The organism is Arthrobacter sp. S39, assembly GCF_004320525.1.
In the GTDB taxonomy this organism is placed as follows: Bacteria; Actinomycetota; Actinomycetes; order Actinomycetales; family Micrococcaceae; genus Arthrobacter.
In genome coordinates, this window is the sequence record NZ_SIHX01000002.1 from 342,757 (window position 1) to 573,442 (window position 230,686).

The 230,686-nt window shown below is 65.4% G+C and carries 195 protein-coding genes (2 of these 195 running past the window's edge); 100 read left to right on the top strand and 95 right to left on the bottom strand.

Going from position 1 to position 230,686, the window contains the following annotated elements; genetic code table 11:
- From EYS21_RS05485 to EYS21_RS05500, 4 genes are all read left to right on the top strand, one after another.
- Positions 1-1,304: the 3' portion of an APC family permease gene (locus EYS21_RS05485; RefSeq protein WP_131132183.1), read on the top strand. The gene continues 175 nt to the left of window position 1, outside the view; 1,304 of the gene's 1,479 nt are visible here — the last part of the coding sequence; the start codon falls outside the window, past its left edge; the stop codon is at positions 1,302-1,304.
- Between the two features lie 114 nt (positions 1,305-1,418).
- Entirely contained in the window at positions 1,419-2,192 is a 774-nt protein-coding gene (locus tag EYS21_RS05490; protein WP_131132184.1) for an MBL fold metallo-hydrolase, read from the top strand.
- 95 nt (positions 2,193-2,287) lie between these two features.
- Positions 2,288-2,695, top strand: a complete 408-nt coding sequence (locus EYS21_RS05495; protein WP_131132185.1) for an ester cyclase — start codon at positions 2,288-2,290, stop codon at positions 2,693-2,695.
- Between the two features lie 196 nt (positions 2,696-2,891).
- Positions 2,892-4,349, top strand: a complete 1,458-nt coding sequence (locus EYS21_RS05500) for an aldehyde dehydrogenase family protein (protein ID WP_131132186.1) — start codon at positions 2,892-2,894, stop codon at positions 4,347-4,349.
- Between the two features lie 228 nt (positions 4,350-4,577).
- On the opposite strand, the gene tyrS is transcribed toward EYS21_RS05500, so the two are convergent.
- Together tyrS and EYS21_RS05510 are read right to left on the bottom strand one after the other, a co-directional pair.
- The gene (gene tyrS / locus EYS21_RS05505) at positions 4,578-5,903 is read right to left on the bottom strand and encodes a tyrosine--tRNA ligase (RefSeq protein ID WP_131132187.1); all 1,326 of its coding nucleotides are present in this window, start codon (positions 5,901-5,903) and stop codon (positions 4,578-4,580) included.
- Positions 5,904-6,002: 99 nt separating this feature from the next.
- Positions 6,003-6,743, bottom strand: a complete 741-nt coding sequence (locus EYS21_RS05510; RefSeq protein WP_131132188.1) for an IclR family transcriptional regulator — start codon at positions 6,741-6,743, stop codon at positions 6,003-6,005.
- A gap of 1,043 nt (positions 6,744-7,786) precedes the next feature.
- On the opposite strand from EYS21_RS05510, the gene EYS21_RS05515 reads away from it, so the two are divergent.
- Positions 7,787-8,035, top strand: coding sequence for a hypothetical protein (locus EYS21_RS05515; RefSeq protein WP_131132189.1), 249 nt, complete (start codon positions 7,787-7,789; stop codon positions 8,033-8,035).
- Positions 8,036-8,649: 614 nt separating this feature from the next.
- On the opposite strand, the gene EYS21_RS05520 is transcribed toward EYS21_RS05515, so the two are convergent.
- The 8 genes from EYS21_RS05520 to EYS21_RS05555 form a co-directional block, all read right to left on the bottom strand.
- Positions 8,650-8,973: a YdhR family protein gene (locus tag EYS21_RS05520; protein ID WP_131132190.1), complete on the bottom strand. Its 324-nt coding sequence runs from the start codon at positions 8,971-8,973 to the stop codon at positions 8,650-8,652.
- Positions 8,974-9,012: 39 nt separating this feature from the next.
- Positions 9,013-9,945 (bottom strand): hypothetical protein, encoded by a 933-nt coding sequence (locus EYS21_RS05525; protein ID WP_131132191.1) that lies wholly within the window; start codon positions 9,943-9,945, stop codon positions 9,013-9,015.
- A 444-nt stretch (positions 9,946-10,389) separates the two neighbouring features.
- A complete protein-coding gene (locus EYS21_RS05530) occupies positions 10,390-12,015 on the bottom strand; it encodes an amidohydrolase (RefSeq protein WP_131132192.1) in 1,626 nt (541 codons plus the stop codon).
- 261 nt (positions 12,016-12,276) lie between these two features.
- The gene (locus tag EYS21_RS05535; RefSeq protein WP_165478261.1) at positions 12,277-13,056 is read right to left on the bottom strand and encodes a helix-turn-helix domain-containing protein; all 780 of its coding nucleotides are present in this window, start codon (positions 13,054-13,056) and stop codon (positions 12,277-12,279) included.
- Between the two features lie 700 nt (positions 13,057-13,756).
- Complete coding sequence (locus tag EYS21_RS05540) at positions 13,757-14,833, bottom strand: carbon-nitrogen hydrolase family protein (protein ID WP_131132194.1); 1,077 nt, start codon at positions 14,831-14,833, stop codon at positions 13,757-13,759.
- A gap of 110 nt (positions 14,834-14,943) precedes the next feature.
- A complete protein-coding gene (locus EYS21_RS05545; RefSeq protein WP_131132195.1) occupies positions 14,944-15,942 on the bottom strand; it encodes a helix-turn-helix domain-containing protein in 999 nt (332 codons plus the stop codon).
- A 726-nt stretch (positions 15,943-16,668) separates the two neighbouring features.
- On the bottom strand, positions 16,669-17,883 hold the full coding sequence (locus tag EYS21_RS05550) for an MFS transporter (RefSeq protein WP_207307689.1): 1,215 nt from the start codon (positions 17,881-17,883) through the stop codon (positions 16,669-16,671).
- A 78-nt stretch (positions 17,884-17,961) separates the two neighbouring features.
- Positions 17,962-19,605 carry an amidohydrolase gene (locus EYS21_RS05555; RefSeq protein WP_165478262.1) on the bottom strand — a complete coding sequence of 548 codons (1,644 nt, stop codon included), beginning with the start codon at positions 19,603-19,605 and terminating at the stop codon, positions 17,962-17,964.
- 390 nt (positions 19,606-19,995) lie between these two features.
- Here EYS21_RS05555 and EYS21_RS05560 point away from each other — a divergent pair, with 390 nt between their 5' ends.
- The 3 genes from EYS21_RS05560 (at position 19,996) to EYS21_RS05570 (ending at position 23,075) form a co-directional block, all read left to right on the top strand.
- Complete coding sequence (locus EYS21_RS05560; RefSeq protein WP_131132197.1) at positions 19,996-21,186, top strand: 4-hydroxybenzoate 3-monooxygenase; 1,191 nt, start codon at positions 19,996-19,998, stop codon at positions 21,184-21,186.
- A gap of 100 nt (positions 21,187-21,286) precedes the next feature.
- Positions 21,287-22,291 (top strand): aldo/keto reductase, encoded by a 1,005-nt coding sequence (locus EYS21_RS05565; protein ID WP_131132198.1) that lies wholly within the window; start codon positions 21,287-21,289, stop codon positions 22,289-22,291.
- A gap of 4 nt (positions 22,292-22,295) precedes the next feature.
- Positions 22,296-23,075: an NAD(P)-dependent oxidoreductase gene (locus EYS21_RS05570; protein WP_131132199.1), complete on the top strand. Its 780-nt coding sequence runs from the start codon at positions 22,296-22,298 to the stop codon at positions 23,073-23,075.
- A gap of 8 nt (positions 23,076-23,083) precedes the next feature.
- Here the strand turns inward: EYS21_RS05570 and EYS21_RS05575 are convergent, their stop codons facing one another.
- The 8 genes from EYS21_RS05575 to EYS21_RS05610 form a co-directional block, all read right to left on the bottom strand.
- Positions 23,084-24,034: a Gfo/Idh/MocA family oxidoreductase gene (locus tag EYS21_RS05575; protein ID WP_131132200.1), complete on the bottom strand. Its 951-nt coding sequence runs from the start codon at positions 24,032-24,034 to the stop codon at positions 23,084-23,086.
- Entirely contained in the window at positions 24,031-24,879 is an 849-nt protein-coding gene (locus EYS21_RS05580) for a class III extradiol dioxygenase subunit beta (RefSeq protein WP_131132201.1), read from the bottom strand. The genes EYS21_RS05575 and EYS21_RS05580 overlap by 4 nt, the downstream gene beginning before the upstream one ends.
- Positions 24,879-25,280 (bottom strand): protocatechuate 4,5-dioxygenase subunit alpha, encoded by a 402-nt coding sequence (gene ligA / locus EYS21_RS05585; RefSeq protein ID WP_207307691.1) that lies wholly within the window; start codon positions 25,278-25,280, stop codon positions 24,879-24,881. The genes EYS21_RS05580 and ligA overlap by 1 nt, the downstream gene beginning before the upstream one ends.
- Positions 25,280-26,173 carry an amidohydrolase family protein gene (locus tag EYS21_RS05590; protein ID WP_131132202.1) on the bottom strand — a complete coding sequence of 298 codons (894 nt, stop codon included), beginning with the start codon at positions 26,171-26,173 and terminating at the stop codon, positions 25,280-25,282. The genes ligA and EYS21_RS05590 overlap by 1 nt, the downstream gene beginning before the upstream one ends.
- Complete coding sequence (locus EYS21_RS05595; RefSeq protein ID WP_131132203.1) at positions 26,173-27,189, bottom strand: amidohydrolase family protein; 1,017 nt, start codon at positions 27,187-27,189, stop codon at positions 26,173-26,175. The genes EYS21_RS05590 and EYS21_RS05595 overlap by 1 nt, the downstream gene beginning before the upstream one ends.
- A complete protein-coding gene (locus EYS21_RS05600; RefSeq protein WP_131132204.1) occupies positions 27,186-28,298 on the bottom strand; it encodes a 4-oxalomesaconate tautomerase in 1,113 nt (370 codons plus the stop codon). Before EYS21_RS05600 ends, EYS21_RS05595 begins: the two co-directional genes overlap by 4 nt.
- On the bottom strand, positions 28,295-28,975 hold the full coding sequence (locus EYS21_RS05605) for a 4-carboxy-4-hydroxy-2-oxoadipate aldolase/oxaloacetate decarboxylase (protein ID WP_131132205.1): 681 nt from the start codon (positions 28,973-28,975) through the stop codon (positions 28,295-28,297). Before EYS21_RS05605 ends, EYS21_RS05600 begins: the two co-directional genes overlap by 4 nt.
- 757 nt (positions 28,976-29,732) lie before the next feature.
- Positions 29,733-30,830 (bottom strand): helix-turn-helix domain-containing protein, encoded by a 1,098-nt coding sequence (locus EYS21_RS05610; RefSeq protein ID WP_165478263.1) that lies wholly within the window; start codon positions 30,828-30,830, stop codon positions 29,733-29,735.
- 142 nt (positions 30,831-30,972) lie between these two features.
- Between EYS21_RS05610 and EYS21_RS05615 the strand changes: the two genes are divergently transcribed.
- The 4 genes from EYS21_RS05615 to EYS21_RS05630 all read left to right on the top strand — a co-directional run bounded on the left by EYS21_RS05615 (position 30,973) and on the right by EYS21_RS05630 (position 34,944).
- Positions 30,973-32,622, top strand: coding sequence for a tannase/feruloyl esterase family alpha/beta hydrolase (locus EYS21_RS05615; RefSeq protein WP_165478264.1), 1,650 nt, complete (start codon positions 30,973-30,975; stop codon positions 32,620-32,622).
- 137 nt (positions 32,623-32,759) lie between these two features.
- On the top strand, positions 32,760-33,950 hold the full coding sequence (locus EYS21_RS05620; RefSeq protein WP_131132208.1) for an MFS transporter: 1,191 nt from the start codon (positions 32,760-32,762) through the stop codon (positions 33,948-33,950).
- Positions 33,951-34,285: 335 nt separating this feature from the next.
- The gene (locus EYS21_RS05625) at positions 34,286-34,627 is read left to right on the top strand and encodes an SMR family transporter (RefSeq protein WP_131132209.1); all 342 of its coding nucleotides are present in this window, start codon (positions 34,286-34,288) and stop codon (positions 34,625-34,627) included.
- Entirely contained in the window at positions 34,624-34,944 is a 321-nt protein-coding gene (locus tag EYS21_RS05630; RefSeq protein ID WP_131132210.1) for an SMR family transporter, read from the top strand. The genes EYS21_RS05625 and EYS21_RS05630 overlap by 4 nt, the downstream gene beginning before the upstream one ends.
- 698 nt (positions 34,945-35,642) lie before the next feature.
- On the opposite strand, the gene EYS21_RS05635 is transcribed toward EYS21_RS05630, so the two are convergent.
- The 8 genes from EYS21_RS05635 to EYS21_RS05670 all read right to left on the bottom strand — a co-directional run bounded on the left by EYS21_RS05635 (position 35,643) and on the right by EYS21_RS05670 (position 45,943).
- Entirely contained in the window at positions 35,643-36,329 is a 687-nt protein-coding gene (locus EYS21_RS05635) for an N-acetylmannosamine-6-phosphate 2-epimerase (RefSeq protein WP_131132211.1), read from the bottom strand.
- 2 nt (positions 36,330-36,331) lie between these two features.
- Positions 36,332-37,294 (bottom strand): ROK family protein, encoded by a 963-nt coding sequence (locus EYS21_RS05640; RefSeq protein ID WP_131132212.1) that lies wholly within the window; start codon positions 37,292-37,294, stop codon positions 36,332-36,334.
- A 204-nt stretch (positions 37,295-37,498) separates the two neighbouring features.
- Positions 37,499-38,416 carry a dihydrodipicolinate synthase family protein gene (locus EYS21_RS05645; RefSeq protein ID WP_131132213.1) on the bottom strand — a complete coding sequence of 306 codons (918 nt, stop codon included), beginning with the start codon at positions 38,414-38,416 and terminating at the stop codon, positions 37,499-37,501.
- Positions 38,417-38,472: 56 nt separating this feature from the next.
- Positions 38,473-39,279, bottom strand: a complete 807-nt coding sequence (locus tag EYS21_RS05650) for an ATP-binding cassette domain-containing protein (RefSeq protein WP_131132214.1) — start codon at positions 39,277-39,279, stop codon at positions 38,473-38,475.
- Complete coding sequence (locus tag EYS21_RS05655; protein WP_131132215.1) at positions 39,276-41,405, bottom strand: dipeptide/oligopeptide/nickel ABC transporter permease/ATP-binding protein; 2,130 nt, start codon at positions 41,403-41,405, stop codon at positions 39,276-39,278. The genes EYS21_RS05650 and EYS21_RS05655 overlap by 4 nt, the downstream gene beginning before the upstream one ends.
- A 3-nt stretch (positions 41,406-41,408) precedes the next feature.
- Positions 41,409-42,365 carry an ABC transporter permease gene (locus EYS21_RS05660; RefSeq protein WP_131132216.1) on the bottom strand — a complete coding sequence of 319 codons (957 nt, stop codon included), beginning with the start codon at positions 42,363-42,365 and terminating at the stop codon, positions 41,409-41,411.
- Between the two features lie 48 nt (positions 42,366-42,413).
- Positions 42,414-44,057 (bottom strand): ABC transporter substrate-binding protein, encoded by a 1,644-nt coding sequence (locus EYS21_RS05665; RefSeq protein WP_242633299.1) that lies wholly within the window; start codon positions 44,055-44,057, stop codon positions 42,414-42,416.
- Positions 44,058-44,224: 167 nt separating this feature from the next.
- Positions 44,225-45,943 (bottom strand): sialidase family protein, encoded by a 1,719-nt coding sequence (locus EYS21_RS05670; protein ID WP_242633300.1) that lies wholly within the window; start codon positions 45,941-45,943, stop codon positions 44,225-44,227.
- 101 nt (positions 45,944-46,044) lie between these two features.
- Here EYS21_RS05670 and EYS21_RS05675 point away from each other — a divergent pair, with 101 nt between their 5' ends.
- Positions 46,045-46,983 (top strand): carbohydrate kinase, encoded by a 939-nt coding sequence (locus EYS21_RS05675; protein WP_131132219.1) that lies wholly within the window; start codon positions 46,045-46,047, stop codon positions 46,981-46,983.
- A 54-nt stretch (positions 46,984-47,037) separates the two neighbouring features.
- On the opposite strand, the gene EYS21_RS05680 is transcribed toward EYS21_RS05675, so the two are convergent.
- The 11 genes from EYS21_RS05680 to EYS21_RS05730 form a co-directional block, all read right to left on the bottom strand.
- The gene (locus tag EYS21_RS05680; RefSeq protein ID WP_131132220.1) at positions 47,038-48,033 is read right to left on the bottom strand and encodes a fumarylacetoacetate hydrolase family protein; all 996 of its coding nucleotides are present in this window, start codon (positions 48,031-48,033) and stop codon (positions 47,038-47,040) included.
- A gap of 11 nt (positions 48,034-48,044) precedes the next feature.
- On the bottom strand, positions 48,045-49,124 hold the full coding sequence (locus EYS21_RS05685) for an amidohydrolase family protein (RefSeq protein WP_131132221.1): 1,080 nt from the start codon (positions 49,122-49,124) through the stop codon (positions 48,045-48,047).
- Positions 49,125-49,158: 34 nt separating this feature from the next.
- Positions 49,159-50,196, bottom strand: coding sequence for a cyclase family protein (locus EYS21_RS05690; RefSeq protein ID WP_131132222.1), 1,038 nt, complete (start codon positions 50,194-50,196; stop codon positions 49,159-49,161).
- Entirely contained in the window at positions 50,193-51,137 is a 945-nt protein-coding gene (locus EYS21_RS05695) for a fumarylacetoacetate hydrolase family protein (RefSeq protein ID WP_131132223.1), read from the bottom strand. The genes EYS21_RS05690 and EYS21_RS05695 overlap by 4 nt, the downstream gene beginning before the upstream one ends.
- Before the next feature lie 6 nt (positions 51,138-51,143).
- On the bottom strand, positions 51,144-52,163 hold the full coding sequence (locus tag EYS21_RS05700; protein ID WP_131132224.1) for a VOC family protein: 1,020 nt from the start codon (positions 52,161-52,163) through the stop codon (positions 51,144-51,146).
- A gap of 445 nt (positions 52,164-52,608) precedes the next feature.
- The gene (locus tag EYS21_RS05705; protein WP_131132225.1) at positions 52,609-52,911 is read right to left on the bottom strand and encodes a hypothetical protein; all 303 of its coding nucleotides are present in this window, start codon (positions 52,909-52,911) and stop codon (positions 52,609-52,611) included.
- A 119-nt stretch (positions 52,912-53,030) separates the two neighbouring features.
- Positions 53,031-53,681, bottom strand: a complete 651-nt coding sequence (locus tag EYS21_RS05710; protein ID WP_131132226.1) for a TetR/AcrR family transcriptional regulator — start codon at positions 53,679-53,681, stop codon at positions 53,031-53,033.
- Positions 53,678-56,140, bottom strand: coding sequence for a glycoside hydrolase family 3 C-terminal domain-containing protein (locus EYS21_RS05715; RefSeq protein ID WP_207307692.1), 2,463 nt, complete (start codon positions 56,138-56,140; stop codon positions 53,678-53,680). Before EYS21_RS05715 ends, EYS21_RS05710 begins: the two co-directional genes overlap by 4 nt.
- A complete protein-coding gene (locus tag EYS21_RS05720; RefSeq protein WP_131132227.1) occupies positions 56,137-57,273 on the bottom strand; it encodes an LLM class flavin-dependent oxidoreductase in 1,137 nt (378 codons plus the stop codon). Before EYS21_RS05720 ends, EYS21_RS05715 begins: the two co-directional genes overlap by 4 nt.
- 48 nt (positions 57,274-57,321) lie before the next feature.
- Positions 57,322-58,314, bottom strand: a complete 993-nt coding sequence (locus tag EYS21_RS05725; protein ID WP_131132228.1) for a LysR family transcriptional regulator — start codon at positions 58,312-58,314, stop codon at positions 57,322-57,324.
- Positions 58,315-58,436: 122 nt separating this feature from the next.
- Positions 58,437-59,642: a flavin reductase family protein gene (locus tag EYS21_RS05730; protein ID WP_165478265.1), complete on the bottom strand. Its 1,206-nt coding sequence runs from the start codon at positions 59,640-59,642 to the stop codon at positions 58,437-58,439.
- 177 nt (positions 59,643-59,819) lie between these two features.
- Between EYS21_RS05730 and EYS21_RS05735 the strand changes: the two genes are divergently transcribed.
- The gene (locus tag EYS21_RS05735) at positions 59,820-61,469 is read left to right on the top strand and encodes an MDR family MFS transporter (protein WP_131132230.1); all 1,650 of its coding nucleotides are present in this window, start codon (positions 59,820-59,822) and stop codon (positions 61,467-61,469) included.
- Positions 61,470-61,536: 67 nt separating this feature from the next.
- On the opposite strand, the gene EYS21_RS05740 is transcribed toward EYS21_RS05735, so the two are convergent.
- Positions 61,537-64,866: a glycosyl hydrolase gene (locus EYS21_RS05740; RefSeq protein WP_207307693.1), complete on the bottom strand. Its 3,330-nt coding sequence runs from the start codon at positions 64,864-64,866 to the stop codon at positions 61,537-61,539.
- 237 nt (positions 64,867-65,103) lie between these two features.
- Here EYS21_RS05740 and EYS21_RS05745 point away from each other — a divergent pair, with 237 nt between their 5' ends.
- From EYS21_RS05745 to EYS21_RS05755, 3 genes are all read left to right on the top strand, one after another.
- A complete protein-coding gene (locus EYS21_RS05745; protein ID WP_242633301.1) occupies positions 65,104-67,314 on the top strand; it encodes a glycoside hydrolase family 3 N-terminal domain-containing protein in 2,211 nt (736 codons plus the stop codon).
- Between the two features lie 62 nt (positions 67,315-67,376).
- On the top strand, positions 67,377-69,011 hold the full coding sequence (locus EYS21_RS05750; RefSeq protein WP_131132231.1) for a DUF5597 domain-containing protein: 1,635 nt from the start codon (positions 67,377-67,379) through the stop codon (positions 69,009-69,011).
- Positions 69,012-69,027: 16 nt separating this feature from the next.
- Positions 69,028-69,987 carry an alpha/beta hydrolase gene (locus tag EYS21_RS05755; RefSeq protein WP_207307694.1) on the top strand — a complete coding sequence of 320 codons (960 nt, stop codon included), beginning with the start codon at positions 69,028-69,030 and terminating at the stop codon, positions 69,985-69,987.
- A gap of 63 nt (positions 69,988-70,050) precedes the next feature.
- Here the strand turns inward: EYS21_RS05755 and EYS21_RS05760 are convergent, their stop codons facing one another.
- Entirely contained in the window at positions 70,051-72,255 is a 2,205-nt protein-coding gene (locus tag EYS21_RS05760; protein ID WP_131132232.1) for a cytochrome P450, read from the bottom strand.
- Positions 72,256-72,695: 440 nt separating this feature from the next.
- Between EYS21_RS05760 and EYS21_RS05765 the strand changes: the two genes are divergently transcribed.
- From EYS21_RS05765 to EYS21_RS05785, 5 genes are all read left to right on the top strand, one after another.
- On the top strand, positions 72,696-73,991 hold the full coding sequence (locus tag EYS21_RS05765; protein WP_165478266.1) for an ABC transporter substrate-binding protein: 1,296 nt from the start codon (positions 72,696-72,698) through the stop codon (positions 73,989-73,991).
- Between the two features lie 72 nt (positions 73,992-74,063).
- Positions 74,064-75,011: a sugar ABC transporter permease gene (locus EYS21_RS05770; RefSeq protein ID WP_242633302.1), complete on the top strand. Its 948-nt coding sequence runs from the start codon at positions 74,064-74,066 to the stop codon at positions 75,009-75,011.
- Positions 75,012-75,055: 44 nt separating this feature from the next.
- Positions 75,056-75,856, top strand: coding sequence for a carbohydrate ABC transporter permease (locus EYS21_RS05775; protein ID WP_242633303.1), 801 nt, complete (start codon positions 75,056-75,058; stop codon positions 75,854-75,856).
- Complete coding sequence (locus tag EYS21_RS05780; RefSeq protein WP_165478267.1) at positions 75,840-76,838, top strand: Gfo/Idh/MocA family oxidoreductase; 999 nt, start codon at positions 75,840-75,842, stop codon at positions 76,836-76,838. The genes EYS21_RS05775 and EYS21_RS05780 overlap by 17 nt, the downstream gene beginning before the upstream one ends.
- A complete protein-coding gene (locus EYS21_RS05785) occupies positions 76,835-78,391 on the top strand; it encodes a family 43 glycosylhydrolase (protein ID WP_131132236.1) in 1,557 nt (518 codons plus the stop codon). Before EYS21_RS05780 ends, EYS21_RS05785 begins: the two co-directional genes overlap by 4 nt.
- Positions 78,392-78,395: 4 nt before the next feature.
- Here the strand turns inward: EYS21_RS05785 and EYS21_RS05790 are convergent, their stop codons facing one another.
- Both EYS21_RS05790 and EYS21_RS05795 read right to left on the bottom strand, forming a co-directional pair.
- Positions 78,396-78,767, bottom strand: a complete 372-nt coding sequence (locus tag EYS21_RS05790) for a lipopolysaccharide assembly protein LapA domain-containing protein (protein WP_131132237.1) — start codon at positions 78,765-78,767, stop codon at positions 78,396-78,398.
- Between the two features lie 168 nt (positions 78,768-78,935).
- The gene (locus EYS21_RS05795) at positions 78,936-80,111 is read right to left on the bottom strand and encodes an ABC transporter substrate-binding protein (RefSeq protein ID WP_131132238.1); all 1,176 of its coding nucleotides are present in this window, start codon (positions 80,109-80,111) and stop codon (positions 78,936-78,938) included.
- A gap of 202 nt (positions 80,112-80,313) precedes the next feature.
- Between EYS21_RS05795 and EYS21_RS05800 the strand changes: the two genes are divergently transcribed.
- The 3 genes from EYS21_RS05800 to EYS21_RS05810 all read left to right on the top strand — a co-directional run bounded on the left by EYS21_RS05800 (position 80,314) and on the right by EYS21_RS05810 (position 82,278).
- Positions 80,314-81,132, top strand: coding sequence for an HAD family hydrolase (locus EYS21_RS05800; protein WP_131132239.1), 819 nt, complete (start codon positions 80,314-80,316; stop codon positions 81,130-81,132).
- A 92-nt stretch (positions 81,133-81,224) separates the two neighbouring features.
- A complete protein-coding gene (locus EYS21_RS05805; RefSeq protein ID WP_131132240.1) occupies positions 81,225-81,470 on the top strand; it encodes a hypothetical protein in 246 nt (81 codons plus the stop codon).
- A 16-nt stretch (positions 81,471-81,486) separates the two neighbouring features.
- Positions 81,487-82,278: a glycerophosphodiester phosphodiesterase gene (locus EYS21_RS05810; RefSeq protein ID WP_242633304.1), complete on the top strand. Its 792-nt coding sequence runs from the start codon at positions 81,487-81,489 to the stop codon at positions 82,276-82,278.
- A 25-nt stretch (positions 82,279-82,303) separates the two neighbouring features.
- Here the strand turns inward: EYS21_RS05810 and EYS21_RS23560 are convergent, their stop codons facing one another.
- Complete coding sequence (locus EYS21_RS23560) at positions 82,304-82,606, bottom strand: hypothetical protein (RefSeq protein WP_207307695.1); 303 nt, start codon at positions 82,604-82,606, stop codon at positions 82,304-82,306.
- 129 nt (positions 82,607-82,735) lie between these two features.
- On the opposite strand from EYS21_RS23560, the gene EYS21_RS05820 reads away from it, so the two are divergent.
- On the top strand, positions 82,736-82,963 hold the full coding sequence (locus EYS21_RS05820; RefSeq protein ID WP_131132241.1) for a DUF6480 family protein: 228 nt from the start codon (positions 82,736-82,738) through the stop codon (positions 82,961-82,963).
- Positions 82,964-83,014: 51 nt separating this feature from the next.
- On the opposite strand, the gene EYS21_RS05825 is transcribed toward EYS21_RS05820, so the two are convergent.
- The 3 genes from EYS21_RS05825 to EYS21_RS05835 form a co-directional block, all read right to left on the bottom strand.
- The gene (locus EYS21_RS05825) at positions 83,015-84,079 is read right to left on the bottom strand and encodes an EAL domain-containing protein (protein WP_131132242.1); all 1,065 of its coding nucleotides are present in this window, start codon (positions 84,077-84,079) and stop codon (positions 83,015-83,017) included.
- Positions 84,080-84,252: 173 nt separating this feature from the next.
- Positions 84,253-85,794 (bottom strand): EAL domain-containing protein, encoded by a 1,542-nt coding sequence (locus EYS21_RS05830; protein WP_131132243.1) that lies wholly within the window; start codon positions 85,792-85,794, stop codon positions 84,253-84,255.
- Between the two features lie 21 nt (positions 85,795-85,815).
- Positions 85,816-87,426: an ATP-binding protein gene (locus tag EYS21_RS05835; RefSeq protein WP_131132244.1), complete on the bottom strand. Its 1,611-nt coding sequence runs from the start codon at positions 87,424-87,426 to the stop codon at positions 85,816-85,818.
- 257 nt (positions 87,427-87,683) lie between these two features.
- On the opposite strand from EYS21_RS05835, the gene EYS21_RS05840 reads away from it, so the two are divergent.
- Positions 87,684-88,445, top strand: coding sequence for a class I SAM-dependent methyltransferase (locus tag EYS21_RS05840; RefSeq protein WP_207307704.1), 762 nt, complete (start codon positions 87,684-87,686; stop codon positions 88,443-88,445).
- A gap of 8 nt (positions 88,446-88,453) precedes the next feature.
- On the opposite strand, the gene EYS21_RS05845 is transcribed toward EYS21_RS05840, so the two are convergent.
- Genes EYS21_RS05845 through EYS21_RS05855 form a run of 3 tightly spaced genes read right to left on the bottom strand, consistent with a single transcriptional unit; the run spans position 88,454 to position 91,914 of the window.
- The gene (locus EYS21_RS05845; RefSeq protein ID WP_131132245.1) at positions 88,454-89,446 is read right to left on the bottom strand and encodes a ribokinase; all 993 of its coding nucleotides are present in this window, start codon (positions 89,444-89,446) and stop codon (positions 88,454-88,456) included.
- Positions 89,443-90,870, bottom strand: coding sequence for an MFS transporter (locus EYS21_RS05850; protein ID WP_131132246.1), 1,428 nt, complete (start codon positions 90,868-90,870; stop codon positions 89,443-89,445). The genes EYS21_RS05845 and EYS21_RS05850 overlap by 4 nt, the downstream gene beginning before the upstream one ends.
- Positions 90,871-91,914, bottom strand: a complete 1,044-nt coding sequence (locus EYS21_RS05855; RefSeq protein ID WP_242633305.1) for a nucleoside hydrolase — start codon at positions 91,912-91,914, stop codon at positions 90,871-90,873.
- A gap of 246 nt (positions 91,915-92,160) precedes the next feature.
- Between EYS21_RS05855 and EYS21_RS05860 the strand changes: the two genes are divergently transcribed.
- On the top strand, positions 92,161-93,138 hold the full coding sequence (locus EYS21_RS05860; protein WP_131132403.1) for a LacI family DNA-binding transcriptional regulator: 978 nt from the start codon (positions 92,161-92,163) through the stop codon (positions 93,136-93,138).
- A gap of 79 nt (positions 93,139-93,217) precedes the next feature.
- A complete protein-coding gene (locus EYS21_RS05865) occupies positions 93,218-94,342 on the top strand; it encodes a glycerate kinase (protein ID WP_131132248.1) in 1,125 nt (374 codons plus the stop codon).
- A 6-nt stretch (positions 94,343-94,348) separates the two neighbouring features.
- On the opposite strand, the gene EYS21_RS05870 is transcribed toward EYS21_RS05865, so the two are convergent.
- Both EYS21_RS05870 and EYS21_RS05875 read right to left on the bottom strand, forming a co-directional pair.
- Positions 94,349-95,011, bottom strand: a complete 663-nt coding sequence (locus tag EYS21_RS05870) for a DUF6766 family protein (protein WP_131132249.1) — start codon at positions 95,009-95,011, stop codon at positions 94,349-94,351.
- A gap of 53 nt (positions 95,012-95,064) precedes the next feature.
- Entirely contained in the window at positions 95,065-95,559 is a 495-nt protein-coding gene (locus EYS21_RS05875; protein WP_131132250.1) for a DUF6328 family protein, read from the bottom strand.
- 215 nt (positions 95,560-95,774) lie between these two features.
- Between EYS21_RS05875 and EYS21_RS05880 the strand changes: the two genes are divergently transcribed.
- From EYS21_RS05880 to EYS21_RS05895, 4 genes are all read left to right on the top strand, one after another.
- The gene (locus EYS21_RS05880; RefSeq protein ID WP_131132251.1) at positions 95,775-96,674 is read left to right on the top strand and encodes an SDR family oxidoreductase; all 900 of its coding nucleotides are present in this window, start codon (positions 95,775-95,777) and stop codon (positions 96,672-96,674) included.
- 48 nt (positions 96,675-96,722) lie between these two features.
- On the top strand, positions 96,723-97,229 hold the full coding sequence (locus EYS21_RS05885; RefSeq protein ID WP_131132252.1) for a hypothetical protein: 507 nt from the start codon (positions 96,723-96,725) through the stop codon (positions 97,227-97,229).
- A 177-nt stretch (positions 97,230-97,406) separates the two neighbouring features.
- The gene (locus tag EYS21_RS05890) at positions 97,407-98,228 is read left to right on the top strand and encodes a GAF and ANTAR domain-containing protein (RefSeq protein ID WP_131132253.1); all 822 of its coding nucleotides are present in this window, start codon (positions 97,407-97,409) and stop codon (positions 98,226-98,228) included.
- Between the two features lie 17 nt (positions 98,229-98,245).
- Positions 98,246-99,115, top strand: coding sequence for an SGNH/GDSL hydrolase family protein (locus tag EYS21_RS05895; protein ID WP_131132254.1), 870 nt, complete (start codon positions 98,246-98,248; stop codon positions 99,113-99,115).
- 14 nt (positions 99,116-99,129) lie between these two features.
- Here EYS21_RS05895 and EYS21_RS05900 read toward each other — a convergent pair whose 3' ends face one another.
- Positions 99,130-100,482 (bottom strand): solute carrier family 23 protein, encoded by a 1,353-nt coding sequence (locus EYS21_RS05900; protein ID WP_131132255.1) that lies wholly within the window; start codon positions 100,480-100,482, stop codon positions 99,130-99,132.
- A gap of 258 nt (positions 100,483-100,740) precedes the next feature.
- On the opposite strand from EYS21_RS05900, the gene EYS21_RS05905 reads away from it, so the two are divergent.
- Positions 100,741-101,346: a malonic semialdehyde reductase gene (locus tag EYS21_RS05905; protein ID WP_131132256.1), complete on the top strand. Its 606-nt coding sequence runs from the start codon at positions 100,741-100,743 to the stop codon at positions 101,344-101,346.
- Between the two features lie 9 nt (positions 101,347-101,355).
- Here EYS21_RS05905 and EYS21_RS05910 read toward each other — a convergent pair whose 3' ends face one another.
- The 3 genes from EYS21_RS05910 to EYS21_RS05920 all read right to left on the bottom strand — a co-directional run bounded on the left by EYS21_RS05910 (position 101,356) and on the right by EYS21_RS05920 (position 104,220).
- Positions 101,356-101,799, bottom strand: a complete 444-nt coding sequence (locus tag EYS21_RS05910; RefSeq protein ID WP_131132257.1) for a response regulator — start codon at positions 101,797-101,799, stop codon at positions 101,356-101,358.
- 106 nt (positions 101,800-101,905) lie between these two features.
- Positions 101,906-103,138, bottom strand: coding sequence for a ZIP family metal transporter (locus EYS21_RS05915; protein ID WP_131132258.1), 1,233 nt, complete (start codon positions 103,136-103,138; stop codon positions 101,906-101,908).
- Complete coding sequence (locus EYS21_RS05920; RefSeq protein ID WP_131132259.1) at positions 103,135-104,220, bottom strand: multicopper oxidase domain-containing protein; 1,086 nt, start codon at positions 104,218-104,220, stop codon at positions 103,135-103,137. The genes EYS21_RS05915 and EYS21_RS05920 overlap by 4 nt, the downstream gene beginning before the upstream one ends.
- Positions 104,221-104,302: 82 nt before the next feature.
- Between EYS21_RS05920 and EYS21_RS05925 the strand changes: the two genes are divergently transcribed.
- Positions 104,303-104,977 carry a metal-dependent transcriptional regulator gene (locus EYS21_RS05925; RefSeq protein WP_131132404.1) on the top strand — a complete coding sequence of 225 codons (675 nt, stop codon included), beginning with the start codon at positions 104,303-104,305 and terminating at the stop codon, positions 104,975-104,977.
- A 78-nt stretch (positions 104,978-105,055) separates the two neighbouring features.
- Here EYS21_RS05925 and pgm read toward each other — a convergent pair whose 3' ends face one another.
- Positions 105,056-106,708 (bottom strand): phosphoglucomutase (alpha-D-glucose-1,6-bisphosphate-dependent), encoded by a 1,653-nt coding sequence (gene pgm / locus EYS21_RS05930; RefSeq protein ID WP_131132260.1) that lies wholly within the window; start codon positions 106,706-106,708, stop codon positions 105,056-105,058.
- A 240-nt stretch (positions 106,709-106,948) separates the two neighbouring features.
- Here pgm and EYS21_RS05935 point away from each other — a divergent pair, with 240 nt between their 5' ends.
- On the top strand, positions 106,949-107,881 hold the full coding sequence (locus EYS21_RS05935; protein WP_131132261.1) for a nuclease-related domain-containing protein: 933 nt from the start codon (positions 106,949-106,951) through the stop codon (positions 107,879-107,881).
- Positions 107,882-107,952: 71 nt separating this feature from the next.
- Positions 107,953-108,633, top strand: coding sequence for a DUF4190 domain-containing protein (locus EYS21_RS05940; RefSeq protein ID WP_131132262.1), 681 nt, complete (start codon positions 107,953-107,955; stop codon positions 108,631-108,633).
- 50 nt (positions 108,634-108,683) lie between these two features.
- Here EYS21_RS05940 and EYS21_RS05945 read toward each other — a convergent pair whose 3' ends face one another.
- On the bottom strand, positions 108,684-109,382 hold the full coding sequence (locus tag EYS21_RS05945; RefSeq protein ID WP_131132263.1) for a FadR/GntR family transcriptional regulator: 699 nt from the start codon (positions 109,380-109,382) through the stop codon (positions 108,684-108,686).
- Positions 109,383-109,516: 134 nt separating this feature from the next.
- Here EYS21_RS05945 and EYS21_RS05950 point away from each other — a divergent pair, with 134 nt between their 5' ends.
- From EYS21_RS05950 to EYS21_RS05960, 3 genes are all read left to right on the top strand, one after another.
- On the top strand, positions 109,517-110,881 hold the full coding sequence (locus EYS21_RS05950; protein ID WP_131132264.1) for an SLC13 family permease: 1,365 nt from the start codon (positions 109,517-109,519) through the stop codon (positions 110,879-110,881).
- Positions 110,882-110,945: 64 nt separating this feature from the next.
- A complete protein-coding gene (locus EYS21_RS05955) occupies positions 110,946-112,163 on the top strand; it encodes a CoA transferase (RefSeq protein ID WP_131132265.1) in 1,218 nt (405 codons plus the stop codon).
- Between the two features lies 1 nt (position 112,164).
- Positions 112,165-113,685: a carboxyl transferase domain-containing protein gene (locus tag EYS21_RS05960; RefSeq protein WP_131132266.1), complete on the top strand. Its 1,521-nt coding sequence runs from the start codon at positions 112,165-112,167 to the stop codon at positions 113,683-113,685.
- Positions 113,686-113,725: 40 nt separating this feature from the next.
- Here EYS21_RS05960 and EYS21_RS05965 read toward each other — a convergent pair whose 3' ends face one another.
- The 5 genes from EYS21_RS05965 to EYS21_RS05985 form a co-directional block, all read right to left on the bottom strand.
- Positions 113,726-114,085, bottom strand: coding sequence for a hypothetical protein (locus tag EYS21_RS05965; protein WP_131132267.1), 360 nt, complete (start codon positions 114,083-114,085; stop codon positions 113,726-113,728).
- Positions 114,086-114,144: 59 nt separating this feature from the next.
- On the bottom strand, positions 114,145-116,247 hold the full coding sequence (locus EYS21_RS05970; protein ID WP_131132268.1) for a hypothetical protein: 2,103 nt from the start codon (positions 116,245-116,247) through the stop codon (positions 114,145-114,147).
- 288 nt (positions 116,248-116,535) lie between these two features.
- The gene (locus EYS21_RS05975) at positions 116,536-116,739 is read right to left on the bottom strand and encodes a hypothetical protein (RefSeq protein WP_131132269.1); all 204 of its coding nucleotides are present in this window, start codon (positions 116,737-116,739) and stop codon (positions 116,536-116,538) included.
- A 92-nt stretch (positions 116,740-116,831) separates the two neighbouring features.
- Entirely contained in the window at positions 116,832-117,050 is a 219-nt protein-coding gene (locus EYS21_RS05980) for a hypothetical protein (protein ID WP_131132270.1), read from the bottom strand.
- Between the two features lie 151 nt (positions 117,051-117,201).
- Entirely contained in the window at positions 117,202-118,638 is a 1,437-nt protein-coding gene (locus tag EYS21_RS05985) for an amidase (RefSeq protein ID WP_131132271.1), read from the bottom strand.
- Between the two features lie 172 nt (positions 118,639-118,810).
- Here EYS21_RS05985 and EYS21_RS05990 point away from each other — a divergent pair, with 172 nt between their 5' ends.
- The 3 genes from EYS21_RS05990 to EYS21_RS06000 all read left to right on the top strand — a co-directional run bounded on the left by EYS21_RS05990 (position 118,811) and on the right by EYS21_RS06000 (position 120,488).
- Positions 118,811-119,137, top strand: a complete 327-nt coding sequence (locus EYS21_RS05990; protein WP_131132272.1) for a rhodanese-like domain-containing protein — start codon at positions 118,811-118,813, stop codon at positions 119,135-119,137.
- 84 nt (positions 119,138-119,221) lie between these two features.
- Positions 119,222-120,202, top strand: coding sequence for a prephenate dehydratase (gene pheA / locus EYS21_RS05995; protein WP_131132273.1), 981 nt, complete (start codon positions 119,222-119,224; stop codon positions 120,200-120,202).
- 85 nt (positions 120,203-120,287) lie between these two features.
- The gene (locus EYS21_RS06000) at positions 120,288-120,488 is read left to right on the top strand and encodes a hypothetical protein (RefSeq protein ID WP_131132274.1); all 201 of its coding nucleotides are present in this window, start codon (positions 120,288-120,290) and stop codon (positions 120,486-120,488) included.
- 31 nt (positions 120,489-120,519) lie between these two features.
- Here EYS21_RS06000 and EYS21_RS06005 read toward each other — a convergent pair whose 3' ends face one another.
- On the bottom strand, positions 120,520-121,581 hold the full coding sequence (locus EYS21_RS06005; protein WP_131132275.1) for a diacylglycerol kinase family protein: 1,062 nt from the start codon (positions 121,579-121,581) through the stop codon (positions 120,520-120,522).
- Between the two features lie 89 nt (positions 121,582-121,670).
- Here EYS21_RS06005 and serS point away from each other — a divergent pair, with 89 nt between their 5' ends.
- Positions 121,671-122,951 (top strand): serine--tRNA ligase, encoded by a 1,281-nt coding sequence (serS, locus tag EYS21_RS06010; protein ID WP_131132276.1) that lies wholly within the window; start codon positions 121,671-121,673, stop codon positions 122,949-122,951.
- Between the two features lie 63 nt (positions 122,952-123,014).
- On the opposite strand, the gene EYS21_RS06015 is transcribed toward serS, so the two are convergent.
- Positions 123,015-124,019, bottom strand: coding sequence for a hypothetical protein (locus EYS21_RS06015; protein ID WP_131132277.1), 1,005 nt, complete (start codon positions 124,017-124,019; stop codon positions 123,015-123,017).
- A 252-nt stretch (positions 124,020-124,271) separates the two neighbouring features.
- Between EYS21_RS06015 and EYS21_RS06020 the strand changes: the two genes are divergently transcribed.
- Positions 124,272-125,129 carry an HAD family hydrolase gene (locus EYS21_RS06020; RefSeq protein WP_131132278.1) on the top strand — a complete coding sequence of 286 codons (858 nt, stop codon included), beginning with the start codon at positions 124,272-124,274 and terminating at the stop codon, positions 125,127-125,129.
- A gap of 35 nt (positions 125,130-125,164) precedes the next feature.
- Here the strand turns inward: EYS21_RS06020 and EYS21_RS06025 are convergent, their stop codons facing one another.
- From EYS21_RS06025 to EYS21_RS06050, 6 genes are read right to left on the bottom strand one after another with little or no spacing between them, the layout of a single operon-like run.
- The gene (locus EYS21_RS06025) at positions 125,165-126,922 is read right to left on the bottom strand and encodes a beta-galactosidase family protein (RefSeq protein ID WP_131132279.1); all 1,758 of its coding nucleotides are present in this window, start codon (positions 126,920-126,922) and stop codon (positions 125,165-125,167) included.
- A 52-nt stretch (positions 126,923-126,974) separates the two neighbouring features.
- Positions 126,975-127,673, bottom strand: coding sequence for a hypothetical protein (locus tag EYS21_RS06030; RefSeq protein WP_242633306.1), 699 nt, complete (start codon positions 127,671-127,673; stop codon positions 126,975-126,977).
- A complete protein-coding gene (locus tag EYS21_RS06035) occupies positions 127,670-128,602 on the bottom strand; it encodes a carbohydrate ABC transporter permease (RefSeq protein ID WP_131132280.1) in 933 nt (310 codons plus the stop codon). The genes EYS21_RS06030 and EYS21_RS06035 overlap by 4 nt, the downstream gene beginning before the upstream one ends.
- Positions 128,602-129,525, bottom strand: a complete 924-nt coding sequence (locus tag EYS21_RS06040; protein WP_131132281.1) for a sugar ABC transporter permease — start codon at positions 129,523-129,525, stop codon at positions 128,602-128,604. The genes EYS21_RS06035 and EYS21_RS06040 overlap by 1 nt, the downstream gene beginning before the upstream one ends.
- Positions 129,522-130,805, bottom strand: a complete 1,284-nt coding sequence (locus tag EYS21_RS06045) for a sugar ABC transporter substrate-binding protein (RefSeq protein ID WP_131132282.1) — start codon at positions 130,803-130,805, stop codon at positions 129,522-129,524. The genes EYS21_RS06040 and EYS21_RS06045 overlap by 4 nt, the downstream gene beginning before the upstream one ends.
- Before the next feature lie 56 nt (positions 130,806-130,861).
- Complete coding sequence (locus EYS21_RS06050) at positions 130,862-131,875, bottom strand: hydroxyacid dehydrogenase (RefSeq protein ID WP_131132283.1); 1,014 nt, start codon at positions 131,873-131,875, stop codon at positions 130,862-130,864.
- 163 nt (positions 131,876-132,038) lie between these two features.
- Between EYS21_RS06050 and EYS21_RS06055 the strand changes: the two genes are divergently transcribed.
- The 4 genes from EYS21_RS06055 to EYS21_RS06070 all read left to right on the top strand — a co-directional run bounded on the left by EYS21_RS06055 (position 132,039) and on the right by EYS21_RS06070 (position 137,975).
- On the top strand, positions 132,039-134,108 hold the full coding sequence (locus EYS21_RS06055) for a heparinase II/III family protein (RefSeq protein ID WP_131132284.1): 2,070 nt from the start codon (positions 132,039-132,041) through the stop codon (positions 134,106-134,108).
- Positions 134,105-135,256 carry a substrate-binding domain-containing protein gene (locus EYS21_RS06060; RefSeq protein ID WP_131132285.1) on the top strand — a complete coding sequence of 384 codons (1,152 nt, stop codon included), beginning with the start codon at positions 134,105-134,107 and terminating at the stop codon, positions 135,254-135,256. The genes EYS21_RS06055 and EYS21_RS06060 overlap by 4 nt, the downstream gene beginning before the upstream one ends.
- The gene (locus tag EYS21_RS06065; RefSeq protein WP_131132286.1) at positions 135,253-135,957 is read left to right on the top strand and encodes a ThuA domain-containing protein; all 705 of its coding nucleotides are present in this window, start codon (positions 135,253-135,255) and stop codon (positions 135,955-135,957) included. Before EYS21_RS06060 ends, EYS21_RS06065 begins: the two co-directional genes overlap by 4 nt.
- A gap of 71 nt (positions 135,958-136,028) precedes the next feature.
- The gene (locus EYS21_RS06070; protein ID WP_131132287.1) at positions 136,029-137,975 is read left to right on the top strand and encodes a DUF2264 domain-containing protein; all 1,947 of its coding nucleotides are present in this window, start codon (positions 136,029-136,031) and stop codon (positions 137,973-137,975) included.
- On the opposite strand, the gene EYS21_RS06075 is transcribed toward EYS21_RS06070, so the two are convergent.
- The 6 genes from EYS21_RS06075 to EYS21_RS06100 all read right to left on the bottom strand — a co-directional run bounded on the left by EYS21_RS06075 (position 137,972) and on the right by EYS21_RS06100 (position 145,744).
- Positions 137,972-138,310, bottom strand: coding sequence for a transcription initiation protein (locus EYS21_RS06075; protein ID WP_131132288.1), 339 nt, complete (start codon positions 138,308-138,310; stop codon positions 137,972-137,974). The genes EYS21_RS06070 and EYS21_RS06075 overlap by 4 nt on opposite strands.
- Before the next feature lie 3 nt (positions 138,311-138,313).
- Complete coding sequence (locus EYS21_RS06080) at positions 138,314-139,063, bottom strand: ThuA domain-containing protein (protein ID WP_131132289.1); 750 nt, start codon at positions 139,061-139,063, stop codon at positions 138,314-138,316.
- Positions 139,063-140,199 (bottom strand): Gfo/Idh/MocA family oxidoreductase, encoded by a 1,137-nt coding sequence (locus EYS21_RS06085; protein ID WP_131132290.1) that lies wholly within the window; start codon positions 140,197-140,199, stop codon positions 139,063-139,065. Before EYS21_RS06085 ends, EYS21_RS06080 begins: the two co-directional genes overlap by 1 nt.
- A 144-nt stretch (positions 140,200-140,343) precedes the next feature.
- Entirely contained in the window at positions 140,344-141,342 is a 999-nt protein-coding gene (locus tag EYS21_RS06090) for a LacI family DNA-binding transcriptional regulator (RefSeq protein WP_131132291.1), read from the bottom strand.
- A gap of 125 nt (positions 141,343-141,467) precedes the next feature.
- Complete coding sequence (locus EYS21_RS06095; RefSeq protein WP_131132292.1) at positions 141,468-142,052, bottom strand: histidine phosphatase family protein; 585 nt, start codon at positions 142,050-142,052, stop codon at positions 141,468-141,470.
- Positions 142,053-142,201: 149 nt separating this feature from the next.
- Positions 142,202-145,744: a glycoside hydrolase gene (locus EYS21_RS06100; protein ID WP_131132293.1), complete on the bottom strand. Its 3,543-nt coding sequence runs from the start codon at positions 145,742-145,744 to the stop codon at positions 142,202-142,204.
- Positions 145,745-145,918: 174 nt separating this feature from the next.
- Between EYS21_RS06100 and EYS21_RS06105 the strand changes: the two genes are divergently transcribed.
- Positions 145,919-146,770, top strand: a complete 852-nt coding sequence (locus EYS21_RS06105) for a helix-turn-helix domain-containing protein (protein ID WP_131132294.1) — start codon at positions 145,919-145,921, stop codon at positions 146,768-146,770.
- 117 nt (positions 146,771-146,887) lie between these two features.
- Positions 146,888-147,280 carry a DUF1761 domain-containing protein gene (locus tag EYS21_RS06110; protein WP_131132295.1) on the top strand — a complete coding sequence of 131 codons (393 nt, stop codon included), beginning with the start codon at positions 146,888-146,890 and terminating at the stop codon, positions 147,278-147,280.
- Positions 147,281-147,289: 9 nt separating this feature from the next.
- On the opposite strand, the gene EYS21_RS06115 is transcribed toward EYS21_RS06110, so the two are convergent.
- A complete protein-coding gene (locus tag EYS21_RS06115) occupies positions 147,290-147,889 on the bottom strand; it encodes a hypothetical protein (protein ID WP_131132296.1) in 600 nt (199 codons plus the stop codon).
- Between the two features lie 224 nt (positions 147,890-148,113).
- On the opposite strand from EYS21_RS06115, the gene EYS21_RS06120 reads away from it, so the two are divergent.
- Positions 148,114-150,510 (top strand): phosphoketolase family protein, encoded by a 2,397-nt coding sequence (locus EYS21_RS06120; protein WP_131132297.1) that lies wholly within the window; start codon positions 148,114-148,116, stop codon positions 150,508-150,510.
- Here the strand turns inward: EYS21_RS06120 and EYS21_RS06125 are convergent.
- Complete coding sequence (locus tag EYS21_RS06125; RefSeq protein ID WP_131132298.1) at positions 150,507-151,262, bottom strand: DUF429 domain-containing protein; 756 nt, start codon at positions 151,260-151,262, stop codon at positions 150,507-150,509. The genes EYS21_RS06120 and EYS21_RS06125 overlap by 4 nt on opposite strands.
- A gap of 143 nt (positions 151,263-151,405) precedes the next feature.
- Here EYS21_RS06125 and EYS21_RS06130 point away from each other — a divergent pair, with 143 nt between their 5' ends.
- Positions 151,406-152,236 (top strand): alpha/beta hydrolase, encoded by an 831-nt coding sequence (locus EYS21_RS06130; protein WP_131132299.1) that lies wholly within the window; start codon positions 151,406-151,408, stop codon positions 152,234-152,236.
- A 14-nt stretch (positions 152,237-152,250) separates the two neighbouring features.
- On the opposite strand, the gene EYS21_RS06135 is transcribed toward EYS21_RS06130, so the two are convergent.
- The 3 genes from EYS21_RS06135 to EYS21_RS06145 form a co-directional block, all read right to left on the bottom strand.
- On the bottom strand, positions 152,251-153,576 hold the full coding sequence (locus EYS21_RS06135; protein WP_131132300.1) for a carboxylesterase family protein: 1,326 nt from the start codon (positions 153,574-153,576) through the stop codon (positions 152,251-152,253).
- A gap of 177 nt (positions 153,577-153,753) precedes the next feature.
- Positions 153,754-154,407 carry a response regulator transcription factor gene (locus EYS21_RS06140; RefSeq protein ID WP_131132301.1) on the bottom strand — a complete coding sequence of 218 codons (654 nt, stop codon included), beginning with the start codon at positions 154,405-154,407 and terminating at the stop codon, positions 153,754-153,756.
- Positions 154,392-156,422: a histidine kinase gene (locus EYS21_RS06145; RefSeq protein ID WP_131132302.1), complete on the bottom strand. Its 2,031-nt coding sequence runs from the start codon at positions 156,420-156,422 to the stop codon at positions 154,392-154,394. The genes EYS21_RS06140 and EYS21_RS06145 overlap by 16 nt, the downstream gene beginning before the upstream one ends.
- 135 nt (positions 156,423-156,557) lie before the next feature.
- Here EYS21_RS06145 and EYS21_RS06150 point away from each other — a divergent pair, with 135 nt between their 5' ends.
- Entirely contained in the window at positions 156,558-157,073 is a 516-nt protein-coding gene (locus EYS21_RS06150) for a hypothetical protein (RefSeq protein ID WP_131132303.1), read from the top strand.
- Positions 157,074-157,157: 84 nt separating this feature from the next.
- On the opposite strand, the gene EYS21_RS06155 is transcribed toward EYS21_RS06150, so the two are convergent.
- Positions 157,158-157,646 (bottom strand): inorganic diphosphatase, encoded by a 489-nt coding sequence (locus EYS21_RS06155; protein ID WP_024818962.1) that lies wholly within the window; start codon positions 157,644-157,646, stop codon positions 157,158-157,160.
- Positions 157,647-157,902: 256 nt separating this feature from the next.
- On the opposite strand from EYS21_RS06155, the gene dacB reads away from it, so the two are divergent.
- Entirely contained in the window at positions 157,903-159,300 is a 1,398-nt protein-coding gene (gene dacB / locus EYS21_RS06160) for a D-alanyl-D-alanine carboxypeptidase/D-alanyl-D-alanine-endopeptidase (protein ID WP_242633316.1), read from the top strand.
- 9 nt (positions 159,301-159,309) lie between these two features.
- On the opposite strand, the gene EYS21_RS06165 is transcribed toward dacB, so the two are convergent.
- Positions 159,310-159,501, bottom strand: coding sequence for a hypothetical protein (locus EYS21_RS06165; RefSeq protein ID WP_131132305.1), 192 nt, complete (start codon positions 159,499-159,501; stop codon positions 159,310-159,312).
- 176 nt (positions 159,502-159,677) lie between these two features.
- Between EYS21_RS06165 and EYS21_RS06170 the strand changes: the two genes are divergently transcribed.
- The 20 genes from EYS21_RS06170 (at position 159,678) to EYS21_RS06265 (ending at position 179,827) form a co-directional block, all read left to right on the top strand.
- Entirely contained in the window at positions 159,678-160,811 is a 1,134-nt protein-coding gene (locus tag EYS21_RS06170) for a zinc-dependent metalloprotease (protein WP_131132306.1), read from the top strand.
- Between the two features lie 72 nt (positions 160,812-160,883).
- Positions 160,884-161,942 carry a tRNA lysidine(34) synthetase TilS gene (tilS, locus tag EYS21_RS06175; RefSeq protein WP_131132405.1) on the top strand — a complete coding sequence of 353 codons (1,059 nt, stop codon included), beginning with the start codon at positions 160,884-160,886 and terminating at the stop codon, positions 161,940-161,942.
- 30 nt (positions 161,943-161,972) lie between these two features.
- On the top strand, positions 161,973-162,524 hold the full coding sequence (gene hpt, locus EYS21_RS06180) for a hypoxanthine phosphoribosyltransferase (RefSeq protein ID WP_131132307.1): 552 nt from the start codon (positions 161,973-161,975) through the stop codon (positions 162,522-162,524).
- A 260-nt stretch (positions 162,525-162,784) separates the two neighbouring features.
- On the top strand, positions 162,785-164,062 hold the full coding sequence (locus EYS21_RS06185) for a sugar ABC transporter substrate-binding protein (protein WP_131132308.1): 1,278 nt from the start codon (positions 162,785-162,787) through the stop codon (positions 164,060-164,062).
- Between the two features lie 66 nt (positions 164,063-164,128).
- Complete coding sequence (locus EYS21_RS06190; protein ID WP_131132309.1) at positions 164,129-165,016, top strand: sugar ABC transporter permease; 888 nt, start codon at positions 164,129-164,131, stop codon at positions 165,014-165,016.
- Between the two features lie 50 nt (positions 165,017-165,066).
- On the top strand, positions 165,067-165,984 hold the full coding sequence (locus EYS21_RS06195; RefSeq protein WP_207307697.1) for a carbohydrate ABC transporter permease: 918 nt from the start codon (positions 165,067-165,069) through the stop codon (positions 165,982-165,984).
- Positions 165,985-166,011: 27 nt separating this feature from the next.
- Entirely contained in the window at positions 166,012-167,379 is a 1,368-nt protein-coding gene (locus EYS21_RS06200) for a NosD domain-containing protein (RefSeq protein ID WP_131132310.1), read from the top strand.
- 93 nt (positions 167,380-167,472) lie between these two features.
- On the top strand, positions 167,473-168,516 hold the full coding sequence (locus EYS21_RS06205; protein ID WP_131132311.1) for a LacI family DNA-binding transcriptional regulator: 1,044 nt from the start codon (positions 167,473-167,475) through the stop codon (positions 168,514-168,516).
- Positions 168,517-168,590: 74 nt separating this feature from the next.
- Entirely contained in the window at positions 168,591-170,177 is a 1,587-nt protein-coding gene (locus tag EYS21_RS06210) for a glycoside hydrolase family 32 protein (RefSeq protein WP_131132312.1), read from the top strand.
- 178 nt (positions 170,178-170,355) lie between these two features.
- On the top strand, positions 170,356-172,419 hold the full coding sequence (ftsH, locus tag EYS21_RS06215; protein ID WP_131132313.1) for an ATP-dependent zinc metalloprotease FtsH: 2,064 nt from the start codon (positions 170,356-170,358) through the stop codon (positions 172,417-172,419).
- 10 nt (positions 172,420-172,429) lie between these two features.
- Positions 172,430-173,074, top strand: a complete 645-nt coding sequence (gene folE, locus EYS21_RS06220) for a GTP cyclohydrolase I FolE (protein ID WP_131132314.1) — start codon at positions 172,430-172,432, stop codon at positions 173,072-173,074.
- An 11-nt stretch (positions 173,075-173,085) separates the two neighbouring features.
- Positions 173,086-174,006: a dihydropteroate synthase gene (gene folP, locus EYS21_RS06225; RefSeq protein ID WP_131132315.1), complete on the top strand. Its 921-nt coding sequence runs from the start codon at positions 173,086-173,088 to the stop codon at positions 174,004-174,006.
- A 14-nt stretch (positions 174,007-174,020) separates the two neighbouring features.
- Positions 174,021-174,380 (top strand): dihydroneopterin aldolase, encoded by a 360-nt coding sequence (gene folB / locus EYS21_RS06230; protein WP_131132316.1) that lies wholly within the window; start codon positions 174,021-174,023, stop codon positions 174,378-174,380.
- Entirely contained in the window at positions 174,377-174,916 is a 540-nt protein-coding gene (gene folK, locus EYS21_RS06235) for a 2-amino-4-hydroxy-6-hydroxymethyldihydropteridine diphosphokinase (protein ID WP_131132317.1), read from the top strand. Before folB ends, folK begins: the two co-directional genes overlap by 4 nt.
- 3 nt (positions 174,917-174,919) lie before the next feature.
- Complete coding sequence (locus EYS21_RS06240) at positions 174,920-175,462, top strand: DUF3180 domain-containing protein (RefSeq protein WP_131132318.1); 543 nt, start codon at positions 174,920-174,922, stop codon at positions 175,460-175,462.
- Complete coding sequence (locus EYS21_RS06245; protein ID WP_131132319.1) at positions 175,443-175,955, top strand: PH domain-containing protein; 513 nt, start codon at positions 175,443-175,445, stop codon at positions 175,953-175,955. Before EYS21_RS06240 ends, EYS21_RS06245 begins: the two co-directional genes overlap by 20 nt.
- A 140-nt stretch (positions 175,956-176,095) precedes the next feature.
- Complete coding sequence (locus tag EYS21_RS06250) at positions 176,096-177,643, top strand: PH domain-containing protein (RefSeq protein WP_131132407.1); 1,548 nt, start codon at positions 176,096-176,098, stop codon at positions 177,641-177,643.
- The gene (locus tag EYS21_RS06255) at positions 177,636-178,529 is read left to right on the top strand and encodes a DUF2520 domain-containing protein (protein ID WP_131132320.1); all 894 of its coding nucleotides are present in this window, start codon (positions 177,636-177,638) and stop codon (positions 178,527-178,529) included. Before EYS21_RS06250 ends, EYS21_RS06255 begins: the two co-directional genes overlap by 8 nt.
- A gap of 1 nt (position 178,530) precedes the next feature.
- Positions 178,531-179,460: a pantoate--beta-alanine ligase gene (locus EYS21_RS06260; RefSeq protein ID WP_131132321.1), complete on the top strand. Its 930-nt coding sequence runs from the start codon at positions 178,531-178,533 to the stop codon at positions 179,458-179,460.
- Between the two features lie 145 nt (positions 179,461-179,605).
- Positions 179,606-179,827, top strand: a complete 222-nt coding sequence (locus EYS21_RS06265) for a hypothetical protein (protein ID WP_131132322.1) — start codon at positions 179,606-179,608, stop codon at positions 179,825-179,827.
- On the opposite strand, the gene EYS21_RS06270 is transcribed toward EYS21_RS06265, so the two are convergent.
- Complete coding sequence (locus EYS21_RS06270) at positions 179,824-180,090, bottom strand: hypothetical protein (RefSeq protein WP_131132323.1); 267 nt, start codon at positions 180,088-180,090, stop codon at positions 179,824-179,826. The genes EYS21_RS06265 and EYS21_RS06270 overlap by 4 nt on opposite strands.
- 129 nt (positions 180,091-180,219) lie before the next feature.
- Here EYS21_RS06270 and EYS21_RS06275 point away from each other — a divergent pair, with 129 nt between their 5' ends.
- On the top strand, positions 180,220-180,840 hold the full coding sequence (locus tag EYS21_RS06275; protein ID WP_131132324.1) for a TetR/AcrR family transcriptional regulator: 621 nt from the start codon (positions 180,220-180,222) through the stop codon (positions 180,838-180,840).
- Between the two features lie 104 nt (positions 180,841-180,944).
- On the opposite strand, the gene EYS21_RS06280 is transcribed toward EYS21_RS06275, so the two are convergent.
- The 6 genes from EYS21_RS06280 to EYS21_RS06305 all read right to left on the bottom strand — a co-directional run bounded on the left by EYS21_RS06280 (position 180,945) and on the right by EYS21_RS06305 (position 187,146).
- Entirely contained in the window at positions 180,945-181,805 is an 861-nt protein-coding gene (locus tag EYS21_RS06280) for a phosphogluconate dehydrogenase C-terminal domain-containing protein (protein ID WP_131132325.1), read from the bottom strand.
- Between the two features lies 1 nt (position 181,806).
- Positions 181,807-182,637 (bottom strand): TIM barrel protein, encoded by an 831-nt coding sequence (locus EYS21_RS06285; RefSeq protein ID WP_131132326.1) that lies wholly within the window; start codon positions 182,635-182,637, stop codon positions 181,807-181,809.
- Entirely contained in the window at positions 182,634-183,476 is an 843-nt protein-coding gene (locus EYS21_RS06290) for a triose-phosphate isomerase family protein (RefSeq protein WP_242633307.1), read from the bottom strand. The genes EYS21_RS06285 and EYS21_RS06290 overlap by 4 nt, the downstream gene beginning before the upstream one ends.
- Positions 183,460-183,930 (bottom strand): ribose-5-phosphate isomerase, encoded by a 471-nt coding sequence (locus EYS21_RS06295; protein ID WP_131132327.1) that lies wholly within the window; start codon positions 183,928-183,930, stop codon positions 183,460-183,462. The genes EYS21_RS06290 and EYS21_RS06295 overlap by 17 nt, the downstream gene beginning before the upstream one ends.
- Positions 183,927-185,681: a dihydroxyacetone kinase family protein gene (locus EYS21_RS06300; protein WP_131132328.1), complete on the bottom strand. Its 1,755-nt coding sequence runs from the start codon at positions 185,679-185,681 to the stop codon at positions 183,927-183,929. The genes EYS21_RS06295 and EYS21_RS06300 overlap by 4 nt, the downstream gene beginning before the upstream one ends.
- Before the next feature lie 100 nt (positions 185,682-185,781).
- Positions 185,782-187,146 (bottom strand): MFS transporter, encoded by a 1,365-nt coding sequence (locus tag EYS21_RS06305; protein ID WP_131132329.1) that lies wholly within the window; start codon positions 187,144-187,146, stop codon positions 185,782-185,784.
- 211 nt (positions 187,147-187,357) lie between these two features.
- Here EYS21_RS06305 and EYS21_RS06310 point away from each other — a divergent pair, with 211 nt between their 5' ends.
- The 3 genes from EYS21_RS06310 (at position 187,358) to EYS21_RS06320 (ending at position 190,995) form a co-directional block, all read left to right on the top strand.
- Positions 187,358-188,101: a FadR/GntR family transcriptional regulator gene (locus EYS21_RS06310; RefSeq protein ID WP_131132330.1), complete on the top strand. Its 744-nt coding sequence runs from the start codon at positions 187,358-187,360 to the stop codon at positions 188,099-188,101.
- A 188-nt stretch (positions 188,102-188,289) separates the two neighbouring features.
- Entirely contained in the window at positions 188,290-190,176 is a 1,887-nt protein-coding gene (locus EYS21_RS06315) for a hypothetical protein (protein WP_131132331.1), read from the top strand.
- A gap of 63 nt (positions 190,177-190,239) precedes the next feature.
- Positions 190,240-190,995: an SDR family oxidoreductase gene (locus EYS21_RS06320; protein WP_131132332.1), complete on the top strand. Its 756-nt coding sequence runs from the start codon at positions 190,240-190,242 to the stop codon at positions 190,993-190,995.
- Here EYS21_RS06320 and EYS21_RS06325 read toward each other — a convergent pair.
- Complete coding sequence (locus EYS21_RS06325) at positions 190,964-192,547, bottom strand: HNH endonuclease signature motif containing protein (RefSeq protein ID WP_242633317.1); 1,584 nt, start codon at positions 192,545-192,547, stop codon at positions 190,964-190,966. The two genes, EYS21_RS06320 and EYS21_RS06325, sit on opposite strands and share 32 nt — an antisense overlap.
- 257 nt (positions 192,548-192,804) lie before the next feature.
- Positions 192,805-193,443: a TetR/AcrR family transcriptional regulator gene (locus EYS21_RS06330; RefSeq protein ID WP_131132334.1), complete on the bottom strand. Its 639-nt coding sequence runs from the start codon at positions 193,441-193,443 to the stop codon at positions 192,805-192,807.
- A gap of 186 nt (positions 193,444-193,629) precedes the next feature.
- On the opposite strand from EYS21_RS06330, the gene EYS21_RS06335 reads away from it, so the two are divergent.
- The 10 genes from EYS21_RS06335 to EYS21_RS06380 all read left to right on the top strand — a co-directional run bounded on the left by EYS21_RS06335 (position 193,630) and on the right by EYS21_RS06380 (position 210,019).
- Positions 193,630-195,150 (top strand): ABC transporter substrate-binding protein, encoded by a 1,521-nt coding sequence (locus tag EYS21_RS06335; protein ID WP_131132335.1) that lies wholly within the window; start codon positions 193,630-193,632, stop codon positions 195,148-195,150.
- Between the two features lie 76 nt (positions 195,151-195,226).
- Positions 195,227-196,168, top strand: coding sequence for an ABC transporter permease (locus tag EYS21_RS06340; protein WP_131132336.1), 942 nt, complete (start codon positions 195,227-195,229; stop codon positions 196,166-196,168).
- A complete protein-coding gene (locus EYS21_RS06345; RefSeq protein ID WP_131132337.1) occupies positions 196,165-198,027 on the top strand; it encodes an ATP-binding cassette domain-containing protein in 1,863 nt (620 codons plus the stop codon). Before EYS21_RS06340 ends, EYS21_RS06345 begins: the two co-directional genes overlap by 4 nt.
- Entirely contained in the window at positions 198,024-198,884 is an 861-nt protein-coding gene (locus tag EYS21_RS06350) for an ATP-binding cassette domain-containing protein (RefSeq protein WP_131132338.1), read from the top strand. The genes EYS21_RS06345 and EYS21_RS06350 overlap by 4 nt, the downstream gene beginning before the upstream one ends.
- A gap of 56 nt (positions 198,885-198,940) precedes the next feature.
- A complete protein-coding gene (locus tag EYS21_RS06355; protein ID WP_131132339.1) occupies positions 198,941-201,454 on the top strand; it encodes a glycoside hydrolase family 3 C-terminal domain-containing protein in 2,514 nt (837 codons plus the stop codon).
- Positions 201,451-202,950: a glycoside hydrolase family 43 protein gene (locus tag EYS21_RS06360; protein WP_131132340.1), complete on the top strand. Its 1,500-nt coding sequence runs from the start codon at positions 201,451-201,453 to the stop codon at positions 202,948-202,950. Before EYS21_RS06355 ends, EYS21_RS06360 begins: the two co-directional genes overlap by 4 nt.
- A 49-nt stretch (positions 202,951-202,999) precedes the next feature.
- Complete coding sequence (locus tag EYS21_RS06365; protein WP_242633308.1) at positions 203,000-205,894, top strand: alpha-L-rhamnosidase; 2,895 nt, start codon at positions 203,000-203,002, stop codon at positions 205,892-205,894.
- Between the two features lie 32 nt (positions 205,895-205,926).
- Positions 205,927-207,699: a DUF5605 domain-containing protein gene (locus tag EYS21_RS06370; RefSeq protein ID WP_242633309.1), complete on the top strand. Its 1,773-nt coding sequence runs from the start codon at positions 205,927-205,929 to the stop codon at positions 207,697-207,699.
- 149 nt (positions 207,700-207,848) lie between these two features.
- Entirely contained in the window at positions 207,849-208,415 is a 567-nt protein-coding gene (locus tag EYS21_RS06375) for a type 1 glutamine amidotransferase domain-containing protein (RefSeq protein ID WP_131132341.1), read from the top strand.
- Between the two features lie 128 nt (positions 208,416-208,543).
- Positions 208,544-210,019: a DHA2 family efflux MFS transporter permease subunit gene (locus EYS21_RS06380; protein ID WP_131132342.1), complete on the top strand. Its 1,476-nt coding sequence runs from the start codon at positions 208,544-208,546 to the stop codon at positions 210,017-210,019.
- 41 nt (positions 210,020-210,060) lie between these two features.
- On the opposite strand, the gene EYS21_RS06385 is transcribed toward EYS21_RS06380, so the two are convergent.
- The 3 genes from EYS21_RS06385 to EYS21_RS06395 all read right to left on the bottom strand — a co-directional run bounded on the left by EYS21_RS06385 (position 210,061) and on the right by EYS21_RS06395 (position 212,846).
- On the bottom strand, positions 210,061-211,218 hold the full coding sequence (locus EYS21_RS06385) for an alpha/beta hydrolase (RefSeq protein WP_131132343.1): 1,158 nt from the start codon (positions 211,216-211,218) through the stop codon (positions 210,061-210,063).
- Between the two features lie 40 nt (positions 211,219-211,258).
- Positions 211,259-212,092: an alpha/beta hydrolase gene (locus EYS21_RS06390; protein ID WP_131132344.1), complete on the bottom strand. Its 834-nt coding sequence runs from the start codon at positions 212,090-212,092 to the stop codon at positions 211,259-211,261.
- An 85-nt stretch (positions 212,093-212,177) separates the two neighbouring features.
- Positions 212,178-212,846: a TetR/AcrR family transcriptional regulator gene (locus EYS21_RS06395; protein WP_131132345.1), complete on the bottom strand. Its 669-nt coding sequence runs from the start codon at positions 212,844-212,846 to the stop codon at positions 212,178-212,180.
- 220 nt (positions 212,847-213,066) lie between these two features.
- Here EYS21_RS06395 and EYS21_RS06400 point away from each other — a divergent pair, with 220 nt between their 5' ends.
- The 5 genes from EYS21_RS06400 (at position 213,067) to atzF (ending at position 221,784) form a co-directional block, all read left to right on the top strand.
- A complete protein-coding gene (locus tag EYS21_RS06400) occupies positions 213,067-214,569 on the top strand; it encodes an amino acid permease (protein WP_131132346.1) in 1,503 nt (500 codons plus the stop codon).
- A 75-nt stretch (positions 214,570-214,644) separates the two neighbouring features.
- Entirely contained in the window at positions 214,645-215,526 is an 882-nt protein-coding gene (locus tag EYS21_RS06405) for an urea amidolyase associated protein UAAP1 (protein ID WP_131132347.1), read from the top strand.
- A complete protein-coding gene (locus EYS21_RS06410) occupies positions 215,523-216,200 on the top strand; it encodes an urea amidolyase associated protein UAAP2 (protein ID WP_131132348.1) in 678 nt (225 codons plus the stop codon). Before EYS21_RS06405 ends, EYS21_RS06410 begins: the two co-directional genes overlap by 4 nt.
- A complete protein-coding gene (uca, locus tag EYS21_RS06415; RefSeq protein ID WP_131132349.1) occupies positions 216,197-219,943 on the top strand; it encodes an urea carboxylase in 3,747 nt (1,248 codons plus the stop codon). The genes EYS21_RS06410 and uca overlap by 4 nt, the downstream gene beginning before the upstream one ends.
- Positions 219,940-221,784: an allophanate hydrolase gene (atzF, locus tag EYS21_RS06420; protein WP_131132350.1), complete on the top strand. Its 1,845-nt coding sequence runs from the start codon at positions 219,940-219,942 to the stop codon at positions 221,782-221,784. Before uca ends, atzF begins: the two co-directional genes overlap by 4 nt.
- Here the strand turns inward: atzF and EYS21_RS06425 are convergent.
- Positions 221,781-222,635, bottom strand: coding sequence for an alpha/beta hydrolase (locus EYS21_RS06425; protein WP_131132351.1), 855 nt, complete (start codon positions 222,633-222,635; stop codon positions 221,781-221,783). The genes atzF and EYS21_RS06425 overlap by 4 nt on opposite strands.
- Positions 222,636-222,734: 99 nt before the next feature.
- Here EYS21_RS06425 and lysS point away from each other — a divergent pair, with 99 nt between their 5' ends.
- The 6 genes from lysS to EYS21_RS06455 form a co-directional block, all read left to right on the top strand.
- Positions 222,735-224,267 (top strand): lysine--tRNA ligase, encoded by a 1,533-nt coding sequence (gene lysS, locus EYS21_RS06430; RefSeq protein WP_131132352.1) that lies wholly within the window; start codon positions 222,735-222,737, stop codon positions 224,265-224,267.
- Between the two features lie 2 nt (positions 224,268-224,269).
- Positions 224,270-224,449, top strand: coding sequence for a hypothetical protein (locus tag EYS21_RS06435; RefSeq protein ID WP_131132353.1), 180 nt, complete (start codon positions 224,270-224,272; stop codon positions 224,447-224,449).
- 132 nt (positions 224,450-224,581) lie between these two features.
- Entirely contained in the window at positions 224,582-224,911 is a 330-nt protein-coding gene (locus EYS21_RS06440; protein WP_131132354.1) for an Lsr2 family protein, read from the top strand.
- Between the two features lie 405 nt (positions 224,912-225,316).
- A complete protein-coding gene (locus EYS21_RS06445; protein WP_131132355.1) occupies positions 225,317-227,809 on the top strand; it encodes an ATP-dependent Clp protease ATP-binding subunit in 2,493 nt (830 codons plus the stop codon).
- A 137-nt stretch (positions 227,810-227,946) separates the two neighbouring features.
- The gene (locus EYS21_RS06450; RefSeq protein WP_131132356.1) at positions 227,947-230,076 is read left to right on the top strand and encodes an alpha/beta fold hydrolase; all 2,130 of its coding nucleotides are present in this window, start codon (positions 227,947-227,949) and stop codon (positions 230,074-230,076) included.
- 474 nt (positions 230,077-230,550) lie between these two features.
- A protein-coding gene (locus EYS21_RS06455) for an amino-acid N-acetyltransferase (RefSeq protein ID WP_131132357.1) crosses the window boundary here: on the top strand, positions 230,551-230,686 show its 5' end (the start). Its footprint extends 374 nt past the window's final position; only the first 136 of its 510 coding nucleotides appear in the window; its start codon is at positions 230,551-230,553; its stop codon lies beyond the right edge, outside the window.

The window sequence follows — 230,686 nt, forward strand, 5'->3', positions numbered from 1 at the left end:
TCATCGCGGGCGTAGTGCTGATCCTCTTCGCCGTCGGCTACGCAGCCATGAGCCGGTTTGTCACGAGCACCGCAGGGTTTGCGGCCTACCTTGAGTCAGGCTTCGGCCGCACCGCAGGGTTTGTTGGCGCTGCACTCGCCCTCTTGTCATATACCTGCATGCTCATTGCCCTCTACGGAATCCTCGGCTTCTTCACTAGCGCCATCGTTGCCGACCTGACAGGACTGCAGCTGGATTGGAAAATCTGGTCGCTGATCGCCTGGGCCGGGGTTGCCCTCCTGGGCTACATGGAAATCAACCTCAGTGCAAAAGTTCTTGGAGTCCTCATGATCGGCGAGGTCCTCATCCTTGCCGTCTTCGATGTCGGCGTTCTCGCCCAAGGAGGAGCCTCCGGTATCAACTTTGAGGCTTTCCAGCCCAGCAACGTCTTCTCTGACGGTCTCGGCGTTGCATTGCTTTTTGCGGCGAGCTGTTTCGTTGGATTCGAGGCCACTGCCATCTATGGGGAGGAAGCGAAGGACCCCCGGCGAACCGTTCCCCGAGCTACCTATGCAGCCGTAACGCTAATCGCCGTCTTCTACGCGATCTCAACATGGGCCATCGGTCTCGCGCACGGCACCGAGGCAGTGCAGACAGCAGCCACCGAAGATCCGGGCAACTTCGTCTTCGCAGTGAACACGCAATACGTGGGTCATTGGGCCACTCTATTGATGAACGTCCTGCTGGTTACGAGCTCTTTCGCCGTGCTGGTTGCATTCCACAACACACTCTCGCGGTATAACTTCGCTTTGGGACGGGCCGGTGCCCTGCCCAGGTCGCTGGGCAGGTCCCACGCCCGCTGGCAGTCGCCGCACCGGGCAAGCCTTGCGGTCACGACCGTCTCAATTGTCATTCTTGCCTTGTTCATGTTCGCCGGTGCGGATCCGTTTGCTGAGCTGTATGCGTGGCTGATTGGGGTCGGCACACTTGGCGTCCTCGTCATGCAGGCAGCAACCTCGTTCGCAGTCCTGGTCTTCTTCCTGCGCAGGAACCGGACCGAGCTCCAGCTCTGGAGTGGAGTAATTGCCCCGGTGCTGGGTGGAATCGGACTCGCGGGTGCGGCATTTCTTGCCGTCACCAATTGGGACCTCCTGACCGGAGCGAAGGAAGGGGTGCCCGTGCTTCTTCCATGGCTGGTGGTACTGGCTGGCCTGACAGGGGTGCTTTGGGCCGTCTTCTCCAAGGTGGAATCGGTAGCAGGTACCCGTCCCGGCCCTCAGATTGCCGAACACCCTGCACCAGAGGCCCCCGAGGTCAGAAGCTAGGACGTCGCCCTCCTTTGGCCAGGCAAACTTCCGCCGGCCACTGGCACGACTGTAGCCCACGCACTGGTCATTACCCCTAAGACCCATCAATGCACGGAAGTTGAAGGCACAATCATGACTCTTGAGATAACACTCGTTGGCGGCCCAACCGCCGTGTTGGACATTGACGGGTTTCGTATCGTCGTTGACCCCACCTTTGATCCCCCTCAGTCGTATTCCCGCGAGGACGTCCCCATCACTATGGTCAAGACGGCGGGTCCGGCCTTCACGCCGGAAGAGCTGGACCCGGTTCACCTTGTGCTCGCATCCCATGAACATGAAGACAACCTCGACCACGCCGGACGCGTGTTCCTTGCCAACTCGAGTAAGGGTTTGACGACGGTAGAAGCCGCCGCAAACTTTGGTGAGAACGTATCCGGGTTGGAGCCGTACGAATCGGTTGTTGTACCGATGCACGACGGCCGGGAACTGACGGTCACCGCAGTGCCCGCCCTGCACGGCCCCGACGGGGTCTGGCAAGTGGCTGGCCCAGTTATCGGCTTCATTTTGACCGGCAATGGCATCCCAACCACGTACATAAGCGGTGATAACTCCTGGCTTGAGGTCATCGAAGAAGTTCAACAAAAGTGCGGACCCATTCAGGTTGCCGTTCTCTTTGTCGGCGGCGCCCGCTTCGAGGCACTGGGCGGGGACTACTTGACCCTCAGCAACGAAGACGCCGTCAAAGCCGCCGCTATTCTCAACGGGGCAACAATCGTCCCGGTCCATGCCGACTCATGGGACCACTTCTCGCAAACGTCATCCCAACTGGCGGATCTCTTTGAGCGCAAGGGCCTTGGCGACAGAATTAGGGCGCTCGAGCCCGGGCAGTCAACCATCGCAGGATAGGTCCTTGTCCTTTCAAGCATTGCGCGCGGCCGGCAGACGAAGTCCACTCCATGAGCAGTTACCCACTAAACCATCACGCATGAATAGGAAGTCCAATGGGTCTGGAAGAGAATAAGAAACTTGTCGTAAGATTTTATGACGCACTTAAGCGCAAGGATTCAGACGCGGCCGCGAGCCTGTGTGATGAAGGTTTTGTGTTCTACAACCAGGTCGACACCCCGCGTAACGGTATTCAAGGCTTTCTGGCTTCCGAGCAAAAGAATCTGGACGCTTTCGAGGGTTACAGCATGGATATCGAAACTATCGCGGAAGGCGACAATGTAGTTGCCTACATCGTTTTTGAGGGCGATCAAAGCCGAGAAATTTTCGGTATCCCACCCAAAGGTGCCCACCTGCGAATGTCTATGTGTAACCTCTTCCGGGTCAAGAACGGCAAGTTCATTGAAAAGCGCGCCCATTTCGACCGGCTGGATCACATGGAACAACTCAATAAAGGGAGTTGAAGTGTGTTACCCGGGCTTATTCGGTTCGCGGCTAGGGACCGTCATCAGCCAAGCAGCATTTCGTCAAGTACAGGCATGAATACCTTCCTAGCGACACCGCATCTTGGGAGAGTTCCCTACCCAGGGTGAGCCTTGGTTTTGCAACGCAATTTTGCTTACCAAAAGTTTTAGAGACAATAAATGATTAGGAGTAGTTGTGAATCTGCTGGAAACGTCCCTTTGGGATGGAAAGATCTTTGTTGACCGATGGATCACCGGCGGTGGGGGCGTCCAGGATGTCGTCGAGCCGGCAACCGGAAAAATTCTTGGACAGGTCGGGCTTGCCTCAGCTGAGGATGTCGCGATGGCATCGAAGTCCGCAGCAGCAGCGCAGGCTGATTGGGCCAAGGTTAAACCGGAAGAACGGGCTGCTGTTTTACGCCGGGCAGGGGATCTCTGGGAGCAGCATGCAGGCGAGGTCCATGAGTGGATTGTGCGGGAAGGAGGCGGAATTCCCGCCAAAGCCGCCCTGGAAACCCACATCGCCGCTAATGAATGCTGGGAAGCAGCCGCGCTGCCTTCCCACCCTCACGGTGAGGTATTGACCTCAAACGAGGATCGCTGGTCTTTCGCACGGCGCAGACCTGCCGGCGTCGTAAGTGTTATCGCGCCGTACAACTTTCCCCTGATTTTGTCGATTCGCTCCGTCGCACCGGCCTTGGCACTGGGTAACGCCGTGCTGCTCAAGCCAGACCCGCGTACCGCCGTCAGCGGCGGTGTTGCCCTGATGCGCATCTTCGAAGAAGCGGGACTTCCGGCCGGCCTGCTACAGCTGCTGCCAGGGGGTGGAGACATCGGCGCTGCGGTGGTGGAAGCGCCTGAAGTGCGGATCGTGTCCTTCACGGGGTCAACCGCGGCCGGACGCAAGGTGGGCGAAGCCGCAGCCCGGCACCTAAAACGAGCTCATTTGGAACTCGGCGGAAACAACGCACTCGTCGTGCTCCCGGGAGCAGACCTCGACCAGGCGGCCTCGGCCGGAGCCTTTGGCTCCTTCATGCATCAAGGTCAAATTTGCATGGCAACCGGACGCCACTTTGTCCATGAATCACTGTACGAGGCGTATGTAGAACGGCTCGCTGCCAAAGCGCAAGGCATCCCTGTCGGCGATCCGGCATCCGGCGCCGTCGCCCTTGGGCCGATTATCGACGAAAGGCAGCTTGCCAGCATTCATGGCATCGTCGAGGAGTCTATTAGAGAAGGTGCGAGGGTGGCAGCTGGCGGCACCTATGACGGACCCTTCTACCGCCCCACCGTTCTGGTCGACCTGGAACTAACCAATCCGGCCTTTGCAAAGGAGATCTTCGGGCCAGTGGCCCCGGTCATGTCGTACTCGACCGAAGACGAGGTGGTGGAACTGGTAAACGCGAACGACTACGGGCTCTCTGTCGGCATCCTCGGCGATGTAGGACAGGCAATGAAGATCGCAGACCGTATCAATTCCGGCAAAATTCACATCAACGAACAGACGGTATCGGATGAGGCAAACGCGCCTTTCGGGGGAGTCGGATCATCGGGAACAGGGTCACGCTTCGGTGGGGCAGCGGCGAACATCGAAGCCTTCACAGAGGTGCAGTGGCTAACCCTGCGTCCGGAAATCGCGCCCTACCCGTTCTAGCAGACGAGGCGGAATTGAAGTGCCTGGCAGTGAGACACTGCCAGGCACTTCGCTTTCCGTTGTTCAGGGTAGGGGCCCCGCTAAACAACTAGCGCGCCGACCGCTGACTAATCAATTCTGCGCGTCATGCAGCCACTGCCGCACGCTGCCCGGAATGAGGATAAGCGGCGCTAGCGGGACGTTCACGCATGAAGCTGCATTCCGCCCTGCATCGTCCGAGATGTCAGGTCAGTCCTTTCGGCCGTATGAGTGCACTTGGACGGTGGCTAGGTTCTTCCTGCCCCTGCGGAGCAGCAGGTACTGCCCGTGCAGGAGCTCGTCCTCGGAAATCACGGCTTCGGGATCCAGCACCTTTTCGTTGTTGACGTACGCCCCGCCTTCGCCAACCGTGCGGCGGGCGGCGGATTTGCTTTCCGAAAGTCCGGAGGCAACCAGCAGGTCAACGATGCCCATGGCATCCACCTGCACCGTGGCAGAAGGAAGTTCAGAGGTGGCCGCCTGCAGCGTCGGTTTGTCCAGCGTTGCCAGGTCACCGTTGCCGAAGAGCGCAGCCGAAGCTGCGATCACCTTCTCGGTGGCCTCCGCTCCGTGAACGAGGGACGTCACTTCGAAGGCAAGCTTCCGCTGGCCCTCGCGGGCAAACGGGCGTTCGGCCACAGCAACCGCAATCTCTTCAATTTCGGCCCGGCTCAGGAAGGTAAAGACCTTCAACCGGTCGACTACATCAGCATCGGCTGTGTTGAGCCAGAACTGGTAGAAGGCGTACGGGCTGCACATGCCGGCGTCCAGCCAAATGGCGTTGCCCTCGCTCTTGCCGAACTTGGTGCCGTCGGAGTTGGTGATCAGCGGCGTTCCGAGGGCGTGGACACTCTTGCCCTCCACCTTGCGGATCAGTTCGGTGCCGCTGGTGAGGTTGCCCCACTGGTCCGAGCCGCCGGTCTGGAGCATGCAGCCGTAGTCCCGGAAGAGCTGCAGGTAGTCCATGCCCTGCAAGATCTGGTAGCTGAACTCGGTGTAGCTGATGCCCTCATCCGAGTTCAGCCGGGACGCCACAGCATCCTTGCGCAGCATGGTGCCAACGCGGAAGTGCTTGCCCACCTCACGCAGGAAATCAATGGCACTCAACGGTGCAGTCCAGTCAAGGTTGTTGACCATCCGGGCGGCATTGTCGCCCTCAAAGCTGAGGAACCTGCGGACCTGGGCCTGAAGGTATCCCACCCATTCCGCAACCGTGTCCTTGGTGTTCAAGGTGCGCTCTGCCGTGGGGCGGGGGTCACCAATCATGCCCGTGGAACCACCCACCAGGCCAAGGGGCTTGTGACCGGCCAGCTGCAGCCGCCGCATCACGAGCAGCTGGACCAGGTTGCCCAGGTGCAGGCTCGGCGCGGTGGGATCGAAACCGCAATAGTACGTGACCGGCCCGCCGGCGAGGAGCTTTTCCAGCTCTGCTTCGTCCGTGGAGACGTGGACCAGGCCACGCCACTTCAGTTCCTGCCAGATATTGGCAAAGGAGGGGTCGTTCTGCTGAGATTTGATGCTGCTGATATCCCGCACGAGTCACTTCCTGAGATCAAGTTGAGGGTTGGGTTAGGGACAGGCCAGCCCTGTTCTGCCAGGGAAGAAGGGCACGTGGCTATGCCGAGGACGAAGACTTCACGAGACTCCGAGATCACGGGCGATCCCTCGGGCGGCTGTTTGCATGGCAGGGACCAACGCCTGCAGGCGCATCTCGCGCAAAGGAACAACGACGCCGAGCGAAGCTACCGCGTGCTGCTTGCTGTCGAGAATAGGTACTGCGATTCCCCAAGTATCGGCGTCCACTACGCCGGCTAACTGAGCGAACCCTTGATGCTTTGTTTCGCCGAGTAGCGCCCGCAGACAGCCGGTACTGACCCTGCTGTCAGCGTCATAGAAGTTGTCAAGGTACTGGGTTTGGAGTGCTTTATCCTGGTGCGCCATGAGTGCCAGCCCGGCCGATGATATGTGCACGGGCATCTTGCCCGTCACTTGGGCACGGTTGGTCACCGAGCCCCGCCTGGACAGGCGCTCGATGAAGAGAGTTTCCCAGCCGTCCAGAACCGCCAGGTTAACATTCTGGTTCAGGACCTGCTGGATGTCCTCCATGAATGGCATGGCCGCTTGTCGCAATAGCAGGGTGGGAGATGTACGATTTACGAGCTCCCAGAGCCTCAGTCCTGGCCTGACTATTCCTCCCGGGACGGCCTCCAATAGGCCGTGACCGGCAAGTTGCCCGACTAATCGGTGCGTCGATGTCAGCGGAAGATCCGCCCGCCTTGCTAATTCTGAAAGGGACAGAGCGCCGTCCGCTGGGAAAGCGCCGATTAACCTCACGATCCTGTCTACCACCGAGTCGCCCGAGGTTGAGTTCGCCACGGCGGCACCTTCCGTTGAAGTAATACGAATGTAGCTTCTCTTCTCTTCGAGAGTCAGGAGAGTGGCGCCCCTTTCATAAAGCAGCCGACTCAGGTCAAGGCAAGTACCCGCGTCAGCAGGCGCGTCGTTGACAAGTCCACGCGAAGCATCAGAAATAGCCGCAGTATGGGCAGAGGCATTCACCGGCTACCTCGATGCTAGAGCGGAACGACTTGCAAAAACTAGTGCGAAGCGATAGGGAAATCCGATCGGCCGATCTCAAGTACGGCGTTGCAGAGTTTACCGAGTGGTCCGAGAATTGAATTAACAATCTTCAGACTGTAGTCGAAAGTTCCGCCTTACCATTTCTTTCGGATTATCGGTAACGAAGAATTGGGCGTTAGATACTTATAGCGACTAAGGAAGTGCTGTCCCACGTGGCCCATCAGCGAAAAGATTCTACTGCCGTAACCCCTCACGCGCTCACTGGCCAGCATGCCCCGACTAGCGGCTGGTGGAGCCCAGAAACCGAGCCCGAGCCATTTCGATACCTTCAGCGAGGAGAAATGATGCCCGCCTTGGATGGTGAACAGACGCTGTGGAAGTTAGTGCTTGAACTTGAACCATCACAACGTATCCGATTCAGTATTTATACTCCTGGTTTAGTTGACTCAAGATCAATCAGAAAAAATTAGGAAATGATTGCCATGAAAAGCAGACTTCTTGTGCAGGCACGGAGAGCCAATATTCCGGCAAGGACCTCTTGGCCCGGTAGCAACGGTCCGCAACCCAATATGGCCGCAGCAACCGCCGTTACTCACGCAGACAACAGCGTCCGACAGCCTCTGGGCCAATCTAAGCCGCAGTCACCTACAGATGCCCGGGATCATAATCACACCGGACGACACTGGCTGGATGATCTGGGCTGACACCCTGATCATGAGCTGAATAGCTGGTCTCTTAGCTAGCGGGACTACATCACGCAGGAACCGATAAATATGAGCCGTTGTGATCGAATGCCCACGCCGGCCCGCTGCATGTTTGGGAAATCCACAATCGAGGAGTTGACAACGATCGCGTTGAAGAAGCTGGATGGCAAGCAAGAGAAGCTACAAGAAGTGGACGAATTGCTGGGGAAGATTGTCCGAATAGAGGAAGCAGGATCCCTAGTACGTGTTGGCGAGGTAGAAGAAGTTATGCCTTCCGGAGACTTGATGTGGATCAAGGCTTCAGGGTGCGAAACCCGTGCACTATTCGGCCGTGCTCTCGGTCAGCTTGTTTACCCTCTCAACGACCCCAACGGTATGGCATAATGCTGGCTTAGGCCGGTCAGGTGAGCCACTGTAATCGCGGCGGGGTGACATTGCCCCACAAATCCCTGAAAATCCAGTGGCCACCGGACGGATACCCAACTCTGCCAGCGGCCAGTGCCTCTGCTTTGGCCCCTGACGTCGAAACCCTTCCGCACGGATCGAGCGTAAGGCATCCCTAGCACTGGTAACCCGCCACACCTCGGCGCCAGAGGCGCTGGTCAGCCCTCCAGGTAATCCCGAGGTGTTGGCCTCTTTGCCGGGTGCTCCCTGGCAACTACAGGTGCCAACATTTGAGCTACCCGGATATCGGGGAGACAGTCAGGCACTTCGACGTAAACGAGGACGCTCTATCGAAGTCCCAACGCTTGGCCCGGGTTGGCGAGCGGCCAGCTCTTCTAATTTTCGTTGTACCATCGCAGGCCGCACGGTAGGCACCAAAAAGCGCCCGGAAGACGGCGTCCCAGCTACTAAGACCCTATTTGGCGGCACCGGGAAGGGTGCTCCCAGCGCAAAATGCTGATAGCTGCACATGTGACAGCTCCTGCAACCTGCTAAAGGCTTTCGATGTGGCCGCGGCATATCCGGAAAGGATGCGCCGCCGCGAAGTCGTCCGGCTATTCGGGGGCGGCAGCGACCGGACCGCGGGTGATCCGCGTCAGGTCTCCATCAATATCAGAGTAGCGCTTAGTGATGTCTGAAATGCCTGGGTGTAACTTGAGGGACTTTTCTAGCACTTCATCTCCCCAGTTCCTGGCGTTCTCTTCGCTGTCGAAGAGATAAATACCGCCGGCCATCCTCTCCTCGTCATCATAAATCCAGATCTTCCATAGCAAACCTCTCACGCCTGCAATTTTGATGGCCGATTGCATCAACCGCGCGGCCTGTTCGTCATCGTCTTTTGCCAAGGCCCGCCCATAATTCACTTGCAAAAGCTTCATAATGCTTTTCCTTTCGATGGTTCTTTCGCGGGCTGCTGGCTAGGGAGCTTCTGCATGCCAGATGGACATGTGTTCGCGATGGGTGTCCAGCAGTGCATTTTGGTCGTGGAATTGCTCGTAGTAGTCAATGTCGACGTGCTGGGCCTGAAGGTAGACCGACGTGTGTACGGTCGGGAGGGTTCCCGGGACACGGTTATACGTTTCGAGCAGTCGTTCCACCACTGACACGAAGTATCGGATGGTTGCCTCGTCGTAGCGCTGTATCTGAGAATGAACTGCCCCGGCATGACGGTACGTGCCAGTACTTGTGTTGTAAGCTCCGCCGCTGCCAAATTTGCGTTCAATAAAGCGGGCAACAATTTCCTCGGCACCACTGCAATAGGGCGGCGACAGGGTTTCGAAGTAGCCGTCCAGCCCCACGGGATTAGCCAAGGGGGAGTGGGGCACCTGCTTGAACCGGAATCCCATTCCCGAAACGCCCTGATTTTGGTGTGCTCCTAAGAGGGCATTGGCGTCGATCCCCCCATAGAGCCAACCGCCCAACCCCATGGACTGGAGCATGAGTTGTGCGTTGTAGGCAATGATGCCGCTCTCCACGGTAGCCTGCTGTCCGACCAGCTGTTCAAATGCCGGGAGCGGTATCCGTGCATCAGGGTTGAGTGAGCCTTTCCGAAGAAGTTCAGCGGTGTTGCCGACGGGCCTGTCTTCTAAGGCGTCCCAAAGTATGGCGCCCTCGCCGCTAATGATCGAAAGGAAGCCCAGAAACTGCTCGGTTGCGTCTGCGATAGGAACCATCAGAGTTGTCCCAGGACGAAGTGCGTTCCACCTGTTGTGCGCCGCGATATAGGCAGGAGGAAGATGACAACGATTGTCAGTGACTTTCATTAGCAAGCTGTCGGTCAGGGCGACCAGGGAGTCGAGCGAAGTCGCGTGAGCAGCTTGTTCTAAAAGCTCATTTGATGCGGTGCGCAATGCTGTTATGTAGACACCTGAATCATCAATAATCGCCAGTTCGGAGCTGTGTAGTCCTGCGGCACTCGGATTGGTCCGTCCAGTCAAGCGACTCGGGTAGTTGCAACCGGCTTCAGGTGGGCCCGACTCAGTATGGGGCATGCCTAGATGCCAGCCCGTCAGGCCGGTAGCAGCCCAGACCAAGAGAGCCCGTTCATCTGCGCCGAGGGGGTGGGGCTCGTGCCCGGAAGAATAAGCCAGCGGACCATCAGGAATCGTCATACCCAAGCCGAACCGGCGTGACCTTCTTCCGGCGAGGGCCTCGACCAAGGTAAAGGAAGTTACTGCGTCTAACCTGCCCTGCCTAAAACTCATTGTGTCCTTTCGAATTGCGGTCGCCTTGAAGCGCCGGTAAATCATGTGGGCTTTCGTGCGGGGAGCAATGTTCTAGTTGCTGCTTGGGATTCATTCAGCTCGTTGGTGCGCGAGGCGGCCGTCAACATAGGTGCGGTCCACCTGCAGGCGGCGCAAGTCGTCGGTCGTGCAGGTGAGTGGATCCCGGTCCAGGACCAAAAAGTTGGCACGCTTACCCTTTTCGAGGCTTCCTTCCTCGCTGTCGCGTCCAGAAGCCTGCGCAGCGTGGATGGTGAAAGCTCGTAATGCCTCTGCCGCGGTTACCGCCTCCTCCGGCTCGATTGAGACGCCGGTGAGGTGCCGTCGAGCGACTGCAGTCCACATGATTTCAGCAGGCGAGAACGTACCGGCAGGATGGTCGGATGCGAAACTGACGCGGACTCCCGCGTCGATCATGCTGCGAACAGGAATGACCTTGAGGTGGTTCTGGTTCTCCCCCCTCCAGCCTGAAAAGAGATCACCGACATTGTGTGCCAGACCGGGGTTGGCCACTAGATCAATGTCTAGCTCAGCCATGCGTGTTGCCTGACGGGTTTCAGCAACGAAGGCATGCTCGAGCCGAAGGACTGGTTGCCGGCCGAAGGTTTCGCGGACTGCTTCGTAGGCATCGAGAATTATGTCGATGGCGCAGTTGCCCATGGCGTGGACCACAAGGTCGATGCCAAGGCCAGTGGCCCGCAGAGCGATATCACGTACTTCACGAGGATTGTAGAAGTTCGTTCCCACGTGTTTGACGCAGCCGTCATGTATCTGGTGAATGGCACCGCTGTCGGGGTAAGCACGGTCAACAAACACTTTCATTGCACCGCCACGGAGCATCCGGGTTCCCTTGCGGTGGATACGTTCAAGAACGGCGTGGTTTCCCAAATCTTGCCGGTCGAATAGGAAGTCTCCTCCGTGTATCTGTTGCATCGTAAGAGGAAGCCGCCCGGCTTCATCGGCGCGCCGGTATAACTCGGCGCCCTTAGCTGTGACACATGCGTCCCCCACCCCAGTCAGACCCACGGCCAGATACTGTTTGGCTTTGGATTCCAGCAACTCGACAGCGTGATCCCAGTCCCGCTCTGCGTAGTCCTCCCAGGAGATGGAATTCAGTAGACCGGCGGTGGTTCCCATCAACGTTCCAGTGGCCAAGCCGTGGCCATCACGTTCTACGCCCCCGCCCCAGGGGTCAGGGGTGCACTGTGTTATTCCGGCAGCTTCCAACGCTGCTGTATTCGCATAGCCTGCATGGCCGCTGACATCCACAAGGAAAAAAGGGTTGTTAGGAGAAACTTCATCCAACTCGTAACGGCTGGGTGTACGTTTCTCCCTGATTTTGGACATGTCGAAACCGAATCCGCTTGCCCATTGCCCCCGGACGAGATTGGAGCAATGGGCTCGGATTACCTCGAGTACCTCATCCATTGAAGCGAGAGGGGGGGTCATGCAGTTCACCGTTACTGGGGCGAAAGCTGCGAAACTCATGTGATTGTGGGCATCGATGAAGCCAGGGACAACGGTTCGACCTCCGGCATCAAAGACCGCTGCTTGATTTGATGCCTTTAGGCGCAGGTTTGCTTCGCTACCGACAGCGGCGATGCTGCCACTCTCAATCAGGACGGCTCCGTGGACGGAATCGTCGTCATCGACGGAACGCACAACCGCGTTCGTGATGAGCAGTTCTTGTACTTCCACTGGCTAACCTCATTGCTGTTGGTATGAAACGAACGCTCCAGTCAGAGAAAGGGCTACGTCGCCTGCATGTACGTGTGTTGGAAGCCTGGAGGGCGCTTGAGCCGCATACTGCAGGCAATGCGTTCGGGCAACTTTCGTTGCTCCATCGAGAGTAGATGGAGCGCCCTGGCTGTTTCGATGCTTTTCCCGCCAACTTTTTGCCGTTTCCCGACAAATTCGAAGGTCGCTCCTTAACCAAGAAATGAAAGGAAAGCCAGGTCGCTAGTCATGCGCCTTGCGATAAGCCAATGGAGAGAAACCTGTAGACCTTGAAAATGCACGCGAGAAATTCGATGAGGTGCCGAAGCCGCAGGAAAGGGCGATTTGCGTCATGGAGGCGCTGGTTGCCGTCAGCATCGTTTGTGCACGCTGGATCCGCTCCCGGGCAATACAGGCTGCGGCCGTGGTCCCGTTTGCTTGAAAGATCCTGTTCAGCTGCCGCGCTGACATGCTGAGCTCCAACGCTAGCCGATGTGTACTGAGCTCATGATCGTGAGCTTGCTGCTCAATCAGACGAACTGCCTCCACGAATAGACTGCGGGCACCGTTGCCGGCCACTATGCCTGTCAGAGCCTTGGCAACTACCCGAACTCGATGCTCAAAATCGGATGTTACGCCTCCAGCTGTAGTTAAACCGTGGAGTAAGACCCTGTATTCGTCCAGTCCAAGATTTGCGCCGCCCTCGTAGCCCCCCCTGATGCGGATACAGGACTCGCCTTTTGAAAAGAGGTCGCCGGGCACGAGTGTCCGGGGTATCTCCAACAGAACTTCAGCGGTGCCCGGGCGGAAGCCAATAAAAAAAGGGTCCTTTGGGTCGTAGAACAGGACGTCGCCCGGACCGGCCAAATGCATGCTTGAGGCGGACGAGTAGGATACCCCGCCTGCCACGACAACCTTGCAGAAGATCGCCTCCCCAACGGCACCTGTATTTTGTGCCACACGATCGACGATGTGTCCGTTGAGAAAGAATCCATGGACTCGTGTGTCATCAACCGTTGACATCGAGTGGCGCGCCAACAACCCGTCACTGTTCAGGGGGCTGTAGTCAGCCGTCGGAAACAGGGACTCGTCGATGTGATCCTGCCAGACTCGCGTCCGTTCCCGAGTCGTATAGGGTGCAGTCGAAAAGTGACGCTTTCTTCCCACAGCCATCTCCGTTACGAAAGCGTGTTATTGATCAATCCTGGACCTCAGATGCACGGCATAAATAAAGGCTCTGGCCATTGCTACTGCCGATGCAGATGCAAGGCCATCAGCAACTTTGGCATCCCATGGCTGTTCTGCAGCGCAGGCTGCCGAAGCTGTAGACACCACCCGCGGTGCAACGCGATAAGTTCATTCAGGATGCCCGTAATCCTCACTATGAACAACAGGGCATCGGCGATGAAGTGATCGCACATTGCGATGACACTCAACAAACGAGCATGCGAACGGATAACTGGAAAGGGACCCGCGGGAGAAACTTGGTCCTCCTACCGGCCGCCGCGAGGAAGTACCCGGGCACCCCGCCCTTCCTAGCACGGCGTGCTAGGAAGGCTGTACGACTCGCCAGGTCACCCGGCAAAGCTAGGCCGTTCACTCAGGGGTACGAGGTTACCGGATGGCCTTTATACGTCGCCTTCGGTTTGTTCTGCCCAATAAGTGCAGTGTGCGTGGTACCAAGGAAGGGCCCTGAAACCACGCACACTTGAAGCTTTGCACCCTATAGCGCTTGGGGTACTGGCTCCATCCCTTCCATTTCCGAGGATGCATCCCACGCGCGGTCTTTGGCTACAGTGCCTGACGAAGCGTCGGTGGCGGGGGTGCGGGGTGCTTGCTCTGCGGGGACGGTTTCGATGACGGGGCGGCGGACGGTTTTGTTCAGGACGAGCTGTGTGGCGTCTGCGCGTGAGTAGTGGCCGGCCGGGTCTGCGATGGCCTTGGACAGGGAGATTGTGCCGAGGTCGATGTCGGCGTAGATGATCCCTTCCTGGTCTGTTGGGAGGGATTCGTGGAGCTGTTTGCCATCGGGCCCGAAGATGCGGCTGTATCCGCCGCCGGTCGGAAGCAGGGTTTTCTGCAGGTCGGTTTCGCACAGCTCGTCCTGCATCTCTTGGGAGACGATGGCTGTGGGTGCCAATACGTAGCAGGACCCTTCCAGCGCATAGACGCGTGATGCTGAAACGTTGGCTTCGCCACTGAGCGCATAAGCTCCTCCCTCATAGAGCGAGAAGCTGGGCCAGGCGGCGAAGTGGACCTGTTCGTTCTGTGCGTACATAGCGTATTTGGACAGTGGCTGCAGGTGCTCCCAGCAGCACAGGCCGCCGACCCGGCCCAGCTTCGTGTCCCAGACGGATAGGTCGCTGCCGTCTCCTTCTCCGTAGATGGTGCGTTCCACATGTGTTGGCTTGAGCTTGCGGCGCTGGGCGATCGTTTTTCCGTCATTGCCGATGATCCATTGGGCGATGTAGAGGCTGCTGCCGCTGCGTTCGCTCAGGCCCATGCCGACCATGATGTTGTTGTCCTTGGCGGCCTTGGCCAGGCGCCCGGCCTGGGGAGTGCCGTATTCAAGGGAGTTGTCGAAATAACGCTGTCCGAATTTCGCCAGCCAGACTGCGGGGGCATCCAGCCAGGCGTACCAGGGGTATCCCGGAAGCCAGGTCTCAGGGAAAGCAATTACTTCAGCGCCGTTGCTGGATGCTTCTTCTATCAGAGCGACAGCCTTGTCGATGGTGGCATCAAGATTAAGGAAGACAGGTGCCGCCTGGATGGCAGCTGCCTTGAATGCGGGGTGGTCCATTGAAAGCTCCTAAATTGTGACCCGAGTCACCGTGTTCTGGATGCTTCAACGTTAGGTTTGAGGCGACGGGAAGTCTTGCCTGCGCATGGCAGGATGCTTGACTGTGCGTGTCAGCTTTCTCCGACAGCCACGGACCAACCAGTCCTCAATTCAGGGAGGCGGTAGCGGTTATTTTGGGGCCGGAGCAAAGACGACGGGGGCTGGCCAAATTGGCGACGGAAGGCCCTGCTGAAGTGCGCCGAGTCAGAGAATCCCCAGGCTTGCGATAATTCGGTCAAGGTTCCTTTATGGCTGCCCGCGAGCAGCTCTTGCCGGATCCCTTCCAGCCGCTGCTGCCAGACCCATCCCATGACGGTTTGTCCTTGCAGCGCGAAGGCCCGATGGACGCTGCTCGGTGAGAGGTGCAGCTGCTCCGCAATCGCGGCGATGTTCAGTGAATCGTCCCTGATGTTGTCCATAATGTAGCGCTGAATGAGCTTTATCCTCGATGGGCTGTCACTGTCAGACAACGCGCTGGTGAGGCCGCCCAGTCCGGCGACAATCAGATGCTCCAGCCCGTGGGAGACAGCCAAAGCGGCAGACGGGGTAAAAAACTCGATGTCGTCCGCCAGCATTCTTACGGTTTTGACAAGAATCTGGGCAGCCCCGGGATCGGCGCCAACTGCCAGCGCCGTGAGCTTTTCCGCTTCGGGAAGGTGTGCCTCGAGTGCTCGCCGCGGCATTCGGAGCACCAGCTGTTCAAAGTGATCCGTCAGCTGAAGTGAGTACGGCCTCGTCGTGTCGTACAGGGCAAAGGCTCCGTTTTCAATGACGGCGGACCTTCCTTCCTGAGTCACAATGCAGGAGCCAGCCGTTTGGACTCCCACGAGGAAGAAATCCTCACCAGAGGAACCGATACTGCCGGGAGTGCGGTGAACTGATTGTGCCGTGGCCCGGACCCGCGCAAGGTCCAGGGAGCCCAGCGACTGGACGAACAATTCACCCTGAATGTCCTCATGCCCCCCAGCCGCCCTGCAATCGAGACTCACGAAAGCCTCTGAGACGCTTTCAGTCCAGAATGCGACCCTGCTCCCCACTGGAACAGAAGACGTGCGAACAACCGTTGCCATAAGCCGTTTCTTTCTTGGGCGCTTCTAAGCGGTACCGGCCGCCGGCCTTGAGGGCCTTTCATTCGCCTCTTAGGTCATAAGATTCTACTTCTAATCGGATTTCTTCCCTAGGTTTGCGCGTTGAGTAGGGCACCGAGTTGATGCCGGGCCTCACAGAATGATTCTGGTACTAGGGGTGGACGAACCTTTTGCCGCAGCGGGTTGTCGAGCATTGCAACGAACGGGTCTTCGTTCACTTGCCCTTATGCCGCTTCGGTGCAGCCGTAAGAAGCCCGGCCCATTCAGAAACGACCCATATAAGGCCTACGGTGGCCGCTCGGTGAGCTCCCTCATGCCGGTTCTGTGAGAAGCCGCGGCCATTCCTCTCCGTCCAGTCCTACCAGTACCACCAAAAGCGGTTTGATGAGCTGCTCCGGAGCCCGCCCGACGAGAAGACTGGGAAATTGAATCCAAGAAGCGCGGGTGAAGTGGTTGCGCGAGTTGGCAGGAGATCAATTCCCATCAAATGCGCCTGCCCCCCGGAGAGGGAGACAGGCGCACGAGTCAAGAGGGGAGGCAGTCTGAAAATGCGGTATCGCATTAGGAACCTCGCGTCATGCGGATGCTATAACTACGCCGCTACTGAACCGTCGGGTACTCCAATCGGGCAAGCGGGGCTGCCGCGTTTTAGGAGGTGACCGGTTTTCGGCCTTATTGGCAGCTCGATCACGTTTAGCTATGCATTAGTCACGCGTCGACAGGGCTTATGGCCCGTGTGTCCGGCTCGGACGCCGAAACCTTCTTTGGTTGTGCTAGCTGGACGAGGACCAGCGAAACGACCAACGCAATGCTGCTCGTAATTACTAGAGCGGAGTATCCACCCTCGGATTCAATGAGGCGTCCAGCGATGAAAGGCCCAATAGCGAACCCTCCTCCAATGAAGAGGTTAGCAAGGTTGGTGGCGCGACCAGCGCGGTCCAGGTCGGCGAGTGTCGACATGAGGAACGGTAAGGTCCAGGGCCAAGCGAATTTGAACAACAGCGCGGCCCCAGCAAAGCGGAGTGCATCGGGGGTGCCGAAGAATAGCGCGACAGCGACAATCATGCCCAGGTATCCGCCTATCAGCAGAAACCTCCTGTTGGCGCGTCCGCCTACGAGCGTTGCAACTGTTGACCCTAGTATGCCGACGAGGGTGGCGGCCGACAGAATAAGACCTGAGGTGGCAGGGTCTATCGCCGAGGCGGCCGCGATGCCACCGGTGAAGGTCCAGATGCCGCTGAGTCCGATGTAGAAGATCAAACATGCGATAAGGCCAAGGATGGACTTTCCTACATTCAGTTTCGCCGGGTTTTCCTGCGCGAGGGAGGAAGACATGTTGGGGCCGGCGGGCAAGAACCGCACCAGTGGCAAGGCAAGGAGCATGGCCGTGGCGAGCGTCCAATATACGACGCCAATGCCCACCGTCTCGAAAAACGCGGGAAGGACAGCCAGCCCTATTGCGCCAAACGTAAGCTGTCCCACGGACCAAAGCCCGTATACGCGATCCCGGTTGCGGGTTTGGGCGGCGAGGGCCATGGCGAGGACCATCAGTGATCCGCCCGCGAATGAAGTGATGCCTCTTACTGTAACCAGGGTTCCATAAGAATCAAGGAAGCCCGAAAGGAGGTTGCCTGCGACAAAGACTGCACCACAGAGGGTCGCGGAGGCCCTTAAGTTTGCCCGTTTAATCCACAGCAGGGCGGGAAGGGAAGCTAAGCTCATGGCGCCGAGTTCGACGGCGAAAAGATCTCCGGTCTGGGTGGGGGTGAGCCCCATTTGCGTGAAAAGCTGGCCCGCGACGGCGGGGGCCATGAGCAGGAGTGTGGCCGCGATACCGGAAAAAACGACGATGAGGGCTATGCGTCCTTTCGAGTTGGGGTCGTCACCGCGTGGTCGGTCGGCGGGCATGATGCTAGGAGTCATTTTTTCCTTAGTTGAAAGTGCGTGACGGGGAGATGGTGAGGCCGTAGCGGCCGTGCGGCCGTATTAGTGGGGCAGTGCTCAGGCGGTAACGGCTTGGGCAGATTGCTTCTGGTGGGCGAGGAGCCCGTCAACGTAGGTTCGCTCGACTATCACTGAGCGCAGTTCGTCGGGGGAAATGTTCAAGAGGTTGCGGTCCAGCACCAGCAGATTTGCGCGCTTCCCCACCTCGAGGCTTCCCTCTTCTGCGCCTCGCCCGGAGGCATGAGCGGGGTTGATGGTGTAAGCACGTAACGCCTCCGCTGGAGTAACCGCTTCTTCAGGGTCGATGAGAGCACCCGTATAGTGACGTCTGGTGACTGCGCTCCACATGATTTCTAGTGGGGAGAAGGTTCCGCAGGGGTGGTCGGATGCAAAGCTCACGCGGACACCGGCGTCGATCATGCTTCGCAGCGGGAGAACGCGGAGGTGCTCCTGGTTTTCACCCCGCCAGCTACCAAAAAAGAGTCCATCCTTGTAGGCAAGGCCTGGGTTCGCTACGAGGTCAATACCGAGTTTCGCTAAGCGGGGGGCCTGAGCGGGTTCGGCAATGAAGGCGTGCTCAAGGCGGAGGATGGCGTCATCGCCTGTCCGCTTCCGTACGCTTTCATAAGCGTCGGAGACAGCGTCTACTGCGCAATTTCCCATACCGTGGATTGCAAGGTTAATTCCTAGGTCAGTGGCTTGGAGGGCGAGGTCACTTACCTCGCGCGGGTTGTAAAAGTTGCTTCCGACGTGCTTGGTGCAGCCATCGTGAATCTGATGAAGCCCGGGGCCGTCAGGATAAGCGCGGTCGACAAAGATCTTCATGGTGCCACCGCGTAGCATGTGGCTTTCATTGCTGTGGATGCGCTCTACGATGTCAGTGCGCCGGAGGTCTTGCTGAGAGAAAAAGTGGTCCCCGCCGTGGAGTTGCTGCAGTGTCAAGGGGAGCTTTCCGGCTGCGTCGGCCCGGCGATAGAGCTCTGCAGCGCGAGTGGTGACGCACGCGTCACCAACGCCCGTGATCCCAACAGCGAGGTATCCGCGTGCCTTCGCCTCCAGCAGGCCTACCGCCCGGTCCCAGTCGCTTTCGGCATAAGCTTCCCACGAGGCCGAGTGCAGGAGATTTGCCCCTGTTTCCAGAAGGGTTCCGCTTGGGGTGCCAGTACTGTCACGCTCGATGTGCCCTCCCCAAGGATCTGGAGTGCAGGCGTCTATGCCAACAGCCGTAAGGGCGAGGCTGTTTGCGTACCCCGCATGGCAGTTGGACTCCATGAGGAAAAACGGGTTGTTTGGAGCGACTTCGTCCAGTTCATACCGCGTCGGATTTCGCAGTTCCTTGATTTGTGAAGCATGAAAACCGATTCCCCGAACCCATTGACCCGCGGGAAGGTCCTGGCAGTGGGCCTCGACGGCACTAAGCACTTCGTCCATAGAGGCCAATGGCGGAGTAGAGCAGTCCACAGCGAGCGGTTCAAAAGCAGCCACACTCATGTGATTGTGGGCATCGATAAAGCCAGGAACGATGGTCTTGCCGCCTGCGTTGTAGACATCAGTTCCGGGGGCTGCAGCTCCCTGCACTTCGGCGTCGTTGCCTACTGCTGCAATGCGGCCCGACCGGATAAGGATCGAGCTGTGGATGGAGTCCTGGGCATCCACTATATGGACGACTGCGTTTTGGATGAGAAGATCACGATTGGTCACGAAAACCTCGATTGCTTCGTAGTGGTATGACGAATGGTTCTGAGGGCAATGGGTGGCTATATTCGTCGGGGGAGGGGCTGCTGACTGGAATGCATTTGTCTTGGTTGAACCGGAGACAGGTTCTACTCCTCTAGAATTTGACGCCTCTCCTGAGTGCAACCGGAGTCCAACCAGAAACTAGGATGTAGGTCACAGCCGGGAAGGACAATGAGCGTTTTGAGATCAGCCGTTCTCGAATCGAGATCGATCGCTAAAGCTTGATTAGCACGGACGCTGAAGAACTTCCGTTGGACGGAATGGGTGTTACTTGGGAAGATCGTGTCGCTGCACACTGGTACCAGACTCACCCGACAGGCCAGTTCCGGCCACGCAATGAAGCGAGACAACGCCATGGCAGCACGCAAGATCATCTCTACCCAGGTGGCCATCATGGGAGCCGGACCTGCCGGGCTGATGCTCTCCCACCTCCTGGCCAAGTCCGGTATTGATTCCACCGTGATCGAGGTCCGCAGCCATAAGGACATCTCCGAAACGGTCCGCGCCGGCATCCTGGAGCACGGGACGGTCAACATGCTGGTGGACAACGGCGTTTCGGACCGGGTGCTGCGCGACGGGGACCGGCACGACGGCATTGAGCTGCGGTTCAACGGTGAGAGCCACCGCGTGGACTTCAAGGAGCTGGTGGGGGAGTCCGTATGGCTGTACCCGCAGACGGACGTGTTCCTGGACCTCGCCGCCCGCAGGAAGGCCGACGGCGGCGATGTCCGCTACAGCGTGACAGAAACGTCCGTGCATGATCTTGAGGGCAAGCCGAAGGTCTGGTTCACTGACGCCGAGGGTGTGGAGCATGAGATCCAGGCGGACTTCGTGGTGGGTGCGGACGGCTCCCGCAGCCACTGCCGCTTCCAGATCCCGGAAGCGCACCGCAAGTGGTACTTCCATGAGTACCCGTTCGCCTGGTTCGGCATCCTGGCCGAAGCGCCGCGCAGTTCCGATGAGCTGATTTACGCCAACTCGGCCAACGGGTTTGCCCTGATCAGCCAGCGCACCGAAAAGGTCCAGCGGATGTACTTCCAGTGCGACCCAAGGGAAAACGTGGCGGAGTGGGATGACGACCGGATTTGGGCCGAGTTCCGCAGCCGGGTCAACGGCAACGGCTTCGAGCTCAAGGAGGGCCCGGTCATCGAGAAGATGGTCCTGCCGTTCCGGAGCTTCGTCCACACCCCCATGCGCTACGGCAACCTTTTCCTGGCCGGGGACGCGGCACACACGGTCCCGCCCACCGGAGCCAAGGGTCTGAACCTGGCGATCCATGACGTCAAGGTGCTCTTTGAAGGGCTGGACAGCCACTACAACTCCGGCTCCGACCGGCTCTTGGAGACCTACAGCGACCGGGCCCTTGAGCGGGTGTGGAAGGCGCAGCAGTTCTCCTACTGGATGACCACCATGCTGCACACCCCCGCCGACGCCGACGACTTCTCCCGCGCGCGCCAGCTGGGCGAACTCAACTCAGTGGTCTCTTCCCGGCACGGCATGGCCTACCTTGCCGAGGCCTACACCGGGTGGCCTGGCACGCGATAGGTGTCGAGTAGGCGGGGGAGAAGGGTCTTCCGTTACGTATCCCTGTAGCAAAGAGAACCGTTAGCTTTCACCGCAATTGACACGAACCGGAAGAGATCCTGTGCAGTACATTAAGCTCCGTGACCTGACCGTTTCCGCTATTGGACTGGGTTGCATGGGAATGTCCCATATCTATACCGGCCACAAACAGCCCGACAAAGATTCCATCCGCACTATCCATCGTGCCCTGGAACTGGGGGTTACCCACTTCGACAGCGCAGAGATCTACGGTCCCTACAGGAACGAAGTGCTTCTCGGTAAAGCCCTGAAGGGTCGGCGTGACCAGGTCGTGCTGACGTCAAAATTCGGAATGATCTCCCACGCCGGTAATGCGCGGCCCTTGGACAGCTCGGCTGCAAACATCCGTGCAGCGGTTGAAGGGTCCCTTGCACGTCTTGATACCGACTACATCGACCTCTATTACCAGCACCGGGTCGACAAGTCCGTGCCTATTGAGGACGTCATCGGCACGCTGAAAGAACTTATTACCGAGGGCAAGATCCGTCATATCGGCCTCTCTGAAGCCGGACCTGACACCATCCGCCGGGCGAACGCTGTGCACCCGATCACCGCGCTTCAGTCTGAATACTCCCTGTGGACACGTGACGGTGACGACGGAACCCTTGAGCTGCTCAAAGAGCTCGGCATCGGTTTTGTTCCGTACTCGCCGCTCGGCCGCGGCCTCCTCACCGGAAAAATCAGGTCCCTCGACCGGCTGGATACGGATGACTGGCGGCTGAGGAACCCCCGTTTCATGAACGGTGCATTGGAGAAAAACCTCCTCGTGCTGAAGGAGGTGGAAGCGGTCGCTGAAGCAGCAGGAGCCACTCTTTCGCAGGTTGCGCTGGCTTGGCTGCTTAGTAAAGGTGATGACTGGTCGCCTATTCCTGGCACCATCCGTATCTCCCACCTCGAAGAAAATCTGCTCGCCGTGGACGTGAAACTTACTTCGGAACAGATCGTGGCCCTCGACAAGGTCACGCAGCCTGTGGGTGACCACCACACTGCCGCCCAGATGAAACTGTTCGACCGGGAGAATTCACTTACAGATAAACGCAGGGATTAGGGTCATGACCGCGAACCCCAAGATCGCCATCATCGGTCAAAACGAGACCGGGTCCAAGGTTGCCGGTGTACTCACGAGGGCTGGCGCCAGTCTCATCAGATTCGATCCCGCTTCCAAGTCTCCTGCCGGAAGCCTTGAGGAAGCTGTCTCTGGTGCTGACGTGGTCCTCGCCGTGGGTTCTTCCACGGGCCCCTCAAAAATCGCGGATCGTGTTGCTCCCCTGCTCAGGGACGGTGCGCTCTACGCAGATCTGAACGCCGGAACGCCCGCAACGAAAAGACAGATCGCCGCGCAGTTCCCGGATGGTTCCTATGTGGACGTGACCATGGCGCAGCAGGATCCCGGCCCGACCGAAGGGCTCGTCATGGATGTAGCCGGGACCGGAGCCCGACGGCTGATAGAGCTGTTCGAACCCATTGGGCTGACGCTCCGGTATGTGTCGGAGGTCCCGGGCGAAGCAACGGCGCGCCACCTCATCCGCGGCCTGCTTGCCAACGGAATTGCAGGGGCTGTCATTGACTGTCTTTGGGCGGCCGAAAGCATGGGCCTGCAGAGCTGGGCTTACCAGGAGATTTTGGCGGAGTTCGAAGCCAGCTCACCGGAGACAGCTCGGCAGTACTTGTCCGGTACTGCCCAGCACATCAAACGTCGGCAAATTGAAATCATGGATGTGGTGTCGATGCTCAACGAGACCGGGTATGAGAGCACCATGCTTCCCGGGATCGAGTTCAACTACGGGCGCATCCTGCACGGAAAAAAGATCCCGTTCAGTAAGCGCCCGTAGTCCGTGTTCTAGTACTCGAGTTGCTGCTGCAGCGCGTCGAGCACCACATAGCAGGGAAGAACCTGAGCCACGCTGGAGATGGGCTCGCGCTTTTCCTTGATCGCAGCCACGAACTCGCGGTCCTGCAGCTCGATGCCGTTCATCGATACCGCCACCTTGGAGACATCGATGGTGGTTTCCTTGCCGTCGACGAGGTCGTCGTACCGGGCAATGTAGGTGTCGGTGTCGCCGATGTAGCGGAAGAAGGTCCCGATGGGGCCGTCGTTGTTGAACGAGAGTGACAGCGTGCAGATCTTGCCGTTCTCGGTCTGAAGCTGGATGGACATGTCCATGGCGATGCCAAGTTCAGGATGTTTGGGTCCCTGGATGGCGTTTGCTTTCACAATCCTTTCGCCGGTCTGGTACTGGAACAGGTCGACAGTGTGGGCAGCGTGATGCCAGAGCAGGTGATCGGTCCAGGAGCGGGGCTGGCCAAGGGCGTTGGTGTTGGTCCGGCGGAAGAAGTAGGTCTGGACATCCATTTGTTGGATGGAGAACTCGCCCGCCGTGATCTTGTTGTGGACGTACTGGTGCGACGGGTTGAAACGCCGGGTGTGGCCGGCCATCGCGATGAGGCCTGTTTCCTTCTGGGCGTCCACAATCTCCTGTACGCCTGCAAGTGAGTCCGCCATGGGGATTTCCACCATGACGTGTTTGCCGGCGCGCAGGGCTTCCAGGGTCTGGGCGTGGTGCATTTGGGTTGGGGTGGCGAGGATGACGCCGTCGAGGTCATCCTGCGCCAACAGCTCCGAGTAGCTGGCGAAGGCGGCTTCGGCCCCGTACTTTTCGGCTACCTCCTTGGCCTTTTCCAATGTGCTGTGGGCGACGTACTGGATTTTGGTGTCGGGGATTTGGGTGAGGGCGTCGAGGTGTTTGTGACCGAAGGCGCCCAGGCCTACGACGGCGATTTTTACGGTCATGCTACTTCCTTTGGAGTCAGGATCAGGTGTCCAACAGAGGTGTTGGAGGCCGGGACGTGGTTGAAGCGGTAGACCTCGTCGACTTTGTCGCCGAGGGCGCCGCGCATGATGAGCCACATGATGAGTTCAACGCCTTCGGATCCGGCTTCCCTCATGTATTCAAGGTGGGGTTTGTACTGGAGAACTTCGGGCTCGTTGATCAGATCGTCCATGAACTTCTGGTCCCAGGGCAGATTAATCAGGCCTGCGCGGGCACCTTGGATCTGGTGGCTCATGCCGCCGGTGCCCCAGATCTGAACGTTAAGGTCTTCGTCGAACTCGGCCACTGCCCTTCTGATGGCCTTGCCGATGGAGAGGCACCGTTCCCCGGAGGGCTGGGGGTACATCACGACATTCACGGCCAGCGGAATAACCTTGGTGGGCCATCTGTCGGGAGTGCCGAACATGAGCGACATGGGCACCGTCAGCCCGTGGTCAACTTCAAGGACGTTCAACACGGTCAGGTCGAAGTCATCAAGGATCAGGGAGGCAGCGAGGTGAGTTGCCAGTTCCGGGGCGCCTTCCACCGGGGGGACCGGCCGGGGCCCATATCCTTCATCGCAGATGTCGAATGACTCGGCCACTCCCACTGCGAAGGTGGGCATGATTTCCATGCCGAAGTATGAGGCGTGGTCGTTGTAGACGATGATCGCCACGTCGGGTTTATTGGTCTTGATCCAGTTTTTGGAGAACTCATACCCGTCGAACATGGGTTTCCAGTAGTCCTCTTCGGTGCGGCCCAGATCGATGGCTGCGCCTACTGCGGGCACGTGGCTGGTTGCGATGCCAGCGGTGATTGTTGCCATTACGCTTCGCCTCGTTCCTTCTTGGAGCGCCATCCCTCGATATGACGGCCGCCGCTTTTCATCATTGCCTGGTACTGCTCGACGTTCATGTCGGTCATGGTGCTGACGGCTTGGACGTAGGACAGTCCTTCTGCCGCGAAAATTTTGGACAAGAAGTAGACGTTGCCACCGTTGTCGAGCATCTTCTGAAAGTCGCGGGTGAGGACGGCCTGTTTCTGGTCTTCCGTCATTTCCCACTCGTCCAGGTAGGAGCGCTCATCGGCGAGGAACCTCTTGCGGTTCTCCTCCTGCCGCAGGCTCATGCAAAATTCGTTGAAGTGGAAGCCTTCGCGGGCTTTTTCAATGGTGAAGATTGTCGTGCCGGGAAGGTCCTTGAACTGCTCAAAATCGGGCTTCATCATCAGCTCCAATACATGTTGTTGGGGTTGGTTACGAGCAATTTCTCCTGCAGGGCCGGGGTCGTTGCTATCGACGGGACATAGTCCACGAGGATTCCGTCATCGGGCATCTCTTTTTTCATGTTCGGGTGCGGCCAGTCGGTTCCCCACAGAACACGGTCGGGGAACTCCTCCACCACGGTCCTTGCAAAAGGGACAACATCGGCATAGCCCGGGGCTCCACTGACCGTGATGCGGTCCGGGCAGCTGACCTTGGAAATGACGTTGGGGTTCTCCTCCATGAAGCGCAGGAACTGAGCGAACTCCGATCCGTCCACCAGTTTGGTGACGTCAGGCCGGCCCATATGGTCGATGACGATGGGAATGTTCAGGGATGTGAAAAAGTCCCACTTTTCTCGCAGGTCTGCGGGTTCGAAGTAGAGCACGACATGCCAGCCAAGGGGACGGATCTTTTCGATGATGTCCCGGTAGTACTCGTCCGGTTTTGGATCGACCAGGCGCTTGACGTAGTTGAACCGTACCCCGCGTACGCCGAGTTCATGCATCCGTGCCAGTTCTCCCGGCGTCACGTCAGGCGCGACGGTGACCACGCCGCGGGCCTTATCGTTCGAGTGTTCCAGGACATCCAGGAGAGCCGAGTTGTCTGAACCGTGGCATGTTGCCTGAACAACCACGTTCCTTTCAAAGCCGAGGAAGTCCCGCAGCGTGAACAGTTGATCCCTGCTGGCATCGCAGGGCGTGTATTTGCGTTCGGGGGCGAACGGGAAGATGCTGCCGGGGCCGAAAACGTGACAATGCGCGTCGACAGCTCCGGCCGGAACCCGGAATTTCGGTTTGCTCGGGTTGGGGTGCCAGTCGAGCCAGTCTGCGTCTTTCGCAAAGGTGAGGGTGTTCATCAGACCAAGGCCTCCAATTTTTGTTTGAGGCGGGGAAAGACCGCTTGGGCGTTGGTGGCGAAGATTCGTTCGCGCTCCTGGTCGGAGATGTCAGCGGCGTCGATGTAGCGCTTCGTGTCGTCAAAGTACTCACCGGTCTGAGGATCGATGCCGCGTACGGCGCCGATCATTTCAGAACCGAACAGGATGTTTTTGTTGTCAATGACGCCAAGCAGCAGGTCGATGCCAGGCTGGTGGTAGACGCAGGTGTCGAAAAAGACGTTTTTCATCAGATGCGTACCCAAGTCCGGTTGCTTGAGCATGTCGGCGAGACCACGGTATCGGCCCCAATGGTAGGGAACAGCGCCGCCGCCGTGCGGGATGATGAACCGCAGGGCCGGGAAGTCAGCGAACAGGTCGCCCTGGAGCAGCTGCATGAACGCGGTGGTGTCCGCGTTCATGTAATGCGCGCCGGTCGCGTGGAAGTTGGGGTTGCAGGACGCCGAGACGTGAATCATGGCGGGAACGTCCAGTTCGACCATTTTCTCGTAGAGGGGATACCAGTACTTGTCGGTCAGGGGCAGCGAGTCCCACTTCCCACCGCTGGGGTCGGGATTGAGGTTGCAGCCAATGAAGCCGAGTTCAGTGACGCAGCGTTCGAGTTCCTTGATCGACTCTGTCAGGTCTGCTCCGGGGGACTGCGGGAGCTGACAGACCCCCACAAACGTTCCGGGGAAGAGATCTACGACGCGTTTGATCAGGTTGTTGCAGGCGATGGTCCATTCAAGGCTGATACGTTGATCACCTTCGTCGTGACCCATCGCGGATGCCCGCGGGGAAAAGATCGTCAGGTCAATACCGCGGTCGTTAATGAGGCGCAGCTGGTTCGATTCAATGGACCGACGAATGATTTCATTGGAGATCTTGGGATAGGCGGGGCTGGGCTGACCGGCCTTGAAGGCCGCCAGCTGATCAATCCGCCACTGATTGTGCAGCTCCGGAGCGGTGGTGTAATGGCCATGACAATCGAGGATCATGCGATCTCCCAAGTTTCTTGAGGAACAAAAACGGAACCCGACATCAGCATTCGGGCGGTGCGAAGCAGGGCGGACTTGGTGACCACGGGCTGGCCTCCGGATTGGTCCACTTCCATCTGGACTGTGAAGAAGCCCGTGGGGTGTTCGACGCCTATTTCCACGCCGGCGCCGGAGTTGCTGTGCTCAGCGGCAGGGTCCCCGGTTTGGGCCGCGACGCTGCCTTCGAGCATGCAGGCGGTTGCAACGGAGACGGCGCCCAGCACACCAATGGATTCATGGACCCGGTGGGGGATGAAGGTGCGGGTGCTGACGAACCCGCCGCCCTTGGCCGGTGCGAGCAGGCTCATCTTAGGAACGGTCTTGCTGGTGACATCGCCGAGGTTCATCAAGCGCCCCGCGCGCAGGCGAATCTCTTCCAGCCGGTCCTTGAGGGCGGTAGCCGCCTCGAGTTCGGTTGGGCTTTCGTATCCGGTGATGCCGAAGTCGGAGGCCCTCAGGCAGACCACGGGCATGCCGTTGTCGATGCAGGTCACCTCTACACCGTTAACGACGTCGATCACGTTGCCGGTAGGCAGAAGCGACCCACAGCTTGAGCCGGCGACATCTTCGAAATTGATGGTGATGGGCGCATGCGTTCCGGGCACGCCGTCAATGCGGGCGGAACCGGCATAGTTCACGACTCCGCCGGGGGTTTCCACGAAAGCGGTGGCCTTCGAATCGGTGTTCACCATGTAGATGGAGACCGGTGTGACAGCGTCAGCAGCAGGGAGAAGGCCTTGTTCCAGGGCGAATGGACCAACTCCGGCAAGGATGTTACCGCAGTTCTGTTGGTCGCTGACCTCGGCACGGTCAGGCCAAACCTGCAGAAACAGATAGTCCACATCGATCCCGGGGCGGGTCGACCGGCTGACAACGGCGACCTTTGAGGTGAGCGGGTGACCGCCGCCCATCCCGTCGATTTCGCGCGTATCGGGCGAGCCCATTGCTGCCAGCAGGAAGGCATCCCGTGCACCGCGCTCGTCAGGAAGATCCTCTGCCAGGAAATAGAGCCCCTTCGATGTGCCACCCCGCATCACCGTGCAGGGCACAGCCACCTGGGTGCTGGTCATTTCGCGTAGTCCTCGTACACCAGACCCTTGGCTGCGAGCCTGTCCCGCATGTCGTAAATGTCCAGTCCCAGCTCACCTGATTTAAGACGAGCCCGCTTTGCGGTCTCGTTAGCTTCACGCTCACGGCCCTTGGCGAGGACGCTTGCAGCCTCTTCCCGTCGAACAACGCAGACACCATCGACGTCTGCGACGATCACGTCGCCGGGTCGAACGAGCTGGTTGGCGATCACGATGGGAACCTGGACGTTGCCGACAGTCTCTTTGACCGTTCCCTGTGCGCCGATGGTTTTGGCCCAGACCGGGAATTTCATGTCCGTCAAAGTGTCGACATCCCGGACGCCGGCGTCGATTACCAAGCCGCGAACGTCGTGTGCAAGCAGGCTTTCAGCGAGCAGATCGCCCAAATATCCGTCGTCACAGGGGCTAGTGGGGGTGACTACCAGGATGTCTCCGGCCTGGGCCTGCTCAACAGCAACATGGATGGACCAGTTATCCCCCGGAGCCACCTCACAGGTGAGGGCATTCCCTGCAATCCTCGCCGGGAAGATGGGCCGAAGACGGATATCGAGCAGGCCAGTCCTGCCCTGGGATTCATGAACTGTGGCGACACCCAGATCTGCCAGCCCACCAACGATGTCAAGGGGGGTACGTGGGGTGCCTCGGACTACTCGTGACATGATTCTCCTTTGAATACCGTGCAATGCCTCTTGGTATAGAGAACGTCATGGTCACAGGTCGTTCCAAGGAACATTCCGCTGAACGGGAGGGATAAAAAGTCTCATCTGCACGACCTGGGTTTGAGCCGAGCCAAGGAAGGCACAAAGGAGTGCAGGCTCACCGAAGCGAATCAGGCCGCATCGCCCTGCGGTGAGCGGTGCAATTGGCGGGAAGGTCATCATCGACTTCTCCCGCGCGCTGGACGACCTCGTATGCCATGTCAGAACGACGTTTTCGTAGGGTTAGCGTGAGCTGTATACGCCCCTCCCACAAATAGATGTGACCGGCGACATCGGACCTTCCAGCAAACCATCGCTCGCTTCTACTACGGGCTTAACGGCGGCGCCGGCAGCAAAGAGGTCAGCCCAGTTTGCCGTGTGGCGAAGGTACTGGTGGTAGAAAGTCTCCCTGCTGATCCCGTCGTAATCACGGGCGAGGATGGCCCGAGCCCACAGCCGGCGCACTTGACCAGTTCGGCCTGGTGTGAGGGTCCTTTTCACTCTTACAGGCGCGTTTCCTGATGAGGGAGAATTCGAACTTGGCGAAGGCCCTCAGCACGGAGAGCATGAGGTTTCCTATGGAGTCCTCACCCCAAGCAAACGTGGAAGTATGCGTAACCTTCATCAATAGCGGGGTGTGCTGCTCACTGAAGTGGACGCCGACTAGCGAAGTACCGCAAAAGACCTGCGGGGAGCATTCAAGCTAAGTGGCCAGCCTTCAAAGATAACGGTCCTGACCTGAGGACGGTGGGTCGGGCGAGACGAACAGCACCGGCGGATTAGCGCTTTTTGGGGGCTCATCGCTGACCGGATGGAGCAAGTACCGGCGCAGCGCGAGTGCCATCGAGGTACGGGTCCTGCCAGCAGGCGTCGCGACGTTCCATCCAAGTCGTTTCTCCAGTACCGCCTGGCGGGCTTGAATGGTCGAGTGGTGAGTGAACAAGCGAGCGGCTGCCTCACGGACGGAGGTACTCTCGGTCAGGGCCGCAAGTGTTTGTATCGCCCAAGAAGCCTCATCCTCTAGTTTATTTATTGCCTGCACATCGGAAGGCGGATTTGAGTCAGGATGACGCTGAGGAACGAGGTCGGCCCAAACCCCGAGGTCCTCGAAGGGAACCAATTGGGCTCCTGGGTCTGAAGCGGTTCCGGCGGCAGCAAAGGCCAGAGCCGTGCGTGCTTTTTTCCATGCATTGGGTAGCTCGCGGGCCTCGGAAAGCGGACTTATTCCAATTCTGTGGCCGGCCAATGATGTCATTAGAGGAGTGTTAGGTGCAGCAAGGGGCCCGCGGGGCGGTGATACGAGAATCTGCGCTACATTTCCCGGCTGAGCGACTACCCTGCACAGGGATGCGGGATGGAGGGCTATTCTTTCAATCGCTTTTTCCTGCTTTATCGGGTTGGACGCTGTGAGGACATCGATGAGTATGTCAGTAAGTTCTTCCGCCGGAGGGTCGCTTTCCCCGCGAAGCGAAAGCATTGCCTCTGCCGCAGCCTGAAGAATTGCCGCATCCAGGACACGCAGCTCATCTTCCCGTTCGAGCCACATTGCCGGCGGCTCGCCAGCAAGTACTGGAGCGCATGGCCACGTAAGCCTTACGGGTGCTTTGCTCGGACTCCAGGATGCTCCTGATTCGGAGCGGGCACTTTCACCGGTTAGGGGATCGAGGACGCGGGCTGGTGTTCCGCTGAGTGTCGCCATCAACTTTGCAATATCAATGACAGAAGCCACTGCGAGTTTATGGAATGCCGTGAGCACATCCAGCGCCTCTTGGGCAGCTGATTCATAGAGTGCCAGTCTTCGCAGCACCGTTTCCATGACGCCCATACTACGTGGTCTGTCGATGCAATCGTCCGCCATATGGCGGTAGAAGACCGCCACTTGGCATCTTGTGGCGGCATAGAGAAGCCCGTTTGAATGATTCACGACGTACATCGATGTACGAGCGAGAGGACCACGAGTGGTACACAGTAATTCCGAAATTGCCCCTGTAACCCTGGCCGGTGACGGACACCAGGACATCGTTCGCCTTAACTGCAATGTCCAGACGCTACAGGCGGGCCTCGCCCATCGCACGGGAGTCAGTGTCGTATTTGCGCAGGTTAACGAATCCGGCTTCTTCGACTCTCCTGCCGGCCGAATTGAGCGCCTTCCCGCCTTCTGCGACATCCGGGTGGACATCGTGGGCCACTCCCACACTGCTCGGGTAAGGATCTGGGCTCCGCTGGCCTGGAACGGCCGCTTCCTCGCTACCGCGGGGGGCGGCAATCGTACGGAGAACGAATGGGTGACCGATCCCGAGGGTACCGGCGTGGAAACGTATGACATGGCCCCCACCTTGGCCTCTTCTATCCGCCGTGGTTTCGCCGCAGCCACGACTGACGCCGGGGTGAGAGATGAGCGCGATTTCGCTTGGGGCCTCGACATCGCCACGGGAGAAATCGACCGCGAGCTTGCCACAAATTGGCATCACAAAGCCACCAAGGACATGGCGGACGCCGCCAAGGACGTGTTAACCGAGCTTTACACCATTGCGCCTTCCTACTCCTACCTAGTGGGTACGTCCGGCGGCGGCCGACAAACCATGGTGACGGCCCAGATGTATCCGGACCTATTCGATGGGTACTGGGCGTCCTGCCCGGCAGTGAACTGGTCGCACATGTCACTGACAGGCTTGTGGCCGGCTCTTGTGATGAAGGAACTCGGGAACGTGGTGACACCAGACAAGTTTGAAGCCTTTCGCCGATATGCACTTGAGGCAATCGAGGGAGCGTCAGCCCTGGAGGACGGGTTCCTAACCACCTTGTCCTTCCCAACTCTTGACGCTTACAGTGCACTGGGACGGGATACGGAAGGATGCGTCCTTACTGAGCTCGATGCCGAGATCATGAACCGCATCTGGGCTGGACCGCGCCGAAGAAATGGAGAAGCTCTCTGGTATGGGCTGCCTGTCGGCGCAGACACGTGGGGCACGGGCGTGTGGGGTATCGGTTGGATCGGGTACGAGATGCGCAAAGGTGCAACCGACGCGTTTCCCTTGAGTTACGCGACTGACTGGGCGGGGGCGTGGATTCAAAGGGTTTACGACTGGGATTGGCGCACATGCAGTATCACTGAGTTCGAAGAGCTTTTTGACCGCAGTGTAGGGGAATTGGCGGAATACGATTGCGCTGATGAAGACTTTTCAGGTCTTAAGGCTTCGGGCGGCCGCATGCTGCTCACGCACTCAACAGGGGACGGGCTGATCCCACCGCAGGGCACCGTCCAGTACCACGAGCGAATCGCCGAGGCGCTTGGCGGTGATGATGCGGCTGCCGAATCTGTCAGGTTTTTCCTCACCCCTGGTGGAGGGCACTCGAGCACGGCAGATGGATATGGACTCAGTATCTCGTTAGATGAAGGCCTTTCCGCCCTCATCGAATGGGTCGAGTCGGGGGTTGCACCGGAAGTCCTGATCGCCCGGCGCATCAGCCGCACCACGGGCGAGATCGAGATGACAAGGCCCGTATGCCGCTACCCGCTCACGCCTCAGTACATCGGAGGCGACCGACGACTCGCCACGAGTTTCCAATGCCCGGCTCGAGACGCAGCAGTCGAAACACGACTGTAAGACGTCGAGTGAGCGCACATCCGGCCCAACCCTTTGCCCGGCCCGCTCCTCGACGAGGTTCAACGCTCCAATTTCCCAAAAATACAAACACTCACCACTAATTGGCGAGCCCTCTGTCGCTCGAAATGGAGATTCCTATGACCATCACCCCAACGATGGCGCCAACACATTCAGCAGATCGTGCAATTTACACCGTGACAGCAGTGATGAGTGGGGTCTTGTACCTCGTACTTTTGATCGCCCCCATCCTCGCCGTCAAACTTGCAGTTGACCTTGGCTTTTCCGAAGGACAGACCGGCACGGTGTTCTCGTTCGAACTGGGCGCGTTCGGACTGGCGACTATACCTTCCTATCTGTGGCTACGACGGGTCAACATCCGTACAGCCATGTTCGGGTTCGGAGCCGTCGTAATTTTCGCGAACGTCCTTTCAGGATTTATCACTGATTTCGGGCCATTCGTCGCCATACGCGTCGTCGCGGCAGCTGCAGCCGGGTCGCTCACCGTCATTATTCTCGGAATAGGCGGCAAAGCCAGCGACCCTGCCCGTGCGTTTGGTTTGTTTATCCTTGCCCAGTGCATTACCGGTGCGATCGTGCTGTTCTTCTTTCCGCTGATCTTCAACGATCTGCCGGTAGGCGCCCTGTACTTGACCATGGCAGGACTTGTGTTCGTCGTTCTCCCTGTTGCACGGATGCTTGATGGGAACCTGTTGAAGCGCCAGGCAGCCGATAAGAATGACGCGGAGAAAGCAGCGGCGCCGAGAGATACCCCGCGTTTCATTGCTGGCCTGGCGGCAGTCTTCTTCCTCTTTGCTTCCGCAAGTGGTCTATGGGCATTCTTCGGCATATTTGCAGAAGCCGCCGGCATTTCCCTTGACGAAATCGGCTTTTCCCTCTCAGTTGCCACAATCCTCGGCATCGCCGCTCCACTCACCGTCACGATCGTGGGGGACCGTCCCCGGATACGTCCGTACGTCATTGCTGGTTTCCTGCTCATGCTCGTTAGTATCGGCTTGCTGTTCGGCCTCGGCAGCGTCTTAGTGTTTGCAATCTCGGCTACGCTCTTGAACCTTGGCTGGAACTTCCTACCGGCGTACCTGTTCTCTGCAATCAACCGCACTAGCGGGGCATCGCCTCACGCGCTGAGCACCACGAACCTGCTGGTTGGTCTGGGCTTCTCTATCGGTCCACTCACAGCGGGCTTGCTTTTGGAATCGACCGGCGTCAATTCATTGCTCACCACTGCAGCCATCAGCCTCGCACTGGGACTCGCCTCCACAACGTTCGCCTTATCGGACAAGCCAAAGCGAATCACTCCGCAATTCTGAACCAAAGGAAACTAACACGTATTGCGGGCTACGCGCATGCCCCCGTACGAGGTGCCATATGGGGAAGCCGACCCGTACTCCCCTAACGAATCGAGCCGTGCACTATTTCTGCCATTGCGAGATGCGGATCCGAGCAATGGCAGATTTAGCGCCCTGTCAGACTCGCAGTGTGCCGAGTGAACCCAGCGGTCAATAGGGTAAGCCCCGCTAGCTCTGGCCAAGAGAGATCTCGGCAGTAGCCGGGGCGGCGCGTCTGGCACGGGTTAGGCCGGGTTGCCGGCTGCTCCTTTGGGGATCAGGGTCACCCACCTCACCGACTTAAACAGGACTAATGCATGAAATGGATATTTTTGGCCAGCGCGATCACCAGCGAAGTGGCAGCGTCCCTCTCTCTAAAGGCTGCCTTGAACGTTCCGGCTTTCCTGGTCATCGTGGTTGCCGGATACATCGCCTCTTTCGCCTTCCTTGCTGGGGTCCTCCGGGCCGGCTTGGCCTTGGGAGTTGCCTACGGTATTTGGGCCGCCCTGGGCGTAATCTTCACTGTACTGCTGGCGGCAGCCATCTTCGGCGAACCACTGACGCCGACGATGCTCATAGGCGTCAGCCTTGTCATCGGCGGCGTGCTCTGCGTCGAACTCGGTTCCCACAAACAACTCCAAAAAGAGGCTGCGGCATGATGTGGCTGCTGTTGGCGTCGGCCATCCTCACCGAGGTGAGCGCGACTCTTTGCCTCCGCATCGCTTCCCAGGGGAGAAGCATCTGGTACATCCTGGTTGGCATCGGATACCTGCTGGCTTTCACCCTCCTCAGCCTGACGCTGGATCAGGGCATGAGCCTGGGAGTCGCCTATGGTACCTGGGCTGCCGCCGGCGTCGCCCTTACCGCGGTCGCCAGCCGCGTCTTTTTTAAAGAACATCTGACCCCCGTTATGATCGCCGGCCTTGCCCTCATCATTTCTGGTGTCCTACTGATCGAATTAGGGGCTAACCATTAGCGAACCAACTGAGGACGCTCAGGAAAGCGGCGACAAGGTCTTAATGAGGCGGATACACAGGGGGAGTACGAGGGTCGTCAGCGTCTCGGATACGGCAACAGGGGGAGCAGAGCTTTGTTGTGTAGGTTTCTCAGCAGCGCTGCTATCTTCGCCGTCAGCAGGCTAGCAGTTTGGGTGCAGCACTTTCGTCGAGGGTATCCAGTCCGAGTGACCTTGGTTAATCAGAATCTGAACGGAACTCCTGGCCCCTCGCCACTATTGGTGAACCGCAGATATTCTACAGCGACGACGGCAAGTCGGCCCTGGATGACCCACAACGACTTGGCCGACGCCCGATTACTTCCACGCCTACACCTACAAGGCCGAGTGGCTGCCATCGAGGCCTACATTTCTGAGTCAGTGCGTTGTGACCAGCAGGAAGACATTGAGCTGCCCAGCCAGACTTCTAAGGGCAATTAGGGGCGCCGCTCCCCCGGTCACAACCGAGCGCCGATAACCGACGTTTCGTCAAGTAATGGGGAGCCGTTGCTGACGCCGCAGAGTGCGCGCGTGAGAACTATGTTGAGAGCGGACATACTCGGGGCCCGCTCCCCTGTCCTGGTCCTGTCGCGCCAATTGAGAGGTTGCCTAGATGGAATGCCACGGCCATAGCCGCGAAACCAGGATGGATCCGCAGTGAGTGGAACCGACCCGACGCCTCAGGCCTCCAGCGCCGCCGCGAACCAGCCCGTGATGGTGGCCGGATGGGTGATGGCGGTGCCCACCACGACGGCGAAAGCCCCGGCGTCGAGGGCCTGCCGCGCTTGCGCGGGGGTGTGGATGCGGCCTTCCGCGATCAGCGGCACACCGAACCCCGCGGCCGCGATTTCCTCCAGCAGCGCCAGATCCGGACCCTGTGTCTTGCGGCGCTCGCCGGAGTATCCGGCCAGCGTGGTGCCAATCAGGTCCGCCCCGGCGTCGACGGCCGCAACGGCATCCTCCAACGAGCCGCAGTCGGCCATCACCAGGGCGTGTGAATCGGCGTGGATGCCATCCACGGTCCGGGCCAGGGTGAGCCCGTCCGGACGGATCCGGCGGGTGCCGTCCAGAGCCACCACGTGGGCGCCGGCGTTGGCCACGGCCAGGGCGTGGCGGAGCGTGGGCGTGATGAACACTCCGTCGTGCCCGTCCTTCCACAGCCCGATCACCGGGACCTCGACGGCGGTGCGCGTGGACTGCACGTCGGCCAGCCCCTGGACGCGGACCGCCGCAGCCCCTCCGATGACTGCCGACGCCGCCACCTGGCCTGTGGTGCGCGGGTCACGCATAGGCTCGCCCGGGTACGCCTGGCAGGAAACAATCAGCCGGCCGCGGAGGGACTCGAGGGCATCAGGGGTCAGGATCACGGTCAGTTCCTTTGGAGGATAGGGGCGGAGGTGAGGACGAGGCTTGCGGCACCCACCAGGGCGGCCGCGTTGCCGAGCGCGGCAGGCAGAACGGGCAAATCAGAGAGGGCCGGCAGGAGTTCGGCGCGCAGGGATCGTTCCATCGGCTCCCACCACGACGGTCCGGCGTCGGCCAGGCCGCCGGAGACCACCACGACTTCGGGGTCGAGGATGTTGGCGAGCCCTCCCACGGCCTGCCCCGCCGCCGCAGCTGCGACGCCGACCGCCCTGACCGCCGCAGCATCGCCGTTTGCGGCGAGGGCAAAGACTGCCCGGGCGTCGGTTGCCGGGGCCTGCCCGCCGAAGCGAAGGTATGCCTCGCGCACTGCCGGACCGGAGGCGATGGCTTCCACATGTCCGGAACCGCCGCAGACGCAGGGGAGCGGGATGCCGCCGTCGAACGCATACGGGGAGGCGAAGTGCCCCACGTGCCCGCCCACATAGCGGTGCCCAAGGACCGGTTCGCCGTCAAGGACAAAACTGCCCCCGACGCCGGTGCCGAAGGCCACCAGGAGCGAACTCGCCGTTCCGGCGGCGGCACCGGTCCAGGCCTCGCCGAGCGCATGGGCGTGGACGTCGTTCACAGCCTCCACGGACGACGGCGGCAACTCCAGCCGCGAGGCAAGCCCGGCAGTCAGTTCAGTCCCGGCCCAGCCGCGGATCGCGTCGGTCGCGGAAACCACCACCCCGCGCGAGGCATCAATCACCCCGGCAGAACCAACTCCGACACGATCGACGGCAATCCCGGCAGCGTCAGCCCGGGAAATGAGCCCCGAAACCAGCGCAGCAGTAGCATCAAGGATCGCCCCACCACCGTCGCGGTTCAACGTGGGAATGGTCTCCGAAAACAACACCGACCCGTCCGCAGAGACAACCCCGGCAGCCGTTTTAGTACCACCCAGGTCAACGCCAATCGCGTACATCATTTACTTTCCTAACAGGGATCTCGACAGGCTCGATCACCGGACGGCCAAGGTGACATGCCCACCAAGCGACTGAGGGGTTGTTTTGCGTAGTCCCGCATCGCCGACCAAAGCATCGCGTAGGTCGCTCAGCGACCGAAGAGGTGCGCCGGGAGGTGTCTAAGGGACGGCAAAATAACCCCTCAGACGCGCCCCAACCACGACGATCTAAACGAGCCCGTTGCGTTCGAGGATGACCTTGATCGCCGTTGTTTCGTCTTCGTTGAGCGCCGGCATCGGAACACTCATGGTGTTGGATTCGATGACGCCCATGATCTGCAGGGCGGTCTTGAAGGCCCCCAGGCCGGCCGCGCCGCCGGAGACGCGGCCGTTGGGGGTGTAGACGATCTCGAAGAGGTCGGCCAGGCGGTCCTGCTCGCGGGACGCGGCAGCCCAGTCGCCGGCCTGGGCGGCGTCGAACAGGTTGCGGTAGCCACGCGGATCCACGTTGCCGAGGCCGGGCACCACGCCCTGGGCGCCGCCGAGGAGGGCGCCGTCCACCACTACCTCGTGGCCGGTAAAGATGTCGAAGTTGTCGATACCGCGGGCGGCGAGGAGCAGCTGGCGGAAGGACACGTCGTCGCCGGAGGAGTCCTTGACGCCTGCAATGACGCCGTCGCGGCCGAGCCGGACCAGCAGGTCGGTGGGGAGCTTGAAGTGGGTGCGGACCGGGACGTCGTAGGCGAAGATCGGCTTGTCGACGGCGGCGTGGATGGCACGGAAGTGCGTTTCGGTCTCTTCCGCGTTGCCGATGGCGTAGTACATGGAGGTGACCACGATGGCGTCGGCGCCAAGGTCGATGACCTTGCGGGCTTCCTCGATGACCCGGTTGGTGGTCTGTTCGTTGGCCCCGACAATGAGCGGCACGGCACCGGCGTTGGCAGACGCGATCGTGGAGACCACCAGCTCACGCTCGGCGTTGGTCATGTAGGGAACCTCAGCGGAGGAGCCCAGGACGAACAGTCCGGACACGCCGCCGTCGAGCAGGTGTTTGGTGAGGTTCTGCAGCGACGCGGTGTCGATGCTGCCGTCAGCGTGGCGGGGGGTGACTACCGGCGGGATAACGCCCTGGAACTGGGAAGACACGGAAAAACTCCAATGATGGGGGTGGATGAAAAATCTGGGGTGAAAAGCAGGGGAACTCAGGTGTGCAGCAGGCTGGGCGCGGCGCCGAGCAGCTTCTTGGTGTAGTCGTTGCGGGGATGGTCGAACACCTGCGCGGCGGGGCCCTCCTCCACGATTTCGCCGAAATACATCACGCAGATGCGGTCGGACACGTAGCGGACGGTCTGGATGTCGTGCGAGATGAACACCATGCCCAGGTTGAGCTGGGTCTTCAGGTCCGAGAGCAGGTTCAGCACCTGCGCGCGGACGGAGACGTCCAGGGCCGACGTCGGCTCGTCCGCCACGATGATGTCCGGATCCAGCGCGAGGGCCCGGGCGATGGCCACGCGCTGGCGCTGTCCGCCGGAAACCTGCGACGGCGTGACTCCTGCTGCCGAGTGCGGCAGGCCCACGAGCGCCAGCAGTTCCTTGACCTTGGCTGCGCGGCTGGCCGCGGTGCCGATGCCGTGGACCTGGAGCGGATCCGTGAGGATGTCCTGGATGGTCATCCGCGGGTTCAGCGCGGTGGCCGGGTCCTGGAACACCACAGAGACGGCGCGTCCGAATTCCTTTCGCATGGCGGCGTTCCGCTTGATGGCGGGCTTGCCGTGGAACAGCACCTCGCCGGACGTTGGCGTTTGCAGGCCCACCAGCACCGAGGCCAGCGTTGACTTGCCGCAGCCGGACTCGCCCACGATGCCCACGGTTTCGCCGCGGCTGATGCTGAAGTCCACGCCGTTGACGGCCTTGACGATATTTGGGCGGAACAGGCTGCCCGTCCGTGCCCGGTGATGGACCTTGACGTCCTTCAGTTCAATGACCGGCTTGCCGGTGGAAACGCTCACTGTGCGTCCTCCTTCAGGTGGCTGGCCCAGTAGTGGTCGGCATCGCCGCTGACGGACGTGAGGACCAGGTGCTGGTTGGGGTCGGCGTCGGCCCGCAAGGACCGGGCCGCGAAGCGGTCGCCGGCGGCAAAGTCCTGCGGCGCGGGCACGGTGCCGGGGATCTGGTGCAGGCGGACGGCGTCGGCCTCGATGGAGAGCACGGCGCCCAGCAGGCCGCGGGTGTATTCGTGCCTGGGGTTCTGCAGCAGCTCGGACGCCTGCGCGGATTCCACCACCTGGCCCGCGTACATCACGGTGATGCGGTGGGCCAGCGACGCCACCAGGGCGAGGTCGTGGCTGACGAAGACCATCGCGAAGCCGAGCTGCTCGCGCAGTTCGTTCAGTAGGTCCACCACCTGTTTCTGGACGGTGACGTCCAGGGCGGTTGTGGGCTCGTCGGCCACCACGATCTTCGGCGAGCGGGACAGTGCCATGGCGATCAGGACGCGCTGGCGCTGCCCGCCGGAGAGCTCGTGCGGGTAGCTCGCCAGGGTGCGGACGGGGTCCAGCTTCACCATTTCCAGCAGCTCGGTGGGGGTCTTGCGGCCGCCGCGGCGGGTGAGCTGCAGCATCTGGTCCTTGATCTTCATGGACGGGTTCAGCGAGCTGAGCGCGTCCTGGTAGACCATGGCGATCTGTTCGCCCCGGAGCCCCTGGTAGGCCTTGGCGCTGCTGTTGCCCGTTGCCGGGTCCAGCAGTTCCTTGCCGTCGAATGTGATGGAGCCGGAGATCTTGGCGGTCTTCGGCAGCAGGCCCATGATGGCCAGCGACGTGATGGACTTGCCGCAGCCGGACTCGCCCACCAGGCCCATGGTTTCGCCCTCTCGGACGGTGAAGGAGACGTTGTCCACAATCGCCGTGTCGCCGAAGCGGCCCGGGAAACGGATGGACAGGTTCCGGACTTCCAGGACGGTGCGGGCGGTGGCCGGCACCTGCGGGAGCCGGTCAGCGCGGCCGTGCTCGACGGCGGCGAGCAGCTTCAACTCCTGGTCCAGCAGGGCGTGCGGGTTGGCAATGGCAGTGCGCGGGTCGTGCAGGACACCGGCACCAAAACCGCCGGAACCTCCGGCACCACCGGCAAACGGGGCCGCATCACCCGAGGCGGCGCGGACGCCGTCGAGCTCGTGCTGTTCCACCACGGAACCCTGCGCCACGGACGTCCCGATCTCGGTGTCGACGGCGGTGGCGGGGACCGCGGCGGAGGAACCGTCGTCGTCCTTCACAGCCGGAGCCTTGCGCAGCTTCGGGTTGACCATGGCGTCGGTGAGGCCTTCGGCCAGGATGTTCAGCGCCAGCACGGTGAGCAGGATGGTGAGGCCGGCGAAGGTGGTGGCCCACCAGCCGCCGGACAGGACCAGGTTGCGGCCGTAGGAGATGACGTTGCCCCAGGACGGGGCGGGGTCCTGCACGCCGGCGCCCAGGAAGGAAAGCGACGCTTCGAGGATGATGGCGTCGGCCACCATCACCGTGGCGAACACCAGCACGGGCGCGGCGGTGTTGCGGACGATGTGCTTGAGCAGGATGTAGAAGCGGCCGGCGCCGATCACCCGTTCAGCCCGGACGTAGTCCTCGCCGTACTGGGAGAGCACGTTGGCGCGGACCACGCGGGCCAGCTGCGGGGTGTAGATGACGGCGATGGCCACGATGATGGTGGGCACGGTGTTGCCGAAGGCGGCCAGGAGGACGGCTGCCAGGGCGATGCCGGGGAACGCCATCAGGATGTCCATCAGGCGCATGATCAGCTCGTTCACGGCCTTGCTGGACGTGGCGGCGAGCGATCCCAGCAGGGCTCCGACCACCACGGCCAGGCCCACAGCGCCGAGGCCGATCAGCAGCGAAGACTGTGAGCCGTAGAGCAGGCGCGAGAAGATGTCGCGGCCCAGCCGGTCGGTGCCGAAGAAGTGCTCGGCGCCCGGCGGGGTGGCCGGAATGAAGGATTCCAGCGGATCGTGCGGGGCGATGACCGGAGCGAAGATCGCGGCAACGGCGATCACCGTGAGGAAAACGAGGGCCAGGCGGGAACTCCAGGGCAGGGCCTTGAAACGGATTCCCGGGGCGCTCAGGCGTTCAGCGAGTTTGCTGCGCATGGGTCAGACCGTCCTGATTCGGGGGTTGATGAGCAGGTACAGGAGGTCAACAGCGATGTTCACCAGGACGAAGGTGACCGAGATGATCAGGACCACGCCCTGCACCAGGTTCACGTCCAGGTTGGTGATGCCGTTGAGGATCAGCTGGCCCATGCCGGGCAGCGCAAAGATCATTTCAATGACGACGGCGCCGCCCAGCAGGTAGCCGATCCGCAGTCCCAGCACGGTCACCGGAGTCACCAGCGCGTTCCGGAGCACGTTCTTGGACACCACCTCGCGGTAGGGCACGCCGTTGCCGATCGCCGTGCGGACGTAGTCCCGGTCCAGTTCCTCCACCATCGAGGTGCGGACCACCCGGATGAGCGAGGCCGAGACCGGGATGCCGAGCGCGAGGGCCGGGAGTGCCATCGAGTTGAGCCAGCCGCCGAAGCCGGATTCCGGCGTCGCGATTCCGCCGGAGGGGAACAGCGGGCTGGAGCCGAGGGCAAACCACTGGATCAGCAGGATGCCCAGCCAGAACGACGGCGTGGCCACGGCGGCGATGGAGAAGACCCGCACCACCTGGTCCTGCCACTTATCCCTGTACAGCGCGCCCAGGATGCCGAAGGCCAGCGACAGGACCACGGCGATCAGCACGCCCAGGAAGGTCAGCTGCAGGGTCAGCGGGAACGCGGTGCCGATCATGCTGGCCACGGACTTCGCCGGCGGAGTGGTGACGCCGAGGTCCAGCTGGAGCAGCTTGCCCAGGAAACGGAAGTACTGGAGGAACAGCGGATCGTTCAGGCCGTTGTCCTGCCGGTACTGTTCCTTGGCTTCCTCGCTGGCGCCGTCGCCCAGGGCGCTGCTGGCCTGGTCGCCCGGGGCGGCCTGCAGGACCAGGAAGACCAGCAGCGTGATGCCCAGGACCATCAGGGGCAGTGCTGCGAGCCTGCGGCCCAGAAGGCGCAATATCGTGACCAATGTAATCTCCGGTTGAGTGGCTGGGGGTGGTGTGGCTAGGGGTGTGCGTCAGGCCGTGCGGCCGACGCCAACGAAGGAAACCCCGGTAGTGGGCAGCGGCTTGAAGCCGCTGAGCTTTTTGGAGTCCCAAGCGCTGGGGAGCTGGCGGTGGAAGACCGGGTAGAGCGGCAGTTCCTCGGACACGAGGTCCACAATTTCACCGGTCAGCTTCTTGGCCTCGTCCTTGGCGGACTGGCCGGCCTTGGCCATCAGGTCAACCAGCTTGGCGCGCTCGGGGGTGGAGGCCCAGTAGGCGCGGCCTTTCATCCAGGTGTCGCCGGCGTAGAACCAGCTCAGGAGAAGGTCGGCGTCGTTGCCGAAGACGGACGGGTCGCCGGGGGCGGCGACCACCGTGTAGTCACCCTTGCCGACGCGGTCGGTGTACAGGGCGCCGGACTGCAGGTTCTTCAGGGTCACCTTGACGCCGGGGATCTTGTTCCAGGATTCGAGCATCAGCGGAGCCACGTCCTTGACCCAGGCGGTGTCCGTAGTGAGGAGTTCGAATTCAAGGCTGGTGACGCCGGCTTCCTTGAGCAGTTCCTCGGCCTTCTTCGCGTCGTAGCCGTAGACGTTCTTTGCCTTGACGTAGTCCGGGTGGCCTTCCTGGAAGTAGGAGCTGGCGGCCTTGGCGTTGCCGAACAGCGCCTTCTTGATGATGGATTCCTTGTCCAGGCCGTAGTGCAGCGCCTGGCGGACCAGCTTGTTGTCGAACGGAGCCTTGGCGCAGTTGAACATCAGGAACAGCAGGCCGAAGGACTGCACGGACTCCACCGTGGCCTTGGACTTCAGGCCGTCGATGTCCAGGTAGGGGACATCCTCGATGGCCTGGACGCGGCCGGACTGCATGGCGGTGACGCGGGCGGCGGCGTCGGAAAGCAGCAGCCAGGTCATGCCCTTGGCCAGGGCCGGCATCGGGCCGTTGTAGGCCGGGTTGGCCTCGAACACGATCTTGTCGTCCTTGACCGCGGAGACCAGCTTGTAGGGGCCGGTGCCCACGGGCTTGGCGTCGAACGCCTTGAGCTGCTCGGAGCCCAGCGGGAAGTTGGCCAGCGCCTTGGGCACCACCTTCACCACGGAGATGCGGGCCGCGAAGCCGGGGAACGCGTACTTCAGCGTGAACTCCACGGTCTTGGCGTCCAGCGCCTTGACCTCCTGGATGAACGGGATGAACTGGGAGAAGAGCGACTTGTTGGCCGGATCCAGCACGCGGGTGAAGGAGAAGACCACGTCCTCGGCGGTGACGGGGGTGCCGTCGTGGAAGACGGCGCCTTCGCGGAGGGTCACCTGGTGGGTGGTGGGGCTGACCACCTTGGGGTCGGCGGCGGCGAGGGCGTTGTACGGCTCGCGGGTGGCGGGGTGCAGTTCCACCAGGCCCTCGTAGACGTGCAGGTTGGCGGCCAGAGGGGTGGCGCCGGAGGAGGAGATGGGGTCGAACCCGGTGGAGAGGGCGTAGGAGATGCCCGCCTCGATGATGAGGTCCTTGTTGACCGCAGCCGTGTTGGTCGTGGCGCCGGCCGTGGTGGTGGCGGGGGGTCCGCAGGCGGCAAGGGAAGTGGTGAAAGCCGCCGCCGCGCCCAGTGCGCCGGTCAGCTTGAGGAAGCCGCGGCGGCTGGCGTCAGTAGCCAGCGGCAGGTTCTTAAGGGTTGTGTTCATGAGATGCCTCGCCATTCCAGGGTGTTTATCGGATGTAGGACGTCCGATGCTCGTAGAATGACTGTAAGGGCCATCACATCCCCGCGTCAAGTGTCAAACGCCATTCCCCGCATCCCCCTCCCCACGCTCTCTCACTTCCTGCGGGTTTTGGCTGGATGCTCTCTCAGTTACCGCACAGTGACGTCGCCGGTGGCCATGTTGAACGTGAAGGTCCGACGGCGGAGCTCGGCAGTGCCGCCGCGCTCGGCGGCCACCTCGTAGGCGACGTCCGTGAAGCCGCGGGCGGCATCCGCTCCGGTGACGGTGTACGTGGGTGTGAAGTAAAGGACCTCCTCGCCGGCGCCAAGATCCGCCACGGCGAAGGCCTCGGAGCCGGGCCCGGACAGTCGGACCCCGGTGAGGGGCGTCGATCCGCCGTTGCGTGCCCTGCCGGTGAAGGCGAGGATGTCCCCGGCCTTGTAGCCGGGAAGGATCGGGCCGTAGTTCAGGTCCTGCGCCTCCCGGGTGCCGATCACCTGCGCCGCCTCGGCCGAGTAGCCCTGCCCGATTTCCTTCCATGTGTGGACGCCCCAGTCACCGCCGCCGGGCGCCATCACATGAAATTCCCCCACATTCCGCCAGACCGGCGGGCGGCCGGGAGTGATGGAACGCAGTTCCATGTCGAACACCAGTCCGTCGCCGGGTTCGGGGCGGCCACCAGCACCGCCGTCGGGCTCCGGCCCGGAACGCAGGGAGCTCCCGCCGCCCTCGGACCCGGGAAGAGTGCCACCGGGGAGGCAGGACGTGAGCTGTTCCGCCGGGATCGAGGCAAACACGATTTCCCGGTACCCCTGGCGCTCGTACAGGACGCCGATGTTGCCGTCGGGAAGCCGCGCCGCCGTCGAGTACCCCGAGCTTCCCGGGCACAGGACCAGCTTCGCGGGCCAGGTGAGCCCGTTGTCGGTGGAGAGGCTGAGCGCCGTGTTCCGCCGCAGCGACGTGTCATGGTTGTTGGTGGCCAGCAGCCAGGCGCCTGTGGTGTCGTCCGCCGCGGCGGCCAGGGCGGGAAGGCCGTCGAAGCGGGCCAGCGAGCCGTTGTCGCCCGGGTCCGGGAGGTCCTCGACCGGGCGCAGGGCACTCCAGGTGGCCCCGCCGTCGTCGGACAGTGCGGCAAGGCGGCGCGGCGTGCCGCGGCTGTGCAGCAGGAGCCGGCCGTCTTGGAGGGCCGCCACCTTGTTTTCGTTGGGCGCGTGGCCGTGTGTCCGGGCGCCGATGAGCTCGCCGAGGGTCCAGTTTTCGCCGTGGTCGTCGCTGTAGGCGGAGGCTGCCATGATCTCGCCGCCGGCCAGGACCACATATTGCTGCACCAGCCGGCCGCGGTAAGGGCCGGTGTGGACCTGAATGCCCTGTCCCGCCGCCGCAAAGATGCCGGTGATGGCCGGGCCGGGAGGGTTTCCGGCAGTGTGTTCGGGCGGGCGCGCCTTGAGCTGGGCGGTGATCCTGCGGTGCCGCCAGGTCAGGCCGTCGTCGTCCGAGAAGCTGAGGTCACAGTGCTGGACGCCGTCATCGGGCTCCAGCCCGGTCACCGCTTCGAAGAATCCAGCCCGCGTCCCTGCCGCGTGGAACATCAAGATCCGGCCGGTCTCAACGTCAACCAGGAGGCTCGGATCGCCGTAGCCGTTGAGGCCGCCACCCGTCCTCACTACATGCTGTTCGCCCCAGGTCCGGCCGTTGTCCGTGCTGCGCCGCAGCAGGAGGTCGATCGGGTTAGGCAGGTCATCGAGGTTGGGGCGGCCGTCGTAGGCGGCCAGCAGCGTGCCCTGCCGCGAGACGGCGAGGGCGGGGATCCGGTATTGCCGGTAGCCGCCGGTGCCGCGGACCGCCAGCACGTGTTCGAGGTCGGGCATAGCAGCCGTTATTGGCCGAAGGACATAGGATGTCATATCTCCATGGTAGGCGATGCGCCACGGGCCGTGTGGGCGGCCGGTTTCTCTGGCAGAGTATGACCATGCTCACTGTTATCGGCGAAGGCCTTGTTGACGTTGTCCAGCGCGCCTCCGGAATCGAAGCCCACGTGGGCGGCAGCCCGCTCAATGTTGCGGTGGGACTGGCGCGCCTGGACCATCCGGTGCAGTTCATCGGCCGCTACGGCCGTGACGCGTACGGGGATTCCGTGGCCGCGCATCTTCGTGCCAGTTCCGTGATGCTGCCGCAGGGCCCGGACGAGCTGCCCACCAGCGTGGCCACCGCCCTGATCGACGACGACGGCGCCGCCACCTATACGTTCGATCTCACCTGGGAGCTCCCCGGCCTGGCGGACCGCCTCGCCTTTATGCTGCAGGGCACCACCCTGCTGCACACGGGCTCCATCGCCACCATGCTGGCGCCGGGCGCGACGGCGGTGCTTGCCGCCGTCGAATACGCCCACCCGCGCGCCACCATCAGTTTTGATCCGAACTGCCGGCCCAGCATCATCACCGACGTTGACTACGCGCGGAAGCAGGCCGAGAAGTTCGCCTCGCTGGCGGACGTGGTCAAGGCCTCCGACGAGGACCTGGAGTGGCTCTACCCTGGAGTGGACCCGCTGGAATCGGCCCGCCGCTGGCTGTCGCTGGGCGGCCACGAGGGGCCGGCGATGGTGGTGGTCACCCGCGGTTCGGCGGGCCCGTGGGGCATTGCGGCCGCCGGCGAAGCTGCCTATCCGGCGCCCACTGTGGACGTGGCGGACACCGTCGGTGCCGGGGACTCGTTTATGGCGGCGCTGCTGTCCGGGATCGTGGACCGTGGCCTGGACGGCGCGCAGAACCGGAAGGACCTGCGCGAGCTTCCCGCCGAGGGGCTGGCTGAACTGCTGGCGCACGCGTCCCGCGCGGCCGCCGTCACCGTCTCACGGCCCGGCGCGAATCCGCCGACGCGTGCTGAACTGAACGCCGTTCCTGGGGAGTAGGGCATTTACCGCGGCCCGGTCTCGTTACCCAGCGCTTGGCCCCCTGAAACTCTCCTAAGTCCCGGACGTTGCCGCGGCGGCGACGCGGTTGCGCCGGGGCCGGGCTGGAACACGCGTCACAGCCTCACGCCGCGAGCCCACGGTGTTCTCGATAGTCCCGATCCCCTCCGCAGTCATCCGCACGACGTCGCCGGTCTTGAGCGGCGGGGGAGTCTTGGAACCGTTCCGCCCCCAGAGCTCCGCGAGGCAGCCACTTCCACACGTGCCTGAACCCAGCACGTCGCCCGGCCGAACCACCGAATCCTGCGACGCGTAGGCAACGAGCTCGGCGAACGGCCAGCCCATGTTGGACAGCAGGTCCTGCCCAATGGTTTCGCCGTTCACTTCCACGGCCATCGAGATCGGCAGGAAGCCTTCGCCGTCGTGCCGGTCCTCGAACTCGTCTGCGGTGACAATCCAGGGGCCCAGGGTGTTGGAGAAGTCCTTGCCCTTGCACGGCCCCAGGCTGACTTTCATCTCGCGGCGCTGCAGGTCCCGTGCGGACCAGTCGTTGAGGATCGTGTAGCCGAAAATGTGCCGGTGTGCCTGTTTAGCGGTCAGGTTGCGGCCGTCGCTCCCGGGAACGCGTCCTACGACGGCAGCCACTTCCGTCTCAAAGTCCAGGTCCGTACAGCCCGCTGGAATCCCAATCACCTCGCCGGTGCCCGTCACCGTGTGCGGGTTGGTGAAGTAGAACGTGGGTGCCTCGTACCATTCGGGCACCACTCCGGCCACGCCGTCGATGCTTTTCCGCACGCCTTCGACGTGTTCCTCGAACGCCACAAAGTCTCGGATAGTGGCGGGCAGCAGCGGGGCGAGCAGCTGCACGTCCGCCAGCGGAACAGCAGCAGCGGAACCAATGACGCGACGGGCAAGACCCAGCGTCTCCTCGAGTCCGGCGTCGAGCAAGGTTTGCACGGTCTGCCTTGCGGGCAGGGCGTAGCAGTTTCCGTTGTCCACGAAGCCGGACTGCGTCCCGCTGCCGTGATTCCAGCGAGCGATCTTAACCATTTGAGTGTTCCTTAAGCGTTGGGTCGGGTGGTCAGGGCAGCCGCGGCGGTGATACCCAGCGTGCGTGCGTTGCCGCCCAAAACCTGGGCCTCGTCGTCGGCAGAGAGCCCGGCGGCCTGGGCCTCGTCCACAGGGAGGTCGGATCCCATGTCGAAGGGGTAGTCCGAGCCGAGGAGCACCTGTTCCGGCCCGGCGGCAGCCACCAGGGCGCGGAGCTCCGCGGCGCTGTGGACCAGAGAATCGAAGTAGAGCCTTTTCAGGTAGGACGACGGCGGCTGGGCGCAGCCGTGTGCCTCGGGCCGCACTTTCCAGGCATGGTCGGAGCGGCCCAAGCTGGTGGGAAGGTAGCCGCCGCCATGCGCTGCCAGCACTTTCAGGCTCGGGTGCCGGTCCAGAACGCCACTGAAGATCAAATGGGACAGGGCCACTGCGTTTTCTGCGGGCTGCGAGACGGTGTTGGCGAGGTAGAAACGGTCCAGCCGTTCATCCAGCGAGCAGCCGAAGGGGTGCAGGAACACTATCGCGCCAAGCTCCGCTGCCCGGCTCCAGAACGGTTCCAGCCTGGCGTCGGAAAGCTCAACGGTGCCGCGCTCCGGATCGGCGGGCGTGGAAGCGAACGAGCCGATCTCAGCCCCGAGGAGTCCGCACTCGAGAACGGCGTGCTCCAGGGCTTCCACCATCAGGGCGGGGTGCTGCAGCGGAACCAAGCCCAGCCCGTTGAGACGGTCCGGGGCACGGTCAACGTACTCCCGAACGGCCTGGTTGGCGGACTTCGCTACCTGTAGGGACAGCTCCTCACCGGCGAAGTAGTAGAAGTGGGACGGCGACGGCGAGACCAGCTGCACATCCACGCCCTGGGCGTCCATGTCCGCGAGCCGGCGGTCCAGGTCCGTCAGCTGGGCCCAGCGTTCCTTGATCATCTTGCCCGACGCGGCCATGGACGCGGGGCCGTTGCGTCGCACTTCCAGGGCCTGCTGGGCGCCGAAGCCCTCGGCGTCCGCTTCCGCCACGAGCTGCTGCAGGGCAGGAAGCAGGATGTGGGCGTGGACATCCACGATAGGGGCTTTTTCGTCATCGGGGTGGGTGCTCATGCGGGTTCCTTAACTGCTGGCATCGTTGACTCCACTAGCGAAGTGCTATCGGGTTGACGGGTGATCCGACAGCGCCGGTGATCCGAAGCGGTGCGGCCGTGAGCAGGAAGTCGTATCGGCCGTCCGCTGCGCACGCTGCGGCCAGGCCGTCCGGGTCCCACATTTCACCGAGGAACAGCCCCAGGTTGGGGATCGCGATCTGGTGGAGGGGCTGGAAGGCGCCGTCGAACTCGTTAGGGCGGACTTCGAAGCCCCAGGTGTCGGTGGCGATCCCGGCGATTTCGCTGCGGTGCAGCCACGGCGCGGTGCTGAAGGACAGGCCGGGAGCCGCCCCGCCAGCGTAGTCGCCCCAGCCGTCGCGGCGGACCCGGGTGTGCTGTCCGGTGCGGACCACCACGATGTCGCCCCGGCCCACCCTGGAACTGGGGCCCTGCATTTCGATGGTCCGCTCAAGGTGCTCCGGAGTGATGGCGAACCCGTCCGGCAGTTCGTCGTCGGTCCCGCCCAGCTCCGGACCGAGCGCACGGCCCACGTCCAGCAGGACGCCGCGGGTGACGATCTTGGCGGCGGCGGTTTCGATGCCGGTGACGAGGTCGCCTTCGGAGGTGACCACGTCACCGGCGGCCCTGCCGTTCCAGGCCTTGCCCTGATCGAAGATGTGGCCAAGGCCGTCCCACTGCGTGGAGCACTGCAGCGGCATGGCGATCACGTCGTCGGCGCCGCCAAAGCCGTGCGGGAAGCCCTGGTTGCCGCGTTCGGCGTCCACGCCGGTGTCCGTCATGGTGTGGACGGGGTTGGTGCGGCGGCGCCAGCCCTTCTGCGGGCCGTTGGTGTCGAAGGGCTGGGACAGCGAAAAGGCCTCACCCGTCTTGACCAGCGATGCTGCCTCGATGCGCTTGCCGGCGTCGATGAAGTTCAGCGTTCCCAGGACGTCGTCCGCACCCCAGCGGCCCCAGTTGCTGTGGGCTGCGGCCATGGCACGGATGCTGCCGAGCGGGTCCTCACGCCGGATCACCGGGGAATCAATTGATTCCCCGGTGCCGGTGGTTACAGCGGTGTCCTGCGAGGTCACTGAATTTCGTCCTTGCAGTGGATGAGCTGGGTGCCCAGGCCGGTGATGGTGCCTTCCATGACGTCGCCGTCCTGCAGCAGACGGCCCCAGTGCTGGCCGTTGCCGGCGGGGCTGCCGGTGAGGACGAGGTCGCCGGGGCGCAGCGGCATGATCTGCGAGGCTTCGCTGATGAGCTTGGCCACCCCGAAGATCATGTCCTGGGTGGACTCGTCCTGCATGGCCTTGCCGTTCAGCTTCAGCGTGACCTGGACGTCCTGCGGGTCGCCGAAGAACTTGGCCGGCACCAGCAATGGCCCGGTGGGCAGAAAGCCCGGGGCGTTCTTGGCGCGGTACCAGTCCGAGCCGATCGCGGGCATGTCCTTGCGGAAGACGTACTCGCGCGTGGTGATGTCGTTGACCATGGTGTAGCCGAACACGTACTCAAGCGCCTCCTCCGGAGTGACCCGGAATGCCGTCTTGCCAATGACAGCCGCCAGCTCCAGTTCCCAGTCATGGGACTGGGAATAGGACGGGAGGCTCAGGTCCTCCGTGGCGGACGCGATCGCCGTCGGAAGTCCAATGAAGAAGTACGGGGTGCCCTGGCCAGCCCGCTTGTCCATCATCGTGGCGGTCTTGGCGCGCACCTCTTCCTCGTCCTGGCCAGGCTTGCGGTGCGCGGCGGCGAGGTCGATCACGTGCTTGCGGTAGTTGGCTCCGGTCTGCAGGACCTGGACCGGCTCCACCGGGGCAACCACCTCGACGTCGGCCAGTGCCAGGCCGGTGTCCTCACCGGCTGAGGCAGCCAGGGTGTCCAGCTGGGCTTCGGTGGTGTCCCAGTGCTCGATCAGGGAGTTGATGTCCCCGTCCACCGGCAGGACCCGCTCGTTGACCAGCAGGCCGACGCGGGCCTTGCCGTCACCGGCCTCCTGGAACCGGATCAAGGAATATGTCGCTTCAGGCATATTCGCTTAGCCCCGTCCCTGCTTGGCGTACGGGTTCAAAAGGGCTTCCTTCATCGCCGGGGACGCGCCCTCTTCGGTAGCGGTGAAGCCTTCGGCCGGCGGGAAGGATTCGGTCATGGAGTGCGGCATGGCGCCGTTCTTGTAGAAGTTGTTGGAACCTTCGGACGGCTTCCAGGTGTTGGCTTCCCAGTCCGGCACGTAGTTGCGGTAGCCGCCGGAGTTGAGTTCAACGCGAAGGCCTGACGGGTCGCGGAAGTAGAGGAAGTTCTGCTCGCCCACGCCGTGGATGGAGGGGCCGTATTCCATGGCGGTGCCGTTCTCCATCATGACGTCGGCGGTGCGGAGCAGGTCCTCGGTGGCGTCCACCCAGAAGGCGATGTGGTTGACGCGGCCGGCGCGGCTGGAGGTGTCCAGGACCACGCCCAGGTCGTGGGACTTCTCGTTGGTGGTGAGCACGGAGAAGACAGTGATGGGTGCTTCGTCCAGGTCCACGAAGGCCATCACGCGGAAGCCCAGCGCCTCGTTGTACCACTTGGCGAAGCCCCGGACGTCGGAGCAGGCGACGGTGACGTGGTCCAGGAAACGGGGTGCGGCGGCGTGGCTGCTGCGGCGCTCCGGACGGTCCGGGTAGGTGGACTCGAAGCCGGGCTCGGCGACGAACTTCTCAACGTCATAGAAGAGGCGCATCCGGTGGCCGTAGGGGCCGGTGAATTCGTAGGCCTTGCCGTAGCCGTGCCCGCCGGCGGTCCAGTTGCCCTGGACGCCTGTTGCTTCGACACGCTGGGCGGCGGCTTCGAGGGCCGCCTGGGAGTTGGTGCGCCAGGCCATCCGGCCCAGCGATGCCTCAGGTCCTTCGGTGATGACCAGGCTGTAGCGGTAGTAGTCGCCCCAGCAGCGCAGGTAGACGTTGCCGTCCACCCGGTCGATGATGCGCATGCCGAACTTTTCCTCGTAGAACCGTGCCGACGCTTCGACGTCGGGAGTGGTGATCTCAAGGTGGGCAAGATGGGAGAGGGGAGTTTCCACGTTGAATTCCTTCTGAGTTTGGCTGCTTCGGTTTGCTGCAGGTCCTGTATCCACTTTGAACCAGCGCAACTATCCGGGGAAGCGCAGTTTGCCTATGACAGGAATCCATCGCACGAATAGTGGAAAGCGGAGATTCTGGCCTTTATCACGGCCTGCAGCGCCCCATCTACGGGGGCCCATAGCAAATGCAGATGCAGGGCATCGAAGGTCTCTATTTCCGTGTGCCCGCGCATGGCCCAGCACGATCCTGAGGATCATTGCGGGGGGTTCCCGTCCCCCGGCATGCTGGAGGTGATGGCCACCAATGATTCAGCCCTGACCGACGCCCTTGCCAACGCTACGGATTGATCCGGGAGTCTTTTGTCTTACGGGCAACAGAAAGGCCTCGGCGCATAAGAGCGCCGAGGCCTTTCTGTTGAGCTTTTGCCGGATACGAAGGCAGGGCTCAGTACGTCTCGACGTGGGCCCGAACGTGGCTTCCGTCCTCGCTCAGCCAGCCCTTTCCGGCGGCATAGACGAGCATATTGGCGAAGCGGTAGTTCCAGCCCATGCCGATCCGCCCGGCGCATTGGCTCTTGATCCAGTCCACGGAGACCAGCACGTCCGGATCGTCCACCTTGCCGGCCGCAGCTGACTCCAGCAGCCCCGGCAGGGCATCCTTCGCCCCTTCGGCGAGCAGGACCTTGAAGCTGTTGCAGTCATCTGGTTCATCCAGCGCTACTGATCCGGGGCTGACGCGCACGTGCACGGGATCTCCTTCCAATCAACAGTGAATTCGTCGTTGACCCCCACTATGCCGAGGGACGCCGACTGTCCGGAAGACGAGCTTTTGGATAGCCGGTATCGCTAAAAACTATGCCGGAAGGATCAGGCGTCCGGGTCCTGCAGGCCAACTACAAGATAGGAGGCCACCATCCCGGCGAGCTTCTCCGCAATCTCGGGCCAGTCCAGGGTCCCGCTGCCCTCCATGGTGCTGCCGAGGCCCAGCCTGCGGGCAACCACGCTGTAGACGACGTTGAAGCACCAGTCGATCTCAGCCTGGCCCAGGAACCCGCCCGGCCATTTGCCCAGGACATCGGCGAAGTGTCCGGCGAGGGCAGCATGCGATGCCGCGCCACGCTGAGCAATGGTTTCGTCCTGCGTAGCGCGGAGCATGAAGGGCCGGAGAATGTCCGCGTACCGGCGGAGAACCTCGATGATCAGGTCAACGGCTTCCCGTGCCACGGACTCCAAAGCAGCATCAGGCCGCGTGGGGAGGGGTTCAAAGAGATGGTTCGACACGGCGTCAATGTCATCCATCTTCCGGGCGTGGGCGACGCGAAGGAGTTCATCCTTGCCCTGGAACCGTGCGTAGATGGAGCCGATGGACACACCGGAACGAGCACTGACATCAGCCAGCGTGAATTCGTCGTTTCCCCGCTCCTGGAGCAGGGCCAGGGCCGCCTCAATCGTTTTTTCAAACGACTGGCGGCTCCTGGCCTGCTTCGGCTCGCGGGACTTGGTGTCCGGAAGCGTCACAACGAGATCCTACAGAGGATGCCGCTGTCGGCCGCGTTCCGTGACACGCGCAGCTCCCAGCCGCCGGAGGGGACCACCCAGGCCGACGCCGCTTCGGCCCAACGCCGGAAGCCGAGCGGGTCCACAACAATCCGGGCTGTCACTGTCGCACCAGCTGCCACGTCTACAGCTGCGAAACCCATGAGCCGGAAACCAGCCTCACCTGCCGCCTTGCCGTAGACCTGGACGATGTCGCGCCCGGGTGAGCCGCCCGAATTCCGCACTGTCGCCTCGACGGAGATACCTTCGACGCCGTCTGCGGGGTTGTGACTCTTCATTGCGGCAGGAGCCGCCACAGCGTCCACCAGCGCGAACTCCGTATAGCCCAGTCCGTAGCCGAAGGGATAGCGAGGTGACCGGTCCGTCTCCTGGTAATGCCGGTAGCCCATTGGCTCGCTGGCGGCGTAGTCCAAGGTGAGCTCCGGGTCCAGGGTGTGTTCCCAGCCGGGGATGTCCTCGTTCCGTGCGGGGAAGGACACCGGAAGCCGTCCGGATGGTGCGCTGCCGCCGGTCAGGATAGAGGCGAGGCCGCGCCCGAATTCCTGCCCCGGGAACCAGGCCATCAGCAGACCCTTCACCTTGTCTGCCCATGGCAACAGCACGGCACGGGACGCGTTCACCACCACCACGGTTTCGGCATTGACCGCCGCCACGGCATCAACCAGCCGGTCGCAGGAGGGGTCGAGGGCCGCCGTCGTCCGGTCTGCGCTTTCGCGTGACGAGCCCTGCTCGTCGCCGACAACCACAATGACGGCATCCCCGCGGGCCGCGATGGCCAGGGCGTCAGTGAGGGGATCTGCGGTGTGCTCGGGAGCTGCAACGGCCGTGATGGCCTGGACCCTGCCGGGCTGGAAGGCCATCTCGACCACCACCTCAACCTCACCGGCGGGCAGGTCAAGGATGGTTTGCTGCGTTTCGGCTCGTGCCACAACGCCCATCACGTCGTCCGGAGCCGGCGGCGGAACCTCCAGGACACGCGTCCCGTCCACCGTGAGTGAGCTGATGCCCGTGCCGCCGGCACCGAGTGTCCAGCGCGCGGGGGTGTCAAGCAGCAGGCGTGCCGTGATGCGCGCACGCCCCGGTGCGTTGGCACCCACGCCGGGTACCGGCCCGAACCACACAAACGCCGACGCCTGCCGAATTTCGCTGTACAGGACGTCGTCGGTGGCCGGGGAGAGGACTTCCAGAAGTACCCCGGGGGTGCCGTCCGGCGCGGTGCTGCCGACTTCCGTCAGCGACAGGGCCGACGACGGTGCGGCTCCCGGCTCGTACAGAACCTCCACGTCCGGACCGAAGGCGTCACGGATGGCGTCCAGCGGCGTGACCAGTTCACCGTCTGGCCGGACGGTGGCGAACGTTCCGCCTTGGAAGCACGGCTTCGCTGCGTTCGGACCGACAACAGCTAACGTCTTGATCCGGCCCGGATCCAGCGGCAGCATGTTTCCCTTGTTTTCCAGCAGCACGAATGAGGCCGCTGCGGCGCGGATGAGTGTGTCGCGCTGTTCCTCCGGAGAGCGGACGAGGGCAGGAGCGGGGGCGGTGCCGCCGCTCCTGTGCCCGGCCCTGTCGGCTAGCCGGGTGAGGCGTTCAACGGCGTCATGCAGCCGCGGTTCGGGGACCTCCCCGGCGGTGACGGCGTCGGCGAAGCGTGCACCCAGATACCTGGCCGGGCCGGGCATCTCCAGGTCCAGTCCGGCATTGGCTGCTCCGGCCGTGTCGTCCACGCCGAACCAGTCCGACACCACAACGCCGTCGTACTTCCAGTCATTCTTGAGGATGCCGATGAGCTCTGCGTTCTGTGCGCAATGGGTCCCATTGACCCGGTTGTACGCCATCAAGAGCATCCACGGGTTAGCCGAACGTACGGCAGTTTCGAAGGGCCGCAGGTACGTTTCACGCAGCGTGCCCGGCTCAACCCGGGAGTTCATCCGGCGTCGTTCGGTCTCCGTGTCATTGGCCACCACGTGCTTGGCGCAGGACCCGACACCCTGGGACTGCACGCCCTCTACCCATGCCGCACCAAGCACTGCGGTGAGGTAGGGGTCCTCGGAGAACATTTCGAAACCCCGGCCCGAGAGCGGGGAGCGCGGCAGGTTCAGGTTCGGACCCAGGATGACGGACACTCCGCGTTCGCGGCCCTGCTGGCCGATCAGCTGGCCGACTTCCGAGACCAGTTCCGGATTCCAGGTGGCAGCCAGCGCAGTCCCTGAGGGCATGACGAGGGAAGTGTCCCGCTCGTCCATGGCTTTGCTGACGAGGCCCAACGGGCCGTCCAGCAACACCATTTCCTCAACGCCCGCCGCGTTGCTCGCGGTGGTGCTCCAGCCGTTGAGGCCGCCGGTGAGTTCAGCGCCCGTGAGGTCTGGACCAGCTTGTGCGGCGTCGGCCACTTCAGTGCCGGTCGCGGAGCCTGCCGTCACTGGGCAGCGACCTTCTCCGCCTCGTTGGCAGCTTCGGAAGAGCGGAGCAGCGGCAGTACCCGCTCAGAGAAGAGGCGCATGGACTGTTCCGTGAAACGGCGTCGTTCTTCCGTGAGCGGCCCGCCCATGAGGGCGAGGAGGACGTTGCCAATCCCCAAATCGGCGTACTTCTGGAGCTCCGCTGCCACGGTCTCCGGGCTGCCGTAGAGGCACCAGGTGCCCTTGTAGCCTTCAGTCCGGGCATCAGGGGCCGGGCGGAGGTTCACGCCGCTGATGGCTTCGGCGGCCTTGTTGGCGGCGTGCTCACGCTCTACAGCTTCCTGGTACTGCTCCAGGATGATCTCCAGTTCGGCGGCTGCCTGCTCGTCGGTTTCTGCGATGTGCACGTGCTGGTAGGAGTGGGTTGTCCACTCCAGGGCTGCCTTCACTGCTTCTTCCGTGTGGCCGGCGGCTTCCAGGGCGTTGCGGTAGGTGGTGAAGTTCTTCTTGACTTCCTCGTAGGCGTTGCCGCTGTCGATGACCGGCGGTGTGAAAGCCAGGATGAAGGCCGGCTGGGCCTTCTTTGCGGCGCGTTCCACGCTTGAGGGCCGTGAGGCGACTGACATGACGCGTGGTTCCGGCTTGGTGTAGGGTGCGGGAACGATCCGGGACACCACGGCGCCGCGGTAGTGGCCGTTGTCGAAGGCGACGGGCTCGTCTCCAGGCTTTTTGGCCCACAGCTTTTCGGCGATCTCAAGGTTCTCGTTGGCGAGGCGTGAGCTGTCCTGGAAGTTCACCCCAAAGCCGATCATCTCTTCCGGAGTCGTGCCGCTGCCCACGCCCACCAGCAATTTGCCGTCCGTGAGCTGATCCAGCAGGGCCAGTCGCTCTGCAAAACGGACAGGATGGTGCAAGGCCAGGGTCTGCACTGAGAAACCGAAGTGCATCCGCTCCAGCTTGCCGGCCAGGTAGGCGGCAAATACGAAGGGATCGCTGGCCGGGGGAGCGTAGCCGGTGAAGTGGTGGTCGGGCAGGAAGACGGCGTCGAAGCCTTTCTGCTCGGCATCGACGGCGTGCTCCACCATGGCCTTCATAACCGGACGGTCTTCTTCGGGGCTGCCGGAGCGGGAGGTAAGGAACAGTGAAAAATGCATGGGAACTCCTGGAAGTGGTTTGTTGAATCTTTGGGAAGGGCTCCGATGTCAGGCCACTTGGGGCCCGGCAGCGGTGTGGTTGGCGGCCTCACGGTTCGTGGACGTGGACTCGCTGGGGGAAACGGGTTCGAGTTCGGCGGCAGCTCTGGCTACGAGGCGCCGGAACCACTGGTGTCCCGGATCTCCGGACTTTGACGGATGCCACCAGGCGCATTCCACCAGCGTGGGGAGGCTGATGGGCAGCTGCATGATCCGGACGCCGGCCACAGCGGCGAGCAGGCGGGCCAGGCGCTCCTGCACCAAAGCCAGCCTGTCTGTGCCGGCCACGGCAAAAGGAAGCATCAGGAATGTATCGACGATCACATCGGTTCGTTCGCCAAGCTGGAGGTCGTAGACCCTCCGGTCTGCCAGGGTGGAGGCCACCTCGGCCCCGAAGAGCCTGGCCCATCTGGCGTCCCGCATCTCTTCGATGGTAAGCGTGCGCTCCGGCGAATCTGCCCCCGTCACGCACACCCAGTTGTCCGTGAACAGTTCGGTGTGGGGGAATCCGGAGAAATGTCCCTTGGGTATGAGCATCAGGTCAGCATTCTGCAGGGTCTCCTTGATGCGGTCCACGGCCAGAGGCGTGACTGCGTCAAAGTGGACCTGCACCCCGGGCGCCTCCTCCTGGAGCATGCTCATCAGCTTCCCCGACAGTGCGGTGAGGCAGTAGTCGGAGGTGATGACGCGGAAACTCCGGGTGGACGAGGCAGGATCAAAGACGGCTTGGGCATCGAAAGTGCGTTCCACCATCCGGAGGATCTCACCAACGTCTTCTTTGAGGACCTGCGCCAGGGGCGTGAGCTCATATGCCGATCCCACCCGTGTCAGCAACTCGTCGTCGAACTGTCGGCGGAGCCTCTGCAGTGAAGAGCTCATGGCCGGCTGGCTGATCCCGATCCGTGCACCGGCGCGAGTGACGTTCCGCTCGATGAGCAGGGCGTCCAGCGCCACGAGCAGGTTGAGGTCCGCTGTCAGCAGGTTGACCATGATCTTCTCCACGTTGAGGGGTATCGCTACGTCCGGCGGGTAGCCTGTAGCAAATACGAATTAGAATACTGATACTAATTATGGGCCGGATCACACCTAAGGTCAATGAATGTTCGGGGACGCCGGGTCCGGCTCTAGAGCGGGGGCTGACCTCCGATCCCTTCCGTGATGGCCTGGGCTGCCGCGAGCAGACTGTCCCGGCAATGGGCCAGGCGCGAAGCGGATTCCGAGCCGGAGAAGCCATTGAGGGTCAGTGTTACGGCCACCTGGCCAGTCGCATCGAAGACCGGGGCGTGGAGGGAGGTTACGCCTGAGGGGTCATCGATGGACGCTGGACCCGAAGACGCCGTTCGTTCCAAGAGCTTGGGGAGGACGCCACTAAGGTCCGGAGCTGCCGTATCGCTGGGCACCACAACCATACGTTCGAACTCTGCAGCTGCTGCTGCACCAGCCGAGACGGCGTAGCGGGTTTCGCGGACCTGCTGCAGTTCAGCGTGGGCTACCTCGGGATCAACATGCCCGACGACGTTGCGGGCGTTGGCGATCCAGCGGGACTCCGCGGCTTCCCCGGCCCAGGCCACGTGCAGCGGAGCGAGGGGCGCCGCCAGGCCGAACGAAACACCTACCCGGGAGGGCGAGCCGCCGGGGGAACTTGCCACGCCTGCGGCGGTCAGGACCACCACGGAATCGTCCACCACACCACTGACCAGGACCTCAAGCTTGAGCTCCTCGGCGAGGGCCTCAATTTCGGGCCGCGCCGCATCTGCTGCCTTGACGTGACGGGTGAGGGCTGTCGCGGGGGAAATGATCGACGGAATGGTGAAGGAGCCGTACCCGCCGCGGAGGAACAGCAGCGGTAGTTGCTTGGAAGCCCCCACACCCAAGGCCTTGACCCGCCCGATAACGATCTCGTGGTCTCCAGCGCGGACGACTTCCTCGATGTCGCAGTCGATCCAGGCTGCGGCTGCCGCCAGCCTGGGGCTGCCGGACGGGGTGTCACCCCACTGGTTGGCGCTGAAACGGTCTTCCGCTTTGCGCGAGAAGGCCCGGCAGACATCCTGCTGGCCGGCGGTCAGCACGTTGGCACAAAAGGAGCCGGCTGCCTGGATCTTAGGCCAGCTGGTGGAGCGGACATCGGGCATGAACGCCACCAGCGGCGGATCAAGGGAAACAGAGCTGAAGGTGCCAACCACCATGCCTGCGGGCTCGGCGCCTTCGGGCGCCGCGGTGATGAGTGTGACGCCTGTGGGGTACTGACCCAGGACGTAACGGAACCAGGCCGCGTTGTCCGGGCTCGTCTCTTGGGATTCAGCAGTGGAAGCAGGGATGATCTGTGTCATCGGGAGCTCTCCTCTTCGTTGAGTTTTCATCCAGTAAACGTGTCAAAGCGGAGCTGCGGAAATAGTTCCAAAGTATGCGGGCTATCGAAAATTCGGATGCCGCGTTCCCGCCATACAAGCGGTTTCCGATGATAGGTTCGACGGGACGCTGGGGCCTCATAGGGCCCGTCGGTCGGGGTGGACATTCCCCCGGACGCGCACCTGGCTGGCGTCGAGCCAGTCCCGCTGGCTAACCAGAACGAGGTTGCGGTGCGCCGTTCAAACTTGTCCCAAACAACGAATGACCACGTCGAATTATCTGATCCAGCTCCGGACACGAACCCTTCTCAGTTACCGGAGCGCGGCGGGACCCCCGCCGCCGGAGTCCGGATTTCGAGGATTTATGCCGCCCTGCTGATCATCGTCCTGCTGGGAGCACTGGACCATACGATTGTGGCAACAGCCTTGCCCACAGTGGTTGGTGAGCTGGACGGCGCCCGGCACATGGCCTGGATCATTACGTCCTACACCTTGGCCATGACCGTGGCCATGCCCGTGTACGGGCGGTTGGGCGACAGGTTCGGGCGGCCCGCCCTGATGATGATCGCCCTGGTGATCTTCCTCGGAGCCTCTGTCCTGTGTGGCTTTGCGCAGGACATGTTCCAACTCTCGCTGTTCCGCGGCATCCAGGGTTTGGGCGGGGCCGGGATGGCAGTCTTGCCTGGCGCCATCATCGCCGATCTGGTCCCTCCGCGGCAGCGTCCCAAATATCTAGGACCCCTCGGTTCAGTCTTCGGGATCGCGACAGTCATTAGCCCCTTGGTGGGTGGCGCCATCACGGACACGGTGGGCTGGCGCTGGGTTTTCTGGATCAACCTGCCCGTCGGCCTGCTGGCTTTGGCCATGGCGTTCTCACTGCGTCGAGTTAAGTCCACGCGGGGCTCGGGCGGTGTGGACTGGCTGGGTACCGTCCTCATGGTCATTTTCACATGCGCCTTGGTGGGCCTTGTTGCACTGTCCACTGAACCGGGCATTCCGGCAGAAGTACTGTTGGGCCTGGGCGCAGTAACAGCGGTGTTCGGTGTGCTATTCGTGGTGGTTGAGATCCGATCGAAAAATGCCTTGATACCGATGCGCATGTTCCGCAGCTGGCCTGTGGTCAACGCTGCGGGGCTGGGACTGGTCATCGGTGCCGGTCTGTTCAGCGTGGTGGCTTACCTGCCGAGCTATGTGCAGATGGTCTATTCGACGTCGGCTTCCGTGGCGGGGCTGATCCTGCTGCCCTTGGTCCTCGGCATGATGGTGTCCAGCAACCTGAGCGGCTGGCTCGTCACCCGGACAGGCAAGTACAAGATCTTCCCGCTCGCGGGTTCAGCCCTGGCCACGGCTGTGGCAATCTGTCTTCGCTTCCTCCAGCCGGGTACGCCTTTGCCTGTGGTGGGCATCCTGATAGCCCTGTTGGGCCTGGCCGTAGGCAGCTTTATGCAGCTCACGGTAGTGGTGGCCCAGAACGCCATGCCGCATTCGGTGGTGGGCGGCGTGACAGCCTCGCTGGGCTACATGAAGGAACTTGGGGTCACTATAGGAACGGCTGTTTTCGGCGGCCTCTTCGCCGCCCTGCTGGCGCAGGCCGCGGCGAACAACAGCCTGGGCCTCCCGTCGTCGACCATCACGGACCCCCACGCAGCCCAGCAACTTTCCGCTGCGCTCCAGTCCGGTGTGGCGGAGATCTACGCTGGCGCGTTCCTGCCCATCTTTGCCCTGCTCGCAGGCATCTTCGGTGTTGGAGTGCTGCTTTCCGTGTTTATGCCGGAGCAGCGTCTCTCTGATTCCGCTCCAGGCGACTAGCAGAAAGTCTAAAGACTGCGGAGCCGGGCACTCACTCCGGCTCCGCAGTGTTGACGGCTTCTGGAACTCACCTCGTATGAACGGTCAGCCGCACGGGGCCCTGTATGCCCGCGGGGAGGACCTCGGCGTCGGCTTCAACGATTGCAGCGCCCGGACGAGTGTAGTCGCCGGCGACGGCGTCGCCTGCCAGCCGGTTCCACCACGCATTGGTCACCGCGATCTCCAGTGCGTTCGTTCCGGCACGGACGGCGTCAGTGATGTCGACCCGGAACGGATAGGTCCACAGAGTGCCTACGTTGTGGCCATTCAGCCGGACCTCGGCCAGGTCGCTGACGTCTCCGAGGTCCAGGACCACGCGTCGGCCCGCCCCCAGCATTGCCGGGTCGGCGCTGAACGTGTGCCGGTACGTCGCTGTCCCGGAGAAGTACTTCACATCCAGCGCGTGGGCATCCGCCCCGGGACCGCTCCACGGCGCGGGGCCGTTCAACGTGAGTGACGGCGGCGCCTGGCGGTCGCCGTGGAAAGTAACCTCCCACGGTCCTTCCAACTTTTCTTCCGTCGTGGCCTCCTGCCGCAGAATGCCCGGTAGGCCGGCCGTGCCGTCAACCGTCCCTGCGCCGTCGTGGCGCAGGAGAATGAACGCCGATCCGAACGGCTCCAGTTGAAGGTCGACGGCGGTCCGGCCGGCTTCGGTGCGCACGCCCACTGCTGAGCGGGAGACCTGGACAGGGTCCCAGAGTTCCGCAGACGCGGCCCTGCCCCGGAACGTCGCCGTGATTTTCTCGGGCCGCTCGAGCTGGTTGCTGACGAAGTACAGATCCGCTCCAGCGAGGTGGCGGTGGACAACGGGAAGTTTCGCCCCTTCGGACGCGGCGACAGCCCAGTCCGGTTCCACACCCATCCTGGCGAGCGCGGCCGCCACGCCATCGGGCACCGGTACGCCGGCAAGGTCCAGCAGTCCCGGACGGCCGGCCCAGAGGTTTGCGACGGCGGCGGCCCAGGCGGTGCGGTCGTCGCTGCCGCTGGGCGAGCATTCAGGGCGCCAACCTGCGACGGTGGCTCCGGCGTCAAGCAGTTCGGTGATCCGTCGCACGGCCGCGAGCGTCATACGGCGGCTGGAACCGCCGAGGAACAGCAGCCGGTACCGGGTGCCGCCCGTGGTGAGCAGGCCGCCGTCGGGGGTGACCGTGACGTGGTTGAGCAAGCCGTCGAGGTTGACGAAGTCGAAGCCGTGGCCCTCGGGAATGTCCGGCGCCGAGTCCCCGAACAGGCCGGTCACCGGAGCCTCTTCGCCGTAGAAATACGCAACATCCGCAGCGTGGGTTCCCTGCTGCAACAGGTGGCTGCAGCGTGCCATGTAATCGAGCCATGGCCTGGCGGCGTGCGCCCAGGTTTCATTCCTGGTGAAGGACTGCCCAAGGTAGGGCGACAGCGTGATGCCGGGCTTCGGAACCGCGTCCGGCTGGTGCGGGGAGGTATGGATGTTGATGAGATTGACGCCCAACACAAACTCCATGTCGACAACCGGCTTGAGTTTCCGTGGCGTGTATATGAACGGCTTACCGTACGCGCTCATGGACTCTGCGCCCGTAGCTGCCTTGCCGTAGACGTGGGCCACCGAGGCGGCACCGCGCAGATCGGCAACGTAGGTGGCTTTGGGACCGGTCTCAGGTTCGTAGCACCACATGGCACCCATGGGAACGTCCGCGTGGGAGCGCATTTCAAGGTCGTCGCCCAGCTGCGGCCGGTGGTCCTCGAGGGCCTCCGCGTAGTAGACCATGCCCCGTTCACGGGCGATGCCGGCAATGGTCCCGTAGTGGTTCTCGGCGAGGAGTTCGGAGATGGTCTTCCGGAGGTCCCAGAGGAAGGCGTCACTCTGCGGGGCGTCGCCCACGATAATGCCGGTGACCGCGGGGAGCCATGGCAGAAGGTCGTAGCCGCGGCGCTCGCTGAATTCCCTCCGCATGGCGGCAGTCCAGTTCTGCGGCCCGGACTCGATGCTGTCGCTGAGCAGCGCCGATACGCCTTTGGTGCCGAGGAGTTCAGTGCCGAGGGCGTCTTCGAAGAAGCCCAGGTAGTGCTCGAAGTATTCGGTGACCAGGCCGGCGTCGAGCTTGTCCACCTCCAGTCCGGTGGCATCAACGGGGGCCGGAGCATTGAGGTGCCCGGTCAGGGAGTATCCAAACCTGAGCACCGTCCACGCACCGTCGTCCGGTAGCCAGTCCAAGGTGCCGTCGGGGCGAAGATGGGCAGTGACGTCAATGATGTCCTGCGGCCGGACAGCTTCGGACGCGGGGGAGGACCCGCCGTCGAGCGCGTAGAAGTCAGGCACGGTCGCGTAGCCGGCCTTTTCCTCCGCCCGCGTGATCCGTGCTCCGGCGAAGAGCTGCAGCGCAGAAACAGGGAACGTCGGAATGCGTTCTTTGGGCGGAGGGAAGGCGAGCGGCTTGACGCCAGGCGCCACCGGGATGGTCCCCGCCGTTCCGGCCTCAAGGACCAGCCGGAAGTACCGTGCTGAGACAGTGGGGAAGCTCGCTGAGCGAACCGGAGTTGACGACGCCGGGAGGCCTGCGACGGTCCTGAACATCACGCCGTCGTCGCTGGCTTCCAGGCGCGCCCGGGGCGCAGGAGGCACCCCGAATCCGTGCTGGGCGGGCAACCCGACGCGGACCGACGCGACCGGCGTAGGACTGTCGAATTCCGCGAGGAGCCAGCCGGTCTGCTCATGAGCCGGGACTTCAACGGCAGGCCAGAAGCGGCCGTCCGCAAGCGAGTCCAGAGGCCGCGGACCGAAGGCCGGTCCGCTGGCATTTATCCGCGCCGGGACGAGCGCAACATGGCCCTCCCGTCGCGGAAATGCCACCACGGCGACGTCCTCATAATGGTCCGGCACGCCCACAGGATCAGTCCGGACTGCTGCGAACGGCACGTCCTGGTAGGGCCCTGAAGACGCCGGCGGGGCCACCACAGTGACACGTCCGGCCTGGCCGGCGGTCACCTGTGCGGTGCTCCACACGAGCTTCTTCATCCCGGCAGCAGGACGCACCCACGGGCCGCCGGTGGCACTCCAGCCTGCCGACGTGGCGACGGCCAGCTCAAGGCCAAGTCGGTCGGCGGTGGCCGCGGCGCATTTCATTGCCGACTGCCATGCGGGGGAACGGAAGGCAACCTGGTCTTGCGTGTACTGCGGGACACCCATAGACCCGATGAAGGTCTGGACGCCGCCCGCTCCCGACGCTGCCAGCCAATGGAGATCTTTCTCGATGCCTGCCTCATCGACGTTGCCATCCATCCAATGCCACCAGGCCCTGGGCCGGGAGGACATCGGTGGATTCACAAAACCGCTGAACAGCGGGTCCTCATCCGGGGAGTAGATGGGCGTGGCGTCGTCGGGCACGGGATTGTCCTTTGGGGCAGGGAGACGGCAGGCGCCGCCAGAACTAAATTCACCTTAGGACGTGGATAAAACGCATGGGGGGAAACTGCCATGCGGAGTGAAGATGGTGGGCATAGGTGATAGCTATTTCCATGGCTGCTGTGACCTGACCTACCGTGAATGAGGCAGCTTGTGGTCCATGTCCGCGGACAGCAAAAGACGGGCTTCTGATTGAACACACCACCTGAGGAGCAATACTTGGCCACCCCTATAGCCGGAAATGTCCAGCGGAGTGAAGCAGTCGAAGCCGTCCTCGAAGAGCTTCTCGCCTCCATGACCTGGGAGCAGAAACTCGCCCAGCTCCAAATCGCCTTCCGCCCGCGGCTCGAGGACGCCAAGGACCTCGCCAGGGGCGGAATCGGGGCGGTCTTCTGGCCGCGCAGCGCTGAGGCCACCAACGAACTCCAGCGGACAGCACGTGAGGAGACCCCGCATGGGATCCCGTTGCTGGTGGGACTGGACGTAGTGCATGGCCAGCGGACCACATTCCCTGTTCCGCTCGCGCAGGCTGCCAGCTTCGACCCCGCCGTGGCTGGGGCCGACGCGCGCATATCAGCGAAAGAGGCCGCATCCGGCGGCGTGAACTGGACGTTCTCGCCGATGGTGGACGTGTCACGCGATCCCCGATGGGGCCGAGTGGTGGAGGGCTTCGGCGAGGACACCCATGTCAACAGCGTCTTCGGTGCCGCGAAGATCCGCGGATATCAGGGCGAATCCCTCGCAAACGAGGACTCCATTTTGGCCTGCGCCAAGCACTTCGTGGCCTATGGCCAGGCGGAAGGGGGCCGAGATTACAACACTGTTGATGTGTCGGTACAACGCCTTCGCAACGTCTACCTTGAACCTTTCCGCGCCGCCGTCGAGGCTGGCGCCGCCACAGTCATGGCAGCCTTCAACACCGTGTCCGGCCGGCCCGCGCACGCCAACGGAAACCTCCTGACCGAGCTCCTGAAAGAGGAGTGGGGATTCGAAGGGGTAGTGGTGGGTGACGCGGATGGAGTCGTAAACCTGATCGAGCACGGTGTGGCCGCAAATCTTGGAGACGCGCTCCAGCAGTCCTATGCCGCCGGTCTGGACGTGGAAATGGGCGGCAACGCCGTCAGCGTCGACGGCGTGGCTTTGCTGTCTCCCGGCGACGTTTCTTCCGAACGGGTGGACGATGCAGTCCGCCGGGTCCTGAGGCTGAAGCACGCGCTTGCGCTGTTTGACAACCCGTACCGGGACGCGGCGTTGGAAGTTACAGCCCCGTCCGCAGAAACCCGGCTGGCGGCCCGGGAGGCGGCAGAAAAGTGCCTGGTCCTCCTGAAGAACGACGACGGCGTGCTTCCCCTGGTTGCGTCACGTCTGCGCGTCCTGCTCGTGGGACCCTACGCGGAGAGCAACGACCACCTTGGAGCATGGGTGCAGTCGTTCGCCGAGCCCGCCGGAACCCTCGCCGACTCCATCCAGGCGGAATGTCCCGATTGGTCGCTCACGGTGAAGGAAGGCACTGGATTCTTTCAAGAGGATCCGGCGCTCCTGGCTGATGCGGTGTCGTCGGCGGAGCAGCATGACGTCATCGTCGTGGCTGTCGGCGAGCCGTCGTCCCTGACAGGGGAAGCAAGTTCCCGCAGTGACCTCCGGTTGCCGGGTGGCCAGGAAGAACTGATCAGGGCGATCGCTGGAACCGGCAAGCCCTTCGCAGTGGTCATGTTTAACGGCCGTCCGCTCGTGACCAGCGCGTGGATCGATTCGGCTCCGACCGTTCTGGAAGCCTGGCATCTGGGACTGGAGGGGCCAGCCGCCGTCGCACGGGCCTTGAGCGGGCAGGTAAACCCCGGCGGCAGGCTGCCGATGACCTTCCCCCGGTCGTCCAGCCAGGTGCCCATCCATTACGACCACGAGAACACTGGGCGTCCGGCCACCGTTTCTGCCCGGATGGACGAGGACGTTGTGGATGTTGCCCTCATGGGTCCCGGCAACACCGATGATCGCTACACGTCCAAATATCGTGACCTTCCGTTGGGACCGCAGTTCGCCTTCGGTCATGGGCTCAGCTACACGTCTTTCGGCTACGGGCAGATCCAGGTTGAAAAAGAGGAGTTGGCGCTGGAGGACCTGCGTGAGGGGCGGGTGTTCCGCCTCGATATCGCGCTGTCCAACACCGGAGACCGCTCCGGCGACGAGGTGACCCTTCTCTTCATCCGAGACCGCGTTGCGTCGCTGGCCCAGCCAGTGAGGAGACTCCGTGCTTTTTCCAGGACGACCCTGGACGCCGGCCAGACCGAGTTGCTGAGCTTCGATTTGGGCTGGAGCGACCTCGGTTTCTGGGACAACCAGGGACGCTACGTAGTGGAACCGGGTGAATTCGAAGTCCATATCGGCGGCGGCCTGGAGAACAATGCGCACACAGTGGTGCGGCTGACCTGATCCTGGGTCCTTGGTCCGCAACCACTTCACTAAATTCCTGCACACCGAGGAAAGAGCCCCACATGAACAAACTTCCACGTCTCGACCACCATGACGGCCATACCCGATTGCTGGTCGATGGCCGGCCGTATCTTTGCCTGGGCGGAGAACTGCACAACTCAAGCTCATCCGATCGGCTGTACATGTCCACGGTCTGGGACAAGGTCTCCACATCCGGTGCCAACACTGTGATTGCCAGCGTTGCATGGGACCAGGTAGAGCCGGTTGAAGGGACCTTCGACTTCTCCATTGTTGACGGACTTCTGGAAGACGCCCGCTCGGCGGGCGTGCGGCTGGTACTGATCTGGTTTGGCGCCTTCAAGAATGCTTCCTCAACCTACGCGCCGTCGTGGGTCCGGGCGGACCGGGAGCGCTTTCCCCGCGCGGACCGGGGAACGGAACCCATGGAAACTCCGTTTTCCTACATAGGTTCAATGCCACGGCCCACGCTTTCGGTCTTTTCCCAGGAGCTTTTCGAAGCGGACAAGGCGGCCTACAGCGCACTCATGAGCCGCCTTGCCGAAATCGACCCGGGGCACACTGTGATCCTGGTACAGATCGAAAATGAAGTCGGCTTGCTGGGTTCGGGGCGGGATCGGAGCCCGCTGGCCGAGGCTGCTTGGAATTCCCCACTTCCGCAGGAGCTTCGCAAGGCACTGGCCAACGATTTGGAGGCTTTTGACCCCGGCGTGTCCGGGGTCCTCCTTCCTGCCCTCGACGAGGACAAGAGCTGGGCCGAGCATTTCGGTGAGGGCAACCCGGTGGCTGAGGAGGTTTTTATGGCGTGGGCGTTCGCCTCGTACGTCGGCGGGCTGGCCACCGCCGGCAAGGACATTCTTGACCTTCCGGCTTTCGCCAACGCGTGGCTCGGTCCGCAGGCCGGTCAGGACGTGCCGGGTCTCTATCCGAGCGGGGGGCCGACGGCGAAGATGCTGCCTGTCTGGCGGGCAGCGGCGCCTTCCATCGACTTCCTGGCACCGGACATCTATGTCCCAAATTCTGCCGAGGTGATGGCACAGTACGCTTCGGCGGATAACCCGCTCTTTATCCCGGAAGCCAAGTTCCGCGCGGGCGATGCCTTCCTGGCTGTGGGCCGCTTCAACGGGTTCGGCTATCACGTCTTCGGTTTGGAGGACGGTCGGGAAGGCAATCAGTACGGCGAGGCCTGCAAGGCCATGGTTGCCCTCACCGGCGACATCGTCGACGCCCAGCGTGATGGCCGGATTTTTGGTTTCGCACTGGAACAGGACGAGGACGCCGTCACGGCCACGTTGGCCGGCACGTCTGTCACCATCCGTAACGCTGCCAAGCTGTACACCGCGATGCTCCTCGACGCCGGGGTAGTCCTTCCACCACCTCCGGAACTGCCGGGCGAAACAGTTGGGGCGGCGCATGGGCACACACCCGGCGACGGGCGCCCGTTCGGACTCATCATCGCGGCAGGCCCCTTGGAATACGTCGTCGTGGGCCAGGGTGCGTTGCTCGACTTCCACAAGGAAGGATCCGAACTCGAAGTCGACTCTGTCCGTGAGCTGCGGCTCACGGTCGAGGGCTGGCAGGAGGGCCGCTTGTTGAACGGTGACGAGAGGCTTCAGGTTCTGCAGGGAGACAAAATCAGCGCGGCCCGGATCAGGCTTTTGGAAGCAGCGACGAACTAACGATGGGAAATATTCTGTGCCTTTTCACTCCGAAATTGCCTCAAGGCTAGCGCTGCTGGACGGCGTGCCGTCCATGGCGGAAGCTCTCGCCAACCCCGAACTGCGCCCTAGGTTGGAAGCGTTCGATTCCTATCCTGACGCCACGCCGCCGCCCCTGGCTGCAACCGAAGAGTTGACCATTCCGGGCCCGCACGGGCCGGTCCCCGTTCGAATTTATTGGCCTGGCGGAACACCTTCGGAGCCCCGCCAGGGACTCGTCTGGCTGCACGGCGGCGCTTTCAGGTTCGGCGATCTCGATATGCAAGAAGCTGACTGGACGGCCAGGAACCTTGCAGACCGGGCCGGGGCAGTAGTGGTGAGCGTGGACTATCGTCTTGCCGTGGAGGGCGTCACCTATCCCATCCCTTTGGACGACGTTGTTGCCTCGATGCATTGGGCACGCCAAAATACCGCTGACCTGGGCATCTCGTCGATATCCCTGGGCGGGGCGAGTGCAGGCGCTAACCTTGCCGCTGGGGCAGCCCTGCGCCTCCGCGACGAGGATGACTGGAAGCCCGAGCATTTGATTCTGGTGTATCCCTCCATGCACGTTGATCTCCCGGAACCCTCGAAGTCCCTCCAGCTCGCGCTGACAGAGATGCTGCCGGCAATGCGTCTGCCGCCGGAGATGTTCCACTCCATGAGGGAAAACTATCTGGGGGCGCTGATTTCCAATCCTCCCGCGTACGCAATGCCAGGCCTGGCCGATCTGGACGGGCTCCCGCCGACGTTGGTCCTGAACGCTGAATACGATGATCTCCGTGCTTCCGGGGAGGCGTTCAGCGCCTCGCTGGCAGCTGCCGGCGTCGATGTTGAGCAGGTCCTGGTCAGGGGAGTGCTCCACGGATTCCTGAACCTGTCCACGTCATTTGAACCTGTCGACGACGCAGTCAATCGCATCGCTGGCCGTCTTCGGGCCGCGGGTCAGAACCCATAATCTCGGACCGAAAAAGCAAAGGGGTGGGGGCCGCAGCTGCGGCCCCCAACCCCTTTGCTGTTACTAGACGTCCAGTACAAGGCTCCGGCCGCGGCATCGCGAGACGCACGTCATCATGGTCTGGTTGGCAAGCCGTTCCTCAAGGCTGAGTACTGAGTCGCGGTGCTCAGGGGTGCCATCGAGGACACGCACCTCGCAGGTTCCGCAGGTGCCTTCCCGGCACGTCGAGAGGATGTTGGCACCCTCCCTGTTGAGGACATCCAGCACGGTCTCGTTTTCACCCACCGTCACGGTTTTCCCACTCCGGCCGAGTTTTACGTCAATTCGGCGATTCGGCTGGTGTTCTACCTTCCTGGCGGCAAAGCGTTCCACAACGAGCCTGAAGTCTGCCTCATGCCTGTTTGCGGAGTCCTCCAATCCGGCCAGGAGCTCATCTGGACCGCACGCGTACACATAGGCGTCTTCAGCCGGTAGCTTCTGCCAGATCTCATCGAGGTTATAGCGCCCGCGTTCAGTGCTGGGCCAAACGTAGACGTTCGATGGGTGGCTCCGAACGAGATCTTCCACGTACGGCATACGCCTCCGATCGCGTCCGAGGAAGAGAAGTCGCCAAGGAGTTCCACTCCGCTCAGCTTTGTCGATCATCGGCAGCAAGGGAGTGATTCCGATGCCCCCGGCGACGAACAACAGGAATTGTGCAGGCTTTAGCCGGAAGTGGTTGCGCGGTCCGCGGATATGCAGCAGGTCTCCCACTCTGACCTGGTCGTGAATCAGCGTCGAGCCGCCGCGGCCGCTGTCCTCCTTCAAAACGGCAATGCGCAGCTCAGATTCCCCGGTGTGTCCGCACAGTGAATACTGCCGCAAGGAGCCATCCGGGAGTTCAAGGTCCACATGTGCCCCAGGCTCCCAGTCCAGTGGCCCGGAAGCCTGCGTCTCCAGCGTCAGTTCGACAACGTCTTCCGTCACAAGCCGGCGCGACCTGACGGTGACGGGGACCCCCGCAGCCGAAGCGTGATCGACGACGGCGGCCCGGACCCGTTCCGTGACGGGAACCGGCGTCCACTCGAGCGGCAGGTCCACCATGCCCCGCCCCTCAGAAACCACTGTGTATTCAAGGTCTTCGTAAGGAGCCCCGAGGCGCAGTTCCGGGAGACGCTCGTGCAGGACAGCCAGTTCGATCCTGAGAAGCAGCCGGGCCAAGGGGGCGCCGAGGCACGCATGGATTCCTTGCCCGAATCCCAGATGCGGTACAGCCCAGTTGCGGTCAAAGTCAATGTCATCAGGGTGGCCGAACTTGGTTGCGTCACGTGATCCCGCAGCGTAGGCGAGGAACACCGTTTCGCCGGCCTTCAGCTCCGTTGCGCCAAGAGTGACGTCCCGGGTTACCAGCCTTTTCATGCCCGTGATCGCGGACTCGTACCGGAAGAGTTCCTCGAGCGCCTCGGCCCTCGAGTCGTCATCTTTCTGCGCTGCTGAGTAGCGTTCCGGGTCGGCCAGGAGATGCGACAGACCCATGCAAATCAGGTTCGACGATGTTTCGTGCCCCGCGAGCATGAGTCCGGGAAACATTGACAACATTTCAAAGTCCGTCATCTCAACAGCGCCGGAGTCGCGCTCGTTCCAGATGTGGCTGATCAGGTCATCTCTTCGGTCACGCTTGCGTTCTTCCATGACTTCGAGGATGTAGTCGTGCAGATCGAGGAGGAGCTTTGCCTTTTCGTCGGGTGTGCCCGGGTGGTAGATGTCGCGTGGACCCATAAAGAAGCCAAGGGCCGCGCCAATCCATTCGGACCGGTCCGAGTCGAGCCCAACCACGTGGGCAATCACTTTCAGCGGCAGGGGCAGCGCGAAGGAAAGCTTCAGCTTTGTATGGCCGTCCTCGACAAAGCTGTCAACCAAAAGGTTGGCCTGCTCCCGGATCCAGCCCGCATACCTGGCCAGCTTTCTCGGCATAAAGAATGTGTTGACGCTTGAGCGCAGGCGGTCGTGGTCCGGGTTGTCCAGACCCAGCAGGGTTCCCCTGCTGGGAACCTTGCCCTCGAGCTGTTCGCGCCATGGGGACGGCACGGTGCCCACAGTGGGCTGCGACGAGAAGGTTTCAGGGTCATGCAGGGCCTGGACGATGTCGTCGTAGCGCGCAACCACGCGGCTTTCGAACGTGTCCGAATAGGGAAATGCTTCCGAACCGCGCGCTTCGGCGAGGTCTTGGAAGAGCCGCTGGGGGTTGAGGAAGGGACAACCGCTCTGCAGGGGCTGGGAAACAGTCATTGGATCTCCAACAGGGAACTCGGGGTCCCGCCGGAAGGCGCACAGGCGGGACGAAACAGTGTTACGTTTTCGTCTGCTTGCCCGGTACTCGTTGGCACCGAGGGGGATTATTCACATGACCTGCATGCCACGTGCCCTCACCCCACCTGAATGACATCAAGCATACGTGTCGGGCCGGTCCCGGAAGGCAGCTAACGGTATCGGAAAGGCGCATGCGTGCCATAACCAAAACGCGTTCTAATTTTTCTTATTCGGTGCCCGCAGGCACCATCAGTTCCGTGGATGGATGCCATAAGCAAAGTCGCGTGGACGGCGCGAAGGAACTTAGGTCTACTGGAATCTATAAGAGGCGAAGGGTCTTCAAGCCCGATCGCCGAAGCCACGAGGGCTTTGCGTTTCCGTGAGGTCGCCCCTCGACAAAGATGTCTGAAAGGTCACCCGTGTCATATTTTTCCAGTTCCCGCAGGGGATGGTTCACAGTTGCGGCCACCGCAGTTGTAGGTTCGGTAGCTCTGTCCGGATGCGGTGGTTCAACTTCCACCGCGCCGACGGGAAGTGAACCGCAGACGATCAAGTTCTCGTTTTCGACCGCCAACCCCACAGACACGTTCCTTCAGGACACGGCAGCGGCATTTGAAAAAGCCAACCCCGGCACCAAGATTGAGCTGGTCAAGCTGCCGGCCGAGACCGAACCGCAGACTGTGACCACCCAGCTGCAGGGTGGAAACGCCGCAGATGTCATGAATATCCGGTCCGGGCAAGGGCAGATTGGGGCCATGAATGGTTTCGCCAAAGCAGGCCTCCTGCTTGAACTCAACGACGCGGAATTCAGCGACCGGTTGCCGCAGAGCATCGAAGATCTCTTCAAATACGAGGACAAGTTCTACGCCGTGCCTCTCTCGTCGATGCCGACTGGCCTCATCTTCAATGAAGCCAAGGCCAAGGAACTCGGCGTAACGCTGAACGCTGACTCGTCTTTTGACGATTTCCTTGACCAGTGCAAAGTAGCCCGCGATAAGGGCGTCTCCCTTGCAGCACTCGCGGGAACCGTACCTGGAAACCCCGGCATCATGACCTTGATGCTGGCGAGTTCCACGGTTTACGGCCCGAACCCGGACTGGAATGCTGACCGGGCCGCAGGCAAGACCACGTTCGCAGACGACAAAGGATGGCAACAGGCCCTTGAAGGCGTGAAGCAGATGTTCGACGCCGGATGCTTCCAGGATGGCGCGGCCGGCGCGGGTTTCGACACCCTCATCAGCTCCATGGGCCAGGGTAAGGCCCTCGGCTTCTTCGCTCCGGGGGGCGCCGCCAAGAGTATTGCCGATGGCTCCAAGGGCGCTGTGAACCCGGTAGTCGTTCCCATGCCCGCACCGGGCGTCTCGGAGAAGTATCTGGGGACCACCGCTGAACTTGCGCTTGCGGGAAATGCCAAAACAAAGAGCCCAACGTTGGTGAAGAAGTTCCTGAAGTTCTTCATGGACAAGCAAGGCGCCGAGATGGTCGCGAAGGGCCAGGGCACCCTTCCGGTCAACCTCGGTGACTACGCTCTGCCTGCGAGCTACGCACCGATTGCAGAGCTGTACAAAGAGGACAAGGTGCGCCCCTTGCCTCAGACGGACTGGCCCTCCGCCAAGGTTTACGACAGCCTCGGGAAAGGCGTAACAGCAATGATCACGGGACAGAAGTCAGGCGCTGACGTCCTGAAAGAAATGGACACTGCCTGGGGCAAATAACGGACCGGTGCCGGCCGACAGTTGGCCGGCACCATTCCTTCCCTCCAGCAACAAAGCAAGGAAACTGCAACAGTGACTATTACCAATGGACGAACCGTCCCGTCGGGGACTGATAAAGAACAACAACATCCGGAAGCGCCTCGGCGGCCCTCCGGCGTCGGCTTCGGCCGTTGGTGGTGGGCGCTGCCGGCTGTAGCCCTTACCCTCGTTGTCACTTATATGTCGACAGCCTTCGGGGCCTTCTTCGCTTTCACTGACTGGACAGGGTTGGGCGATTTCAACTTTGTCGGCGTCGACAACTTCATCCAGGTGTTTCAGGATCCAGCATTGCTGGGCTCCGTTCGGAACACGCTGTTCCTGGCGGGAGGGTTTGTTGTTTTCACGAATATCCTGGGTCTCCTGTTTGCGCTGGCACTGAACCGTACTCTCAAGACTCGGTTTCTTCTACGGGCCTTGATTTTCATGCCGGTTGTGCTCAGCTCGGTGGCAGTTTCGTTTATCTGGAAGTTCATCTTCGCCTTCGACGGCCCGCTCAACCAGGCGCTCGAAGCTGTTGGGCTCGGCCAATTCAAACAGGACTGGTTGGCCAATCCGGCGCTGGCGCTCTGGTGCGTATTGGCCGTCATGGTGTGGCAGAGCATCGGATTCGTCATGGTGATCTACCTCGCGGGCCTCGCCACGGTCCCTGTGGAGCTGGAAGAGGCGGCAGCCTTGGACGGGGCCGGCATTTGGCAGATTTTCCGGAGCATTACGCTGCCCACGATCCAACCCTCTGTCGCCATAGCGACGGTACTTACCCTCATTCAAGGACTTTCCGTCTTCGACCAGGTCCTTACGCTGACGGGTGGCGGGCCAGGGGATGCGACCCAGACGTTGGCCACACAGATTTACACGCAGACGTTCCTGTATGGCGCATTCGGGTTGGGGGCGGCCGCGGCACTCGTCCTCACCGTCTTCATCCTGATCCTCGCACTCATCCAGCAATTCACTGTGCGCGATCGCGCCAACATCGGAGACTAGAAATGCATCGCTACACAAAATGGACACTCATTAGGGAGATCCTGGTGATCATAGCCAGTGTCATTATCCTGCTGCCGTTCTGGATATTGATCAGTACCTCGCTCAAGACCACGGAGCAAGTTCTGACAACGTCTGCCTTCGCCCCTCCGCAGACTCCCACCTTGGACAATTTCGTCCAGCTTCTTTCGCCGACCGGGAGCCAGTCCGGCAATGTATACCAGGGTCTGTTCAGCAGCCTGCTGATCACAATTTCCACGGTTCTTGTACTTATTGCCCTGTCATCGGCTGCGGCGTACGTGTTCGCACGGAGCACCCGGAAGCTCTCAAACAGAGTTTTTAGAATCTTCTTGATCGCCATCGTGCTGCCGACGCAGCTTGGGGTCCTTCCCTTGTACATCGGGGCCCGCAGCCTGGGCCTGGTGGGCAATCCATGGGGCATGGTCATCATCTACACCGCCATGACGATGCCGTTCGCAGTATTCCTGTACTCGGGATTCTTCCGTCGCTTACCGAGGGACTACGAGGAGGCGGCCACGCTCGACGGCGCAACCCGATTCCAGATCTTCTCCCGTGTCATTTTTCCGCTGATGGGCCCGGCCACGGGGACCGTAGCCATCCTTTCTGGACTCCTCGTGTGGAACGACTTCTTTACAGCCGTGATCTTCCTGAACGGATCGCCGTTCATGACTCTTCCCGTTGTTGTCTATAACTACGTGGGGAGCCTGGTGTCGCAGTGGAACCTCAGCTTCGCTGTGGTCCTCATCGCCATGGCGCCGGTGCTTGCTTTCTACATCTTTGCCCAGAAGAAGCTGATGCAGGGTTATGCCGGTGGAATCAAGAGCTGACGAAAAGCTGCGATGGGGCATCGTCGGGACTGGAGGGATATCCCAGCAGATCACGGCGGACTTCTCTCTGGTGGGCAATGCCGACGTCGTCGCAGTCGCGAGCCGGCACGCGTCATCGGCGGATGAGTTCGCTGACGCATTCGGGATTCCCACCCGCTTCGATGACTACAGCAAGATGCTGGATTCCGACATCGACGCCGTGTACATCGGGACGCCGCACGTAACGCACTTCGAGCTCGCACGTGCGGCGCTCGAGCGTGGACGCCATGTCCTCTGCGAGAAGCCGATCGGCCTGAATGCCGCCGAAGTGCGGGAACTCGCCGCCATCGCCTCGGAGTCCGGCGCCTTCCTGATGGAGGCGATGTGGATGAAGTTCAACCCCCTCTACGCCCGTCTACACCAGGTCGTAGACGCCGGGGCCATCGGGGAGATCCGCAGCGTCAGGTCCTCCTTCGGCGCCCCCTTCCCGCAAGACGACTCAAGCCGCTGGAAGCCTGGGGGAAGTGCATTGTTGGACCAGGGCATCTACCCTGTGACGCTCAGCCACATGTTCCTCGGGGAGCCCTCGAACATCACTGCAACGGGGGTCATACGGGAGGATGCGGTGGACCTGAGTCAGAATTACACCCTCAACTATTCCGGGGGGCGCTTCGCGCACGGCGCGAGCTCGATGGTCGAGTTCCTGGACCAGTCCGCGTCGCTCTCAGGAACCGGGGGTTGGATCACCATCGACACGGGTTTCTGGTTTGCATCCCGGCTCACGGTGCACCGATTCAGCGTCGAAAAGGGCGAAACAACCGAGACCATCGAGACCACGCGGGAGGGTAACGGCTACGTGCCGATGCTCCGGGCGGTTACCGCGTCGATCTTGAACGGGGACGTTGAGCATCCGCTCCACACCATGGACGAGACCGCTCGGGTCTTCGACACGCTGGACGAGATCCGCCGCCAGATAACTCCAAATGGAAAGGCATGGTCATGAGTACCGCAGCTACAAGTCCGGGAAGTATCCGCAAGCTGGCGGGAGGGGTCGAAGGCCAGCGACGGTCTGACCTCGGCGACGGGACCTACATCAACCCAGTGTTCGCGGGAGACCATCCTGATCCGGCCATCCTCCGCGATGGCGACGATTATTACGTGACGTTCTCCTCCTTCGAGTCCACGCCCGGGCTCATCATCTGGCACTCGCGGGACTTGCTGAACTGGAAACCGCTGGGTCCCGCATTGCCAGAGCCGATCGGTAACGTCTTCGCCGTCGACATGTGCAAAGTGGACGGCAGGTACTTCATCTACGTCCCGATCATCGCCACCGAAATTTCGCCGGATCCGGCCGCACCGCCGCAGATCTATGTCCTCCACGCCGAAAGCATGGGGGGCCCGTGGAGTGAACCCATCAGCCTGGGCATCTCCGGGCACATCGACCCTGGGCACGTCGTGGGAGAAGACGGGCGACGTTACCTGTTCCTGAGTGGCGTCAGCCGTGTCCGGCTCAGTGCCGACGGCCTTGCAGCGGACGGTCCGGTGGAGCACGTGTACGACGGATGGCGCTACCCGGACGACTGGGTCACCGAGGCCTATGCCCTTGAAGGCCCAAAGCTCACGCGCCGCGGTGACTGGTTTTACCTCACGACGGCGGTGGGAGGCACTTCCGGTCCGCCCACCGGGCACATGGTGACGGTCGCGCGATCACGATCGGTCCACGGACCGTGGGTGGATTGCCCCGCCAACCCGATCATCCGCACCTGGGACGCCAAGGAACCGTGGTGGAGCCGCGGGCACGCCACCCTGTTCGAGGGGCCGGGTGGCCAGTGGTGGACCATTTATCACGGCTACGAGAACGGCTTCACCACATTGGGCCGGCAGACCCTGTTGGAACCCGTCGAATGGGACAGTGAAGGCTGGCCCCAGGCAGCCGGCGGCGACCTCTCGACGCCGCTTCCCGCGCCAACTCAACAGGTGGGGGATCAGGACCACGGGATGCCGTTGTCCGATGACTTCTCTGAGGAGCGGTTTGGTATCCAGTGGTCCTTCCATGCGCCGTCCAAGGATGAGTATCTGCGCGCGTCACTGGACGACGGGCTCGTCCTTCAAGCTCGGGGAACCAGCCCATCGGACAGCTCACCGCTGACGTGCATCGTGGGCGACAGACGATACGAGATAAGTGTCGAAGTGGAACTTCTGGACGGCGCCCAAGGCGGGTTGTTGCTCTACTACAGTGACCGACTGTTCTGCGGCATGGGCCACGACGGCGACCGCATGACAAGCTACAGGGCGGGCCGGGACATTCCATATTGGCGCGAGCCCGCACCGTCCACGAATGTCCTTCACCTCCGCATCGTCAACGACGGCCACATCGTGACGCAGTACTACAGCCCTGACGGAATTGAATGGACCAGGCACGGCCTGCGTTTCGACGTCGCCGGCTACAACACGAACACGGCTGATGAGCTCCTCAGCCTTCGGCCGGCGCTGTTCGCAACCGGGCCTGGGCAGGTGCGGTTCAGGAACTTCGAATACCGCGTTTTGGAGGACTGACCTCCTAGGCGCCCGTAACCCTGCGCCGCCGTCGTTCTGTACGGCGGAGCTGCAGGATGCGGGCGCCGCCGGCGATTGCCACGAGGATGCCGCCTCCGACGGCTGCGATGAAGAAGGCTACACCCTGGGCAAGCCGGCCCTCCCAGCCGAGGAACTTGACCGAGACCATGTCCTGGTTCTGGATGAAGAAGATGATCAGCAGCACCAGCACGGCCAGGCTGACCGCCACGGCACTCCAGATCACGGCGGCCCGGGTGACGCGGGTGGGAACAGCCTTACTCGCGGGTGGCGGGGCAGGTTCGGCGCGCTGGACCGTGGGCCGGGACTCCGGGGCGGGCGGCACAGCAGCGGGAGGCAACGGTTCTTCTGTGCTCATACCGCCATTGTCTCCCCGCACGTACTTTTTGGCGGGATGTCGGCGTACATCCGAATGGCGGCCCAAAAGAACCGCCAGAACGCACAAACCCGCCCACCCGCCTGGAACTGAATGCAGTTCCAGGCGGGCGGGCGGGCGGGCGGTTACGTGAGGACTGAGCAGTAAGGGCTACTCCTTGCCGAGCCCCGCAGCCGAGGTCTTCTCCCCGGTGACCTCGTTGAGGGCGGTGAGGTCGAAGATGCCGTTGATGTCCGCCTGCTTGGTGGTGCCGGCCTCGACGCCATCCTTCAGCAGCTTGGGGTAGGTGCCGGCCAGCGGATCCACGGTGAACACAATGTTCTTCAGGGATCTGTCGATCACGTCGGCCTTCAGCTCGGCTCCGGCGGCTTCCTTCAGCGCGGCGTTGATGACCTTGGCCTTCTCATCGGCGGCGGCGCTGTTCAGCCACTCCACGGACTTCACGTGCCCCTTGAGCAGGGCCTTGACGGTGTCCGGGTGCTCTGCCGCAAACGTCTTGCTCACGATCAGGATGGTGGTGGGGAACTCGCCGGCCTTGCCGGACAGCGACCCGTCCCAGAGGTCCTTTTCGTCCACGAGGACCTTCGCGCCGGCTGTCAGCACCAGACGGGAGGCCCAGGGCTCGGGCAGCCACGCGCCGTCGAGCTTGCCGTCCTGGAACAGTTTCAGGGTCTGGGCGTTTTCGGTCGGGTTGATGGCGACGTCGCCGCTGCCGTCAACGTTGGTCTTGTAGCCCTGCGTGGCGAGCCACGCGCGGAGCGCTACGTCCTGCGTGCCGCCGAGCTGCGGCGAGGCGAGCGTCTTGCCCTTGAGGTCCGCGGCGGAGGTGATTTCCGGGCGGACCACCAGCTGCGCACCGCCGGCTGCGGCGCCGGCGATGATGTTGACCGACTCACCGCCGCTCTTGACGAAGGAGTTGATGGCCGGGTTCGGGCCGATGTACGTGGCGTCGATGGCGCCGGCGTTCAGGGCCTCGATGGCGGCGGGTCCGGCGTTGAAGACCTGCGTGGTGAGCTTGGTGTCGCCGAGTTCCTTGGCGATGTACCCCTGGCTGACGCCCACCAGCGCGGGGGCGTGGGTGACGTTGCCGAAGTAGCCGAGCTTGAGCTCCGCGGCGGGGTTGCCGGCGGGCGCGGCGGCTTCGGCCGAGGCGGTGCTCGATGAGTTGTTGGAGACGGCTGATGCCACGGCCACGCCGCCGCCGATCAGGGCCAGGATGCCGGCCACGATGCCGATCTTCAGGCCGAGCGGGCGCTTGGGCGTGGCGGACTGGCCGGCCACAATGCGGGTGGAGTTCTGCGGACTGTTGTCCTGCGGTGTTGTCACGGGGATTCCTTTGTTGGGGCGGGTACTGGAGATGAGATTACGGACGGCCCCCCAGCGCCACAACGGGTCAGGACACGGACGTTCACCGGACGTCGCGGACGCTCAACAGAACGTAGCCCGGCGTCAAAAAACGTCGCGGGAAGACTTCAAGCAGCAGGGTCCGGCGCCTTCTGGCGGCGATCAACGCACGTAGACTGGCAGGATGCGGCTGGTAGCAAGTGACATTGACGGAACGATTCTTGGGCACGACGGAAAGATCAGCGACCGCACCGTCCGGGCCTTCCACGCCTGCCGGGAGGCCGGCGTCGAACTCGTTTTTGTCACCGGGCGCCCGCCGCGCTGGCTGCACCCGCTCGAAGAACAGTTGGGCCACACCGGCACGGTCATCTGCTCCAACGGGGCCGTGGTCTGGGACCTGGAGGACAACCGGCTGGTGTCCGCGCGGGCACTCAGCATCGATGCGGTCCTGGAGATCCGCCGGATCATTAAGGAGTTGCGCCCCGCCGCGCTCTTCGCCGCAGAAACCCTGACCGGCTTCCACCTGGAGCCCGGCTTCATCGAGAACGGCTCCAGCGAACTGCTGGCCGAATTCACGCCCGCGCCGCTCGCCGACACCCTCACCCCGGACGACGCCGTGGTTAAGTTCCTCGCGATCGTCCGCGAAGGCACCCCTGACAGCTTCCTGGCCGAGGTGAAACCCGCCGTCGAGCACCTGGCCGCCGCCACCCACTCGTCACCCGGGGTCTCCATGCTGGAGCTGTCCCTGCCTGGCGTCAACAAAGCCGTCACCCTCGCCGAATACGCCAAGTCCCTGGGCATCAACGCCGCCGACGTGGTGGCCTTCGGGGACATGCCCAACGACATCGAAATGCTCCGCTGGGCCGGCCACGGCTACGCGATGGCCAGCGGCCACCCGGAGGCGATCCTCGCCGCGGGCCAGCAGGCGCCGCATTTCGACGACGACGGCGTGGCCCAGGTCCTCGAGGCCAGGCTGGCGTCCCTTGGGGTAAAGCTTTCCTAGTCCAGCGGCCCATCAGCTGGCGCTCACCTGACGTTTACCTTGCCGCCCTACCGTGGGCAGTGGACAACCGATCCGCGGCTCAAGGGGACATCATGGCAAGGAACGTCAAGCACGATGCGGCCGAGGCGCCGCTGCGCCCGGCGGTACCGGCGGCCCACTGGAAGAAGCTGAAGCAGGGCGACCGTGTCCTGGTCCGCCTCACGCCCGGGTTCGAAACCGGCGGCGTCGTGGACGCCATCACGTGGGACCACTCGGCCATCTGGGTGGACCTCGACGGCGGCCGCGGCCGCACACTGCTGCACTGCAGTGACGGGGTTGAGGTTGTGCTCCGGGAGTAGGCGGTACGCTCGCACTGTGACTGCACCCTCGCCGTTCCTGCTCAACGCCGGCCGTCCCGTGGCCCTGGCCCATCGCGGCTTCTCGCGCGAGGGGCTCGAGAATTCGATGGCCGCGTTCCGCGCCGCCGTCGACCTCGGCTACCGGTACCTGGAAACCGATGTGCACACTACGTCCGACGGCGTCCTGGTTCTCTTCCATGACGAGACGCTGGACAGGGTGACCGACGGCGTCGGCCGGATTTCCGAACTCACCGCCGCCGAGGTTGCTGTGGCGCGGATCGGCGGGGGCGAGCCGGTGCCGCTGTTCGATGAGCTGGTGGCCGCGTTCCCCGGCATCCGGCTGAACCTGGACGTGAAGGACTGGAACTCGGTACGCAGCCTCGCCGCCGCCGTCGAACGGCACGGCCTCCATGACCAAGTGCTGGTGGCCAGTTTTTCGGACCGCCGACGCCGGGCCGTGCTGAAGCTGCTCAGCCGCCCCGTTGCATCGTCGGCCGGGATCGCCACGAACACGCTCTTTTTCCTGTTGCGGCCACTGCCGCCCGCCTGGCTGAGGCGGCTGCTCCGGGCCCCGCTGAAAGATGTCCAGGCCCTGCAGGTCCCGGTCAGATATGGCGGGTTCCGGGTGGTCACGGCCGGCTATGTCGGGCGGGCGAACGCCCTGGGCCTGAAGGTGCACGTGTGGACCATCAACGACCCCGCCGAAATGCGAAGGCTGCTGGATCTGGGCGTGGACGGGATCGTCACCGACCGGGCGGACCTCCTCAAACAGGTCCTGCTGGAACGCGGGGAGTGGCCGGACAACTAGGTCCGGCTCCGCCGAAACGCAAGGGTCAGCTGCGGCCCAAGTCTGTAGACGGATCCTCGTCGCCTTCGCCCGGATCGGCGCGGAGGGCATCCGGGTCGCCGTCGGGCAGGCCGGCCGGACCGGGAACGTCGCGGGGCACGTCCCCGGCGTCGCTCTCCTTCTCCGCTGCCATCGCGTTGGATCCTTCACTGATGGACGAATGGACCTCGACGTCGCTGTTTGGATCCGTTGGTTCCGGAACCCGCGCGTTCTCCGTGGGCGATGATGTTCCCGCCAGGTCCTCCATGGCGTTTTCCGCTGCCTTGCCGATGCTGTCGCCAATGCCCATGTGAGTGCTCCTTCTGGCCGGGGGACGCAGGTTCTGCTGTCCCGTTACCCTTCCAGAATTATCAGCATGCTTACAATTAGTCCAGAGCTGAGGGAGTGGCCGCAGCCTGTCCAGGAAGGAACCAGCACCATGAGCAGCTACCATCCGGAAAATGATCCCGCCAATCCTGACAGGCCCGGTGGAAAGACCGATGCCGGAACTGATCGGGCGCGCACGGCCAAGGATTCAGCGGATACGGCCAACCCTGATCCGCTCGAGGGAAACATCACCGGCCTGGAGCCGGGTGGGGGAGTCCCGCCCGGGGAAACCCCGCCGGCGGAAGACCAAATGAGCGGGGACCAGGGGCACAGCGAGTAGTTGTTGTTGAGCTTGCCGGAACCATGTTTCGGCAAGCTCGACACCAAGGCGTCAGCGCTTGTTGGCTCTGCCTGCCGCGCCCTGGCCAACGTTCGCCGGATCGGAGAGGTGCCGGATGATGCCGTCCGGATCCTTTGCCGTGTTCCAGGCCGCCCATTCTTCGGGCCGCACGGAAGGCCTGCCAAGCAGGTAACCCTGGCCTGCGCTGATGCCAAGATCCGTCAGAACCTGGAGCTCCTGGCGCGTTTCCACGCCTTCGGCCACCAGTTCAGTGCCGATCTGCTCGGCGAAGTCCACCATGCAGGCTGCCAGCGCCTGCTGTGTTGGATCAACGTCCACGCCGCTGATGATATCCCGCCCCAGTTTGATGAAATCGGGGCGCAGATGCACCATCCGGCTCAGCGCGCCGGCGCCGGAGTATGAGTCGTCGATGGCAATGCGCAGGCCCCGCTCGCGCAGCGGAGTAATTGCGGAAATGAAATGCGGGTATTCATCATCCGGAATTCCCTCGGTCAATTCGAGCACAATCCGGTTGACCGGCAAATCGATGTGGTCGAACAATTCGGGCAGCCGCGGGTCAATGCAGGACGTCGGTGAGACGTTCAGGGAAACGTAGAGATGTGGCGGGAGGTTTGCGGCCGCGTCCGCAGCGGAGCCCAGCGCTGAGAATTCCAGGTTGGCTCCCAGCCCTACTGATGCAGCCTCGGCAAACCACAGTTCGGCGCCGGCGCCGTCGTCACTGACGAACCGTGAGAGCGCCTCCACCCCCACCACGCTCTTGCTCGCCAGGCCGTAGATCGGCTGGAACGCGGTCATCAGCATCCGGCTCTCCAGCAGGGCGCTGATCCTGGACAGGCTGCGGATGGCATCCAGGCGTTCAAGCAGCTGCGGCGGCATGGCATCCCGCGGGAACGCCGCGCGGGCAGTGTCCGGGGTTCCGCTCTCCAGGCTGTCCTGTTGCCGGTTCTCCAGCAGGTGTTCCAGGAGCGCCCGTTCAGGTACTCCCGGGTTTTCGTCCAGGCGGTCGCTAAGACGCTGACGTGTGGCTGCCTGGGCGGGGTCGGACCCCGCCAGGACAGCCGCAATTACTCCCCAAGCCTGCACTCGAACCGACATTAACTACGCCCCCAGTTGACGAAGTAATGACCCGTTGGCCCCGTAATTGTTCAATTTCCAGAAACCTTTGGAATCAGCAACTTCTGATTAAATCCGATCTCCCGCGCGGTGTAATTCTGACACCGCATCATGATCGTATATCGGGCAGGGCAAAAGTACAGCCCTTTTCGCCACTATGGCCCTATATTCCCAGCTGGGAAGGCCGCAGCCACCAGTGCCGGGATATCGTCCGCGGGCAGGGGTTTACTGAAGAAATAGCCCTGTGCGCTCAGGCACCCGAGGGTCCTCAGATGCTCTGCCTGTTCGGCGGTTTCAACACCCTCCCACACGGCTTCCAGCCCGCACGCCCGCACCAGCTGCAGGACGGCGGCCACCAGGGCGGGCTGGTTGGGATCAGTGCCCAGCCCGACGATGAGGGAGCGGTCCACCTTCACGCGGTCCACCGGGAGCCGTCGGAGGTAGCTGATGGATGAATAGCCGGTCCCGAAATCGTCGATCTCGATCCCGACCCCCAGGCCGCGCAACCCGCCCAGTGAATAGCGGTCCAGGTCGTTGCCCTTCACGATGGCCATCTCGGTGAGCTCCAGGACCACCTGTTCGGGCCGGACGCCCGTCTCCTTGAGCACGCCCCGGACATCCTCGATGAACTGGAGGCTCTGCAGGTCGGTGGCTGAGATGTTGATCCGCACCGAGAACGCGCTGTCCACTGCGTCCTCGTCCACCCACCGGCGCAGCTGCTCCACGGCGGTTGTGAGGACCCAGCGGCCAAGCTCGGAGATCAGCCCGGCCTCTTCGGCCAGTGGGATGAATTCATCTGGCATGATCCGGCCCCGGGAGGGATGGTTCCACCGGATCAGCGCCTCGACGCCTTCGACCCGGCCGGTGGCCAATTCCACCACGGGCTGGTAGTTGAGGACCAGGCCCTCGCCCTTAAGTGCGGACCGGAGGTCGTCCAGCAGCTGGCTGCGGAGCCGGCGCACCAGCAAGAGCCCTGGCTCGAAGATGTGAAGCCGGTTCAGGCCCTCGGCCTTGGAGGCGTACATGGCGACGTCTGCCTGCATCAGCATTTCTTCGGGCCCCTGCCCGGCATCCCCGACGCTCAGCCCGACACTTGCCCCGCAGCGGATGCTCCGGTCGGGCAGCTCGATGGGTTCCTTGAGCGCGGCCAGGATCCGCTGCCCGACGACGGCGGCCTGGTCGGCTCCGGTGGCGGGCATCACGATGGCGAACTCGTCGCCGCCCAGCCGGGCAACAACGTCGGTGGCCCGGACGGCGCCCCGGATGCGGTCCGCCACCGTGATCAGGACCTTGTCCCCGGCCGTGTGGCCCTGGGTGTCGTTGATGGACTTGAACGCGTCCAGGTCCAGCAGGAGGATGACAGGCGGCAGGGTGTCGCGCGCCCCGTCAGACTGCGCCGACTTCAGCGCGGTGAGCAGCGCCGAACGGTTGGCCAGCCCAGTGAGCGGGTCCTGCATGGCCATTTTCTGCATTTCCAGGTGCGCCTCATGCAGGAGTTTTGTCCTGACTTCCACCCGCTGTTCAAGTTCTTCGTAGATGATCTGCAGGTCCTCGGCGAGGAGGTTGGTTCCCATGATGATGGCATCGAGTTCGTCCCGTGCGGGGGACACTTCAATCCTCGAATTCAGGTCGCCGGAGGCCAGCCGGACGATGCCCTCCAGCAGCTGCGAAAGCCTGGGGTCATTGTCAGCGAACACCTGGACTGCTCCTTCCGGCGATCAGCTTGCCGGGGACGCGTCGGTGCCCAGCGGCAGGGTCACGGTGACGGTGGTGCCGGCTCCCAGCTCGGAGGCAACATCAATGCGGCCGCCATGCCGGCTCACGATGTCCTTCGTGATGGCCAGACCCAGTCCGGTGCCCGGGACTGCCCCGGACATTGCGTTGGAGGCGCGGTAGAAGCGGGTAAAGACGTGGGCGATCTCCTCACTGGAAATGCCCATTCCGGTGTCTGTCACGCGGACCGTGGCCCAGCGCGTGCCGTCCGCGGCGGTGTGGGCGAAGCTGCCCACGTGGATTTTTCCTCCGCCGGGCGTGAACTTGATGGCATTCGAGACCAGGTTGGTGAAAACCTGCTGCAGCTGCACCTCATCCCCCATAAGTTCAGGATCCTCCTGCGCGGGTTCCAGCGCTATGGTGACATCCTGCAGCGTGGCCAGCGGACGGAGGGCGCCGGCGACGATTTCCAGCGTGCGGCCCAGCCGGATCGGCGTCAGGTGCAGCGGGCCTTCCCCGCCGCCGCTGCGGGAAACGCTCAGCATGTCCTCGATGAGCATCCGCAGCCGTTCCGTGTTTCGAACCACGATGTCCAGCATCTGGTGGACCTCGGGCGAGACCGGATCGGCGGTGCTCTCCTGGATCATGTCCAGGTACGCCATGATCGACGTCAGCGGAGTGCGCAGTTCATGGTTGACCGTGGCCAGGAAGTCGGTCTTGGCCTTGTCCAGCTCCTGCAGCTGCTTGACCACCTGGAGCTGGCTGCTGATCAGGTGGCTTTGGATCAGCCCGTGGGCGGCGTTGCCCGCCACGTGCTGGATGAGTCCCAGTTCGGCGCGTGACCAGGCCCGGGGGCTGTCCAGCAGCGCGATCCACAAAATACCGAGGGAAGAGTTCCCTTCCCCCATGGGCACTACCACCGACGCTTTCGCGTGCAGGTCCTCCAACGATTTTGGCAGCCTGATGGAGCCGTCCGAGCCGTCGGTTGTCAGCACTTCTGCCCTGGCCCACAGCTGGTCCGCGGTGGAGCGCGCGGCGGCTTCGTCTTCAAGCGGGCCGACCGGAAGCGGATCCAGCCCCTGCCGGCTCCACTGGGCGGTAATGGCAGGTACGCGTTCGTCCTCGAACGTGGTCAGCCAGACGTGGTCGGCGCCGAACGTTTCGCCAAAGCCGGTCACCACGTAGTTGGCGATTTTCTGTGGATCATTGGTTCCACGCACGGCCGCCGAAACCAGCCGGAGCTGCTCGCGCAGGGCCTCGGCCTCCTGCCGCGCCCGGCTACGCCGTTCCACGAGGTTGATCAGGGCGGTGGCGCGGTGCACCAATTCCTTCGCCACCGGCGGCTTGGCGATGCAGTCGCGGACGCCCGTACCCTCCATGGCCGCGATCTCCGCGCGGTCGTCCAGGTCCACCAGCACCAGCACGGGCACGCGGCTTTCCCTGGGGGAGAGGGAACTGTCAACGACCAGGACGGAAGGCTTGCCGCCGTCGAGCACTGAGAACAGGGCCTCGGCATCCTTGGCCGTGTGGACGAGGTAGCCGGCTGCGCGGAGGGCCTCGGCACTGGACTCGAGCCGGCCGCCGTCGGGATCGGCCACCACAGCTGTGCGTTGCATAGCTGTGACAAAGGGTGTGTCCGTTGCCACGATGCTCCCTTCGCTCCTAATTGAGTACATTCTAGGGGGACGCGGCGACGCTGCTCCTGTAGCGACGGGCGGAGTATGACGGCGCGACGGATGCGGCCGCCGCAGGGGTTATGACGGCCGGCAGCGGCGGCATGACGCCAACGGACGTATTGGTGCCCGTCGGGACATATATTTGGACCGTGTCCTCGCCAGTAAAAACACTGCGCTCCGCGCTGCGGAAGTACCTGATGATCCCCAAGCTCATCAGGCTGTCCCGCTCTGCGCCGAAGGACAGGAACGTGGCCTGGGACCGGTACTGGGCGGGAATAGCCAGGACCGGTGCGCAGAGTGAGGTCCTGTGGGACTCCGGAAGCGACCACGAGCTCATTGGTTACGCCGACGTGCTGGGACGCCACTTTGATCCGACGCTTCCGGTGGTTGATGTCGGGTGCGGCCACGGCAGCTTCACGCGCGCACTTGCCCCGTTGTTTCCGCGGGCCGTCGGCGTGGATGTATCCGCCCACGCCGTGGAACGGGCCCGGAACGGGGCCGCCGGAATGGACAATGTCACTTTCCTGGTTCGCGACATGACCCAGCCCGGTGCCGGTGCGGGCCTCGCAGGGAACACCGACGCCAACGTTTTTATCCGGGGCGTGCTGCACGTGCTGGAACCGGCGGACCAGGCGGCCCTGGTGGAAAACCTGCGCCAACTGGTTGGCACCCGCGGTGCTGTATTCCTGGCCGAAACGAACTTCCAGGGCAACCCGGTGGAGTACGTCACCCATCTGGGCGCCACCATTGAGGCCATCCCGGCCCCGCTGGAACGGGCCATCCGCGAACTGCCGATGCCCGGCCACTTCGGCCCTGCCGAACGCAGCCGGGCCCTGCCGCCGGAGACCTGGGAACTGCTGGAGGACGGCCCCACCACCATCGAGACGAACCCGATGACCGGGGACGCCGCCGCCAGCCTCGTTCCCGGTTATTTCGCGGTGCTGAAACCCCGCGCTTAGGTCCGGCCCTAAGCCCGGGCCAGCAGCCGTTCGACGTCGGCCGTGCCGGGGTAGGCGGCCTGCGTCCCCTTCCGCGTCGCTGCCAGGGCGGCAGCTACAGAGGCGAACGCGGCAGCCGCGGCGAGGGGGTCTCCCGCTGCCAGGCGGGCCGCCACGGCACCGGTAAACGCGTCACCCGCGCCGGTGGTGTCCACCGCCTTCACCACGGTGGGTGCAATCCTCGTGACCTTCGGTCCCGCTGCCTGCGAATCCAGGACCACCGAACCGTCCGCACCCAGGGTGACCAGGACCCGGTCCAGCCCGCGCTCGGCAAAGCGCCCGCGGATCCGGTCCCAGTCGGCGTCGTCCGCCGCGGCACCCGGCATCCCAGCGTCCGGCGCGTCACCGGAACCAAGGAACAGCGACGCCTCGTGGGCGTTGACCAGCAGGACGTCAGCCAGTTCCGCCAGTTCCTGGCTGATCCCGGCGTACGGCGAGAGGTTCAGCAGGACCGTGGCGCCGGCGTCGTGCCCCGCGCGTGCGGCGGCCTCCACCGTTTCGGGGCTGACCTCGAGGCAGAGGCAGACGACGGCGGCGCCGTCGAACGCGTCCGCCGCGGCAGAGACGTCCGCAGGAGACAGGGTCCCGTTGGCGCCTGCGGAGATGATGATGTTGTTTTCGCCGTGCGCGTCGACGGCGATGACGGCCACCCCCGTGGCCTCGGGGACGCTCCGGACATGGCCCACGTCCACTCCGGCGCCGGCCGCGGAAGACAGCAGCATCTCGCCGTTGGCGTCGTCCCCCACGGCGCCGATGAGGCTTACATCCCCGCCGAGCAGGCTGGCGGCCACGGCCTGGTTGGCGCTCTTGCCACCCGGGTTGACGGCGAATCCGGTGCCGTGGACTGTCTCGCCCGGCAGGGGGAGGCGCTCGCAGTAGATGGTCAGGTCCGCGTTCAGGGATCCGACGACGACGATCCTGCCGCCCTTTTCGACGGCGGTGCCCGCTGTTCCGGTGCTCATTCGGCCACCTCAGCCTCAACGGGCTTCGGGATCAGCAGCGAGGCGCCGAACGCGGCAACGGTGATGACCAGGCCGGTGACCACAACGGTCAGGTAGGAGGCCTTCGGGTCCCCGAGTGCCGACGTCGCCACCAGCACGGCCGGCAGCACCAGGAAGCTGAGGCCCGCACCAAGGTTGAAGGCACCCGCGTTCATGCCGGGCAGGAAGCCGGGGTTTCCGGCGGGGGAGAGCACCACACCGAGGCCGTTGAGCATGATGTTGACCGTACCTGCGTACATGATGCCCAGCAAGACCGTTCCGGCGATCATCATCGGCAGGCTGCTGAGACCGAAGAACGCGATGATGGCCAGGGCGGCGACGCTGCCCAGCATGCCGATCCGCAGCACCCTGGTGTAGCCGAGCACTGGCGCCAGCCTGCCGCTGATGGGTCCCACCAGCCAGCCGAGCAGGGCGTACGGGGTGAGGATGATCAGCGACATTTCGGTGGGGCCGACGCCGAACCCTGGGGCTGCCGCCTGGACGTAGGCGGGGATGATGCCGTTGATGACGGCGAAGATGCCGGTCATGGTCAGCGTGGTGGTCAGCAGCGGCGCCCAGGTGGAGCGCTGGCGCAGGTGCACGGTTTCCACCATGGGCTCCTTCGCCCGCTTCTCCACCGTCCAGAACGCGTAGAACGCGACGGCGGCAACGGCCACCAGCACGATGGCCAGCATCAGCGTGCCGGTGGAGAACGCGCCCACCAGTTTCGAGCCTTCGTTCAGGGCCGTGAGCAGGGCACCGACGGCCACCACGATGAAGAACACGCCCAGCCAGTCCATGGTGGTTCCGGCGGCGGGCTTGCTTTCGCCGGCGAGGAGGGCGATCAGGGCGGTGGCCACCACGGCCAGGACCACCATGAGCCAGAAGATGCTGCGGAAGCCGAAGTGCTCGGCGAAGTAGCCGCCCACAAACGAGTCCACGCCGGCCACGCCGCCGTTGACAGCGGTGATGAGGCCCATCAGCGTGCCGTACTTGCGCGGGTTGCTGACGGCGGAGCGCAGCATGATCAGGCACAGCGGCACGGTGGGGCCGCTGACGCCCTGGATGATGCGGCCTACAAAGAGCCACGTGACGTCCGGGGCCAGCGCCGCGATGACGGAGCCGACGGCCATCAGGAGCATCATGCCGATCAGGATCTTTTTGCGGCCGATGATGTCGCTCAGGCGCGGCAGGAAAAGGGAGAACAGTGCGGCGGCGGTGAAGAACCACGTCTGGGACAGCCCGATGACGGCCTGGTCGGTGTTGAGTTCATTGCCCATGGTGACCAGGGCCGGGCTGAGCATGGAGGCATTGAGCTGGAACGCCACGCAGGCTGCCAGCAGGGCAACCATCAGTGCGGTGACGTTGCCGCGGGAGGTCCTGGTTTCAAGGAGTGTGGCGGTCATTTACTTGATCCCTCCGATGGTGACATCGGCACGATCCTGGCGTTCGACGTCGGCCGTGTTGGCGTTGGTGCCTGCCTCGCCGGTGAGCGGCTCACCGATCCGGACGAGGGCATCGGTGACAAGGTCCCAGAACCGTCCGTGGTCCAGGTCCACGGCGACCGAGGTATTGCAGCCGGCGGGAGCCGGGGCACGGAAGTCGGCCACGGTCATGCCGAGGGTCAGCTTGCCCTGGAGTTCGATGTCCACAGGCACCTTGCGGGTGGTGACGATGCTGGGGTCGATCACGTAGGCCACGGCGCAGGGATCGTGCACCGGCGGGTAGTCGAAGCCCTGGGCGTCCTTGTACGTCTGGGTGAAGAACTCCATCAGTTCCATCACGAACTGCGCCGGTTTGGTGCCGATAGCCGCGATTCTTGCCACGACCTCCGGGGTGGCCAGTGCCTGGTGGGTGAGATCCAGCCCCACCATTACCACGGGCCAGTTCTCGTTGAACACGATGTGTGCGGCTTCGGGGTCGATGATGATGTTGAATTCGGCCACGGCGCTCCAGTTGCCCACGTGGTAACCGCCGCCCATCAGGACAACTTCCTTGACGCGGTCCACGATGCGTGGTTCCTTGCGCGCCGCCATGGCGATGTTGGTGAGGCCGGCGGTGGGGACCAGGGTCACAGTGCCGGGTTCGTGCGCCATGACGGTGTCGATGATGAGGTCGACGGCGTGGCGCGGGTCCAGTTCGATGGCGGACTCGGGCTGCGCGGGGCCGTCCATGCCGGACTCGCCGTGGATGTCGGGTGCGGTTTCGATGGTGCGCACCAGCGGCCGGCCGCAGCCGGCGGCGAACGGAACTCCGGTGATGCCGGCGATGGTGCCCACCGACAGGGCATTGCGGGTGACCTTCTCGAGGGTCTGGTTGCCCACCACGGTGGTGACGGCCAGCAGCTCGATGTCAGGGTTGCCGTGCGCGAGCAGCAGCGCCACGGCGTCGTCATGCCCGGGGTCGCAGTCCAGGATGATCTTCTTGCGGTTTACGGGGTTGGGGTCCACGTTTGTCTCCACGTCATTGGGGGCCTGCCGGGCTGGGGTGCCGGCAGGGCGCTAAAGCAATCAAGGGAGATCATGGCATCTCCGCAGGCGTTACGTCAAGCGCTTAACGTAGAAGGCGTCAAGCGCTTGATGCCTTGCGTTGCCTGATGGCGCCGATTGGCCCTCCGCGCCGACTACCATCGAGGTATGGAAACCGCGGAGCGCACCCAGCAGCAGCCAGGCCGGGGACCGCGGGTCACGGCGGCCATGGTGGCTGCCCGGGCCGGCGTCTCGACGGCGACTGTTTCCCTGGTGGCCAACGGCAAGACCCGGGGGCGCGTCTCCGAGGACAACATCACCCGCGTGCGGGACGCCATCGCCGAACTCGGCTACGTGGTGGACAGTGTGGGAAGCTCGCTGGCCAAGGGCGTGAGCTCCATTGTGATCCTGGTGGCACCGGACATCTCGAACCCGTTTTTTGCCAAGGTGATCGCCGGGGTCAGGGAATCCCTGGGCGCGGACTACCAGCTCCTGCTGTCCGTGACGGACGCCGGCGAATTCCCGCAGGCCCACGATGTCCGCAAGCTGCTTGCACTGCGCCCGGCCGGGCTGCTCGTGGACGCACCCAACTCCGACTTCCTTGAGGACCTTTCGGCTCCTGGGCCGCTGGTGCTGCTCGACGCGCCAGGGCTGGAGTCGTACGCACCCTCGGTGAACCTTGACGTGGCCTCCGGGGCGCGCCAGCTGGCAGCACACCTGGCTGACGCCGGCCATCGGACCGTGGCCTACGTTGACAGCGTGACCGGCACTGCCACCTTCGACGTGCGGCGCTCCGCGTTCCTGGATGAGGCCACGGCGCGGGGGATCTCCGTGCCGTCCGGCTGCATCGTCAGCACCACCATCGACGTCGGCGCGGCAGCGGCCGCCTTCACCCAGGCGTGGCCGCAGTGGCAGCAGGCCGGGGTCACCGCTGTCGTCTGCGGAACGGACACCCACGCCTACGGCGTGCTGCAGGAAGCCCGAGTGGCCGGCGTGCTGATCCCGGAGCAGCTCGCCGTGGCGGGCTTCGACGACCTCCCCTACTCCGCCACCAGCAATCCTGGCCTCACCAGCGTGCACTTGCCGGCCACCCCGCTGGGCCTGAAGGCGGGGGAGCAGCTGCGCGCGCTGATGGAGGGCCGGCCGCTCGAACAGGCCCAGCTGACCCTGGCGAGCTCGCTCGTGGTGCGCGGCTCCACCAGATGACCCATTCCGGAAAGGTTCACGTGTCCGTATTACGGATCGGGCAAGCGCTTTCCGGCCTGGGGCTGGCATGATGGAGCGCATGCGCATTCTCATTGCTCCGGACAAGTTCAAGGGCTCGCTGACCGCCGCCGAGGCGGCCGCCGCCATCGCCGAAGGGGCGCTCCGCGTCTACCCCGATGCAGTCGCCACCCAGTTCCCCGTGGCCGACGGCGGCGAAGGCACCCTGGAAGCGGCCGTTTCGGCAGGCTATGAGGAACGGCTCAACGCGGTGGTCGGCCCCATCCTGGCTCCCGTCGGAGCTGCCTGGGCCATCCGCAAAACCGCGTTCGGCGGCGCCACCGCCGTGATCGAGACGGCGCAGGCCTCCGGTCTGGCCGAAATGGATCCCACCCCGGAGAATTCCCTCCGCGCCCACAGCTACGGCTGCGGGCAGCTCGTGGCCGCGGCCCTGGACGCCGGGGCAACGGAAATTGTGCTGGGCCTTGGCGGCTCGGCCATGACCGACGGCGGCAGCGGCGCCCTGCGCGCGCTCGGCCTCAAGCCGCTGGACTCCGCCGGCAACGTGGTGCCCCTGGGCGGCGGGTCACTCGCCGACGTCGTGGCCCTGGATACGACCGAACTGGATCCGCGGCTGTCCGCCGTGCAGTTCCGGATCGCCGTCGACGTCCGGAACCCGCTGTACGGACCCGAGGGAGCCGCCCACGTCTTCGGGCCGCAGAAGGGTGCGGACGCCGACGCCGTTGAACTGCTCGACGCCGGCCTCCGGAACTGGGCGTCAGTGCTGCGGGAGGCCACGGGCCGGGACGTCAACATTCCGGGCGCAGGCGCAGCAGGCGGGTTCCCGGCGTCGTTCCTTGCCTTCACTGACTCCCGGCTGGAAGGCGGCTTCGCGCTGGTGGCGGGGCTCACCGGGCTGGCCGAGCAGCTCGCGGACTCGGACCTGGTGATCACCGGCGAGGGTTCCATGGATTCCCAGTCGCTGACAGGCAAGGCGCCCATCGCGCTCGCCGACGCCGCCCGCGAACGCGGCATCCCCGTCATTGTGGTGGCCGGCCGGATCCTGGTCACGCCCGAGGACCTCGCCCAGCACGGTGTGGTGGCCGCAGCCCAGCTGCTTGATGTGGCGCCCAGCCCGGATGAGGCGATCGCGAACGCCGCCAAGTACCTGACTTGGGCCACCACCCAGGTGCTGGAAGGCGCCTAAAGCGGTTTACGCTCCGGTCTCGTAATGCGGTTCAGCCACCGGCTTCGACTCGGGCGAGCCCTTTTCGCGGAGGTAAACGGACGCGCCCACCAGGACGGCGACCGCAAGGAATTCGCTTTGCCAGTTCTGGAAGGACTGGAACCAGAACTGGCTGGTGCCCATAAAGTCCAGCAGCGTCACCGTGGGCTGGCCATGGCTCATCTGCTCGTCGTTGTACGCCGCCGTGCCGCCCAGCGCATGCAGGGTGAATGAGGCGACGAACAGCGCCAGGAGCACCAGGGACAGCGAGTGCTCATAAAGCTTGAGCACCAGGCCGCCGCGCTTCACCGGCCACGGCGTGGCGGCCTTGATGGGGGCGTCGCGCGGATCCTCGTCCTGTGGCGCCTTCTTGCCCATCGGCTTGGACTCGGAAGAGCCTTTCTGGAAGAGGAAAACCGTCAGGATGACATACATGGCCATCTGCAGGAATTCCGATTCCCAGTTCTCAAAGGTGGCTTCCACGAACTCGCCCGTGGACAGGTATTCAAGGACAGAAACCGCCTGCTGCCCATGGGCAGCCTGCTCCTCGCTGTAGGCGGCGGCGCCGGAGAGGACCATCCCGCCGAAGAACACCACGAATAAACCGGCGTTTGCCAGCAGCAGTCCGTGCTCCCTGGCCCATGTGCGCATCTTTGCTCCCGTTGCTGTTTTGGACGGATGGCTGTTTGTACGGACTCGGCCGGCTATTGACCTTTGGCGCGGTGGTTCAGCCGAAGCGGGACGTAGACCAGCAGCACCAAGAGGACGGCCAGCAGGATGCCGCCTGCGGTCAGGCCCGCGGAGCGGCCCGCGGTGACGTCAAAGACGAGGGACGCCGTTCCAATGCTGAGCATGCCCACACCGGCCAGGGCGATCTTGGTGATGGTATCGGCACTGGAAACCAGCGTCTCCTTGAGGCGCTGGCGGAACAGCCGCCGGTGCACGCTGACTGGGAGCAGGATGAAGGCGGTGGTGAGGGTGGCAATGACCACGTTGACGAGGTAGAGGGTGACCTGGAAATCGTCGAGGCGCTCGAAACGCTCCTGGAAGGGCAGGGTCAGCAGGAAGCCCGCGAGGATCTGGACGCCGGTCTGCAGCACCCGAAGTTCCTGCAGCAATTCCGCCCAGTTCCGGTCCAGCTGTTCCTCGCGGGTCTCGTTGCGGCCGGTGCTCCCGGTGTAGTCCTCCACATCCGACATGCCTTCTCCTCCTCCGCCCGGTAGAGGCCTGCCACGGAAGATCCATCCGCGGCCCCGGGTGCTCCAAAACTAGGCTGAAGTTGCGCCAAGATCAACGTTTGATAAGTTTACTGATTATTCAGCCCGAACGGTGGACTTTGCTTCACCGGCCGGGATATTTTCGAAGGGCCGGAGCAGACCGGACTCTCGAAACCGACGACGTGAGTAGGTGGACTATGAGTGACACGCAGAAACAGGCCGGCCCGCCCACCGACCCCAGGGGCGGCTACCACTCCGGGCCCTTTCCGGAGCAGGAACAGAAGCAGCCGGGCCTGACGGCGCCCATGGATCCCCAACCGGACCACGGCGAGCAGAGCTATGAGGGGCACGGAGCCCTGCAGGGTAAGGCTGCGCTCATCACCGGCGGGGACTCCGGAATCGGCAAGGCAGTGGCCATTGCCTTCGCCCGCGAGGGGGCCGACGTCGCGATCTCCTACCTGCCGGAAGAGGAAGACGACGCCCAGGACACGGCCAGCTGGATCCGGAAAGCGGGCCAGCGTGCCCTGCTGCTGACCGGCGACGGACGGGAGGAGGCGTTCAGCACCCGGATCGTGGAAGACACCGTGGCTGAGTACGGCGGCCTGGACGTCCTGGTACTCAACGCGGCCTACCAAAAGAACCGGGAGAGCTTCGAGTCGCTCCCCACCGAGGAATTCGACCGGGTCTTCCGGACCAACCTCTACTCGCTGCTCTGGACGGCGCGCGCCGCGGTTCCGCACTTGAAAGCCGGCGCTTCGATCATCACCACAGCCTCCATCCAGGCGTTCAATCCCTCGCCGGGGCTGATCGACTACGCCATGACCAAGGCAGCGCAAGTGGCTTTCACCAAGGCCCTTGCCCAGGAACTGGGACCGAAGGGGATCCGCGTCAACGCCGTGGCACCGGGACCCATCTGGACGCCGCTGATCCCGGCGACCGAATGGCCGGACAAACTGCCCAAATTCGGGCAGGACACGCCGTTGCAGCGGGCGGGCCAGCCCGCCGAACTTGCAGCTGCCTATGTGCTGCTGGCCTCTGACCAGGGGTCCTACATTTCGGGCGCCGTGCTGCCAGTGACCGGCGGCAAGGGCCTGTAGCAAGAAGTTTGCACGTCAGATTCATCCACATCCACAACAGGAGGAACCATGAGTCAGGACAACCAGCACGCCGAAGAAGTTGGAGGCTACGGCACGCCGACGGCGGAGCAGGAGATGGGCGGTGCGGACAACAAGCAGTTCGCCCAGCCCCGCGAGGAGGAGGACTTTGACGCTGCCGGCCTGAACCAGGACAGCTCCACCGGCGAAACCTTCCCTACCGGTTCGCCCAACCTCGGCCACCTTGCCGAAGAGGACCAGGACAGTGCCGGAGAGCCCGGTGCCGGCCGCTTCGGTGGCACCGACGACCAGCTCCACGCGGAAGCCGACACCAACGATCCCGGGTTCGAGCCAGGAGAACTGCCGGTCCCCCGCGATGCGGACCTCCCCTCCGCGGAGGCCGAGATCAACGAATCCAACGCTGATGAGCAGGGCGCGGAGCCATTCTCGTCAGAGTCCGGGCAGGAGGCGGCGGGTCTGCCGGACGGCAGTGGAAATGACCTGCCAGCTGAGAAGGCCGCCAAGGACGACGACGGGGAAAGCTTCGACGCCGGATAAACGCCAGGTGTCAGGCACCGATAACGAAGGTGCCGTCCGGCTTTGCGTCGGACGGCACCTTTTTTCTCCCTGGGTCCAGTACTTTCGGGCGGGACACCGCCCCCGCAGCCCGAACCGGACGTATCCTAATTACAGGCTTTGAAGTGGGCCGGCTCGTATCGTAGCGAGGCGTGCGCCATGGCCGCGTTGACCCCAGGGGACCCGGGCTGGGAATCACTTCCAGCCCCCCAGGACGTCGTGTTCGACAGCCAGGAAGTGGAGAGCTTCCTTGGCGAAGTCACCCATGAGTTCATGCGGAGCATCGACGGCCACCAACGCGGCATCGGCTGGGCTGCTACGTTCCATAGCCGCGGGGACGTCCACCTGGACGCGCATCCCATCGCCCACACCATCGCCGCAGGCAGCGAGGTCGCCCGGGCCGCGGACCGGGAACAATGTTCGTTCGAAGACGGACCCGTGCTGGAGGCCATGCGGTCAGGCGACTTTGTCCATCTCGCCGATACGGCCCGCGACCGCAGATGGCCAGGCTACGCCAGCGCCGCCGCCGGCCACGGGGTCCGGTCGCTGCTGTCGATGCCGATTGCCGCCACGGCCGCATCAAGTGCGGCGATCAACCTCTACGCCTCCACTCCTCACGCCTTCACCAGCGAGGACATCCTCAGGACTCGCGCGTACGCGCTGGAGGTGGGAAGGGCGCTGCGCGTGGTGCTGCGGGTGGCGGAGCGGGCAGAAGCCAGCGCCGAACTCGCGGTAGCCCAAAGCTCCATGGTGCTGATGGACCTTGCCGTCGGCGCACTCATGGCGGACTACGGACTCAGCCGTGAGGTGGCACTCCAGTACCTCCGGACCGTCGCGAAGCACAACAACCAGGGGCTTCGCGACGCTGCCTTGAACATAGTGGCGGCCGCACGCCGGGATCCGGTAACCCCGGTCCGGGATGATGCGGGCTTCCCGGGACTCATTGCAGTCCAATCACAGGCCCTCAAAAGGGGACCCTAGAAGACAGGGAGTACGGCATGAACGTCTGGAAGCAGGACCGGCCAACCCGGGATGCCTCTGCAGTTCCCGCACCGCATCCGTGGCACCGGCTGGTGGCACTCGGAGACTCGTTCACTGAAGGAATCGGGGACCCTGAACCGCTCAGCGAAGCAGGGCTGCGCGGCTGGGCCGACCGCGTCGCTGAAGAACTCAGCGCCAACCAGCCGGATTTCGCGTACGCCAACCTGGCCGTGAGGGGCCTGATGCTGCAGCAGATCATGGACCAGCAACTGGCACCTGCCATGGCCCTGAAGCCGGATCTGGTGACGCTGTCCGCCGGCGGCAACGACATTGTCTTCCGGCGCAGTGATCCTGACCGGCTGGCGGAAAAAATCGACGACGGCGTCGGTCAGCTGACAAGGTCCGGCGCCACCGTGGTGCTCTTTGCCGGCCCGGACTGGGGAGCCACACCGGTCTTCAGCCAGATCCGCGGGAAGGTGGCGATCTTCAATGAGAACCTCCACGCCGTGGCTGCCCGCCACGACGCCGTGATGGTGGACCTGTGGTTCCTGCGGGAGCTGACCAACCCGGGCATGTGGGATCCGGACCGGCTGCACTTCTCGCCCCTGGGCCACCACACCATCGCGACCGCCGTGCTGAATTCCCTCGGCGTCCCGCATACCCTGGTGCCCCTGCAGCCCAAGCAGCTGCCGCCGCGAAACTGGCGGCAGGCCCGGGCGGAGGACCTCATCTGGGCACGGGAATACCTGGTCCCGTGGGCGCTCCGACAGCTGAGGCAGCACACTGCGGAAGACGAACTGCTGCACGCCAAACGGCCCGAGCCGGGACCGGTTTTTGGCATCGGCAGCCCGCCCGGACCGTTTATCGGCGGGAGCAGCGCCGCCTGACCCGGGCCGCCCGGTCAGCGCTTCTTGGGTGCCCGTTTCGCGGCCGCGTTGACCGCCGCCTTCACGGCGGGTGGCAGGCCGGCCTGCTCGGTCTCGGGCTCGGCGGCCGTGCCCCGCGCTTTCGCGATCGCCTTCATGCCGTGGTAGATCACCAGGGCGGCGGCCGAGCCCAGCGCAATGCCGGTGAATTTCAGTTCCCCAATGGTCCAGGTGTAGTCGGCGATGCCGATGATCAGCGCCACGGCGGCCGTGGTCAGGTTCACCGGGTTGGAGAAGTTGACCTTGTTCTGCACCCAGATCTTGACGCCCAGGATGCCGATCATGCCGTACAGCATGGTCGCGGCGCCGCCCAGCACGCCCGGCGGAACGGTGGCGATCAGTTCGCCGAATTTCGGCGAGAAGCTCAGCACGATGGCGAACGCCCCCGCCACCCAGTACGCCGCCGTCGAATAGACCTTGGTGGCGGCCATAACGCCGATGTTCTCCGCGTAGGTGGTGGTGCCCGAACCGCCGCCGAGGCCGGCCAGGACCGTGGCCGCCCCGTCTGCCATCAGCGCGCGGCCGGAGACGCCGTCGAGGTTCTGCCCGGTCATGGCTGACACGGACTTCACGTGCCCGATGTTCTCGGCCACGAGCACCAGCACCACGGGCACAAAGAGGCCCAGGACGCCCCAGTGGAATTCCGGCGTCTGGAACTGCGGCAGGCCAACCCAGGCCGCGGCGTCCATCTTTTCGTAGTTCACTTCACCGCGCAGCATGGCCACCAGGTAGCCCACCACCACGCCCACCAGGATGCTGAGGCGCCCGATGATTCCGCGGAACAGGACGCTGACCAGGATGATCGTGGCCAGCGTGATGACGGCGGTGATGGGGGCGGCGTCGAAGTTCATTTTGGCGGCGGGGGCAAGGTTCAGGCCGATCAGTGCCACGATGGCGCCGGTGACGATCGGCGGCATCAGCCGGTTGATCCAGCCCGCGCCGAACTTCTGCACCAGCGCACCGATCAGGGCCAGTGCGACGCCGGCAAGCACCACTCCGCCTAGCGCACCGGGCACGCCGAACTGCTGCTGGGACGCCATGATGGGGGCGATGAACGCGAAACTGGAGCCAAGGTAGCTGGGCACGCGGCCCTTGGTGATGACCAGGAACAGCAGCGTGCCGACGCCGGAGAAGAACAGGGTGGTGGCCGGCGGCATGCCCGTGATGATGGGCACCAGGAACGTGGCTCCGAACATGGCCACCACGTGCTGCATTCCCACCCCGATGGTCAGGGGCCAGGCGAGCCGCTCATCAGGGGCCACGACGTGGCCGGGCCGGATGGATTTGCCGTTGCCGTGGAGCTTCCATTTCATTCCGAGCATGCTCATGGCGGAGGCCTTTCGAGGGGGTTGCCGCGGGGGCAGGGATCTTCCGCAGCAAGAATACCGCGCAGGTCGTCATTCCTAAGCGTGTTCGCGGATCAGAACGGTCAAGGCCAGGAGCTGCGGGCTAGCCCCTGGGCCGGGCGCGCTGTGGGCAACGTCACCTGCCGTCACGGGAAGAGGACTCAATCGCTTGAAGTTGCAACCATAGGAAGAGAAACAGACAGCCGCCGCCTGGTGGGCTGCCCAGCGAAAGGTAAGCCAATGACTATTGCCCACGAAGAAGCGGCCATCGATTCGGCCGCCGTCGACGCCATCTTTGCCGAGGCCCGCACCGCCAACTCCTTCACCGGCGAGGTGACCGAGGACCAGGCCCGCGCCATCTACGAGCTCACCAAGTTCGGCCCCACCGCGTTCAACTCCCAGCCCCTGCGCGTCACCTACGTCCGCTCGGACGAGGCCCGCGCCACGCTCGTTGACACCCTGGCCAACGGCAACAAGGCCAAGACTGCCTCCGCGCCGCTGGTTGCCGTCCTCAGCTACGACACCGCCTGGGCCGAGCAGTGGGATAACTTCCTCCCCGGGTACAACGCGCCGAAGGCCATGTACGACGCCGCCCCGGACCTCGCAGCGTCCACCGGCAACAACAACGCGCACCTGCAGGCCGGCTACTTCATCCTGGCCGTCCGGTCCCTCGGCCTCGCCGCGGGTCCGATGACCGGAGCCGACTTCGGTGCGATCGATGCTGCTTTCTTCCCGGCCGGTGACCAGAAGAGCTTCCTGGTGGTCAACATCGGGCAGCCCGCTGAGGACGCCTGGGGCGCCGCGAAGCCCAAGTTCAGCTACGACGACGTCGTCCGCACCGTCTAATCCGAACCGTCAGGCAGAAGGTGCTTTCGGGCGCCGCTTCGACAGTTCAGCCTGGTCGCCCGCGGAAGCTGCAGTTGTTGCAGCGGCGGGGTCCGGGCAGAGGTGAGCGGCGGCGTCCCGAAGATCCTGGGCGCGGAACGGCTTGGTCAGGTAGGCGGCGGCGCCGGAGGCCATACCGGCGAGAAGGTCATCATCTTCCGCCCGGGCAGTAATGAACAGCAGCGGCGCCGAGCTCAGCGCCCGCACGGCCCTGGCCACGACGTGGCCGTCCATGTCCGGCAGCCCGAGGTCCAACGTGACCAGGGAGACGGCCGGGTCGGCGGCCGCGGCGATGCCTTCCGCTCCTGTGGCCACTGAGCGGACCTCGAAACCGGCACGCCTCAGCACCATCCCGATCAGTCCGCGGATGTCGTCATTGTCCTCAATGACAAGACAGATGCGTTGTTTTTCCATGGAAGCCCCCCGGCCCTAGCTACGACAAGTATAGGGCGCCACGTTTCCGGGTCGGGTGCGGCGTCAAAGGCCCCGGCGCGAGACTACATAGTGCGTGACTCTATTGCTAGGCCAGGACCAGCAGCCCGGTGGTGAACATGACTGCCAGGCCGAGGATGATCCCGGCCGTTGTGGCGGCCGTGAAGGTCATCCCTGCCTTGTCCTTCAGCATTGGGAGCAGTTTGACCGCCACCTGGGCCACCGCCCCGGCTCCGACGCCGAGCAGGAACGCGGCAAGTGCCGGCTGGTAGACGGTTGCTCCGATGAGCGCCCCGGCGATGGCCGGCGCTCCGGCCACGAGCCCCAGGGCTGCGAGCCGGGGAAGGCCAGGCGGCTGCTTTGCCAGCGGCGTGACGATGGCGAGGCCCTCGGTGGTGTTGTGGATGGCGAAGCCGATGATCAGCGAAGCGCCCAGGGCGAGTGAACCAACAGCGTAGGCGGAGCCGATCGCGAGTCCTTCGCCGAGGTTGTGCAGGCCGATGCCGATGGCGATCAGCAGCGCGAGGCGGTGCGGCGGAAGGGCTGCGGACGTGCCCTCCGCGGCCGGTTCACGGCGATGGCGCATCCAGGCGTCCGTTCCCTCCAGCAGCAAGTACGCCACCGCGGCGCCGAGGAACACCACCATCGGGCCGCCGAACGCCCTGTTGTCGGCAACGAGTTCCGTGGCTTCCAGGGTGGCGTCGATGGCCAGGAAGGCGAGCAGGCCCACCGTGACGCCGAGCAGTATGCGGACCCAGGATGCGGGCGCACGCCGCACGAACGGCATCCACAGCATCCCGAGGGCCACCGGAATGACGCCCACGTAGACGCCCAGCAGCGTCATGAGGGCAAAGAATGAACCGCCGCGTTCCGGACTCAGTGCGGCCGCTTCAATGGCCGCCGGGATCTTGCCGCCGTTCGAGGTCACCAGGGCCACCTCGTAGGGATCGCCGTCCACCCAGGAGTAGCTGATGGTGAGCGTGGTGGACTCCAGCGGGGCCATGGTCTCCCGGGTCTGCGTGAACATGGCGTAGTAGTCCGAGACGTTGACCTGGGCGATGGACACCGGATCCGGTCCCTCGTTGCGGACTGTGATGGCGATCTGTCCGGGCGTGAGGCGGACATCTTCGACGGCGATCTCCTCCTTGGGCGGGACGCCCTCGGAAAGTCTGTTGAGTCCGGGCGCGTTGAGCACGGTGAACAGGCCCAGCACGATCGCGATCAGGACCAGGGGCCCTAGTCCGAGCAGCCATGCCGGCACTGGTGGCCTGCGGTGCGGCGCGGCCGCCTGGCCGGCCGCCGTCTTTTCGTCCAGGCTCATGCTGCGCCTACTTCGAAGAAGCCCATCCAGCCCAGTTCCGCGAACTCGGTCTTGTGGGCGTGGAACATGTACTTGCCGGGGAAGGGAAAGCGCAGTTCGACGATGCCGCGCTGGCCCTGCACCTGGGAGATGGTGTCGGTGTATTCGCTGGGCGTCAGCATGGTGCCGGTGGGGTAGTAGTGGAAGAAGTTGCCGTGTATGTGGAAGGAATTGATGGGGTCGTATTCCAGCACGTTGATGAGGTGGATGCGGACCAGCGCGTGCTGTTTTACCTGGACCGGAAAGTCCATGAAGTGGAACGGCAGGCCGTTGACGGAATAGAACTCGTTGTCGTCCCCGCCGTCGGTGTTGTAGCCGTTCATGACCATGACCATTTCGTCGTCGGCCGGCGGGCGGCCCTCGCGGGGCTCAATGATGAAGCCGCCGTAGAGTCCCTTGGCGATGTGGGGTGCAAGCGGAGACTGGTGGCAGTGGTACAGGTGCGTGCCGAACGGCGTGGCGTCGAATTCGTAGGTGAAGCTCTGGCCTGGCGCGATCGAGCCCGCCCCGATGCCGGGTGTCCCGTCCATCCCGGCCGTGTGGATGCCATGGAAGTGCATGGTGTGGGGGTGGGCGCCGGCGTTGGTGAAGTTGATCCGCAGCGCATCGCCTTCGCGGGCCCAAAGTGTGGGGCCGGGGATCCGGCCGTTGTAGGTCCAGCCGGGGAAGGTGATGCCGGGCGCGATCTCGAAGTCCTTGTCAACGGCAACGATGTCCCACACCCGCAAGGTCCTGCCGTCCGGCAGAAGGCTGGTTTTCCCGCGGTCGAAGTCCCGCAGGATGGCGGTCGGGTCAATGCCGGCCCGCCCCGGCAGGACCGAGCCGCCCGCGAAGCCGGCGTGGCCGGCGTGGCTTGTGGCGGCCGCGGAGGTGGCCGTGCCGGTATTTCCTGAAGCGGTGTTTCCGGAACCGCCGCCATGCTGGTCATGACCGCTGGATGCGTGCGCCTGGAACGTCGAAAAGGCAGGGACGGCCGCCAGTGCGGCCGCGCCGGACAGCATGGACCGCCTGCTGGGGAGCTGCGCCGCCAATTTTTTCGGCATGCCGATTCCGTTTCACTTCATCGCGAAAACAAATTTGTTCGTTAAGCCTAACATTTAAGGTGGGCTTGGTACTATGGACGTCATGCCGGTCTCTGATTTGTCCCACGCCGCACAGAATTATTTGAAGCTGATCTGGTCAGCCACGGAGTGGTCGCCGGCCCCCATCACAGTCAGCGTGATGGCCGAACGGCTCGGCGTGCGGCCCTCCACCGTCTCGGACGGGATCAAGAAACTGGCCGGCCAGGGGCTCGTCACCCATGCGCCCTACGGCAGCATCGAGCTGACGGACGCGGGGCGCGCCCATGCCGTCGCGATGGTCCGCCGGCACCGTCTGCTGGAGACTTTCCTGGTGGACGTGCTCGGGTACAGCTGGGATGAGGTCCACGATGAGGCCGAGGTCCTGGAGCATACCGTCTCGGACACGCTGATCGACAGGATGGACCGGAAGCTCGGCCATCCCGTCCGGGATCCGCACGGCGACCCCATTCCCGGGGCCGACGGCCGGCCCAGCATGCCGAAGGGGACCCAGCTCTCCGCCGCCGCGGCGGGCAACACGGTGGCCATCACCCGCATTTCGGATGCGGACCCGCAGATGCTGCGCTACTTCACCGAGCTGGGTCTCGCGCCGGACACCAGGCTGACCGTCACGGAGCACCGCCCCTATGCGGACGTCACCACCGTCCGCGTGCACGAACCCGAGCGGGACATCGACCTGGGCGCATCAGCGTCCGATGCCATCTGGGTGGTCGCAGTCTAGGACCGGCCCGCGGCCGATCGCCGGCCGGCTCCCGCTGCCTGCTGCCATCCGGCGCAGGCAGCGGTCCCCAACAGGTTCCTAGGCGATGACGCCGTCCACCAGGGCCTTGGCCTCGGCCTGGACCTGCTTGAGGTGTTCCTCGCCCTTGAAGGACTCGGCGTAGATCTTGTAGACGTCCTCGGTGCCGGACGGGCGGGCGGCGAACCAGGCGTTCTCGGTGACAACCTTCAGCCCGCCGATGGACGCGCCGTTTCCGGGGGCCTCGGTCAGCTTGGCGGTGATCGCCTCGCCTGCCAGCTCGGTTGCCGTAACGTCCGACGGCGACAGCTTGCCGAGTGCCGCCTTCTGCTCCCGCGTGGCCGCGGCATCAATGCGTGCGTAGACGGGCGCGCCGAACTGGTCCGTCAGGCCCTTGTACAGCTGCGACGGGGACTTGCCGGTGACGGCCGTGATTTCCGACGCCAGCAGGGCCAGCAGGATGCCGTCCTTGTCGGTGGTCCAGACACTGCCGTCCTTTTTGTTGAAGGAGGCGCCGGCCGATTCCTCGCCGCCGAACGCGCCTTCGCCGGACAGCAGCCCCGGCACAAACCACTTGAAGCCCACGGGGACCTCCACCAGCTTGCGGCCCAGGCTCTCGGCCACGCGGTCGATGATGGAGGAGGAAACCAGTGTCTTGCCCACCACCGAGTTCGGGTTCCAGCCGCTGCGGTTGCGGTAGAGGTAGTCGATCGCGACGGCGAGGTAGTGGTTCGGGTTCATCAGGCCGCCGTCGGGGGTCACGATGCCGTGCCTGTCGGCGTCGGCGTCGTTGCCGGTGGCAATGTCGAAGGAGCTGCCGCCGTCGGACATCCGCTGGATCAGCGAGGCCATCGCCGACGGTGACGAGCAGTCCATCCGGATCTTTTCGTCCCAGTCCAGGGTCATGAAGGCCCACTGCGGATCCACGGTGGGGTTCACCACGGTGAGGTTCAGGTGGTGGCGCTCGCCGATCTCGCCCCAGTAATCCACTGCGGCGCCGCCCATGGGGTCCGCGCCGATGCGGACTCCGGCGTCGCGGATGGCGTCCAGGTTCAGCACGGAGGGGAGGTCGTCGACGTAGCTGCTGAGGAAGTCGAACTTGCCGGTGCTGTCGGCGGCGAGAGCGTCCGCGAGGGGGATGCGCTTCACGCCCCGGAGGTCGTTTTCGAGGAGTTCGTTGGCCCGGTTGGCGATCCAGCCGGTGGCGTCGGAGTCGGCGGGTCCGCCGTGCGGGGGGTTGTATTTGAAGCCGCCGTCGCCCGGCGGGTTGTGGCTGGGGGTAACGACGATGCCGTCCGCTTCGGGCGCGCCGGGCAGGCGGGCCTTGTTGTACGTCAGGATGGCGTGGCTCAGGGCCGGGGTGGGCGTGTAGCCGTGGCGGGCGTCGACCAGCACGTGGACGCCGTTGGCGGCCAGCACCTCAAGCGCCGAGTTCTGCGCCGGCTCGCTCAGGGCGTGCGTGTCCTTGGCCAGGAACAGGGGACCGGTGATGCCCTGGCCGGCCCGGTACTCCACAATCGCCTGCGTGATGGCAACAATGTGCTTCTCGTTGAACGACGCCTTGAGGCTGGATCCGCGGTGCCCCGAGGTGCCAAACGCCACGCGCTGGCCGGGATCACCAAGATCCGGGGTGATGTCGTAATACGCGTCAAGGAGCGCAGTGATGTCAACAAGGTCCTGGGGTTGGGCAACTGTGCCCGCGCGGCTAGCCATGGCACCAGCATGCCAGACGTGGGCTGGAGTCAAAACGCACTGCCCGAAATGCGGCCCCTATGACGCGGAAAGTCCCCCCGCCGCCGGCCGGAGGCAAGTAGTCAACCTGAGTACAGCAGGCCAAAAGTACTTATATACCGGGCACCCGCGTCGCTGTTACTTTCAAAAAACCTCGTAAGGACAAGGACGACGGCGGGACTCACCGCCGGGGTCGGACGGCGGAAGAGTGGGGGACCGGTCATGGCGGCAGGCGACAGCGCAGCCGAGCAGTCCCGGCTGGCTTCTGAACGGGTCGCACGCCTCAAACGCCAGCTGGACCTGGCCGAGCGGGCCACTAAATCGTGGGACACCAGCGCGGTGGGCGAACGGGTGGTGGCCGACCGGCTGAGCCAACTCATCCCGCACGGCTGGTACGTGCTCCACGACGTGCACTGGCCCGGGCGGCCGAAAGCCATCCTGGACCACGTGCTTGTGGGGCCGGGCGGCATAGTGGTGGTGGACGCCAAGAACTGGACCGGTGAGGTCCGCGTTTCCTCGGGTGTCCTGTGGCAGGGGCGGTATTCGCGGACCCAGTCTGTGGAAGGCGCGCTGGCCCAGTGCGCCGCGGTGGCCTCCGTGCTGTCGCCGCCGCACCGGCGGCTGGTCCGCCCGCTGATCTGCATGGCCGCCCAGCCCGACCTCTTTGGCATCACCAGCTCGGACGTGGCAGTGGCCGGCGTGGACCGCGTTGTTGCGGCGGTGACGGCGCTCCCGGCCGTGCTGGACCAGCAGACGGTGGTTGGCCTCTATGCCCACCTGGGCCAGATGCTGACCCAGGACCAGGAAGACAGTGCGCTTTTGGGAATGCGCGCGCCGGCCGAAACCCCGTCCGGGACGGCGGCGTCAGCCCCGTCACCGGCCGGAAGCCCACAGGCTGACACGGGACAGGCTGCCAGCGGGCCTGCAGGCAGGGGACAGCAGGCAGCCAAGGGACTGAAGGGCCGTCCGCAGGTCGCCAAGTCCGCCGGACACCGGCCTGCGGTTCCCCGCCAGGGCAGCCGCGGAACCGTGGCCGGAACAGGCGGCCGGAAGTCCCGGGCCCACGACCACGCGGCCGGCAGCATGGCCAGGCTCGTCCTCCTGGGCGCCTTTGTGATCTTTGCGGTGTACATCCTGCCTTACTGGGGCCGGTAGGACCGTGAACCGGTGGTCCCGGCAACAGTGCTGGCGGTAGGCTGGGAACACAGACTTTTGAGGGGGAAATCATGAGTGACCAGCCAACGCCGCGCCCGGATTCACAGGGGTCCGGCACCCACGCCTCGGGCGATTCGCCGGCAGGCTACGAGCCGCCGCAGTTTGTGCCGCCGCAGGGCACCGACATCCCCGCACCGCCGCTCTACGGCCAGAACCAGTTCGGGCAGAACCAGTACGGTGCCGGACAGTACGGCCAGAACCCGCCGGGGCAGGACCAGCCGCACCAGGGGCAGGGCACCTACGGCCAGCCGGAGTTTGGCCAGAGCCAGCACAGCGCCGGCCAGTACGGCCAGCCTGGCGAACAGTACGGCTCGCCCTATGCGCCTGCCGACCCCTATGGCCAGCCTTCCGCCTACGGACAGCCGCCCAGCCCCTATGGCCAGCCCGGCCCTTATGGCCAGCCCAATCCGTACGGGCAGCCTGCGTACTACGGCATGCCGGCTGAGCCCAAGGGGCTCAGCATCGCCAGCATGGTGTGCGGCATCGCCTCGGTCATCCTCGGCTGGTTCCTGCTTCCGCAGGTCGCTGCGATCATCACCGGCCACCTGGCGCTCAAGCGTGAACCCTCAGGCAAGGGCATGTCCATCACCGGGCTGGTCCTCGGCTACCTCTGCCTCCTGGGCTACGGCGCCTTCTGGTTACTGGTTGTCGTGGCCGGGGCCATGTACAGCACGTCCGGATACTCCTACTAAGCCACCGGCGGGACGTGCCGCAGTTCCGCCGCCCGCCGTCTCCTGACGGATCAGCGAAGCAGCTCCACGTCTGACACCAACTCAATATGGGCCAGCATGGCCTCCGCCGCGCCATCCGGGTCCTGTGCCCGGATGGCGTCCGCGATTTTGCGGTGCGAAGCCAAAGACTGTTCAGGCCGGCCCGGCTGGCCCAGGGATTCCATCCTGGTTTCCAGGATCATTTCCGCGATAAATGCCATCAGCTGCGCCAGTACCGCGGAATGCGCGGCGCCCGTCACCGCCTGATGGAAAAGCTCGTCGCCGTGGGTTCCCCGGTCTCCCTCGCCGATTTCGCCGGCCATCACTTCCAGTGCGGCGTCGATCGCCGCCAGGTCGTCCTCCGTGCGCCGTACCGCCGCCAACGCGGCCAGTTTCACTTCCAGGGTGCTGCGCGCCTCGACGATTTCCGGCAGCCGGCTCTGGTGCTCGCGCAGCCCCTTGATCACTGAAGCCACGCTGGGCCGCCGCGCCAGGACCGCGCCGGTCCCGTGCTGCACATCGATCACACCCAGCACCTCAAGTGCCACCAGCGCCTGGGCCAGCGTTGCCCGGGAGACCCCCAGCCGCTCTGCCAGGTCGCGTTCCGCCGGCAGCAGATCGCCTGGACCCAGCTGGGCGGATTCGATGTACGCGAGGATCTGCTCCACCAGCTGCTCATACAGCCGTGGCCGGGTCACACGCTCCAGTCCGAGCCGCGCTGTTTTCTCCACAAGAGCCTCACTACGTCGTCGATTTCTCCAAGAATACACCGCAGGCGTATTGACAGATTGACTCGGTGTCTAGGAGGCTAGTCCAGTGAGCCAGTTACTCACATCACACTCTTTAGACCCTAGGAGGACCAAAGATGTCCGCTCCTGTCTTGTCGATCATCATCCTGGCGGCGATGTTCCTGCTCGCCACCGTCCTGCCCCTGAACATGGGCGCTCTCGCTTTCGTCGGCGCCTTCCTGCTGGGCAGCGTGGTCCTGGGGATGTCCACCAACGACATCCTGGCCAACTTCCCCGGCGGCCTGTTCCTGACTATCGTGGGCGTGACCTACCTGTTCGCCATTGCCCAGAACAACGGCACCATCGACCTCCTGGTCCGGGGAGCCGTCAAAATGGTGGGCAGCCGCGTGGCCCTGATCCCGTGGGTCATGTTCGCCATCACTGCCGTCATCACCTCCGTGGGCGCACTGTCTCCCGCCGCCGTCGCCATCATTGCCCCGATCGCTCTCAGCTTTGCCGGGAAGTACAAGATCAGCCCGCTACTGATGGGCATGATGGTCATCCACGGCGCCCAGGCCGGCGGGTTCTCGCCGATCGCCGTTTACGGAGTCACGGTCAACGGCATCCTGGCCAAGACCGACCTGGACTTCAGCCCCACCGCACTCTTCCTGAGCAGCCTCATCTTCAACCTCGTCATTGCCCTCGTGCTGTTCATCATCCTCGGCGGCAGGGCCCTGCTGTCCTCGAAGGTCAGCCACTTCGTGGAGCAGGCGGCCGAAGCCCGGATGTCCGTCAGCGTGGGGGCCAAGGCGGGCGATGTTCCGTTCAAGGGCTTCGGCTCCGGCATGTACGGCCCCCGGGACCCTGCAGGTGACGGCGTCGCAGCCACCAAGGAACGGTCCGAGCGGATCCCGCAGCTGGTGACCATCGCCGGCCTGGTCGCACTGGCCGTCATTGCGCTCGGGTTCAAGGTGGACGTCGGCTTTGTCTCCATCACCATCGCCATCGTGCTGGCACTGGTCTCGCCGAAGGCCCAGAAGGGCGCCATCAACAAGATCAGCTGGTCAACAGTGCTCCTGATCTGCGGCATGCTCACGTTTGTCGGTGTGCTGGAAGAAGCAGGCACCATCGAATTCGTCTCCAACGGTGTGGCCGGCATGGGCATGCCGCTGCTGGCAGCGCTCCTCATTTGCTACATCGGCGCCGTGGTGTCCGCGTTCGCCTCCTCCACCGCCATCCTCGCCGCCCTCATCCCGCTGGCCGTGCCGTTCCTGTCCACCGGCGAGATCGGAGCCGTCGGCGTGATCTGTGCGCTCGCGGTGGCCGCCACCATCGTGGACGTTTCACCGTTCTCCACCAACGGGGCCCTGGTCCTGGCCAACGCCCCGGATGGCGTGGACAAGGACAGGTTCTACAAGCAGATCCTCGGCTACAGCGGGATTGTCATTGTGGCCGGACCGCTGCTCGCGTGGCTGGCCCTGGTGGTGCCAGGTTGGCTGTAGGTCCCCCACACCGCGCCGCGCCCCGCGCATTTCACCCCAACCACACCAAGAAGGAAACCGCCTGATGAGCACAGCAAACGAAGGCCGCAGGGGCGGCCCACTCTCCGGCCACCTCGTGGTGGACCTGAGCCGGGCGCTCGCCGGACCGCACGCCGGAATGATGCTTGCCGACCTTGGCGCCCGCGTCATCAAGGTGGAGAACCCGGGCACCGGGGACGACACCCGCGGCTGGGGCCCGCCGTTCGTCGGCCCCGAGGACGACCTGCAGTCCACCTACTTCATGTCCTGCAACCGCAACAAGGAATCCATCAGCCTTGACCTCAAAAGCGATGACGGCAAGGACGTGCTGCGCAGCCTGCTGGAACGCGCCGACGTCGTGATTGAAAACTTCCGCCCCGGCGTGATGGACCGGCTGGGGTTCTCCACCGCCGCCATGCACGAACTCAATCCCCGGCTGGTGATCCTTTCCATCACCGGATTCGGGCATGACGGCCCCGAGTCCCGGCGCAGCGGTTACGACCAGATCCTCCAGGGTGAAGCCGGGCTTATGTCGCTGACGGGCTCCGGACCGGACGACCCCCAGCGCGTCGGCGTGCCCATCGCCGACCTGCTGTCCGGCATGAATGGAGCTTTCGGCGTGCTCGCCGCGCTCGTGGAACGGGACAGGACCGGCCGCGGACAGATCGTGCGCACGTCGCTGCTGGCATCGCTGATCGGCGTCCACGCCTTCCAGGGGACGCGCACCACCGTGGCCGGCGAAGTGCCGCAGGCCCAGGGCAACCACCACCCCTCCATTGCGCCCTACGGGCTGTTCGCCTGCCGCGACGGCAGCGTGCAGATCAGCGTGGGCAGCGAGAAACTGTGGGCCGCCTTCGCCGCCGCCTTCGGCCTCGATGCAGCTGCACCGGGCTTCGCCAGCAACGCCGAGAGGGTGCGGAACCGCGCGGCGGTGATTGCCGCCGTCGAACGCGTTTTTGCCGGCTTCGGTGCCGTGGAGCTGCTCGCGAAACTGAACGACGCCGGGATCCCGGCCGGGAAGGTCCGCTCGCTGGATGAGGTGTACGCGTGGGAGCAGGTGGCGTCACAGGGGTTGGTGGTTGACGTCGAGCACCCGCTGCTGGGCAAGGTCAGCCTGCCCGGGCCGCCGCTGAGGTTTTTCGCGCCCGGTGACACGGCCGAGATCACCGTGACGGCCCACGACGCGCCGCCACTGCTGGACGAGGACGGGCAGAGCATCCGCGAATGGCTGGGCATGGCGGCGTCCGTCGCGGGGGTGAAATAGGATGCCGACGACGGAAAAGGTCCGCCACCTGAACGCCGCCGAACTGCTGGACGCCGTTGTCGACCAGGGCACCTTTGTCTCCTGGGACGAGCCCGCGCAGCAACCGCAGGCCAACGGGGACTACGCCCGTGATCTTGCCAGGGCGCGGGAACGGAGCGGGAGGGACGAATCCGTCGTCACAGGATCCGGGCTGATCCGCGGACACCGGGTGGCGGTCATCGTCAGCGAGTTCTCCTTCCTGGCCGGATCGATCGGCCATGCCGCGGCCCAGCGGATTGTGGCGGCCGTGGAGCGGGCAACGGCCGAAGGCCTGCCGCTGCTGGCCGGACCCGCCTCCGGCGGCACACGCATGCAGGAGGGGACGCTCGCGTTCCTGTCCATGGTCAAGATCACCGGAGCCGTGCGCGCCCACCGCCAGGCAGGACTGCCGTACCTGGTCTATCTCCGGCACCCCACCACCGGGGGAGTGATGGCTTCCTGGGGTTCACTCGGCCATATCAATGTGGCGGAACCGGGGGCGCTGCTGGGGTTCCTGGGTCCGCGCGTTTACGAGGCCCTCTACGGGGAGGCCTTTCCCGACGGCGTGCAGGTTGCGGAAAACCTGTTCAGCAAGGGCCTGATCGACGCCGTCGTGGAACCGGCCGAGCTGCCGGCGATCATCGGGCGGGCGCTGGACATCCTGGCGGTGAAGCCCGTGGCCGGATCCGTCTCCGGGACGGCCGCATCGCCGGCCACCCTCGCGGTCCGGCCCTCCGCCGTGGACGCATGGACGTCCATCGGCATCTCCCGGCAGCCCCGCCGCCCTGACCTGCGCCAGCTCCTGCGGTACGGCGCCGATGACGCGCTGCCACTCAATGGCACCGGCCAGGGCGAAAAGGACCCCGGACTGCTGCTGGCGCTGGCCCGCTTCGGCGGACAGTCCTGCATCGTCCTGGGCCACGCCCGGCCCCTGCGCAAGGATGCTGCGGGAATGGGGCCGGGCTCGCTGCGGGAGGCGCGCCGGGGCATGAAGCTCGCCGAGGAACTGCGCCTGCCGCTGCTGACCGTGATCGACACCGCCGGCGCAGCCCTTTCGCAGGAAGCGGAGGAGGGCGGCCTGGCGGGTGAGATCGCGCGGTCCCTGCACGAACTGATCGGGCTGGAGTCGCCGTCGGTCTCGGTACTGCTGGGCCAGGGCGCCGGCGGCGGGGCGCTGGCACTGCTCCCGGCGGACCGGACCATCGCCGCGCAGCACAGCTGGCTCTCACCGCTGCCGCCCGAAGGGGCCAGCGCGATTGTGCACCGCAGCACCGAATTTGCGCCGCAGATGGCCGATGCGCAGGGCGTCAACGTCGCCGCGCTCTACGCCAACGGCCTGGTGGACCACATCGTGGATGAGCGGGACGACGCGTCACTGGAGCCCAAGGACTTCTGCGCCCGCATGGCGAAGGCCATCGAATACGAGCTCGGAACCCTGGCGGAGATCCCCGTAGCTGAACTGCTGGCGTCCCGCGCCCGGAAGTACCGGGAACTCGGCCGGTAGGGCTCAGTTCTGGGTCTTTGCTCCGAGGTCCTGCGGCGTCCTAGGTGGCGGCGATCCGCGCTGCGTGTTCGCGTTCCGCACCGCTCAGCACTGCGGCATGGCTGTCCAGCAGGGCCCAGTCCGTCGTCACGCCATCCGGGCCGGTGAGCGAGCCCGACGCCAGGGCTTTGTCTATCCGACGGCGGACCTCGGCTTCCTGCCCCGGGTCGGTGGCGACGACGATCCGCAGTTCCACTGCACCACCTTGCCGCTCAGGGCTGGTGTGGTGCGGGGCCAGCGGACAGGGCGGAACGTGATCCCAGCTCCCGCATAGCTCCAGCGTGATGGCGGCACCCGGCGCTGCCAGGTCGGCGTCCGGGTCCATCCGCAGGGAGGCCGCGTGTACGTAGTGTCCTGGCATGCTGCCATTGTCCCAGCACCGATGAGGCCCGCGCAGGGGTGGCCGGGCCCCCGGCAGGGTCAGGGTAGCGCGCGGACAGTAACCTGGCAGGACCCCGACGTACCTTCGAGGCCAAGAGTGAGCATCTGGTCCCACGCCACGCCAGCGGCACCTGGTGCCGGGACTGCGAGAGTCTGTTCTGTACCCGGCTCCAGCTTGCCTTGGGTGACGTTCGGGGCATCGACGGTCCCGTTCGCAGCGGGTGGCGCAACGGTTGACCACTGGTACGTGAGGCCGTCGCAACCGGCAATGGCGGATCGCAGACCGATCGAGCGTGCAGTCGCGCCGTTGACAAGCAACTGAGTAGGTGACGCGAGGGGACCGGCGGAGGTGGTCCAGGCCGTGGGAGTCTGGGCGCTTGGTCCTTCAGTGCGCAGATCATGATCCGTCAGCAGGGCGACCGATCCCTGCAGCCCCTGCCCCGTGCCGGCCGGCAGATAGGGCTGGATGGCTGCCGCGAAAGCGAGGGCCTCGGATTCCGGGATGACCAGGTGGACCGCCCGCAGGTCCGCAAGTTCCCCCGGGATGCCGGCGTCGAGCGGTTGTGAGGATTTGATCCACCGCTGGGCGGCGGGCGAATTGAGGAACTCATTCACCGCTTGCAGATTGCGGTGACCTTCCGGCAGGTCGGGTACCCATTGGCGGGAAACCAGGACAGTACGCCCGTCGTCGCCGATGAGACCGGACCAGGGCAGGGCATCCCGCAGGTCCACTTGAGGAAGCTGGTAGATGTCCGGAGTGGGGGCCCCGGCCTGTTGGACGTAGGTCTGGAACAGAAGGCTCGAGTTGAAGGACATGGAGGCAATCGGCACCATGACGGGCCCGTTGGTGCTGGCCAGGGTCCTGGCTGTTGTCGCGATCGCTACGAGATTGTCGAAATTCGTTTGAACGAAAGGCTCAGTGACGCTGGGGAACAGGCCCAGGGGCAGTTTTGACGCCGCGATGCGGGGCGCCAGCAGGGCCGGCACCGGGGCAAACATAAACACAAACAAAGCCGCCGTGAGTCCCAGAGCGACCACCTGGCGGACAATGAGGCGTGGTCGCGGCACCATCCGAATTACGCCGGCAACTCCAAGCGTCATCAGGAGCGGCCAGACATGGACCTGATGGATGATGCCCGCTTGCTTCTGAGTGATGGCCCACAGTATCTCGGAGACGCCCAGGAAAGCGGCAACGAAGAGAGCGTTGCGGGTGACTGCGGCGGACGTCCTCCGGGCTATTACCAACCACAGGGCAAGGACGGCTGCTGCCGCGAGTACCAGGGCAACAAAGCCGCCGGCAAAGGACAGGTTGCTGGAGAGGGCTTCCTTAACCGAGGTCTGATAACTGACATAGAAAAGGGAATTGTCCCGCGTGAAGATTGACGCCAGAGTCCCGGGTGTGACAATCGCGACGGCAGCGATCACACCTGCTGCTCCGAGCAGAACCCTCAAACTCAGTGCCTCTTTGACGAGGTGCAGGCCCCATGACGCTGGATGCCTGTACCTAAGTGCGGCGACTGAGTACGCAAGGAGGTAACACGCGACGACGGCTGTGAGATCGAAGAGGAAGTTCTTCTTCACCAGGAGTGCAGCTCCGGCAACCAACACTGCCCAGAACAGGGTCGACCGCCGCATGGGACGGGACACCAGGATCCACACAGCAGCAAGGATCAGCGACATCCCGATCAGGTCGGGGACGCCCTGAACGCATACGAGGAAAGCCAGCGGGTTGAGTCCTGCCACCAGCACCATCCACGGCGAGACGCGCAATCCGAAGACCCGGCAGGCAATTTTGGTGGTGAACACCGTCATCGGAACCAGGCCGATCAGGCCCATGGCGCTGATGTATGGTACTCGCAGGTTCAGGAGCTCAGGTGGCAAAACCGCCAGCGGCAGGGACCAGTACGGAGGGTACTCGCTCAACGACTGCGTCTTGAGCCAATCGAAGAGATCGTGTGGACCCTGGCGAAGCGCTACTGAGGCATTGATTGCCACTTCCTGGAAGCCACGCGGATCGTAGAAGTAAATCCGGTGTTCACCGGCAACATACAGCACAAGAATCCCGAGGATGGCGCCTAGCGGCAGGACCCAGTTGAGGAGAAATTCACGGCTGAGCAGTCCCCAGGCACCCGTCCGCCTCATGTTTTCCTTACCCGTCATTCCTCGCCATCCGTCTTCCCCACGAAACTGATTTGAAAGTCCGGTAGCCTCCCCGGAGTTGCCCCGGCTCCTCACCGTGGACCCCATCAACCCTACCGAACTAAGCGAGACGGCCGTGGTCGGCAGTGCAGAGGAAGCCCGTGACACGCATCGCATCGCAAGGGGAGGCGAAGGCGTCTATGCGAACATTTCCCGTGATTTCAGGGTGCTCTTGACAGCGGAAAGGCCTCCGCGGGGAGGCCTTTCTTCGGGAGGTTCCTGCCCTTTGGGTCAGACTCTCTCGTGGGCGCGGTCAGCAACCGGGTCTTCAGCTGCGGGTGTCTTCCGGCGAAGCGGGAAGGCCCAGAACTTGAAGTCCTGCGCCGTGTAGTGCGGCTCGGGACGGTCCGGCGGTGTTTCGTGGCGCGCTTCGGGTTTCCGGTCGGCTTCTTTCTTGTAGCCCCACCCGAAATCCTTGCTTGATGAATAGCACATCACAGGCCTCCTCAAAGTGACTGCCCTTTAATCGTCCTCCGGTTGCGGCTTCCCGTCGACACTTATTCCGGCATTCCAGTCCGCGCGAGGCGCTAGCCGCGGAGGATGTCCTCCGCCTCCTGCGGGTTGTGGAACTCGCACGGCCCGTAGTGCCGGAGCGGCAGCAGGCACGTCCGGCCGGTGGCAAGGTGGACGTTGGCGCAGCGCCCTGCCCGGGCAAGGTCTTCACGCACATGGATGTTGCTCAGGTCCGACCTGACCGTGCCTGGTTCCCGGTTGTGTGGGTGACCGTGCTCAGCGTTCCTGTCCATTGCAGCTCCCCCTCGAGTGCCTGCCGTCAGCGATCGCGGCTGATGTGTGTGGCTGTCCGTTAATTGTGCTCCTCTCCGGTTACCAATGGGTTACGAGGGCGCCACGTTTCGAGTCATTAAGCACGGGCCTGCGAACGAAATGTCCCGCGGGTCAGAACCCCAGTTGCGCCGCCACCTGGAGAAGCAGCCGTTCGGAGCCCGCGGGACCCACCAGCTGGATGCCCATCGGAAGGCCCTGTCCAGGGCCGCCTCCCGTCCAGTGCACGGGTATGGTGATGGCCGGCAATCCGCAGACGTTGACCATGGAGGACCACGGCGCGTATTCGCACTGTTTCCGGTAGTCGCCGTCGGCGTCCCCGGCCCACTCGGCGGCGGGCCAGCGGTCATCCCCGTGGGCCGCGCCGGTAAACCAGCCCACTGGACGTGGTGTCTGCGCCAGCGTGGGCATCAGCATCAGGTCCCACTGCCCGTACTGGGTAATGGTGTCGCGCTGGAACTGGCGGAGGAACGCCAGGGCTTCGTTGAGCTTGGCGGCGCTGCGCTGCTGGGCCCGCCGCCGGAAGGTCCGGGTGAGCGGTGCCAGCAGCGCCTCGCGGTGGGGGGTGATCCTGGCGCTGCCGACGGCGGCAGTCCAGGCGGTGGTGAACGCGTCCGGGTAGCGGTTGTCATAGCGGACGGCAGCTTCCGAGCTGCGGTGTCCGGCATGCTCCAGGAGCTTGGTTCCGGTGCGCAGGGCGTCGAGGGCCTCAGGCCCGATGGTGAACGGGAAGGTGGTGGACCAGGGGCTGTCCAGCGTCACCCCGATGCGCAGCGGGCCGGGTTCGTGCCCGACTGCCTCGCTGTAGGTTTCGTCCGGACCGGCCGCCAGCGCGTCCATCATCAGGGCCGCGTCCGCCGCGCTGCGCGCCAGCGGGCCTGCCGCCACCAACCGTGCGGGGTCGCCGGAGCTCTCGCCGGAAGCCACCACCCCGCGGCCCGGCTTCAGGCCCACCAGTCCGCAGGCCGCGGCCGGGATGCGGACGGACCCGCCGCCGTCGGTCCCGGGTGCGAACGGAAGCATGCCTGCAGCCACTGCGGCAGCGCTGCCTCCCGAGGAACCGCCGGAACTCCGGCTGGGGGCGTGCGGATTGCGTGACGGCGGGGCGATGCGGTTTTCGCTGTATGCCGTCAGGCCGAACTCCGGCACCTGGGTCTTGCCCAGGGACACGACGCCGGCGCCCTTCAGTTCAGTGACCAGGGCACCGTCCGTCAGCGCGGGTTTGTGATCCAGGGCGGCGCTGCCGTGCGTAGTCACGACACCGGCGACGTCTGTCAGGTCCTTGAACCCGACCGGCATCCCGTGCAGCAGCGGCAGGGTTTCACTGACGTCGCCGGAGGACGCCGCACGACGAAGCCGCGCGAACTTTGCGTCCGCGGCGGCGGCGTCTGCCATGGCCTGCCCGCCGGTGACGGTGACGAATGCGCCCAGGAGGCGGTTGCCCGATTCGATCCGGGCCAGGTAGTGCGCCGTGGCCTCCCGCGCCGAGAGTTCGCCGGAGCGCAGGAAGTCCCGCAGCTGGACGGCGGACAGCTCGTGGATCTCAGTCAAGGAAACGTGGCTCCAGGCGCCCCTCGGAAGCGGCCGGGATGGTGGACTGCTGAGCGGGCAAGGATCCTCCTACGGGTCAGCAACAGCGTAACTTGTCCCGGCTTTCGGGAGCGGGGCGATCCGCTGGCACTAGGCTGGAAGGAGACCCGTGACTCTCCGAAAGAGGACTTCCATGAGCGATTTCGATTCCGTGCCAGTCAACGACGTCCCGGCGGACGCCGTGATTCTGGACGTCCGCGAAGACTACGAATGGGTAGCCGGGCACGCTGAGGACGCCGTCCACATCCCCCTGGACCAGCTCCCGGCCCGGCTCGGTGAACTCGACCCTGACGAGGACCTGTACGTCATCTGCCGGACAGGCGGGCGCTCGTTCCGGGCGGCCCAGTGGCTGACCGGCCAGGGCTACACGGCCATCAACGTGGCCGGCGGCATGGACCAGTGGCTTGAATCGGGCAGGCCGCTCGTTTCGGACAACGGCCTGAAGCCATTGGTGCTCTAGCCCGTTGACCCTTGCTCCTGCCCGCCTGTGATCTAGCCTGGGGGGATCCTGGCTCGCCCGTTCATAACCATTAAGGAATATTCGATGTCCGCGTCGCCCGTTACCTATACCTTCCTGGGGCCGGAAGGCACCTTCACCGAGGCGGCGCTGATGCAGGTCCCGGGGGCTGGCGAGGCAACCCGCATCCCGGCATCGAACGTGAACGCTGCCCTGGACAAGGTGCGTGACGGTTCCGCGGACGCGGCCATGGTCCCGATCGAAAACTCGGTGGAGGGCGGGGTGACCGCCACGCTGGATGCGATCGCCAGCGGCCAGGAACTGCGCATAATCCGGGAAGTGCTGGTGCCCATCAGCTTTGTGCTGGTGGCCCGGCCCGGTGTAACCGTTTCGCAGATCCGCCGGATTTCCACGCACGGCCACGCCTGGGCGCAGTGCCGGCTGTGGGTCGACGCCAATATTCCCGGTGCTGAATATGTTCCGGGCTCCTCCACCGCCGCCTCTGCCATGGGCCTGCTGGAAGACGCCGCGCAGTACGATGCCGCAATCTGCGCCCCCATCGTGGCCCAGGAACAGCCCGGGCTCTCCGTACTCGCCGAGAACATTGGCGACAACCCGGGCGCCGTGACCCGGTTTGTCCTGGTCAGCCGGCCGGGGCGTCTGCCGGAGCGGACCGGAGCGGACAAGACCACAGTGGTGGTACCGCTCCCGGAGGACCGCCCTGGTGCGCTGATGGAGATCCTTGACCAGTTCGCCACCCGCGGCGTGAACCTCAGCCGGATCGAATCCCGGCCCACCGGGCAGTACCTGGGGCACTACTTCTTCAGCATCGACGCCGACGGCCACATCGGCGATGCACGCGTGGCCGATGCCCTGGCCGGGCTCCACCGGATCAGCCCTGCAACCCGCTTCCTGGGTTCATATGAACGGGCTGACGCGCAGAGCGCTGACGTTGCCCCGCACACTTCCGACGAGGCATTCCAGGCGGCACACGTGTGGGTGGGGACCATCCTCAGCGGGGAACCGGTTAGCTCCGAAACCGCTTCCGGGGCTTCGCCCACAGCGTAGGTCCAGGTACTACCGCGCGCATAACACTGTGCGTATGCTTACTTGATCCACATTGGGGGACGGCCCCTATCGAAGGGAGCGGGTCATGAGCAGCAGTACTGACAATGACGGCCAGGGAATGATTGTTAATCCCAAGCCGACTGCCGACAACCAGGACTGGGACGGCGACGATGCAGACCGCGCTGACCGCCTGCGCTTCGAAGAGGAGCAGGCCATGATCCGTGAACAGTCCGAGGCGCGGGCTGCCAAAGCAGCCGCCGAGGCCGCCAAAAAGGCCACCGCCTAGGGCGTTCCGTAATCCACCCGGCCGCGGGCGATCAGGCCTGCGGCTGGCCCTTGACCCGGATCAGGAGGGACCCCGGCTCCACGCGCACGGTAAGCTTCGTGGCTTCACCCGACGTGTCGCCGTCGAGCTGGGTGGGCATCGGCTCAGGGCACTTGATGACGATCTTCCCGGACCTGTACATGGTCATGATCGGCAGGTTTCCCCGGTGCCTGAGCAGGACCTTGCCGTACATGATGATCCAGCCAAGGGCGCTCCGGGGGCTCATCACCACCACATCCAGCATGCCGTCGTCGATCATGGCCTGCGGAATGAAATCGATGCCTCCGGGCACCAGCCCGCAATTGGCAAACAGGACGCTGCGGATGTTCCGGGCCTGTTCCGGGCCGTCGTCCAGGGTGATGGACACTTTCCGGCGCCGGCCGGGCAGGTGCCGCATGCCGGCTTCCGTGTAGGCGAGCCACCCGACGGCCTTTTTGAGGCCGTCGTTCGTGTCGGCCAGGATCTCGGCGTCCAGGCCGATGCCCGCGATCACCAGGAACGCGTGCTCGGAGGAGTGCCCGGTGCGGGAGTTCTCGATGCCCATCCGCGCCGTATCGATGTAGCGCTGCTGCCCGAACAGTGCAGTCTGGACGTTCGAGTGGAGGTCGTTGACGTCCAGGTCCAGGTTGCGGGCCAGCAGGTTTCCTGTGCCCAGCGGGATGATGCCCATGGCAACACCGGTGTGGGCGAGGGACTCGGCCACCACCCGCACGGTACCGTCGCCGCCGCCTACCAGGACGACGTCGGCCTTGTAGTCCAGCGCCGCCCGGGCCTGCGTATATCCCGGGTCCTCCATCGTCGTCTCGAGGAAGAGGGGATCGTCCCAGCCCGCGGCAAGGCAGGCCCGCTGGATGGCTGCTTTGGCCTCCGGGGCGCGTGCCTTAACAGGGTTGAGGATCACTGCAACTCGCTGATGGCCGAGGTCGGCCTCGTGCGCATCTTCGGCCACCGCGCTGCGGATGTGCAGTGCCTTGAGCTTGCGCACGCCCCACCAACTGGAGACGGCGAAGGCCAGTGCCGCGGCACTCAGGAGGTAAAGCAGCCAGTCGCTCATGGTGCTTCAACAGTATCCCGGCGGGAAGGTCCGCGTTCCCGCCCTCCTGCCGTCCGCGCTGCCGCGCCCGGATTCGATACTCTTGTCTGGTGATCGACGTAAAAGACCTCAGCGAAAACCCGGACAAGTTCCGTGCCAGCCAGCGCGCCCGCGGCGCCGACGAATCAGTGGTGGACGCGATCATCGCCGCAGACTCCGCCCGGCGTGCCGCCCTGATCCGGTACGAAAACCTCCGGGCGGAGCAGAACGTCTTCGGCAAGAAGGTGGCCCAGGCCAAGGGTGACGAGAAGAAGGCGCTGCTCGCAGAGGTCAAGGAGCTCGCCAACACGGTCAAGGCTGCCTCGGCCGAGGCCGACGCTGCCCAGGCGAAGCAGGACGAACTGCTGCGCTCCATCCCGAACCTCATCGAGGACGGCGTGCCCGAAGGCGGCGAAGACGACTACATTGTGGTCAAGACCGTCGGAACGCCCCGCGAATTCCCCGACTTCGAGCCCCGGGACCACCTGGAAATCGGCGAGCTGATCGGCGCGATCGACATGGAGCGCGGCGCCAAAGTGTCCGGCTCCCGATTCTACTTCCTGCGCGGCGTCGGCGCGCGGCTGGAGATGGCGCTGCTGCAGATGGCCATGGACCAGGCCATCGAAGCCGGGTTCGTCCCCATGATTACGCCCACCCTGGTGCGCCCCGAAACCATGCAGGGCACCGGCTTTGACGTCAAGCACGACGCCGAGATCTACCGTCTCGCCGAGGACGACCTCTACCTCGTGGGAACGTCCGAGGTTGCGCTGGCCGGCTACCACGCCGACGAGATCCTCGACCTCGCCGGCGGGCCCATCCGTTTCGCCGGCCAGAGCTCCTGCTACCGGCGCGAAGCCGGCTCGCACGGCAAGGACACCCGCGGCATCATCCGGGTACACCAGTTCAACAAGGTGGAGATGTTCATCTACACCACGGTTGAAGAGGCGGCCGCCGAGCACGAGCGCCTGCTCGCCTGGGAAGAGCAAATGCTGGCCAAGTGCGAGCTGCCGTACCGCGTGATCGATACCGCCGCAGGTGACCTCGGCATGTCCGCGGCACGCAAGTTCGACTGCGAAGCCTGGGTCCCCACGCAGGGCGCCTACCGTGAGCTGACGTCCACCTCGAACTGCACCACCTTCCAGGCCCGCCGGCTCAACATCCGCGAGCGGGTCTTCAACGAGGAGGGCGCCCCGAAGGGAACCCGCGCCGTGGCCACCCTGAACGGCACGCTGGCCACCACCCGCTGGATCGTGGCACTGCTGGAGCACCACCAGAACGCCGACGGCTCGGTCAACGTCCCGGCCGCGCTGCAGAAGTACATCGGTGGCCTGACGGTTCTCCCGGTCCTCTAGGTTCCGCCGGTTCCTCGGGAAATCCCCGCTGCGTGGTCAATTCCCCCGTTTATGCGACGGGGATTAGTCCACCCGGCGGGGATTTTCCCTCCTGAGCCCGGCGCCTTCGAGCTTCCGCCGCAGAATCCCCGGGTCCGTCACGGCTTTCCAGTCCCAGCGGACCACCGTGTAGCCGAGCGCCCGGAGCCGGTCCTCGCGTTTTTTCTCCGCCAGGATGGCTTCGCGTGTGCTGCGGTCGCCCAGGAGTTCGTCGTCGAGATACTTGGCGTCGCCGTCGAACTCCCCGATGACGCCGTATTCGGGCCAGAAGAAGTCGGTCCGCGCAATGAATCCTTCGCTGTCATTAAAAGATCGCTGCAGGACCGGAGCGGGAAACCCCAGAATGTGGATGAGTGCCCTGCTCCGGGACTCCCCAACGGATTCCGCCGCCTGGTCAGCCAATGCCAGGACTTCCAGGACCCGACGGCGTTTGGCGGCCGATGCGAGGCTGGCCGACGCCTGCTGCAGGTCGAGCCGGGTCAGGCCTGCGCCTTCCTTGCGGCGGCTTCCAAGGACGGTGTCAGCCACAGCCACAGCCTCCGGGAGTTCCAGCCTGACAACGGAATCCATCACCGTCTGAACGAGCGACGTCACAGCGTAGCCGCCGGCCTGGACGATATCGGCTTCCCAGTGATGCCGGAAGGTTCCATAGCCCCGGACCGTTTCCAGGCCGGTGAGGCCTGTCTTCGGATTCTTGGCTGCTTGGGTTGTTGAGGCGATCCTGCCCGCTTTGTGCGGTGACCGCGTGACCATGTGGATGTGGTCAGGGACCCCCGGGGTGGGCAATCGCCAGACACGCAGGGCGGTCAGATAGCAGAAGCCTGCGGCCGGATCGCTGGCGGCGACCGCCGCCACTGTGGCCGCGTAGCGTTCCCATGCTTTGAGGGCGAGCCATGCGGGCTTGCTGTAATAGACGCCAGCCCGGACGCGCACCAGGTCGCCTTTGGTGTAGGCGCGGCTCAGGCCACGGCTGCTTCCGGTAAGGGCGCGCATTTGGCCGGCGAGGAGCAGGGGAGGAACGGAATCCATGGGTCCATGCTGTGCTGCTGATCCCGGCGTCACCAGACGGGGCTGCTCAGATGTGGATAAGTCCAGGCAAATCCCCTGCGGGTGGACTTATCCCCCTGAAAGGAGGCGGGGAATTGACCATACGGCGGGGAATCGGCGGCCGAAGGTTAACACTCACACCGGGGATAACCCTGTGAGTATTAACGTGTTGTTCACAAGGTGCTGTGGCGTGCGTCCTAGCAGTGGTCCGCGGGCGTCTGCTCTACTGGATGAATGACAACACTGACTGAAAACACAGTCGCTGGCAACGATGACCAGCGAAACACCAACCCGGCCAGCACCAAGTTCATGGTGGCCCTGGACGTCGACGGCACGCTCGTTGACCACGACGGCCACATGTCTCCCGCAGTCCGTGACGCCGCCCGCGCGGTGGTTTCCGACGGCCACGACGTCCTGATCGCCACCGGTCGTTCGCTCAACGCCACCCTGCCCGTGATCGAGCAGATCGGCCTGGACCGGGGCTACGCCGTGTGCTGCAACGGCGGTGTGACCCTCCGCCTGGACCCGGCCCTCGCCGACGGCTACGAGGTAATCCACAAGGCCACGTTCGACCCCGCCCCCGCCCTGCGCGCACTGCGGGAAAAGCTGCCCACCGCGAAGTATGCGCTGGAGGACGAGGAAGGGAATTTCCTGTCCACGGAGCGCTTCCAGGACGCCAGCTTCGGCGTGGAGGCCATCGGCGTCGACTTCCAGACCCTGCTGGAGTCCACAGCCGTCCGCCTGGTGGTGTTCAGCACCGAGAACACGCCCGAGGAATTCTCCACAACCATCCGCGAGATCGGCCTGGCCGGTGTCACCTACTCGGTCGGCTGGACCGCCTGGCTGGACATTGCCGCCGCCGGAGTCACCAAGGCCAGCGCCCTCGAGAAGCTCCGCGGCAGGCTCGGCACGCCGCAGCACCTCACCGTCGCGGTGGGGGACGGCCGGAACGACATCGAAATGCTCGGCTGGGCGGGACGCGGCGTGGCCATGGGCCAGGCCCCGGAGGAAGTCATCGCCGCCGCGGATGAGGTCACTCATTCGGTGTACGACGACGGCGCCGCGCACGTGCTGCGCAGCCTCCTGCCGTAGGGGTTCTTCAGCCCGTCTGACGCAGGCGGGTATGGCTACTTCTCGTCCGGACCGAGGTCGGGGCCGGACACAAAGCGGACGTCGCGGGTAGTGCTGCCCTGGAGTTCCAGGACAGCCAGGTCGTTGCTGCCCTTCCGGACCAGCGGCCCCGGCACGTACAGCGTGCGCTGCGGTCCGCGGCTCCAGTAGCGGCCCAGGTTGAAGCCGTTCACGTAGGCGTTGCCCTTCGTCCAGCCGTCCAGCCGCAGGTACCTGTCGCCCGGTCCATCCGCTTCGAAGGAAGCAAAGGACAGGGACGGGCCGGCCACGCCTCCGGTTCCGCCCCGGTCCTTGGCCAGCCCCGCAAGCAGGGTGGCGTCCAGATTCTCCAGGTCCAGGGGCCGGATCTGCCAGCCGGTGAGCTCTTCGCCGTCGAGGGTGGCCGGTCCGATGAGTCCTTTCGATTCGCCGATCCGCGGCCCGTAGTTCACCCGGCCCTGGTCCTCCACGAGGATCTGAAGGAGCCCGCCCCGGGGGACCAGTATGGAGCGTTCGGCCAGTTCACGGCTGAGCGTGCCCAGCGGAAACCCGTCGAGGAAGAACTGCGCCCGGTCACGCACCTCGGCGAACGCCAGGACGCCGCCACCGTCGAGGGCGCGCTCGTACAGGCTGAAGCCGCGGTACTGTCCGGTGGCCTCGCTGGCCGGGACAGGACCGGCAACCCGCTGCGGGGAACCGAGGGCATCCGCCGCGCTGAGCAGCGGGACACTGGAGCCCACGGTGACCACAGACTCCGCTCGGACCGGCCGGGCGGCCGGGACCTCTGACGGAACAGGGAAATGTTTGGCGATAACGTCCCGGAACGCGAAGTACTTGGCCGTCGGATGCCCGTCCTCGGAAAGCGGCGCGTCGTAGTCGTAGGACGTGATGGTGGGTTCGTAGATGCCTTTGTCGTTGGCGCCGTTGGTGAAGCCGAAGTTCGTGCCGCCGTGGAACATGTAGATGTTCACCGATGCACCAGCGGACAGCAGGGCATCGAGTTCGGCGGCGGAAGCGGCGGCATCGGTGGTGTGGTGGTGGGTGCCCCAGTTGTCGAACCAGCCGTTCCAGAACTCGGCGCACATCAGCGGGCCGGTGGGCTGCCGCTCGCGCAGGAACTCAAGACGCTCCTGGGAACGTGAACCAAACGTCCCGGTCTTGTGCAGTTCGGGCAGGGAACCGTCCTCGATCATGGTGCCGAAAGGCTGGTCGCAGGTGAACAGCGGGATGTCCACGCCGTGGCGTTTCACCAGGTCCACAAGGTGCTGCAGGTACGCCTTGTCCTTGCCGTAGGCGCCGTATTCATTTTCGATCTGCAGCAGGATGACCGGTCCGCCGCGCGTGACCTGCCGCTTCACCACGATGGGCAGCAGGGCATCGAAGTAGGTGCCGACGGCGGCGAGGTAGCCGGGTTCACTGCTGCGGACACCCACGGTGGGGTCGCTGAAGAGCCATGCCGGCAGCCCGCCGTTGTCCCATTCGGCGCAGATGTACGGTCCGGGCCGGACGATGGCGCGCATGCCCGCGGCGTCCACCAGGTCCAGGAACCGGCCCAGGCCCAGCCGTCCCTCGGCGAGGAACGTCCCCGGCTCGGGGGAGTGCTCGTTCCACGGTACGTATGTCTCGATGGTGTTCAGCCCCATCAGCCGGGCCTTTCGGATCCGGTCCTCCCACAGGTCCGGATGGACCCGGAAGTAGTGGATGGCGCCGGAGAGGATCCGGAAGGGCTCGTCGTTCAGCAGGTAGTCGTGATCGCCGATGGCAAAGGTATCCATTGGGTTCCTTGGGAATTCGCAGGGTGGACCGGGGGTGGCCAGGGCAGTGCTGTCAGTCCTGGCGCAGGACGGCGTGGAACGCGAACGCGGCGTTGCTCCAGACAACAAACAGGAGCGGAGCAGGCGCCAGGGCCACGCCCAGTACCGGCTGGAGCAGCGCGGCCGAGGCGATGATGCCGAGCAGCACCAGCATGGCCAGGCTCAGGTACCAGCGCTGGACACACAGGTAGAGGGAAGCCTTGGCCAGGCTCTTGAGCCTGGCGCCCGGGAGAAGGACGACGCCGGCAATCACCAGCACAGCCACGGTCACCGTGGCAGCCGCGGCCACCACGATGACCGGGACCAGCACCGCTGCCGCCGGCATCGACCGGACGGCGACGAGGTCGACGCCGAGGAACAGCAGCAGCGCAACCGCTGCCAGCCCCAGCGGCGCGGCACGCCGGAAGTTGCGCGCATAACCCCGGAGGAAGGAGGCAAACGGCTTGACCGCGCCGCCGTCGTCGTTCAGTGCCTGGAAGGCCGTGAACAGGCCGGCGAGCGACGGCGGCACCGTCACAGAAAGCGCCAGGAAGAAAGGCCACGAGGCCACGGGATCGGCCACGAGGGCGAGGCAAAACACCAGCGGGGCGTTGGCCAGGGCCAGCATCACATTCCCGGCGAGGAACGTGTAGACGAACCCGAAGATGCTCCCGAAGGTTTCGAACCCCGGCCCGGCCCAGCGGCGCGGCTTCTGCCCAGCCAACGAAGTCATCCCTTCATGCCGCTCGTCGCGATGCCCTGGATGAAATAGCGCTGGCCGACCAGGAAGATGATCAGGATCGGGATCACCGAGATGACGGACCCGGTCATGATCATGGCGTATTCGGCATCGAACTGCCCCACGAAGGAACGAAGGCCCAGCTGGACGGTCCAGAGGCGGTTGGACGTGAGGTAGATGAACGGGCCCATGTAGTCGTTCCACGTGTTGACGAAGGTCAGCAGCGCCAGGCTGGCGAGGGCGGGCTTGGACAGGGGCAGGATCACCCGCGCCCAGATGCCGTATTCGCTGAGGCCGTCGATGCGGGCGGCCTCGCACAGCTCATCGGGGATGGTCATGTAGTACTGGCGCATCAGGAAGACCCCGAACGCGCCGAACGCCTGGAGCAGGATGAGGGCGTTGAAGCTGTTGGTGAGCCCCAGCTGCTGCATCATGATGTACTGCGGCACCATGTACGCCTGCCACGGGACGGCAATGGTTCCGATGTAGGCCAGGAACAGCACGTCCCTGCCCGGGAAGCGGACCTTCGAGAAGCCGTAGGCGGCGAGGGACCCGGTGAGGACCTGCAGACAGGTGATGATCACCGCGAGGTAGAGGGAGTTCTGCAGGTAGCCCATCATCGGGATGCGGGTCCATATCTCCGTGTAGTTGCTCCACACGAACTCCGAGGGGATCCACTGGATGGGGACGGTGAGGACCTGGTTGTTCTCCTTCAGGGAGGAGGAGAGCATCCAGATGAACGGCACCAGCAGCGCCAGGACCAGCACGGCCAGGACTGCGTAGATGACGACGTCGGTGGTCCGCTTATTCTGTTCGCGCGTGGACCGCTTGCGCTGGGAACGACGGCGGTCCTCCGGAGTGGGCGCCAGGCCCCTGCCGATGAAGGGTGCCTCGGCCTTGAGGTCTTCGGCCATGTTGGTCATCAGCGTTCCCTCCGCTGTTGGAGCTTGAATTGCAGGACGGTGACCGTCAGGACGATGACGAACAGCACCAGCGAGATGGCTGACGAATAGCCGAACTTCCCTTCGCCGATGCCTTCCTGGTAGATGAGCTGGGACAGCACGGTGGTGGCGCGTCCCGGCCCGCCGTTGGTCATGACCACGATCAGGTCAAAGACCTTGAAACTGGACACGGTCAGCATGACCACCACAAAGAACGTGGTGGGCCGCAGCGATGGCAGGGTGACGTTCCAGAACCGCTGCCACGGGCTGGCGCCGTCCACCTCGGCTGCTTCGTAGAGTTCGGTGGGGATGGCCTGGAGCCCGGCTAAGTACAGGATCATGTAGTAGCCCATGTCCCGCCACACGCTGGTGATGATCACGGCGGGCATGGCCCAGTCGGAGCTGGACGTCCAGCCCGGTGCCTCGGCGATGCCAACGGCGTGCAGGAGCTGGTTGATGGGGCCGGTGTCCGGGCTGAAGAGCATGTTCCAGACGACGGCGACGGCCACCAGGGAGGTGATGTAGGGGAAGAAGATGGCCACCCGGAAGAAGCCGATGCCCTTGAGCTTGCGGTTCAGGAGCAGGGCCAGGACCAGGGCGAGGGCCATGGTCAGCGGGACATGTCCCAGGGCGTAGACCACCGTGTTGCGCAGGGCCACCCAGAAGGTGTCACTCTGCATCATCCGCTGGAAGTTTGCCAGACCCACCCAGCGCGGGGCGCTGAACGAGGTCCACTCCATAAAGGACAGGGCGAAGGCGGCGAGGACGGGGATCAGGGTGAAGGCCAGGAAGCCCAGGAAGTTCGGAAGGATGAAAGTCCAGCCGATCAGCGTGTTGCGCCGTGCCTGCTTCCGGTTGCCCCGGCTGTGGACAGCCGGGGCCCTCTTGAGTGTCTCTGTAGTCACTGGCCCAGGACTTCGCTCTTGACCCGCTTGCCCATTTCAGCGATGCCGTCCGCCACGGAGCGCTCACCGACCATGATGAGGTCGTGCTCCTGGTTGAGGATCTTGTCGGTCGCCGCGGACTTGTCGCTCACGGGCATTTCGAGGGCTGTCCTGTCAGGGGTGAAGGCCTTCTTGGACAGTTCATCCGTGGGAAGGCCATCGAGCTTGAAGTAGGCGTCGGTCACTGTGCCATTCTTCAGTGCAGGAACGACTCCGATCTTGGAGATGGCCTTGGCGCCCTCTTCGCCGGCGGCCCACTCGATGAACTTCTTGGCTTCATCCGAGTGGGAGGCGTTCTTGTTCACGGCGAAAGCTGTGGGGGAGCCGAACGTGGTGACATCGCCGCCGGACTTCTTCTGCGGCATCGGGGCCAGGCCCCAGTTGACGTTGGTCTTGCCGTCCTTCTTGGCCTGGGTGAGGCCGGAGATGTACCAGGTGCCCATCGGCATCATGGCAGCCTGGCCGGTCTCGAACATGGTGCGGTAGCTCGTCTTCTGGCTCTTGGCCGTACCGAACTCCAGGGTGGCCCCGCTCTTCTGCAGGTCCAGGGCGGTGTTGTACTGGTCCTCGAAGAAGCCGTAATCGCCGCTGATCTGGTCGCCGTCGTTTTGGGCTGCGGAAATGGCCTGGATGACGGAGCGCCAGATGTGGTGGTAAGTGCCGTAGACGGTCTTGCCGTCGGAGCCCTTGGTGGTGAGCTTCTGGGCGAGGGCCGCGTATTCGTCCCAGGTGAGGTCGGCGGGATCTTCAACACCGGCGGCCTTGAAGAGGTCCTTGTTGTAGTAGAGGAGCCAGAAGTCCTGCCGGTAGGGGGCGGCGAAGTACTTGCCGTCGACGTCGAACGCGTCCAGGCCGGCGAGGTTGTCCTTGTCCAGCGTGTCCACCACGCTGTTGATCTCCTGGAGCTGGCCGTTGCTGGCGTACCGGGAGTAGTCGATGACGTTCTTCATGGTCAGGACGTCGGTGGTGTCGCCGCCGGCCAGCATGGTGGTGACCTTCTGCGGGTAGTCATCGGCGAGGATGTCCACCGGTTCGATGTCCACGTTGGGGTTGGCGGCTTCGTAGCCGTCGAACAGCGCCTTGAACTCCGGTGTTCCTTCGTAGTTCCACACGGATACAGTCAGGCGGGTTTTGCCGTTCTGGGCCTGCGGCTCCGCCGGTCCGGCGGCTCCTGCGCAACCGGTCATGCCAAGCCCGGCCGTTACGGCCAGGGCTATCGCGGCGAGGGTTGTGCGCTTCATTGCGTTCTCCTTAGGTGAGTTTTAAGTCTGCCGCATTTGCGGCGTTTTAGTGTGGGTCAGGCGCTGAGTGAAAGGTCTTCGTGGACCACCTGGGCGAGGAGTTCCTGACCAGTCAGGAACCGTTCAAGGTCATCCAGTGCGGCGTCGGACATCCGCCGGGTTTCCGTTCCCAGGGAACCGGCGATGTGCGGGGTAATGACCACGTTGGGGAGGTCATAGAGCACCGAGTCCCGCGGCAGCGGCTCGGGTTCCGTGACATCGAGGAGGGCGTGGATCCGGCCGGTGGCGCACTCAACTTCGAGTGCCCTGGTGTCCACCAGCGATCCGCGGGCCGTATTGATGAGGGTTGAGTGGTCCTTCATGGCCCGGAGCTCAGGAGCCCCGATCATGTGGCGGGTTTCGGGCAGCGCGGGTGCGTGGACCGTCACGATGTCCGAGGCCGGAAGGAGTTCCGCCAGCGGAACGAGCCGTCCGCCGGCTGCCTCGACGGCGAGCGGGTCAGCGTGCGGATCGCTGACCAGGACGGTGACGTCCTGCAGCTGCTGGACGAGCTGGACAACCCGGCGTCCGATCCGGGAGAACCCGATCACACCGATGACCCGTCCGATGTTGCCGAGTTCGCCACGCTGCGTGGAGTAGCTCCAGTCGTCCCGGTGCGTGCGGGCATCGTTAGCCAGGACGTGGGCCTTTTTGCCCGCAAGGACGATGGAGGCGAAGGTGAACTCGGCAACGGGGATGGCGTTTGCGTCCGCGCCGTTGGTGACCAGGATGCCGCGTTCCCACAGCTTGTCGCTCGCGAAGCTGCGGACGGTGCCGGCGCAGTGGAAGACTGCCCGCAGCTTGGGCATCCGCTCAAGACGCTCGGAAGTGAGCAGCGGAACTCCCCAGCTGGTGAGCAGGATTTCCACGTCTGCCAGGCGGCCGGCGAGGTCCGGGGAATCCAGAGAATCCGTCCACGGCTGTCCACCCAGGTCAACGAGTCCGGCGAGCCGCTGCAGGCGTGTGGAATCGAATTGATCTGCAAAGGTTCCGCTATTCATGACCAGCAGCGCCTTGGGTTTGGGTGACATCAGGGAATCCTCCTTTCAGGTTTCTTGGTGTTGCCCTTGGGGGCGATTTCATGTCTTGCATCACATCTAACAATCAGTAGATACTCATAAACAAGACAGATCAATCACCTCGTTCAGCATCGATCTCAAATGATCCGACTCGAACATCCGAGAAGAGTCTTTAATGAATGCACCACCTGCCGGCGGCACGCCGGCCACGGCCCTGGGGGCCCGCCCTCTCGCCTCCGCGTGGGGAACGAACGCGTCTCCTTCCGGCCTCGCAGACCTGCTGGCGGGTGGGCTGTCCGGACTCCGCATCCGCAAGCTGGGCGATGCCGCCTGGCTCGGCGTCAGCGAGGCTGCCTCCGCCGGCCTGGCCGCCCAAGCGTGGACCGAACGAGGGACAGCCTGGCCTCAGCCCCTGGTTTCGCACTACGCCCGCTACTTCCGGGACGGCAACCGCACCGCCTACGAAGGACTGGTGGGGGCGCGCCAGCAGCGCCTGACGCGTGCCGTTGCGATGGCCCTGCTCGCCGGACGCGACGGCGGAATGGTTGCCGGGAGCGGCGCCGGAGCGGGCCACGCCAGCACCGACGCCGGCAGCGTCCTCCTGGGCGGCAACGACGCCACTGGGGGCGGAGCCGCCGCTGATTGGCTGGACGAGGTGGTCGACGGCGTCTACCTGCTCTGCGAACAGAGCTCCTGGAGCTGGGCCGCGCACGACGACGTCTTCAGCCGCAGCGGCGAGGTGGTGCCGGACAAGTCCCGGCCGTACCTGGACCTTGGCGCCGGTGAAGTCGCCGCGCAGCTCGCGTGGACGGACTACGTGCTCGGCGACTCCCTGGATGCCCGGGCGCCCGGCCTGCGCCGCCGGATCCGGCAGGAAACCCAGGAACGCGTCATCAATCCCTTCCTCGACCGGATGGACTGGCACTGGCTTGGGCTGGACGGTGACGTCCACAACTGGAACCCGTGGATCCATACGAACCTGATTGCTGCAGCGCTGTTCCTGGTGGACGATCCCCAGCTCCAGGCAGCCGCCGTTGCCCGCTGCATCGAGGGCCTGGACCGTTTCCTGGCCTCCATCCCCGCGGACGGGGCCATCGACGAGGGCTTCGCCTACTGGTGGAACGGGGCCGGCAGGGCGCTGGAGGGCCTCGCGCTGCTGGAGGAAGCCACAGACGGGGCGCTCGACGTCGATCTCCCCGTGGTCCGCCAGCTCGTTGCCTTTCCGCACCGGATGCATCTGGGCGGAACCTGGTTCCTCAACGTTGCCGACGGTCCGGCCCGGGCGGCCAGCGCGCTGCCGTGGGACATGCTGCACCGGTGGGCGCTGCGCCTGGATGACCGTGACGCCGCGGGACACGCAGCGTCTTTCGTCTCCGGCCAGCCGGAGGCGACGGCGGGACTGGGCCGGGTGCTGCACGCGCTCCTGCGCGGGTCGGAACAAGGCGCCGATGAGCCCGCTGGAGGCCCGCCCCTGGTGCCGTTCGCCTACCTCCCGTCGGTGCAGATCATGGTGGCCCGCGAAACCGCCGGCACAGACCAGGGCCTGCTGCTCGCCGCGAAGGGCGGGCACAACGGGGAGCACCACAACCACCGCGACGTCGGCTCCGTGTTGGTTGCCGTCGACGGCGTTCCGCTGCTGGTCGACGCCGGCCAGCCCACCTATACGGCCAAGACCTTCAGCCCGGAACGCTACGAAATCCGCGCCATGCAAAGCGCCTGGCACAGCGTTCCCGCACCGTTCGGCCTGGAGCAGGGCACCGGGAAGGACTTCGCGGCGGACGTCCTGCAGGCGCCCATCCCTGACAACCCAACACTCGCGCTGGCCCTCGGAGGAGCGTACGGACTGCGCCCGGAGCAGTGGATCCGGACATCCTCGCTGGACCGGGAGGCCCGGCAGGTGGTCGTCGCCGACCGCTGGGATCTTCCGGAGGTGCCGGACAATGGAACGCCCGACGTCGACATCACCTACCTCGCGGCCGGCACCGTCCGCCTCGGTGAAGACTGCTCCGCCACCATCCTGCCGGACGGCATCCCGGCGGCTGACATACCGTTCGCCGGGAACGGCAGGGGAGTCCGCCTGCGCTGGGAGCCGGGCGCCGCCGTCGTCCTGGTGGATGAATGGCTGCTGGATGACCCCCTGCTGTCCGACGTGTGGGGCGCACGGCTGACCCGACTGCGCTTCCGACTGCCCGAAGAACACCGCCCAGCCGGCACATTCACCCTGACAGTGGAGGCAACACCATGAGCCCTGACCAACCATCCGAGAACGCCGGAAAATCCCTGTTCTCGCTCCAGCGCCGCGAGCGGCTGATGGAGGAACTGCGTGCCCACGGGGCCATCACGGTCCGCGGCATTGCGGTGAAGCTGGGCGTCAGCGAACTGACCATCCGGCGGGACGTCAACCTGTTGGCCGATGAGGGCCTGGTGTCGCGGGTCCACGGGGGAGCCACGCTGCCCAGCCCGCTGGACAGGTCGGCGACGGCGGCCCGGACGCCGCAGCACAGCTACTCGATCGGCATGGTTGTGCCGTCCCTGGACTATTACTGGCCACAGGTCATCAGCGGCGCCAGGGCCGAGGCCGAGGTGCAGAACCTGCGGATCCTGGTCCGAGGCTCGGCCTATGACGCCGCCGACAACCGGCGGCAGGTCCAGGCGCTGCTCGACACCCAGAACATCGACGGCCTGATCGTCGCCCCGGACCTGACCGGCGAACACGGGCAGGAGCTGCTCCGCTGGCTCAACGCGCTGCCCATTCCGGTGGTGCTGGCAGAACGGCGCTCGCCCGTGGAAAACCCGGCGCACCGCCTCGAATGGGTTGCCACGGACCACGCGTTCGGCGCCGGCATGGCGGTGCGGCACCTGTGGCAGGAGGGCCACCGGCAGATCGGCTGCCTCGCCGATTCTGCCAGCCCCACCACGCCCCACGTGGTGCGCGGGTGGCGGCAGGCCCTGACGGCCCTGAAGATCCCGGTGGAGGGCTCTGTCCACGAGGATTCGGCCAAGCTGCCGAACGGAGACCGGGCCGCACACTTCGACCACGTCCTGGAACTGTGCAAGAAGACCGGGACGACGGCCCTGCTGGTCCACTCGGACACCCAGGCGGTGGCTCTTGTACAGCATTGCGTGGACAAGGGACTCCAGGTGCCGGGGGACATGGCGATCGTGGGCTACGACGACGAAGTGGCCTATCTTGCCGAGCCCGCCATCTCGGCCGTCCGCCCGCCCAAGCAGTACGTGGGGAAGGTGGCCGTCCAGCTCATGGCTGCGCGCCTCGCGGAGGGACGGCTGCGGCCAGTGCACCGGATCGAACTGAACCCGGAGCTGATCCTGCGCGAGTCATCCATCGGCGCGCCGCGGGTCCCGGCGCCGGGCGTGCTCCAGGAATCCCTGTGACGGCGGGCAGGCCGGCGGCTCCGCGGGCTCTGCTCCTGAGCGGAGTCGGCCGGTACGCTGACCCCTGGCATCCGTTCGCGGAGACGTCCGCAGCTTTGGCGGGCCTGCTCCGGGAGGCCGGCTTCGCCGTCGATATGGCGGAGGACGTCGACTCCGCCCTGTCCGGCCTGGCCGCGCCGGGTGGACCTGCCGACGCCGGGCTGCCGGACCTCCTCGTGGTGAACGTGGGACTTCCGCGCGATGACCGTCCGTCGCCCGGGACCCCGGAAGCCTCGGCCGGGCTGCGGCGATGGCTGGCGGACGGGCGTCCGCTGCTGGTGAGCCATGTCAGCTCCACCAGCTTCGCCGACGCCCCCGAATGGGAAACCGGACTGGGTGGCAGGTGGATCCGTGGGACCTCGATGCATCCCGAGTACGGGCCGGCGGCGATCCACGTCCTTCAGGAATCCGGCGCCCTGGTGGAGGGCATCGAGGACTTCGAGCTGCCGGATGAGCGCTACAGCTACCTCCGGACAGCGCCCGGCATCAAGGTCCATGCCACCCACACCCACGAGGGCAGCGAGCATCCGGTCATGTGGTCCCTGGACCGCCGGCCGGGACGTACCTTCTACGACGCCCTGGGCCATGACGCCGCCTCCTTCCAGTCACCCGAGCACCGTGAACTCCTGCTGCGTGCCATCGCCTGGCTCGCCGCCGTCTAGCCTCCCTGACCGCCAGCCCTCCCTGACCGCCAGCCATCCAAGATCGCCAGCCTTCCGACCCTGAGGACCCCATGCCATCCACAGCAACCCCGCCTGCCCTGACCCTGCCCGCCGCGGACCGCGGGCTTTCGCCGCATACCGGCCTGACCCGCGCGCACTGGTGCGCCTACGCCGACCATCTGCTCCGCTCGGCCCAGCGCTACGGCACCGATGACCACGCCAACATCCACCTGCCCGGCGCCAACAGCGCCTACGGCCCGCGCAGTGACTCGCTTGAAGCCTTCGCCCGGACCTTCCTGCTGGCCTCTTTCCGGATCGCCGGCGACCCGCAGGCAACGGGCTGGATCGCAGACTGGTATGCGAAGGGCCTGGACGCCGGGACCAACCCCGCGAACCCGGACCGCTGGCCCACGCCCGGCGAATTGGGCCAGGCGAAGGTGGAGGCGGCGTCGTTGGCCGTGGGGCTGGCGCTGACCCGGGACGTGCTGTGGGACAAGCTCCCGCAGCGGGTCCAGGAGCAGCTGGTTGCGTGGTTTGAAACGGTGATCGGTGAGGAGTACCCGCCCATCAACTGGGTCTGGTTCCAGATTGTGGTGGAGACCTTCCTGGCCAGCGTCGGCGGGCGCTCCTCGGACGAGGACATCGACGCCGGCCTGGCCATCCACGATTCGCTCTACCGCGGCCACGGCTGGTTCGCCGATGGCCCCGAGCGCGCCTACGACCACTACGTGGGCTGGGCCTTCCAGGTCTACCCGCAACTGTGGGCGCTGATGGCGCCTGATGATCCGCGGGTCCAGGCCCGGAAAGAGCTCGACGGCGAACGGCTCGCCGACTTCCTGGACGACGCCGCGTACCTCGTGGGCGGCAACGGCGCCCCGCTGATCCAGGGCCGCAGCCTCATCTACCGCTTCGCAGCGGCGGCGCCGTTCTGGGTGGGCGAGCTCTCCGGCCACACCCGACTGTCCCCCGGGATGGGCCGGCGCGCGGCCTCCGGCATGCTGGACTATTTCGTCCGCCACGGATCCATCACCGACGACGGCCTGCTCTCGATCGGCTGGCACGGCGAGTTCGCCGGAATGAAGCAGTCCTACTCCGGTGCAGGCTCGCCGTACTGGGCCGCCAAGGGCTTCCTGGGACTTGCACTGCCGGCGGACCACCGGGTGTGGACCGCCGTCGAGGAACCCCTGCCCGTGGAAGCCGGCGACACGCAGCGCCTGATCGCCGCGCCCGGCTGGCAGGTGGACGGAACAGCGTCCGACGGCGTGGTCCGGATCCGGAACCACGGCACCGACCACGCCAACGCCGGAGCCGCGGTGGCCGATTCCCCGCTCTACGCCCGGCTCGGATACTCCACCCACACCTTCCCGGACCTGGAGCCGGAATCCCTGGACAACGCCGTGGTGCTGGTCGACGCCGGGGGATGCCTCACGCACCGCACCGGCTTTGAGTTCCTGGGCCAGAAGGACATCGGCGGGGTCCTGGCCGGCGCCTCCCGTGCCACCGTCAACTGGATCGAGGTTGATCCCGACGGCGGCCCGGACCACGGCAGCGGCGCCAGGGGCACGGCGACGCCCGGGCCGGATGTCACCGTGGTCTCGCTGACGCGCGGTGCCGTGGAGCTGAGGCTGGTCCGGGTTCGCGGCACGTCCCCCGGGGCGCCCGCGCGGCTGCGGATCGGCGGCTGGCCCGTGGATGCGGAGTCCCCGATGGCCAGCGAAATCCGTTCGCTGGCCGGTTGGGGCTCGCCCCTGGACGACGCCGGAACCTGGCGGCGGGAGGCCCCGCACCCGATGGGGGAGCTGCTCACGGTTCCCTGGATTGGCACGTCCGGTGCGGCGGACGACGGCGACTATGCCGCCGTCGTCGTCCTCGCCGGAGCGGGAAACGCGGAGGCCGCCGGCACCGTCCGGTATGTCCCGGCCGACGGCGGTCCTGGCGACGGCGGCGGACGGTTCGAGTTCGCGGACGGCACCGCAGTTGACGCCGCCGCCGTCTGGGCCGGACTTACTGGCACCTAGCTCGCGGGGTCGTAGCCGAACTCGCGGAGCTCCTGCGGGCAACGGCAGGCAACCGCGATCTTCCTCGCCCATTCGACCGCGTCGTCCCGCGTCGGCAGTTCCAGCACGGTGAACCCGCCCTTGAGTTCGGAGCCCGGATAGATCTCGTTGCCCACCGACCCGTCGGCGGAGACCAGCACGGGAGCGACGTCCTCCGCGATCCCGCCGCCGAATACGTAGACGCCCGCGGCCTTCGCCTCCTCGATCACAGCATGGGATTCGGCGACGACGACCGGGAAGTCATCGGCGGTGACCACCATGGCTTCGCTCGGGAAGGAGATGAGGTATTTGGTCATGTCCTACGCCTCCCCGAAGGAGCCAAGGGCAGGGTTGCTCACGGCCGGGACCGAGCGGTGCAGCCCGGGCTCGGCCGCCCAGCGCACGCCGTTCGCGAGGACCCGCTGGATCTGCGGGTGGTGGTACACGGGGTATTCCTGGTCGCCGGGGCTGAAGTAGAAGATCCTGCCCTTGCCCCGGGTGAACGTGACCCCGGACCGGAACACCTCGCCGCCGGCGAACGAGCTGATGAAGATCAGGTCGTCGGGGTCCGGGATGTCGAACAGCTCGCCGTACATCTCCTGCTCGGGGATGACGATGGGGCTGTCCACACCCTCGGCGATGGGGTGCGAGGGCTTGACGGTCCACACGAGCTCGCGTTCGCCCTCGTTCCGCCACGCCAGCGAGCAGCTGGTGCCCAGCAGCCGGGTGAACACTTTGGCGAAGTGCCCTGAATGGAGCACGATCAGCCCCATCCCGCCCAGGACGTGCCGGTGGACGCGTTCGACGACGGCCTCGCTCACCTCGGCGTGGGCCATGTGGCCCCACCACAGCAGCACGTCCGTCTCGGCGAGGACCTCCTCGTCAAGGCCGTGTTCATCGTCGGTGGCCAGGACCGCCGTCGTGATCTCTGCGTCCGGGTAGTAGGAACGCAGCCCGGTTGCGATGGCGCCGTGGATGCCATCGGGGTAGATCTCTCCGATGTGGGACGGCTCGTTGAGCGCCTCGTGGACGCCCTCGTTCCAGACCCGGATTCTCAGTTTGTCGTTCATTAGAGACGAACCTCCCTCTGTTCGCGTGCCGACTGGTAGCACGCATCGATGATTTGGGCGCGGTAGAGGGCCAGCGAGCCATCATGTTCGCCCCAGGCCGCCGCACCGTCCCGGACGGCCGTAACGAAGTCTTCCACTACACCATCGTGCGCGCGGCCGGGCGCGACCGGCGGCACGTAATCGGCGCTTTCGCCGTCCTTTTCCGTAAAGACCCTGAGCTGGCCAACGGGAGGGAACGGTGCTCCCTGCACTTTGAGCTCGGCCCCGCCGTCGGTCCCGTAGACCGTGAAGTCCAGCAGATCGTCCGTTTCGCGGTAGGTAGCCCAACTGGCCTCGATCAGCAGCGTTCCGCCGCCCTCGAGACGGAGGAACGCGGACGCGAAGTCTTCCACCTCGAATGCGTGGCTGGAGGCCAACGCTGAGTACTCGCTTCCGCCGCCCCGTCCCTGGGGTCCCAGTTCTGAATGCGTGGCGGCGGACACGGCCACAACTTTCGGTTCGCCGAGCAGGTGCAGGGCGTAGTCGAGGGCATGCACACCGATGTCCGCAAGCGGTCCGCCGCCTGCGAGCTCCGGGTTGGTGAACCAGCTGCCCAGGGTTGGGATGCCGGAGCGGCGCAGCCAGGAGGCCTTGGCGTAGTACGGTCGGCCCACGCCGCCGTCGTCGATCACTTCCTTGAGTGCCTGGATGTCTCCGCGGCGGCGGTGGTTGAAGGCGACGTCCAGGACGCGTCCCGCGTTGCGTGCGGCGTCCACCATGGCCTGGCCTTCGACGGCGTTGCGCGCGATCGGCTTCTCGCTCAGCACGTGCAGGCCGCGTTCCAGGGCGGCAATGGCGATAGGTGCGTGCAGGAAGGTGGGGACCGCCACGCTGATCGCGTCGAGGCCACCGTACTTAAGCATCTCTTCCCAGCCGGCGAAAGCGTTCGGGATCGAGTATTCGGCCTGCAGCGACTCGCGGAGGTCCTGCTCCATGCCCGCCAGCGACACAATGCGGACGCCTTCCAGGGAAGCGTAGGCCTTCAGGTGCTGCTGTCCCGCCCAGCCAATGCCGACGACACCCACCCGCAGTTCTTCTGCCGGCGCTGCGTCCGGGAGAGAGGCGTGCTGCGCTGACGACTTCTGCTCGTTGTTCAAGAGATGCTTCCTTAGGGGGTGGGGGAGGGAGGCTGGTTGCATTTGGAATCGATTCCAAAATTGGTGGCTTGCCTGGTGTTTCTTGGAATTGGAATCGATTCCAAAAGTCTGGCAGCCGCCCCGGGGGCCTGTCAACCCCCTGCGCTAGCCCTTTGTTGAATCGCGGACCACGAGTTCATGCGGCAGGAAGGTCCGGCCCCGGCGGTGTTCTCCCGGCTCCGTCATCCGGGCAAAAAGTGCTTCAAAGGCCACCCTGCCCATGTCATAGGCGGGCTGCCGGATCGTGGTCAGTTCCGGCACACACATTTCGGCCTGGATGGAGTCGTCAAAACCTGCCACGGCGATGTCGTCGGGAACCCGCAGCCCGGCGTCAGTGATTTCACGGACGCAGCCGGCGGCGACCGTATCACTGCCGCAGAACACGGCGTCGGGAAGGGGGTCCGCCGTCAGCAGTTTCCTCGTGAGTTGGCGCCCCGAGTGGAAGTCGAACTCGCCTTCGACGAACAGCATCTGGTCCGGCGACATTCCCGCTTCGGCGGCCGCCTGGCGGAAGCCTTCCTCGCGCAGCCGGCCAGAGCGGGCGGCCCTGTTCCCGATCATCGCCAAACGGCGGCCGCCGGTTTCGATGAGGTGCCGGGTGATGTCGAAGGCGGCCTGCCGGTCGTCGATGGATACGCCGAATGCTGCCTCGGAGTCGGCGATCTCGCAGACCTGGACAACGCTGAGCTGCTCGGCCATTTCGTTGACATCTTCATCCGGCATTGTGGGCGAAAACATGATCAGCCCGTCCACGGACCCGTTCCGCAGCATGTCCACCAGCTGCTGTTCCCGTTCCAGGTCCCCGGCCGTCGGGGCAATGAGGCTGACGTAGCCCGACGACGCGGCGGCGTCCCCTACGCCCCGGAAGGCTTCACTGATGACGGGCGAGTTCAGGTTCTTGGCGAGGGCCAGAATGCGCATGGTCCGGTCCCGGCGAAGGTCGCGGGCGGAGGCGAGGGGCCGGTAATTGAGCTGGCGGATGGCCGCTGTGACTTTTTCCTTGCTCGACTCGCTGACGGCCGGGCTTTTGTTCAGGACGCGGGACACCGTCCCGACTGACACTCCTGCCGTCTTAGCGACGTCCTGGACTGTCGCTCGCGCCATTCGGTTGTCCTTCCGCGACCAGCGCCGCTGGTCCTTGCCGCCATGCCGTGCCGTGCTGCGGCCGGGTTTTCCCCAGCATAGCCGCACGCCGGCGGGTACCGGGATCGACAGGAACCGAAGGCCCCTCAGGCGTCGGCGGGCTCCATGACCGGCTCGCCGTTGAAGTACTCAAGCTGCCAGCCGTCAACGGCGTGGTGGTGGGCGAGGTTGAGGGCAGCGTTGTCCACGCTCTGCAGGGTGCGGCCGATGGCCCGGCTGAGGCTCACGCGCAGGAGCGTGCCGTGGGCGACCACCAGGACGCGTTGGCCGCGGAACTCCTCGGCCAGGGCCTCCAGGGCGGTCAACCCGCGGGAGGCTGCCTCGTCGTCGCTTTCGGCGCCACGGAAGCCGCCGGGAATGCGCAGGGCGTCCAGTTCGGGGCCGGCCTGCAGGCCCTCCGCGGGCCCGAAGCTGCGCTCGATGAGCTCCGGAACGCGCCGGGCCACGCGCAGCCCGAGTCCGGCGGCAATCAGATCTGCGGTTTCCGCAGCCCGGCTCAGCGGCGAGGAAACGATCGCGTCCCATTCGTAAGCGGACACCACGGCGACGGCGTCACGCGCCTGGCCCCGGCCGACGTCGTTCAGCGGAATATCGGTGGCACCCTGCAGCCTGCGCTGCGCATTCCAGTCTGTCTGGCCATGGCGGATGAGGGCGAAGGTTGTGAGGGTCATGCCCTCCATTCTCCCCGACAGCGGGCGGGCTCCGGAAACTGCGGCGTCGTCCCAAGACGGCACTGCCGTCGCAGCACCCGTGATTCCGGTGCTGCAACGGCCGTGCCTGCGGTTCCCCGAAGGGGGCCAGAGGTCCCTTACATCAACTGCTATTTTGACGCGAAGTAGCTGACGCATTCCCCTTCGGAGGCAAACCCGGGCTCAACGTTGGTGGCCCAGCCGCCGTTGGCGCAGGCGGCCTTTCCGGTCACGAAGGTCACCGTGTAGTCCTTCGTGGTGCCGTCAGGGGCGGTCACCGTGACCGTCGCCGGGTGATCAGCCGTTGCCTGGACGATGGAAACCTCCGCATTGGTGTCCAGCGGGTACGCCGCCACGGCTGGTGCCGCCGCCGACGTCGTCAGCACTGTGTATCCGGTGGTGCCGGCAGCAAAGCCAACCACTGGCTTCTGCCCCACCAGCAGGCGGCCAAGATCGGCGAGCCCGGCCTCACCCAGGCGCGATCCCGCAATGGCCACCTCGGACACCTTGGTGTACGAGCCCGGAGTTGCCAGCACCAACCGGATGCCGCGCGTGGTGACGGGACTGAAGGACACCTTGGCCGGAGCGGCGGTGCCCAGGCCGGTGACGGTTCCCGCCGTCGTGCCCTTCCATGCGCCGGTTGCATCCTGGTACTGGACCGTGAGGCTTTGCGCCGCCTTTTCGGCGAGTGTCAGGGTCACTGAGTCCACCGTGTAGTCGCGGCTGAAGGCATAGCTCAGGGTGTCGCTGCCGCGGCCTCCGCTGACCCAGTTGGACCAGCGCGTTGAGGCGTTGCCGTCGCACGTGTTCCTGGCGAGGTAGGACCCTTCGGTGTAACTGGCCGTGACCGTCGTGGTGGTGTCGTCCTTGCAGATGTGGCTGCCGGGGACACGGTCCACCACAAGGACGGTCAGCTGGGCGTCCAGCGGCTTGTCGCCGTCGACGCCGGTGCTCGCCTTACCCCTGGCCGTGGCGGTTCCGGGGGTCTGCAGCCCGGCGGCATCGAAAGCGCTCCAGTCCCAGGTGACAGCCAGGCTGTTCCGCGCCGTGCCGGTGCCGATCTGCCCGGGGACGGTTGCGGGTGCCGCGGCCTGGACCTCGGCGAGTGCCGTGCCGGTGCCCACCGTCGCGGACACGGGGTCGGTGGCCGTGTACTTTCCGACCGTCACGGTGACTTTGGCGTCGTTGAACGCCTGTCCGTACACGTCGGTCCCGGAACCGGTGACGGTCACCGTGCCGCGCTTTTTCCAGACAGCAGGGTCAACCGCGTTCCACTGGACCGGCACGGGCCGGCCCTCACCCTTTTCGTACAGCGGGGTGACGGTGGCCGGAAGGGAAGGTGCGACGCCGATGGGCGTGCTGAGATCCACCGGCTTGGTACCGAGCAGCGCCAGGTCCGCGAGGTCCGTGAATCCCCAGGACTGGTGGGTGCTGCCGGTTGCGGTGGCCGTGGTGCCGGTGGAGGAGCCGAGTGCCACTGCCGTTCCGGCCGCCGTCTGGTTCCCGGAAACCTGCAGGGCGATGGCCGCAGAGGCATTCACCAGGGACCACTGCTTGCCGTTTTCGGTGGTGACAATCCACTGCGCGGAGGGGGCGGTTTTGGCCTGCTCCAGGCCCATGGCGGCCAGGGCCGCGGCTCCGGACTGGCTCGCATTCAGCACGCCGCCGTTGCCGGTCAGCACTCGCCCGTCCTTGGTGGTCACCACCCAGCGGCGGTCGTTGGCGTACTCATCTCCGCCGTCCACGGCGTGGAACGTCCACAGCTGCGAAGTGACCTCCGCCGCCGTCGTTCCCAGCTCCTGGATGGAGGCTGATCCGTCTGCGCGTCCGGTGAGGTATTTGCCGCTGGCATCGCCGGTGACGTGGTAACTGTGGCCGTCCTGGACCGGTGCGGCATCCTCGGCAACGCCGCTGACGCCGTCGACGACGAATGTCACCACGGAAGCGGCGGGAACCTCAAGCGTCGCGGACTTCGCGGCGGCGTCGACGGCGACCGGGGCGCCCTTGACGAGCGCGTTCCGTTCGATGTCATCGAGGGGGGACTTGGTGGTCACCACCGGCGTGACGGTGGCGCCGGGTGCGATGGCGCCGAAGCGGCTGAGGTCGAGGGTGACCTTTTCCGCCGTCGGGGTGTCGTTGAAGTGCACCAGTGTGGCGCCGTTGCCGTCAGCATCCAGGGCGCTCGCGGTCTTGGCGTTGTCGTTCTGGATGAGGAAGTCGCCGGGCCGGATGTAGTGCGTGAAGTTCCGGGTGGTGTTGTACTTCTGGTTGGTCAGGACACGGCATTTTGCCTGATCCTGGGCGGCGCCGTCGTTGAGCCGGCGGTTGGAGAAGCCTTCGCGGCCCTCGTAGTTGCAGTCGAAGTCGACGTAGACCGAGCCCCAGCCCTTGTCGGCCTTCTCCTGCTTGTAGGTGTCCTCCACGGGCTGCCAGAACACCCAGGCGTCGGGCTCGAGTTCGCGGAGGTCGTTCACCATGCGGCCGGCGATGCCCAGGCCGTTGGTGATGTTGGAGCGGTCCCAGCCGCTGGTGGAGTCGCCGAGCGCCGGGTTGCCGGGCCAGAAGCCGCCCACTTCGCTCATCCAGAGTGGCTTGTCCGTGGAGTTCGCCAGGTCGCGGACCCGGCGGCGGTCATTGGTGCCGTAGGTGTGGACGTTGAGCTGGGCGACGGCGTCCCTTGCCGCCTGGCTGTAGCCGTTCCAGTTGGTCACGAACTTGGTGGGATCGGTCTCGTCCATCGCGGAGATGACGGCGTCCGTGGTGGTGCTGTCCTTGGCGAGTTCGGCGGCGAGCAGTTTGGTGACCCGGTCCTGGGCGGCCGGGTAGATCAGCGCGCCCTCCTGCTTCTGCGTGTAGCTGGTGGGCGGCTTTCCGGTTGCCGGGTCGATTGCCGTGCCCCAGTACCCGGAGTTGGGCTCGTTGAACGGATCGATGGTGTCCACAGTGATGCCGCTGCCGGTCTCCAGGAGTTCGACGGCGTGCTTCATGTAGGCGGCGAACTTGGCTTCGGCCTGGGGCAGCAGGTTTTCACCCTTGTTGGAGTTGACCTGGCCGGAGACGTAGCCGCTTTTGGTCATGAACCAGGGCGGGGAGTTGCTGAATGCCTCCCAGTGGGTGATCTGCCGATCCGCGGCCAGCCGTTCCACCCACCACCGCTGGTTCCGGTCGGCATCGGGGTTGTAGGAGGCGGGATCGTCCGGGTTCCACTGTTCCAGGAACGCCAGCTTGTTCGCCTGGGCCGGATCCACGGAGCCGTCGGGGTTGTAGAGGTTCGACGCGGCCGTGCCTGCCGCGGGCCCGGTGACCGGCTTCCACCAGCCTTCCACGGCGCTGCCGTCGTTGAGGTAATCGGGCACGTCCGAGGCGTTTCCGCCGCCCACGTTGTAGCGGGCGATGTTAAGGTTCAGTCCGTCCTCGCCGAAGACCTTCTGGTACAGCTCCTCACGCAGTTCGGGGGAGTAGCCCGCCGTTGCGTTGGCGAACCAGACCAGGCTGGTGCCCCACCCTTCGAACGCCTCGCCGCGGCTGGCAGGGTTCGGGGTGATGGTCACCGGGGTTGCTCCGTCTGCTGCTGCCGGGAGTGCGGCCGGCAGCATCGCCAGCCCGGCCACGGCCGTCACGGCTGCTGCCAGCGCAGCCACCGGCCTTCGGATTCTTCGTGCGGAAAACGCCATTGGTATACCTCGTGGTCTCAGGGGGGTGCGGTGCTGATCCGGAAAGCCGGGCACAGCGAGACTATGTTCGGGATGTGTCCGCTTCAAGGGATCCGAACAGGCTCGTTCGTGCTCGGTCAGAGGTGTTCAACCGGGCATCCTGCCCGGGACACCGGTCCGCCGTAGACTGCTCGTGTGCTCTACGAGGAGTGTCCCGCCCCCGCCCGGCTGCGGCCGTACGTCAGCCACTTCTGGTTTGTGCGCGGCGAACCGGCGGCGAAGTACGAAAAGATCCTTCCCGGTCCGTTGGCGCACCTGGTCCTGAACCTGTCCTCGCCGTACCGCCTCATCGATCCGTTTGCCGCGGCTCCGGACCTCGGGGCGACGGAGGTGGCCGTCGGCTTCTACGCAGGCATCCAGCGCAGCTACCTCATCAGCGAGAATCCGCCGCAGCTGTTCAATATCGGTGCCGCGCTGCAGCCGTACGGCATCGCGGCACTCACGGACGTGCCGCCGTCGGACCTGCAGGGAAAAGTGCAGGACACTGGCGGTTTCCTGCCCGGCTTCACTGCCCTGCGCGCCGACCTGATGGACGCCGGTCCAGCCACCGCATTCGCCGCCCTTGAAGGCTTCCTCACTTCCAGGCTCCGCGGCGGAGCGGACCCGCGGTCGGTGGAGGCTGTGGCGCTGTTGGCGGCGGAGGACGTGCCCGTGGCCGGGCTTGCCCGCCGCCTGGGGGTCAACCCGTCCACCCTGCAGCGGACCATGTTCCGCGACTGCGGGATCACGCCCAAGAGCTACGCCGATGTATGCCGGTTCTACCGCTTCGTTAACGCCGCGGCCCGCCTGCCTGAAGACGGGTCAAGCGGCCGGGAGCTGCTGGCACTGGCCGACTACTACGACCAGCCCCACCTGATCCGCACCTTCCGGCGCTACAGCGGCTTCACGCCGTCGGAATACCTGCGCCTCATCCGGGAACACGGACCGGAATACGCCACCTTCGTCCCGCTCCACAGCGTCGGGGACAGCCCGACGGCGGCACGCTGAGGAAGTGCGCATCCCGCCACCCGGCGGTGCGGCTTTTGTACAAGACCCGGCCCGCGGGCGGGCATATGCTCCAGCCAGGGACGCCGCAGGAACGGTCGCCCGGGAAGGATGGCTGTGATGGGATTGGACATCAGCTGGCTGGGTGTACTGCTGGCGGCACTGGCAACGTTTTTGGTGGGCGGCCTGTGGTACTCGGTGCTGTTCGCGAAAGTGTGGCAACGCGAGGCTGGCGTGACGGACGGGCAACTCAAGCGCGGGACCGTCCGGGTTTTTGTGGGGTCGTTCCTGCTCGCGCTGGTCATGGCGGTGGTGCTGGCTGCGTTCATTGGCGACGGCGGCGCGGGCTTCGGCACGTTGGCCGGGCTGGCTGCGGGGGTGGCCTGGGTGGCGGCCGCCCTGGGAATCAACTACCTGTTTGAGCGCCGCAGCCTGACACTGTTCGCCATCAACGCCAGCTACAACATCGTGGCGTTCACGGCGATGGGGGCGATCATCGGCGCCCTGCAATAGCCGGGGAGTTCAGCGCACCTCGAGGATGAGGGCGAGCAGCCTGGCCGCGGCGGGGCGGGCGGCGTGTTCCTCCGCCCATTGCGACCGGGCGACGGCCTTGCTCACGGCCTGGGTGGTGATGCCGAGTTCCTGCGCCACCGCCTTCTGCTGCCCGCGGACGCCGGGGGTCATGAGGTCAAGGACCCGCCACTCAGCGCCGGACCTGTCCCGCACAATATGGCCCAGGAGCCGCAGCACGGCCTCGGCCTCGTAGGCAACGTCGGCCAGCGGTCCCTCCACGGCTACCGGGACCCGGTCCTTGCCGTTCCGCAGCCGGTCCACGGCGCGGCGTGCGTAGACCAGGCCGTGGCCGGACGCGTCCTTGATCAGGTTCGGCAGAGGCTCATTCAGGGGACCCACGCCAACCCCCACGTACCAGGACCCTGAGCGCAGGGCGATCAGCGCGGCCTCAACCGCCTGGTGCGGACAATCAACGATGCCCTGCACCTCATCTTCAACCGAACGGTCGAAGTCCAGGCGCGCGGGGATATGCCGCAGGTCCTTGAGTAACTGCGGCACCCGGTCACCATCGCGCCGGCTGTCCGTTTGATTGATGGTCAGCGTGAACATTCTGGGTACACCCTACCCGGTGGCACCCATCACGGAAGGGCCCTTTTTCAAGCCTGGCCAAGCCTGGTGGCAGAGCTGGTTTTGGACGGGCGGAAGCGCCCGCGGCCCGGGAGATCCTGGCCGGGGAGAGGGCGGCTGGGGAACCGCAGAGGTTGCCAGCGCGGCAGTCTTCTGTTCGGATGGAGCGACGGCCGCCCCGGCGGCGATGCGACGTAAGGATGGCTATGGCCGGCAACTTGGCGCAGGACGAACTTGAACTCGTGGACCGCTGGTGGCGGGCCGCGAACTACCTCTCGGTTGGCCAGATCTACCTGCGCTCCAACCCGTTGCTCCGGAAACCGCTCGACGCCGAGGACACCAAGTCCCGGCTGCTGGGCCACTGGGGCACCACCCCGGGCCTGAACTTCGTCTACGCGCACCTGAACCGGCTGATCCGCCGGGATTCCCAGGAGATGCTGTTTGTGGCCGGGCCCGGCCACGGCGGCCCGGCGGTGGTGGCCAACGCCTGGCTGGAGGGCACCTACTCCGAGATCTACGGGCACGTGGGCAACGACGAAGCCGGCATGGCTGAGCTGTTCCGGCAGTTTTCCTACCCGGGCGGCATCCCCAGCCATGCGGCACCGGAAACGCCGGGATCCATCAGCGAGGGCGGCGAACTGGGGTACGCGCTGGCGCACGCCTACGGGTCGGTGTTCGACAATCCCCAGCTGGTCACCGCCGTCGTGATCGGGGACGGCGAGGCCGAAACCGGTCCGCTTGCGGCGAGCTGGCATTCGCACAACTTCCTGGACCCTGCCGCCGACGGCGCCGTGCTGCCCATCCTGCACCTGAACGGCTACAAGATCGCCAACCCCACCATCCTCGCCCGGATGCCGGAAGCCCAGCTGGAGCAGCTGCTGCGCGGCTACGGCCACGAGCCGTATTTCGTCACCGTCGCCGACCCGGACGACACCGCCCAGGCGCACCGGGACTTCGCCGCTGCCCTGGAGGACTGCCTGGCCGGGATCCGCGCCATCCAGGACACCCGCCGCGGTGACGGTGCGGGCGCCGCAGGTGACGAGGGGGCGCCCCGTTGGCCCATGATCGTGTTGCGCTCGCCGAAGGGCTGGACTGGCCCGAAAACGGTGGACGGCCTGCAGGTGGAGGGCACCTGGCGGAGCCACCAGGTTCCGCTGTCCGAGGTCCGCACCAACCCCGCACACCTGAACCTTCTTGAGGAGTGGCTGCAGTCCTACCGTCCGGAGGAGCTGTTCGACGGTGATGGCAGGCTCCGGCCCGGCATCGCCGAGTCTGCTCCCACCGGTGATTTCCGCATGAGCGCCACCCCGCACGCCAACGGCGGGCAGCTGCGCCGGGCGCTGGAACTGCCCGCCTTCTCTGCCCACGCCGTCGAGGTGCCGGAGCCCGGCACCGAGCGGATCAGCCCCATGATCACGCTGGGTTCGTGGATGCGCGACGTGATCTCGCTGAACATGGAGAACTTCCGCCTGTTCGGCCCTGACGAGACGGCATCCAACCGCCTGCAGAACGTCTATGAAGTCACCGACAAGGTGTGGCAGTACAGGATTGACGACGCCGACGAGCACCTTGCGCGGTCGGGCCGGGTGCTGGAGGTGCTCAGCGAGCATCTGTGCCAGGGCTGGCTGGAGGGCTACCTCCTGACCGGACGGCACGGCGTGTTCAGCTGCTACGAGGCCTTCATCCACATCATCGATTCCATGTTCAACCAGCACGCCAAGTGGCTGAAGGTGCACCGCAAGCTGCCGTGGCGCCAGCCTGTGGCTTCGCTAAATTACCTGTTGTCCTCACATGTCTGGCAGCAGGACCACAATGGCTTCTCGCACCAGGACCCGGGCTTCATAGACCACGCCGTGAACAAAAAGGCCGAGGTTATCCGGGTCTACCTGCCGCCGGACGTCAACACCCTGTTGTCCGTGATGGAGCACTGCCTGGCGTCCACGGACTACGTGAACATCGTGGTCAGCGGCAAGCAGCCGTCGCCCACGTGGCTGGGCCCGGCCGACGCCGCCAACCACTGCCAGCGGGGGCTAGGCATCTGGGGTTTTGCAGGTTCCGAGGTATCCGGCGAGGAGCCCGACGTCGTCTTGGCCTGTGCCGGCGACGTGCCCACGGTGGAAACAGTGGCTGCTGCCGAGTTGCTGAAGAATGGTGCCCCGGGGCTGAAGGTCCGGGTGGTCAACGTGGTGGACCTGATGCGGCTCCAGGACGTGAGTGAGCACCCGCACGGCCTCCCGGCGTCGGACTTTGACGGAATTTTCACGCCGGACAAGCCGATCATCTTCGCGTACCACGGCTATCCGTCGCTGATCCACCGGCTTGCCTACCGCCGGACCAACCAGGAGGGCCTGCACGTGCGCGGCTACAAGGAGGAGGGGACCACCACCACGCCGTTCGACATGGCCATGCTCAACGGGATCGACCGCTTCCAGCTGGCCATCGACGCGATCGACCGCGTCCCCGGCCTGGCCGAGAAGCACTCCCTCCTGCGACAGACGCTCCAGGACCGGCGGATCGCGGCGAGGGAACACACCCGCACGCACGGGGAGGACCCGGAGGAGATCCGGAACTGGGCGCTGGGCCAGGAGCAGGAAAAGGGCTAGCTGCCCCCGAGGCCGGCGAGCTGGCCGGACGGCACATGGATCCAGCCCTCGGTCAGAGCTGCGGCGGCATGGGTTTCCGGCGGCCCCACGGTCTGCTTCAGAGCTACTGCGCGGGCGCTCAGTGAGGCGATGACCGCGTCAAAGAGGTCATCGGATGCGGCCAGCCGGTCCTCCTGGCCTGCCAGGTCCAGCCAGGGCGCCGCCGCAGCCAGCTGGTCCAGAATCACGCCCAGCCGGTCTGCCTCGGGAGCACCCCGGCCCTTGTACCCGCGGGCCAACAGGCCCCACGCCTTCAGCGACGCAGCGGGGTAGACCTCCGCCAGGCGGCCGGATCCATCCCGCGGCTGGGGCCCGTACTCAGCGGCGATCTTGGCCTGGATCACGGCGCACCTCATGGCCGGGTGGGCGAGCCGGTCAGCGGAGACGCTGAGCGGGATCAGGCCGGTGTGTGCGGTGACGAAGCGGTCCGTGTCCCGGTAGGCCAACAACCGGCGTCCCTCGATGCCGTCGTGGTCCAGGACCGGGCGGGCGTCAAAATGCAGGTGCCCGGTGAGGAAGGGCAGGAAGGCATCGGGCCAGCCCACCGGGCAGTCGATTCCGGTCATCGAACTGGTGCCAAACAGTTCCACGATTTCCCGGTCATCCACATCCAGGGCCAGATGCTCCAGGCGGGCAGAACCGGCAGTCCATTCCAGGACAGCGACAGCCGTCTTCTTAGTCGCTGCGGCGAGATCGACGCCCAGTGTCCTCACGCGACACCGCCGGTTTCCGAGGGGGTCATGCAATCGACCTTACCGCCGCCATGCTGGACGCACCGTGACACGCTGCCCGGGTTCTGGAACGCTGGTGGGCGGAGGGCCGACCGGCGGCCCGCTGCCCGGAGGGAACCGTCCGCATGCCATGGCTTGACGTGCTCGGCAACGACATCCACTACACCGACTCAGGCCACGGCCAGCCGGTGGTCCTGCTGCACGGCCATGCCTCCGCGGCGGCGTGCTGGGAGCCGATCATCGCGGAGCTGGAGCAGGACTTCCGGGTATTGGCATACGACACCTACGACCACGGCTGGTCCTCGAACTCGCCGCGGCAGGGACCGCTCGTAGACCGGGCGGCAGAGCTGGAGCACTTCATCGGTTCGCTCGGGCTGGAGAACCCGGTCATCGTGGGGCAGTCCATGGGCGGCATGACCACTCTTCGCTGGGCCGTCCGCCATCCCGGCGACGCGGCCGCCCTGGTGGTCTGCGGCATGGGTTGGCCACTGGTCGTGCCGCCGCCCGGGCAGCCCGGGCGGCCGGAGAAGTTTGAGGTGTTCAGCTCGCTCGACGCCGACGAGCGGATCTGGCTGGGGGTGGGAAACTCCTTCACGGACGAATGGATCGCTGCCAACCCGCTCGACCACGCCCGCTACATCCGGGTCCGTTCCACGGCCGCCGCGATCGAGGCCGCCCGCCATCCGCGCAGCCTGGAGGCAAGCCAGGGCGAGTTCCTCAGCGCCGACGCCGAGGCTGTTGACGCGTTCCAGAAGGGGCTGGAGTCAATCACGAGCCCCCTGCTGGTGTTCATCGGGGACGACGAAAGGCCGCGCATCCGCCGCGGCGCCGAGCACGTCGCCGCCACGGTCCCCGGCTGTCGCCTGCTCGTCGTCGAGAACGCCGGGCACAACGCCTACTTCCAACGGCAGGACCTTCTGGTGGCTGCTATCCGCAATGCCGTGGCAGGTACCTGAAACCTTCCCCGGGTTTATTCCGAGCGGTACTGGAGGGCGCCGGGGATGCCGCCTGTTTCGGCCAGGCCGTCCCCGCGGGCGAACGCGGCCCACAGGCTGCGCAGCTCACGGCCCACGGCGTTGATCTCCTCCCAGGTGGAGCCTTTGAGGAGTCCGGCGGCTGCCCAGGTCTGCTGGTTACCGAACAACAGCGGCAGGTCAACGGTGTGCGCGGCGCGGTAGTAGTTCCCGGTGGCGCCCCAGGAGATGACGTAGCTGTGTGCCTTGCCGCCGGCGCGGGCGTGGCGGCGGGCAAATTTCCGGGCTGCCCGGCCGTACACCGCCTCCGTCACCGCCCAATTGATGGCCCGCACGGCATGGTCGCCCAGCACGGGAACCTTGTCCAGCCGGCTGACCAGGGGGCTCCGGGGCAGGAAAAGACGTGCTTCGTCGGCGGTGTGCCCGATCAGCACCTCGATGCCGGGGGCCGTGGCGTTCCAGGCCGCCTCAATGTCGGCCTCGGGCGGCAGCGGGGCGTGCCCGTACTGCGTGCCGAACGGCATGGCCGCCATCAGCCCGTATTTCCGGGCCACCTGCGACACGCGGTCCTCAACGGCGACGACGTCCATGGAGGGCGTGTCCTCGGTGACGGCTTCGGCCGCGATGCCCATGGCGTGGCTCATCTTGTGCCGGCCCCGGATGATGCCCAGCGGTGCACTCTGGATGATGGCCCGCTGGAACAGCGACGGCGCCTCAGGAGTCGCCATCAGGTGGGCGACGGAATCGCCGCCGGCGGACTGCCCGAACGCGGTGACGCGGCCGGGATCGCCCCCGAACGCGGAAATGTTGCGCTGCACCCAGCGGAAGGCCTCAAGCTGGTCAAGCAGCCCGAGGTTCGCCGGGCGTCCTGTACCTGTGGCCAGGTACCCGAACAGGCCAAGCCGGTACGTCACGGACACAACAATGATGCGGTTTTCAGCCACCAGGGACGTGGCGTCGAAGATGGCCAGGTCGCCGGAGCCGGAGGTGTAGGACCCGCCGTGCAGCCACACCATAACCGGGATCTGCTCGCCGTCGGAAAGGCCGGCGGGAACGGTGATCGAGAGCCGCTGGCAGTCCTCGCTGCCGGGGAGCTCGCCGTAGCGGGTGCCCAGGACGTCGTCGAGGAACGGCACGGGACCCTGCGGGCAGGCCGGGGCGGGCGAGGTTGCGGCAAACGCCGTCGTCCAGTCCGTCGCACTGACCGGGGGCTGGAAGCGGCCCGCGGTGGCATAGGGAATTCCGGTGGCGCGCACCACGTCACCGTCCCGCCAGCCGCTGATCGGACCGCAAGGGGGACTAAACGAAGGCTCGGAACTCACGGGTCAACGATTCCACAGTTTCCTGATCCGCCGCTGGTAACGCGCGAACGTACACTTGAGGCCCAAAAATCGAAGGGTTTTAGGGCCTCAACTGTACGTTCGCGCTGCGGTGCTGGTTAAACGCCGACGGCGGGTGGCGCGGTTCCTGAAGAACTGGGCCACCCGCAGTTGTGCCGGTCAGCCGGCGACGGCTCCCTCACGCAGCCACGCGAGTGCCGCCTGGACCCGGAGGTTGTCCTCCGGCGCCTCTTCCAGGCCAAGTTTGACGAACACCGAGCGGAGGTGGGCCTCCACCGTCCGGCGCGAGGTGACCAGCACCTGGGCGATCCCGGCATTGCTGCGGCCCGCCGCCAGGTGCCGCAGCACCTCGAGCTCGCGTGGCGTCAGTGCCGTCAGCCGGTGCTCGTTGGACAGCAGGAACGCGTTGATTGCCTGCAGATCAATGGCCGTGCCGCCGTCGGCGACGTGCTGGACCGTTGCCAGGAACTCTTCGGTGTGCAGGACCCGGTCCTTGAGCAGGTATCCGAAGGCAGCCAGGTTCCGGCGGGTCATCATCACGGCGACTGCAGGATCCACAACGTGGGACAGGATAATCACCGGCAGCGACGGGTAGCGCTCCCGCAGCATGAGGGCGGCGCGGGCGCCTTCGTCCGTGTGGCTGGGCGGCATCCGGACATCGGCGATCAGCAGATCCGGGCGGTGCTCGACGACGGCGTCGATCAGGCCGTGTGCGTCGCCCGCCTGGGCCACTACCGTGTGGCCGGCATCCGCGAGGAGCCGGGCGATACCTTCGCGGAGCAGGACCAGGTCCTCGGCTATGACGATTCGCACGGTACGGACACCTCCACGAGGGTGCCACTGGGCGTGCGGTCGCTGACGATCAGGTGGCCGCCCATCGCACGGACACGCTCTGCCAGGCCGCGCAGTCCCGTGCCGGCCCGCAGATCGGCCGAGCCAACGCCGTCGTCGGCAACTGTGATGCTGAGGACGCGGTCCGCCACCAGCAGCCTGACGTCAACATAGCTTGCGTGCGCATGTTTCACGGAGTTGGTGACGGCTTCTGCCACCACGAAGTAGCTCATGGCCTCGAGCTGCGGGCTGATCCGGTCCGGCGGGACCGCGAGATAGACAGGGATGGGCATCGGCGCGACGAAGTCACTGAGCGCAGCCTGCAGTCCATTGGACGCAAGCTTCGCCGGCACGCTCCCCAGCGCCAGCAGGCGCAGTTCCTCCAGGACCCCGCCCATCCCGGACACGATCTCCTCCATGGCCAGGCGCGCGTGTGCATCCTCCACCTTCCGGGATGCCGACTGCAGGTTCAGGGCCAGCCCCAGCAGGCGGCCCTGCACGCCGTCGTGCATGTCCTGGACGATCCGGGCGCGCTCCTGGGCGCCGGCCCCAACCGCCCGCGCAGACTCACGATCGGCGGCGGCATGCCGGTAGTGCACGGCGGCCTCCAGGACAGCCGGTTCCAGGATGCGGTCGAGTTGGGGGATGGCAGCCCCCAACGACGCGGACCGGGCGGAACCGAACACGATGCAGGCGTGCGGATCTCCGGAGGTGCCCAGAAGAAGTGCATGCTCATGCGCTCTGGGCGACGGCACCGCAAGCCCCGTTGAATCAACCCAGCCAGCGCCCTCCGGGAGTTTGAGGCTGACTGTGGCGCCGGCGTCGTTAGTCGCTGCACGGAGTGCGGCTTCGATCGCCTGCCCTTCACCACCGGAGGGCACACTGCCACGCCGGCGCAGCTGCGCCATTAGATTTTCGCGCGGGTCCAGCACCCTGCTGCACCACGTGGCCAGCCTCAACGCGAACGGTATCAGGACAGCGGCGACGGCGATTGTCACCATGGACGAAAGCCATACTGATCCGGCTGTGGCGATTCCAGCGCTGGCCGCCCCGAGCGCGACGGTCCCGATGAGCGTCACTTTGAGCACCTGCGTGATCAGCCGGCGGGGGATCCCACGCCCGGTCTCGGACGCTACGGCACCGGCCACGAGGAACGCCGTCAGTGCACAACTCACAGCGAACCCCACGATCAGTGTGGTGAATCCCACGGAGTCGCCCAGACCGCCAACGGCAACGGCAATACCCGCTGCCGAGCACAGGACGATGATGAAGACCGGAATGAGCGAAGCGATGCCCGCCAGCAGCAGCCGCTGTCGGCGCTCGCCGTCACCGGCCCGGACCAGCAGCCACACGGTGACCGGCGATACCAGGAAGCTGCCGAGCCACAGGAAGGAGCCTGCCCCATCCGAGAACCACTGCAGGAAGGAGCCGAGTGCCGACCCGGGCGGAAGCAGGGGTTCCATCTGGGGCATGCTCCGGGCCTGTCCGCCCACGGCGAGGGAGAACGACGCCAAGGCCACGGAAGCCACCAGCAGGTAGCGCACCAGCCGCCGTGACTGTCCGGCGATGTCCTCTGCTACCACAATTGGCAGCAACTGAAGCAGCAGCAGGCAGGGAGCATGCCACGAGAACGCCGTCGCCAGCAGGATGGTTCCGGACAGTGCGGTGTTTCCGCCGTTCCACACCAGGGTGTTGCTCAGGAACATCCAGAACGGGTACAGGCACAGCGCGGCACCCACAGCGAACGTCAGCCACGTCAGGCGCCGGTTTCCCAGGCGCCGGATCACCGAAGCCGAGGTAAAAACGACGCCGGCCGCGCAGATCAGCGACACGTGCGCCGGAGGGGAAAATGCGAAAAACGGCGGATCGATGACGGCATTCCATTGAAGAACGGCACTGGCCACACCCACCGCGAGCAGCGCTCCGGCGGCGCCGGACCACAGGATTCTCTCGGGATGGAGCGGCGTCGGGGGCAAGCTCAATCCGCCGACAGCCATACAGCCAATGCTGTCCCAGATCCGGCCCGGAGGGAATAGGTGCTTTCACCGATGATTCGGCCGGCAGGACGGCGTAGCTTCGGGATCATCAACCAGTCCTGGCTTGGTGCCAGCGGATACAAGGAGATGATCCCGATGGCGGATAGCAAGGCCGTCACTGAACGGACAGCGGAGGCGGAAACAGGACGCAGGCGGATGGCGGGCCGCTTCGGTTTCTGGCTGGGCATGGCCAACCTGGTGGTGCTAGTGCCGTTTGCCATCCTGCCGGTGACACTGCTGGGGACGGCCCACATGACGTTCCATCTGATTTACATCCCATGCCTCATCATTGGCCTCTGGGTGATCTGGCAGCTGAAGGGCTTGGCCCCGAACCGCACGCTCCGCGTCCTGGCCTGGATCCTGCTCGCGGCGCAGTCAATAGCTCTCCTTGGGCATGCGGGCGAGCTGTTCGCCGTCATACAGCACGGCGGTTTCGAGGCCCCCTACGAGGTGTTCGAGGAGCCGGAGCATGTCCGGTCCGCGCAATTTGCCCTTCCAGCCATCATGCTGACCATCCTGACCATGATCGTCATCGACGTGACTGCGGGCATCCGGGGCCTGTTCCACAGGTCGCGCCGCGCGGAACTGCACGGACCGGTGGTTGCCGAGTAGGCGTTAAACCACAACGCGGGGTCACTTCCAGCCCAATTCCAAGCGTGGAATGGGCAGGAAGTGACCCCGCGTTGCTTGAGGAAATTAGTGCGCGGCCGGCACGTAACGCTTGATGGAAGCTTCCAGCTCGGCCTCGGCGGCGGCGCGGTCGCCCCAGCCTTCGGCCTTGACCCACTTGCCCGGCTCCAGGTCCTTGTAGCGGGTGAAGAAGTGCTCGATTTCCTTGATCAGGAATTCGCTGACGTCGCTGACTTCCTGGATGTGGTCGAAGCGGGCGTCAACCGGGACACACAGGACCTTGGCGTCTCCGCCGCCGTCGTCGGTCATGTTGAAAACGCCGATGGGGCGGGATTCGACGATGACGCCGGGGTGCAGGTCGAAGTCCTGCAGGAGCACCAGTGCGTCCAGCGGGTCGCCGTCCTCACCCAGGGTGTTTTCGAAGAACCCGTAGTGCGTGGGGTACTGCATGGAGGTGAAGAGGACGCGGTCCAGGCGGACGCGGCCGGTCTCGTGGTCAACTTCGTACTTGACGCGGGATCCCTTGGGGATCTCGATGGTCACGTCATGCTTCATGGAATGCTCCTCGGCAATTGCAGGGGGTGCGCGGCACAGTAGACGACCAGCAAAAAAGGAGTGTCGGTGCCGCCGACTACTATTGAGGATATAGCGAGAGGCCCAAGTTTCAGGAACTGTGGGGAATTTTCAGGACTTGAGGACCAGCACCAACATGAAGGAAACATCGGGCTTCGCAGGGTTCACGGCGGCGTTCACGGATGCATTCCGGCGCACGTTCCACCGGGGACTGAAGGCCTGGCCCACGGCGCTGCTCATGGTTTTGATCGTCATCCTGGGCCTCCCCGCCGGCTGGCTGCTCGCCCCGGCTTTCATCGGCCCGGCCCCCGTGGAGGCGCCCGAAACACCGGCTTGGCAGCAGGCCCCCGCGTCACTTCCCGCCCGGCAGGGCCTGTCCCCGCTGACGGACTCTGCGCCGGTACCGCTTCCGACGGCCGTCGCGGCCCAGCTGGAACCGGTGTTAAAGCCCGACGGCGGCGGCACCTTCACGGGGCTCGTCCAGGATGCGTTCACCGGCCAGGTCCTGTTTGACCGCGGCGGTTCGGAGAACCGGATACCGGCGTCCAACATGAAGCTGCTGACGGCGGTGGCCGCCTTGCGGGTCCTCGGGCCGGACGCCCGGTTCAGCACCACGGTCATCGCGGGTCCCACCCCGGACCAGGTAGTGCTGACCGGCGGCGGTGACGTCCTCCTGGGAGCGGGGGAGTCCGCCCCGGAAGAGGTGCTGGGCCACGCCGGGCTCGCCACCCTGGCCGCGGCCGCGGTGGCTGCACTTCAGGACGCCGGCGCAACCGGAGAGCTGAAAGTCCTCGTCGACGATTCACTCTTCAGCGGCCCGGCGCTGAATCCGGCCTGGGCCGACGGGGATGTCGAAGCCGGCGAAGTGGCCCCGCTGTTCCCGCTGGCGCTGAACTCGGCACGGTTCGATCCCGCCGTCACCACGGGTCCCCGCCCGCAGGACTCTGCCGTCACCGCCGCCGAGGCGTTCGCGGCGCAGCTCAAGGCGGCAGGTGCCGCCGCGGGACTGACCGTGGCAACCGGCGTCGGGCGCTACACGACGCCGGAAACACCTGCCCGTGACCCGGACGTCCTGGCCGAGGTCCAGTCCGCCACTGTGGGCGAGCAGGTTGACCTGATGCTCCAGACCTCGGACAACTACCTCGCGGAGGTCCTGGGCCGGATGGCGGCCGCGGCCGAGGGGCAACCGGCCAGCAACGACGCCGCCACAGCCACGGTCCGGGCCCAGCTCGCCGAACTGGGAATTCCCACCGACACCATGCGGCTGGCGGACGTGTCCGGGCTGGCGCTGGACAACCAGGTCTCTGCCCGCCAGTTCGCCGAAGTGGTGCGCGCCATCACCTCCGGGGCGGACCTCAGGCTCCGGGCCGCGCTGGCCGGGTTTCCGGTGGCCGGCCTGACCGGAACCCTGGACACCCGCTACGGGGACAGCTCCACCGCCCGTGGCGCGGGGCTGGTTCGGGCCAAGACCGGAACGCTGAATTCGGTGATCGCGCTCAGCGGCTACGTGGTGGATGCCGACGGCCGGCTGCTGGTGTTCTCGTTCATCGGCAACGGCCTCACCCCCGGGTCGGGCGGCAACAAGGAAGCCCTGGACCGGGCCGCCACCGCGCTCGCGGCCTGCGGCTGCCGCTAGGAACTGCCGTTAGGCGGAATCGCCGGAACCGGTGGCCGGGGCTGCCTGGCCTGCCTGCGTCACTGAGGCTTCCGGCTCGGCCGCAACGGCGGAGGTGGCAGTAGTGCCCAGCAGGGCGGCCATCACGACGGCGGCCGCCACCGACCTCCAGCCCTTACGGGGTCCGAGGGTCAGGGGAGCGATGGGGCGGTACTGGATCATGGGGTTCTCCTCTGGGGGTGCTGCCGGGTGCTGCTGGTACCACTGTGCCCGCGCGGGCTAGCACTGCGCTTTCGGCATCCTGTGCCCGGGCTGTGGCTGTGGCTTGAGGCCTGCGGGCGTTCGCCGGTGAGCGAACTTAAGGACGATCCGCGGTCCGCTGTGTTCTGATGGGAACTATGGAGTCCACCGCACGTGATACGTCCGCACCGGCACCGTCCAGCCCGGCCCAGGCCCTGATCAACTGGGACCTCGCCGCGTCCACTGCCGCACGGCTGACATCCGCGGGGCCAGTACTTTCCCCGGCGGAAATCGGCGACGCCGTGGACAGCCTTCGGCGGCTCGCTGACGAATCCGTCCACCACGTCCACCAGATCACCGGCCTGGAAGCGGCCCGGGATCTGCGGGACTCCTCCGTACTGGTGGTCGACCGGGCATCGTGGGCCAAGGCCAACACCCAAAGCTTCGCGGTGATGCTCAAACCAGCCATGGAGAAAATGCTGGAAAGCCGCCGCGGCACGGTCAGCCCCGCCGCGGCGGCCGTCAGCGGCGCCATCACCGGCAGCCAGCTGGGCGCCGTCCTGGCCTTCCTCTCCAGCAAAGTCCTGGGCCAGTACGACCCCTTCGCCGCCCTCGCCGAAGGCTCAACGGCGCCGGCCGGCGGCAGGCTGCTGCTGGTGGCCCCCAACATCGTGACCGTGGAGCGCGAACTCAACGTCACACCCGAGGACTTCCGGCTCTGGGTCTGCCTGCACGAACAGACGCACCGCGTGCAGTTCGCCGCCGCACCCTGGCTGCGCCACCACATGCTCTCCGAGATCGACAACCTCAGCGTGCACCTGCTGGGCAACGTTGACTCCCTCATGGAGCGTGCCTCCGCCGCCGCCCGCTCCCTCAAAGACCGGACCGCCACGGGCGGCACGCCCGGCCGCGGCGCCATCCTGGACCTGCTGCAAAACCCGGAGGAGAAGGCATCCCTGTCGCACCTCACGGCCGTGATGAGCCTGCTGGAAGGCCACGCGAACGTGGTGATGGACGCCGTCGACGCCAGCATTGTGCCGTCCGTGAAGACCATCCGGCAGCGCTTCAACGACCGCGGCAAGGACCGCGGCGTGATCGAAAAGTTCATCCGCAGCCTGCTGGGCCTGGACGCCAAGATGCGCCAGTACTCCGACGGCGCCAAGTTCGTCCGTGCCGTAGTGGACGCTGCCGGGATGGAGGGGTTCAACAGGGTCTGGGAATCCGCGGACAACCTGCCCACCGAGCCCGAAATCCACGACGCCAGGATCTGGCTCGACCGGATGGGCCTCTAGTTGCCTGAAGTGCACAGCGGACGACGGCGGCCCGGCAGGCTCGCGCCCGTCGTCGGCACAGCGCGCAAGGCGCTGCAGAACGCCCTGGCGGATGCCGGCTATCCCGCGCACGTGATCGTGGCGTGCAGCGGGGGCCCGGACTCGCTGGCGCTCGCCGCCGTGGCAGCGTACTTTGCCCGCCGCGGCCATGTGGACAGGCACCCCGTGACGGTCGGGGCCGTGGTGGTGGACCACCAGCTGCAGCCCGGCTCGGCTGAGGTGGCCGCCCGCACCGCGCAGACCCTCACGGAACTTGGACTTGCCCCGGTGGAGGTCCGCACCGTTGTTGTCGCGCCCACCGGCATGGGCCCCGAAGCTGCCGCCCGCGACGCCCGCCACTCCGCCTTGGACGCTGCCGCCGCAGGCCAGGGCGCGACTGCGGTCCTCCTGGGCCACACCCTGGACGACCAGGCCGAACAGGTCCTGCTGGGGCTGGCCCGCGGCTCGGGGACCCGGTCCCTGGCCGGGATGCGCCCTGCCCGCGGGATCCTGCTCCGGCCGTTCCTGGGGCTCCGCCGCGCGGACACCCTGGCGATCTGCGACGTCGAGGAACTCGAACCCTGGCATGACCCCAGCAACGCTGACCCGTCCTTTGCCCGTTCCCGGACCCGCGTGGAAGTGCTGCCGATGCTCGAAGAAAAGCTCGGGCCCGGCGTCGCGGAATCCCTGGCCCGGACCGCTGCGATCCTGCAGCTGGACGCCGACTACCTCGAGGACGTGGCGGAGAGCACGTTTGCCGCCCTGGTGGAACGCTCCGGCGTTGACGTGAGCCTTCCGGAGGAGGCGCTCGGGGACCTGGCGCCGGCCATCAGGTTCCGGGTCATCGCGAAGGCGGCGGCCTACGTCGGGGGCCAACAGCCCAGCTACCAGAGGCTTCTGGCGGCGGAAGCGCTGCTTCGGCGGCAGGGTTCGGCCGGGCCGGTTGAGCTTCCCGGCGGCGTGAGCGTGTACCGGATGTCGCTGGCGCAGCTGGGGGCGGCAAACCGGCCCGGTGCGGGCGCCGGCCGGCCCGACGGCGGCAGTCCCGTTCCCCGTGAGGGCGCCCGCTGTGGGAAGCTAGTATTCCGGCCTCAAAAACCGCCCCAAAATTAGTCGCACCCCGCATCTACACAGGAGCCATTGGTGGATTCAAACGACGTCCAGGCAGACCTCAAGCACGTTCTCTACACCAAGGAACAGATCCAGCAGCGGATCGCCGAACTCGCTGCCGAGATCGACAAGGACTACGAAGGCCGTGAAATCCTCATTGTTGGTGTGCTCAAGGGTGCGGTGATGGTCATGGCAGACCTCGCCCGGGCACTCCACAGCCACATCTCCATGGACTGGATGGCTGTTTCCTCCTACGGCTCCGGCACCCAGTCCTCAGGGGTTGTCCGCATCCTCAAGGACCTGGACACGGACCTCATGGGCAAGGATGTGCTGATCGTCGAGGACATCATCGACTCCGGCCTGACGCTGTCCTGGCTGAAGACCAACCTGGAATCCCGCGGCACCGCCTCAGTGGAAATCTGCACCGCCTTCCGCAAGCCCACCGCCGCCAAGGTGGAGATCGACGTTAAGTACGTGGGCTACGACATCCCCAACGAGTTTGTGGTGGGCTACGGCCTGGACTACGCCGAGAAGTACCGCAACCTCGACTTCGTGGGCACCCTGGCGCCGCACGTCTACGAGTAAAACCCTCGCACAGCACTGCCGGTGGCGGCCTCTTCGGAGGCCGCCACCGGCATTTTAAGCCGTGCCAAAGCGGGCCGGTTGACAAAACGATTTGGCATCTTTCGGCCTACGCCGCCGGCAAGGCAAAACATGCACGTCATGTGACCCTTGACACTCGGCCTGAACGAGGCATACATTTATGCCAAGTCGTTTTGGCAAAACGATTTTTCACCCCACAGACTGTCTCGCCATTCCGTTCGAGAGAAAGTGAGTCGACAGCGATGTCCACTCGAAAGACCATCAACAGGTTCGCCACCATCGGCGGCCTCTGCACCGCCGTCGCACTTGCGGCCACCGGGTGCGGCGCCGGGGGCCCGACCACTTCGGGTAGCGCCGCCAGCACCGTCAACGTCCTGGTGGAGGCCGGCGGCCACGCCGAACTGACCGGCGTCGCCGAGCAGTGCAAGAAGGACGCGGGAATCGACGTCAACTTCGTCGAGCTGCCCTACGACGGCATGTTCAACCGGCTCTCCAGCGAGTTCTCCTCCGGCAACGTCTCCTTCGACGTCGCCGCCCTGGACTCCGTGTGGCTGCCCAGCTTCAAGGACGCCGTCCAGCCCATCGACGAACTCTTCACCGATGAGGCCAAGAAGGACATTTTCCCGGCCCTCGTCAAGGAAGCCAACGTGGACGGCCACTTCATCGGCATGCCCGCCTGGACCAACGCCGAAATCATCCTCTACCGCAAAGACCTCTTCGAGGACGCCGCGAACAAGTCCGGCTTCAAGGCCAAGTACGGTTACGACCTAGCGGCACCCACCACGTGGAAGCAGTACACGGACATCTCCGAGTTCTTCACCAAGGACGGCATGTACGGCACGGACGTCAAGGGCGGCGTCGAGACCGAATGGCTGGCCCACGTCCTCCAGGCCGGCTCCCCGATGATCCTGGACGAAAACAACAACGTGGTCATCGACAACGACGCCCACCGGGAAGCGCTGGACTTCTACACCAGCCTGACCAAGTACGCGCCCCCGGGTGCGGCGCAGGTGGACTGGGCAGCGGCCCAGAACCTCTTCAACCAGGGCAAGACCGCCATGACCCGCTTCTGGGCCCACGCCTACCGCCAGATCCCCAAGGATGCACCGGTGGCCGGCAAAGTGGGTGCCGCGCCGATGATCGGTGGCAGCGCTGGCGTGGCAGGCGTTCCGGGACCTTGGTACCTCTCAGTCCCCAAGGCCACCAAGAACACGGACAACGCCAAGAAGTTCGTCAAGTGCGCCTATGACTACAACAGCATGGGCATCGAGTCCAGCCTGGGCCTCGCCTCGCGCATCTCGGCCTTCGAGAAGTACCAGGACAAGGCCGGGTACGAGAGCTTCGGCCCGCTGATCGAAACACTGAACGGTAAGGCCACTGCCACCCGGCCGGCCACCGAGAAGTGGCAGCAGATCGTGGACACCGTCCTGGTGCCCCTCCTGCAGAAAGCCGTGGCCGGCGGAGACTCCGCAGCCCTCCTGGCTGACGCCAAGAAGCAGATCCAGGCCCTCCTCAAGTAAGACTCCGCGGCTGGCACCTGCCCAACCGGTGCCGGCCGCGGCCCCCAACAAACAGAAGAGAAAACCGTGCGCATCTCCGATCGCCGCTTCGCAACGTTTCTGATGGCACCGGCGGCTTTGTTCCTCGCCATCTTCGTGGCTTACCCGCTGTTCCGCCTGGTGGCCGACAGCTTCTTCAAGATCTCGCCCATCGCCGGCGGGCCCCGCGACTTCGTGGGCCTGGACAACTATTTCCAGGCCTTCGCCTCCGAGGCATTCATGGGCGCCGGCTGGCGGACCCTCGCCTACACCCTGGTAGTAGTGGCCCTCGAATTCGCCCTCGGGCTGGGCATGGCCCTGCTTTTCACCATGCTGGGCCGCAACTCCCAGATCTGGCGGACCGTGTTCCTTTACCCGCTCATGATTGCGCCGATCGTGGCAGGCCTGCTGTGGAAGTTCCTCATGATCGACAACTTCGGCCTGATCGGGACCCTCATGCACCAGGCCGGGCTGCTGGCCAACCCCAACCAGATCGGCTGGTTGTCGGACCCCAACATCGTGCTGTTCTCGGTGGCCATTCCGGACATCTGGCTCACCACGTCGTTTATGTGCCTGGTGCTCTTTGCCGGCCTGCAGAACATCCCCGGTGACCTGATCGAAGCGGCCCGCCTCGACGGGGCCCGTGCGCCGGCCATGCTGTTCCGGATCATCCTTCCACTCCTGCGGCCGGTCATCGCCGTCGCCCTGGTGGTCCGCGGCATCGACGCAGCACGTGCCTTCGACACCATCCTCATCCAGACCAACGGCGGCCCCCAGTCCGCCTCCGAAACCATGAGCCTGCTGATTTACCGCACCATGATCCGCTTCGGCGATCCCGGCCTGGCAAGCGCCATGGGAACCATCTACCTGCTGGCCATGCTCGCCGTCGCCTTCTTCGCGGTCTCCACCATCTGGCGGCCAGGAAAGGACAACTGATGAGCCTCGCAGACCCCCGCCTTCACGGTCCAGCCGCAACGGAGACCACCATGCCAACCACAACAGTTCCTTCCCCACCCAGCACCAAGGCTCCGGGCGGCACCGGCGCGCGCCGCCGTCGCCACCACGCGGAGGGCCTCGAAGCAGGCAAACGCAGCACCAGGACGCTGCTGTGGATCCTCCTCGCGGCGGCCATGATCTTCTACGGCTTCCCGTTCCTCTACCTGCTCTTTACGTCCTTCAAGACGCCGATCGACACCATCGCCGTCCCGCCCACCATCCTGCCCAAGGAATGGACGCTGGAGAACTACACCAACGCCCTGGGACGCAGCGGGGTGCTGGCCTCCTTCATCAACAGCGCGCAGACGGCCATCATCAGCACGGTCCTGTCCCTCGTACTGGCCGTTCCGGCCGCGTACGGCATCACCCGCTACAAAACACCCAGCGGCCGCGTCTTCATCATGGCGGCCCTGGTCACCCGGATGGTGCCGCCGGTGGCCATCGGCATCCCGCTCGCATCAATGATGTCGGCAGCCGGACTCGCGGATACGCCCATCGCCCTGTCGATCGCCCACACCACCATCTCGCTGCCGCTTTCCATCTGGCTGATGTCCAGCTTCTTCGAAGCCGTGCCCAAGGACCTGGAGGAAGCGGCCACCGTGGACGGCTGCAGCAGGCTCGGAGCCCTGTGGCGGGTGGTCATCCCGGTGGTTTCCGGCGGCATCGCGGTCACGGCGATCTTCGCCTTCCTGGCGTCCTGGAACGAGTTCCTGTTCGCCCTCCTGATGACCGCCGTCAGGTCCCAGACCACTCCGGTGGTCATCGCGAACTTCCAGACCCAGTTCGGACTGGACTGGGGATCCATGACGGCACTCGCAGCCGTCTACTCCATCCCCGTCATCCTCCTTACCCTTCTCTTGCAGCGCAAGATCGTCGCAGGCATGACGCTCGGCGCCGTCAAGGGCTGAGAAACCACACCACAAAGGGAAGAAGCTATGTCAAGCAACAACTGCTACGACGTGACGACGTGGCCCGTCGGCAATCCGTCCGAGGACGTCGGTGAAGTAATCAACAGCATCATCGCTGACATCAAGGCCAGGCAGACGGCCACCGATGAGGACGAAGGCGGAAAGCCGGGCGCGGTCATCTACATTCCGCCCGGGGACTACCACCTTCGTACGCAGGTGGTGATCGACATCAGCTTCCTTCGAATCCATGGCTCGGGACACGGCTTTACGTCCTCGAGCATCCGGTTCAACGTTTCCGAAGACGAATGGCCCGACCTGCATGAGCTGTGGCCCGGGGGGAGCCGCATCCTCGTCGACCTTCCCCCCGGCGAAGGCGCAGAGGAATCCAAGGGAGCGGCCTTCTACGTTGAGCGAACCGGGAGCCCGCGGATCAGCTCGGTCGAGTTCTCCAACTTCTGCATCGACGGGTTGCACTTCACCCCGGATGGCTCGGGGATGCCTCCGGAGAACACCTACGTCAACGGCAAGACCGGTATCTATGTCGCGAACGCCAATGACTCATTCCGCGTCAACGGCATGGGGTTCGTCTACCTGGAGAACGCGCTCACCATCTACCACGCGGACGCGCTGTCCATTCACGACAACTTCATCGCCGAATGCGGAAGCTGCATCGAGCTGCGCGGGTGGGGACAGGCATCAAAGATCACCGACAACCTGGTGGGAGCAGGCTTCAAAGGCCACTCGATCTACGCCCAGAACCATGGCGGGCTCCTGATCACCGCGAACAACGTCTTCCCCCGTGGTGCGAGCAGCGTCCATCTCGACGGCGTCACGCGTTCCAGCGTGACCAACAACCGTTTGCATTCGTTCTACCCCGGGATGGTGGTTCTCGCAGCGAACAGTTCGGAGAACCTCGTGGCCACGAATCATTTCCTGCGTGACCATGAGCCCTGGACGCCCTTCCTGGGAGTCGACAACGGACTGGACGACCTCTACGGACTTCTCTCTGTCAGCGGCAGCAACAACTCCGTCATCGGCAACCACTTCTCCGAGGTCATTGACGCCCAGAGCATCCGGCCGGCAGGTGCGACGCCTGTCATCATCCGGCTGATGGCAGGGGCTGGGAACTTCGTCTCCAACAACCACGTGGTGGCGATGGACGTCCACTCCACGTCAAGCGACTCCTGCTTCGAGGCCCAGGTGGACGCCCTGTTGACCACCGAGGCGTCGGACGATCTCGCCGTTACGGCCGTCATGGTCGATCCGGAATCAGTTCGGAACACGATCCTTGACTCCGGGAGTGACGCCCAAGTTATCGCAGACAGGGCTGCCAACGCGTTGAGGGCCACACCCACGGTCGGTTTCCAGGTGGCACATGCAGTTCTGGCCCAGTAACCTGCCCAGGGGCCACGGCCACGGCCAGGGAAACGATTACTCGTCTGTAGCCTTACTGGTACAGCACCAACACCATGAGGACGTGGGAGACCAATGACCAACAGATCAGTCGGCATCAAGGAAGTAGCAGTCGCCGCAGGAGTGTCTGTGACAACGGTTTCCCATGTCCTCAACGACGTGAAGTACGCACGGATCAGTCCGGAAACCAGGGACAAGGTGAAGTCCGCCGCCGAACATCTCGGCTACGGGCCCAACCGGCTCGCCCAGGCGCTCCGCACCCAGCGGACCGGAATGCTGGGGCTGGTCAGCGAGGACATCGCCACCACCCCACATGCGGGAAGGATCATCCTGGGCGCGGACGAGGCCGCCCGTGCCCGCGGCTACAACCTGATGATCATCAACACGTCCGGGTCCGCGAGCTCAGAATCCAGGGATGCCGACGTCGAGGCCCTCCTCGAGCGCCGCGTCGACGGCATCCTCTACGCCACCATGTACCACCGCCAGGTGCAGGTGCCGGTCAATCTTGGCAGCGTGCCGTCCGTTCTGGTGGACTCCGTCAGCATCGGCGGCAGCATCACCGCCGTGGTGCCGGACGAGGAGGGCGGTGCCCGTGCCGCCGTCGGAATCCTCCTGGCGGCCGGCCACACCCGCATCGGCTTCCTTAACAACACCGACGACGTCCCCGCCACCCGGGACCGCCTCCGCGGCTTCCGGGCCACACTGACGGAGGCAGGGCTCGACGGCGACGCAGCACCCGTCGAGTCGGAGATCTCCGAAGTGCAGGGAGGCTATGAGGCGGCCCGCCGGATCCTGGCCCGCCCGGACAGGCCCACCGGGCTGTTCTGCTACAACGACCGGATGGCCATGGGCGCCTACCGGGCCGCGGCGGAGCTTGGGTTGTCCATCCCCGCCGACCTGTCCGTGGTGGGCTTCGATGACCAGGAACTCATCGCCGCAAACCTGTACCCGGGCCTGACCACGGTGGCCCTGCCGCACTACGAAATGGGTGCCTGGGCCGCCGGGAACCTGATCGACGCCATCGAGGGCAAGACGGACCTGGCCCTTATGGCGCTCCATCCCACCATCCTGGACTGCCCGCTGGTGGCCCGCGACTCCGTCGCAGCGCCACCGCCGTGACCCCGGGTCCGGTTCCCCGGACACCGGCAAGCAAGTCCTCCCCACTGACCACACCAGAGCAAGGATCCAGCACCATGTCCAGCCGCCTTGATGACGCACGCCCAAAACCGGCCCCGCCGCAGGAAGCCCGGCCCCAGGTTGTGCTGCCGCAGCATGCCCAGGCCGGGACGCCGCACCTGCGTCCGGCCCTGCACTTGACGGCGCTTGACACCTGGCTCAATGACCCCAATGGCCTGGTGTTTTACCGGGGCATCTACCACCTTTACTACCAGAACAACCCGTTCGGGAACGTGTGGGGCAACATGTCCTGGGGCCATGCCACGTCCACCGACCTGGTGCACTGGACCGAGCAGCCCGTGGCCATCGCCTGCGACGACGCCGAGGACATCTACTCCGGCAGCATTGTGGTGGACCACGCCAACAGCTCGGGCTTCGGCAGCGCCGAAAACCCGCCCCTCGTGGCCATCTATACCAGCGCCTTCAAGCCCGGCGCCCCCCAAGAGGGCACCCAGGCCCAGTCCCTGGCCTACAGCAACGACGCCGGCATGACCTGGACCAAGTTCGCGGGCAACCCCGTGCTGACGCGCGGCTCGGCGAACTTCCGCGACCCCAAAGTCTTCAGCTACCCGGGTCCGGACGGCCCGCGCTGGGTGATGGCCGCCGTCGAAGCCGGCGAGCAGACGGTGGTGTTCTACCGTTCCACGGACCTGCGCGAGTGGGAACTGGCCAGCGAGTTCGGACCAGCCAACGCCGCCGGCGGCGAGTGGGAATGCCCCGACCTGTTCCCGCTGCCCGTGGACGGCGACCCGGACCGGACCAAGTGGGTGCTGGTGGTCAACGTTAACCCCGGTGCAGTGGCCGGCGGCTCCGGCGGCCAGTATTTCGTGGGCGACTTCGACGGCTCCACGTTCACACCCGATCCGTCGTCGCTGCTGGAATCCCCAGTGTTGGGGACCACCGCCACGGACCTGGGCCGGCTGCGCGAATGCCGCTGGCTGGACTGGGGCCGTGACTACTATGCCGCGGTGTCCTTCAGTAACGTTCCGGACAACCGGCGCCTCATGATCGGCTGGCTCAACAACTGGGACTACGCCAACACGCTGCCCACGTCCCCCTGGCGGTCCGGGATGTCGCTGGTCCGTGAGGTCACCCTGGAAATGGTGGACGGCCGCCCGTCACTGGTCCAGGCACCCCTCCTTCCGCCCCTTGACAACGTCCAGTCCCTGCCCGGCCGGGAGCTCCGCGGCACGCTCGCGCTGCCCGAATTACCGCCGGGCAAGGCGCAGGTCATCGACGCGGAGATCCTGCCCGGCACCTCGGGCCGCTGCGGCCTCCGGCTGTGGGAGGATGCCGACGGCGGTGCCGCCGTCCTCGCGTACGATCCCGCCGCCGGGGTGCTCAGCCTGGACCGCACGGCGGTGGGTGACACCGCCTTCCACCCTGCCTTCGCGTCGGTGGAGTCGGCCCCCGTTCCGCTGGAGGACGGCGTGCTCACGGTTCGCGTCGTCGTCGACCATTGCTCGGTGGAGGTTTTCGCCCAGGGCGGCAAGGTGGTCCTGACGGACCTGGTCTTCCCGGGCCCGGGAAACCGCGGCGCTTCCGTCTTCGCCGAGGGCGGCACGGCCACCCTTCGGAAACTGGCTGTGCGCGCGGCCGGCTGACCTGCGGCGCGTCCGTCCCGGCCTCCTGCAGCCCGCTACGCCCAGAGGGAACTTTTGCGCCATACCGTGCGTGATTTACTCCGAACGGTGTATAGCTAGAACCTGACGCAGCACCACACGCGCGCAGACCACTCGCCGTGCAGCACTACCAGGAGGGACGGGGCGAATCCCCGAACAGATGAAAGCTAAGAGTTTCTTCAAGGGCCCGGGCATCTGGATCGTTGTTGTGATCGGCATGCTCCTTGTGGCTTTTGCAACACTGGCTCCCGGCGGTGCCGCCCGGATCGACACGGACAAGGGCCTGGGGCTGCTGGCCGACAACAAAGTTGAGCAGGCGAAGATCTTCGACGGTGAAAACCGCGTGGACCTGGTGCTCAAGGACAGCCTCCAGGTCGACGGGCAGGACAAGGGCAAGAGCGTCCAGTTCTTCTTCGTCGATGCCCGCGCGGTGGACGTGGTCAAGGCCGTCACCGACGCCAAACCCGCAAGCGGCTACACGGACCAGCCAATCGAGAGCAACTGGTTCTCCGGGCTCCTCTCGCTCCTGATCCCCGTCATCCTCCTCGGCGCGCTGTTCTGGTTCCTGATGACCCGCATGCAGGGCGGCGGTTCGAAGATCATGCAGTTCGGCAAGTCCAAGGCCAAGATGGTCAACAAGGACATGCCGCAGGTGACCTTCGTGGACGTCGCCGGCGCTGATGAAGCCGTGGAGGAACTCCAGGAAATCAAGGAGTTCCTGCAGGAACCGGCCAAATTCCAGGCAGTGGGCGCCAAGATCCCCAAGGGTGTGCTGCTGTACGGCCCTCCCGGCACCGGCAAGACCCTCCTGGCCCGCGCCGTCGCCGGCGAGGCGGGCGTTCCCTTCTTCTCCATCTCCGGCTCGGACTTCGTTGAGATGTTCGTCGGTGTGGGCGCCTCCCGCGTCCGTGACCTGTTCGAACAGGCCAAGGCCAACTCGCCCGCCATCATCTTCGTTGACGAAATCGACGCCGTTGGCCGCCACCGCGGCGCCGGCATCGGCGGCGGCAACGACGAACGCGAGCAGACCCTGAACCAGCTGCTGGTGGAAATGGACGGCTTTGACGTCAAGACCAACGTCATCCTGATCGCCGCCACCAACCGCCCCGACGTCCTGGACCCGGCCCTGCTGCGTCCGGGCCGCTTCGACCGCCAGATCGGCGTGGAAGCGCCGGACATGATCGGCCGCGACCAGATCCTGCAGGTCCATGCCAAGGGCAAGCCCATGGCCCCGGGTGTCGACCTCAAGGCTGTGGCCAAGAAGACCCCCGGCTACACCGGAGCAGACCTCGCCAACGTGCTCAACGAAGCCGCGCTGCTCACGGCCCGCTCCAACGCCAACCTCATCGACGACCGCGCCCTGGACGAGGCCATCGACCGCGTGATGGCCGGCCCGCAGAAGCGCAGCCGCGTGATGAAGGAACACGAGCGCAAGATCACCGCGTACCACGAAGGCGGACACGCCCTGGTGGCGGCGGCCCTGCGCAACTCCGCCCCGGTCACCAAGATCACCATCCTGCCCCGCGGCCGCGCCCTGGGTTACACCATGGTGGTGCCGGACAACGACAAATACTCGATCACCCGGAACGAACTGCTGGACCAGATGGCCTACGCCATGGGCGGCCGCGTTGCCGAGGAAATCGTCTTCCACGACCCCTCCACGGGCGCCTCGAACGACATCGAGAAGGCCACCTCGACGGCCCGCAAGATGGTCACCGAGTACGGCATGAGCGAACGCGTGGGTGCCGTGCGCCTGGGCCAGGGCGGGGGCGAGCCGTTCCTGGGCCGCGACGCCGGGCACGAGCGCAACTACTCCGACCAGATCGCCTACGTGGTGGACGAGGAAGTGCGCCGCCTGATCGACCAGGCGCATGACGAGGCCTACGCCATCCTCACCGAAAACCGGGATGTCCTGGACCAGCTGGCCCTGGAACTCCTGGAGCGGGAGACCCTCAACCAGGCCGAAATCGCGCACATCTTCACGGACATCCGCAAGCGCGACTTCCGCGAGGTATGGCTTTCGAAGGAGACCCGTCCGGTCCAGAAGGAAGGACCTGTCGAGTCACGCCTGGAGAAGGCCGAACGCGAAGCGCAGCAGGAGGCCACGGAGGCCCGCCTGGAGGAGCCGCTGGACGCCCAGCCCCCGCACTCCCAGGGCGTTCCGGAGGATGCCCCGTTCCAGGGCGGCATCCCCGACTCGGGGCCCGACACCCTTCGCGGCTAAGCTTTCATACGTGAATCACTTCGACGACGACGACGCCCACTCCTCCGCCGGTTACCCGGCGGAGGACGGATCCCACCACAAAAAGCACGAGAAGGTGGACCGGCCGCGGATCGAAGCTGCCGTCCGCGAAATCCTGCTGGCCATTGGTGAGGATCCGGACCGCGGCGGGCTCCAGGACACCCCCAAGCGGGTGGCCAAGGCCTACGCCGAGGTCTTCGCGGGGCTGCACCTCGATCCGGCGGATGTCCTCTCCACCAAGTTCGATCTGGACCACGAAGAGCTGGTCCTGGTCAAGGACATCCCCTTCTACTCCACGTGCGAGCACCACCTCGTGCCGTTCCACGGTGTGGCCCACGTTGGCTACATTCCTTCCCATGACGGAAAGGTGACCGGGCTCAGCAAGCTCGCCCGGCTCGTGGACATCTACGCCCGCCGCCCCCAGGTCCAGGAGCGCCTCACCACCCAGATCGTTGAAGCGATGGTCAGCCACCTCAAACCCCGCGGCGCGATCGTCGTTGTTGAATGCGAGCACATGTGCATGTCCATGCGCGGTGTCCGCAAGCCCGGAGCGAAGACCGTCACCAGCGCGGTACGCGGGCAGCTCCATGACCCGGCCACCCGCGCCGAAGCCATGAGCCTCATCCTCGGAAGGTAAGTATCAAGACCATGGACTCACTAGCTGCAGCCCCGGGAACCGGGCCCGCAACATCTCCGCTGCCCATCCTGCGCAAACCGCGTCCGGCCGCGAAATTCTCCGACCTCCCCACCGACCGTACCTTGGTCATGGGCGTCCTCAACGTCACCCCGGACTCGTTCAGCGACGGCGGAAAGCACCCGACGCCGGACACCGCCATCGCAGCCGGCCTCCGGATGTTCTACGCCGGGGCGGACATCATCGACGTCGGCGGCGAATCCACCCGTCCAGGTGCGGAGGACGTCAGCCCGGACGAGGAACAGCGGCGCGTGATCCCCGTGATCCAGGCCCTGGTCAAGGCCGGTGCCCTGGTCAGCATCGACACCACCCATGCATCCACCGCAGCCGCCGCTGTGGAGGCCGGCGCCGCCATCATCAACGACATCTCCGGCCTCACCCTCGAACCGGAAATGGCAGAGCTCGTCGCCGCATCCAAGGTGCCCTACGTGCTCACCCACCGCCGCGGCGACGCCCGCACCATGAATTCGCTGGCCGACTACAAGGACGTTGCCGGTGAAGTGGTGGCCGAACTGGCCGGGGTACGGGACAAGCTCTACGCAGCCGGCGTCAGCCAGGACCAGATCATCGTGGACCCGGGCCTGGGCTTCGCCAAGAACGATGCCCAGAACTGGGAACTCCTGCAGCACCTGGACCAGCTCGAAAGCCTCGGCCACAAAGTCCTGGTGGGCGCTTCGCGCAAGCGCTTCCTGGGCACCCTGCTCACCGTGGCCGGCAAGTCGGCCTCCCCGGAAGAGCGGGACGCCGCCACCGCGGCCATCACCGCCATCAGCGCGTTCCGCGGGGCCTGGGCGGTCCGCGTGCACGACGTCGGCCCCAGCCTTGACGCCGTCAAGGTTGCCTCACGCATGGCTGCCGCCCGCACCGCACACTAGGGCCGGGGGACCCCATGGACAGGATTACGCTGAGCGGTGTGACCGCCGTCGGCCATCACGGTGTGTTCGATTTCGAACGCCGCGAGGGCCAGCCCTTCGTGGTGGACGCCGTGCTGCACCTGGACTTTTCCCCGGCGGCCGCCTCGGATGATGTCCGGGACACCGCGCACTACGGCGAAGTGGCGGAGCGCATCACGGGCTGGATCACGGGCGAGCCGGTAAACCTCATCGAGGCCCTGGCCGTCCGGATCGCCGAGGACCTGCTCAGCGAATACCAGCTTGGTGCAGTAGAGATTACCGTGCACAAGCCCAAGGCGCCTATCGAGGTTCCGTTCGGCGACGTGTCCGTCACCGTGTACCGGGAGCGGAAATGACCACCGGCTATACCAAGGCAGTGCTTGCGCTCGGCAGCAACCTCGGCGAACGTAACGACACCCTGTCCGGGGCCGTTGCCGACCTCGTGGATCCGCCGGAAGTCCGCCTGCTGGCCGTCTCCCCGGTGGTGCAGACCAAGGCGGTCGGCGGGCCCGCCGGCCAGCCGGACTTCCTGAACATGGTCATCACCGTCGAAACCACCCTGTCCCCGGCGGCGCTGCTGGAGCACTGCCAGTCCGTGGAGAACAAGCACCACCGCGTCCGGGAGGTGCGCTGGGGGCCGCGGACGCTCGACGTCGACATCATCACCTACGGCGACCTCACCAGTGACGACCCGGACCTGACCCTGCCGCACCCGCGTGCCGCCGAACGCGCGTTTGTGCTCCATCCGTGGTCCCTGATCGAGCCCGCGGCGACGCTGAATGGCGAAAAAATCAGCGTCCTGGCCGCCCGGGCCTCCGACTTTGAGGACCTGGTTCCGTTCGACGGCTTCGGCGACTTCGACGGCGTCCCCACCGCCGGGGCGGTTGAGTAGGCCATGAAACCCATCAACCCGCTGCGCCTGCTGCTGATCGGCCTGATCCTGACCGTTGCCGGCTGGGCTGCCACCGTCCTGACCAACCGGTACAGCGTGGCCACGCCCGTCCTGCCCGCCACGGCGCTGGCCACCATGGGCGTGATCGTGGCCATCACGCTGGTCCTTGGCATCCGGATCCTGCGGTGGCGCAACAGCAACCGCGACGCCACCAAGAAAAAGACTGCCCTCAACCCGATCCTCGCCGCCCGGACCCTGGTCCTGGCCCAGGCCTGCGCCTACGCCGGCACGGTCCTGCTGGGCTGGCACGCCGGGATCTTCCTGGACCAGCTGCGGGTCTGGAGCATGCGCAGCGACCAGGGCATCACCTGGCTGGCGCTGGCCCAGGCCGGCGGCGGCCTTGTCATGATCGTGGTGGGCCTGCTGGTGGAGCGGTTCTGCAAGATTCCGCCGGAGGACACCGAAACGCCGGGTGAGGGCCAGCGCGGCCGGAGCCCGCGTGGTGAAGCCGCAGGGGAAGGCGAATATGCATACCGAGGCGATTGATCCGCCGGGCATCAGCTGGCAGCGGGTGTCGCCCAAGTACGTGACCGTCCGGCTGGTGCAGTGGGCCCTCGGGAACATCGTGATGGTGCTCGTCCTGAGCCTGCCGCTGGTTTTTGTGACCCTTGGCTGGTGGCTGTGGCCGCCCTTGTGGCTCGCCATCCTGGTTCCGTCGGCGGCGCTGGTCCTGGCGGTCTGGCGGCTGGTGCTCATCCCGCGCCAAGTACGCGCCATCGGCTACGCCGAGCGTGATGACGACCTCCTCATCCGGGGCGGCATTTTCTTTCAGCGCACCATGGTGGTCCCCTACGGGCGGATGCAGTACGTGGACATCGGTGTCGGTCCCGTGGAGCGCGGACTCGGGCTGTGCACACTCAAGCTGCACACCGCCTCGCCGGGCACCAACGCTCACATCCCCGGGCTTCCCGCCGCCGAAGGGGCACGCCTGCGCGAGCAGCTGTCGGCCCGCGGCGAAGCCAGGCTGGCTGGGCTGTGACCGCTGACGGCCCCGTTCCGGCGCCGGGGACGGCGCCGGGTCCTGCGCCCGCCGCGCCCGCCGCGCCCGCTGCGCCCGCACCCGAAACTCCAGCACTGGAAACTCCAGCACCGGGAACGCCCGCACCCGAAACTCCAGCACTGGAAACGCCAGCACCGGGAACGCCCGACGGCGAGTGGCTGCGCGTGCACCCGGCATCGCCGTTTGTGCGCGGCTGGGTGGCGCTCGCCGCTATCGGATTCTTCTTCGGCCGCGACTTCTTTGAGCGGATGCTGCAGGGCAGGCCGGTCCTGGAAGACGACTTCGCCGGCCGGATTCCCTGGCTGCTGGCCGGCGGCGGGACGGTCCTGCTGATAGCTGTGCTCGGCTTCATCCTGACCTGGTATTTCACCCGGTACCAGGTCGCCGGCGGCTACGTCCGGGTCAACACCGGCTTCCTCTTCCGGCAGCAGCGGCAAGCCCGTCTGGACCGCGTCCAGGCCATCGACATTGTGCAGCCGCTGCTAGCCAGGATCTTCGGCCTGGCCGAGCTCAAGTTCGAGGTGGCCGACGCCGGCGAGTCCGCCGTCCGCCTCGCCTACCTCCGGATGGACGAGGCCCGGCAGCTCCGTGCCACCATCCTCGCCCGGGCCGCCGGCGTGGTGCAGGACCCGGCCCGGCCGGAGGAGGCAGCGCCTGAGGCGCCGGAGTATCCGGTACTGTCCGTGCCGCCGTCGCGCCTTGTCGGTTCGCTGCTGCTCAGCGAGCAAAGCTTCTTTGTGGTCCTCGGCGGCGTCGCCTCCGTGATCCTGTCGGCCGTGACCGAGAACCGCGGCTTTTACTTCTACCTGATCCCCGCCGCGTTGGGCCTCGCCGCGACCTACTGGAGCTCCTTCAACAAGGGCTATAACTTCACCGCCGCCATTTCGCCTGACGGGATCCGCCTGCGGTACGGGCTCCTGGACACCCAGGCCCAGACGCTCCCGCCGGGCCGGATCCAGGCGCTCAGGGTAGCGCAGCCGCCGCTGTGGCGGATCTTCGGCTGGTACCGGATCCAGGTCAATGTTGCCGGGTACGGGGCTGCCGGGAGCAACGGGGAAGCGGCGTCACGGACCACACTGCTGCCCGTCGGCAAGCTGGCCGACGTCATGAGCATGCTGTCGCTGGTGCTCCCGGACCCCGGGACTCCGGAGCCGGGACGGGTGTTCGGCGCGGGGCTCAGCGGGCTGGATTCCGACGGCGGTTTTATCACCACGCCGCGGCGGGCCCGGCTCCTCGCCCCGCTCGGATGGCGCCGCAACGGATTCGCCGCCACCGCAACGGCCCTGCTGATCCGCTCCGGACGCTGGTGGCGGCAGCTGGTGGTGGTCCCGCACCAGCGCACGCAGTCCATTGCCCTGCACCAGGGCCCGCTGGCCAGGCGCTTTGGCGTGGTTGACCTCGTGCTGCACACCACCGCCGGCCCGGTCTCACCCCGCCTGATCCAGGCCGGGACGGACGAGGCCAGGACCCTCTTCGACGAACAGTCCGCCCGCGCCCGGCTGGCCCGGAAGCGCCAGACCACCGAACACTGGCTGGCCCAGGTAGTGCCGGCAGCCCCGGTGGCTGAGCCTGTCCCGGAACTGGTGGCTGAGCCTGCCGCCCCGGTGGCTGTACCCGCCGAAACCCCAACGGAACCCGCCAACAAGGAAGGCCAGCAGCATGGCTAAGCCCGGACGCCTCGGCGTCGGAATCATCGGTGCCGGCAAAGTGGGCGCCGTCCTCGGTGCGGCGCTCCGCTCGGCGGAACACGCCGTCGTCGGGGTTTCCGCCGTGTCCGACGCGAGCCGAGAACGGGCCGAAGCGCTGCTTCCCGGGGTGCCCGTCCTGGAGATCCAGGACATCGTGGAGCGCTCGGAGCTGGTGCTCCTCGCCGTCCCCGACGACGCCCTGGCCGGGCTCGTGGCAGGGCTGGCAAAGCTGGGGGCCTGGCAGCCCGGGCAGCTGGTTGCCCATACGTCGGGCCGGTTTGGCGTGGGGGTCCTGCATCCTGTGCGCGCGGCCGGTTCCATCCCGCTCGCCCTGCACCCTGCCATGACCTTCACCGGCATGAGCCTGGACCTCACCCGGCTGCTGGACTGCACCTTCGGCGTCACCGCAGACGCGGCCATGCTGCCCATCGCCCAGGCCCTGGTGGTGGAGATGGGTGCCGAGCCCGTGGCCATCGCCGAAGGCGACCGGACCCTGTACCACGCTGCCTTGGCCCACGGCTCCAACCACATGGTCACCCTGGTGGCGCAGGCGTCCCAGCTGCTCCGCGAGGTGGGCGTGGACGCGCCGGAACGGATGCTGGGTCCGCTGCTGCGGGCCACGCTGGAGAACGCCCTGGCCTCCGGCGAAGCCGCGCTGACCGGGCCGGTTGCCCGTGGCGACATCGGGACAGTGGCCGCCCACGCCGAAGCACTGCGGGAGTACGACGCCGGAGCCCACGGGGACGTGCTGGCGGCGTACCTCGCCATGGCCCGGTCCACGGCCCGCCGCGCCGAAAGCCGCGGCCTGCTGAAGGCGGACCAGCTGGAGGGGCTGCGCGGGGCCCTCGAACCGAAGGAAGACTGAGATGCCCATCAAACTGGTGACGACGGCGGCCGAACTGCGGTCCGAAAGTGCCCGCCTGCTGATGCAGAAACAAGGTGCCTCACAGGGACTGGTGCCCACGATGGGCGCGCTCCACGAGGGGCACGCGCAGCTGGCGCGGACCGCCGTCGAACAGAACGACGTGGTGGTGGCGTCCATCTTTGTGAACCCGCTGCAGTTCGGCGACGCCGTGGATCTGGACCGATACCCGCGCACGCTGGACGCTGACCTGGCCCTGCTGGAGGCCGAGGGCGTGGACCTGGCGTTCGCGCCGTCGGTTGACGAGGTGTACCCGGGCGGCGAGCCGTTGGTCCGGGTGACCGCAGGACCGCTGGGGGAGAAGTGGGAAGGCGCCTCCAGGCCCGGCCATTTCGACGGCGCCCTCACCGTGGTGGCCAAACTGCTGCACTACGGGATTCCCGGCGCCGGCCTGCCGCCGTCGGGCGCGTTTGCCTCCTCCGGCGTCGCCGGTCTGCCCGCCTACCGCGCCTACTTCGGCCAGAAGGATGCCCAGCAGCTGGCGCTGGTCCGTCGCATGGTGGCCGACCTGAACTTCCCCGTCGACATCGTGGGAGTGCCCACGGTGCGGTCCGCCGACGGCCTGGCCCTGTCCAGCCGCAACCGCTTCCTGTCCGACGAACAACGCGAAGCCGCGCTGGTCCTCTCCAGGGCGCTGCGGCTCATCGAGGACCGCGCCAACGCGCACGAACCGCTGGACCTCGAGTCCGCCCAGGACCTGGTGGCGTCCCAGCCGCTGGTGGACCTGGACTACTTCGAAGTGGTGGACCCGGGCACGCTGGAACCCTTAGCCGAGAACTGCCGGGAGACCCCGTTCCGCGGCGAGGCCCTGGCGATCATCGCCGCCAAAGTGGGCCCGGTCCGGCTGATCGACAACGTGCCGCTGAGCTCCTAAAGCTTCGATTTCCCCATTTGTCGGCAGGCTGTGGGTTATGCTCTCGAAGTGTTGCCCCATGCCGGGGCAACGGCCCCGCGTACGGCGCTCCCTTGGAGGCTCCAAATCTTTGAGGCCAAATTCAGTGAAGGCAGGAGCATCAACTGTGACGAGCACCCTTGAGACCGAAACCTCCGCATTAGGCCTGCAGGCCCAGGAGATCATTGCCTCCGTCCTCGAAGACCCCGCCCCTGACCTCGCCGAGGTCCAGGACCGTCTGCGGGGGTACCTTGCTGCCTACCCGGGATTCCCCGAGCGGGCGTTGCTGGCGCATCTGATGGAGACCTCTGACCGGGTCAACGCCGAACCAGACGGTCCCGGCTTCTAGACGGGAAGGTCCCGGTTGAACATCAGTTGTTCCAGCAGCGCCTGCTCCGGCTCCCCGGGATGCCGCGCCACGCAGCGGCGCAGCCTGGCCCTGGCCAGTTCCTCACCCGGTGACTTTCCGCAGAGCACTTCGTCGATGATTTCCTGGGCCTGCCACCGCAGTGACTCGATCGCGAACCGCCGAATCTCGACTGGGTTGAAGCTTTCTTCCATCCAAGGATCTGGGTCTGCGGGCACGCTTTGAAACATCCGCTCTGCTGACATCGGGGCCTCCTTGCACCAATACGGCGGGATCATCAACGGTCCAACCGGCGTCAAAAGCACTGCGCGTAGGAAGAACATTACAACGAGTAAGACCGGTCTGTCTCTACCTGGAGTAAAGTGATTTCCACCATGAGTTCAGCAGCAGAATCTGTTCCGTCCCCGGTGCAAATACAGGCGGGGGCGCCAGCTGGTCACGCCGATGCGGTGGACCGGATCCTTGCTGTTGCCTACGAACTTTTCTCCCACCGGGGCGTCCGGGACGTCGGCGTCAACGAACTCATTGAACGCTCCGGCGTTGCCAAAGCAACCTTCTACCGGCACTTCCCGTCCAAGGATTCGCTGGTGCTCGCTTTCCTGGAGCAGCGGGACCGGCAGTGGACCGTGGACGCGATCGTCTCCGAGGCCCGGCGCCGCGGGGCCACTCCCACCGAGCAGCTGCTTGCCATCTTCGACGTCTTCGGCGACTGGTTCCTGCGCGAGGACTTTGAGGCGTGCTCATTCATCAACATCCTGCTGGAGATGGGACCGGCGCACCCCCTCGGCCAGGCAAGCATCGACTACCTGGCCAGGATCCGCGGCCACGTCCAGACCCTGGCGGAAGAAGCTGGGCTCGCCCGTCCCGAAGACTTCGCCCGCTCCTGGCACATCCTCATGAAGGGGTCCATCATCTCGGCCACCGAGGGCGACATGCAGGCGAACAAGCGCGCCCAGCAGATGGCCGCCTGGCTGATCGAACACCACCGCAGCTAAGCCGGGGTCAGAACCGCAGCCCAAAGACAAAGTCCGGTGGTTGAGCTTGTCGAAACACGGGTTTCGACAAGCTCAACCACCGGACAAAGGGCCGCCTGTGGCTGCTAGTGCTTGACGGCGTCGAGTTTGAGCATCTTGGCGATGACGCTGTCGAGTTCGGAGTCGTCGAAGATCTTCTTCCAGTCGTCCTTGATGATGGTGTCCTTGCCGTACTGGATGGCGATTTCGCAGGCTTCGGAGAACGGGTTGGAGCCGCGCAGGGCGTTGGTGAGGGCGATCTGGACGTGGCCGAACAGCATGGCCTTGGCCGCTTCCTCGGGGACGCCGGCGGTGTGGACGGTCTCGTGCAGGGCCTCGTTGAGCAGGGTGCCGATCATGCAGGCCACGGTTTCCACCAGGGTGGGTTCGAGGATGGCGAGCTGCTTAACGGTGACCCAGTGGACGTCGATGACGGGCGCGTAGATGATGCGGATGGTGGCCTCGGCGGCTGCCTTGGTCTCTTCCGTGGCGTCGTCGTCGATCGCGGCGACCACATTCTGCGGGGCGCCTTCGCCGCCGAAGGTATCGGCCCATTCTTCCTTGGTGGTGCGCTCGAGGAACACGGAGGGGTGGCACGGGTGCGCAACGGCCTGGACGACGTCGTCGCGCTTGGCCAGCAGGCCGGCGTAAGCGGCGGCAGGGTCCAGGGTGAGCAGGATCGCGCCGGCCTTCAGCTGGGGGACCACGCCCTGGGAGACGACGCCGAGGACGGTGTCCGGGACGGCGAGGATGACCACGTCGGCGTCCTTGACGGCGTCCTCAGTGGAGGTGGTGGTGCGGCCTTCGGCCTGGATACGTTCCTGGCCTGCGGGGGAGTTCTCGCTGTAAAAGACGGTGTGGTTGCTCTTCTGGAGGTTGCGGGAAACGCGCATTCCCATTTTGCCACCGGCTCCGATGACGGCTACGGTCAATTTTTCTGCTGACATTTCACTTGCTCCTTAGGAATTCGATGCTTTGCTGGGTCCACTGGTTTTCGAGGCGGATGGTTTCCGCTTCGGAGTCCTGCCATGGCAGCCAGTGTTCGACGATCTGGTTGATATTTCTTTGGTGGGGCTGGAATTTGCTGACCATGTAGTCGTAGTCGAGCAGGCCTTGGCCGAGCGGCGCGCCGGCGTACGTGAACCCGACCCACCCGTCCTTGCGGCTGAACGCGAAGTCCTTGACGTGCATGTTCAGGACGTAAGGTGCGACGGCGTCAATCACCTCGCGCGGCATCTGCAGCGCCGCGACGGTGTTGGCCGGGTCGGAGCAGATGCCCAGGGACGGGTTGTCCACTGCGCGGATCACGTCAAGGATCAGCGAGGTGGGCACCTGCTCGTAGGTTTCCACCGCGATCTTCACCCCGGCGGCCTCGAACTCCGGCAGCACGTCCGTGAAGATCGCTACCGCTTCCTCCGCCGTGGGGGTGTGGCCCGGGACGTTGAACATGGTCCGCAGCAGGGGCGAGCCCAGGATCCCGGCGATGTGCAGGAATTTGCGCAGGTGCTCCGGGCGGATGCCCTTGGTGCCGAGCTCCAGGGCGATGCCCAGCCGGTCCGCAGTGGCCCGGACGGCTTCCAGTTCGGTGTCCGTCATGGCTTCGAGCGGGGCGTAGTCGCAGACCTGGAACAGGTCCACCCCGAGGGCGGCGGTCCGTTCCAGGGCCTGGTGGATGCTGAGCGGTTCGGCGACCTTGTCCGAGAGCTGCCAGAAGAACGCGTAGCTGCTCAGCCCGATCCGGGAGCCCTGCCCGATGCGTGAGCCGGTGGTGGCCGTCATGCTTTGGCCGCCGTTCCCGCAAGCAGGCCCAGCCGCGCAGCAGCTTCGTCCAGGATAGTCTTCAGCGCTTTCGGATCGTGCGCGAAGCGGCCCAGGAACAGGCCGGCGACGGCGGAGTCCAGCTTGGTGATCAGGCCGGGTCCGGCGCTGCCGCCGTAAATCACGCGGCTGTCCGCCTGGCCGGGCAGGGCGCGCAGGTGCGCGTCGAGCCCGGTGATGACGGCGCTGATGTACTCAGGCGTTGCCGGTTCAGGGGCGCCGATGGCCCACTGCGGCTCGTAGGCCACGATGGTCCGGCCGGCGGGTCCGAGGGACTGGGCGCGGTTGAGGGCGGCGTCGATCTCCGCGGAGCACTGCGCGATGGCCTCTTCCGGGGAACCGGCGTGAAGTTCGCCGACGCACAGAATGGGGGTGAGCCCGTTGCGGTAGGCCGCGGCGGTCTTCAGCCCGATGACGGTGTCGTCTTCGCCGAAGATCCGGCGTCGTTCGGCGTGGCCGACTTCGGCGTAGCGTCCGCCGAGTTCGGCCACGGTCCTGCCGCCGACCTCGCCGGTGAACGCGCCTTCGTCTTCCCAGAAGATGTCCTGGGCGCCCGCGGCTGCCCCGGCGGTGCCGAGGATCCGGGCGGCTTCGGGAAGCACCGGGAGGGTTGGCAGGACGAAGAGCTCGATGTCGCCGTTCTGGATGGCCGGGTGTGCGAACGCGATGGCGGCGACGTCGCGGCAGTAATCCACGGAGCGCTGGTAGCCGAAGTACATCTTCAGGCTGACGCCGATGATGGCCTTCGGTGCAGTGGATTCTCCGGCGCGGGCCGAAGGGTTCTTAGCAGGAAGTGACACCCTCGTAGTCCTTAATCAGGGTGACTTTCTCGGCCGAGGCGGAGGTTTCGTCGAACGTGTAGGTCAGCCATTCCTTGGCGAGCCGGCGGGCGAGCTCCAGGCCAACAACGCGCTGGCCGAACGTGAGGACCTGGACGTTGTTGGACAGGATGGAGCGTTCAACCGAGTAGCTGTCGTGCGCGGTGACGGCGCGGATGCCGGGGACCTTGTTCGCGGCGATGGCCACGCCGAGCCCGGTGCCGCAGACCAGCAGGGCGCGGTCGGCCTTGCCGGCGGCGATGAGCTCGGCGGCGGCGATGGCCACGGACGGGTAGGGGGTGTGGCTGGTGGCATCCACCCCGACATCGGTGACGGATTCGACCAGGTCGGAGGCCTCCAGATCAGCCTTCAGGGCTTCCTTGTATTCGAAACCGGCGTCGTCGGCTCCAACAATCAGGCGCAGTTTGGCGCTCATGCTTTCTCCTTTATGGTTGCTGCAGCTTTCGCCTCGGCGAAAGTGTTGTGGATGGCTCGGATGATCAGCGCCATGGACACGGCGCCCGCGTCCGGGGTGCCGAGGCTCTTCTCGGCGTGCGGGCGGGCGCGGCCCATGAGGGGCAGCAGCTGGGCGGTTGCTTCGGCGGCCTGCTCCGCGGTCACCGCAGCGGCGGCCCAGGCCTCGGTGAGGGACTTCCCGGCGTCGACGCCGGATGCCAGGGCATCGCGGAAGGGGACCAGGACGTCCACCAGGGTCTTGTCCCCGGGCTTGGCCTTGCCGAAGTCCATGATCGCGGCCGCGGCGCCAGCGACACCTTTGGCGACAGCACCTGCGTCGGGCGCCTTGCTGTCACCGACGGCGTCACCGACGGCCCGCAGGGCCATGCCCCAGAGCGCACCGGAGGTGCCGCCGGCCTTGTCGGCCCAGGCGTCAGCGGCGAAGTGCAAGGTGGTGGCGGCACCGGCGCCGCGGGCGACGGCGTCCGTCGCGGCTGCGACGGCGGCGCGGACACCCCGCTCCATCCCGATGCCGTGGTCACCGTCTCCGGCGATCGCATCGATCCGGCCCAGCTCGTCGGCGTTGGCGTCGACGACGGCTTTTGCGGCGCCGAGGGCTGCGAGGACGCGGACGGCTCCGGCGCGGGACTCTTCGGTGGCCTCGGGGATGGTTTGTTCGGCTTCGGTGAGGTCATCGGCGTCGGAGGGTTCCAGGGCGGCGGCGATGACGGCGCCGCGGCGGAAGGCCGGGGCATCGGCGGGGGCGTTCCAGAGGGTTTCGAGTTCGTCGTCGAGCCAGAAGAGTGTCAGGGAGGTGCCGGCCATGTCGAAGCTGGTGACGAGTTCGCCGACCTGCGGGTCCACCGCTTCCAGGCCGGCCTCGGCGAGGAGTTGGGCGACGCGGCGGTAGACGACGAAGAGTTCTTCGTACTTGACGCTGCCCAAACCGTTCAGGATCGGGACCACGCGGGCACCGCTGGTCTCGAGGCCTTCGGGGATTTCGGTGAGGAGTTTGGCGACCAGGAGCTCGGCGAGCTCATCCGCCGTCGGAACGTCCGTCTCGTCGATCCCGGGTTCGCCATGGATGCCCATGCCCACGGCCATCCGGCCCTCCGGCACGGAAAACAGCGGGTGGTCCGCGCCGGGCAGGGTGCAGCCGGTGAACGCGACACCGAAGGAACGGGTGCGGTCGTTGGCGCGTTCGGCGATCTCCACGACTGAGTCCATGGAGTAGCCGGCTTCCGCGGCCGCAGCGGCGACCTTGAAGACGGTCAGGTCACCGGCGATGCCGCGGCGCTTGGCCCGCTCGGCCAGCGGGGCGGAGGAAACGTCGTCGGTGACGGCGATGCTGCGGCAGTCGATGCCCTCGCTACGGAGGCGGTCCTGGGCCTGGTTGAAATGCAGGACATCGCCGGCGTAGTTGCCGTAACCCAGGAGCACGCCGCCGCCGTTCGCTGCCGCCTTGGCCACGTTGTAGACCTGCTGGGCGGACGGGGAAGCGAAGAGGTTGCCCATTGCGGCGCCGTGCGCCAGGCCCTGGCCCACCAGCCCGGCGAAGGCGGGGTAGTGGCCGGAGCCGCCGCCGATCACCAAAGCCACCGTGTCCGGTGTGCTCTTGGTGTTGCGGACAACGCCGCCCGAGACGCGCTTGACCCAGCGGCCGTGGGAGGCGACAAAGCCCTCGATCATTTCGTCAGCAAAGGCTGCGGGTTCGTTGAACAGGCGGGTCATGGGAAAGCTCCTGGAGTTATTGCTCGCTCCGGTGGCTCGACCACCGGTTAGTGAATTGGTGCGGGGGCGCCCGCGGGTAAGGCGGGCGCCCCCGGGTCTGTTAAGGCTCGGAGTGGTGTCCGGCTCCCTGGGGATCCAGTGCCTCTGCGGGAATGCCCTCGCTGACCTTGCCGGAGCGGCTGAGCACCACCATCAGGATCGAGGAGAGGAGCATAAAGCCGCCCACCACGAACATCGGAACGGTGTAGCCGCCGGTGAGGTCCTTCAGCCAGCCGGTGACGTAGCCTGCGCTGAAGCCGGCAAGGTTGCCGATCGTGTTGATCAGGGCGATGCCGGCAGCCGCTGCTGCGCCGGTCAGGAACTGGGTGGGTACAGTCCAGAAGTTGGGCAGGGCCGCGAAGATGGACATCGCAGTGATGGTGATGACGGCGATGGTGGCCGCCGGGGATCCGGCGAACAGTGCCAGCGGGATGCTCAGGCCGCCGATCAGGGCGGGAAGGGCGATGTGCCAGGTCTTGACCCCGCGCTTGGTGGCGTCCTTGGACCAGAAGTACAGGGCGAACGCTGCCGGCAGGTACGGGATCGCGGTGATCAGGCCCTTCTGCAGGACGTCGAACTTGGTGCCGTAGATGCCTTCGAAGCCGGCGATGATGGTGGGAAGGAAGAAGCCGAGGGCGTACAGGCCGTAGATGAAGCCGAAGTAGATGGCGGAGAGCATCCAGACGCGGCCGTTGCCGAAGACGGTGCGGACGCTGACGTGCTTGTTGCTGGCCGCAGTTTCCTTCTTTTCCTTCTCCAGGGCGCCGGTCAGCCAGGTCTTTTCTTCCTGGGTCAGCCACTTGGCCTTGGAGGGGGAGTCAGCCAGGTAGAACCAGGCGACGATGCCGACGATGATGGCGGGGATGGCGACGCCGAAGAACATCACGCGCCAGCCCTCAAGTCCGAAGAGGCCGTGCTGCTGAATGAGGAGGCCGGCCAGCGGCGCACCGATCACGGTGGTCAGCGGCTGGGCCAAGTAGAACAGGGCGAGGATCTTGCTGCGGTGGCGGGAAGGGACCCAGAGACTCAGGAACAGGATGGCGCCGGGGAAGAAGCCGGCCTCCGCCACACCCAGGATGAAGCGCAGGATGTAGAGCTGCTCAACGTTGCCTACCCAGGTGAACAACAGGGAAACGATGCCCCAGCTGACCATGATGCGGGCGAGCCAGCGGCGGGCGCCAAACTTGTGCAGGGCCAGGTTGCTGGGAACCTCCAGCAGGATGTAGCCGATGAAGAAGACTCCGGACGCGAAGCCGAACTGGGCTGCCGAGAGGGCCAGGTCCGTGTTCATGCCGTTGGGGCCGGCGAACGAGATGGCCGTGCGGTCCAGGTAGTTGATGAAGAACATCAGCGCGACGAAGGGGACAAGCCGTACCGCCACTTTCCTGATTGCGGATTTTTCGACCACCGATTGTGTGGTGTCCACGTTGACTCCTAGATGTTGATGTCCCGGCTGCGTCCGTCACTGGAGGCTTGGGGTCTGTTTCAACGCCGGAAGGGACTCGAGGCCAACCGGCGGCTAAAGCATTGTGACTTCAACGATAGGAGCGAATCGCAAATTGGTCAACCGGTTGACGTGTTGTTTTTTGAAATTCATCATGGCGGTTGGTGGCGGAGCCGGTTGCTACGCTTGGGAGGTGTCCATAAACTCCGCCGCATCGACGGCCAAGATCAGCGCAGCGCTCGGTTCAGTGGGCCAGGGCTCCGTTGTCTCTGAGGTTGCCGAGCGTTTGCTGGCCTATTTCACCAGTGGTGATATCGCCGTCGGCACTCGCCTTCCGGCGGAGCGCCAGCTGGCTGCTTCCCTGGGCGTGGGCAGGTCCGCCGTGCGCGAGGCGCTCGCGGCGCTGGAGATCCTCGGGATCGTCATTGTCCGCCCGGGGTCCGGCACGTACCTCCGCGACGGCATCTCCGAACTCCTGCCCCGCACGTTGAGCTGGGGCCTGATGCTGGGCGCGCCCCGCACGCGTGAGCTCGTGGAACTGCGGAGCGGCCTGGAGGTCCAGGCTGCGCAACTCGCCGCCGACCGGATTACTGATGAGGCGCTGGAGCGCATGCGCGGCAACCTCGCCACCATGGCTGACACCCTCGATGACCTGGCCGCCTTTGTTGAAGCGGACGCAGCCTTCCACCGCGAAATCGCCGAAAGCTCCGGTAACCAGGTCCTGCGGGAGCTCCTTCAAAGCATCCGGTCGCTGCTGCGCATCTGGGTGGACCGCGCGCTGACCGACGAAGGCCATGCGGCGTCGGCACTGAAGGAGCACGCGGAAATTTTTGCCGCCCTGGAGGCGCATGATGCCGAGGCTGTCACGAAGACTATGCGCTCGCATATGCTCACAGCTTCCCGGCGCCTGCTCGCCGGCTTCGACGCCTCGCAGTAGCGCTTTTCGGACTGCTTCCTTAGCGCTGGCCGGGCTCTGTAGTCCGACTATTGGTCAACCGGTTGACTTGTGCGTGGCGCTGATTCCATAATCGGATATGGCCTGCCTCACAGGCCCTCTTCGAGTTTGCTTCAGCAACGCCGGGCATCCGGGCCATAGCAGCCCCGGGCAAGGCAGAGAGCAGTGCCGTGTCTTTCCAGCCCCTGACCGATGACCAGCCCGAACCGTCCGCTTCCGTCCAGGCCCGGCTGGCACCTCCTGTCCGGGTACTGTCCGCGGGACCGTGGACTGCCCGGCTTGTGGGCGATGAGCTGGCCCACATCAGCTTTGCGGGCAGGCCGGTGCTGCGGGCCGTCAAGGCTGTTGTCCGGGACCAGGACTGGAGGACTCCGCAGCCTTCGGTCCGAAGCGTGGAGATCAAGCAGGACGACAACGGACTGCACACGCGCTGGACCGTTGTGTTTGCCGGCTACGGGGTGGATTATGACGCCGTCCTGAGCGCCGTTTTTACTCCCGCGACGGTGGAAATTTCCTTCGAAGGTACTGCTGCGCACGGCTTCCGGAGCAACCGGATCGGCCTGGTGGTGCTCCACCCTCCCGCCGACGCGGGCAAGGACATCACTGTTGAGCACCCCGACGGCGGCAGCACGGCTTCGCAGTTTCCTCTCGATGTCAGCCCGCACCAGCCGTTGATGGACATCGCCGCCCTTGAGTGGGCCGATGCCGGCACAGCCTTCCGGCTGTCATTCACCGGTGACGTCTTTGAGACGGAGGACCAGCGGAACTGGACGGATGCCTCCTTCAAGACGTACAGCACGCCGCTGTCGCGCCCGTTTCCGGTGGACATCGCGGCCGGGGACACTGTCAGGCAGTCCGTTCTCCTGGAGGCCGCCACCCTGGAGCCGCAGGAGGCGGTGGAAGCCGCCGCCGTTGCAGCCGCTGGCGACGCCGGTGGGCCCAGGGTGGTCACCGCGCACATAGGCGGTGAATCCGGCCGGGTTCCGGCGCTGGCCGTGGTTGCCGGGCCGCAGCCGGGCTTGCTCCCCGCGATCCCCGGGCTCGACGCCATCGTGGTGGAGCTCGTTGAGGAGTCCGGAGGCGCTGGCCAATCCGAGTCTGCCGGGTCCGGCTCTGACCGGTCCGGCTGGGCTGCCCAGTTGGACGCGGCGGCGGCCGCCGCGGCAGCCGTCCACGGAGCCGGGCTGGACATCCGGGCCGTAACCGCGGACCCCGCCGGCGCAGTGGCAGAACTCGCGCCGTACCTGGCCGAAGCCAAGAGGCTCGCCGTGTTCCATCCCGCCAGCCATGTCACCGAGCCGGACAGCTGGCAGGAATTTAAGGCGTCGGTGCGTGCCGCAGGGTTCGGTGGAAGCCTCCTCGCCGGAACCCGGGCCCACTTCACGGAACTGAACCGCGACAGCAGCCGCACGCCGTCGGACGCCGACGCCCTGACGTTCAGCATCACGCCGCAGATGCACAGCACCGAGGCCGCGCACATCATCGACAGTGTGCCGATGCAGCGGCTCGCGGCCCTCAATGCGCTGCAGTTGGCGGGCGGACGGCCTGTCCACGTGGGCCCGGTGACACTGCTGCCGCGGTTCAACGCTGTGGCCACGTCCGGCGACGATGCCGAAGCCGAAGCGGATGAACTGCAGGACCAGCCGTTCACCGCGGCGTGGATGCTGGCGAGCATCAGTGCGCTGACCCTGGACGGAGTGGCGTCCGTCAGCTACTTCGAGGCGTCCGGTCCGCGGGGGATTTCCGACGTCGATGGCCGGCTGAATCCGGCCGGTGAACTGCTGAAGCAACTCGCAGCGCTGCGGGACTCCGTGGTGTTGTCGGTCGAGGCGGGGCAGGCGGATGCGGACGCTGTGACTTTGTACCCGGTGCAGTCACCGGAGGGTCTGGTTATTTTTGCCGGTAATCTCTCCGGCGCGGCGGTTGCCGTGGACGTCCGGCTTCCGGACGGAGCCGGCGCGGGCGACGGCGACACTGCACTTGGGCGCCTGGACCTCGGACCGTGGTCCGCCGGCGTCGTCCGTTTTCCGGCAGCCGATTTCCCGGCACCCAGCTGATCCGCCCCACATGCTTGCTGCCGGCTTCCGACGGCGGCGCCACCTTAGCGAAAGGAGACCCCGATGGGTCTGCGTCTTGAAGGAAAAACTGCCCTGGTCACCGGGGCGGGCTCGGGGATCGGCCTGGCCGTTGCCCAACGGTTCGTCGCCGAAGGGGCCACGGTCTACTTCGCCGACATCAACGTGGAGGCTGCCGAAAAGGCCGCCGCCGCCACAGGCGCTTCCGGCGCGCACGCCCTCCGGATGGACATTTCGGACGAGGCGAGTGTAATTGCCGCCTACGCCGCCGTGGCCGAGACCGCCAGCCTCGACGTGGTGGTGGCGAACGCCGGAGTCCAGCTGTTCGGGCAGGACGCCAAGGTGGGTGACCTGGACCTGGCCATCTGGGAGAAGACGGTCACCATCAACCAGCGCGGAGCGTTCCTCACCCTCAAGCATGCTGTCCGGGCCATGGAAGGACACGGCGGGTCCATCATCTGCACGGGAAGCCCCACAGCCGTGGTGGCCTGCGGGCAGACCTTCACCGCATACACCAGCTCCAAGGCCGGAGTCCATGGTCTCGCAAGGGTGGTGGCGGCCGATTACGCACACGCCGGAATCCGCGTGAACATCGTGGTGCCGGGCTACACGGAAACGCCCCTGGTCCAGGCCATCGCTGACGACCCCGTGAGCCGCGCCGGCCTGGTGGACTCCACCATGCTGGGTCGGCCCGGGACTGCAGCAGATGTGGAGGGCATCATGGTGTTCCTCGCCAGCGATGACTCCGCCTACGCCACCGGCGGGATCTTCACCGTGGACGGCGGCCTGACGGCGCTGTAGGGCGCACTCCAGCCCCGTAATCCCGTAGCAAATCCTGTATCTGCGCCGGCCAGTGGGGTGGTTCCCAGTCCTGGTGTTCGCTTTGGTACCGGCGGCCGGTGGGTGAAATCCAGCCGGGCGGTTCGTTGGTGCTGGCGTTTGTGGGTGTCCAGGCTGTGGAGTGTTTCAGCCGGTGGTGTTTGCGGCAAAGTGACCCGAGATTGGATATACCGGTGGTCCCGCCGTCGGCCCAGGCGAGGATGTGGTCGGCTTCGTTGTCCAGGGAATGGTTGCTGCAGCCGGGAAACGAACATCTCCCGTCCCGGAGTCTGAGCCATCGCCGCATCGCAGGTGGGATCCGGTAGCTTTCCCTTCCGATTTCCAGCGGTGCGCCGTTGCGCGGATCGATGAGGACCCGGCGGAATGAGGATGCCCGGTCGGCTACGAGTTTGCGGGCCATGGAGGCGGGGATGGGGCCGTAGCCGTCGAGGTCGGCGGGTTCGTCGGTGAGGCCCATCAGGGCAAAGACCGGCACTGTCACCAGGACCTGCGCCGCCGGCGACGGAACACGGCCAGAATCGACCCCGCCAGGGGCCGGAACCAGGCCGGGCACAGCATCATCGATCCCGTCAGTGACCGGAATGCCGCCAGCCACAGCATCATCGACCCCGTCCGTGACCGGAACACCGCCAGCCACGCCATCATCGCTGGGTCTGGTGCTGGTTCTGGTGGTCGCTAAACCTGTCCTGCTGCCGGCGGCTGCTTCCGTGCTGCCGTCCATTGGGTTGCTGGTGGTGGTGAAGCCGGCGCTGAGGAGTACTTTGGCGGCGACATCTGCCCGGAGCTGGGTCAGTGTCCTGCCCTCGGTGCGGCTTTGGAGTGCCCGGGCGGTGGCGGTGATGCCGTTCCAGATCCCGGCGGCCTGGTCCGCAGGCAGGTAGGCGCTGAGCCAGGCCATGCCGTCCCGGTCCGGGGCGTACTCCAGCCGCCGGTCCAGGAAGCTTTTGGCGTGGCGTTTCTCGATGCTGACCGGGTGGTGGCGTTCCCGCCACGTCCGGGCTTTGTGCCGGAACCGCGCCGGGACCATGTTCCCGACCGGGCACGTGGCGGGGTTGGGTGCTTCCGGGTCAAGGAAGTGGGCTTCCAACGCTGCGGCGCCGGCTGGATTCAGGCTGGCTGCCTCGTCGACCATGACCCTCGCGTGCTGCCACGACACCAACCCCTGCTCCAAAGCGGCCTGGGTCAGCGGCAGGGTGGTGGTCAGTTCGTGGGACTGGGCCAGCAGGGCAGAGGCCGAGCGTTCACTCACCGTCAGCGCACAGGCGACCTCCGCCACGACGCCCATTTCCCGGGCCAGGCGCTGATGCGGCTGCTCATCCGGAGCGGACATCGCCCGGGTTGCGTTGGCGAACCCGGCGGCGAAGCGCACTTTCCTGGCAGCCAGCATGGCCTCCATCCGGGCAGTCTCTTCGAGGCCCTCCAGGCACGCATCTGCCCGGTCACGGAGCGGGTCCGTGCCGGTGGACCCGGAGCGGCGCTCGCTGCGTTCCGCCAACACCGCCAGCGCAGCCATGGAAGCCATCATGGCCTACATCGAATCCACTGCTGCGGCGTTTCCCATACCCCCATCATCCTGCGACGCACCGCCAAAAACCCCGAAGCAAATGCCCTATGTGGATAACCTCCAGCCACTCCCCAAAGCCACTTCCTGGAGGGCTTTCGGCTGCCAAGCGGGAGGGCCCCAAGTGTACGTTCACGCTGTCTTTGTTGGGATGGGGCCGTAAGTGTACGTTCGCGCCGGGGTGTTGCGGGCAGGTGGAGGGGGAACCCCTAGAACTTTTCCGTGGTGATGGCCTCAAGGAACGCGACGACTTCGGCGGGCATGTCCACTGAGTCGTTGTCCAGCAGCCACTGCACCTGCAGGCCATCCATGAGGGCGGCGAGCTGGCGTGCGGCGGCGGCGGGCACGATGCCGGGACGCAACTGGCTCCGCCCGTCCAGCTCGTCAAACGCGTCGGTCATGATGCCACGGACCCAGTTGTAGCGCCGTTGGAAGTACTCGTGGGCCGGATGGTCGGGATCGGTGGCTTCAGCCGACAGGACGCAGTACAGGGCCACCAGTCCGGGGATGGTGGTGTTGTAGCGCGTGAGCTCCACCAGGCCGTGGAGCAACCCAATCCCCTGGGCAGTCAGTGCGCCCGTCCGCGCAACGGATTCCTCGTCCCTCAGGGTCAGGACAGCCTCCAGCAGGGCTTCCTTGTTGGGGAAGTGGTGCAGCAGTCCGGCCTGTGTCAGGCCCACCTTGTCGGCCACATCCTTCAGCGAACCTGCGCGGTAGCCCGACGTCGAAAACACCTCGAACGCCGCCGTCAGGATCTCCTGGCGGCGGGCCTCGGTCTTGGCGTAGCTGCCCCGCGGCCGGCCCCGGCGGGGTGCCTCGGCGACCGCCGTGGCAGGCGTGTCAGTCATCGCATAACCCTAACAAGGTAGCTTTCGCGTGCGGAAAGCCAATTGGTCAACCGCTGTGGGTGGCGTCACATTTCGGGATGATTCAAAAATCCGAAATGAAAACCTAGTACCCACTAGGTTTTCATGTTACGGTCTTTCCCAATGGCAGTCCATGGTGGACGCCACTGATCGTGAAAGGGACCAAAGATGTTCCGATCCAAGCGAATGGCCGCCGTTGTTGCCGCCGTTGCCCTGAGCCTCGCCGGCTGCTCCGCCGGTGGAGATGCCACCGCAGAACAGTCCGCACAAACCCTCACCCTCGGCGCCATCCAGTCGCCCAAGACGTTCGATGCCAGCCAGTCCGAATTCGCCAACCTCTCGCCGTTCTACCAGGCCGTCTACGACACCCTGCTCCGCATGCAGCCGGACGGGACGCTGGTGCCCATGCTGGCGACCGAATGGAACTACAACGCGGACAAGACCGTCCTGACCCTGAAGCTCCGCGATGACGTGAAGTTCACTGACGGGACCGCATTCAACGCCGACGCCGCCAAACAGAACCTCGAACGCTTCAAAGCCGGGACCTCCCCGGACGCCCAGTTCCTTGCGGCGCTGAAGACGGCCACGGCCGTAGATGCCACCACCCTGGAACTGACCCTCTCCGCCCCGGATCCTGCCTTCCTGAACTACCTGTCCAAGGACGCGTCGTTCATGCAGAGCCCAAAGTCGTTCGCAAACACGGACATCGCCACCAACCCGGTCGGCTCCGGCCCGTACGTGCTGGACACCGCAGCCACTGTCACCGGAACGTCCTACACGTACAAGCGAAACCCGGACTACTGGGACAAGGACCTCGTCCACTACGACAACCTGGTCCTGAACGTCTACCTCGACCAGACGTCCCTGCTGAACGCCATCAAGTCCGGCACCCTGAACGGCGCCAACACCATTGACAACAACACGCTTACGGAGATCGAGGCTGCCGGCTACAAGGTCAATCCCCTGGCCCTGAACTGGTCCGGCCTGATCCTCTTCGACCGTGCCGGCACCACCAACCCCGCCCTCAAGGACGTCCGCGTCCGGCAGGCGCTCAACTACGCCTTCGACACGAAGGCGCTGCTGGCCTCCATCGGCCAGGGCCACGGCGAGCTGACCGCCCAGGTGTTCCCGCCGTCGTCGGACGCCTATGACAAGTCGCTGGACTCCCGGTACGCCTACGACCCAGCCAAAGCCAAGGCACTGCTGGCCGAGGCCGGCTACGCCAGTGGCCTGACGCTGAAACTGCCGTCCTCCACCCTCCTGGGCAACACCATTCCGGCGCTGATCACCCAGCAGCTCAAGGATGTGGGCATCACCGCAGAATTCACCGACACCGGCAACAACTTCATCGCCGACCTCCTGGCACCGAAGTACGGCGTCAGCTACATGATCCTGGAGCAGCAGTCCGACTGGCAGCTGATCAACATGAAGCTCACCCCGGGCGCCCCGTGGAACCCGTACAACTACGAGGATCCCAAGGTGGATGAACTGGTCAACAAGGTTCACGTCGGCTCTGCGGACGAGCAGAAGTCCGCGGCCAAGGAACTGAACAAGTACATCGTGGAGCAGGCCTGGTTCGCGCCGTGGTTCCGCCCGCAGTCCAGCTTCGTCACTGACGCCAAGACCAACGTCGAGGTCCAGACGGGTAACGCCTACCCGTTCATCTGGTCCTTTACCCCCGCCTCCTAGCGGACAGCTGCCGGATCGGGCCGCATCGCAGCGGTCCGGTCCGGCAGCTTCAGGAACCTTCCTTAAGGATTTTCGAATGTACCGATTCGTGCTGCGGCGCCTGTTTTCCGGTGTCCTGTTGCTGTTCGTCATCACCACGGTCGCCTACCTGCTGCTGTACGCAGGCGGTGGCGACATCGCCCGCCGCATCGTGGGCCCCACCGCCAGCGACGCCCAGGTTGCGCTGAAAGCCAGCCAGCTGGGCCTGGACCGTCCGCTCCTGGTCCAGTACTGGGACTGGCTCACCAGCGCCCTGACCGGCGACCTCGGCCGGTCATGGTTCAACGGCCAGCTCGTCAGCGCCAGCGTCAGCAGCCGGGTCTCCGTCACCATCTCCCTGGTCCTTGGGGCCACCATCATCGCGGCCGTCGTCTCGATCGTTGTGGCCGTCTGGGCGGCGGTCCGCCGCGGCTGGGTTGACCGTGTGGTCCAGTTTGTGGGCGTCCTCGGCTTCGCCATCCCGGGCTTCCTGATCGCCCTCGGACTCGTGTCCCTCTTCGCCCTGAACCTCAAGTGGTTCAAGGCCACCGGTTATGTCCCTATTACGACGTCGTTCGGCGGCTGGGCGGCGACGGTCACCTTGCCGATCATCGCCCTTTCCATCGGCTGCATTGCCGCCGTGGTCCAGCAAGTCCGCGGCTCACTGATCGATGCTCTCCGCCAGGATTACGTCCGGACGCTGCGCGCCCGAGGCTTGTCCTTCAACCGCGTTGTCTACAAGCACGTCCTGCGCAACGCCGGCGGCCCTGCCCTTGCCGTGCTCGCCGTGCAGTTCATCGGGCTGCTGGGCGGCGCCGTCATTGTTGAACAGATCTTCGCACTGCCCGGGCTCGGGCAGATCACGGTTACTGCCACCGGCCAGGCCGACATCCCGGTCGTGATGGGAGTCGTCGTTGCGACGGCCGCCATCGTGGTGACCGTCAACCTCATCATCGACCTCGCCCAGGGCTGGCTCAATCCGAAAGTTCGGCTGTCATGATCGAAACTCCCCTCGCACTGCCCACGACGGCAGCCAAGGTTTCCCTTTTCCGCAGGCTCCTGACCCACCCCACGGGCGCGGCTTCTCTGTTGCTCCTGGTCCTGGTGGCCCTGGCCTCGGTCCTGGCGCCGCTGCTGGCAACCCACGATCCGGGCACCGCCAGCCTGCAGGATGTGCTGGCCAAGGCCGGGTCCCAGCACCTGCTCGGTGCTGACAGCGCCGGCCGCGACGTCTTCAGCCGGCTGCTGTTCGCCGGCCAGTTCAGCCTCGCCGGCGCCCTCCTGGCCCTCGCCGTGGCGATGGTCCTCGGCGTCACCGCCGGCCTGATCGCCGGGTACTACGGCGGCTGGTTCGACTCGGTCTCCTCCTGGGTCACGGGCCTGATGATGGCCCTTCCCGGCATGGTGGTGCTGCTGGCAGCCCGTGCCGTGGTGGGCCCGTCCATGTGGCTGTCCATGATGATCTTCGGCGTCCTGCTCTCGCCCGCCTTCTTCCGGTTGGTCTACGCCTCCGTCACCGCCGTCCGCAACGAGCTCTACGTGGATGCGGCACGGGTTTCCGGGCTCAGCGATTTCCGGATCATCGGCCGGCACATCCTTACCGTGGTCCGGGCACCCGTCATCATCCAGTCCGCCATGGTCCTGGGCATCGCCATCGCCATCCAGGCCGGCCTGGAGTTCCTGGGCCTGGGCGACCTGAACATCCCCACCTGGGGCAGCATGCTCAACGACGGCTTCATCAACATCTTCAAATCCCCCACCCTGGTCCTGTGGCCGTCTCTGATGATCGGCCTGGTCTGCATCGCCCTGACGCTGCTGGCCAACGCCATGCGCGACGAACTGGAACGCAGCCGCGGACCGGTGAAGAAAAGCCGCAAAGCCGCGGCAGCGGCCGCAGCAGCCGACGCCGAAGGTGCCGCAGAGAAGCGCGGTGCCGCCGCCGTCGTACACGCCGACGAACCGAATGAAAACGCCGGCGAGCTGCTGCTGGAAGTCACAGACCTGGGTGTCGGCTACGACCAGCCCGACGGTTCCACCACCCACGTGGTCAACCACGTGGGCCTCACAGTACGCCGCGGCGAAGTGCACGGCCTGGTGGGCGAGTCCGGGTCCGGGAAGACGCAGACCGCGTTCTCCATCCTCCGGCTCCTGCCGCAGGGCGGACGCATCACCGGCGGGTCCATCTTCTTCGAGGGCAAGGACCTGGCACACCTCTCAGAAAAGGAGATGACCAAGGTCCGCGGGAAGCGCATCGCGTACATCCCGCAGGAACCCATGTCCAACCTGGACGGCGCGTTCACCATCGGCAGCCAGCTGACCGAACCCATGCGCGTCTGCCTGGGGATTTCCAAGGCAGACGCCCGCAGACGCGCGCTGGCTTTGCTGGCGAAGGTGGGCATCCCCAACCCGGAACGCACCTTCAACGCCTACCCGCACCAGATTTCCGGCGGCATGGCCCAGCGCGTCCTGATCGCCGGCGCCGTGTCCTGCGAACCGGATTTGCTGATCGCCGACGAACCCACCACCGCCCTGGACGTCACCGTCCAGGCCGAAGTCCTGAACCTGCTCCGCGAGCTCCAGGACGAACTGAACATGGGCGTCATCCTGGTGACCCACAACTTCGGCGTGGTGGCCGACCTGTGTGACCGGGTCTCCGTGATGCAGACCGGCCGGGTGGTGGAAACCGGACCCGTTCGGGCCATTTTCAACGATGCCCGGCACCCGTACACCCGCCAGCTGCTCGACGCGATCCTCGAGGACACGGCACCCCGCGGAAAGTACACCGCCGGGAAGGCCACCGCGGCGCCAGCCGACGGCCAGTCCGCCGGTCCCATGGAATTGAAAGGAGTGACGTCATGACCGAGACCCTGCTCGACATCAAGGACGTCGTGGTCGAATACCCGCTCAAGGGCTTCCGTAAGGAACCGTTCAAGGCGCTCAAGGGCGTTTCCCTGGACATCCGGCCCGGCGAGACAGTGGGCCTGGTGGGGGAGTCCGGTTCGGGCAAGACCACCCTGGGCCGCGCCGTGCTGGGCCTGGCGCCGGTCACCGGCGGCAGCATCAAGTACCGCGGGCAGGAGATCTCCCAGGCCAGCCGGGCCCAGCGCAAGGAACTCAGCCATGAGATCCAGGTGGTTTTCCAGGACCCCTACACGTCACTGAACCCGTCCATGACCATTGAGCAGATCCTCACCGAGCCGCTCACGGTCCGCAAGGTGGACCGCCAGGCCGCCAACAAGCGCGTGGCCGAACTCCTGGACCAAGTCAGGCTGCCGCACGGTGCCGCGCACCGGCTGCCACGTGAATTCTCCGGCGGCCAGCGCCAGCGCGTGGCGATCGCCCGGGCACTTGCCCTGGACCCGAAGCTGATTGTCTGCGACGAGCCTGTCTCCGCCCTGGACCTCTCCACCCAGGCCCGGGTCATGGAACTGTTCATCGAGATCCAGGAACGCACCGGCGTCGCCTACCTCTTTGTCTCCCACGACCTCGCCGTTGTGCGGCACCTCAGCCACCGCGTGGCCGTGATGTACCACGGCGAGATCGTGGAATGGGGCGACGGCGAGCAGGTCACCGGGGCACCCGAACACCCCTACACGCAGCGGCTTTTTATGGCCGCCCCCATCCCCGATCCGGACCGGCAGGCCAAACACCGCGCCGACAGGCTCCGGCTCCTGGAACTCCAGCAGGAGCAGGACGTCCAGGCCGGCGTCGCCTGACCTTCAGCAGCATAAGCACCGATACGTCCTCCGCAGGAACAGCCAAGAAAGCCACCATGGATACCCTCACCACTCACCCGAACGCCGACGAAACCACTGACCAGACCACTGACGCCCGGCTGAAGTCCCTCCTGGCTGACCTGACGCTCGACGAGAAGGTCCAGCTGCTGACCGGCCGCGATTTCTGGACCACCTGGCCCCTCGAGAAGATCGGCCTGCGCCGGATGCTCTTCTCCGACGGGCCCACCGGGGTCCGCGGTGAAGTCTGGGACGAGCGCGAGCCGTCCATGAACTTCCCCTCCGCAGCGGCGATCAGCTCCTCCTGGGATCCGGGGATCGCTGACCGGCTCGGTGCCGCCTCAGCCGTCGAGGCGCGCCGCAAGGGCGTCGATGTTGTCCTTGGCCCCACCATCAACCTGCACCGCTCACCGCTGGGCGGCCGGCACTTCGAGGCCTTCAGCGAAGACCCCGTCCTCACCGCCGAACTCGCCGCGGCCTATGTGTCCGGGGTGCAGCGCAACGGAGTTGGCGCCACCCCGAAGCACTACATCGCCAACGATTCCGAAACCGACCGCTTCACCGTGGACGTCAAGGTCGCCGACCGGCCGCTGCGCGAGCTCTACCTGCTCGCGTTCGAAAAGGCCATCGTCGAGTCGAAGGCGTGGCTGGTGATGAGCGCCTACAACTCCATCAACGGGGCCACCGCCACCGAAAACGACCTGCTCGAAACCCCGCTGAACAGCGAATGGGGCTTCGACGGAGTGGTGATCAGCGACTGGACGGCCGTGCGCAGCATTAACAGCGCGAACGCCTCCCAGGACCTCGTCATGCCGGGCCCGGACGGCCCGTGGGGCGAGGCCCTGGTGGTGGCCGTGAAGTCCGGCCAGGTCGCCGAGGCCGCGATCGACCGCAAGGTGTTCCGGATCCTTCAGCTCGCCGCCCGCGTCGGCGCCCTCGAAGGCTTCGAGCCCGTGGCCGCCGAACCCGTGGACCGTGAGGACCCCATCGCGTTCGCCCGTGAGGCCTCCGCCGCGGGCACGGTCATGGTGAAGAACGACGGCGTGCTGCCGCTGGACCCTGCCGCCGTCACCAAGGTCGCGGTGATCGGCCACAACGCCCGCTACGCCCGCACCCAGGGCGGCGGCTCCGCCACCGTGGTCCCGGAAAAGATCGTCACCCCGCTGGACGGGATCCGCGAGGTCTTCGGCAAGGAAAACGTCACCTACAGTGTGGGAGCCGTGGTCCAGGAAGGCATCGCCGAGCTGCCGCTTGAACAAATCACCAACCCCGCCACCGGGACCCCCGGCGTCCGGGTCCGGTTCCTGGACTCCAACGGCGAAGAACTCTACGCCGAGGACCGCCGCTCCACCGCCCTGGTCTGGTTCGGCGGCGATGCCCCCATCGCCGCGTCCTCCACCGTCCAGTTCCACACCATCTACACCCCGGATGAAACCGGACAGGTCCGGCTCGGCTTCGCTACCGTGGGCCACGGACGGATCTTTGTCGACGGCATCCTCGCCCACGAGGCCACCATCGAAGCCACCGGCACCGACCTCGGCGCCGCGTTCCTGGCCCCGCCGTCCGCGTCCGTTGAAGTCCAGGCAACCGCGGGGGTGCCGCTGGAGGTCCGGATCGAACTGGACACCGCCGACCGCGCCGGTGCCCTGTCCAACGCCCTGGCCATCACCATCGGCGTGGAAGCGGACGATACTGACCCGGACGCCCTGATCCACGACGCCGTGGAGGCCGCCCGCGCGGCCGAGATCGCCGTCGTTGTGGTGGGCACCAACTCCCGCGTCGAATCCGAAGGCTACGACCGGACCTCCCTGGAACTGCCCGGCCTGCAGGACCGCCTGGTCCACGCCGTCGCGGCCGCCAACCCCCGTACTATCGTCATCGTGAACTCCGGCTCACCCGTCCTGCTGCCCTGGCGCGACGAGGTGGCCGCGACCCTGATCGGCTACTTCGGCGGCCAGGAATTCGGCCACGCCCTCACCGACATCCTCACCGGTGCCACCGAACCAGGCGGCCGGCTGCCCACCACCTGGCCGGCCAGCCAGGAGGATGTGCCCGTCATCAACGTCACGCCCGCACCGGACGGGACACTGACCTACGACGAAGGCATCCACATCGGCTACCGCGCCTGGCTCAAAGCCGGCACCACCCCCGCCTACGAATTCGGCTACGGCCTCGGCTACACCGACTGGACCCTGAACACCGCCGACGCCCCCGCAGAAGCCGCACCGGGCGCCGTCGTACCCGTTACCGTGACCCTGACCAACACCGGCACCCGCGCCGGGAAAAACGTGGTCCAGGTCTACGCCGAAAAGCCCGGCTCCGCCGTCGACCGCCCCGTCCGCTGGCTCGTCGCCTCCGCCCCCGTCCGGGCAGAACCCGGCGAAACCGTGACGGCCGTCCTGGAGGTCCCCACCCGCCTCCTGGCCTACTGGGACAACGGCTGGACCTACGAACCCGGCAACTACACCCTCCGCACCGGCACGTCCGTCACCGACCTGCCGCTCGAAACCACACTGACGCTGTCCGCAGCAGACCAGGAAGGCGCCGCATGAACCTGCCCAACCCCCTGATCCCCGGCTTCAACCCGGACCCCAGCATCGTCAAGGTGGGCGGGGACTACTACCTGGCCACCTCCACGTTCGAATACCTGCCCGGCATCCCCGTCTACCACAGCACCGACCTGGTCAACTGGACCCGGATCGGCCACGTGGTGGACCGCGAAGGCCAGCTGGATTCCCGCGACGTCCCCACCCTCGGCGGCGCCTGGGCGCCCACTATCCGGTTCCACGACGGCCTGTTCTACGTGGCCGTCACCGACGCCATGGCCCGCGGCACGCTGGTGTTCACGGCCAAGGACCCCGCCGGCCCGTGGAGCGACGGACTCGCCATCGAAGGCGCCATCGGCATCGACCAGGACCTCGCCTGGGACGACGACGGCACCGCTTACATGACCTACTCCGGGCTGGACACCGTCACCGGAAACATCAATGAACACGGCGGCATCCTCCAGGTCCGCGTTGACCTCGAGGCAGGCAAGGCCCTGGAGGAACCCCGCAGCGTCTGGTCCGGCACCGGCCTGATGTTCCCCGAGGCGCCGCACCTCTACAAGCGCGGCGACTACTGGTACCTTATGATCGCCGAGGGCGGCACCGAGCGCGGCCACAGCGTCAGCATCGCCCGCGGAACCTCCCCGGCCGGACCGTTCGAGAGCAACCCGGCCAACCCCATCCTGAGCGCCCGCAGCACCGACCGGCCCATCCAGAACACCGGCCACGGCGACCTGGTGGAAACCCCCGACGGCGGCTGGGCCATGGTGCTCCTGGGCATGCGCCCCAAGGGCATGACCCGCGCCTTCTCCGCACTGGGCCGGGAAACGTTCATCACCCCGGTCACGTGGGAGGACGGCTGGCCCGTCGCGGAACCGGTCATCCTGAATCCCCGCGAGGGCGGCACCGCATTCCAGGATGACTTCGCAGATGCAGAGCTCGACGGCGGCTGGATCGCCGTCCGGCGCTTCCCCGGCGCGTTTGCCTCCACCGAAAAAGTCCCGGGCCGCCTCACACTCACCAGTGACGGCACCGGCCTCGACGACGCCCGGCCCGCGTTCCTGGGCCGCCGCCAGCAGTCCCAGGTGGAGACGATCGCCGCCCTCGTGGACGCCGGGGAGAACGGTTCCGGCGGCCTGGCCGTCCGCTACGACGAGGCCCACCACTACTCCATCGAAACGAACGGAACCACCATCACAGCCCGGGCCCGGATCTCCTCGATCGAACAGACCTGGACGCACCCGGCCCCCCGTGGGCCGGTGGAACTGCGGATCGAAACCCGGGAGCCGAACCCGGACAACGCCATCGGCAGCCTGAGCTCGGACACCATCGCGCTGCAGGCAGTCATCAACGGCGAACCGGTCACCCTGGCCGAGCTCGACGGCCGGTACCTCTCGGCCGAGACCGCCGCGTCGTTCACCGGACGGGTCTCCGGCGTCTTTGCCGGCAGTGGCACGGTTTCGTTCGACTGGTTCAGCAGCGAAGGCCGCGAACCCCGCTAGGTACGCAACCAGCCCGATCCCCTTGACTACTCCGCCTGAAAGGCCTTCCGTGACAAACACGACCCTGACACCGCAGTCAGCCACCCGCCAGCAGGCCGCCGTCAGCCGGTTGACCGCGGAGTACCGCACGGACACCCCGTTCGTGGCCGAGCCACGGCCCCGACTCAGCTGGATTACGGCCACCGGGAGCACGGACTGGCAGCAGACGGGGGCCGAACTCCGGCTCAGCCGCGGCGGAATGACGGAATCGGCGGTGCTCGGAGGCGCGGAGTCCGTGCTCGTGGAGTGGCCCTTCGGGCCTATCGCGGCCGGCGAGCAAGTGGAGGTCGAGGTCAGGGTCTCCGGGAACGACGGCGGCACGACGGACTGGAGTGCGCCCCTGGCCTTGGCGGGCGGTTTTGTGGACGGGCCGTGGCAGGCGGAAGCAATCGGCCTGCCGTCCCCGGTCGGGGAAGAACCCGCGTTGGGGCAGCCCGGCCAGCTGCGGTACGAGTTCACGGTGGGGGAGGGGCTGGCCAGGGCCACCCTGTTCGCCACCGCACACGGCGTATACCAGGCCGAAATCAACGGCACGGAGGTGGACGACCAGATCCTCAAGCCGGGCTGGACCGCCTACGCGGACCGGCTCAACCACGAAACCACCGACGTCACGGCCCTGCTGGCTCCGGGCGCCAACGCCATCGGCGTCTGGCTGGCCGGTGGCTGGTTCACGGAAAAGTACGGCTTCCACGGCTTCGCCAAACCGTTCTACGGCGAGCAGCCAGCGGTCAAGGTGGAGCTGCGCCTCGAATACACGGACGGGACGCGGGAAACCGTGGCCAGCGGCCCGGCCTGGCGGGCTTTCACTGGCGGCCCGCTGGTGTCCAGCGGCATCTACGCCGGCGAGGCCTTCGACGCCCGGCGCACGGAAGCGGACTGGTCAAAACCCGGGTTCGACGACGCCCACTGGCTCCCCGCGCCGGTTACCAACGGGGACTGGGCTGAGGCCACCCCGGCCATCGCCCCGCCGGTGCGCCGCATCGAGGAACTGCCCGTCAGGGACGTCCTGACCACACCCTCCGGCGCCACGGTGCTGGACTTCGGCCAGAACCTGGTGGGCCGCCTCCGGATCCGGGTCACCGGCGAGGCGGGCCACACCATCACGCTCCGGCACGCTGAAGTCCTTGAGGACGGCGAACTGTCCCTCCGTCCGCTCCGCCAGGCGGCCGCCACCGACACCTACACCCTCGCCGGCAGCGGCATCGGGGAAGCAGGCGAGGAGGAATGGGAACCGCGGTTTACGTTCCACGGTTTCCGGTATGCCCAGGTGGACAACTGGCCCGGCGAGCTGGACCCGGCGGCGATCACCGCCGTCGTGATCCACAACGACATGCGCCGCACCGGCTGGTTCGAGTGCTCCGACCCGCTGCTGAACCGGCTGCACGAAAACGCCCTCTGGGGGATGCGCGGCAACTTCCTGGCCCTGCCCACAGACTGCCCGCAGCGTGATGAGCGGCTGGGCTGGACCGGCGACATCCAGGTCTTCAGCCCCACCGCCAGCTACCTGTACGACTCGCTGGGCTTCCTGGATTCATGGCTCAGGGACCTTGCCCTCGAACAGGGCCACCGCAACGGCGTGGTCCCCATCATCGTGCCCTCCGTGCTGGGCATGCTCGAATCGCCGGTGGCCGCCTGGGGTGACGCCGCCACGGTGGTCCCGTGGGTGCTGTTTGAGCGCTTCGGTGACGCGGGCCTGCTCCGCCGGCAGTATCCCAGCATGCGCGATTGGGCCGATGCCCTGCTCAAAGTCAGGGACAGGTCCGGGCTGTGGCAGGGCCAGATGCAGCTCGGCGACTGGCTCGACCCCGCCGCGCCGCCGGACAAGCCGGGTGCTGCCCGCACCCACGGCGACATTGTGGCCAGCGCCTACCTGTTCCGGTCCCTGGACCTCGTGGCCCAGGCGGCCGCCGTACTGGGGAACGACGCCGACAACGGCACCTACGCGGCGCTTGCCGAGGAGACGCGGCAGTCATTCCTGGCTGAGTACGTCACGCCCGCCGGCCGGATGGTCTCGGACGCGCAGACGGCCTACTCGCTGGCACTGATGTTCGGCATCAGCACCGACCCGGCCCAGCGCCAGGCCCTGGGCGACCGGCTCGCCGACCTCGCCCGGCTGGGCGGCTACCGGATCGCCACCGGGTTTGTAGGCACCCCGCTGATCGCCGACGCCCTGACCGTCACCGGCCACCTCTATGCCGCCGAACGGCTGCTCACCCAGACCGAGTGCCCCTCCTGGCTGTACCCGGTCACGCAGGGCGCCACCACGATCTGGGAGCGCTGGGACTCCATCCTGGAGGACGGCAGCGTCAACCCCGGCGAAATGACCTCCTTCAACCACTACGCGCTGGGCGCCATCGCCGACTGGATGCACCGCACCGTCGCCGGCCTGGCCCCGGCGGCGCCCGGGTACCGGAAACTGGCCATCGCACCCCGCCCGCTCAGCAGCCTTACGCAGGCGTCGACGTCGCACGAGACTCCCTACGGCCTGGCCAAGGTCGGGTGGAAGCGCGTGGGTGACCGGATCCTGGTGGACGCAACCGTGCCCCCGGGGACCACCGCCGTGGTCTCGCTCCCGGACGGCTCCGCAGAGTTTGTTGTGGGCTCCGGCCGGCACAGCTGGGACGTTCCCGACGCCGGGCCGGCGGCTGAGCCGGGCGCGGCCTCGCTGGACACCCCGCTCGCGGACATCATGGACGACCCACAGGCCTACGCGGCAGTGTGGCAGACCATCGAGGCCCAGGATCGCGCCGGCGCCGCGGCGTTCCGCAAGGACACCGTCTGGTACCGGCAGACCACGCTGGACCAGAGCCTGCTCTTCACCCAACCCGCCGTCAAGCAGGACATCGCCGCTGCACTGGCCGCCCTCACCGACGAGCGCTCCGCCCGCACCCCTGAAAATTCCTGAAATCCGTAAGTCCCGAAACCAAGAAGGCCCCGATGACCACTTTCACCGCTGAGAGCCCCCTCTACTTTGTGATGCGGCACGCCGAAGGCAACCGCATCCTCAGCGAGCGTGTCCCCACGCTGACCAACAACCCGCTGCTCCACACCCTGTACTTCCACGAGGTGGGCATGATCCTGGGGACTGAGGAAGCCCTGAAGGGGAAGCCCGCAGAAGTTGCCGAGATCCTCCGCCTCATCGGCGGGCTGGAACCGGAGGACACTGTGGCGCAGCGCGCCGCGGCAGCCGCCGTCGACGTTCCCGCTCCCGCCGCCGGCTATGAGCCGGAAACTGTGGAGCGGGGCAGCGGCTCTGTTTCCCTGCCCACGACGGCGGCCGCGCAGGAACGCTTCGAAGTCACCTTCGCCGGGCCCTCGCACGGCAACCCGTTCACCGACGTCGACCTCCGGGCGGTGTTCACCGCTCCTTCCGGCAAGGTACTCAGCGTCCCCGGTTTCTACGACGGCGACGGGACGTACAAAGTCAGGCTGTTGGTCCCGGAACCGGGGGAGTGGACCTTCAGCACGTCCAGCAATGCCCGCTCGCTCGACGGCGTCACCGGCGCCTTCAGCGCAGCGGACGCTGCGGCCGGGGCCAAGGGCGTGGTCCGGGTGGCCAGCACCTTCCACTTCGCGTACGACGACGGCACCCCCTATCTGCCGATCGGCACCACGGCCTACGCCTGGACCCACCAGGGCGATGCCCTGGAAAAGCAGACACTGGACACCCTGGCCGCGGGACCGTTCAACAAGATGAGGATGTGCGTGTTCCCCAAGTCGTACCTGTTCAACGAGAACGAACCGGACCTGTACCCGTTTGAGGGCTCACTGGCCGGCGGCTTCGACTACGGGCGGCCCAACCCGGCGTTCTACCGCCACCTCGAACAGCGGATCAGCCAACTGGACGAACTCGGCATCGAGGCGGACCTCATTCTCTTCCACGCCTACGACCGCTGGGGCTTCTCCACCATGACCCCGGGCCAGGACGACCGCTACCTCAAGTACGTGGTGGCCCGGCTGGCTGCACACCGGAACATCTGGTGGTCCCTTGCCAACGAATACGACCTGCTGTTCCGCAAGACCACCGAGGACTGGGAGCGCTTCGCCGGCATTGTCCAGGCCAACGATCCCAGCGGCCACCTGCTGTCCATCCACAACTGCCAGGACTTCTACGACTACAGCCGGCCGTGGATCACCCACAGCAGCATCCAGCGCCAGGACGTGCACAAGACCGCCGAGTTCACCGGGGAGTGGCGGGACCGCTGGCAGAAGCCGGTGGTCATCGACGAGTGCGCCTACGAAGGCAACATCGACCAGGGCTGGGGCAACATCACCGGCCAGGAAATGACCCGCCGGTTCTGGGAGGGCGCGGTCCGCGGCGGATACGTGGGCCACGGCGAGACCTACATGCACGCCGGGGACATCCTGTGGTGGGCCAAGGGCGGGGAATTCCACGGCACCAGCCCCGAACGCATCGCGTTCCTGCGCCGCATCCTGGACGGGACCCCCGGCGGATTCCTGGACCCGCTGCCCAGCGCCTGGGACGTCCCCACCGCCGGCATCCGGTATGAGTACGAGCTCAGCTACTTCGGCTTCAACCAGCCCACGTACCGGAACTTTGTGATGCCGGCCGGGCGGACATACCAGGTGGACGTCATCGACACCTGGAACATGACCGTGGAGACCATGCCCGGGACAGTGGAGGGGCGGTTCCGTGTGGAGCTTCCCGGGCGGCAGTTCATCGCCGTCAGGATCCGCGCCGTTTCCTGACCCGGGGCAAGAGTTCTCGGAAACCCCAAAGTAGTCAGCTTGCTTATTACTTTGGGTTTTCCTAGGCTGGATGGTGTCAGGCAAACAACTCTCCAGGCGGATACCAGCGCACATCCCTGTGCTGCGGCCGCCTCACCAGAGGAGGAAAAATGTCAGAACACAGCATCGCAGGCAAAAAGGTCGCATTCCTGCTGACGGACGGCGTGGAGCAGGTGGAACTCACCAGCCCCTGGCAGGCGGTCAAGGACGCCGGCGGCGAACCCACCCTGGTAGCCCTCAAGAGCGGCAAGCTGCAGGGCTTCAAAGGCACGGAGACGGGCGACACGTTCGACGTCGACCTGACCGTGGCCGAAGCCAACGCGGAGGACTTTGACGCCCTGGTGCTGCCCGGCGGGGTGGTGAATGCCGACCACCTCCGCGTGGACAAGGACGCCCAGGCCTTCACCAGGGCCTTCTTCGAGCAGCACAAGCCGGTGGCCTCCATCTGCCACGGGCCGTGGCTGCTGATCGACGCCGGTGTGGTCCGCGGGCGGAACGTCACCTCCTACCACACGCTCCAGACGGACCTGAAGAACGCCGGCGCCAACTGGAGCGACGCGGAAGTGGTGGTGGACCAGGGCCTGGTCACCAGCCGAAGCCCGAAGGACCTGCCCGCCTTCAACAGCAAGCTCGTGGAGGAAACCTCCGAAGGCCGGCACGGAGGCCAGACCGCATAACGGGAGGTGTTCCCTCGGGGCCGTGAGAAAAATTCCCGACGGAGGAATTACTCCACCGGGTAGAGTGTTGGAATCTGCAGCGACGATGCTCGCCTGCCACCAAACTCAAACTCCCTGAGGGAACACTTATGTCTACAAAAGTCTCTTCTGACGCCCACGGCGAGCCCGTGCAGGCCGCTGAGGCGCAGCCGTCCGCACCGGTGAAGATGTCCCGCGAATCGGTGACCATCATCGCCACGCTGCTGGTGGCAACATTCGTGGTGATCCTCAACGAGACCATCATGAACGTTGCCCTGCAGCGGCTGATGGTCGACCTCGGCGTGGACGCGCCCACCGTTCAGTGGCTGTCCACCGGCTTTATGCTCACCATGGCCGTGGTCATCCCCACCACTGGATTCATCCTCCAGAGCCTGTCCACGCGTGCGGTATTTATGCTGGCCATGGGCCTGTTCGCGGGCGGCACTGCGCTGGCAGCCGTGGCGCCGGGCTTCGAAGTCCTTCTCCTGGCCCGCATCATCCAGGCCGGCGGAACAGCCATCATGCTCCCGCTGCTGATGACCACCATCCTCACCCTGGTCCCGCTCGCCAAGCGCGGTGCCGTGATGGGCAACGTCAGTATCGCCATTTCCGTGGCGCCGGCCATGGGCCCCACTGTCTCCGGGCTGATCCTGGAGCACTTCACCTGGCGCTTTATGTTTGTGTTCGTCCTCCCGGTGGCGCTCGCGGCCCTGGCGATCGGCGCCAAGTACCTCACCAACATCGGCGAAACGGAAAAGACCAAGCTCGACTACTTCTCCGTGCTCCTGACCGTTCCGGCATTCGGCGGCCTGGTCTACGGCCTCAGCCAGATCGGCGGCGGGCACGGTGGCCAGAGCGGCCCGAGCCCGGTGGCCATCGGCGCGCTGGTGATCGGCGTGGCCAGCCTGGCGGTCTTTGTGCTCCGCCAGCTCCGGCTGCAGAAGGCCGAGGCTCCGCTGCTGGACCTCCGCGCCTTCAACTTCCGTATGTTCACCGTCTCCGTGCTGCTGATGGTGGTGGCCATGATGGCGCTGTTCGGCGGCGTGATCCTGCTGCCGCTCTACCTGCAGGAGATCCGCGGCCTCGGCTCGCTGGAGACCGGCCTGGCCCTGCTTCCGGGCGGCCTGGCGATGGGCCTGCTGGGCCCGTTCATCGGCCGGCTCTTCGACAAGGTCGGCCCGCTGCCGCTCACGGTGACCGGTTCAGTCCTGATGGTGCTGGCCCTGTGGCAGTTCTCCATGCTCGACGCCGGTACCGCGGTCTGGTGGATCGTCAGCCTCCACGTTGTGCTGAGCTTCGGCCTGGCGCTGCTGTTCACGCCTGCGTTCACCACCGGCCTTAACCCGCTGCCGCCGCACCTGTACTCCCATGGTTCAGCGATCATGAGCACCACGCAGCAGGTGGCCGGCGCGGCCGGAACAGCGCTGCTGGTATCCATCTTCGCCGTGGTCTCTGCCTCGTCCGGCATCGTCGCGGGGATGAGTGCCGCCTTCCTGACGGCAACCGTCGTAGCCCTCGCCGCCGTCGTACTCTCAGCGATGATGCGCAAGACGGAAGGCGCCGGCCCCGCCCACGGCGGCCACTGACCCAGTCCCAGGCCAACTACTTCAGACCAACGCGGGGTCACTTAATGCCCATCGGGAGGCCCGAAGGGGGCCTTAAGTGACCCCGCGTTGTTGTCGAGCCACGCGTCGACCGATTCTTCCCAGAGCCCGGGCCAGCTGTTCCATTCCTGCGTGTGCCGGCAGGCCGGGAACCTGACCAGGCTGACGGAATCAGGGAAGCGGGCGGTGACCTCCTCGCTGATGCGGATCGGCGTACGGGCATCGTCTCCGCCATGAAGGATGATCACGGGAAGCGGCGGAGGAACCTGCGTGAAATCCAATGCCCGGAGGTCCAATGGCTGATTCAGGCCCACCAGCCGGTGCAGGGGACCGCCAAGCACCCGCCAAGCGCCGATGACGAAGGCAGCCGGCAGGCGCGCCGCTGCTGAGTTGGCCAACAGCGTTCGGTGCCAGTCCAGGACGGGTGCGGTCAGCACGAGGCCAGAGATCAGATCCCTGTGTTCGGATGTGTGCGCTGCGGCCAGCGCCATGGTGGCACCCAGCGACCAGCCTGACAGGATGACTGACGCAGCACCGCGCCCCGCAGCGAAGGCCAGGGCTGCCTCAACATCGGCCTGCTCGCTGGCCCCGAGGTGGTGTTTGCCGTCCGGCGTCGGGGGAGCATCGCCGTCTCCGCGAAAGGAGATGAGCAGTTGGCTGATCCCTCGCCGGTGGAAGAACGGCGCTGTGCGAAGTCCGGTGGTCCGCCGGCCGCCGAGGCCGTGGATATGGATAACCCACAAACCCTGATCGGCGCCGGGGATCAGCCACGCCGGTGCCGGTCCGGGGAGGGTGACGTCCTCGAAAGGAAGGCCGGCCGCTTCAGGGTCCGGGTAGACATAACCTGACCAGTAGCCCCTGGTGCCCGGCGTGAGCTCGCCGCTGTTGACGGCCTCCACGCGCCGGGTGACCGTGCCGGCTTTCCGGTCCTCGGACACCACGGGACCGATGCGGGCATGACCGGTGCGTTTGTCCCAGAAGAGGCTGAAGACGCCGGGAGCCGCCGTATCCCGATCAGCCACGAGGGTCACGGTGCCGTCACTGGCGGCCATAACCCTGATCCGTTCAGGACGCTGCTCCACCGGGGTGACCAGGGTCCTGGCAATGTGCAGGGGAACCCAGAGCGCGAGGGAGGCTGCCGCAACTGCCGCTGCCGTGCTGAAGAGGATCCGGTTGTCCACACCGACACTCTAGTGGCCGGCGCGCGGCGGAGCCCGGGTGTCAGCCGGCGAAGAAGTCGCTGAGTTCGGTGATGAGCTTGTCCGGGGCGCGGAGCACGCCGTCGTGGCCGGAGCCCTGCAGGATGGTGTAGCTGGAGCCGGACAGGACGTCGTGGATCTGGCCGCACGCCACACCGAAGTACGCGGGGCTCTTTTCGCCCACCACGATCAGGGTTTCCAGGGGCAGCGCCAGGAACGGTTCGGCCGGCATGTCCGCCGCGATGATCGCCTTGATTTCCCGGACGCCGGTGCGCATCAGTTCACGCATCTGCTTGCCCACATGGGTGCCGGCGGTGAGCTTGTTGGCGATGGTCAGCATGGACAGCGGCATCCGCGAGAACGCACCACCGGTTTCCAGGCCCTTGCTGAGCACGGCAAGGGCGCGATCGTCGTCGCCGGCGGCCGTGGCGCGCTCGTACTCCGCCGTCCAGTCGGCCTTGACGCTGTGGTTGACGGAGACGGCGGGGTCGTAGACGGCGAGCCGCTCCACGGGAAGCGTCCGGGCCGCGTGCAGGGCCACCGCACCGCCGAAGCTGTGCCCGAACACGTCGGTGCTGGAGGTGTGCTTCATGACGGCATCGAGGTCGCGGATGTCCGCGTCCAGCGTGTAGTCCTCGGCCTGCGGCGACGACGAACCGCGGCCGCGGCGGTTGAACGTGTGCACCGGGCGGCCCAGGGCTGCGCTGAGTTTCTGCGCAAACTTGGTGTAGTCGGCCGCGGTCACCATGGAGGCAGGCACCACCACCACGCCGGAGCCTGCGGACGCCAGTTCCGCGCCCGTGGAGAAGAGCTCGAGTGTGCCGCCGTCGGGGGTATGGATGTTCTCGCGCGTCATGTTCCGAGCCTAGCCGAGGTACCTGAGTGCTGGCAGCAGGAGTGCCCTCCATTTAGACAGAAGCCGCAGTGGGCGCACGGACTGTTCAGCCCAGGCGTGCGATGAGCGCAGAGCTCTGGCCCCGGATGGCTGGCAGTTCATTGCCCAGCCCGCACAGGATGAGCCCGGCATCGGCCGCCTGAAGCGGAGAATCGGGTGTTGCCATTCCGTCGGCCCGCAGGTTGACCAGGGATTCGACGATGCGGAACGCGAGATCGCCCGGGTTCCCCGAAGCTGCGGCAGTGCGGGCAGGGGGCAGGACGGCACCCAGTTCCCCGTACAGGTTGCGCAGTTCCTGCCGGTCCGCCAGGAACCGTGCGAACCGGTCGCCGCGGGCTTCGGGCAGGTGGTAAAGGACTCCGAGGTTCCATCGGGAGCTGCACAGTTGCGTGCCGTCATAAAGGGCGACGGCGTGAAGCCGGCTTCCCGGAGTCGCCTCACCGTGGGGCAGTGCAGCTACCGCGCGGGCAAACGCCAGCCCGGCCAGCACGGTGCCCTCGAGCAGGTCCTCGAGGATGTCGTCCTTGGTCTTGAAGTGGTGGTAAAGCGAGGACTGCCTGATCCCCACGGCGTCGGCAATGGACCGGGTGGAAGTGTTCGCGAAGCCGTGCGTCGTGAAAAGCTCGGCCGCCGCATCCAGGATTTCGTCCCGGGCAGTTGCTCCTGGCCTGGAGGGCTGTTGGCTGCGGGGGCGTCCCGGTCCGGCTGAAGTCACGGCATCATTCTTGCACCCAGACGGGCACGCCTTCGCCGCCCGGTCCGCGGGTGAGGATCCGGAAATGCTGCGGAAACAAGATGTCTATGCGCCTTTTACAGAGGCGAAACTAGTTGGGGACATCGCACTGGAAAACTATCAATTGACCGGTATTCCGCAGCTTTCGGCCGAGTGCTGCAGAACCGGCGGCCCCCCGCCATTCCAGCCCCTGGAGAATCCGATGACCTCAACCATTGCTCCCGCCGTCCACGCGGACGACGCGGATCTGACGTCCCTTGGCTACGAACCCACCCTCCACCGGAAACTCGGCCGCTACGCTTCCTTTGCTGCCGGCTTTTCCTTCGTCTCGATCCTGACCACCATCTTCCAGCTGTTCGCCTTCGGCTACTCCTTCGCGGGGCCGGCCTTCTTCTGGACCTGGCCGGTGGTCCTGGTGGGCCAGCTCCTCGTGGCCCTGAACTTTGCCGAACTGGCAGCCCGCTACCCGTTGTCTGGAGCCGTGTACCAGTGGGCCCGCCGCGTCGGGGGAGAGGGCGTGGGCTGGTTCGCCGGCTGGTTCATGGCCATTGCCCAGGTGGTGACCGCGGCAGCAGCCGCAATCGCCCTGCAGGTGGTGCTGCCCCAGCTCTGGGACGGCTTCCAGATTGTTGGCGGCGACCCCGCGCTCAACACCGTCAGCGGTGCCGCCAACGCCGTCATCCTCGGAGCGGTGCTCCTGGTGGCCACCACCATCATCAACTCACTCGGCGTGAAGCTCATGGCCCACGTAAACTCAGTGGGCGTCACCTGCGAGATCGTGGGCGTCGCGGCCGTTATCCTCGCCCTCATCAGCGCGGCCCAGCGCGGACCTGAGGTCGTCGCGGATACCACGGTGCTTCAGGGCTCGGACCTCGGCGCCGTGGGAGCCTTCCTTGTCTCCGGCCTGATGGCCGCGTACGTCATGGTGGGCTTCAACTCCGCCGGCGAGCTCTCGGAAGAAACCAAGGACCCGCGCCGCACGGCTCCGTGCACCATCCTCTCCGCCCTGCTCATCTCCGGCATCGGCGGGGCCCTGATGATCATCACCGCCCTGATGGCCGCACCCAGCCTCGACGACGGCCGCCTCGCCACCGAGGGTCTGCCCTACGTCCTCACCGCCGTCCTGGGCACGTTCTGGGGCAAGGTCCTGCTGGTGGACGTAGCCATCGCCATCTTCGTCTGCACCCTGGCCATCCAGACCGCCGGTTCCCGGCTGGTGTTCTCCATGGCACGCGACGGCAAGCTGCCCGCATCCGCCCTGCTCTCCTCGGTCCACCCCACCCGCGGCACTCCCATGTGGCCGTCGATCGCCATCGGTGCCCTGGCCGTCGGCGTCCTTGCCATCAACGTTGGCAACGCGGCCCTGTTCACCACCCTCTGCAGCGTCTGCATCGTCATGGTCTACATCGCCTACCTCCTGGTCACCGTGCCGCAGCTCCTCAACAGGCTCCGCGGAGACTGGAACCGGGTGGGTCAGGCGCTGCCGGAAGGACTGTTCTCCCTGGGACGCTGGGGGCTCCCGGTAAATATCCTCGCCGTACTCTACGGGGCCCTGATGGTGGTCAACCTGGCTTGGCCCAGGCCGGAGGTCTACGACCCGTCCGGCGAAAACGGAATCCTCCTCTACTCAGCGCCTCTGATGGTCGCCGTGGTCCTGCTCCTAGGGGTGTGGGTCCGACGGCGGAACCTGGCTTCGAAGGCCTGACGCGCCGGCGCTTCACACAGGCTTCCGGAACAACCACGCACAACAAACCACGCTTCAGAACAACACGGGATTGACATGACACAAGTAACCGAAAGCCCGGCAGCAGCCGGCACCGCCACCACGGCAGGCGCCCGCGCCCACGCCAGGGAGCAGCACGGAAGGACCGTTGACACCATGCGGCACGTGCCCGCGACCGCCGCCCCCGAACGCCTGACTGCCGGCCTCGCCGAGACCGCCGCCGCGCTCACCTGGGTCGAATCCCTGGCCTTCGGCCGCTACACCACCATGACACTTGCCCGCGGCACCAGGATCAGGCTCACGGACACCTCCGGCGACGCCTGCGTGCACGCCCTCCTCTACCGCGCCGGAGCACTGCACGAACGGCTCAACATCGCGGACACCGTCAAGGTCCCTTGGCAGGCCTATCCCTCCACGGGCCACCCGCTGCTTTCCGACGCCGGCCGCCTGATGGCCACGATCGTCACCGATACGTCCTCCCGCCACGACGCTCTGACGGGTGCCACCACCCTGGAGGGAAACACGGCACGGTACGGTGCAGGAACCGCCCACAGTGCGTCCCCTGCCGCCCGGGAACTGCTCACCCTCGGAGCACTGAAGAGCGGGCTGGGACCCCGCGATGTGGCACCGTCGCTGACCCTCTTCAAGGGCGTCAGCGTGGACCCCGCCGGCGGCATCACCTTCACCGGCAGTGCGGGGGCGGACGCCGCCGTCGAACTTCTCCTCCAGCTGGACGCCGTGCTCGTCCTTGCCAATACCGCCCACCCGCTGGACCCGCGCCCGGACTTCACCGGCACCGCCGTGGACATCGTGGCCTGGCATGCGCCGCAGGACCTGGCGGCACTGGAGTCCGGTGCACTCACCGGACCGCTGGCTACCGAACACCTGCAGGCACTGCACAACACCGAACACGATCTGACCGCAAGGAACGCCCGATGAACACCGCAACCTACACCCAGTCCGCAGCAGGCGCCCGCGACGTTGCACTGGCACCCGGCGAGGTTGTCCTCGACGAGCTCGTTGAGGCGCGCGGCCCCTGGTCTGCTGTCGTGTCCGCCGGCGACGTACTGACCATGGTGGACCTGGAAGGCAACCAGGCAGTGGACTGCCTGCTGTACGCCGCAGACGACACTAGCGTGCGGTACTCCGCCGCCATCACCATTGCCCGGCAGCAGTCAATCATCCTCACCACCGGTTCGGTCCTGCGCGCAGACACTGGCGCGCCCCTGATGACAGTTGTTGCTGACGAGGTAGGGGTGCACGACACCATCGGCGGCGCCTGCTCGCAGGAATCGAACACCCTCCGCTACGGCCAGCACACCCGTGAACAGCACGCCTGCGTCGAGAACTTCCTCATCGAAGGCTCCCGCTGGGGGCTGGGGAAGAGGGACCTGGTATCCAACATCAACTGGTTCATGAACGTTCCCGTGGACCCGGACGGTGCCCTGGGCATTGTTGACGGGCTCTCGGCAGCCGGCAAGCGCGTAGCTCTCCGGGCCGAGGTGGACACCCTGGTGCTCGTCTCCAATTGCCCGCAGATCAACAACCCTTGCAACGGCTTCAACCCGACCCCTGTCCGCATGATCGTCACCCGGCCGGAGGCTGCACAGTGAACTCTTTCGACACCCTCCTGGTTGCAAACCGCGGCGAAATTGCCTGCCGCATCATCGAATCCGCGAAGAAGCTGGGACTCCGGACCGTTGCCGTGTTCTCCGAGGCGGACCGGGGCGCCAAGCATGTCCGGCTGGCAGACGAAGCAGTGCTCCTGGGGCCGGCGCCGGCCAAGGAGTCCTACCTCCGCGTGGACGCGCTGATCAACGCCGCCAAGTCCACCGGGGCCGGCGCCATCCACCCCGGCTACGGCTTCCTGTCCGAGGACGCCGCCTTCGCCGAGGCCGTGGAAGCGGCCGGTCTCGTCTTTGTGGGCCCGACCCCCGAGCAGTTGCGCATCTTCGGCACCAAGCACACCGCGCGCGACGCTGCCCGGGCCGCCGGGGTGCCGATGATCGCCGGTTCCGGGCTGCTGGAGGATGTGGACGACGCCGTCGCGGCCAGCACCGCCATTGGCTTCCCCCTGATGCTCAAGGCCACCGGCGGTGGCGGTGGCATCGGCATGACGGTATGCTGCACCGAGGACGAACTCGTGGAAAGCTTCCCCCGAGTGGCCCGCCTCGCGGGCGCCAGTTTTGGCACGGCCGGCGTCTTCGCCGAACGGTATGTCGAAAACGCCCGGCACATCGAGGTCCAGGTCTTCGGCGATGGCGAGGGGCGGGTTGTCAGCCTGGGCGACAGGGACTGCTCGCTGCAGCGCCGCCACCAGAAAGTCCTCGAAGAGGCACCCGCCCCGGACCTGCCGGAAGGGCTGCGGGAAGAACTCCACCGCAGCTCCCGCGCCCTCTGCGCTTCCCTCAACTACCGCTCCGCCGGCACCGTTGAATTCGTTTACGACTCGACCCGCAAAGAGGCGTCCTTCCTCGAAGTCAACGCCCGCCTGCAGGTGGAGCATCCCGTCACCGAGGCCGTCACCGGCGTGGACCTGGTGGAATGGATGCTCCGTCTGGCCCAGGGCGGCAGCATAGCCCAAACGGTCCTTGGCGGAGTGCCGGACGGCCTGCCTGTGACTGGCCACGCCGTGGAAGCCCGCATCTACGCCGAGGACCCTGCCCGCGGCTTCCAGCCCAGCGCCGGCACCGTCACGAACGCCGTTTACCCGGGGGCAGAAGAAGCGAGGGTGGATGCCTGGGCGGAAACAGGCACGGAAGTTTCCACCAACTACGATCCGCTCCTGGGCAAGATCATCACCTCCGGCGCGGGCCGCACCGAAGCCTTTGACCGGCTCGCCGCTGCCCTGGAAAACACGCGGATCGACGGCATCGAAACGAACCTGGGAATGCTCCGCGCCGCCACCGCCCTGGACGTGGTCCGCCGCGTCCAACATTCCACCAGCACCCTGGACAATGTGGGCGACCCCGAACCGCGAATCTCCGTGGACCGTCCCGGCCTGCAGACCAGCGTTCAGGACTGGCCCGGCCGGACCGGACTGTGGCAGATCGGCGTTCCGCCCAGCGGTCCCATGGACGATCTGTCTTTCCGGCTTGGAAACACCGCGCTGGGGAACGCCGAAGGCGCTCCCGGCCTGGAATTCACCATGACCGGTCCAAGCCTGACCTTCACCCACCCCACCACCGTCTGCGTCACCGGCGCGGAGGCAACGGTGACTGTCGACGGGGCGGAAGTGCCCTCCTGGGTGCCGGTGACGGTTCCGGCGGGAGGAACGCTCGACGTCGGCACCGCGGCGGGGCACGGGCTCCGCGGGTACATCCTTTTCCAGGGCGGCCTGGACATTCCGGAGTACCTCGGCAGCGCCTCCACGTTCACGCTGGGCCAGTTCGGCGGGCACGCCGGACGGGTCCTGCGTGCCGGCGACGTACTCCGCGCTGTAGGGCCCGCCGCCGGCGCAGTCACAGCAGAGGTTCCACTGGACAGCCGGCCCGCGCTGGTCTCCACCTGGGAGCTGGCCGTGACGGAAGGTCCGCACGGTGCTCCGGAGTTCTTCCAGCGCGAAGACATCGAAGAGCTGTATGCCTCAGAATATGAGGTCCACTTCAACTCCGCCCGCACCGGCGTCCGGCTGACGGGCCCCAAGCCGCGCTGGGCCCGGACCGACGGCGGCGAGGCCGGCCTGCACCCGTCCAACATCCACGACACAGCGTACTCAGTTGGTGCCCTGGACTTCACCGGCGATACCCCGATCCTGCTCGGCCCCGATGGCCCCAGCCTGGGCGGGTTCGTCTGCCCGGTCACCGTGGTAACTGCCGACCGCTGGAAGCTCGGCCAGCTCCGGCCGGGGGACGAGGTCCGGTTCGTTCCGGTCCGGACCAGCCAGGCGCCGTCGGCCAAGGATTTAGGACCCGGCCGGCAGCTGGTTCTGCCCGGCGACGCCGGCTGGTCCGGGGACATGGCGAAGGTAACCGCCGCCGGAATCACCGCAGCGGCCTCAGCCCCCGCCGTCAGCATCTCGCGCGGGGATGGCGACGACGGCGTGCTGGGCCGGGTGCCGGAAGGTACCGGCCGGCCAGCGGTCACTTACCGCCGCTCAGGTGACGACAACCTCCTCGTGGAGTACGGCGAAATGGTCCTGGACCTTGGGCTCCGCGCACGGGTACACGCCCTGCACCAGCACCTCGAACAGCTCCGCGTACCGGGCATCGTGGACCTCACCCCGGGCATCCGCTCCCTGCAGGTCAAGGTTGATCCCGCGGTCCTGTCCACCAAGCGCTTGCTCGGCCTTGTCCAGGAAATTGAGGCGGCACTGCCAGGGAGTTCCGAACTGGTGGTCCCCAGCCGCACCGTCCGGCTGCCCCTGTCCTGGGACGACCCCGCCACCCGCGAGGCAATCGAACGCTACATGGCCGGTGTCCGCGACGACGCCCCCTGGTGCCCCTGGAACATCGAATTCATCCGGCGCATCAACGGGCTGGACTCTGTCAACGACGTGTTTGACACCGTCTTCAACGCCGAATACCTGGTCCTGGGACTGGGCGACGTCTACCTCGGCGCCCCAGTTGCCACCCCGCTGGATCCGCGCCACCGTCTGGTCACCACCAAATACAACCCCGCCCGCACCTGGACACCCGAGAACGCGGTGGGCATCGGCGGCGCGTACATGTGCATTTATGGCATGGAAGGCCCGGGCGGCTACCAGTTCGTTGGCCGCACCACCCAGGTCTGGTCGCGCTACGCGGACTCCGCCCCGTTCGAACCGGGTTCGCCGTGGCTGCTGCGATTCTTCGACCGGATCTCCTGGTACCCGGTCAGCCCGGAGGAACTCCTGGACCTGCGCGCGGACATGGGCGCCGGCCGCGGCCGCGGCGTGGAGATCGGGGACGGCACGTTCTCGCTGGCCGAGCACGAGGTCTTCCTCGAAGAGAACCGGGAGTCCATTGCGGCATTCCGCGAGAAACAGGGTGCGGCGTTCGCCGTGGAGCGGCAGGCGTGGGCCGACGCCGGCGAGTTCGACCGTGCCGATGCGCTCGCCGCGGTCATCTCACCGGTGGCCGATGAGGTGACCGTTCCGGACGGCGGTTCCCTCGTGGCCGCCCCGTTCGCAGCGAGCGTCTGGAAGGTGGACGTAAAGCCAGGCGACCGGGTGGTGAAGGGCCAGCCGCTGGTCTCGCTGGAGGCGATGAAGATGGAGACCGTCCTGGAAGCACCCGGCGACGGCGTGGTGCTGCAGGTCCTGCCGGCCGCCGGTTCGCAGGTGGTAGCGGGAGAAGCAGTGGTGGTCCTCGGGAGCGCCGATGCGGGCCTCGGGTCCGTCACCGAAGCACACAAACTGGAAGAGGCAACAGTATGAACACCGTAACCATCGGCGCGGCGAGCACCCGGGTCCGGGTGGCGCTGGCCGCCCTGGAAACAGTGGACCGTCCGGAAATCTGGATCACCCTCCGCGGTGCTGATGACCTGCTGGCCGAGGCCGCCGCCATTGACGCAGCAGTGGCCGGCGGCGCCGAGCTGCCGCTGGCCGGGCTCCTGCTTGCCGTCAAGAACAACGTTGACGTCGCAGGAATCCCCACGACGGCGGCGTGCCCTGGTTTTGCCTACCTGCCGGAGAAGGATGCAGAACCGGTGGCCCGCCTCCGCGCCGCCGGCGCCCTGGTGCTGGGCGCCACCAACCTCGACCAGTTCGCCACCGGCCTGGTGGGTACGCGAAGCCCGTACGGCGCGGTCCGGGATTCCCGCCGCCCGGACTACATCTCCGGCGGCTCCAGCTCCGGTTCCGCGGTAGCTGTGGCACTCGGCCTGGTGGACGTCGCCATCGGAACGGATACGGCAGGATCGGGACGGGTGCCGGCCGGATTGCAGGGCATCGTGGGCATCAAACCCACCCTGGACGTTGTGTCCACCGCCGGTGTGGTGCCAGCCTGCCGATCCTGGGACGCCGTCACCATCTTCGCCCGCCACCTGTCAACGGCTGAACTTGCCATGGGCGCGATGGCGGGAGGATACCGGGCCTGGCCGGCGGACATCCGGCTGGCGGCGCCGGAGAAACCGCGGGTCGCCTACCCTGCGTCACTTCCGGCGCTTCCGGAGGCCTGGGCAGCCGAATTCCACCGCAATATCGACCGGCTTAAGGCGTTGGGCGTGGAGGCGGAGGCGATCGAATTCGATGCCTTCCTCAAGGCCGCCCGGCTGCTGTATGACGGCGGGCTCGTGGCGGAGCGTTACGCCGCCGTGGGTGGGTTCCTGGAGATGTACGACGGAGAAACGGACAGCCAGGCGGGCATCGACCCCACGGTGGAGGGCATCATCCGGGCGGCGGGCAAGGTGCCTGCCCACCAGTACGTCTCTGACACCGCGACGCTGGAAGCACTGAAGCAGAAGGCGATGGCACAGTTGGAAGGGTTTGACGCCCTGCTGGTCCCCACCACCCCGTTCCATCCCACCCTTGCTGAGGTGGCCGTAGACCCGGTGGGAGTGAACTCGCTGATGGGCACCTACACGAACTTCTGCAACCTGTTCGACCTGTGCGCCGTTGCCGTTCCTTCCGGCGAGGTGGACGGCGCCCAGTTCGGTCTGACCGTCGTGGGACGGACGTTCGACGACGCCGTCGCCGCGGACATCGCTCGCCTCCTGGAGGCAACCCCGGACGTTCCGGTGCTCTTCGCCGAGGGAGCGGCTCCGGCAGCCGCGAACGAAACGGTCCACCCGTCGTCGTCCGTTCCCTGGCCTGTGGCTGCAGGCGCAGCCGCTGTGCCGCTGGTGGTGGTCGGCGCCCACCGCAAGGGACAGCCGCTGGCTCCGCAACTCGAGGCGCTCGGTGCCGCCTGGGCGGGTCCCGTGCGCACCGCGGCCCGCTACCGGATGGTGTCCCTGGACACCGTGCCGCCGAAGCCCGGGATATACCGTGCGGAGGACGGCGGAGCCGAGCTTGTGGGTGAACGGTGGCTCGTCTCCGAAGCCGGGCTGGGGGCGTTCCTGGCTGCCCTGCCCGAACCCATGCTGCTCGGATCGATGGAACTGGCTGACGGTTCCAGGGCTGTGGGGTTCGCCTGCGATGCAGTGGCGGCCGCGCAGGGGGACGACATTACGCGCTACGGCGACTGGCTGGCAGCCAAGGACCACGTGACTCAACCCAAGAGCGTGTGGCAGACCCTGGGAGATGCCGCGTTGGCAGGGTTCAGCCGCGGAGCTTAGCCCCGGAAGTACTCAGAGATATCCGTCACAAGCTCCTTGACGGCGGCAGGGATGGAGCCATGGAAACCTTTGGGCGACAGCTCGAAGGTGCTCCCGGGAACCGCGGCGTGGAGCCGCCTGGCCGTGACCTTGTAATAGCCGGGGCTTTTGCCGCCCACCATGAAGTGTGTGTTGGCAGGCAGGACGGCGAAATCGCGGACATGCTCGGCCTCATCGTAGGCGGCGCGCAGCTCGCCCACCCCCGTGGGCATGAGCTCCCGGAACATCCGGTTGATCTTCGTCCGCGACACCAGCGCCATCAGTCCGGCCAGGACGGGTTCGGGGATTTTGGAGAGGGCGGTGCCGGGCTGCATGCCTTTCTTCAGCCGGGCCAGGGCATGCCCCACGTTGCCGGCGTCGACTGCGTCTTCGAAGTCGTCCAGCCAAGCGGTGTCGATGCTGCCGTCGATGTTCACCGCGGCGTCGTACACGCACAGCTTGTCCGGAACGTAGCCGGTCCCGGTGAACTCCTGCACGGCGTTCAACGCGACGGAGCCGCCCAGGCTGTGTCCCAGGATGTTGCGGGCGCCGGTGGTGTCCAGGACCGTGCGGAGGTCGGCGATTTCGGTGGCCATGGAGTAGTCCGCCGGCTGGTCGCTGGACCTGCCGCGGCCCCGGCGGTCGTAGACGTCCACCGCCCAGCCGTGGCCCAGGCCCTTCGCCAGCGCCTGGGAAAACGGGCGGTAGATCAGGGCGGTGAGGAAAGCGCCGCCGATCAGCACCACGCGGCGTTCTCCCGGCGCGTCCACGGTGCCGTAGCTGTACAAAGCCAGCCGGCCGCCGTCGTGCGTTGGAACTACCTGTTCTTTCACCCTCCCCATCCTAGGGCGGGGGCTCCGGCGCACCTTGCGGCGAAGCCGGCAGGACGGCCGCGAAGCCGGTATGCCGAACTCCCGGTAAACTTGGGGATTGTGACTTCCCAAAACACCCCCGCCCCCAAGAATGCCCCAGAGCCCCTCGACGCCAGCGAACAGATGCGCATCCGCATGGAAAAGCGCGCCAAGCTGATCGAGCGCGGCAGCCAGGCATACCCGGTGGGTGTTGAGCGCACGCACTCCCTCACCGAGATCCGCGAAAAGTACGCGCACCTCGAAGCCGACGAGACCACCGGCGACGTTGTGGGCGTCACCGGCCGCGTGGTTTTTGTGCGCAACACCGGCAAGCTGTGCTTCGCCACGCTGCAGGAAGGCGGCGTTGACGGCAAGGGCACCCGGCTCCAGGCCATGCTCAGCCTCGCCAACGTGGGCGAAGAAGCGCTCGCCGACTGGAAGGCCCTGGTGGACCTTGGCGACCACGTGTTCATCAAGGGTGAGGTGATTTCCTCCCGCCGCGGCGAGCTGTCCGTGATGGCCGACTCCTGGTCCATGGCCTCCAAGGCGCTCCGCCCGCTGCCCGTCCTGCACGCGGAACTGAACGAGGAAACCCGCGTCCGCCAGCGCTACGTTGACCTGATGGTGCGCGACGAAGCCCGTGAAATGGTCTACACCCGCGCCGCGATCACCCGCTCCATCCGCGAGAGCCTGCACCGCCACAGCTACGTGGAGGTGGAAACGCCCATCCTGCAGCTGGTGCATGGCGGCGCCCTCGCGCGCCCCTTCGAGACGCACATGAACGCGTTCGACCAGAAGATGACGCTGCGGATCGCCACCGAGCTTTACCTCAAGCGTGCGGTAGTGGGCGGCATCGACCGCGTTTACGACATGGGCCGGGTCTTCCGCAACGAGGGCGTGGACTCCACCCACAGCCCGGAATTCACCACCCTCGAGTGCTACGAGGCCTGGGCGGACCAGTTCGTCATGGCGCAGCGCATCAAGGAGATCATCCTCGACGCCGCCGATGCGGTGGGCGTCGGCCGCACCCTCCAGACCGAGGCCGGCGAGATCAACCTCGACGGCGACTGGGCCTGGGTCTCCGTCTACCCCGGACTGTCCGACGCCGTTGGCCAGGAGGTCACGCCCGACACTTCGCTGGAGGTGCTGCGCGAAATCGCCGAAAAGCACGAGGTCAAGGTGGACCCGAAGTGGGACGCCGAGAAGCTCGCCGTGGAACTGTTCGGAGAAATCGTGGAGCCCACGCTCCTGAACCCCACGTTTGTGTACGACTACCCGCCGTCCGCGCAGCCGCTGGCCCGTCCGCACCGCGAAGACGGCCGGCTGATCGAGGCCTGGGACCTCATCATCGGCGGCATGGAGCGTGGTACGGCCTTCTCCGAACTGATCGACCCCGTCATCCAGCGCGAGCGGCTCACAGAGCAGTCCCGGCACGCGGCCGCCGGTGACGACGAAGCCATGCAGCTGGACGAGGACTTCCTCCGTGCCCTCGAATACGGCGCGCCGCCCATGGGCGGCATCGGCCTGGGCATCGACCGGCTGGTCATGCTGTTCACCGGTGCCGGCATCCGCGAAACCATCCTTTTCCCGCTCCTGAAGCCCGAAGGCCACTGAGCATGGAATATGTAGCCGTACTCCTGCCGTCGCTTGTAGTGGGCCTGCTTTTCTGGTTCGCCATGAAATCGATCTTTAATGCAGATAAGTCCGAACGGCAGGCCGAAGCACGCGCCCAAGCCGAGGCCGAAGCACGTTCCGCTGCGCCTTTGAACGGGCCGGACACGGAATCCGATAAATAAATCGAAAGTAGTTTCCGGAAATATCCCCAGGAACCTATTGGCGCTTTGACGCGTTGCCTTAAAGAGGGCCATACTTTTTACAGGAACATCCTGCTTTTCTGACAACCCGAACCTTCCCAAGAGGACTATTTAATGGCACAGAAAGTAAACATCATCCTCGTAGATGATCTGGATGGGGGATCCGCGGACGAGAATGTCCGTTTTGGCCTCGATGGGGTCAGCTACGAAATTGATCTGTCCTCGGCGAACGCGGCCGAGCTCCGTTCGTCCCTGGAGCGGTTTATTGCCGCAGGGCGCAAGACATCCGCAGGCCGGGCCACCCGTGCCAAGGCGGTTGTTGGTGCCCGCAGCAATGACTCTGCCCAAATCCGCCAGTGGGCACGGGACAACGGCTACACGGTTAACAGCCGGGGTCGAATTCAGGCTGAAATCCAGGAAGCCTACCAAAAGGCTAATTCCTGATAACAGCCCCTCGCCGGCGTAATGGGCCCTGTCTTCACCCTCGGGTGGAGGCAGGGTTTTTTGCTGTCAATTGAAGAATGTGTAAGGGTCGCGCGCGTAGCCCCAAAAAGCCCTTGCTGCCAGCTCGGGAGCCCCGCTCGAATTAGCCCTCCCGAATCGATGCGTTGCGGCAGCCTTGAATGTCTGGAAAAAGCGCGTCCCGGCGGTTTACGGCAATCCTTGGAGCTTTGTTCCTCGCCTTAGCTGCACCCCTTGGTGCAACCGATGCCTGGGCATCCTGGCCCGCCGGGAAGGCTGCCGAAGATATTCCCGCGCCAGCCACGGTTTCCCCTGTGGCGAACACGCTCCACAAGACTGGGTCGGCCACGTAGCATCAAAGTACGTCGTAGCTAGGAGTGTGGCGAAATGTTTGAGCGATTTACGGACCGTGCCCGTCGCGTAGTTGTGCTTGCCCAAGAAGAGGCACGCATGCTGAACCACAATTACATTGGTACCGAACACATCCTCTTGGGTCTGATCCATGAAGGTGAGGGCGTTGCCGCCAAGGCTCTTGAGTCCTTGAGCATTTCGCTCGACGGCGTGCGCGAGCAGGTGCAGGAGATTATCGGCCAGGGCCAGCAGGCCCCGTCCGGCCACATCCCCTTCACCCCCCGCGCCAAGAAGGTGCTGGAGCTCTCCCTGAGGGAAGCCCTGCAGCTGGGCCACAACTACATCGGCACGGAGCATATCCTGCTGGGACTCATCCGCGAGGGTGAGGGTGTTGCTGCCCAGGTGCTGGTGAAGCTCGGCGCAGACCTCAACCGCGTCCGCCAGCAGGTCATCCAGCTCCTCTCCGGATACCAGGGCAAGGAAGCTCCCGGCGCTGGCGTCGGCTCCGGCCAGCCCGAAGGCACGCCTGCCGGTTCCGTGGTCCTGGACCAGTTCGGCCGTAACCTGACCCAGGCTGCGCGCGAGAACAAGCTCGACCCGGTTATCGGACGCGAATCCGAAATGGAACGCGTGATGCAGGTCCTGTCGCGCCGCACCAAGAACAACCCTGTCCTGATCGGCGAGCCCGGCGTCGGCAAGACCGCCGTCGTCGAAGGCCTCGCCCAGGCGATCGTCCGCGGCGACGTACCGGAAACCATCAAGGACAAGCAGCTGTACACCTTGGACCTCGGGTCCCTGGTGGCAGGCTCGCGGTACCGCGGTGACTTCGAAGAGCGCCTCAAGAAGGTCCTCAAGGAGATCCGCACCCGCGGCGACATCATCCTCTTCATCGACGAGATCCACACCCTCGTGGGTGCCGGCGCCGCCGAAGGTGCCATCGATGCCGCGTCCATCCTGAAGCCCATGCTGGCCCGCGGTGAACTGCAGACCATCGGTGCCACCACCCTGGATGAGTACCGCAAGCACATCGAGAAGGACGCCGCCCTGGAGCGCCGCTTCCAGCCGATCCAGGTCAAGGAGCCCTCCGTTGCGCATGCAATCGAGATCCTCAAGGGCCTGCGTGACCGCTACGAAGCGCACCACCGCGTCACCATCACCGACGGCGCCCTCGCCTCGGCCGCCGCCCTCTCCGAGCGTTACATCTCGGACCGCTTCCTGCCGGACAAGGCCATCGACCTGATCGATGAGGCCGGCGCCCGGCTGCGCATCCGCCGGATGACCGCCCCGCCGGAGCTGAAGGCAATGGACGAGCGGATCGCCAAGCTCAAGATGGAGAAGGAGTCCGCGATTGACGCGCAGGACTTCGAAGGTGCTGCCGCGCTCCGCGACAAGGAGCAGAAGCTCATTACCGAGCGCTCCGAGAAGGAACGCCACTGGAAAACCGGCGGCATGGACGACATCTCCGAGGTGGATGAGGATCTCATCGCCGAGGTGCTGGCCAACTCCACCGGCATTCCGGTCTTCAAGCTGACCGAGGAAGAATCCTCGCGCCTGCTGAAGATGGAAGACGAACTGCACAAGCGCGTGGTGGGCCAGAACGAGGCCATCAAGGCCCTGTCCCAGGCAATCCGCCGCACCCGTGCAGGGCTCAAGGACCCCAAGCGGCCCGGCGGCTCGTTCATCTTCGCCGGCCCCACCGGCGTCGGCAAGACCGAGCTGGCCAAGGCGCTGGCGGAGTTCCTGTTCGGTGAAGAGGACGCCCTCATCACGCTGGACATGTCCGAGTACTCCGAGAAGCACACGGTTTCGCGCCTCTTCGGTGCCCCTCCGGGCTACGTCGGTTACGAGGAAGGCGGACAGCTGACCGAGAAGGTCCGCCGTCGTCCGTTCTCCGTGGTCCTGTTCGACGAAGTGGAAAAGGCCCACGCGGACCTCTTCAACTCCCTCCTGCAGATCCTGGAAGACGGCCGCCTGACCGACTCCCAGGGCCGTGTGGTGGACTTCAAGAACACCGTGATCATCATGACCACCAACCTCGGCACCCGGGACATCTCCAAGAGCGTTGCCACCGGTTTCCAGTCCGGCACCGACACCCAGACCGGCTACAACCGGATGCGTGCCCGCGTGACGGAGGAGCTCAAGCAGCACTTCCGCCCGGAGTTCCTGAACCGTGTGGATGACGTTGTGGTGTTCCCGCAGCTGACGCAGGACGAGATCATCGAGATCGTGGACCTGTTCGTTGGCCGCCTGGAAAAGCGCCTGAAGGACAAGGATATGGGCATCGAGCTCACGCCCAAGGCCAAGGTGCTCCTGGCCACCCGCGGCTACGATCCCGCCATGGGTGCCCGGCCGCTGCGCCGCACCATCCAGCGCGAGATCGAGGACCAGCTCTCCGAGAAGATCCTGTTCGGCGAAATCCACGCCGGCGACATCGTTGTGGTGGATGTGGACGGCGACGGAGACGAAGCCAAGTTCACCTTCGCCGGCAACGCCAAGCCGCGCATCCCGGAAATCGCTCCGAGCGCCTAAGCACCAAAGCAAAGGCCCCGCCCGCTCCCACCTAGGAGCAGGCGGGGCCTTCGCTTTGCGTCGGAGGATGTGAAAGTGTCGTTTCACTCTTAGTGAACTCGCTGTGATCTGGCGCACAGGCGGTGTTGAATCGGGGCATGGCAACTGAGAATCCGGCGATCCCGGGCGAGCAACCTGAAACCCCTTTCCACGACCTTGACCACTACCTGGCCACCCCGCGCGTCAGCGGCCTGTCCCTGAGCCCGGACGGCCGACGGCTGGTCACCACCGTGTCCACGCTCAACGGCAAAGGCACTGAATTCGCCACCGCCCTCTGGGAGCTTGATCCCTCCGGGGAAAAGCACGCCCGGCGCATTACGCGCAGCGCCAAGGGCGAGGCCGGTGCTGCCTTCGCGGCCAACGGCGACGTCTACTTCACCTCAGCCCGCCCGGATCCGGACAGCCCGGAGGGCGATCCGGTAAGTGCCCTCTGGCTCCTGCCGGCCGACGGCGGTGAGGCGCGCGTGGTCCTCTCGCGTCCCGGGGGCGTTGGCTCCGTCATGGCCGCCCGGAACGCGGATGCCACCTTCGTCACGGCGGAGATCCTGGCCGGGTCAGCCGACGAGGATAACGACGCCGAGCGCCGCAAGGCCCGCAAGGACAACAAAGTTTCCGCCATCCTGCACAGCGAATACCCGGTCCGCTACTGGGACGCCGACCTGGGACCGGGGCAGCCGCGGATCTTCGCCGTCGAATCCGGCGATGAGAAAGAACCAGGCAAGCCAGCCACCGTGGATGCGGCGCCGCCGCTGCAGCTACGCAACCTCACCTCCGACGCCGGCCCGCGGCTCCGCGAGGCCGAAACGGTGGTCAGCCCGGACGGCCGGACCATCTATACGAGCTACACCAGGCCCCTGGCCAAGGCGGACAGCCGCTCGGTCCTGGTCGCCGTGGACGTGGCCACGGCAAGCCAGAAGGTGCTCCTGGACGAGGAGGGCATGAGCTACTTCCCGGGCCCGGTCAGCCCGGACGGGAACACCCTCGTGGTGCTCAGCGAGAGCGACACCACCCCGCACGAGGCGCCGCAGGTCAAACTGCACCTGCTGGACGTTTCAGGAACGGCGGACGGTCCAGCCAGCAACAACGGACTCACCCCGCTGGTGCCTGACTGGGACCGCTGGGCCAAGCCGGCGGCATGGCTGCCGGACGGTTCGGGCCTCCTGGTCACCGCGGACGACGACGGCGCGTCGCCCGTTTTCCGGATCAGCGTTCCGGCCTCTGCGGCGGAAGTGAGCGTCACCCGGGTGACGCAGGACGCCTCGGCGTACACCGACGTCGTGGTTTCCCCTGAAGGCCGCAGCGCCTACGCTCTGCGCAGTTCCTACGAATTCCCGCCCGAGGCCGTCCGGATCGACCTGGAAACAGGGGAGACCACCAGGCTGCCAGCTCCGGCGGAACGGCCAAAATATCCCGGCCGGCTGGAGCGGCTGGCGGCAACTGCGCCGGACGGCACCCGCGTGCCCGCCTACCTGGCACTGCCCGACGGCGCGTCGGCTGGCTCGCCCGCGCCCATGCTGCTGTGGATCCACGGCGGCCCACTGGGATCATGGAATGCCTGGACCTGGCGCTGGAACCCCTGGCTGCTCACGGCGAAGGGTTACGCGGTGCTCCTGCCCGACCCGGCGCTGTCCACCGGCTACGGCCAGGCGCACATTCAGCGGGGCTGGGGAGAGTGGGGCAAGGCCCCGTTCACGGACCTGATGGCCGTCACCGATACCGCCGTGGCGCGTCCGGACATCGATGAGACCCGGACCGCTGCCATGGGCGGGTCCTTCGGCGGCTACATGGCCAACTGGGTGGCAGGCCAGACGGACCGCTTCAAGGCCATCGTCACGCACGCCAGCCTGTGGGCCCTGGACCAGTTCGGCCCCACCACGGATGCGTCCCAGTACTGGCTCAAGGAAATGACCGAGGAGATGGCCCTCGACAACTCGCCGCACCTGCACGTCGAAAAGATCAGCACGCCCATGCTCGTGATCCATGGCGACAAGGACTACCGGGTGCCCATCGGCGAAGGCCTGCGGCTCTGGTACGAACTCCTGTCCAAGTCGCAACTGGCCGCGGACGAAGACGGCCAGACCCCGCACCGCTTCCTGTACTTCCCCGACGAGAACCACTGGATCCTGCAGCCGCAGCACGCCAAGGTCTGGTACGGCGTCGTGGAAAGCTTCCTGGCGAAGAACGTGCTGGACGAGGACTTGCCTGTGCCTGCGGAGCTCGGTCTCTAGTCGCCTTCGGCTCTCCTTACCGCCCGCTTGGTCGCCTCCCGCTATGGTTAGCTCCGGCTCGGAGGCTGGGACATTTCCCGCGTGCTGCTCGTACCTCGCTCTGACGCACGCTACATAAATGTCCCAGCCTCCTTCGCCTCGTGCCGGGCGTCACCCCGGGATGCAGCTAATGGCCCCCTTCCTCGCCCGGCGGCGTCACGGGGAGCGCGGTTTCGGGTTGCAGGTCGGGCGCAAACCCCGCAAACTCAGGGGCCGCGGTGAGCCGAGGCGCTAAAACCGTGTCTGGCGTGACGCTTGAGGCGACTGACGCACGAGGCGCAGACCGCCAGGCATTTGTGTAGGCGCCGTCAAAGCGACGAAGGAGCAGGCGCCGGCAAATGTCTGGGGGTTGGCGCCGTACCTGGCGCCGGTACCGGAGCGCCCCAACCCGGCACCGTCAACGAGCCGCAGCGATCGCCTCGTAGGATTGACCCTGTGACTGACTCCTTCCAAATCCGCCCTGCCCGTACCGGCGATGTGGCCGCCATTAAGAGACTGGTGGCACCCCTGGCGGACCAGCGGATCCTGATGGCCAAGGAGACGGTGGCCTACTACGAGAGCCTGCAGGAGT

Excerpts from the sequence above, each read along its gene's own strand:
- EYS21_RS05695 (WP_131132223.1), bottom strand. The coding sequence starts at position 51,137 with ATGCCTGAAGCGACATATTCCTTGATCCGGTTCCAGGAGGCCGGTGAC.
- EYS21_RS06210 (WP_131132312.1), top strand. The coding sequence starts at position 168,591 with ATGTCCAGCCGCCTTGATGACGCACGCCCAAAACCGGCCCCGCCGCAG.
- EYS21_RS06355 (WP_131132339.1), top strand. The coding sequence starts at position 198,941 with ATGGATACCCTCACCACTCACCCGAACGCCGACGAAACCACTGACCAG.
- folB (WP_131132316.1), top strand. The coding sequence starts at position 174,021 with ATGGACAGGATTACGCTGAGCGGTGTGACCGCCGTCGGCCATCACGGT.
- EYS21_RS06270 (WP_131132323.1), bottom strand. The coding sequence starts at position 180,090 with ATGTCAGCAGAGCGGATGTTTCAAAGCGTGCCCGCAGACCCAGATCCT.
- EYS21_RS06020 (WP_131132278.1), top strand. The coding sequence starts at position 124,272 with ATGACAACACTGACTGAAAACACAGTCGCTGGCAACGATGACCAGCGA.
- EYS21_RS06150 (WP_131132303.1), top strand. The coding sequence starts at position 156,558 with ATGGCGGATAGCAAGGCCGTCACTGAACGGACAGCGGAGGCGGAAACA.
- EYS21_RS06350 (WP_131132338.1), top strand. The coding sequence starts at position 198,024 with ATGACCGAGACCCTGCTCGACATCAAGGACGTCGTGGTCGAATACCCG.
- EYS21_RS06115 (WP_131132296.1), bottom strand. The coding sequence starts at position 147,889 with ATGTTCACGCTGACCATCAATCAAACGGACAGCCGGCGCGATGGTGAC.
- EYS21_RS06450 (WP_131132356.1), top strand. The coding sequence starts at position 227,947 with ATGGCAACTGAGAATCCGGCGATCCCGGGCGAGCAACCTGAAACCCCT.
- EYS21_RS06005 (WP_131132275.1), bottom strand. The coding sequence starts at position 121,581 with ATGAGCGACTGGCTGCTTTACCTCCTGAGTGCCGCGGCACTGGCCTTC.
- EYS21_RS06280 (WP_131132325.1), bottom strand. The coding sequence starts at position 181,805 with ATGTCAGCAGAAAAATTGACCGTAGCCGTCATCGGAGCCGGTGGCAAA.
- EYS21_RS05600 (WP_131132204.1), bottom strand. The coding sequence starts at position 28,298 with ATGACCAGCACCCAGGTGGCTGTGCCCTGCACGGTGATGCGGGGTGGC.
- EYS21_RS05980 (WP_131132270.1), bottom strand. The coding sequence starts at position 117,050 with ATGGACAGGAACGCTGAGCACGGTCACCCACACAACCGGGAACCAGGC.
- EYS21_RS06075 (WP_131132288.1), bottom strand. The coding sequence starts at position 138,310 with ATGACCAAATACCTCATCTCCTTCCCGAGCGAAGCCATGGTGGTCACC.
- EYS21_RS05820 (WP_131132241.1), top strand. The coding sequence starts at position 82,736 with ATGAGCAGCTACCATCCGGAAAATGATCCCGCCAATCCTGACAGGCCC.
- EYS21_RS06295 (WP_131132327.1), bottom strand. The coding sequence starts at position 183,930 with ATGAGCGCCAAACTGCGCCTGATTGTTGGAGCCGACGACGCCGGTTTC.
- EYS21_RS05685 (WP_131132221.1), bottom strand. The coding sequence starts at position 49,124 with ATGAGCACCCACCCCGATGACGAAAAAGCCCCTATCGTGGATGTCCAC.
- EYS21_RS05490 (WP_131132184.1), top strand. The coding sequence starts at position 1,419 with ATGACTCTTGAGATAACACTCGTTGGCGGCCCAACCGCCGTGTTGGAC.
- EYS21_RS06345 (WP_131132337.1), top strand. The coding sequence starts at position 196,165 with ATGATCGAAACTCCCCTCGCACTGCCCACGACGGCAGCCAAGGTTTCC.
- EYS21_RS05605 (WP_131132205.1), bottom strand. The coding sequence starts at position 28,975 with ATGTCACGAGTAGTCCGAGGCACCCCACGTACCCCCCTTGACATCGTT.
- EYS21_RS23560 (WP_207307695.1), bottom strand. The coding sequence starts at position 82,606 with ATGGGCATTGGCGACAGCATCGGCAAGGCAGCGGAAAACGCCATGGAG.
- EYS21_RS06375 (WP_131132341.1), top strand. The coding sequence starts at position 207,849 with ATGTCAGAACACAGCATCGCAGGCAAAAAGGTCGCATTCCTGCTGACG.
- EYS21_RS05990 (WP_131132272.1), top strand. The coding sequence starts at position 118,811 with ATGAGCGATTTCGATTCCGTGCCAGTCAACGACGTCCCGGCGGACGCC.
- EYS21_RS05570 (WP_131132199.1), top strand. The coding sequence starts at position 22,296 with ATGACCGCGAACCCCAAGATCGCCATCATCGGTCAAAACGAGACCGGG.
- EYS21_RS06095 (WP_131132292.1), bottom strand. The coding sequence starts at position 142,052 with ATGACCCTCACAACCTTCGCCCTCATCCGCCATGGCCAGACAGACTGG.
- EYS21_RS06170 (WP_131132306.1), top strand. The coding sequence starts at position 159,678 with ATGGAGTCCACCGCACGTGATACGTCCGCACCGGCACCGTCCAGCCCG.
- EYS21_RS06200 (WP_131132310.1), top strand. The coding sequence starts at position 166,012 with ATGTCAAGCAACAACTGCTACGACGTGACGACGTGGCCCGTCGGCAAT.
- EYS21_RS05665 (WP_242633299.1), bottom strand. The coding sequence starts at position 44,057 with ATGAACACAACCCTTAAGAACCTGCCGCTGGCTACTGACGCCAGCCGC.
- EYS21_RS05560 (WP_131132197.1), top strand. The coding sequence starts at position 19,996 with ATGGCAGCACGCAAGATCATCTCTACCCAGGTGGCCATCATGGGAGCC.
- EYS21_RS06145 (WP_131132302.1), bottom strand. The coding sequence starts at position 156,422 with ATGGCTGTCGGCGGATTGAGCTTGCCCCCGACGCCGCTCCATCCCGAG.
- EYS21_RS06400 (WP_131132346.1), top strand. The coding sequence starts at position 213,067 with ATGACCTCAACCATTGCTCCCGCCGTCCACGCGGACGACGCGGATCTG.
- EYS21_RS05575 (WP_131132200.1), bottom strand. The coding sequence starts at position 24,034 with ATGACCGTAAAAATCGCCGTCGTAGGCCTGGGCGCCTTCGGTCACAAA.
- EYS21_RS06405 (WP_131132347.1), top strand. The coding sequence starts at position 214,645 with ATGACACAAGTAACCGAAAGCCCGGCAGCAGCCGGCACCGCCACCACG.
- EYS21_RS05520 (WP_131132190.1), bottom strand. The coding sequence starts at position 8,973 with ATGAAGCTTTTGCAAGTGAATTATGGGCGGGCCTTGGCAAAAGACGAT.
- EYS21_RS06045 (WP_131132282.1), bottom strand. The coding sequence starts at position 130,805 with ATGAAGCGCACAACCCTCGCCGCGATAGCCCTGGCCGTAACGGCCGGG.
- EYS21_RS05920 (WP_131132259.1), bottom strand. The coding sequence starts at position 104,220 with ATGCCGAAAAAATTGGCGGCGCAGCTCCCCAGCAGGCGGTCCATGCTG.
- EYS21_RS06360 (WP_131132340.1), top strand. The coding sequence starts at position 201,451 with ATGAACCTGCCCAACCCCCTGATCCCCGGCTTCAACCCGGACCCCAGC.
- EYS21_RS05545 (WP_131132195.1), bottom strand. The coding sequence starts at position 15,942 with ATGGCAACGGTTGTTCGCACGTCTTCTGTTCCAGTGGGGAGCAGGGTC.
- EYS21_RS05785 (WP_131132236.1), top strand. The coding sequence starts at position 76,835 with ATGAGTACCGCAGCTACAAGTCCGGGAAGTATCCGCAAGCTGGCGGGA.
- EYS21_RS06335 (WP_131132335.1), top strand. The coding sequence starts at position 193,630 with ATGTTCCGATCCAAGCGAATGGCCGCCGTTGTTGCCGCCGTTGCCCTG.
- EYS21_RS06255 (WP_131132320.1), top strand. The coding sequence starts at position 177,636 with ATGGCTAAGCCCGGACGCCTCGGCGTCGGAATCATCGGTGCCGGCAAA.
- EYS21_RS06015 (WP_131132277.1), bottom strand. The coding sequence starts at position 124,019 with ATGGATTCCGTTCCTCCCCTGCTCCTCGCCGGCCAAATGCGCGCCCTT.
- EYS21_RS05955 (WP_131132265.1), top strand. The coding sequence starts at position 110,946 with ATGAGCACAGCAAACGAAGGCCGCAGGGGCGGCCCACTCTCCGGCCAC.
- EYS21_RS06080 (WP_131132289.1), bottom strand. The coding sequence starts at position 139,063 with ATGAACGACAAACTGAGAATCCGGGTCTGGAACGAGGGCGTCCACGAG.
- EYS21_RS06300 (WP_131132328.1), bottom strand. The coding sequence starts at position 185,681 with ATGACCCGCCTGTTCAACGAACCCGCAGCCTTTGCTGACGAAATGATC.
- EYS21_RS05790 (WP_131132237.1), bottom strand. The coding sequence starts at position 78,767 with ATGAGCACAGAAGAACCGTTGCCTCCCGCTGCTGTGCCGCCCGCCCCG.
- EYS21_RS06390 (WP_131132344.1), bottom strand. The coding sequence starts at position 212,092 with ATGACGCGCGAGAACATCCATACCCCCGACGGCGGCACACTCGAGCTC.
- EYS21_RS06445 (WP_131132355.1), top strand. The coding sequence starts at position 225,317 with ATGTTTGAGCGATTTACGGACCGTGCCCGTCGCGTAGTTGTGCTTGCC.
- EYS21_RS05805 (WP_131132240.1), top strand. The coding sequence starts at position 81,225 with ATGGCAAGGAACGTCAAGCACGATGCGGCCGAGGCGCCGCTGCGCCCG.
- EYS21_RS06120 (WP_131132297.1), top strand. The coding sequence starts at position 148,114 with ATGGCCGGCAACTTGGCGCAGGACGAACTTGAACTCGTGGACCGCTGG.
- EYS21_RS06050 (WP_131132283.1), bottom strand. The coding sequence starts at position 131,875 with ATGTCACCCAAACCCAAGGCGCTGCTGGTCATGAATAGCGGAACCTTT.
- EYS21_RS05610 (WP_165478263.1), bottom strand. The coding sequence starts at position 30,830 with ATGGAAACGGTGCTGCGAAGACTGGCACTCTATGAATCAGCTGCCCAA.
- pheA (WP_131132273.1), top strand. The coding sequence starts at position 119,222 with ATGTCCGCGTCGCCCGTTACCTATACCTTCCTGGGGCCGGAAGGCACC.
- atzF (WP_131132350.1), top strand. The coding sequence starts at position 219,940 with ATGAACACCGTAACCATCGGCGCGGCGAGCACCCGGGTCCGGGTGGCG.
- EYS21_RS06330 (WP_131132334.1), bottom strand. The coding sequence starts at position 193,443 with ATGACTGACACGCCTGCCACGGCGGTCGCCGAGGCACCCCGCCGGGGC.
- EYS21_RS05750 (WP_131132231.1), top strand. The coding sequence starts at position 67,377 with ATGAACAAACTTCCACGTCTCGACCACCATGACGGCCATACCCGATTG.
- EYS21_RS06325 (WP_242633317.1), bottom strand. The coding sequence starts at position 192,547 with ATGGCTGCGCTGGCGGTGTTGGCGGAACGCAGCGAGCGCCGCTCCGGG.
- EYS21_RS06440 (WP_131132354.1), top strand. The coding sequence starts at position 224,582 with ATGGCACAGAAAGTAAACATCATCCTCGTAGATGATCTGGATGGGGGA.
- EYS21_RS05495 (WP_131132185.1), top strand. The coding sequence starts at position 2,288 with ATGGGTCTGGAAGAGAATAAGAAACTTGTCGTAAGATTTTATGACGCA.
- EYS21_RS06260 (WP_131132321.1), top strand. The coding sequence starts at position 178,531 with ATGCCCATCAAACTGGTGACGACGGCGGCCGAACTGCGGTCCGAAAGT.
- EYS21_RS05915 (WP_131132258.1), bottom strand. The coding sequence starts at position 103,138 with ATGAGCCTGGACGAAAAGACGGCGGCCGGCCAGGCGGCCGCGCCGCAC.
- EYS21_RS05590 (WP_131132202.1), bottom strand. The coding sequence starts at position 26,173 with ATGAACACCCTCACCTTTGCGAAAGACGCAGACTGGCTCGACTGGCAC.
- folK (WP_131132317.1), top strand. The coding sequence starts at position 174,377 with ATGACCACCGGCTATACCAAGGCAGTGCTTGCGCTCGGCAGCAACCTC.
- EYS21_RS06380 (WP_131132342.1), top strand. The coding sequence starts at position 208,544 with ATGTCTACAAAAGTCTCTTCTGACGCCCACGGCGAGCCCGTGCAGGCC.
- dacB (WP_242633316.1), top strand. The coding sequence starts at position 157,903 with ATGGTTTTGATCGTCATCCTGGGCCTCCCCGCCGGCTGGCTGCTCGCC.
- EYS21_RS05825 (WP_131132242.1), bottom strand. The coding sequence starts at position 84,079 with ATGTCGGTTCGAGTGCAGGCTTGGGGAGTAATTGCGGCTGTCCTGGCG.
- EYS21_RS05860 (WP_131132403.1), top strand. The coding sequence starts at position 92,161 with ATGGTGGCTGCCCGGGCCGGCGTCTCGACGGCGACTGTTTCCCTGGTG.
- EYS21_RS06240 (WP_131132318.1), top strand. The coding sequence starts at position 174,920 with ATGAAACCCATCAACCCGCTGCGCCTGCTGCTGATCGGCCTGATCCTG.
- EYS21_RS06030 (WP_242633306.1), bottom strand. The coding sequence starts at position 127,673 with ATGACTTCGTTGGCTGGGCAGAAGCCGCGCCGCTGGGCCGGGCCGGGG.
- EYS21_RS06070 (WP_131132287.1), top strand. The coding sequence starts at position 136,029 with ATGCCATCCACAGCAACCCCGCCTGCCCTGACCCTGCCCGCCGCGGAC.
- ftsH (WP_131132313.1), top strand. The coding sequence starts at position 170,356 with ATGAAAGCTAAGAGTTTCTTCAAGGGCCCGGGCATCTGGATCGTTGTT.
- EYS21_RS06195 (WP_207307697.1), top strand. The coding sequence starts at position 165,067 with ATGCCAACCACAACAGTTCCTTCCCCACCCAGCACCAAGGCTCCGGGC.
- EYS21_RS06025 (WP_131132279.1), bottom strand. The coding sequence starts at position 126,922 with ATGGATACCTTTGCCATCGGCGATCACGACTACCTGCTGAACGACGAG.
- EYS21_RS05535 (WP_165478261.1), bottom strand. The coding sequence starts at position 13,056 with ATGTCAACGGTTGATGACACACGAGTCCATGGATTCTTTCTCAACGGA.
- EYS21_RS06035 (WP_131132280.1), bottom strand. The coding sequence starts at position 128,602 with ATGACCAACATGGCCGAAGACCTCAAGGCCGAGGCACCCTTCATCGGC.
- EYS21_RS06090 (WP_131132291.1), bottom strand. The coding sequence starts at position 141,342 with ATGGCGCGAGCGACAGTCCAGGACGTCGCTAAGACGGCAGGAGTGTCA.
- EYS21_RS06185 (WP_131132308.1), top strand. The coding sequence starts at position 162,785 with ATGTCCACTCGAAAGACCATCAACAGGTTCGCCACCATCGGCGGCCTC.
- EYS21_RS05630 (WP_131132210.1), top strand. The coding sequence starts at position 34,624 with ATGATGTGGCTGCTGTTGGCGTCGGCCATCCTCACCGAGGTGAGCGCG.
- EYS21_RS05845 (WP_131132245.1), bottom strand. The coding sequence starts at position 89,446 with ATGAGCACCGGAACAGCGGGCACCGCCGTCGAAAAGGGCGGCAGGATC.
- EYS21_RS05900 (WP_131132255.1), bottom strand. The coding sequence starts at position 100,482 with ATGAGCATGCTCGGAATGAAATGGAAGCTCCACGGCAACGGCAAATCC.
- EYS21_RS05875 (WP_131132250.1), bottom strand. The coding sequence starts at position 95,559 with ATGTCGGATGTGGAGGACTACACCGGGAGCACCGGCCGCAACGAGACC.
- EYS21_RS05970 (WP_131132268.1), bottom strand. The coding sequence starts at position 116,247 with ATGAGGCGGACGGGTGCCTGGGGACTGCTCAGCCGTGAATTTCTCCTC.
- EYS21_RS06155 (WP_024818962.1), bottom strand. The coding sequence starts at position 157,646 with ATGAAGCATGACGTGACCATCGAGATCCCCAAGGGATCCCGCGTCAAG.
- EYS21_RS05640 (WP_131132212.1), bottom strand. The coding sequence starts at position 37,294 with ATGATGTACGCGATTGGCGTTGACCTGGGTGGTACTAAAACGGCTGCC.
- EYS21_RS05865 (WP_131132248.1), top strand. The coding sequence starts at position 93,218 with ATGCGCATTCTCATTGCTCCGGACAAGTTCAAGGGCTCGCTGACCGCC.
- EYS21_RS05950 (WP_131132264.1), top strand. The coding sequence starts at position 109,517 with ATGTCCGCTCCTGTCTTGTCGATCATCATCCTGGCGGCGATGTTCCTG.
- EYS21_RS05550 (WP_207307689.1), bottom strand. The coding sequence starts at position 17,883 with ATGACTCCTAGCATCATGCCCGCCGACCGACCACGCGGTGACGACCCC.
- EYS21_RS05960 (WP_131132266.1), top strand. The coding sequence starts at position 112,165 with ATGCCGACGACGGAAAAGGTCCGCCACCTGAACGCCGCCGAACTGCTG.
- EYS21_RS05800 (WP_131132239.1), top strand. The coding sequence starts at position 80,314 with ATGCGGCTGGTAGCAAGTGACATTGACGGAACGATTCTTGGGCACGAC.
- EYS21_RS05895 (WP_131132254.1), top strand. The coding sequence starts at position 98,246 with ATGAACGTCTGGAAGCAGGACCGGCCAACCCGGGATGCCTCTGCAGTT.
- pgm (WP_131132260.1), bottom strand. The coding sequence starts at position 106,708 with ATGGCTAGCCGCGCGGGCACAGTTGCCCAACCCCAGGACCTTGTTGAC.
- EYS21_RS05925 (WP_131132404.1), top strand. The coding sequence starts at position 104,303 with ATGCCGGTCTCTGATTTGTCCCACGCCGCACAGAATTATTTGAAGCTG.
- EYS21_RS06320 (WP_131132332.1), top strand. The coding sequence starts at position 190,240 with ATGGGTCTGCGTCTTGAAGGAAAAACTGCCCTGGTCACCGGGGCGGGC.
- EYS21_RS05760 (WP_131132232.1), bottom strand. The coding sequence starts at position 72,255 with ATGACTGTTTCCCAGCCCCTGCAGAGCGGTTGTCCCTTCCTCAACCCC.
- EYS21_RS05940 (WP_131132262.1), top strand. The coding sequence starts at position 107,953 with ATGAGTGACCAGCCAACGCCGCGCCCGGATTCACAGGGGTCCGGCACC.
- EYS21_RS06340 (WP_131132336.1), top strand. The coding sequence starts at position 195,227 with ATGTACCGATTCGTGCTGCGGCGCCTGTTTTCCGGTGTCCTGTTGCTG.
- EYS21_RS06110 (WP_131132295.1), top strand. The coding sequence starts at position 146,888 with ATGGGATTGGACATCAGCTGGCTGGGTGTACTGCTGGCGGCACTGGCA.
- EYS21_RS06000 (WP_131132274.1), top strand. The coding sequence starts at position 120,288 with ATGAGCAGCAGTACTGACAATGACGGCCAGGGAATGATTGTTAATCCC.
- EYS21_RS05870 (WP_131132249.1), bottom strand. The coding sequence starts at position 95,011 with ATGCGCACATGGGCCAGGGAGCACGGACTGCTGCTGGCAAACGCCGGT.
- EYS21_RS05670 (WP_242633300.1), bottom strand. The coding sequence starts at position 45,943 with ATGCCCGACCTCGAACACGTGCTGGCGGTCCGCGGCACCGGCGGCTAC.
- EYS21_RS05835 (WP_131132244.1), bottom strand. The coding sequence starts at position 87,426 with ATGCAACGCACAGCTGTGGTGGCCGATCCCGACGGCGGCCGGCTCGAG.
- EYS21_RS05850 (WP_131132246.1), bottom strand. The coding sequence starts at position 90,870 with ATGACCGCCACACTCCTTGAAACCAGGACCTCCCGCGGCAACGTCACC.
- EYS21_RS06100 (WP_131132293.1), bottom strand. The coding sequence starts at position 145,744 with ATGGCGTTTTCCGCACGAAGAATCCGAAGGCCGGTGGCTGCGCTGGCA.
- EYS21_RS05580 (WP_131132201.1), bottom strand. The coding sequence starts at position 24,879 with ATGGCAACAATCACCGCTGGCATCGCAACCAGCCACGTGCCCGCAGTA.
- EYS21_RS05730 (WP_165478265.1), bottom strand. The coding sequence starts at position 59,642 with ATGACACAGATCATCCCTGCTTCCACTGCTGAATCCCAAGAGACGAGC.
- EYS21_RS06060 (WP_131132285.1), top strand. The coding sequence starts at position 134,105 with ATGAGCCCTGACCAACCATCCGAGAACGCCGGAAAATCCCTGTTCTCG.
- EYS21_RS05885 (WP_131132252.1), top strand. The coding sequence starts at position 96,723 with ATGAGTCAGGACAACCAGCACGCCGAAGAAGTTGGAGGCTACGGCACG.
- EYS21_RS06130 (WP_131132299.1), top strand. The coding sequence starts at position 151,406 with ATGCCATGGCTTGACGTGCTCGGCAACGACATCCACTACACCGACTCA.
- EYS21_RS05620 (WP_131132208.1), top strand. The coding sequence starts at position 32,760 with ATGACCATCACCCCAACGATGGCGCCAACACATTCAGCAGATCGTGCA.
- EYS21_RS06285 (WP_131132326.1), bottom strand. The coding sequence starts at position 182,637 with ATGACGGCCACCACCGGCTCACGCATCGGGCAGGGCTCCCGGATCGGG.
- EYS21_RS05675 (WP_131132219.1), top strand. The coding sequence starts at position 46,045 with ATGCTCACTGTTATCGGCGAAGGCCTTGTTGACGTTGTCCAGCGCGCC.
- EYS21_RS05965 (WP_131132267.1), bottom strand. The coding sequence starts at position 114,085 with ATGCCAGGACACTACGTACACGCGGCCTCCCTGCGGATGGACCCGGAC.
- EYS21_RS06205 (WP_131132311.1), top strand. The coding sequence starts at position 167,473 with ATGACCAACAGATCAGTCGGCATCAAGGAAGTAGCAGTCGCCGCAGGA.
- EYS21_RS05905 (WP_131132256.1), top strand. The coding sequence starts at position 100,741 with ATGACTATTGCCCACGAAGAAGCGGCCATCGATTCGGCCGCCGTCGAC.
- EYS21_RS05880 (WP_131132251.1), top strand. The coding sequence starts at position 95,775 with ATGAGTGACACGCAGAAACAGGCCGGCCCGCCCACCGACCCCAGGGGC.
- EYS21_RS06245 (WP_131132319.1), top strand. The coding sequence starts at position 175,443 with ATGCATACCGAGGCGATTGATCCGCCGGGCATCAGCTGGCAGCGGGTG.
- EYS21_RS05975 (WP_131132269.1), bottom strand. The coding sequence starts at position 116,739 with ATGTGCTATTCATCAAGCAAGGATTTCGGGTGGGGCTACAAGAAAGAA.
- EYS21_RS05540 (WP_131132194.1), bottom strand. The coding sequence starts at position 14,833 with ATGGACCACCCCGCATTCAAGGCAGCTGCCATCCAGGCGGCACCTGTC.
- EYS21_RS06410 (WP_131132348.1), top strand. The coding sequence starts at position 215,523 with ATGAACACCGCAACCTACACCCAGTCCGCAGCAGGCGCCCGCGACGTT.
- EYS21_RS06165 (WP_131132305.1), bottom strand. The coding sequence starts at position 159,501 with ATGATCCAGTACCGCCCCATCGCTCCCCTGACCCTCGGACCCCGTAAG.
- EYS21_RS06055 (WP_131132284.1), top strand. The coding sequence starts at position 132,039 with ATGAATGCACCACCTGCCGGCGGCACGCCGGCCACGGCCCTGGGGGCC.
- ligA (WP_207307691.1), bottom strand. The coding sequence starts at position 25,280 with ATGATGAAGCCCGATTTTGAGCAGTTCAAGGACCTTCCCGGCACGACA.
- EYS21_RS05935 (WP_131132261.1), top strand. The coding sequence starts at position 106,949 with ATGGCGGCAGGCGACAGCGCAGCCGAGCAGTCCCGGCTGGCTTCTGAA.
- EYS21_RS05840 (WP_207307704.1), top strand. The coding sequence starts at position 87,684 with ATGATCCCCAAGCTCATCAGGCTGTCCCGCTCTGCGCCGAAGGACAGG.
- folP (WP_131132315.1), top strand. The coding sequence starts at position 173,086 with ATGGACTCACTAGCTGCAGCCCCGGGAACCGGGCCCGCAACATCTCCG.
- EYS21_RS06435 (WP_131132353.1), top strand. The coding sequence starts at position 224,270 with ATGGAATATGTAGCCGTACTCCTGCCGTCGCTTGTAGTGGGCCTGCTT.
- EYS21_RS05910 (WP_131132257.1), bottom strand. The coding sequence starts at position 101,799 with ATGGAAAAACAACGCATCTGTCTTGTCATTGAGGACAATGACGACATC.
- EYS21_RS05680 (WP_131132220.1), bottom strand. The coding sequence starts at position 48,033 with ATGGTTAAGATCGCTCGCTGGAATCACGGCAGCGGGACGCAGTCCGGC.
- EYS21_RS05890 (WP_131132253.1), top strand. The coding sequence starts at position 97,407 with ATGGCCGCGTTGACCCCAGGGGACCCGGGCTGGGAATCACTTCCAGCC.
- EYS21_RS05595 (WP_131132203.1), bottom strand. The coding sequence starts at position 27,189 with ATGATCCTCGATTGTCATGGCCATTACACCACCGCTCCGGAGCTGCAC.
- EYS21_RS06370 (WP_242633309.1), top strand. The coding sequence starts at position 205,927 with ATGACCACTTTCACCGCTGAGAGCCCCCTCTACTTTGTGATGCGGCAC.
- EYS21_RS05655 (WP_131132215.1), bottom strand. The coding sequence starts at position 41,405 with ATGCGCAGCAAACTCGCTGAACGCCTGAGCGCCCCGGGAATCCGTTTC.
- EYS21_RS05720 (WP_131132227.1), bottom strand. The coding sequence starts at position 57,273 with ATGCATTTTTCACTGTTCCTTACCTCCCGCTCCGGCAGCCCCGAAGAA.
- EYS21_RS06275 (WP_131132324.1), top strand. The coding sequence starts at position 180,220 with ATGAGTTCAGCAGCAGAATCTGTTCCGTCCCCGGTGCAAATACAGGCG.
- EYS21_RS05625 (WP_131132209.1), top strand. The coding sequence starts at position 34,286 with ATGAAATGGATATTTTTGGCCAGCGCGATCACCAGCGAAGTGGCAGCG.